158 protein-coding genes, 8 pseudogenes and 1 riboswitch are annotated in these 194860 nt (G+C 72.9%); of the genes and pseudogenes, 103 read left to right on the top strand and 63 right to left on the bottom strand.

Going from position 1 to position 194860, the window contains the following annotated elements; translation table 11 throughout:
• Positions 1 to 412 (bottom strand): MFS transporter (locus Pma05_RS10325; RefSeq protein WP_239312115.1); only part of this gene is annotated, 412 nt, incomplete at its 3' end.
• Positions 413 to 967: 555 nt separating this feature from the next.
• Here Pma05_RS10325 and tuf point away from each other — a divergent pair.
• Positions 968 to 2155 carry an elongation factor Tu gene (tuf, locus tag Pma05_RS10320; protein WP_203857103.1) on the top strand — a complete coding sequence of 396 codons (1188 nt, stop codon included), beginning with the start codon at positions 968 to 970 and terminating at the stop codon, positions 2153 to 2155.
• A 51-nt stretch (positions 2156 to 2206) separates the two neighbouring features.
• On the opposite strand, the gene Pma05_RS10315 is transcribed toward tuf, so the two are convergent.
• Positions 2207 to 3211, bottom strand: a complete 1005-nt coding sequence (locus Pma05_RS10315) for a winged helix-turn-helix domain-containing protein (RefSeq protein WP_203857102.1) — start codon at positions 3209 to 3211, stop codon at positions 2207 to 2209.
• A 75-nt stretch (positions 3212 to 3286) separates the two neighbouring features.
• Here Pma05_RS10315 and Pma05_RS10310 point away from each other — a divergent pair, with 75 nt between their 5' ends.
• The 4 genes from Pma05_RS10310 to Pma05_RS10295 all read left to right on the top strand — a co-directional run bounded on the left by Pma05_RS10310 (position 3287) and on the right by Pma05_RS10295 (position 7748).
• Positions 3287 to 4477, top strand: coding sequence for an MFS transporter (locus Pma05_RS10310; protein ID WP_203857101.1), 1191 nt, complete (start codon positions 3287 to 3289; stop codon positions 4475 to 4477).
• A 120-nt stretch (positions 4478 to 4597) separates the two neighbouring features.
• Positions 4598 to 5092 (top strand): Rv0361 family membrane protein, encoded by a 495-nt coding sequence (locus Pma05_RS10305; RefSeq protein ID WP_203857100.1) that lies wholly within the window; start codon positions 4598 to 4600, stop codon positions 5090 to 5092.
• A 171-nt stretch (positions 5093 to 5263) separates the two neighbouring features.
• On the top strand, positions 5264 to 6670 hold the full coding sequence (locus Pma05_RS10300) for a class II 3-deoxy-7-phosphoheptulonate synthase (protein ID WP_203857099.1): 1407 nt from the start codon (positions 5264 to 5266) through the stop codon (positions 6668 to 6670).
• 7 nt (positions 6671 to 6677) lie between these two features.
• Positions 6678 to 7748 carry a threonine aldolase family protein gene (locus Pma05_RS10295; RefSeq protein ID WP_275414665.1) on the top strand — a complete coding sequence of 357 codons (1071 nt, stop codon included), beginning with the start codon at positions 6678 to 6680 and terminating at the stop codon, positions 7746 to 7748.
• Between the two features lie 106 nt (positions 7749 to 7854).
• Here Pma05_RS10295 and Pma05_RS10290 read toward each other — a convergent pair whose 3' ends face one another.
• The 3 genes from Pma05_RS10290 to pknB are packed head-to-tail and all read right to left on the bottom strand — an operon-like array spanning position 7855 to position 11542.
• Positions 7855 to 8571: a M15 family metallopeptidase gene (locus Pma05_RS10290; protein ID WP_203857098.1), complete on the bottom strand. Its 717-nt coding sequence runs from the start codon at positions 8569 to 8571 to the stop codon at positions 7855 to 7857.
• A 33-nt stretch (positions 8572 to 8604) separates the two neighbouring features.
• Positions 8605 to 9564 (bottom strand): deoxyribonuclease IV, encoded by a 960-nt coding sequence (locus Pma05_RS10285; protein ID WP_203857097.1) that lies wholly within the window; start codon positions 9562 to 9564, stop codon positions 8605 to 8607.
• Positions 9545 to 11542 (bottom strand): Stk1 family PASTA domain-containing Ser/Thr kinase, encoded by a 1998-nt coding sequence (gene pknB, locus Pma05_RS10280; protein ID WP_203857096.1) that lies wholly within the window; start codon positions 11540 to 11542, stop codon positions 9545 to 9547. The genes Pma05_RS10285 and pknB overlap by 20 nt, the downstream gene beginning before the upstream one ends.
• Positions 11543 to 11871: 329 nt before the next feature.
• Between pknB and Pma05_RS10275 the strand changes: the two genes are divergently transcribed.
• Positions 11872 to 12237, top strand: a complete 366-nt coding sequence (locus Pma05_RS10275; RefSeq protein ID WP_203857095.1) for an Rv2175c family DNA-binding protein — start codon at positions 11872 to 11874, stop codon at positions 12235 to 12237.
• Positions 12238 to 12251: 14 nt separating this feature from the next.
• Positions 12252 to 12962 carry a lycopene cyclase domain-containing protein gene (locus Pma05_RS42465; RefSeq protein ID WP_239312113.1) on the top strand — a complete coding sequence of 237 codons (711 nt, stop codon included), beginning with the start codon at positions 12252 to 12254 and terminating at the stop codon, positions 12960 to 12962.
• A 58-nt stretch (positions 12963 to 13020) separates the two neighbouring features.
• On the opposite strand, the gene mptB is transcribed toward Pma05_RS42465, so the two are convergent.
• The 3 genes from mptB to Pma05_RS10250 all read right to left on the bottom strand — a co-directional run bounded on the left by mptB (position 13021) and on the right by Pma05_RS10250 (position 17660).
• Positions 13021 to 14685 (bottom strand): polyprenol phosphomannose-dependent alpha 1,6 mannosyltransferase MptB, encoded by a 1665-nt coding sequence (mptB, locus tag Pma05_RS10260; RefSeq protein ID WP_203857093.1) that lies wholly within the window; start codon positions 14683 to 14685, stop codon positions 13021 to 13023.
• A 158-nt stretch (positions 14686 to 14843) separates the two neighbouring features.
• Positions 14844 to 15926: a polyprenyl synthetase family protein gene (locus tag Pma05_RS10255; protein WP_203857092.1), complete on the bottom strand. Its 1083-nt coding sequence runs from the start codon at positions 15924 to 15926 to the stop codon at positions 14844 to 14846.
• 243 nt (positions 15927 to 16169) lie between these two features.
• The gene (locus Pma05_RS10250) at positions 16170 to 17660 is read right to left on the bottom strand and encodes a helix-turn-helix domain-containing protein (protein ID WP_203857091.1); all 1491 of its coding nucleotides are present in this window, start codon (positions 17658 to 17660) and stop codon (positions 16170 to 16172) included.
• Between the two features lie 357 nt (positions 17661 to 18017).
• On the opposite strand from Pma05_RS10250, the gene Pma05_RS10245 reads away from it, so the two are divergent.
• The 3 genes and pseudogenes from Pma05_RS10245 to Pma05_RS10235 form a co-directional block, all read left to right on the top strand.
• A complete protein-coding gene (locus Pma05_RS10245; protein ID WP_203857090.1) occupies positions 18018 to 18284 on the top strand; it encodes a hypothetical protein in 267 nt (88 codons plus the stop codon).
• An 82-nt stretch (positions 18285 to 18366) separates the two neighbouring features.
• Positions 18367 to 19284 carry a methylenetetrahydrofolate reductase [NAD(P)H] gene (gene metF / locus Pma05_RS10240; protein ID WP_203857089.1) on the top strand — a complete coding sequence of 306 codons (918 nt, stop codon included), beginning with the start codon at positions 18367 to 18369 and terminating at the stop codon, positions 19282 to 19284.
• Between the two features lie 124 nt (positions 19285 to 19408).
• A pseudogene (locus Pma05_RS10235) lies at positions 19409 to 20089 on the top strand (CDP-alcohol phosphatidyltransferase family protein); the annotation flags it as partial.
• A 233-nt stretch (positions 20090 to 20322) separates the two neighbouring features.
• Here the strand turns inward: Pma05_RS10235 and Pma05_RS10230 are convergent.
• Together Pma05_RS10230 and Pma05_RS10225 are read right to left on the bottom strand one after the other, a co-directional pair.
• Positions 20323 to 21699, bottom strand: coding sequence for a serine hydrolase (locus tag Pma05_RS10230; protein ID WP_203857088.1), 1377 nt, complete (start codon positions 21697 to 21699; stop codon positions 20323 to 20325).
• Entirely contained in the window at positions 21696 to 21944 is a 249-nt protein-coding gene (locus tag Pma05_RS10225) for a hypothetical protein (protein WP_203857087.1), read from the bottom strand. The genes Pma05_RS10230 and Pma05_RS10225 overlap by 4 nt, the downstream gene beginning before the upstream one ends.
• Before the next feature lie 191 nt (positions 21945 to 22135).
• Between Pma05_RS10225 and Pma05_RS10220 the strand changes: the two genes are divergently transcribed.
• On the top strand, positions 22136 to 23110 hold the full coding sequence (locus Pma05_RS10220; RefSeq protein WP_203857086.1) for a MarR family transcriptional regulator: 975 nt from the start codon (positions 22136 to 22138) through the stop codon (positions 23108 to 23110).
• A 160-nt stretch (positions 23111 to 23270) separates the two neighbouring features.
• Here the strand turns inward: Pma05_RS10220 and Pma05_RS10215 are convergent, their stop codons facing one another.
• The 6 genes from Pma05_RS10215 to Pma05_RS10190 form a co-directional block, all read right to left on the bottom strand.
• Entirely contained in the window at positions 23271 to 24767 is a 1497-nt protein-coding gene (locus Pma05_RS10215; protein ID WP_203857085.1) for a phytoene desaturase family protein, read from the bottom strand.
• A gap of 122 nt (positions 24768 to 24889) precedes the next feature.
• Positions 24890 to 26014 (bottom strand): glycosyltransferase family 2 protein, encoded by a 1125-nt coding sequence (locus tag Pma05_RS10210; RefSeq protein WP_203857124.1) that lies wholly within the window; start codon positions 26012 to 26014, stop codon positions 24890 to 24892.
• 114 nt (positions 26015 to 26128) lie between these two features.
• Complete coding sequence (locus Pma05_RS10205) at positions 26129 to 27103, bottom strand: carotenoid biosynthesis protein (RefSeq protein ID WP_203857084.1); 975 nt, start codon at positions 27101 to 27103, stop codon at positions 26129 to 26131.
• Positions 27100 to 27651 carry a GNAT family N-acetyltransferase gene (locus Pma05_RS10200; RefSeq protein WP_203857083.1) on the bottom strand — a complete coding sequence of 184 codons (552 nt, stop codon included), beginning with the start codon at positions 27649 to 27651 and terminating at the stop codon, positions 27100 to 27102. The genes Pma05_RS10205 and Pma05_RS10200 overlap by 4 nt, the downstream gene beginning before the upstream one ends.
• Positions 27648 to 28529 (bottom strand): monooxygenase, encoded by an 882-nt coding sequence (locus tag Pma05_RS10195; RefSeq protein WP_372441446.1) that lies wholly within the window; start codon positions 28527 to 28529, stop codon positions 27648 to 27650. The genes Pma05_RS10200 and Pma05_RS10195 overlap by 4 nt, the downstream gene beginning before the upstream one ends.
• Complete coding sequence (locus tag Pma05_RS10190; RefSeq protein WP_203857082.1) at positions 28526 to 29014, bottom strand: YbaK/EbsC family protein; 489 nt, start codon at positions 29012 to 29014, stop codon at positions 28526 to 28528. Before Pma05_RS10190 ends, Pma05_RS10195 begins: the two co-directional genes overlap by 4 nt.
• Before the next feature lie 221 nt (positions 29015 to 29235).
• Here Pma05_RS10190 and Pma05_RS10185 point away from each other — a divergent pair, with 221 nt between their 5' ends.
• Complete coding sequence (locus tag Pma05_RS10185; RefSeq protein WP_203857081.1) at positions 29236 to 30087, top strand: maleylpyruvate isomerase family mycothiol-dependent enzyme; 852 nt, start codon at positions 29236 to 29238, stop codon at positions 30085 to 30087.
• 115 nt (positions 30088 to 30202) lie between these two features.
• Here Pma05_RS10185 and Pma05_RS10180 read toward each other — a convergent pair whose 3' ends face one another.
• The 4 genes from Pma05_RS10180 to Pma05_RS10165 form a co-directional block, all read right to left on the bottom strand.
• A complete protein-coding gene (locus tag Pma05_RS10180; RefSeq protein WP_203857080.1) occupies positions 30203 to 31189 on the bottom strand; it encodes an ABC-2 membrane transporter-related protein in 987 nt (328 codons plus the stop codon).
• Positions 31186 to 32076: an ABC transporter ATP-binding protein gene (locus tag Pma05_RS10175; protein WP_203857079.1), complete on the bottom strand. Its 891-nt coding sequence runs from the start codon at positions 32074 to 32076 to the stop codon at positions 31186 to 31188. Before Pma05_RS10175 ends, Pma05_RS10180 begins: the two co-directional genes overlap by 4 nt.
• Positions 32077 to 32097: 21 nt before the next feature.
• Positions 32098 to 32505, bottom strand: coding sequence for a GntR family transcriptional regulator (locus Pma05_RS10170; RefSeq protein ID WP_203857078.1), 408 nt, complete (start codon positions 32503 to 32505; stop codon positions 32098 to 32100).
• Positions 32506 to 32731: 226 nt separating this feature from the next.
• Complete coding sequence (locus tag Pma05_RS10165) at positions 32732 to 33706, bottom strand: EamA family transporter (RefSeq protein ID WP_203857077.1); 975 nt, start codon at positions 33704 to 33706, stop codon at positions 32732 to 32734.
• A 329-nt stretch (positions 33707 to 34035) separates the two neighbouring features.
• On the opposite strand from Pma05_RS10165, the gene Pma05_RS10160 reads away from it, so the two are divergent.
• From Pma05_RS10160 to Pma05_RS10145, 4 genes are all read left to right on the top strand, one after another.
• On the top strand, positions 34036 to 35682 hold the full coding sequence (locus Pma05_RS10160; protein WP_203857076.1) for an RICIN domain-containing protein: 1647 nt from the start codon (positions 34036 to 34038) through the stop codon (positions 35680 to 35682).
• Positions 35683 to 36157: 475 nt separating this feature from the next.
• A complete protein-coding gene (locus tag Pma05_RS10155; RefSeq protein WP_203857075.1) occupies positions 36158 to 36607 on the top strand; it encodes an SAV_6107 family HEPN domain-containing protein in 450 nt (149 codons plus the stop codon).
• Positions 36608 to 36755: 148 nt separating this feature from the next.
• A complete protein-coding gene (imuA', locus tag Pma05_RS10150; protein ID WP_239312110.1) occupies positions 36756 to 37535 on the top strand; it encodes a DnaE2-dependent mutagenesis accessory factor ImuA' in 780 nt (259 codons plus the stop codon).
• A gap of 155 nt (positions 37536 to 37690) precedes the next feature.
• Complete coding sequence (locus Pma05_RS10145; RefSeq protein ID WP_239312108.1) at positions 37691 to 39259, top strand: acetolactate synthase large subunit; 1569 nt, start codon at positions 37691 to 37693, stop codon at positions 39257 to 39259.
• A gap of 252 nt (positions 39260 to 39511) precedes the next feature.
• Here Pma05_RS10145 and Pma05_RS10140 read toward each other — a convergent pair whose 3' ends face one another.
• Entirely contained in the window at positions 39512 to 40243 is a 732-nt protein-coding gene (locus Pma05_RS10140) for a C39 family peptidase (protein WP_239312106.1), read from the bottom strand.
• Between the two features lie 66 nt (positions 40244 to 40309).
• Positions 40310 to 40452, bottom strand: a riboswitch (cyclic di-AMP (ydaO/yuaA leader).
• 335 nt (positions 40453 to 40787) lie between these two features.
• Between Pma05_RS10140 and Pma05_RS42460 the strand changes: the two genes are divergently transcribed.
• A complete protein-coding gene (locus Pma05_RS42460) occupies positions 40788 to 41003 on the top strand; it encodes a hypothetical protein (RefSeq protein WP_239312104.1) in 216 nt (71 codons plus the stop codon).
• A 131-nt stretch (positions 41004 to 41134) separates the two neighbouring features.
• Here the strand turns inward: Pma05_RS42460 and Pma05_RS10130 are convergent, their stop codons facing one another.
• Entirely contained in the window at positions 41135 to 41776 is a 642-nt protein-coding gene (locus Pma05_RS10130) for a DUF305 domain-containing protein (RefSeq protein ID WP_203857073.1), read from the bottom strand.
• 98 nt (positions 41777 to 41874) lie between these two features.
• Positions 41875 to 42342 carry a DUF6153 family protein gene (locus Pma05_RS10125; protein ID WP_203857072.1) on the bottom strand — a complete coding sequence of 156 codons (468 nt, stop codon included), beginning with the start codon at positions 42340 to 42342 and terminating at the stop codon, positions 41875 to 41877.
• A 156-nt stretch (positions 42343 to 42498) separates the two neighbouring features.
• Between Pma05_RS10125 and Pma05_RS10120 the strand changes: the two genes are divergently transcribed.
• From Pma05_RS10120 to Pma05_RS10060, 14 genes and pseudogenes are all read left to right on the top strand, one after another.
• On the top strand, positions 42499 to 44637 hold the full coding sequence (locus Pma05_RS10120; RefSeq protein WP_203857071.1) for a heavy metal translocating P-type ATPase: 2139 nt from the start codon (positions 42499 to 42501) through the stop codon (positions 44635 to 44637).
• A 126-nt stretch (positions 44638 to 44763) separates the two neighbouring features.
• Positions 44764 to 46362, top strand: a complete 1599-nt coding sequence (locus Pma05_RS10115; protein ID WP_203857070.1) for a DNA polymerase Y family protein — start codon at positions 44764 to 44766, stop codon at positions 46360 to 46362.
• Between the two features lie 72 nt (positions 46363 to 46434).
• Positions 46435 to 49833 (top strand): error-prone DNA polymerase, encoded by a 3399-nt coding sequence (locus Pma05_RS10110; RefSeq protein ID WP_203857069.1) that lies wholly within the window; start codon positions 46435 to 46437, stop codon positions 49831 to 49833.
• 21 nt (positions 49834 to 49854) lie between these two features.
• On the top strand, positions 49855 to 50604 hold the full coding sequence (locus Pma05_RS10105) for a methyltransferase domain-containing protein (protein ID WP_203857068.1): 750 nt from the start codon (positions 49855 to 49857) through the stop codon (positions 50602 to 50604).
• Positions 50601 to 50999, top strand: a pseudogene (locus Pma05_RS43955) (alkaline phosphatase family protein); the annotation flags it as partial. The gene Pma05_RS10105 and the pseudogene Pma05_RS43955, both read left to right, overlap by 4 nt.
• Before the next feature lie 192 nt (positions 51000 to 51191).
• Positions 51192 to 51983, top strand: coding sequence for an alkaline phosphatase family protein (locus Pma05_RS43950; protein ID WP_372441449.1), 792 nt, complete (start codon positions 51192 to 51194; stop codon positions 51981 to 51983).
• Between the two features lie 262 nt (positions 51984 to 52245).
• Positions 52246 to 53124, top strand: coding sequence for an AfsR/SARP family transcriptional regulator (locus Pma05_RS10095; RefSeq protein ID WP_307836846.1), 879 nt, complete (start codon positions 52246 to 52248; stop codon positions 53122 to 53124).
• A gap of 130 nt (positions 53125 to 53254) precedes the next feature.
• Entirely contained in the window at positions 53255 to 53797 is a 543-nt protein-coding gene (locus Pma05_RS10090) for an RNA polymerase sigma factor (RefSeq protein ID WP_203857065.1), read from the top strand.
• On the top strand, positions 53794 to 54498 hold the full coding sequence (locus Pma05_RS10085) for a hypothetical protein (protein ID WP_203857064.1): 705 nt from the start codon (positions 53794 to 53796) through the stop codon (positions 54496 to 54498). Before Pma05_RS10090 ends, Pma05_RS10085 begins: the two co-directional genes overlap by 4 nt.
• Positions 54499 to 54669: 171 nt before the next feature.
• The gene (locus tag Pma05_RS10080; RefSeq protein WP_203857063.1) at positions 54670 to 54987 is read left to right on the top strand and encodes a hypothetical protein; all 318 of its coding nucleotides are present in this window, start codon (positions 54670 to 54672) and stop codon (positions 54985 to 54987) included.
• Between the two features lie 96 nt (positions 54988 to 55083).
• Positions 55084 to 55734: a hypothetical protein gene (locus tag Pma05_RS10075; RefSeq protein WP_203857062.1), complete on the top strand. Its 651-nt coding sequence runs from the start codon at positions 55084 to 55086 to the stop codon at positions 55732 to 55734.
• Positions 55735 to 55738: 4 nt separating this feature from the next.
• Positions 55739 to 56800, top strand: coding sequence for a peptidoglycan-binding domain-containing protein (locus Pma05_RS10070; RefSeq protein WP_203857061.1), 1062 nt, complete (start codon positions 55739 to 55741; stop codon positions 56798 to 56800).
• On the top strand, positions 56791 to 57516 hold the full coding sequence (locus tag Pma05_RS10065; RefSeq protein ID WP_203857060.1) for an ATP-binding cassette domain-containing protein: 726 nt from the start codon (positions 56791 to 56793) through the stop codon (positions 57514 to 57516). Before Pma05_RS10070 ends, Pma05_RS10065 begins: the two co-directional genes overlap by 10 nt.
• The gene (locus Pma05_RS10060; protein ID WP_203857059.1) at positions 57513 to 58580 is read left to right on the top strand and encodes a hypothetical protein; all 1068 of its coding nucleotides are present in this window, start codon (positions 57513 to 57515) and stop codon (positions 58578 to 58580) included. Before Pma05_RS10065 ends, Pma05_RS10060 begins: the two co-directional genes overlap by 4 nt.
• A 134-nt stretch (positions 58581 to 58714) precedes the next feature.
• Here Pma05_RS10060 and Pma05_RS10055 read toward each other — a convergent pair whose 3' ends face one another.
• A complete protein-coding gene (locus Pma05_RS10055) occupies positions 58715 to 59719 on the bottom strand; it encodes an aldo/keto reductase (RefSeq protein WP_203857058.1) in 1005 nt (334 codons plus the stop codon).
• A 123-nt stretch (positions 59720 to 59842) separates the two neighbouring features.
• On the opposite strand from Pma05_RS10055, the gene Pma05_RS10050 reads away from it, so the two are divergent.
• Together Pma05_RS10050 and Pma05_RS10045 are read left to right on the top strand one after the other, a co-directional pair.
• Positions 59843 to 61102, top strand: a complete 1260-nt coding sequence (locus tag Pma05_RS10050; protein ID WP_203857057.1) for a DNA polymerase IV — start codon at positions 59843 to 59845, stop codon at positions 61100 to 61102.
• Positions 61103 to 61217: 115 nt separating this feature from the next.
• On the top strand, positions 61218 to 61604 hold the full coding sequence (locus Pma05_RS10045) for an SCO2097 family morphological protein (RefSeq protein ID WP_101367165.1): 387 nt from the start codon (positions 61218 to 61220) through the stop codon (positions 61602 to 61604).
• A 491-nt stretch (positions 61605 to 62095) separates the two neighbouring features.
• Here the strand turns inward: Pma05_RS10045 and Pma05_RS10040 are convergent, their stop codons facing one another.
• The 3 genes from Pma05_RS10040 to Pma05_RS10030 form a co-directional block, all read right to left on the bottom strand.
• Positions 62096 to 64573 (bottom strand): transglutaminase TgpA family protein, encoded by a 2478-nt coding sequence (locus Pma05_RS10040; protein ID WP_203857056.1) that lies wholly within the window; start codon positions 64571 to 64573, stop codon positions 62096 to 62098.
• Between the two features lie 113 nt (positions 64574 to 64686).
• Positions 64687 to 65985 carry a DUF58 domain-containing protein gene (locus tag Pma05_RS10035; protein WP_203857120.1) on the bottom strand — a complete coding sequence of 433 codons (1299 nt, stop codon included), beginning with the start codon at positions 65983 to 65985 and terminating at the stop codon, positions 64687 to 64689.
• 2 nt (positions 65986 to 65987) lie between these two features.
• Complete coding sequence (locus Pma05_RS10030; protein WP_203857055.1) at positions 65988 to 67046, bottom strand: AAA family ATPase; 1059 nt, start codon at positions 67044 to 67046, stop codon at positions 65988 to 65990.
• A gap of 412 nt (positions 67047 to 67458) precedes the next feature.
• Here Pma05_RS10030 and leuS point away from each other — a divergent pair, with 412 nt between their 5' ends.
• The 3 genes from leuS to Pma05_RS10015 all read left to right on the top strand — a co-directional run bounded on the left by leuS (position 67459) and on the right by Pma05_RS10015 (position 73000).
• Positions 67459 to 70302 (top strand): leucine--tRNA ligase, encoded by a 2844-nt coding sequence (gene leuS / locus Pma05_RS10025; protein ID WP_203857054.1) that lies wholly within the window; start codon positions 67459 to 67461, stop codon positions 70300 to 70302.
• A gap of 323 nt (positions 70303 to 70625) precedes the next feature.
• Positions 70626 to 72107, top strand: coding sequence for a pentapeptide repeat-containing protein (locus Pma05_RS10020; protein WP_203857053.1), 1482 nt, complete (start codon positions 70626 to 70628; stop codon positions 72105 to 72107).
• Positions 72108 to 72409: 302 nt separating this feature from the next.
• A complete protein-coding gene (locus tag Pma05_RS10015; RefSeq protein ID WP_203857052.1) occupies positions 72410 to 73000 on the top strand; it encodes a hypothetical protein in 591 nt (196 codons plus the stop codon).
• A 174-nt stretch (positions 73001 to 73174) separates the two neighbouring features.
• Here the strand turns inward: Pma05_RS10015 and Pma05_RS10010 are convergent, their stop codons facing one another.
• The 7 genes from Pma05_RS10010 to Pma05_RS09980 all read right to left on the bottom strand — a co-directional run bounded on the left by Pma05_RS10010 (position 73175) and on the right by Pma05_RS09980 (position 80580).
• A complete protein-coding gene (locus Pma05_RS10010; RefSeq protein WP_203857051.1) occupies positions 73175 to 75418 on the bottom strand; it encodes a xanthine dehydrogenase family protein molybdopterin-binding subunit in 2244 nt (747 codons plus the stop codon).
• Between the two features lie 13 nt (positions 75419 to 75431).
• Positions 75432 to 76448, bottom strand: coding sequence for an FAD binding domain-containing protein (locus tag Pma05_RS10005; RefSeq protein ID WP_203857050.1), 1017 nt, complete (start codon positions 76446 to 76448; stop codon positions 75432 to 75434).
• The gene (locus Pma05_RS10000; protein ID WP_203857119.1) at positions 76435 to 76962 is read right to left on the bottom strand and encodes a (2Fe-2S)-binding protein; all 528 of its coding nucleotides are present in this window, start codon (positions 76960 to 76962) and stop codon (positions 76435 to 76437) included. The genes Pma05_RS10005 and Pma05_RS10000 overlap by 14 nt, the downstream gene beginning before the upstream one ends.
• A gap of 468 nt (positions 76963 to 77430) precedes the next feature.
• On the bottom strand, positions 77431 to 78231 hold the full coding sequence (locus Pma05_RS09995) for a TVP38/TMEM64 family protein (protein ID WP_372441448.1): 801 nt from the start codon (positions 78229 to 78231) through the stop codon (positions 77431 to 77433).
• Positions 78174 to 78908 carry a type 1 glutamine amidotransferase gene (locus Pma05_RS09990; protein ID WP_203857118.1) on the bottom strand — a complete coding sequence of 245 codons (735 nt, stop codon included), beginning with the start codon at positions 78906 to 78908 and terminating at the stop codon, positions 78174 to 78176. The genes Pma05_RS09995 and Pma05_RS09990 overlap by 58 nt, the downstream gene beginning before the upstream one ends.
• A gap of 13 nt (positions 78909 to 78921) precedes the next feature.
• Entirely contained in the window at positions 78922 to 80169 is a 1248-nt protein-coding gene (locus Pma05_RS09985) for a Mur ligase family protein (protein ID WP_203857117.1), read from the bottom strand.
• A gap of 240 nt (positions 80170 to 80409) precedes the next feature.
• Positions 80410 to 80580, bottom strand: coding sequence for a type II toxin-antitoxin system Phd/YefM family antitoxin (locus tag Pma05_RS09980; RefSeq protein ID WP_203857048.1), 171 nt, complete (start codon positions 80578 to 80580; stop codon positions 80410 to 80412).
• A gap of 34 nt (positions 80581 to 80614) precedes the next feature.
• Between Pma05_RS09980 and Pma05_RS09975 the strand changes: the two genes are divergently transcribed.
• The 28 genes and pseudogenes from Pma05_RS09975 (at position 80615) to Pma05_RS09840 (ending at position 117724) form a co-directional block, all read left to right on the top strand.
• Positions 80615 to 81847, top strand: a complete 1233-nt coding sequence (locus tag Pma05_RS09975; RefSeq protein WP_203857047.1) for an RNA-guided endonuclease InsQ/TnpB family protein — start codon at positions 80615 to 80617, stop codon at positions 81845 to 81847.
• 29 nt (positions 81848 to 81876) lie between these two features.
• Positions 81877 to 84861, top strand: a complete 2985-nt coding sequence (locus Pma05_RS09970) for a DEAD/DEAH box helicase (RefSeq protein WP_203857046.1) — start codon at positions 81877 to 81879, stop codon at positions 84859 to 84861.
• Between the two features lie 409 nt (positions 84862 to 85270).
• Complete coding sequence (gene mraZ, locus Pma05_RS09965) at positions 85271 to 85702, top strand: division/cell wall cluster transcriptional repressor MraZ (RefSeq protein WP_107261385.1); 432 nt, start codon at positions 85271 to 85273, stop codon at positions 85700 to 85702.
• Positions 85703 to 85903: 201 nt separating this feature from the next.
• Positions 85904 to 87043 (top strand): 16S rRNA (cytosine(1402)-N(4))-methyltransferase RsmH, encoded by a 1140-nt coding sequence (gene rsmH, locus Pma05_RS09960; protein ID WP_203857045.1) that lies wholly within the window; start codon positions 85904 to 85906, stop codon positions 87041 to 87043.
• A complete protein-coding gene (ftsL, locus tag Pma05_RS09955) occupies positions 87040 to 87714 on the top strand; it encodes a cell division protein FtsL (RefSeq protein WP_203857044.1) in 675 nt (224 codons plus the stop codon). Before rsmH ends, ftsL begins: the two co-directional genes overlap by 4 nt.
• Positions 87715 to 87718: 4 nt before the next feature.
• A complete protein-coding gene (locus Pma05_RS09950) occupies positions 87719 to 89953 on the top strand; it encodes a peptidoglycan D,D-transpeptidase FtsI family protein (protein WP_203857043.1) in 2235 nt (744 codons plus the stop codon).
• A 52-nt stretch (positions 89954 to 90005) separates the two neighbouring features.
• Positions 90006 to 91577, top strand: coding sequence for a UDP-N-acetylmuramoyl-L-alanyl-D-glutamate--2,6-diaminopimelate ligase (locus tag Pma05_RS09945; RefSeq protein ID WP_203857042.1), 1572 nt, complete (start codon positions 90006 to 90008; stop codon positions 91575 to 91577).
• Positions 91574 to 92980, top strand: a complete 1407-nt coding sequence (locus Pma05_RS09940; RefSeq protein WP_203857041.1) for a UDP-N-acetylmuramoyl-tripeptide--D-alanyl-D-alanine ligase — start codon at positions 91574 to 91576, stop codon at positions 92978 to 92980. The genes Pma05_RS09945 and Pma05_RS09940 overlap by 4 nt, the downstream gene beginning before the upstream one ends.
• 49 nt (positions 92981 to 93029) lie before the next feature.
• Positions 93030 to 94133: a phospho-N-acetylmuramoyl-pentapeptide-transferase gene (mraY, locus tag Pma05_RS09935; protein ID WP_203857040.1), complete on the top strand. Its 1104-nt coding sequence runs from the start codon at positions 93030 to 93032 to the stop codon at positions 94131 to 94133.
• Positions 94134 to 94646: 513 nt separating this feature from the next.
• Positions 94647 to 96065 (top strand): FtsW/RodA/SpoVE family cell cycle protein, encoded by a 1419-nt coding sequence (locus Pma05_RS09930; RefSeq protein ID WP_203857116.1) that lies wholly within the window; start codon positions 94647 to 94649, stop codon positions 96063 to 96065.
• Positions 96065 to 97171, top strand: coding sequence for an undecaprenyldiphospho-muramoylpentapeptide beta-N-acetylglucosaminyltransferase (gene murG, locus Pma05_RS09925; RefSeq protein WP_203857039.1), 1107 nt, complete (start codon positions 96065 to 96067; stop codon positions 97169 to 97171). The genes Pma05_RS09930 and murG overlap by 1 nt, the downstream gene beginning before the upstream one ends.
• A 217-nt stretch (positions 97172 to 97388) precedes the next feature.
• Positions 97389 to 98888 (top strand): UDP-N-acetylmuramate--L-alanine ligase, encoded by a 1500-nt coding sequence (murC, locus tag Pma05_RS09920; protein WP_203857038.1) that lies wholly within the window; start codon positions 97389 to 97391, stop codon positions 98886 to 98888.
• Positions 98885 to 99832 carry a cell division protein FtsQ/DivIB gene (locus Pma05_RS09915; protein WP_203857037.1) on the top strand — a complete coding sequence of 316 codons (948 nt, stop codon included), beginning with the start codon at positions 98885 to 98887 and terminating at the stop codon, positions 99830 to 99832. The genes murC and Pma05_RS09915 overlap by 4 nt, the downstream gene beginning before the upstream one ends.
• Positions 99833 to 100129: 297 nt before the next feature.
• Positions 100130 to 101227, top strand: a complete 1098-nt coding sequence (ftsZ, locus tag Pma05_RS09910) for a cell division protein FtsZ (protein WP_203857036.1) — start codon at positions 100130 to 100132, stop codon at positions 101225 to 101227.
• Positions 101228 to 101235: 8 nt separating this feature from the next.
• Complete coding sequence (locus Pma05_RS09905) at positions 101236 to 101985, top strand: YggS family pyridoxal phosphate-dependent enzyme (protein ID WP_203857035.1); 750 nt, start codon at positions 101236 to 101238, stop codon at positions 101983 to 101985.
• A 194-nt stretch (positions 101986 to 102179) separates the two neighbouring features.
• Positions 102180 to 102887, top strand: a complete 708-nt coding sequence (locus Pma05_RS09900) for a cell division protein SepF (RefSeq protein WP_203857034.1) — start codon at positions 102180 to 102182, stop codon at positions 102885 to 102887.
• Positions 102888 to 102916: 29 nt separating this feature from the next.
• Positions 102917 to 103213 (top strand): YggT family protein, encoded by a 297-nt coding sequence (locus Pma05_RS09895; protein WP_203857115.1) that lies wholly within the window; start codon positions 102917 to 102919, stop codon positions 103211 to 103213.
• Positions 103214 to 103265: 52 nt separating this feature from the next.
• The gene (locus tag Pma05_RS09890; protein WP_203857033.1) at positions 103266 to 104078 is read left to right on the top strand and encodes a DivIVA domain-containing protein; all 813 of its coding nucleotides are present in this window, start codon (positions 103266 to 103268) and stop codon (positions 104076 to 104078) included.
• 71 nt (positions 104079 to 104149) lie between these two features.
• On the top strand, positions 104150 to 104875 hold the full coding sequence (locus tag Pma05_RS09885) for a hypothetical protein (protein WP_203857032.1): 726 nt from the start codon (positions 104150 to 104152) through the stop codon (positions 104873 to 104875).
• A 60-nt stretch (positions 104876 to 104935) separates the two neighbouring features.
• Entirely contained in the window at positions 104936 to 105241 is a 306-nt protein-coding gene (locus Pma05_RS09880) for a DUF167 domain-containing protein (RefSeq protein ID WP_203857114.1), read from the top strand.
• Positions 105242 to 105359: 118 nt separating this feature from the next.
• Complete coding sequence (locus Pma05_RS09875; protein ID WP_203857031.1) at positions 105360 to 106862, top strand: potassium/proton antiporter; 1503 nt, start codon at positions 105360 to 105362, stop codon at positions 106860 to 106862.
• A gap of 431 nt (positions 106863 to 107293) precedes the next feature.
• The gene (locus tag Pma05_RS09870) at positions 107294 to 107713 is read left to right on the top strand and encodes a TraR/DksA family transcriptional regulator (protein ID WP_130460673.1); all 420 of its coding nucleotides are present in this window, start codon (positions 107294 to 107296) and stop codon (positions 107711 to 107713) included.
• Positions 107714 to 107758: 45 nt separating this feature from the next.
• Positions 107759 to 108343, top strand: a pseudogene (gene lspA / locus Pma05_RS42455) (signal peptidase II); the annotation flags it as partial.
• Positions 108344 to 108717: 374 nt separating this feature from the next.
• A complete protein-coding gene (locus Pma05_RS09860) occupies positions 108718 to 109596 on the top strand; it encodes an RluA family pseudouridine synthase (protein WP_203857112.1) in 879 nt (292 codons plus the stop codon).
• Between the two features lie 38 nt (positions 109597 to 109634).
• Positions 109635 to 110765 carry a hypothetical protein gene (locus tag Pma05_RS09855; protein ID WP_203857030.1) on the top strand — a complete coding sequence of 377 codons (1131 nt, stop codon included), beginning with the start codon at positions 109635 to 109637 and terminating at the stop codon, positions 110763 to 110765.
• 135 nt (positions 110766 to 110900) lie between these two features.
• Positions 110901 to 112619: a MinD/ParA family ATP-binding protein gene (locus tag Pma05_RS09850; RefSeq protein WP_203857029.1), complete on the top strand. Its 1719-nt coding sequence runs from the start codon at positions 110901 to 110903 to the stop codon at positions 112617 to 112619.
• Between the two features lie 355 nt (positions 112620 to 112974).
• Positions 112975 to 116514, top strand: coding sequence for a DNA polymerase III subunit alpha (gene dnaE, locus Pma05_RS09845; RefSeq protein ID WP_203857028.1), 3540 nt, complete (start codon positions 112975 to 112977; stop codon positions 116512 to 116514).
• A 115-nt stretch (positions 116515 to 116629) separates the two neighbouring features.
• Complete coding sequence (locus tag Pma05_RS09840; protein WP_239312098.1) at positions 116630 to 117724, top strand: DUF2567 domain-containing protein; 1095 nt, start codon at positions 116630 to 116632, stop codon at positions 117722 to 117724.
• Here Pma05_RS09840 and Pma05_RS09835 read toward each other — a convergent pair.
• The 3 genes and pseudogenes from Pma05_RS09835 to Pma05_RS43940 form a co-directional block, all read right to left on the bottom strand.
• Positions 117639 to 118394 carry an LON peptidase substrate-binding domain-containing protein gene (locus Pma05_RS09835; protein WP_203857027.1) on the bottom strand — a complete coding sequence of 252 codons (756 nt, stop codon included), beginning with the start codon at positions 118392 to 118394 and terminating at the stop codon, positions 117639 to 117641. The two genes, Pma05_RS09840 and Pma05_RS09835, sit on opposite strands and share 86 nt — an antisense overlap.
• Before the next feature lie 9 nt (positions 118395 to 118403).
• Entirely contained in the window at positions 118404 to 118895 is a 492-nt protein-coding gene (locus Pma05_RS43945) for a zinc ribbon domain-containing protein (protein ID WP_203857026.1), read from the bottom strand.
• 107 nt (positions 118896 to 119002) lie between these two features.
• Positions 119003 to 119251 (bottom strand): annotated as a pseudogene (locus Pma05_RS43940) (hypothetical protein); the annotation flags it as partial.
• A 1000-nt stretch (positions 119252 to 120251) separates the two neighbouring features.
• On the opposite strand from Pma05_RS43940, the pseudogene hisD reads away from it, so the two are divergent.
• From hisD to hisF, 9 genes and pseudogenes are all read left to right on the top strand, one after another.
• A pseudogene (gene hisD / locus Pma05_RS09820) lies at positions 120252 to 121556 on the top strand (histidinol dehydrogenase); the annotation flags it as partial.
• Positions 121557 to 121633: 77 nt separating this feature from the next.
• Positions 121634 to 122695, top strand: a pseudogene (locus tag Pma05_RS09815) (histidinol-phosphate transaminase); the annotation flags it as partial.
• A gap of 206 nt (positions 122696 to 122901) precedes the next feature.
• Positions 122902 to 123513: an imidazoleglycerol-phosphate dehydratase HisB gene (hisB, locus tag Pma05_RS09810; protein WP_203857024.1), complete on the top strand. Its 612-nt coding sequence runs from the start codon at positions 122902 to 122904 to the stop codon at positions 123511 to 123513.
• Complete coding sequence (locus tag Pma05_RS09805; RefSeq protein ID WP_203857023.1) at positions 123513 to 123686, top strand: CG2302 family histidine operon protein; 174 nt, start codon at positions 123513 to 123515, stop codon at positions 123684 to 123686. Before hisB ends, Pma05_RS09805 begins: the two co-directional genes overlap by 1 nt.
• Before the next feature lie 17 nt (positions 123687 to 123703).
• Positions 123704 to 124324, top strand: a complete 621-nt coding sequence (gene hisH, locus Pma05_RS09800) for an imidazole glycerol phosphate synthase subunit HisH (RefSeq protein ID WP_203857110.1) — start codon at positions 123704 to 123706, stop codon at positions 124322 to 124324.
• A gap of 199 nt (positions 124325 to 124523) precedes the next feature.
• Positions 124524 to 124850 carry a hypothetical protein gene (locus tag Pma05_RS09795; protein ID WP_203857022.1) on the top strand — a complete coding sequence of 109 codons (327 nt, stop codon included), beginning with the start codon at positions 124524 to 124526 and terminating at the stop codon, positions 124848 to 124850.
• Between the two features lie 175 nt (positions 124851 to 125025).
• Positions 125026 to 125751: a bifunctional 1-(5-phosphoribosyl)-5-((5-phosphoribosylamino)methylideneamino)imidazole-4-carboxamide isomerase/phosphoribosylanthranilate isomerase PriA gene (gene priA / locus Pma05_RS09790; protein ID WP_203857021.1), complete on the top strand. Its 726-nt coding sequence runs from the start codon at positions 125026 to 125028 to the stop codon at positions 125749 to 125751.
• Between the two features lie 22 nt (positions 125752 to 125773).
• On the top strand, positions 125774 to 125917 hold the full coding sequence (locus Pma05_RS09785) for an OsmC family protein (RefSeq protein ID WP_203857020.1): 144 nt from the start codon (positions 125774 to 125776) through the stop codon (positions 125915 to 125917).
• Positions 125918 to 125926: 9 nt separating this feature from the next.
• Entirely contained in the window at positions 125927 to 126697 is a 771-nt protein-coding gene (gene hisF, locus Pma05_RS09780; RefSeq protein WP_203857019.1) for an imidazole glycerol phosphate synthase subunit HisF, read from the top strand.
• Positions 126698 to 126715: 18 nt separating this feature from the next.
• On the opposite strand, the gene Pma05_RS09775 is transcribed toward hisF, so the two are convergent.
• Complete coding sequence (locus Pma05_RS09775) at positions 126716 to 127171, bottom strand: hypothetical protein (RefSeq protein ID WP_203857018.1); 456 nt, start codon at positions 127169 to 127171, stop codon at positions 126716 to 126718.
• 350 nt (positions 127172 to 127521) lie between these two features.
• On the bottom strand, positions 127522 to 128187 hold the full coding sequence (gene yczE / locus Pma05_RS09770; RefSeq protein ID WP_203857017.1) for a membrane protein YczE: 666 nt from the start codon (positions 128185 to 128187) through the stop codon (positions 127522 to 127524).
• A gap of 59 nt (positions 128188 to 128246) precedes the next feature.
• Between yczE and yczR the strand changes: the two genes are divergently transcribed.
• Positions 128247 to 129704, top strand: coding sequence for a MocR-like transcription factor YczR (gene yczR, locus Pma05_RS09765; RefSeq protein WP_203857016.1), 1458 nt, complete (start codon positions 128247 to 128249; stop codon positions 129702 to 129704).
• A gap of 125 nt (positions 129705 to 129829) precedes the next feature.
• Positions 129830 to 130228 carry an NUDIX hydrolase gene (locus Pma05_RS09760; RefSeq protein ID WP_203857015.1) on the top strand — a complete coding sequence of 133 codons (399 nt, stop codon included), beginning with the start codon at positions 129830 to 129832 and terminating at the stop codon, positions 130226 to 130228.
• 298 nt (positions 130229 to 130526) lie between these two features.
• Here Pma05_RS09760 and Pma05_RS09755 read toward each other — a convergent pair whose 3' ends face one another.
• Positions 130527 to 132353, bottom strand: a complete 1827-nt coding sequence (locus Pma05_RS09755) for an AMP-dependent synthetase/ligase (protein ID WP_203857014.1) — start codon at positions 132351 to 132353, stop codon at positions 130527 to 130529.
• A gap of 329 nt (positions 132354 to 132682) precedes the next feature.
• Here Pma05_RS09755 and Pma05_RS42445 point away from each other — a divergent pair, with 329 nt between their 5' ends.
• Entirely contained in the window at positions 132683 to 133036 is a 354-nt protein-coding gene (locus Pma05_RS42445; RefSeq protein WP_239312092.1) for a hypothetical protein, read from the top strand.
• Positions 133037 to 133063: 27 nt separating this feature from the next.
• On the opposite strand, the gene Pma05_RS09745 is transcribed toward Pma05_RS42445, so the two are convergent.
• Positions 133064 to 134398, bottom strand: coding sequence for a DUF6891 domain-containing protein (locus Pma05_RS09745; protein WP_203857013.1), 1335 nt, complete (start codon positions 134396 to 134398; stop codon positions 133064 to 133066).
• 126 nt (positions 134399 to 134524) lie between these two features.
• Here Pma05_RS09745 and Pma05_RS09740 point away from each other — a divergent pair, with 126 nt between their 5' ends.
• Together Pma05_RS09740 and Pma05_RS09735 are read left to right on the top strand one after the other, a co-directional pair.
• Positions 134525 to 134923, top strand: coding sequence for a DUF8742 domain-containing protein (locus tag Pma05_RS09740; protein ID WP_203857012.1), 399 nt, complete (start codon positions 134525 to 134527; stop codon positions 134921 to 134923).
• 165 nt (positions 134924 to 135088) lie between these two features.
• Positions 135089 to 135787 carry an HAD family hydrolase gene (locus tag Pma05_RS09735; protein ID WP_203857011.1) on the top strand — a complete coding sequence of 233 codons (699 nt, stop codon included), beginning with the start codon at positions 135089 to 135091 and terminating at the stop codon, positions 135785 to 135787.
• Between the two features lie 16 nt (positions 135788 to 135803).
• Here the strand turns inward: Pma05_RS09735 and Pma05_RS09730 are convergent, their stop codons facing one another.
• Positions 135804 to 136976 (bottom strand): NsdA family TPR-like regulatory protein, encoded by a 1173-nt coding sequence (locus tag Pma05_RS09730; protein WP_203857010.1) that lies wholly within the window; start codon positions 136974 to 136976, stop codon positions 135804 to 135806.
• A gap of 547 nt (positions 136977 to 137523) precedes the next feature.
• Between Pma05_RS09730 and Pma05_RS09725 the strand changes: the two genes are divergently transcribed.
• From Pma05_RS09725 to Pma05_RS09715, 3 genes are read left to right on the top strand one after another with little or no spacing between them, the layout of a single operon-like run.
• On the top strand, positions 137524 to 137838 hold the full coding sequence (locus Pma05_RS09725) for a hypothetical protein (protein WP_239312089.1): 315 nt from the start codon (positions 137524 to 137526) through the stop codon (positions 137836 to 137838).
• Positions 137835 to 138149, top strand: coding sequence for a DivIVA domain-containing protein (locus Pma05_RS09720; protein ID WP_203857009.1), 315 nt, complete (start codon positions 137835 to 137837; stop codon positions 138147 to 138149). The genes Pma05_RS09725 and Pma05_RS09720 overlap by 4 nt, the downstream gene beginning before the upstream one ends.
• Positions 138150 to 138172: 23 nt before the next feature.
• Positions 138173 to 138424 (top strand): hypothetical protein, encoded by a 252-nt coding sequence (locus tag Pma05_RS09715; protein ID WP_203857108.1) that lies wholly within the window; start codon positions 138173 to 138175, stop codon positions 138422 to 138424.
• A gap of 1 nt (position 138425) precedes the next feature.
• On the opposite strand, the gene Pma05_RS09710 is transcribed toward Pma05_RS09715, so the two are convergent.
• From Pma05_RS09710 to Pma05_RS09690, 5 genes are all read right to left on the bottom strand, one after another.
• Positions 138426 to 138587, bottom strand: a complete 162-nt coding sequence (locus Pma05_RS09710) for a hypothetical protein (protein ID WP_203857008.1) — start codon at positions 138585 to 138587, stop codon at positions 138426 to 138428.
• An 11-nt stretch (positions 138588 to 138598) separates the two neighbouring features.
• Positions 138599 to 138991 carry a hypothetical protein gene (locus Pma05_RS09705; RefSeq protein WP_203857007.1) on the bottom strand — a complete coding sequence of 131 codons (393 nt, stop codon included), beginning with the start codon at positions 138989 to 138991 and terminating at the stop codon, positions 138599 to 138601.
• 233 nt (positions 138992 to 139224) lie between these two features.
• Positions 139225 to 139731: a PepSY domain-containing protein gene (locus Pma05_RS09700; protein ID WP_203857006.1), complete on the bottom strand. Its 507-nt coding sequence runs from the start codon at positions 139729 to 139731 to the stop codon at positions 139225 to 139227.
• Between the two features lie 221 nt (positions 139732 to 139952).
• On the bottom strand, positions 139953 to 141302 hold the full coding sequence (locus Pma05_RS09695) for a sensor histidine kinase (RefSeq protein WP_203857005.1): 1350 nt from the start codon (positions 141300 to 141302) through the stop codon (positions 139953 to 139955).
• Positions 141299 to 141991, bottom strand: coding sequence for a response regulator transcription factor (locus tag Pma05_RS09690; protein WP_203857004.1), 693 nt, complete (start codon positions 141989 to 141991; stop codon positions 141299 to 141301). The genes Pma05_RS09695 and Pma05_RS09690 overlap by 4 nt, the downstream gene beginning before the upstream one ends.
• A gap of 157 nt (positions 141992 to 142148) precedes the next feature.
• Between Pma05_RS09690 and Pma05_RS09685 the strand changes: the two genes are divergently transcribed.
• Positions 142149 to 142670, top strand: coding sequence for a septum formation initiator (locus Pma05_RS09685; RefSeq protein WP_203857003.1), 522 nt, complete (start codon positions 142149 to 142151; stop codon positions 142668 to 142670).
• A 55-nt stretch (positions 142671 to 142725) separates the two neighbouring features.
• On the opposite strand, the gene Pma05_RS09680 is transcribed toward Pma05_RS09685, so the two are convergent.
• The gene (locus tag Pma05_RS09680; protein WP_203857002.1) at positions 142726 to 143679 is read right to left on the bottom strand and encodes a terpene synthase family protein; all 954 of its coding nucleotides are present in this window, start codon (positions 143677 to 143679) and stop codon (positions 142726 to 142728) included.
• A 25-nt stretch (positions 143680 to 143704) separates the two neighbouring features.
• Complete coding sequence (locus Pma05_RS09675; RefSeq protein ID WP_203857001.1) at positions 143705 to 144334, bottom strand: TIGR03085 family metal-binding protein; 630 nt, start codon at positions 144332 to 144334, stop codon at positions 143705 to 143707.
• Positions 144335 to 144565: 231 nt separating this feature from the next.
• Here Pma05_RS09675 and Pma05_RS09670 point away from each other — a divergent pair, with 231 nt between their 5' ends.
• The 3 genes from Pma05_RS09670 (at position 144566) to Pma05_RS09660 (ending at position 149291) form a co-directional block, all read left to right on the top strand.
• A complete protein-coding gene (locus Pma05_RS09670; RefSeq protein WP_372441447.1) occupies positions 144566 to 146590 on the top strand; it encodes an ABC transporter ATP-binding protein in 2025 nt (674 codons plus the stop codon).
• On the top strand, positions 146587 to 148377 hold the full coding sequence (locus Pma05_RS09665) for an ABC transporter ATP-binding protein (RefSeq protein WP_203856999.1): 1791 nt from the start codon (positions 146587 to 146589) through the stop codon (positions 148375 to 148377). The genes Pma05_RS09670 and Pma05_RS09665 overlap by 4 nt, the downstream gene beginning before the upstream one ends.
• A 101-nt stretch (positions 148378 to 148478) precedes the next feature.
• Positions 148479 to 149291: a DUF2470 domain-containing protein gene (locus Pma05_RS09660; protein ID WP_203856998.1), complete on the top strand. Its 813-nt coding sequence runs from the start codon at positions 148479 to 148481 to the stop codon at positions 149289 to 149291.
• Between the two features lie 23 nt (positions 149292 to 149314).
• Here Pma05_RS09660 and Pma05_RS09655 read toward each other — a convergent pair whose 3' ends face one another.
• From Pma05_RS09655 to Pma05_RS09645, 3 genes are all read right to left on the bottom strand, one after another.
• On the bottom strand, positions 149315 to 149953 hold the full coding sequence (locus Pma05_RS09655; protein WP_203856997.1) for a TetR/AcrR family transcriptional regulator: 639 nt from the start codon (positions 149951 to 149953) through the stop codon (positions 149315 to 149317).
• 75 nt (positions 149954 to 150028) lie between these two features.
• Positions 150029 to 150784 carry an ABC transporter permease gene (locus Pma05_RS09650; RefSeq protein ID WP_203856996.1) on the bottom strand — a complete coding sequence of 252 codons (756 nt, stop codon included), beginning with the start codon at positions 150782 to 150784 and terminating at the stop codon, positions 150029 to 150031.
• The gene (locus Pma05_RS09645; protein WP_203856995.1) at positions 150781 to 151542 is read right to left on the bottom strand and encodes an ABC transporter ATP-binding protein; all 762 of its coding nucleotides are present in this window, start codon (positions 151540 to 151542) and stop codon (positions 150781 to 150783) included. The genes Pma05_RS09650 and Pma05_RS09645 overlap by 4 nt, the downstream gene beginning before the upstream one ends.
• A gap of 323 nt (positions 151543 to 151865) precedes the next feature.
• Between Pma05_RS09645 and Pma05_RS43745 the strand changes: the two are divergent.
• The 4 genes and pseudogenes from Pma05_RS43745 to Pma05_RS09630 all read left to right on the top strand — a co-directional run.
• A pseudogene (locus tag Pma05_RS43745) lies at positions 151866 to 152540 on the top strand (nucleotidyltransferase domain-containing protein); the annotation flags it as partial.
• Positions 152541 to 152789: 249 nt separating this feature from the next.
• A complete protein-coding gene (gene hisI / locus Pma05_RS43740) occupies positions 152790 to 153236 on the top strand; it encodes a phosphoribosyl-AMP cyclohydrolase (RefSeq protein ID WP_307836847.1) in 447 nt (148 codons plus the stop codon).
• 22 nt (positions 153237 to 153258) lie between these two features.
• Positions 153259 to 154881, top strand: coding sequence for an anthranilate synthase component I (locus tag Pma05_RS09635; protein ID WP_203856993.1), 1623 nt, complete (start codon positions 153259 to 153261; stop codon positions 154879 to 154881).
• Positions 154878 to 155489: a Trp biosynthesis-associated membrane protein gene (locus tag Pma05_RS09630; protein ID WP_239312086.1), complete on the top strand. Its 612-nt coding sequence runs from the start codon at positions 154878 to 154880 to the stop codon at positions 155487 to 155489. Before Pma05_RS09635 ends, Pma05_RS09630 begins: the two co-directional genes overlap by 4 nt.
• A 247-nt stretch (positions 155490 to 155736) precedes the next feature.
• Here the strand turns inward: Pma05_RS09630 and Pma05_RS09625 are convergent.
• Positions 155737 to 155973: pseudogene (locus Pma05_RS09625) on the bottom strand (hypothetical protein); the annotation flags it as partial.
• A gap of 450 nt (positions 155974 to 156423) precedes the next feature.
• On the opposite strand from Pma05_RS09625, the gene trpC reads away from it, so the two are divergent.
• The 6 genes from trpC (at position 156424) to Pma05_RS09595 (ending at position 165825) form a co-directional block, all read left to right on the top strand.
• Positions 156424 to 157227 (top strand): indole-3-glycerol phosphate synthase TrpC, encoded by an 804-nt coding sequence (trpC, locus tag Pma05_RS09620; RefSeq protein WP_203857106.1) that lies wholly within the window; start codon positions 156424 to 156426, stop codon positions 157225 to 157227.
• A 76-nt stretch (positions 157228 to 157303) separates the two neighbouring features.
• Entirely contained in the window at positions 157304 to 158533 is a 1230-nt protein-coding gene (gene trpB, locus Pma05_RS09615) for a tryptophan synthase subunit beta (RefSeq protein ID WP_203856992.1), read from the top strand.
• Positions 158534 to 158538: 5 nt separating this feature from the next.
• Positions 158539 to 159357, top strand: a complete 819-nt coding sequence (gene trpA / locus Pma05_RS09610; protein ID WP_203857105.1) for a tryptophan synthase subunit alpha — start codon at positions 158539 to 158541, stop codon at positions 159355 to 159357.
• A gap of 279 nt (positions 159358 to 159636) precedes the next feature.
• On the top strand, positions 159637 to 160851 hold the full coding sequence (gene lgt / locus Pma05_RS09605) for a prolipoprotein diacylglyceryl transferase (RefSeq protein ID WP_203856991.1): 1215 nt from the start codon (positions 159637 to 159639) through the stop codon (positions 160849 to 160851).
• 17 nt (positions 160852 to 160868) lie between these two features.
• Positions 160869 to 162068 (top strand): FAD-dependent oxidoreductase, encoded by a 1200-nt coding sequence (locus Pma05_RS09600; protein WP_203856990.1) that lies wholly within the window; start codon positions 160869 to 160871, stop codon positions 162066 to 162068.
• A gap of 268 nt (positions 162069 to 162336) precedes the next feature.
• A complete protein-coding gene (locus Pma05_RS09595; RefSeq protein ID WP_203856989.1) occupies positions 162337 to 165825 on the top strand; it encodes a BTAD domain-containing putative transcriptional regulator in 3489 nt (1162 codons plus the stop codon).
• On the opposite strand, the gene Pma05_RS09590 is transcribed toward Pma05_RS09595, so the two are convergent.
• The 3 genes from Pma05_RS09590 to Pma05_RS09580 all read right to left on the bottom strand — a co-directional run bounded on the left by Pma05_RS09590 (position 165795) and on the right by Pma05_RS09580 (position 169784).
• Positions 165795 to 166538 carry a fasciclin domain-containing protein gene (locus Pma05_RS09590; RefSeq protein ID WP_203856988.1) on the bottom strand — a complete coding sequence of 248 codons (744 nt, stop codon included), beginning with the start codon at positions 166536 to 166538 and terminating at the stop codon, positions 165795 to 165797. The genes Pma05_RS09595 and Pma05_RS09590 overlap by 31 nt on opposite strands.
• Before the next feature lie 111 nt (positions 166539 to 166649).
• Entirely contained in the window at positions 166650 to 168788 is a 2139-nt protein-coding gene (locus tag Pma05_RS09585) for a M14 family zinc carboxypeptidase (protein WP_203856987.1), read from the bottom strand.
• A 153-nt stretch (positions 168789 to 168941) separates the two neighbouring features.
• On the bottom strand, positions 168942 to 169784 hold the full coding sequence (locus Pma05_RS09580; RefSeq protein ID WP_239312083.1) for a GNAT family N-acetyltransferase: 843 nt from the start codon (positions 169782 to 169784) through the stop codon (positions 168942 to 168944).
• Between the two features lie 328 nt (positions 169785 to 170112).
• Between Pma05_RS09580 and gltB the strand changes: the two genes are divergently transcribed.
• On the top strand, positions 170113 to 174756 hold the full coding sequence (gene gltB / locus Pma05_RS09575) for a glutamate synthase large subunit (RefSeq protein WP_239312117.1): 4644 nt from the start codon (positions 170113 to 170115) through the stop codon (positions 174754 to 174756).
• Positions 174749 to 176263, top strand: coding sequence for a glutamate synthase subunit beta (locus tag Pma05_RS09570; RefSeq protein ID WP_203856984.1), 1515 nt, complete (start codon positions 174749 to 174751; stop codon positions 176261 to 176263). Before gltB ends, Pma05_RS09570 begins: the two co-directional genes overlap by 8 nt.
• Here Pma05_RS09570 and Pma05_RS09565 read toward each other — a convergent pair.
• Positions 176188 to 176733 (bottom strand): SAM-dependent methyltransferase, encoded by a 546-nt coding sequence (locus Pma05_RS09565; protein ID WP_239312080.1) that lies wholly within the window; start codon positions 176731 to 176733, stop codon positions 176188 to 176190. The genes Pma05_RS09570 and Pma05_RS09565 overlap by 76 nt on opposite strands.
• Before the next feature lie 10 nt (positions 176734 to 176743).
• Complete coding sequence (locus Pma05_RS09560) at positions 176744 to 177346, bottom strand: helix-turn-helix domain-containing protein (protein WP_203856983.1); 603 nt, start codon at positions 177344 to 177346, stop codon at positions 176744 to 176746.
• Positions 177347 to 177395: 49 nt separating this feature from the next.
• Here Pma05_RS09560 and Pma05_RS09555 point away from each other — a divergent pair, with 49 nt between their 5' ends.
• A complete protein-coding gene (locus Pma05_RS09555; RefSeq protein WP_203856982.1) occupies positions 177396 to 177944 on the top strand; it encodes a GNAT family N-acetyltransferase in 549 nt (182 codons plus the stop codon).
• 79 nt (positions 177945 to 178023) lie between these two features.
• Here the strand turns inward: Pma05_RS09555 and Pma05_RS09550 are convergent, their stop codons facing one another.
• Entirely contained in the window at positions 178024 to 178494 is a 471-nt protein-coding gene (locus Pma05_RS09550) for a MarR family winged helix-turn-helix transcriptional regulator (RefSeq protein WP_203856981.1), read from the bottom strand.
• Positions 178495 to 178590: 96 nt separating this feature from the next.
• Between Pma05_RS09550 and Pma05_RS09545 the strand changes: the two genes are divergently transcribed.
• The 3 genes from Pma05_RS09545 (at position 178591) to Pma05_RS09535 (ending at position 182711) form a co-directional block, all read left to right on the top strand.
• The gene (locus Pma05_RS09545; RefSeq protein ID WP_203856980.1) at positions 178591 to 178962 is read left to right on the top strand and encodes a hypothetical protein; all 372 of its coding nucleotides are present in this window, start codon (positions 178591 to 178593) and stop codon (positions 178960 to 178962) included.
• A 211-nt stretch (positions 178963 to 179173) separates the two neighbouring features.
• A complete protein-coding gene (locus Pma05_RS09540) occupies positions 179174 to 181717 on the top strand; it encodes an FtsK/SpoIIIE domain-containing protein (protein WP_203856979.1) in 2544 nt (847 codons plus the stop codon).
• Between the two features lies 1 nt (position 181718).
• Complete coding sequence (locus Pma05_RS09535) at positions 181719 to 182711, top strand: hypothetical protein (RefSeq protein WP_203856978.1); 993 nt, start codon at positions 181719 to 181721, stop codon at positions 182709 to 182711.
• Between the two features lie 741 nt (positions 182712 to 183452).
• On the opposite strand, the gene Pma05_RS09530 is transcribed toward Pma05_RS09535, so the two are convergent.
• A complete protein-coding gene (locus Pma05_RS09530) occupies positions 183453 to 186479 on the bottom strand; it encodes a tetratricopeptide repeat protein (RefSeq protein ID WP_203856977.1) in 3027 nt (1008 codons plus the stop codon).
• Between the two features lie 157 nt (positions 186480 to 186636).
• Positions 186637 to 188361 carry a S8 family peptidase gene (locus Pma05_RS09525; protein WP_203856976.1) on the bottom strand — a complete coding sequence of 575 codons (1725 nt, stop codon included), beginning with the start codon at positions 188359 to 188361 and terminating at the stop codon, positions 186637 to 186639.
• 403 nt (positions 188362 to 188764) lie between these two features.
• Here Pma05_RS09525 and Pma05_RS09520 point away from each other — a divergent pair, with 403 nt between their 5' ends.
• Positions 188765 to 191377 (top strand): ATP-binding protein, encoded by a 2613-nt coding sequence (locus Pma05_RS09520; RefSeq protein WP_203856975.1) that lies wholly within the window; start codon positions 188765 to 188767, stop codon positions 191375 to 191377.
• Positions 191378 to 191439: 62 nt separating this feature from the next.
• Positions 191440 to 192147 (top strand): SDR family oxidoreductase, encoded by a 708-nt coding sequence (locus Pma05_RS09515; protein WP_203856974.1) that lies wholly within the window; start codon positions 191440 to 191442, stop codon positions 192145 to 192147.
• Positions 192148 to 192194: 47 nt separating this feature from the next.
• Here the strand turns inward: Pma05_RS09515 and Pma05_RS09510 are convergent, their stop codons facing one another.
• Positions 192195 to 192869, bottom strand: a complete 675-nt coding sequence (locus Pma05_RS09510; protein WP_203857104.1) for an SRPBCC domain-containing protein — start codon at positions 192867 to 192869, stop codon at positions 192195 to 192197.
• A 192-nt stretch (positions 192870 to 193061) separates the two neighbouring features.
• On the bottom strand, positions 193062 to 194744 hold the full coding sequence (locus tag Pma05_RS09505; RefSeq protein ID WP_203856973.1) for a hypothetical protein: 1683 nt from the start codon (positions 194742 to 194744) through the stop codon (positions 193062 to 193064).
• Between the last annotated feature and the right edge of the window lie 116 nt (positions 194745 to 194860).

The raw sequence follows: 194860 nt of genomic DNA, 5'->3' as shown, positions 1-194860 counted from the left end.
GGGCCGCCGGCACCACGTCGACGATCGCGGCGACGAAGGCCGGGCCGGGCATCGAGTGGGCGATCCCGACGAGCGCGGCGAGTAGCGCGATCGCCGGCAGGCTGGTCACGACCGCCATGCTCGCCATCAGCGCCGACGCCGCCAGGTGCGACCAGACCAGGGTGCGGCGCCGTCCCCAGCGGTCGGCGAGTACTCCACCGAGCAGGACTCCGGCCACCCCACCGAGCCCGTACGCCCCGACCACCAGACCGGTGAGCGCGTCGCTCGCCCCACGTGCGTCGGTGAGGTAGAGCGGCAGGAAGAGCATGGCGAACGCGCCGACCCGGTTGATCAGCAGCCCCGACCAGAGGTACCAGAAGACCGCCGGCAGTCCGCCGGCCGTGTCGCGCAGCCACGCCCCTACCGCCCGCACCCGTCCTCCGGTAAGGATCGCTCAACAGCCCCCGGCCCACTCCCGACCGCAGAGAAGCAACCAGCCACCCCACTCGGGGTATCCCTGATCACCGCCGGACAACGGTAGAAGATCGCGCAGAATCAGGGAACTTGTTTTATCGGCCCGAGGTCGGAGACCACTAGTTCCCTGAAGGAGCGGGACGACCTTGTCCCCGACGTCGGGTGACTTGCCGCGCGGGAATATCGGTCGCGGGCGGGGGCGTTGGGGGCTAACGTGATCGCCATGTTCGGCACGGTCGGGTTCGGGCGGCCCGCAGGGTTCCTCCTGCTGGGCCCCGCCGCCGTGTGCGTGGCGTCGACCCAGTCGCACCAGCCTGGCCGGCTGGATAGCGGCGCGCGAGGCTGACCCTCCTCCCGCACCAGCAGAACCCACGGAGGAGGGTGGCCCGGTTTCCCGGTGCCGCCCTTTCATGGCGTACCGGATGCGCGGTTCTGGCGCGGTTCCCCCTCTCGCGGTCTGGCATCCGCCCGCGCTCGTCGCCCGCCAACCCGTCTCTCCATTGAGGACATCGTCATGGCCAAGAGCCAGTTCGTACGCACCAAGCCGCACCTCAACATCGGCACGATGGGACACGTCGACCACGGCAAGACCACGCTGACCGCCGCGATCACCAAGGTGCTCGCCGACCGGGACCCGGCGGTCAACCGGTTCGTCGCCTTCGACGGCATCGACCGGGCGCCGGAGGAGGTCGCCCGGGGCATCACCATCACCATCGCGCACGTCGAGTACGAGACCGCCACCCGGCACTACGCGCACGTCGACATGCCGGGTCACGCCGACTACGTGAAGAACATGATCACGGGTGCGGCGCAGGTGGACGGGGCGATCCTGGTCGTCTCGGCGCTCGACGGCGCGATGCCGCAGACCCGGGAGCACGTCCTGCTGGCGCAGCGGGTCGGGGTGCCGTACCTGGTGGTGGCGTTGAACAAGGCGGACGCGGTGACCGACCCCGAACTGCTCGACCTGGTCGAGCTGGAGGTGCGGGAACTGGTCGGCGAGTACGGCTTCCCCGGTGACGAGGTGCCGGTGGTGCGGGTCTCCGCGCTGCGGGCGCTGGAGGGCGACCCGGAGTGGGTCGGGTCCATAGCGGACCTGCTCGACGCGGTCGACCGGTACGTCCCGGTGCCGCCGCGCGAACTCGACCGGCCGTTCCTGATGCCGATCGAGAACGTGCTCACCATCTCCGGCCGGGGGACCGTGGTGACCGGAGCCGTCGAGCGGGGCTCGCTGCGTGCCGGTGACCCGGTCGAGGTGGTCGGGCTCGCCCCGACCCTGTCGACCGTGGCGATCGGGCTGGAGACCTTCGGCCGCTCGCTGGAGTCGGCGCAGGCCGGGGACAACGCGGCCGTACTGCTGCGCGGGGTCAAGCGCGACCAGGTGCAGCGGGGGCAGGTGGTGGCCCTGCCGGGCAGTGTCACGCCGCACCGCCGGTTCACCGCCCAGCTCTACGCGCTGACCGCCGGCGAGGGCGGCCGGCGTACGCCCTTCCACGCCAACTACCGGCCGCAGTTCTACTTCCGGACCACGGACGTGTCCGGCGCGGTGGACCTGGGCGAACTGCCCCAGGTCGCCCCCGGTGACACCGTGGCGATCACGGTCGAGCTGAGTAAGCCGATCGCGATGGACGTCGGGCTCGGCTTCGCCGTCCGGGAGGGCGGCCGTACGGTCGCCGCCGGAACGGTGACCGCGCTGCTCGACTAGGGCCGCCGACCGGGCAAGCTCGCGGCGGAACGAGTCGACGGTCCGGGCGACTCAGCCGGCGGTCCGCTCGTCGGACCGCCGGCTGATCCGGACCAGCCGGTCACCGTCGGCGGTGCGGAAGTAGAGCACGTACCGTCCCGAGCGGCGTCGGTGCACGAGCTGGGCGTCGAGCAGTACCCGCAGGTGCCCGCCGACCGAGCCCAGCCCGTGCCCGGTCGCGGCGACCAGTCCGGTGGTGCTGGTCGGCGACTCCAGCCGGGCCAGGATCTCCGCCCGGACCGGGCCGAGCAGCCGACTCAGCGCCGCCGGCGGGGCGCTACGGGCCGGATCGGCCAGGATTCCCCGGCACGGGTAGACCACCGTGTGCCGGTCCGGACGGTCGGAGCCGACCCAGCCCCGGGTGGACGTACTCGGCACGAAGAGCAGTCCGGTGTCGCCGAGGTCCTGCGGCGGAAGGTCGTACGTGTTGATCTGGAGCCGGCCGTGCCCCAGCCAGCGCATCCCCGGCCGCATCCCGTCCAGGGTGGCCGCCCAGCCGCCCGAGCCGAGCAGATGGGTCCGGGACACGATGTCGGCCTCGAAGAGCCGCTGCCGGCGCGGCCAGTCCGGGCGCAGGGTGCGGGTCCAGACCCAGCCCAGCAGCTCGGCGACCCGGGCCGGCAGGTCGGCGCCGCGCAGCTCGGCCGGGAGCGGCCCGGCCAGCCCGGCCAGCAGGTCGGCCCGGACCGCCCCGGCCGGCGTCTCGCGGATCCGGCGCAGCTCACCGGCGAACGTCGCCGCCGCGTCCCCGGCCGACGTGCCGAGGAAGTCGGTCGGGGTGGCGAGGAAGTCGGGCAGCCAGCGCGGCGGGAAGGCGGCCCGGACGAACGCCGCGCTGAATGGATCACCGGCCAGCCGGGACCGGTACGCGGGGACGTGCGCGTCGAGCCAGGCCCGCTGACCGGGCAGCGTGGGGTGCCCGTCCAGCGCCTTGAGCGCCGCGACGGTCTCGACCAGCGGGGACACGGCGAACCGGCTCCGGGCCAGTACATCCGCGTCGAGCAGCCACAGCCCCACGACCGACCCCCCTCCGGTTTCGTCTCCAGGTGAAAAGGTAACGGCCGGCGGGGCGGCGTACCCAGACTGCTGGCCGTGCGTACCTATCGGGAGTTGTTCCGGGTCCCCGAGTTCCGTCCCCTCTTCCTCGCGATCTCCGCCCAGGTGGCGGCGAGTACCGTCAACGGGCTCGCCCTCGGCACCCTGGTCTATTCCGCCACCCGATCACCGCTGCTCGCCGCGCTCAGCCTCTTCGGCCCCTCCTTCGCCCAGGTGCTCGGCGCCACCACCCTGCTCTCGGTCGCCGACCGGGTACCGCCGCGCGCCGCGTTGGCCTGCGTCGCGGTGTTCCTCGGTGCCAGCACCCTCGTGCTGGTCCTGCCCGGCATGCCGATCTGGGCCATGTTCGTGGTGATCGGGTTCATGGGGCTGGCCGGCTCGATGGGCGGCGGGGTCCGCTGGGGGCTGCTCGGCGAGATCCTGCCCGACGGCGGCTACCTGCTCGGCCGGTCGGTGCTGAACATGTCGGTCGGGGCGATGCAGATCAGCGGCTTCGCGCTCGGCGGCGCCCTGCTCACCGTCGCCACCCCGCGCCAGGTGCTGCTGATCGGTGTCGGCCTCTATCTCTGCGCCGCGTTGGTCCTCCGGTTCGGCCTCACCCGCCGCCCGCCGAGGGCGGTCGGCCGACCGTCGGTCCGCCGGACCTGGCAGGTCAACGCCCAGCTCTGGGCGACACCCACCCGCCGGTACGTCTACCTCGCGCTCTGGCTGCCGAACGGGCTCGTCGTCGGCTGCGAGGCGCTGTTCATCCCGTACGCCCCGGAATCCGCGGGGGTGCTCTTCGTCGCCGGCGCCCTCGGGATGCTCGCCGGGGACACGGTCGTCGGCCGGTTCGTCCCGGCCCGGTGGCGGCAGCGGCTCGTCACACCGCTGCAACTGTCGCTCGGGGTGCCGTACCTGCTCTTCGCGCTGCCGATCCCGCTGCCGGTGGCCGCGCTGGCCGTCGCCGTCGCCTCGGCCGGATTCGGCGGCGGGGTACTGCTCCAGCAGCGCCTCGTCGACCTCACCCCGGAGCAGATCCGCGGCCAGGCGCTCGGACTGCACTCCTCGGGGATGTTGACCATGCAGGCGGTGGCGGCGACGCTGGCCGGCACCGTCGCCCAGTACCTGCCGGTCGGTGCCGCCATGACCGTGATGGCCGTACTCTCCCTGCTGGTCACGCTCCTGCTCCGCCCCGGGCTGCGTACCCCGACCGACACCCGTACCCCGGAACCGGCGACCGCGTGACCCGGCGCCTGCGCTCCCGAGGCGCCCGCGCTCCCGCACCGCCTGCGCTCCCGAGGCGTCGGGGCGGACCTCTCGGCGGCGGCTCGACTAGGGTGGGAACCCCTGCGTGGAAGGAGCGCGATGGTCGGCGTACGGCGTCGGGTGGTCGGTGTGGTCGCGGTGCTGGCGATGGTGCCACTCGGCCTGGCCGGCTGCGGCCCGTTCGACGAACTCGTCGGGCAGGGCGCCGAGCCCACCCCCACCCCCGACGAGGGCCCGGAGCGGGCCCGGGAGCGGGTGCAGGCGTACCTCGACGCGATGAAGGCGAAGAGCGCCGCGGATGGCCGCGAACAGCTCTGCGAACCGCTGCGGGAGTCCTTCGACCAGGCGGCCACCGGCCCGAACGGCGACTTCGCCAAGCACTTCTCGGTCTCGGCGGCGAATATCACCGACGTCCGGGCCAACGGTGCCGACCAGGACGTCAGCACGTCGATCACGGTGAAGGTCAGCGGCAAGGCCACCCCGACCAAGGTCCTCTTCACGGTCGCCCGGGCCGACGGGCAGTGGTGCATCGCCAAGGAGGCGATCGGCGGCCACACCCCGGCGCCGTCCGGCTCCCCGACCGAGCCGACCTGATCGCCCCGGGCGTCCGTCCTCGGCATCGCCGTAGCGTCGTCGACATCGCGTCTCGGGGGCTCCGGTCAGGTCGGTGCGGATTCCTGGCGGGTGCTGGCCGCGTGCTCCCACGAAGCGGACGGGCGCCCCTCGCTCCCGGCGCGGTGCGGGTCTCGCCGTACGCTTTCTGGCATGCGCCATGAGTGGCACCAGTTGACCTACCCGGCCGTGGGCAACACCGCGTTGCAGACCAGCCGGCCGACCGAGGACTCCGCCGAGGACGAGGCGCTCGGCCTGGACCGGTGGCGGGAACTGCCCCGGGCCCAGACGCCGCCGTGGCCGGACCAGGCGGTGGTGGACGGGGTCTGCGGGATCCTCCAGAACGTGCCGTCGATCGTCGCCCCCTACGAGGTCGACCAGCTCCGGCAGCGGTTGGCGCTGGTCTGCGAGGGCCGGGCGTTCCTGCTCCAGGGCGGCGACTGCGCCGAGACCTTCACCGACAACACCGAGAGCCACCTGCTGGCCAACGCCCGGACGCTGCTCCAGATGGCGGTGGTGTTGACCTACGGGGCGTCGCTGCCGGTGGTGAAGGTGGCCCGGGTCGCCGGGCAATACACCAAGCCGCGCTCGCTGCCGACCGACGCGCTGGGACTTCCGGCCTACCGGGGCGACATGATCAACTCGCTGGAGGCGGTGCCGGAGGCGCGGGTCGCCGACCCACAGCGCATGATCCGGGCGTACGCGAACTCGGCCGCCGCGATGAACATGCTCCGGGCGTACCTCGCCGGAGGGCTGGCCGACCTGCACGCCGTGCACGACTGGAACAAGGGCTTCGTCAAGAACTCCCCGGCCGGCGAGCGCTACGAGGCCATCGCCCGGGAGATCGACCGGGCGCTCGCCTTCATCCGGGCCTGCGGGATGACCGAGGACGAGGCGCTGCGCACCGTCACCCTCTACTGCTCGCACGAGGCGCTGGCCCTGGAGTACGACCGGGCGCTGACCCGGGTCTCCGACGGCCGGGCGTACGGCCTCTCCGGGCACTTCCTCTGGGTCGGCGAGCGCACCCGGCAGCTCGACGGGGCGCACCTCGACTTCATCTCCCGGATCGCCAACCCGATCGGCGTCAAGCTCGGCCCGACCACCAGCCCCGATCAGGCGATCGAGCTGTGCGAGAAGCTCAACCCGGACAACGTCCCCGGCCGGCTCACCCTGATCAGCCGGATGGGCAACAACCTGGTCCGCGAGGTGCTGCCGCCGATCGTGGCCAAGGTCACCGCGGCCGGCGCCAAGGTCGTCTGGCAGTGCGACCCGATGCACGGCAACACCCACGAGTCGTCCAACGGCTACAAGACCCGGCACTTCGACCGGATCGTCGACGAGGTACTCGGCTACTTCGAGGTGCACCGGTCGCTGGAGACCCACCCGGGCGGCCTGCACGTCGAGCTGACCGGCGAGGACGTCACCGAGTGTCTCGGCGGCGCCCAGGCGATCGAGGACATCCACCTGCCGGACCGCTACGAGACCGCCTGCGATCCCCGACTCAACACCCAGCAGTCGCTGGAACTCGCCTTCCTCGTGGCGGAGATGCTCCGTGGCTGACGACCCGATCTCCCAACTCGTTCCCTTCGCCGCCCAGGGCGCCCCGGCGACCCCGGGTCCGGTCGACCTCCGGTCGGACACGGTCACCCGGCCCACCCCCGGGATGCGTGCCGCGATGGCCTCGGCCGAGGTCGGCGACGACGTGTACGCCGAGGACCCGACCGTCAACGCCCTCGAAGCCGAGGTCGCCGCGCTCTTCGGGCACGAGGCGGCGCTCTTCGCCCCGACCGGCTCGATGGCCAACCAGATCGCCATCCAGGTGCTGGTGCCGCCGGGCGAGGAACTGCTCTGCGACGCCGACGCGCACGTGGTGACGTACGAGATCGGCGCGGCGGCGGCGATCGGCGGCGTCTCCACCCGGACCTGGTCGCCGGTCGGCGCCGACCTCGACCCCGAGGTGGTGGCGGCGATGATCCGGCCGGACGGCTACCACGCGGTGCCGACCCGGGCGATCGCCGTCGAGCAGACCCACAACCGGGGCGGTGGCGGGGTGATCCCGCTGACCGCCCTCGCCGAGCTGCGCCGGGTCGCCGACGACGCCGGGATCGGGCTGCACTGCGACGGCGCCCGGATCTGGCACGCGCACGTCGCCGACGGGGTGCCGCTGGCGAGCTACGGAGAACTCTTCGACACCCTGTCCGTCTGCCTCTCCAAGGGGCTCGGCGCGCCGGCCGGTTCGCTGGTGGTCGGCAGCGCGGAACGGATCGCCCGGGCCCGGGTGATCCGCAAGCGGATGGGTGGCGGGATGCGCCAGGCGGGGATCCTCGCCGCCGCCGGCCGGTACGCGCTGCGCCAGCACGTCGAGCGGCTCGCCGAGGACCACGTCCGGGCGGCCCGGCTCGCCGAGGCGCTCGCCCCGTTCGGAGTACTGGCCGGTCCGGTACGCACCAACATCGTTCCGCTGGACCTGACCAAGTGCGGGTTCGACGCTCCCGAGCTGGGTGCGGCGGCCCGGGACCGGGGCGTACTCGTCTCGGTGCTCGGCCCGCGCATCGCCCGGCTGGTGACCCATCACGACCTCGACGATGCCGGAGTGGACCGGGCGGTAGAGGTGCTCACCGAGATCTTCCGCCACTGACCGGACCGGCGGGCCCGCTGCCGAACGCCCGACGGATCGACGAGCCCGGCAGCGGGTCGACGGGTTGACGGGTCGGGCGCGGGTTGACGGGTCGGTGCCGCGCTGGTCAGCCGCCGGTGCGGGTGAAGTGCTGGTAGTCGGGGGAGCGCCAGTCGCCGCCCCACTGCCAGCCGGCCACCGCGAACGCCTCGACCAGTACGCCACCCGGGACCGCCGTCCCGGGTCGGTGGCCGGAGCGGTCCCGGTACGCGGCCCCGGCAGGTGGCAGTACCCGACCGTCGACCAGGTACGGGTTCTCCACCGGGTTGACGTCGATCGCCTTCCCGTACGCGTGCACGGACCACTTCGCCGCGCCGCCGGAGACCGCCCTGCGGCAGTTGAAGCCGGAGGTGTTGTCGTCGGCCATCGACCGGTCGTCGTCCCCGGCGTACGTGTCGACCGGCTGTAGCCGGCGGATCGGGAAGCGTTCCCGGTAGAGGGTGGCGAAGATCTCGACCACCTCGGCGGTGACCGACCGGTGCACGACGATCGTGCCGATCTGGGGGCGGCCGTCGAAGTCCCAGTAGTCGAGCCGGATCCGCCGGAGCTGGTCCGGGCCGACCGGGCAGCCGGGGCGCCAGCTCTCGCCCAGCTCGGCGGCGGTGACCGTGGACACGTCGTGCCGGAACTCGGGGGCCGTGCTCGTCGGCCCGAAGGGGATCGTCGACCCGCCCGCGCCGCCGCCCGGGTCGCTCGGCGGGCCGGTCGGTGGGCCGCCGCAGCCGGCCACCGCGAGCGCGGTCAGCAGCCCGACCAGCAGCACACCCCGCACACCCCGTCCCACCGCCGCCACGCTACGCCCCGCCGAGAGACAGCCCTACGGGCGGAGGCGTTTGAGGAGGTTGATGTCGTCGGCGTGGCCCTGGTTCTCGCTCGGCGTCTCCACGACCACCGGGATGCCGGTGGTCGCCGGGTGGGTCATCAGCTCGGCGAAGGCGGCCTCGCCGATGCTGCCCTTGCCGATCGTCTCGTGCCGGTCCCGGGTCGAGCCGCACAGGTCCCGCGAGTCGTTGGCGTGCACCAGCCAGAGCCGCTCCGCCCCGATCGCGCCGACGAGCGTGTCCAGCGTCTCGCGCATGCCGCCCTCCCGGGCCAGGTCGTGGCCGGCCGCCCAGGCGTGGCAGGTGTCGAAGCAGGCGCCGAGCCACGGGTGCCAGTCGACTGCGGCGAGGTACGGCTCCAGGTGCTCGACCCGGGAGGCCAGCGAACGGCCGCCACCGGCGCTCGGCTCCACCAGCAGCTTCGGCCCGCCACTCGCCGCCGCCGAGTCGAGCAGCGGCAGCAGCGCCTCGCGTACCTGTCGCATCGCCGCCTCGGCGTGCCCGGCGTCGACCGCGCTGCCGGCGTGGAAGACCACCCCGGTGGCACCGATCGCGGCGCCCCGGTCCAGCGCGTGCGCCAGGGTCGCCACCGACTTCTGCACGGTCGCCGGGGTGGGCGAGCCGAGGTTCACCAGCAGCGACGCGTGGATGTACGCCACCAGCCCGCGTTCGGCGCAGCCGGCCCGGAACGCCGCGTCCTGCCCGGGGTCGCCCGGTGGCAGTGCCCAGCCCCGCGAGTTGCCGACGTAGACCTGCACCACCTCCGAGCCGATCGCGTCGGCGTACGGCAGGGCGGCCCTGGCCAGTCCGCCCGAGGTGGGGGTGTGCGAGCCGACGGGTCGGCTCGACGCGGGCCGCCGGCCCGAGCCGGTGCCGGGTCGGTCGCCCGGCGAGCCGGCGCTGCCGGTAACCGGGGTGGTGGTGCCGGCGGCGTGCTCAGAAGCAGGTGATGACAACCTGGGTCCCTGGCGGCACCGGAGTGTTCTCGTTCGGGTTCTGGATCCGGACCGTCCCGTTCGGGTTGAACTGCACCCCGACGGCCAGGCCCTGGCTCTCCAGGAGCTGCTTCGCCTGCTGACAGGGCAGGTCGATCACCCGGGGCACGTTGACCGCCGGCGGGCCGTTGCTGACGTCGACCTTGACCTGCGCGTTCTTCTCCACCCCGGCGCCGTCCTGCGGGCTCTGCGCGATCACCTGGTCCTTGGGCTTGTCGGAGTCCTTGTACGTCTCACTGAGTTCGAGGCCGAGGTCCCGGACGATGTCGCGTACCTCGTTGATGTTCTTGCCGACCAGGACCGGGACGCTGATCGGCGCCTTGCCCTTGCTCACGATGACCGTGATCTTGTCGCCGGGCTTGACCTCGGCGCCGACCTTCGGGTTGGTGGCGATCACCACGCCCTCCGGCAGGTTGTCGTCGTACCGGTCGGTGCCGCGGACCAGGACCAGGTTGGCGTTCTCCAGGTCGAGCTGGGCCAGGTCGAGGGTCTTGCCGACCACGTCCGGGACCGGGAAGCGCTCCGGACCGAGGGACAGGGTGAGGGTGATGGTGCCGCCCCGCTGGATCCGGCTGGTCGACTCGGGGTCCTGGGCCAGCACCTGGTCCTTGGCGACGTCCTCGCTGTAGCGGGGATCCGCGAATTTGATCACGAAGCCCGCCCTTTCGGCCTGCACCTTGGCCTCCGTGCCGGCCAGCCCGGCCAGGCTCGGCGTCTCGGTGTAGCGGCCGAACGCGAACCACCAGCCGGCCATCCCGGCGACCAGGGCGAGCGCGACCACGGTCACCACGACCGAGGCCCGGCCGGCGAAGAGTCGCCCGCCGACCTCGCGGACCCGGTCGAGGAGGTCGGAACCCGGGCTGGCCGCCGCCCGGCGGCGGTGCGGGGTGGTGCGTTCCCGTGGCTGGTCGGGCAGCCGGGCCCAGGACGGACGGTTGGTGGGGCTGACCGACGAGACCACCATGGTGGGCTGCTGCACCACCATGGTCGGCTGGTCGACGGCGGGGATCTGCCGCAGTATCGCCGTGTTGGCATTGGCGACGGCGCCGAGGTCGTCCCGGACCACCTGGACCTCGGCCTGGAACGCGCCCGCGTCCGTCGGCCGGGCGCCCGGGTCGCGCCGGGTCGCCCGGCGGACCAGCTCGTCGAGGACCGGCGGCAGGCCGGGGACCAGCCCGGAGGGCGGCGGTACGTCCCGGTCCACGTGCTGCCAGGCGACCTCCACGGCCCGGTCACCGTCGTACGGGACCCGGCCGGTGAGCATCTCGAAGAGCACGATGCCGGCGGCGTAGACGTCGGTACGCGGATCGGCGCGGCCCTCGGTGACCAGCTCGGGTGCCACGTAGGCGACCGTGGCCATGAGCTGGTTGCCGCCCTCGGTGTCGGAACTCGCCTCGACCGCCCGGGCCAGCCCGAAGTCGGCGACCTTCACCACACCGTCGACGAGGTTGCCCGCACCGCCGCTCGGCGCCTCGGCGACCAGCACGTTCTCGGGTTTCACGTCCCGGTGCACCAGTCCGGCCCGGTGCGCGGCGCCGATCGCGGCGAGCATCTGCTCCAGGATCGCGAGCGCCTCGCTCGGGTTGAGTCGCTTGCGCTCGGCCAGGATGTCGCGCAGGGTCCGGCCCCGGACGTACTCCATGACCAGGTACGGCAGGCCGCCGTGGGTGCCCTGGTCGTAGACGGCCACCACGTTCGGGTGGGTCAACCGGGCGATGGTCTTGGCCTCGTCGGTGAACCGCTCCAGGAACCCGGCGAGCTGCACCTGCGCCGCCTGGGCCTGGTTCGGGTGAATGATCTTGATTGCGACCGTACGGTCTAGCCGCTCGTCGATGGCGGTGTAGACGGTCGCCATCCCACCACGGGCCACGCGACCGCGGATGCGGTAGCGTCCGTCGATCAGCGTGTTAAGCAGCGTGTCGGCGACCTGTATGTCCATCGGCAGGCAGTCTATGTCTCCAGGGGGCAGCGGCAGAACAGGATGCCACAGCCGACGCCGAAGCGAAAAGTTCGTGTCGCCCGTTCCACGCGCGGCGGAGATCGCTTCGACATGATTTGCCGGCCTCGTCCTGCTCAGCCCGCCGGTATCGGCGGCTCACCCCACCCTAACCGTGCCGCCCAGCCCACCCCAGCCGCGCGGCTCACCCTCCCGAGTCGTGCCGCTCCGTCGCCCGCCCGAGGGTCGTCCGGCGGGCTGGTCGGGAGCTGTCCGGCGGGCTGGCGGGGAGCCGTTCGTCCGGCCCGGTGGCGACGTGGCAAGGTGAGCGGGTGACCGAATCCTCACCCGCCGACCCCCAGCCGACCGAGCCGACCGGCTGGCTGAGCCTCCCGGACGTCGCCGAACGCCTCGAGGTGACGATCAGCAAGGTGCACCAGATGATCCGGGACCGGGAACTGCTGGCGGTCCGCCGGGACGGAACCCGGGTGGTTCCGGCCGAGCTGGTCGCGAACCGGACGGCACGCAAGCACCTGCCGGGCATCCTCACCCTGCTGCACGACGCCGGGTACGACGACGAGGCGGCGCTGCGCTGGCTCTACCTGCCCGACGACACCCTGCCGGGCACCCCGGCGGCGGCACTCGGCGACGACCGGGCCCGCGAGGTCAAGCGCCGGGCCCAGGCCACCGGCTTCTGACCGGATCCCGCCGAATGGAGCGATTCGCCTACCTGGCGGTGCTGGCCGGGTGCCTCGGCGCCGCGCTCTGGCTGGAGCCGGTACTGCGGGTCAACGTGCTGCGGCGGTGGCGACGGTTGCTGCTCACCCTGCTACCCGTGGTGGTGCTCTTCGCGCTCTGGGACCTGACCGCGATAGCCGCCGGACACTGGACCTTCGACCCGACGCAGACCAGCGGCGTAACTGCTGCCCGGCGGGCTGCCGCTGGACGAGCTGCTCTTCTTCGTCGTCGTACCCTGCTGTGCCGTCCTCGGCTTCGAGGCGGTGCGCGCGGTGCTGCGCTGGCCGGCCGGCGACGAGTCGTCGTGAGCTATACGGTGGCCGCCCTGCTGGGGGTGGCCGGCACCGTACTCGTCGACCTCTTCGTGCTGCGTACCCGGCTGCTGCTCCGGCCGGTGTTCTGGGCCACGTACCCGATCATCGTGTTCTTCCAGTTGATCTCCAACGGCATCCTGACCGGCCGGGGCATCGTCCGGTACGCCCCGGACGCGATCCTCGGCTGGCGGCTGGCGTACGCGCCGGTGGAGGACCTGCTGTTCGGCTTCGCCCTGGTACTGCTGACCCTGGCCGTCTGGGTCCGGCTGGGCCGGGCCGGCGTGCAGCGGACCCCGGCCGCCGGCGAGGGTGCCCCGCTGCTCCGGCTGCTCGACCGGCGACGATCGGACCGGCGACGACCGGACCGTTGACGACTGGACCGTTGACGGCCGGACCGGCGACGACTGGACCGTTGACGGTGTCGGGCCGTCAGCTTCGGCGCCGGGAGCGCCACCTCCGGTATGCCACGGCGGCCAGTACCAGCAGCAGGGCCACGTCGAGGAGGGCGCCGGGCAGCTTGGTGAGCACGGCCAGCCCGAGCCCGCTGGGCAGGACCAGGAAGCTGAGCACGATCACCGCGACGGCGACCCGGTGGACCCAGCGCCGCGCGGAGAGTCCCGCCGCGAGCACGGTGACGGCGGTCAGCCCGTACCAGGGGTAGAAGATCGGGGAGAGCAGGGCCAGGGCGGTGAAGGCCACGCCGGTGATGGTCACCAGTCGACGGCGGGCGCGGGTCCGGTCGGGTGCCGAGCCGGCCCGCCCGGCCCGGACCAGCAGCGCCGCGAGCGTCCCGGTCAGCGCGACGAGGCCGAGGAGTCGGGCCGCCGCCACCGCGCCGTCGACCGCCTCCGGGCGTCCGGCGAGCCGCAGCAGGTATCCGGCCGCCATGCCCAGCCCGCTGGGTACCGAGGTCCACTGCACCAGCCGGCCCGTGCCGGAGAGGGCGGAGATCCAGCCGAGGTCGAGGCCGGTGGCCAGGGTCACCCCGGCGAAGGCCAGGCCCGCACCGGCCAACCCGCCGGCGCCCGACACCGCGACCAGCCGCCGATCGAGGAGTACGCCCGGCAGCCGTGCCCGCCAAACGGCCGGCCGCCTTCCGGCCCTGTCGGCACCGGTCGGGCCAGCGGAGTCCGGGGCGCGACCAGGCTGGACGCGGGACAGCGACACACTGGTGAGCCGGATGGTCGTGAGCCGGATGGTGGTGAGCAGGAGGGCGAACGGCAGCGCCACGATCGCGGTGACCTTGATCGCGACCGCCAGCCCGAGCAGTGCGCCGGTGACCAGCCCGGCCCGACCGGCGCCGAAGGCCGACGAACCACCGGCTGCCAGGGACAACGCGGCCACGACCAGCCCCAGCACCAGGGCGTCGTTGTGCGCCCCGCCGAGCGCGTGCACCAGGACGAGCGGGGAGACCAGGCCGAGCCAGGCGGCCCGGACCGGGTCGACCCCGCCGGCCCGGGCCAGCCGGGGCAGGCAGCCGGCGACGAGTACGACCCCGGCCAGCGCCTCGGCGCGGAGCAGCGCGATCGTGACCAGCAGTTGGCCGTCGGTGGACGTGGTGACCAACCGGGCCACCGCGACCGCCGCGCCGGCCAGGGCCACCGCCAGCGGCCCGTACGGGGTCGTCGTGTCCCGCCACAGCACGGGTACGGCCGCCGACCAGACACATCCGCCCGGCTGGACGCCGACGGAGTACGGGTCGACACCGTCGAGCCAGAGCGCACCCTGGCAGGCGTAGGCGTACGCGTCCCGGCTGCCCACCGGGGGCGCGACCAGCAGCGGAGTCGCCCAGAGCAGTCCGGTACGCAGCAGCCAGCCCAGCGGCACGCTCGCCGGCCGGCGCCGCACCCGTACGCCGAGCCGCCACCAGGTGACCGTCAGCGCCACCAGCCCGGCGACCCAACCGGCCAGACCGAGCCAGTAACTCCAGGGCACGGCCTGTGGACCGCCCGGCAGCACCGCCGCGTCGGCGTCGCCGGCCGGCAGGGCACCCGCCCGGTAAGCGCTGACCGCCAGCGTGATGCTGGCGGCGAGACCGGCCATCCGGAGCCGGGTGGGCCGATCCCGGGAGGGCGGGTCTCCGACGGGTCGCACGAGACCAGCATCGGAGCCGGCGCTGCGGCGAACGGTCCCTTCCGCTCGGAAGCGTGAGAAAAAGCCGATTCTCGTACCCTCCCGGCTCAGCCCCTTGCAACTCGGCCATTCCAGCCCGGCCCCTTGCAACTCGGCCCTCCCGGCTGGGCCTCCGGGGTTCAGTCCTTGCGGCGGGTGGCCACGACGGCGAGGTCCACCAGCACCTCGCGGGCCTCGGTCTCCAGTTCGGCGCCGACCAGCGCGGCCAGTGCGGTGTCGGTGAGCGTGGCTATCCGCCGCTCGGTCCGGTCCAGCGCCCCGCTGCTGGTGATGATCTCGCGCAGGACCTCGATGCCGGCCCGGTCGAGCCCGGGGTCGCCGAGTCGGTGGTTCAACAGTTCCCGTCCGGCCGGACTGGTCGCCTCCAGGGCCGCCGCCACCAGGTAGGTACGTTTGCCTTCCCGCAGGTCGTCCCCGGCCGGTTTACCGGTCTGACCGGGATCGCCGAAGACCCCGAGTACGTCGTCCCGGAGTTGGAACGCCTCGCCCAGCGGCAGCCCGTACCCCGAATAGGCGGCCCGAAGCTCGGCGGGCGCGTCGGCGAGCGCGGCGCCGAAGAGCAGCGGTCGCTCGACCGTGTATTTGGCGGACTTGTACCGGGCGATCTTGCTCGCCCGGTCGACCGAGGTGTCCCGGGTCGCCTGGGCGAGCACGTCCAGGTACTGCCCGATGGTGACTTCGGCACGCATCTCGTCGAAGACCGGCCGGGCCCGGCTGACCACGATCGGGTCGATGCCGCTGCCGTGCAGCAGTTCGTCGGACCAGACCAGGCACAGGTCGCCGAGCAGGATGGCGCTGGACTCGCCGAACCCCTCCGGTTCACCGCCCCAGCCGGCTGCCCGGTGCTGGGCGGCGAACCGGCGATGGATCGACGGTTCGCCGCGCCGCGTGTCGGACCGGTCCATCAGGTCGTCGTGGATCAGGGCGCTCGCCTGCACGAACTCCAGCGCGGCCAGGCCGCTGACGATCTCGTCGGAGTCGAGCCCGCCCGCCCCCCGGTAGCCCCAGTAGCCGAACGCCGGCCGCAGCCGCTTGCCGCCACCGAGCACGAACGCCTCCAGCGCCTCGGCGACCGTGCCGAGCCCGTCGTCGACGCCGATCATCCAGTCGCGCTGTTTGAGGAGGAACCGGGCCAACGACTTGTCGACCCGCTGGCGTAGGCCAGCACGGTCGACCGGTGGGACGGGGGCGGATGCGGTCACGCCATGACGCTAGTGGATCGACTATCCGAGTGCGCGGCGCGGCCACGCCACCGGCTTCGGGGCGCGGCCGGCGTCGGCCCGCTCGACCGGCTGTCTGCCCTGCTCACCTACATGATCGACCCACTCGCCAGCCCACCCGCTCCACGCGCCGCGCAGAGAGATCGATCGATTGACACCCGGCGGCGGAGGTCGCCGACGATCACCCGGCGTGCCCGCCGCGCCGGCCGCCAAGACCGCTCATGGTCATCCGACACTGCCGGCGAGAGCTGTCGGTGGCGCCGCCGGCAGGTAGCGACGGGCGGCTGCCGTCAGCGCCGCGTGCCGTCGACCGGCCGGCTCCGTCCGGTACGCCGCGAGCCGCCGGCCGACGCCAGCCAGCTCCGCCGCGGCCCGCGCCGACCCCGACCGTACGGTGTCGAGCAGCGCGGCGTCCGCCACCTCGGCGGCCCGCTCCCACTCGCCCAGGTCGAGACAGGCGCGGGCCAGCCAACTGCCGTAGACCGCCGCCGTCCTCGGCTGCCCGGGCCGGGTCAGCGCGGCGCGGAGCAGTGGTTCGGCGCGCAGCGGGCGGCACAGCGCGGCGAGGCAGCGGCCGGTCATCGCGGCGAGTTCGCCCTCGTCCAGCCAGTAGAGCCAGGCCGGTTCCCGGGACGGCTCGCGTCGCCCGGCCGCCCGGTCGGCGGCGCGCAGCGCGGCGTACGCGGGCCGGCGCCGCCCGCACCGCGCCGCCGCGAAGGCGATCCGGTGCAGCAGCAGGGCCCGCAGCCCGGCCGGGGCGGTGCGCCGGGCGCCGAGATATCCGGTACGGGCGAGCAGCAGGCCGCCCCGGGCGTCACCGAAGCTGCTGAGCAGGTGACTCGCCGAGCCGAGTACGTGCGCGCCGAGGCTCCGGTCACCGGCCCCGGCGGCAGCGGTCAGCGCCAGCCGGTACGCCCGCAGTGCGGCGCCGACCTCGCCCGCGTCGGCGTGCAGCCAGCCGGTGAGCTGCGCCGCCTCGGCGACCAGCGGCAGTGCGTGCCGCCCGGGTCGGCCGGTCGCCCATCGTGCCGTCGCCAGGGCGAGCCGGCCGGCCGGTGACGACAGCAGGTCCCGCCCACCGACCAGGTCGTCGAGCCGCCGCAGCCCGGCGACTCCGGCCGCGTCGAGCGGCAGTTCGAGTGCCTGCTCGGGCGCCTGTTGGGGCGCCTGTTCGGACGCGGCCTCGCCCGCCGTTCCCGACCGACCCGCTCCCATCCGCGCTGGCCGGCCCGAGACCGCTCGGGTCGGTTCGACCGGGATCGTGGCCGCTGGCCCGACCGGGATCGTGACCAGCGGCCCGACCGGGATCGTGACCGTCGGTCCAACCGGCCCGTCCGGATCGGTGAGCCAGGCGTGTGCCGAGGCCAGCAACTCCTGCCGGGCCCGCGCCACGCCGGGATCTCCGCCGTCCCCGTGGTCGCTGGCAGCGGACCGGCTCGCGGCGGCGGCGACCGCCAGGTCTTCGACAGGCACGTCGAGTACGGCCGCCAGCCAGCTCAGCCAGAACTCGCCGGGCACCCGCTGCTGCCGCTCCCATCGGGAGACCTCGTGCCGGCTCACCGTCGGTACGCCGGAGGCGGCGCAGAGCTGCTCGGCCACCCGGAGCTGGCTCCAGCCTCTGGCCAGGCGCAGTTCGGTCAGTAACGCGCCGAGTGAACCCGGTGCGGCGGCGCAGCGGGGCGCGGAGTCGTGCGGTTGGTGCTCGGGTCGGGGCATGGCGGTCCTTCGGCGCGTGACGATCTGACAAACCTGCTGCTGACCCCCGCGCATGCCCCCGGAGACCGGCGACGCCGCCCTCCCTGCGCGGCCCTATTCCTACCGGCCGGGTACGACGTTCTACCCGGATCAGGGGTACCCGGGAAGGTGCGGTATCCGAGGGGCCGGTACGCGTACTGGCCACGGGGGCCAGCGGGCTGGCCCCTCCCCGCTGGCTCCTCCCGGTCGGCCCGATCCGCCGTTCGATCGAGGGCGACGGCCACCGTCGACCGGTACGCCTCCCCGAGGTACGCCTCCCCGGGCACCGGCCGGCATCGGTGAGCGTCGAGTCCGATCGAGGAGTCGAGGAGTGCCGCCGTGCCCAGCGAGTTGCCGTTCGACCCGGAGAACCCGCCCGACGAGCCGCCGCCGGAGGTGGTGCAGCCGATGGCCTGGCGGCTGGCCGTACGCCTGCACCGGCAGCACAGTCCGTTGCCCGCCGACCCGGTGACCCCGGTCTCCGGCCCGGCCGGGCCGAACGTCTGCCGTACCTGTGCCGACCCCTGGCCCTGCCACGGCCGGCAGATCGCCGTCCGCGGACTGCTCGCCGCCTGCCGGGGTCCCGACCCTCGTGGTGACCGCTAGATGGGACCGAAAAGTGGACTCCAAGCCCCGAACAGGACCCAAAGGTGCGAGACCGGGTCGGCTCGACCGGTAGAGTCGCGGCGTGGCGCTCGGTCTTCCCTCTGTCCTCCCCGACTCGCGGCCGTCGATCGGGGACCTTGTCCGTGGTTCCCAGCAGACCTTCTCGTTCGAGTTCTTCCCGCCCAAGACCGAGAACGGCGAGCGGCTGCTCTGGCAGGCGATCCGCGAGCTGGAGTCGCTGCGCCCGTCGTTCGTCTCCGTCACCTACGGTGCCGGCGGGTCGAGCCGGGACACCACCGTCTCGGTGACAGAGCGGGTGGCCACCGAGACGACGCTGCTGCCGATGGCGCACCTGACCGCGGTCAACCACTCGGTCGCCGAGCTGCGCAACGTGATCGGCCGGTTGGCCGGCGCCGGGGTGCGCAACGTGCTCGCCGTCCGGGGAGACCCGCCGGGCAACCCGATGGGGGAGTGGGTGCGGCACCCCGAGGGCGTGCTCTACGCCGAGGAACTGGTCCGGATGGTCCGCGAGGCGGGCGACTTCAGCGTCGGGGTGGCGGCATTCCCCTACAAGCACCCCCGGTCGCCGGACATCGCCACCGACACGCGGTACTTCATCCAGAAGTGCCGGGCCGGCGCCGACTTCGCGATCACCCAGATGTTCTTCGACGCCGACGACTACCTCCGGCTGCGGGACCGGGTGGCGGCGGCCGGCTGCGACACGCCGATCCTGCCCGGCGTCATGCCGGTCACCCAGTTCAGCACGATCGAGCGTTCCCAGCAGCTCTCCGGGGCGCCGTTCCCGCCCGCGCTGGCCGCCCAGTTCGACCGGGTCGCCGACGATCCGGAGGCGGTCCGCCGGCTCGGCGTCCAGCAGGCCAGCGAGATGTGTCGCCGACTGCTCGACGAGGGTGTGCCGGGGATCCACTTCATCACCCTCAACCGGTCGACCGCGACCCGCGAGGTCTGGCAGAGCCTCCAGGCCGGCGTCGGAGTCTGATCGGATGCGGCCCGAGCCGGTTCCGGGCCGATGCGGCGACGTCCCACGCCGTGCCTGCCCCACCGTCGGCCCGGTTCCGGACCCTCGGGCGCGACCTGGGCCGCCGTCCGGCGGTTGATCCAGCGTGGGCAAGCGGTTGACGTGGGACGAGTACGCCAACAAATGGGCGCGGCTGCACGGCGGCTTCGACCCCCGGATGGCCACCACGTCGGTGCGCCGCTGGCTGCGGATGTCGTACGCCCTCGGCTGTTTCCTCGCCCGGCTGCACGTGCCGCCGACCGCGGTGACCGTGCTCGGGGTGCTGCTCTGTATCGGCGTACCGGTGGCGGTCAGCCAGTCCCGGCCGGGGCCGGTCGGGCCGTTCCTTGCGGCGGGATTCGTACTGCTCTCCGCCGTGGCGGACAGCATCGACGGCGCGGTCGCCGTGGTCACCGGCCGGACGACCCGGCTCGGCTACGTCTACGACTCGTTGGCCGACCGGGTCGGCGAGGTCTTGTGGCTGATCGCCTTCTGGCTGGTGGGAGCCCCGGGTGTGCTGGTGGTGGCGGCCGGGGCGCTCTCCTGGTTGCACGAGTACACCCGGGCCCGTTCGGTCTCGGCGGGGATGAAGGAGATCGGCACCGTCACCGTGGGGGAGCGGCCGAGCCGGGTCAGCGTCGCCGTGGTGGGGCTGCTGATCGCCGGGGTGGCTCATCTGATCATGCCGGAGCTGGCGGCCGGCACGATCACCGTGGCCACCGCGATCTGGGTGCTGCTCGGCTTCTTCGGCATGGTCCAGTTGCTCTCGGCGGTGCGCCGGTCGCTGGACACCGGCAACGAGCCGGCCGGCAGGGGTGCGAGCGGTAGTGCGCCGGCCGGGAGGCCGTCGGCCGACGGCGGCCGACCGGTCGGCCCGGAGTCCTCCGGCCGGCAGTCGATCGCGGAGGAGCCGACCAGCAACGATCCCCCCGGCAAGGAGTTGGCCCGCCGCGAGCCGACCGCAGTGGAACTGAGCCGCCGCGAACCGCCCGAGTGAGGGCGGCGGCCTTGGCTACCCGGTCACCCTGATCGTGGGTGTATCCGGCAGTTGGTGTGGAGGTATCGGGCGGTGCCGTTGGTGAAGTCGTAGATGGCGACGGTCTGGGTGTCCTCCAACGGATCCGTCGGTGGCAGCAGGAAATGTGTCTCGCTCACCGGGAGTAGCGCGTATCTGATGCGGTCTGGCTTCTGGAGGAAATCTGCCTGCATCGGGTCGAGGACCAGGGTCAGATACAGCTTTCCGTCGTCGGCGGACACCTCGTACCGGGTGCCGGGGCGCTCGTAGACGCCTTCGTACCTCGACAGGTCGAGGTTCAGCGTCGGGTCCGGTGCGGGCAGGTCCGGGATGGTGACCGTGCCGAGGTCGGTCAGGATCTCGTTGAACACCTTGCGGTAGAAGCTTTCCCGCGGTCCGCCGTTGGTCAGCATCGCGATGGCGGTGTTCGAGTCGGGCAGGATCCGGAGCCGGGCGTTCTGGCCGATCGTGCTGCCGTCGGTGGCGTAGACGGTTTCGCCGTGCCACTCACACACGATGAGACCGAGTGCCCAGGCCGGCCCGAACAGGTACGGATCGGGTACGGGCACCCGCGAGCGCATCATCTCCCGCACGCTCTCGGCCGAGACGATGAGCTTCCCGTTCGGTGCTGTGCCTTCGTGGAGCAGGACGTGCGCCATCGTGAGCACTTCCCGGATCGTCGAGGTGATGTTGCCGCCGGGGCCGAAGGCGCGCGGCAGGTGGTCCACCGGTGTGACGATCGGGCCCTCGTCCAGAGAGCGGATCAGGTGCCCGGTCGCGGCCCGGGTTTCGTCCACCTGCTCGCGCCAACTGCTCGTGCTGGTCAGACCCATGGGATCGAAGAGACGATCTCGCATGACGTCGTCCCAGCGTTTGCCGTCGAGCACCTCCAGGATCCGCGCGAGAATCGCGTACCCCAGTGCCGCGCTGTAACCGTGGGTGTGACCTGTCGGGAAGACCTGTGGCGCATCGGCGATGTTGTCGGCCATGCGCTCGTAGACGTCGTCGTCCTCGCCGGGATCGCCGTAGGCTTCCTCGATACCGTTGGTGTGGTGCAGCAGGTGACGCGGGGTGACCTTGGCGCTTGTCTCGGGATCTGCGACCGTGAAACCGGGTAGGTAGGTCCGCACCGGCTCGTCCAGGTCGATTTTCCCCTCGTCGACGAGCTGCATGAACGCCAGCGCGGTCCATGTCTTGGTCATGGAGCCGCACTGGTAGACGGTGTCGATCGTCGCGGGTTCGCGCGTTTCCACGTTCTTGACACCGACCGCGAGTTCGGTGAGCTCGCCGGCGTGGAGCACGCCGATCGCGGCGCTCGGGATGCCATGCTCGGCCAGGAGCACGGCGACCCGGGCCTGAATCCGTGGCACGTCGATCGTCATCGCGGGAGACCGATCGCGTTCGCGGCATCCGCTTCGAAGTACTCCGTCGTGGCGTAGGCGCCCGCGTGTGTTTCGAAGAAGTCCCGCACGCCGTCGATGGAGTCGTGGGTGACGATGTTGATCGCCTTGGCCCCGTCCTTGCTCGCGACCGCCACCTTCCATTTGGCGCCCTTGGGGAGCATGGCGTGTGCCTTCTTCAGGCCACTCCAGAACCTGTCGTTGTCCGAGACGGTCGATACGGCCATGACGTGCACGATCGTTGTCCTCCCTTTCGGTATGCGGAAAAGCTACGTTGCATTTAAATTTCCGTCAACCGAGGGAGTCCAGAAAAGCTAAGCCAGAGACCAATCGTTGCAACAGAATTGTGAATGAAAGCAACTGCGTCAGCCGAGCCGTTGCATTGTATTGTGGATGAACGCAAGGGGAGGAGGGGCCGGTGCCAGGGGGCAGGCTGACTCACGAGGACCGCGGGCGGATCGCGGCATGGCTGGCCGACGGGCTCGGGTACGCCGAGATCGGCCGCCGACTGGGCCGACCGACGTCCACCATCAGCCGCGAGGTCGCCCGAAACGGCGCGCCCGGCGCCTACCTGGCCGAGCACGCCCAGCAGGCCGCTGGCCACCGTGCTCGCCGGCGCAAGCCCCGACCGTCCGAGGCGACGACCGACGGAGAGTCGACCGAGGTGATGCGTGGTTTTGTGGACCAGTTCGCGACCCTGCTGGCCGCGACCGGACTGCCCAGGATGACTGCCCGGATATTCGTCTGCCTGCTCACCGCCGACGCCAGCGGCCTGACGGCAGCCGAGCTGGTGCGCCGGTTGCAGGTCAGTCCGGCGTCGGTATCCAAGTCCGTCGGCCACCTGGAAACCATGGAACTGGTGGTGCGCCGACCGGACGGCGGTGGGCGCCGCGAGCGGTACGCCATCGAGGACGAGGTCTGGCTCCGGGCGTGGCAGGCCGACAGCGGCGCACATGGCGAGATCGCGGTGGCCGCGCAGCGGGGCGTCAAGATCTTCGGTACCGACACGACCGCCGGAGCCCGGCTGCGCAGGATGGGCCAGTTCTTCGCCCGGCTCAGCGAACAGATGAGCGGCAGTACCCTCGCCGAGCCCGTCGGGTACGACGCGCTGACCGTGCTCGCCGCACTCGTCCATGCCAGTCGACCGCTCACCTTGGCCACGCTGGCCACCGCGCTCGGCTGGCCCCGGGACCGCCTTACCGCCGCTCTGGCCGCGATCAAGCTTCACCCCGCCATCGCCGATCCGCTCATCCTGCGGGCCATCGAGCCCGAGACCTACACCATCACCGCCAGACCCGACCGCCTCAGCCCGGCACAACGCCGAGCCATCGGAGACGCGAGCCAGGCGAATCGCACGAACACGTCCTCGATATCGGTGACGCGCCCGGCATGAGCACACCGGACCAGGTCAGCCATCACCGTTCGCTGGGTGCGGGCCGTCGCGAGTTCGATGACCCCCGGAAAGTCGTGCACAGGTGCAACACCCTCGCGTTCGGGGTCATCATCCCGGCAGACCGAACTGGGTGACGGGTGCGAACCGCCCGGGGTGACGGTCAGGCCGGGCCGATCTCGCCCGCGACGATCTGCGCGGAGAGCGCCACCATTGGCAGGCCGCCACCCGGATGGGTGGAGCCACCGACCAGGAACAGGCCCCGGGCCGGGCCCCGGTTGGCGGGTCGCAGCAGCCCGCCGACGCTGCCGTGGATCGCCCCGCCCGGGGCGCCGGCCGTACCGGCCAGGTCGTTCGGGGTACGCAGCTCGCGGAAGACCAGCCGGTCGCGTACGTCCACACCACGGGTGGCGAGCACGTCGAGAACCCGGTCGGCGTAGGCGTCCGCCAGCCCCGGCCGGCGCCAGTCGACCCCGCCCAGCGTCCGCCCCTGCCGGGGCGCGTTGACCAGTACGAACCATGCCTCGTGCCCGGTCGGCCGGACCAGCGGATCGTCGGGCACGCTGACGAACACCGCCGGGTCGGCCACCGGACGGGCCGGTACGCCCCGGCCGGGATCGCCGAAGACCGCGTCGAACTCTGCGTCGTAGTCGTCGGGGAAGAAGACGTTGTGGTGGGCCAGCCCGGAGTCGCCGCGTACCCCGAGCAGCAGGACGAAGCCGGCCAGGCTGCGCTCGGTCAGCCCGGCGAGCCGGTCCGGGGTCGGCAGCAGGTCCCGGTAGAGGGTCAGCGCGTCGGTGTTCGCCACCACCACGTCCGCCGGTACCGGGGCGACGGCACCGGCCAGCCGTATCCCGTGTACCCGGCCACCGGCCGCCTCGATGCCGGTGACGGTGCTGCCGGTGGCCACCACCACACCCAGGTCGAGGCAGCGGGAGAGCAGCGCGTCGGCGAGGGTGCCGAGCCCGCCGCGCGGATACCACCCGCCGAAGGTCAGCTCGGCGTACGGGATGGCGGCGAGCGCGGCCGGCGCCCGGCGTGGATCGGCGCCCGCATAGCTGGCGTACCGGTCCAGCAGCATCCGGAGCCGGGGTTCGCGCAGGTGGCGCCGACCCAGGTCGCGGAGCGTCCGGCCGGGGGCGATCGCGGCCAGGTCCCCGAGTCGCCAGGAGAGCTTCGCCAGGTCCCGAGGTGAGTCGACGGGTCGGCGTAGCACGTCCCGCCAGGCGGCCGTCCAGACCCGCTCGGCGCGGCGCCACAGCCGTCGCCAGTCGTCGGCGGCCTCCGTGCCGAACCGCTCGGCGATCCGGGCCGCGAAGACCTCGGGATCGGCACACGAGTCGAGCACCGTGGTCGAGGAGGTGGTCGACGGTGCGAAGACGTGCCGGACGATCGGGTCCAGCGGCACCAGGTCGACGTACTCGTCCAGTTTGGCGCCGGTCGCCTCGAACAGGTCGGCGAAGACCTGCGGCAGGGTGAGCAGGCTCGGACCGGTGTCGAACCGGAACGTCCCGACCGGCGTCTCCCGGACGTACCGGCCGAGTTTGCCACCGACCACATCGGACCGCTCGTAGACGGCGACCTCGTGGCCGAGCGCCGCTAATCGGGCCGCGGCGGCCAAACCGCCCACGCCCGCACCGATCACGACCACCCGACTCACGTCCACGCCCCCTTGTTGTGGTCGACCCGGCACGGTCGACCGCCGTCGCCGTACCGGTGGCCGGAGCGGCGCGCGGGTGCGTACCCGTCGCCGGCTCGGCGCCCGACCGTCCCCTCCACGGATCAGCGCACCGGTCGGCCCCGCCAGGTGAGCCGCCCCCGCCTTCGCAGATGGTACGACCGGATGGTGAGCCAACCGAGGACCGCGACCGACAACGGATGTGTCAATGCGTCCGGCCAGCCCCGGCCGCCGGTCGCCCCGGCGCTGACCAGGCGTCCGAGCACCCCGAGCAGATAGCCGAGCAGCGCCACCCCGGCAACCGTCGGCGCGCCGGCCAGTGCCGCGCCGACGGCGAGCAGCGGCGGCAGGGCGTACAGCAGGAGCAGCAGGAGCACGACGGCGGTGGCGCCGGCCGGCGGGCCGAACGCGGCCCAGAGCGACTTGGTGTAGCCGTCCCGCAGCTCCGGCCAGGAGGCGTACATCCGGCATTCGGCCAGCCGGGAGCCGTCGGCGAGCGCGATCCGCCCGCCGGACCGCTTCACCGCCCGGGCCAGTTCGACGTCCTCCAGGATCCGGTCCCGGACCGCCGCGTGCCCGCCGACCCGCCGGTAGCCGGCCCGGTCCAGCACCAGGAACTGGCCGCCGGCGGCGGCCAGGCTCGGCCGGGGCGAGCGTTCCAGCGCCGCCAGCGGCAGGAAGGTCAGCCAGAGCCACTGCAACAGCGGCTGGACCAGTCGCTCGGCGGGGGAGCCGGCGACGATCCGGGGGTACGGGGAGAGCAGCACCGCCGAGGCCGACCGGAGCGTCCGCACGGCCGCGGCGACCGCGTACGGGCCGAGCGTCACGTCGGCGTCCACGAAGACCAGTACCCGCGCCTGCGGCCCGGCCCGGTCGGCGAGCTGCTGGCAGGCGTACGGCTTGCCGAGCCAGCCGGGTGGCAGCGGCGCACCGCCGAGCAGCCGTACCCGGGGATCTCCGGCCGCGACCGCCCGGACCAGCTCGGCGGTGCCGTCGGTCGAACCGTCGTCGAGCACCACGATCTCCAACTCGGGTACGCCCCGCTGGGCGAGCAGCGCCCGCAGGCACGGCCCGACCCGGGTCGCCTCGTCGCGGAGCGGAAGCAGCACCGCGACCGGCTCGTCGGTGCTGGCGGCGCCGGGCGGGGGCCGCCGCAGCCAGCGGGTGGCGTTGAGCCAGGCGTGCCCGGTCAGCAGTCCGACCACGGCGGTCAGTGCCCAGCTCAGCAGCGTGCCGTTCACGTCAGCGCTTCGACGGCGGCGGCCAGCGCCCGGCTCAGCGGCGTGCCGGTCACCTCGGCGGTCCGACGTCGGCGGTCGGTGTCCGGCCGGGCGGGATGCTGGTCATGCCGGTGTGGCGGCACGGGTGCGGGGCCGCGGTCGGTGCCGGGCCAGCCGCAGCGCGAGCGGGCCGGCGACGACCGCCATCGCCAGCCCGCCCCAACCGGCCGACGCGGGCAGGCCGAGGAAGACCGCGTGCGCGAGGACGCTGCCGGCGTAGGTCCAGAGGTAGAGGGCGTAGATCGGGGCGTCCCGGTCGGCGGCGAGGGCGGCGGCCCGGCCGGCGACCGGCCCGAGCAGGGTCATCAGGAGTACGGCGAAGACCAGCCAGCCGAGGTAGTTGCTGACCGGCACGTCCGGCACCCCCGGCAGGGCCGGATCAGGGTCCCGCCAGCTCCAGTAGCCCTCGGCGACCATCTGCGGGTCGAGGAACAGGTCCCAGCCGGCCAGCCCCAGCGCGGCCAGGGCGACCCGTGCCGGCCCGGGTCGGGTCAGCCGGACGGCGGCGAGCCAGGCCGGCCAGGCCATCCAGGTCCAGGCCAGCGGGATCACCAGCGGTACCCCGGCCAGTTTCGGGCCCAGCTCGCCGGAGTAGGCGTACCCGCCGAACGGCAGGCCGGTGGCGACGCCGAGCGCCTCGACCGCCAGCCCGCCGCCGGTGGTGACCAGTACCAGCCCGACGGCCACCCGCAGACCCCGGGTGAGCAGGGCGTGGCTCACCGACAGCAGCCAGCCGAGGCAGACCGTGGCGACGGTCAGCCGGGCCCGCTCGGTGCCCCCGGTCAGCGGATAGCCGATCTGCGCCAGCACCAGTACGCCGAACAGCAGCCAGCTCAGCCGCCCGGCGACGGCCGTACCTCCAGTGGCCGTACCTCCAGTGGCCGTACCTGCGCTGGCCGTCCCTGCGGCGGCCGTCCCTGCGGCGGCCGTCTGTCCGGCGGTCGTCGTCCTTGCGGTCGTCGTCTCTCCGGCGGTCGCCCCTGCGGCGCTGACCTCTTCGGCGATGACCCCCGCTGCGCTGACCCCTGCGGCGGTCATCGCTCCGGTGGGGGCAGTGGCAGGTCCCGGCCGAGTACCGCGAAGGCCCGCTCGTCGCCGGGGAAGCGGAAGTCCCGCAGCACGTCCACGAAGCCGAACCGCCGGTAGAGCCGCCAGGCCCGGGAGGTCCGCTCGTCCGCCTCTGGGGTGGAGAGCAGCGTGCTGCTGCCCTCGGCCATGCCGAGCAGGGCGCGGAGTTGGCGGGCGCCGAGCTGATGCCCCTGGGCGGCGGGGCGGACGTGCAGCTCGACCACCTCGAAGCAGTCCGCGAACCAGGTCTTGCGGGCGTCGCCGGAGAGCGCGTTGTAGACCTGGTCGTGCCACCACTGCCCGGGCGCGGAGAGATATCCGTAGCCGAAGCCGACCAGGTGACCGTTGGAGCTGAGGGTGGCGACCGCGCGGAACCCCGGCCGGCGTACGTGGGTCGCGATGTAGCCGCGGCGGGCCTCCAGCAACTCGGCCCGGTATCCCATCGCCTCGCCGTAGACCGACACCACGTCGTTGAGCCGCCGGGCGAGGTCGTCCGGTTTCCACGGCACCAGCCTCATGGTCGTCCGCTCCTCACTACCTGGCCGGTGTCGGGTTCCGGGGCACCGCCGGACCCGACCCAGCCGAGCACCGCCGGGTCACCGGCGAGATTCCGTACCTCGAACCGCGCGAACAGCTCCTCGGCGTACCAGCGTTGACTGGGTGTGCGGGTGATGGCCACGCGGTGCTCGGGGGAACGGTACGCGAACTGACGCAGGTACGTCGCGTTCCGCCACACGCTGACCGTGCCCTGCCAGCCGAGCGGCGCCTCGCCGATGCCGAACCGGGCCAGCAGGCCGGGGGCGTGCCGCAGCGCGGCGGCGACGGGCGGGACGGCCCGCCAGAAGGTGCCGGCGCGCAGCGGCCGGAGTCGGGCCCGGGTCAGCGCCAACACCGGCCGGTCCGCCGCCGCGCCCGCCAGTGCGCCCGCCGATGCGCCATCCGGCCCGGACCGGGGCACGCCGTCGAACGGCTCGACTCCGGACCGGGGCACGCCGTCGAACGGCTCGACTCCGGACCATCGGCCCCGGCTGGCCAGGGGGCGCAGGTCGAGCCGGGCGCCGGTCAGGGCGACACGTCGCCAGGCGCGCCCCACCGGGGTCTCGTCGAATCCAGCGGCCCGCTCCGGATCGGCCCAGACGACCAGCGCGGCCCAGCGGGTCAGGTCGGCGTCGGTGGGCCCGAACCCGGTGCCCGTCCCGGTGCCGAGCAGCTTGCCGAAGCGTACGCCGGGAACCGCCCGTAGCCGGCGCCGGTCGACGGCCATCCGGGTCAACGCCCGGGGCAGGGCGCGCGGCGGCACCCGCCAGACGTGCAGGGTGACCAGCCGTACCGGGGTCGGGGCGCCGGGCGGCCCGACCCCGCCGCGCCCGGTCGTGTCGCGGTCGGGCCCGCTCACGCCACCTCGGCGGGGCTGCCGGCGGTGATCCGCAGCAGTTCGGCGAAGGTGGTCGGGAAGACGGCCCGGGGCACGCCGCCGGCCGCCCAGATCTCCGGGTGGTCGGCGAGCGCGGTGTCGACCAGGGTACGGACCGGCTTCGGGTGCCCCAGCGGGGCGACTCCGCCGATCGGCTGGCCGGTGTGCTCCCGGACGAACTCCGGGGTGGCCCGGCGCAGCGCGGGCAACCCGAGGTCGGCGGCGACCCGGGCGGTGTCCACCCGGTGCGCCCCCGAGGTGAGCACCAGCAGGGGTTCGCCGCCCGCGTCGAAGATCAGCGAGTTGGCGATCTGGCCCACCTCGACTCCGAGGGCCGCCGCCGCCGCGGCGGCGGTGTGCACCGCGTCGGGCAGGATCCGGACCCGGCTGGACGCGCCCGAGCCGTCGCGTCCGCCCGCGTTGTCCAGCGCGTCCTGCACCGCCTGCACGTTCGGATGTGGCTGCATGAGCTCCATCTTGCCTGACCGGGGCGGGGCCGGCGGACGACCGAGGTACGCCCGTTGCCGGCCATCGACGGCAACCCGGCGCGGTGGCCGTCGGAGCGGGCCGACCGCATCGACGACCATCCCGTTGGCCGCCACGAGTGGAACACGATCGCGCATCTCGAGGAGTATGGGGGACACCCCGAGGCCCGTCCCCGCACGGCGACGAACACCGAGAGGAACCGATGACCGACACCACCTGGCTGGGACCCGCGATCGACGTCCGGCCCGTACTCGCCGAGCAGCAGGCAGCGTTCCTCGACCTGCTGCGCGAACTGGACCCCGTCGAGTGGACCCTGCCGACGGTCTGCCCGGGATGGAACGTCAAAGATGTCGCCGCGCACGTGCTCGGCGACTTCGTCGGCCGCCTGTCCATCCACCGCGACGGCTTCCATGTGCTGCATCCAGGAGACGGCGAGCCGTTCCCCCACTTCCTCGACCGCATCAACGACGAATGGGTCACCGCCGCCCGCCGCCTCAGCCCACCGATGCTCATCGAACTGCTCTCGACCTTCGGCGACGAGATCGTGCGGTTCTGGCAGACCATCGACCTGGACACCCTCGGCGGGTCAGTACGCTGGGCCGGCCCCGAAGCGGCTCCCTACTGGCTGGACGTCGCCCGGGAATACACCGAGTACTGGACCCACCAGCAGCAGATCTGTGACGCCCTCAGCCGGCCCGGACTCACCGACGAGCACTATCTCGGCCCTGTCGTCGACACGTTCCTGCGCGCACTGCCCCACACGCTGCGGGAGACGAACGCCGCGGATGACAGCAGTCTTCAGGTGGTCGTGACCGGGCCGGGCGGCGGGACCTGGACCTGCGTGCGGGGATCGGACCGGTGGAGGCTGCAACGCCGACCGCATTCGCGGCCCACCGCGACGCTCGCACTGGACGCCGACACCACCTGGCGACTCTGCACCCGCGGCATCACCCCCGAGCAGGCGGCCGAGCACGCCCGCATCGACGGCGACGAGCGCCTTGCCACGGCAGCCCTCCAGATCGTATCGATCATCTGGTCCCCACCGGCCCCATAGGGGCTGACCGTGAGCATGACGGGACCGCTCCAACCCACAGCGCCCGGAGCGTCCCGGCGGGTACGCCGTTGACCGCCGGCCGGACGCTCCGACGGTCAACGGCGGACGGGAGCGGTCAGGCGATCCGGCGGATCCGCCGGACGGCGAGGTAGACCAGGAGTACGGCGAGCGCGACGAAGATCCCCGTCTCGATGCCCTGGAACAGCCAGAACCGGTCGGCCGGCTGATAGAGCTGCCAGTTGTACGCCCCGGGCTCGACACCCAGCCCCGTGCCGCAGCCGGCGGCGCCCGGCCCGGTGGCGTTCGGTGGGCACTCGATCGACCCGCCGCGCACCACCAGCTCGCCGGAGGCGTTCCGTACCCCGCTGGCGAGCACCCAGTCGCTGGCCGTCTCGCGTGGCGCGACGGCGGTGCCCTGGATGGGGAAGGTGAGCGTCTCGGCGGGCAGGTAGCGCGGTCTGGCCAGGGTGGCCAGTACGACGCGCAGCCCGAGGAAGCCGACCAGGGTGCCGGCCATCGCCGGAAGTACCCGGGGCCAGACGGTGCCGACGAGGATGCCCAGCGCGACCGCGAACAGCGTGTAGCCGACCGGCACCGCTCCCTGCATGTCGAAGAAGAGCGGATCGAACCGGTTCCGCTGGCCGGCCGAGTTCAGCGGCCCGAGCCACCAGCCGATGCCGAGCCCGTAGCCGACCGCGATGACCAGCGTGGCGGCGCCGACCAGGCCGAACTTGGCCAGTGCCCACTGCCGCCGGCTGACGCCCTGGGTCCAGACCAGCCGGTGGGTGCCGTGCTCGACCTCGCGGGCGACCAGCGGGGCACCCCAGAAGAGGCCGACCAGCAGGGGCAGCACCAGGAACAGGATGCCGACCAGCAGGAAGCCCTGGTATTCGTCGTTGAACTGCTGGAACGCCGTGAGGCAGGTCTCGTTGTTGGCCGGGCCGGCCTTGCCGAGGGTACGGACACAGTCCGGCAGGCCGAGGTCGGCGAAGGCGCCCCGCATGGTCAGGCCGGTCGGCACCACCAGTGCGGCGAGGGCGGCGAGCGCGGCCAGCGCGAACAGGGCCTGCTTGCGGTGCTGCCGCCAGACGAGCCAGATCATGCCGGTACTCCCCACGCCTCGTTGCTGGTCGGCCGGTCCCCGTCGGCGAGGTAGCCGAGGATGACGTCCTCCAGGGTCACCTCGTGGGCCGCCCAGGAGGTATCGCCGATCGGCCCGTCGGTGCGGACCAGCAGCGTGGACTGCCGATCGGTGTGGCTGGCCCGGACCACCGACGCGACACCGGGGATCGGGTCGTCGCCGTGCCGGGGACCGACCAGTTGCCGGTGCTCGGCAACCAGGTCCTCGACCGGGCCGACGAGCCTGACCCGGGCGCCGTGCAGCACGATCAGGTAGTCGCAGACCCGTTCGAGGTCGGCCAGCAGGTGCGAGGAGAGCAGCACGGTGGTGCCGGACTCGGCGACGCTGCCCATCAGGGCCTGGAGGAACTCGCGTCGGGCGAGCGGGTCGAGGCTGGCGACCGGCTCGTCGAGCAGCAGCAGCCGGGGCCGTTTCGCCAGGGCCAGCGCGAGCGCGACCTGGGCGCGCTGGCCACCGGAGAGTTTGCCGACCGGCTTGTCCGGTGGGATGCCGAGCTGGGCCAGCCGGGTCCGGGCGAGCGTGCCGTCCCAGCGACGGTTCAGTTTGCCGCCCATCGTGACCAGTTCACCGGCCGTGAAGTCCCGGTACAGCGGGGTGTCCTGGGCGACGAACCCGATCTCGGCCAGCGCCGCCGTGTTGTCGTACGGCGTCTCGCCGAAGACGCGTACCGTTCCGGCGTCGGGCCGGAGCAGCCCGACCGCCATGTGCAGCAGGGTGCTCTTGCCCGCACCGTTCGGGCCGACCAGCGCGGCGATCCGTCCGGCCGGCAGGTGCAGCGAGCAGTCTCGCAGCGCCCAGGTGTTGCCGTATCGCTTGCCGAGCTGGTCGGTCTCCAGCGCTGTCTCCATCTGCGGTGTCCTCTCGTCGCGTCAGGCGGGTAGGTGTGCTGCCGGATCGACCGGGAGGGTGGCCCGGATGGTCGTCTCCACCAGCGCGGTCACGTCCTCGGTGGTCAGACCGGCGGCCTGGGCCCGGTGCAGCCAGGCCACCAGGTCGGCCCGGAGTTCGGCCTGGTTGGGCAGGGACGCCCCGGCGAGCGTGCGGGTGACGAAGGTGCCGACCCCGGGACGGCCCTCCGCCAGCCCTTCGATCACCAGCTCGCGGTACGCCTTCAACACCGTGTTCGGGTTGATCGCCAGCGCCTGCGCGACGTCACGGACCTTCGGCAACTGGTCGCCGGGGCTCAGCAGGCCCACCCGAAGGGCCTGCTTGACCTGCTGCACCAGTTGCACGTAGGTGTTCACCTTCGACCGGCCGTCCAGTACGAACTCGATCACCCGGAACGATCCCTTCTTATTGTCCTACGACAGTAGGACTATAGGACAGACAGCATCCTGTCCGGACGGAGAGCTGTCAAGCCCCGCTCCGGAACCGCCGGGACAGCTCAGTGGCCAGGGCCGGATCCGCGTCAGTGGCCGAGCGCCCACCGCGAAGGCCCCGCCGGTTCCCGAGCGGGTGGCTACCGACCGGTCCCGCCGGGAGGTCGGCGGGGTGCCACGACCGTCAGCGGGGCGCCGCGAGCACGTCGGGCGCGGGGAGGGGCGGGGTGTCGGCTCCCGGTGGCTCGGTGATCCGGGCCGTCTCGGCGAGGGCGACGCCCGCCAGTACCAGCAGGCCGCCGCTGAGCTGGGCGGCGTTGAGCGCCTCGCCGGCACCGAGCGCGATCCAGGCGACGGTGGCGGCGATCACCGGTTCGACCATGCCGAGGATGCCGACGCTGGTCGCCGGCAGGTGCCGCAACGCGCCGGCCACCAGCAGGAAGGGCAGGATCGAGCCGAGCAGGACGACGTACCCGCAGAGCAGCGCGACCGGCACGCCACCGCTGGTGTCGCCCAGCGGCGCCCAGCCGCCGGTGCCGTCGGTGACCGCCCGGGTGAGCAGCCCGGCCACGGCCGAGGCGCCGAACGCCCAGGTGGTCAGGGAGAGCGTGTCGTGCTCCCGTACGCCCCGGGCGCCGAGCAGGTAGTAGCCGGCCAGCAGTACGGCGGCACCGAGGCCGGCGAGTACCCCTAGCCCGTCCAGTTTGAGTTCTCCCCAGACCTCGGCCACGCAGGCCAGGCCGGCGAGGCTGAAGGCCAGCCCGACCCAGAGCCGTGGGCGTACCCGCTGGTGTTGCCCGAACCGGGCCCAGAGCGCGACCAGCACCGGAGCGGTGTACTCGAACAGCAGCGCGATGCCGACCGGCATCCGGGAGATGGCGACGAAGTAGAGCATCGGGGTCAGGAAGAACCCGGCCAGGCCGTAGACGACCAGCAGTGGCAGTTGACCGGGGGTGATCCGGAGTCGGCGGGCGCCGGGCCGGAGCAGCAGGCTCAGCGCGAGCAGCCCGGCGAACGCGCCGGCGGCCCGGATCAGGGTGAGCTGCGCCGCCTCGATGCCGGCCCGGAGCACGAGCTTGGAGACGGTGCCGTTGACGGCGAACAGCACGCCCGCCGAGAGCACCATCACTACGCCGAGGGCGGGTCTGCGAGTCGTCACCGGGAGAGGGTAGCCGGCTACCGGTCAGGAGCCGAATAGCTTTTGGTCATTACCACGCCGGTCACCCTCCGGTCGAGCCGCGGCAGAGGCCGACCCGGGGCCTTATTCATCGATGGCGTTGACTTGATTGAAACGATTCGATACGTTGCCGACATTGGGAAAGCCCTTTCCGATCCGGCCTGTCCTGCCGGCGCGTCGCCTCGGCGTACCGGCTCCGGTGGTTGTCCTGGCGAGCACTCGTTCGCGCGGAGCGAATCATGTCCGCCCGGCACCGGAGCGTCGCCCGGCACCGGGCCTTCCCGGCACCGTTCCCCAGCTCAGGAGGACCAATGACGCTCACCACCACCAACCGGAGACCACCCGACCGCCGGTCACGACGACGCGGCTGGCGAGCCGGCCTGGTACTGGCGCTTACGACCGCGCTGGTCGGCGCCGGTACCGCGGTCGGGCTGCCGCCCGCGGCGGCGGCCACCATCGACACCGGCGCCTACTACATGCTCGTCTCCCGGCACAGCGGCAAGGCGCTCGACCTCTACAACTTCGCCACCAACGACGGCGCGCCGATCGTGCAGTGGGCCCGCAACGACGGCAACCAGCAGCAGTGGCAGTTCGTCGACGCGGGCAGTGGCTACTACAAGATCAGGTCGCGGCACAGCGGCAAGTTCCTGGAGATGCCGAACGCCTCCGACGGTACCCAGTTGATCCAGAATCCCGACAACGGCAGCACCCGCCAGCACTTCGGGGTCGCCGACTCCGACGGCGGGCACGTACGCCTGATCAGCCGGCACAGCGGCAAGGCGCTGGACGTCTGGGAGTGGTCCACCGCCGACGGCGGGATCATCGCCCAGTTCGAGGACCTGGGCGGCTACAACCAGCAGTGGCAGATGATCCGGGCCGGATCCGGCGGTGGCGACAGCGCCGACTGTGGCAGCGGCTCGTACAACGCCGAGGCGGTGCTCAGCGGCAGCACCTGGACCGCCCGCAACGGCGGCAGCACGGTCTACACCGGCAGCGACATGCGGTCCGCGATGCAGGCCGCGGTGAACAGCCTGTCGGCGGGGCGTACCTCGAAGCAGCGGGTGGTGGTCCGGGGCTCGGGCTCGGTGAGCGCCAACTCCCGGCTGTCGCTGCCGAGCTACACGATCCTGGACGTCTGCGGCACGATCAACGTGACCGGCTCCGGCTCCGGAGACCAGGCCCCGGTGTACGCCCGGGGCGCCACCGACGTCGAGGTGCAGCACCTCAACCTGACCGGTTCGCCGCTCTACGGCATCTTCATGCGCAACGTGAACAACCTGACGCTGGGCCAGATCGACATGCGGCTCTCCAGCGGCCTCGGGGTGCGGATCGACAACCACGGCGGCGACCGGGCGATCAAGGTCCGCAACATCCGGATCGACAACGTGTACGTGCAGGGCACCAGCAGTCAGGGCGTCGAGACGTACGGGGTGGACGGGCTGACCGTCGGCGCCGTCACCGCGCGCAGCGTCGGCGAGTCCGGACTGCTGCTCAACGACACCATCAACGCCACCATCGGTACGGTCGACGCGGACAACGCCGGCGCCGGCACCGGGTACGCGGCGTTCCGGATGGCCAACCGCAACGGCCGGGTGGGCAGCAGCTACCCGACGAACATCCGGGTCGGCAACGTCATCGCCCGGGGCGGTGGGCGCGGCATCTTCTGCGTCTCGGAGAGCGGCGGCGCGGTGATCGACCGGGTGACCATCTCGAACACCGGCAACAACTCGATCCTGATCGAGAACTGCTACAACGTCACCATCGCCGGGCAGTCCGGGACGGTGACCGGGGGTGGCGAGGTGCGGATCGCGGCGCGTACCGAGTTTCCGATCTCGTCGGGCATCACCCTCCAGAACCTGACGGTGACCAACACCAACATCCGGCAGAGCCCCTGCGGCGGCGCCAACAACGTGATCCGGAACGTCACCCGGAACAACTCCACGCTGACCTGGTGCTGACCCGTACTCGACAACCGCGTCGACGGATCGCGTTCGCTTGCGTTTTTGTCGGTGCCGGGGTGTACTCTCTCCAGTAGTTAGAACGAGTGTTCGATTGGGCGGGGCTCGATGTGAGTCGGCCCGCCGGCCGGATGCTCGGGCTGATGCCGGGGGTGGCGTTCGCGGCGTAACCCCCGAGTGCGGTTTCGCGGACCGCACGGGATCCGGATCCGCGAGTCCGGACCCACCAGGCAGGATCGTCGTCCGCCGCCCACGACCCCCGGGCGGCGGACGACGAACCCGCCGGTTCGGCCGGCCGGGTGTGGTGTGGGGAAGCGTCCACATCCGGCCGGCCACAGACCGGTGCGTCTTCCTCCGCAGCCGGCCAGTTCGACGTGGTGCGTCGCCCTCGGCCGCCGCGCTGGCCCTGACCAGTGTGGTGTTCCGGCCGACAACGGCGACGCGGTGAATGGGTTGACGCGGAGGAGACAGTCCCATGCCGACCAGCCAGGCTCAGGCGCCGACGGTGCCGTCGCACGTGCTGCCGCACCGCACCCCGGCCCAACTACTGACGATCGCCCGGATGGGGCTGGCGGAGGCCGCCGAGACCCGCCCCGACGGCCTGCGGTACGCCGCCGCACACCTGGCCGCGCTGCGGGCCGCCGCGGCGATGCTCGCCGCCCGGGCCCGTCCCGCACCCACCCGCCGAAACCGGGTCACCAGTGTCTGGGCGCTGCTGGTGGTCGTCGCCCCGGAGTTGGGGGAGTGGGCCACCTACTTCGCCACCGGCGCCACCAAGCGGGCCGCCGCCGAGGCGGGCATCCCCCGGGTGGTGAGCGCCCGGGAGGCCGACGACCTGCTCCGCGCGGCCGAACAGTTCGTCGCGGTGATCGAGGTGGCGCTCGGGGTGGCGCACCAGCCCGTCCTCGACGGGATCGCCGCCTGACCGCTGTCGCACGGATCGACAGGGCAGACGACGTAACAGCAGCTCAGGGCGCCCGGCTCCCGGAGGTCGGAGGGCCGGTCCGGCCGAGGTCGCGCACGATGGACAGGTCGCAGGCGGCAAGGGAAACACGCGGGGAGCAGGGGTCGAGATGGCGGGGCGGATGGTCGTCGGTTCCACCGCCCTGGCGGAGCTGGTACGCCCGGCGAGCGGCTCCGACCCGACCGGCGCACACCAACTGCTGCCGGTACTCCCAGAGCTGGCCGGGCTGCTGCCCAACCGGGGACTGCGGCGGGGCAGCACCGTCGCGGTCGGTCTCGGGCATCCGGCCCGGAGCGGCAGCACCTCGCTGATGCTGGCGCTGCTCGCCGAGGCGTCCCGGGCCGGCTCGTGGTGTGCCGTGGTCGGAGTGCCGACCCTCGGTGCGGCAGCCGCCGCCGACCTCGGCATCGAGCTGGGCAGGCTCGCCCTCGTCCCCCACCCCGGCCCGGAGTGGGCGACCGTGGTCGCCGCGCTGATCGACGGGGTCGACGTCGTGGTCGCGGCGGTGCCCGGCACGGTCTCCGCCTCGGTGGTCGGCCGACTGGCCGCCCGGGCCCGGCAGCGCGGCAGCGTGCTCGTCCCGTACGGCCGCTGGGCCGGTGCCGACGTGACGCTCCAGGTGATCCGGGGTGCCTGGGAGGGGCTGGGGCAGGGCCGGGGCAGGTTGCGCCGCCGGGAGGTGACGATCTCCGCCCGGGGCCGTGGCGCGGCGGCCCGCCCCAAGGAGATCCGGGTCTGGCTGCCCGGCGACGGGTCGAGCCGGACGGGCAGGGTGTCGTCCGCCGGAGTGGTCCCGCCGTCGGGCGGCCCGGCTGTCGCGGCACCACCGGGCGTGGGGCGGACCGGATCGCGCCGGGCCGCACTCACCGTCGTCGGGACGAGCGACTAACGACGGTCCGGGCCGGTGGTGGGTCACGAGGTGAGCCGTGGATCCTCCGGATGTCCGGAAACGACCCTATGCGGGCGGTTAGCCTGCTGCTAGGAGTCTTCCGCCACCGCCGGGCTGCCGCCAGGGCGGCGGCGGGGTCGGAGGGGGTGGCGGTGGTGAACGGGGCGGAGTCGCTGCTGCGTACCCTCGCCGATGCCGGGGTCGAGGTCTGTTTCAGCAACCCGGGTACGACCGAACTGCACCTGGTCGGTGCACTGGACAAGGTGCCCCGGATGCGTGCCGTACTCGGTCTGTTCGAGGGCGTGGCCACCGGTGCGGCGGACGGGTACGCGCGGATCGCGGGCAAGCCCGCCGCGACGCTGCTGCATCTCGGGCCGGGCCTCGGCCACGGCCTGTCGAACCTGCACAACGCCCGTCGGGCCAACACGCCGATCGTGAACATCGTCGGCGACCACCCGACCTACCACAAGCCGTACGACCCGCCCCTGGAGTCGGACATCGAGACCGTGGCCCGTTCGCTGCGGGGACCGGTCCGCCGACCGGCGAACGTCGCCGCGGTACGCCAGGACGCGGTGTCGGCGCTCGCGGAAGCGCTCGAACCACCGGGCCAGATCGCCACCCTGATCATGCCGGCGGACGTGTCCTGGTCCGACGGTGTCGCCGCCGACGGCGACGGGAACCGACCGGCGACGCCGATCCGACCCGTACCGCCGGTCGCCCCGAGGCTGATCGAGCAGGTCGCCGGGGTGCTGTGCAGCGGAGAACCGTCGGCGCTGGTCATCGGCGGTCCGCTGGGCCGGGAGGCCGGACTGTGCGCGGCGAGCCGGATCGCCGCCGGGACCGGTACCCGGGTCCTGTTGGAGACCTATTCCAGTCGGCTGGAACACGGGGCGGGACTGCCGTCGTTCCCCCGGCTCGGCTTCTATCCCGACCAGGTCCTGCGGCAACTCGACGGGGTACGACACGTGATCGTCGCCGGCACCTCCGTACCGGTGGCCTTCTTCGCCTACCCCGACAAGCCGAGCCGCCTCGTACCGGACGGCGCGCAGACGCACGTCCTCGCCGAGGTCGGCCAGGACGCGGTCGCCGCACTGACCGCGCTGGCCGACCTGGTCGCTCCCGACCGTGAACCGGTGGTGACCGCGGCGGGCCGTCCGGCGATGCCGTCCGGGCCGCTCACCGTCGACACCTGGCCGGCGGTGATCGGGGCACTGCTGCCCGAACGCGCGATCGTGGTGGACGAGACGATCAGCTCCGGCATCGGATTGTCGGCGGCGACCGCCGGCGCACCCCGGCACGACGTCCTGGCGATGTGCGGCGGTGCGATGGGCGAGGGCCTGCCGCTGGCCGTCGGCGCCGCCGTCGCCGCCCCGGATCGGCCGGTGATCGCGCTCGAAGCCGACGGCTGCGCCATCTACACCCTGTCCGCGCTGTGGACCCAGGCCCGGGAGAACCTGGACATCACCAACGTGATCCTGAACAACCGCTCCTACGCGATCCTGCGAGAGGAGTGGCAGCACCTCGGAGCGGGGGCGTCGGACCCGCACACCAACCGGCTGCTGGACCTCACCGGCCCCGACATCGACTTCGTCGGGCTCGCCCGCGCGTTCGGCGTGCCCGGGAGCCGGGCCAGCACCGCCGAGGAACTGGCCGAGCAGTTCGCCCGAGCCGTCGCCGAGCCCGGCCCGCACCTGATCGAGGCGGTCATCCCGCCCGTGGCCTGACCTGGGCGACCATCCCGCCGATGGCCCGATCGGGCCGACCATCCCGCCCGTGGCCCGACCATGCCGCCCGCTACCGAGGACACGGCAGCCACCTGCGGGTTCGGCTGACCCCCGACTGCGACGAGCACAGCCTGCGGGGTGGCTGATCACGCGGGATTGCCGGTGGGCGGGTCCAGTTGACCCGGCCCACCGGCACCACTACCTGGCCTGTGCTGTTGTCCGTGCTGATGGCGAAGCCGGGGATTGGTGCTGTCAGGCGGAGTAGCCGCGTGTCCCGATCCAGTTCGCCATGTTGATCGTGCTCATCCAGTAGCTGGCGGGGCCGAACATCCCGGAGGAGTCCGACACCTTCACCATGCGGCCGTCATCGCTGTAGCCGACGAGCGCGATGTAGTGGCCGCCCGGGAAGTCGTGCCACGTCCCGTCGGCGTCGGTCTCGCCGCCGACGATGTTCGCCACGACGGAGTAGCCGCTGCTGATGGCCCGCACCACGTCGGCCTGGAGCCGGTCCATCTGTGCGGGTGTGGCGTCCTCGCCAGGGATCACGCTGGTGCGGTACCGGTCGCTGCCGACCACATCGTTCAGGACGCGGGTCGTGTCCTCGGCGGAGTCGGTTCCGTTGACCGTGGTCCGCAGACCTCGGGCGAGTTCGTCCTGGCTCACATCGATCCCGCGGGCGCTCAGGGCGTTGCGTACGGCGGCGGGCCCGCAGTAGTAGAAGTTGGGCTGGTATTCGAACGAGACGTCGAGCGTTTTCTCCGCGGGAGCTTTCGGCTCGGCCGGCTGCGGCTTCTCACTGGTCGCCTGCGGGCCGGAACTGGGGCTGGCGGACGTGTCGGTGTCTGGGTTGGGGGCGGCAGCGGGCGGAATGAGTGAAGCGGCCGTGGTGCTGCCGGTGTCCGCTGGAGTGGACGGCTGGTTGAGCAGCGCCCCAGCCGTCGCGGCCGATGCGGCCGTCACGACGGCGGCGGACAGTAGAGCCACCTTCTGCACCCGGCGACGTGCGCCAGGTCGGAACAGATTGCGGAATGGTTCTTCGGGCACCGTGTTGTCTCCTTCCCGTGCCGCCTACCGGGTTAGCTGACGGGTTCGGGCGGGGAAGATCTGCCCTACCTGGCTGCTAGGCCGTCGGATTCACCCCGAGGTGCGATGGGTCCCCGGCTCGCCTGTTGGCGATTAGGCGGGCCCGACTCGACATCATTGATGAATGACTGACAACCGAACCGGGCGGCGACGACGCTACGAGGAGCGCCTTTCGGCTGCCAAACAATTGCACCGATGATGTGAGTCATCGCACTTCCGTTATTCGGTTCGGGTGCCTCGATTCGGCGACGGCGGACACTTGTCAGAAGACGTGATCCCGGTGATACCGATGGCGAAGGCCGGAACGGGGCGTGGCGTAGTCGAGGAATCTCCGTCCCCCCTACGGGGTAGCCGTATATAGGAGGCTTGTGATGTGTGCCAGCTGTGAGACGGAGCCAGGCCAGGGACCAGCTACCAGGTCGGCTCCGCGCTCGGTCTGGCCGCGATGACCGCGGTGGCCGCCTCGTACGGCGCCGAGCAACTCGGTGACCTGCCCGCGCTGACCGACGGGTTCTCGGCCGCGTTCCTCGGCGCGGCCGCGATCGCCGGCGCGGGGGCGCTGCTCGCCGCGCTCACGCTCCGCACCGGCCGGCCCACGGCGACGAGTGGGCGCCGTGGTGGCGTGCCCGGGGATGCCGTCCCGGACAAGGTTGTCCTCTAACCGGCGGACGAGGGGTGTCCCGGCACGAACTGGTGCCGGGACACCCCTCGTCGAGTAGGCAGCGGCGGCAGGGTGCGGCCGACGTGTGGTGGTCCGGCGCGCCGCGAACCGACGCGCCGGACCGTGCTGCTCTACCGGTTGTTGAGCAGGTTCTGCATCTGGCTGATCTCCGCTGTCTGGTCTGCGTTGATCTTCTCCGCGAGGCGTTTCGCCGCCGGGTTCTGGCCCTGGGCCGTCTCGGTGGTGGCCATCTGCACCGCGCCCTGGTGGTGGCGGATCATCATCTCCAGGAACATCCGGTCGAACTCGTTGCCGGTGGCCCGTTCCATGGCGGCCATGTCCTGGTCGGTCATCATTCCTGGCGTGGCGCCGCCGGGAGCGCTGCCGTGCGTGGTGTGCCCGCCCGTGGACGGAGGCGCCGTCGGCATGCCCCACTCCCGCAGCCAGGCGGTCATCTGGTCGATCTCTGGCTGCTGAGCTGCCTTGATCTTGCTGGCCAGGGACTTGACCTGCGGATCGCTGGCCCGGCTTTCCGCTAGTTCGGCCATCTGCACGGCCTGCTGGTGGTGCGGGATCATGCCCTGGGCGAAGGCGATGTCCGCCTGGTTGTGCCCGGCCGTGGAGGCCGGTGCGCTGGTCGGGTTGGCGGCCGGCTGTTCGGTGGTGTGGCCGCTGCCGTGTCCGCTGCCGCCGCAGGCGGCGGTGATGGCGACGGCGCCGATCGCGGCGGCCGTCAGTACGACAGATCGAACGATGGGTCGGTTGACGCGCATGGGTTGTCGACTCCCTGATAGCCGTTCATAGTCATGACGGGATGCCCGACGTCCCACGTGGTGACCAGGTGGGATCGGTTACCGGGCCGGGAGTCGGCCTAGATGCGCCAGATGGAGAGTCCGGCCAGCGACGGAGGACCGCAGCCGCTGCCTTCGGCGGCCTCGTTCGCCGCTGTCTGTGGAGACGACACGGCTACCAGCGCCGGCAGCGGGCCAGGGACCGGGAGGAAGGCCGGCACCGACGCGGCCGGCCCGTGACTCGGCGCGGTGACCTGGCATACCTGCCCCGGGTGCCCGTGCGGCAGCCCAGGGCAGTGGGGATCGTCGGGCGGACAGTGTGTGTCCGACCCGGCAAGCACAGCGCTCGGAGGGTCCAGACCCGCCAGATTCTGGTGCCCGGAACCCTCCGTCTCCTCGACGGCGACAGGCGACGAGTGATGACCGTCCGCGATCGGGGTACCGACGAGTTGATGCATGAAGATCAGCCCGACGAGCCCGGCCAGTACCGCCACCACGCGGATCACCGCGAGTGATCGGCGGAGCTGGACGCGAATGGCGGCGGTCATCAACGTCATGTTAGCCACCGGAGGATCCTGCGGCGGCCACTTGGTCCGCCCACCCGGGTGCACGCGGCGTCAGGAAGGTGTGGGTCGCGTCACGGAGATCAAACTTTGCCAACATACCCCCGGGGGGTATGGTTTGAGGCAAGGAGGTGCTCGAAAATGCGACACCACACGCACGCAGCACAAGCGGACCTCGAATCCGCAGGACGGCACGCCGGAGACAGCGGCACGCGAACACCGGGCGGGCACGACCGACACGATGATCACGGTCCGCCCGGTCATGGGGGTCACCAGGGACATGACAAGCACGCCGGCCACGACCCGGAGACGTTCCGGCGCAAGTTCTGGCTGAGCCTGGCCCTGACGGTCCCGATCGTGGTGACCAGCCACATGGTGATGGATTGGTTCGGCTACAGCCTGGACTTCCCTGGCATGTCCTGGGTCGGCCCGGTGCTCGGCTCGGTGGTCTTCTGGTACGGCGGCTGGCCGTTCCTGGCCGGCGGCGTACAGGAGCTGCGTGACCGTGCCCCCGGGATGATGCTGCTGATCTCGATGGCGATCACCGTCGCCTACCTCGCCTCGCTGGCCACCAGCCTCGGCGCGTTCGACCTCGACTTCTGGTGGGAACTCGCCGCCCTGGTCACCATCATGCTGCTCGGGCACTGGCAGGAGATGAAGGCCATCGGTCAGGCCCGGGGCGCGCTCGCCGCCCTGGCCGCGCTGCTGCCCGACGACGCCGAACGCCTCACCGACGACGGCCAGGTGCAGCCGGTCCCGGTCACGGACCTGACCGTCGGCGACGTGGTGCTGGTCCGCTCCGGTGCCCGGGTACCGGCCGACGGACGGATCGTCGACGGCGAGGCCGAACTCGACGAATCCATGATCACCGGCGAGTCCCGGCCGGTCCACCGCGCGCCCGGCGACCGGGTCGTCGCCGGCACGGTCGCGACCGACTCGGCGATCCGGGTCCGGATCGAGGCAGTCGGCGAGGACACCGCGCTGGCCGGTATCCAGCGCCTCGTCGCCCAGGCCCAGGCCGCTGGCGGCCGAGCCCAGGTGCTCGCCGACCGGTTCGCCGCGCTGCTGTTCTACGTCGCCATGGCCGCCGCCGTACTCACCTTCGCGGCCTGGTGGGCGCTCGGCGACCTCGACGAGTCCGTCGTACGCACCGTGACCGTGCTCGTGATCGCCTGCCCGCACGCCCTCGGGCTGGCCATCCCACTGGTGATCTCCCTGTCGACCGCGGTGGCGGCCAAGGCCGGCATCCTGGTCAAGGACCGACTCGCACTGGAACGGATGCGTACCGTGCAGGCGGTGCTGTTCGACAAGACCGGCACCCTGACCAAGGGCGCCCACACCGTCACCGGCGTCACCGCCGCCCCCGGCCACACCACCGACGAGGTGCTACGACTGGCCGCAGCCGTGGAGGCCGACAGCGAACACCCTCTCGCCAGGGCAATCGTGACCGCCGCCGCCCCCGTCGGACCGGCGTCCGCATCGGACTTCCGCTCGCTGACCGGCCGGGGCGTACAGGCCAGCATCGACGGCACCCGGTACGCCGTCGGCGGCCCGACCCTGCTGCGCGAACTCGACGCGCAGGTGCCCGCCGAGGTCACCGCCACCAGCGGGGAATGGTCCCAGCGAGGAGCGGCGGTGCTGCACCTGCTCCGGCTCACCGACGGACGCCCCGACGTGATCGGCGCGCTGGCGCTGGAGGACGAGATCCGCCCCGAGGCCCGGCAGGCGATCAGCCAACTACGCGACCAGGGAGTGGACAAGATTGTCATGATCACCGGGGACGCCCGGCCGGTCGCCGAGGCGGTCGCCGCCGACCTCGGCTTCCGGCCAGGGGTGGACGAGGTGTACGCCGAGGTCCTGCCCGCCGACAAGGACAAGGCGGTCACCGACCTCCAAGCCCGGGGCCTGACAGTGGCGATGGTCGGCGACGGGGTCAACGACGCCCCGGCGCTGGCCCGCGCCGATGTCGGCATCGCGATCGGCGCCGGCACCGACGTGGCAATCGAATCCGCCGGCGTCGTACTCGCCTCCTCCGACCCCCGAGGAGTCACCAGCGTCATCCGACTCTCCAAGGCGTCGTACCGGAAGATGCTGCAGAACCTGGCCTGGGCCGCCGGCTACAACATCGTCGCGATCCCCCTCGCCGCCGGGATACTGGCCTGGGCAGGACTGACCCTGAGCCCAGCCATCGGAGCGGTACTGATGTCCGCCTCCACCATCGTCGTCGCCCTCAACGCCCAACTACTACGGCGAGTACGCCTCACCCCGCAACGGCAGTAACAGATCCGTGCCCTGCTGACAAAGGGCTCGGCCACGAGGCGGCCGAGCCCTTTGTCGGGGTGGGCCACCGTGAGTCGAACACACGTTCTAAGATCGCATATCTGCTGGTCGAGGGAGGTGTGTGCGGTGGCGCCGGTGCGGACGATGCTGCTCTGGTGCCCCGACTGGCCGGTGATCGCGGCGGAGATCGTCGACGGGGTCTCGGCGGCCACCCCGGTCGCGGTGCTGTACGCCAACCGGGTGGTCGCCGCCTCCGCCTCCGCCCGCGCCGAGGGCGTACGCCGGGGGCTGCGTAAGCGGGAGGCGCAGAGCCGTTGCCCCCGGCTGACCGTACTGGACCACGACCCCGGCCGGGACGTACGCGCCTTCGAGCCGGTGGTCGCCGCCGTCGAGGAGGTGGTGGCCGGGGTCGAGGTGATCCGACCGGGGGCGTGTGCGGTCGCCGCGCGCGGCCCGAGCCGATACTTCGGCGGCGAGGAGCGGGCCGCCGAGCGGATAGTCGAGCACGTCGCGCAGACCTGCGAGGTGGAGAGCCAGATCGGGATCGCCGACGGGGTCTTCGCCGCCGGGCTGGCGGCCCGGTCCGGTCGGGTCGTCCCGCCCGGTGACACCGCCGGGTTCCTCGCCGGGCTGCCCGTCGAGGCGCTGGGTCGGCCGGGGCTGACCGATCTGCTGCGCCGGCTCGGGCTGCGTACCCTGGGCGACTTCGCGGCGCTGCCCGCCGGGGACGTACTGGCCCGGTTCGGGTTCGACGGGACGCTGGCCCACCGGCTGGCCGCCGGCCAGGACCACCGGCCGCTCGCGGTCCGGCGCCCGCCGCCCGACCTGGCGGTGACCGAGACGTACGACGATCCGCTCGACCGGGTCGACGCGGCGGCGTTCGCCGCGCGGACGCTCGCCGAGCGGCTGCACGAGACGCTCGGCGGGCACGGGCTGGCCTGCACCCGGCTCGGCATCGAGGCGGTCACCGCGCACGGCCAGGAGTTGCGCCGGGTTTGGCGGCATGACGGGCTGCTGACCGCGGCGGCGATCGCCGACCGGGTGCGCTGGCAGCTCGACGGCTGGCTGACCGGGACCAGCCGGCGTCCCGGCTCCGGACGGGTCGGCCCGCCCCGGCCGACCGCCGGGATCATCCGGCTGCGCCTGGTCCCCGAGGGGGTGCTGGCGCACGTCGGTCTGCAACCGGGACTGTGGGGTGAGACCGGGGCGGAACGGGAGCGGGCGCACCGGGCGCTGAACCGGGTACAGGGCATCCTCGGCCCTGAATCGGTGCTGACCGCGGTGCTCGGCGGTGGGCGGTCCCCGGCCGACCAGACCCGGCTGGTGCCCTGGGGCGACGAACGGGCGCCCGGTCGGCCGGCGGCTCCGCCGTGGCCCGGCCGGCTGCCGTCTCCCGCGCCGGCGGTCGTGCTGCCCGAGCCGCTGCCGGCGGCGGTCTACGACGCCGCCGGGGAACTCGTCCGGGTGACCGCCCGGCTGGCGGTCAGCGCCCCGCCGGCCCGGCTGGAGGTGGCTGTCCCGGCGGTGGACGGGGCCGGATCCGTGGCGCCCGGAGCGCCGGTGGAGATCGTCGGTTGGGCCGGTCCGTGGCCGGTCGACGAGCGCTGGTGGGCCCCGGCGGAGGCCCGGCGGCGGGCCCGGTTCCAGGTGGGACTGACCGACGGTACGGCGCTGCTGCTCTCCCTGGCCGGCGGCCGGTGGTGGGTGGAGGCCGTCTATGACTAGGCGGTCTGTGACTAGGCGGTCTGTGACCGGGTGGTCTGTGACCGGGTGGTCTGTGACCGGGTGGGCGGTGCGGTGAGCTTTCACAATCCGGACATGCCCTGGTCGGAGCTGGAACGCGCGCTCTCCGGTCGACCGGCCAGGCCGGGCGGTCCGAGCGATCCGGGTGGTCCGGGTGGTCCGGGCGAGCCCCGGTTGCGCGTGGTGGACCCGCTCGCGGTCGATGCCGACGGCGGAGACTCCCCGGCCTGGACCCGCAAGCGCCCCGGCTACACCGCACCCGAGCTGCCCGCCCCGGCCGAGGGCGCGGTGCCGTACGCGGAACTGCACGCGCACACCAACTTCAGCTTCCTCGACGGGGCCAGCCATCCGGAGGAGCTGGCCGAGGAGGCGGCCCGGCTGGGCCTGACCGCGCTGGCGGTGACCGACCACGACGGGTTCTACGGGGTGGTGCGGTTCGCCGAGGCGGCCCGGGCACTGCGGCTGCCCACCATCTTCGGCGCCGAGCTGTCGCTGGGGCTGCCCGGCCCGCAGAACGGCGAACCGGACCCGCTCGGCCGGCACCTGCTGGTGCTCGCGCACGGCCCCGAGGGGTACGCCCGGCTGGCCAGCACCATCGCCCGGGCGCAGCTGCGCGGCGGCGAGAAGGGCCGCCCGGTCTACGGCGAGCTGGAAGAGGTCGCCGAGGCGTTGCAGGATCACGTACTGGTGCTGACCGGGTGCCGGAAGGGGGCGGTGCCGGCGGCGCTGCTCACCGAGGGGGTCGAGGCGGCGGCCCGGGAGCTGGACCGGTTGACCGCGCTGTTCGGGCCGGAGACGGTGGCGGTGGAGCTGACCGACCACGGCGACCCGTACGACTCCGACCGCAACGACGCGCTCGCCGAGCTGGCCGGTACGGCCGGGCTGCCCACCGTGGCCACCAACAACGTGCACTACGCCGCCCCGTCCCGCCGCCGACTGGCCACCGCGCTGGCGGCGGTACGCGCCCGGCGCAGTCTGGACGAGATCGACGGCTGGCTGCCGGCGGCCGGTACCGCCCACCTGCGCAGCGGGGCCGAGATGGCGGCCCGGTTCGCGGCCTATCCCGGCGCGGTGGCCCGGGCCGCCGAGTTCGGCGCCGAGCTGGCCTTCGACCTCAACCTGGTCGCGCCACGGTTGCCGGACTACCATCCGATGCCGCCCGAACACACCGAGATGAGCTGGCTGCGCGAGCTGACCATGAAGGGCGCGTTGCAGCGCTACGGCCCGCGCGACGCGCACCCGGAGGCGTACCGGCAGCTCGACCACGAGCTGGGGATGATCGAGGCGCTCGGCTTCGCCGGCTATTTCCTGGTGGTCTACGACATCGTGAAGTTCTGCCGGGACAACGACATCTACTGCCAGGGCCGGGGTTCGGCGGCCAACTCGGCGGTCTGCTACGCGCTCTGGATCACCAATGTGGACGCCGTCCGGCACCGGCTCCTCTTCGAGCGCTTCCTCGCACCGGAGCGGGACGGCCCGCCCGACATCGACGTCGACATCGAGTCCGACCGCCGGGAGGAGGTGATCCAGCACGTGTACGAGAAATACGGTCGGGAGCACACCGCGCAGGTCGCCAACGTCATCTCGTACCGGCCGCGGTCGGCGGTGCGGGACATCGCCAAGGCGTTCGGCTTCTCGCCCGGCCAGCAGGACGCCTGGAGCAAGCAGATCGACCGGTGGGGCAGCGTGGCGGCGGTCGACGTGGAGGACATCCCCGAGCACGTCGTCGCGTACGCCAACGAGTTGCAGACCTTTCCGCGACATCTGGGCATCCACTCCGGTGGGATGGTGATCTGCGACCGGCCGGTGATCGAGGTGTGCCCGGTCGAGTGGGGGCGGATGCCCGGCCGCACCGTGCTCCAGTGGGACAAGGACGACTGCGCCAGCGTCGGGCTGGTCAAGTTCGACCTGCTCGGCCTCGGCATGCTCTCGGCGCTGCACTACGCGTACGACATGATCGAATCGACCCTCGACCTGAGTGCGATGTCCCTGGACGACCCCGAGGTCTACGACATGCTCTGCCGGGCCGACTCGGTCGGGGTGTTCCAGGTGGAGAGCCGGGCCCAGATGGCCACGCTGCCCCGGCTCAAGCCCCGGGAGTTCTACGACCTGGTGGTCGAGGTGGCGCTGATCCGGCCCGGCCCGATCCAGGGCGGCTCGGTGCACCCGTACATCCGGCGCAAGAACAAACTGGAGAAGGTCACCTTCCCGCATCCGCTGATGCGCAACGCGCTGGAGAAGACCCTCGGGGTGCCGCTCTTCCAGGAGCAGTTGATGCAGCTCGCGATCGACCTGGCCGGCTTCGACGCCGGTGGCGCCGACGAGCTGCGCCGGGCGATGGGGTCGAAACGCTCGGCCGAGCGGATGGCGCAGATCCGGGACCGGCTCTACGCCGGGATGGCCGAGCGGGGCATCACCGGCGAGGTCGCCGACGACGTCTATCTCAAACTCTCCGCCTTCGCCAGCTTCGGCTTCCCGGAGAGCCACGCGATGAGCTTCGCCTACCTGGTCTACGCCAGCTCCTGGCTCAAGCGCTACCATCCGGCGCCGTTCCTGGCCGCGCTGCTGAACGCCCAGCCGATGGGCTTCTACTCGCCGCAGACCCTGGTCGACGACGCCCGCCGGCACGGCGTCGAGGTACGCCGCCCCGACATCAACGCCAGCAATGCCAAGGCCACCCTGGAATCCACCCTCCAGACCCGGTGGGGGAGCGAGCCTGGCGAGCCGCCGCACCAGTGGGGGCTGGGCGGTCCGGCGGTCCGGCTCGGGCTGGCCAGCGTGCGTACCCTCGGCGACGACCTGGCGGAGAAGATCGAGCGGGAGCGGACCGCACACGGGGCGTACCGGGACATGGCCGACCTGGCCCGCCGGGCCGGACTCTCCGCCGCGCACCTGGAGGCGCTGGCCACTGCGGACGCCTTCGCCTGCTTCGGGCTGACCCGGCGGGCCGCGCTCTGGGCGGCCGGCGCCGCCGCGCAGGACAAGCCGGACCGGCTGCCCGGCACCATCGCCGGGGCGGAGGCGCCGACCCTGCCCGGGATGGACGCGGTGGACCGGCTGGTCGCCGACGTCTGGGCCACCGGGCTCTCCCCGGAGAGCCATCCGGCCCAGTTCGTCCGGCCCCAGCTCGACGCGGTCGGCGCGGTGCCGATCGCCCGGCTGGCCCGGCTCGACCCGGGGCAGCGGGTCCGGGTCGGCGGCATCGTCACGCACCGGCAGCGCCCGGCCACCGCTGGTGGGGTCACCTTCATCAACCTGGAGGACGAGACCGGCATGCTCAACGTCACCTGCTCACCGGGGCTGTGGCAGCGCTACCGGAAGGTGGCCCGGACCAGCACCGCCCTGGTCGTGCGGGGAAAGCTGGAGAAGCACGACGGGGTGACCAACCTGGTCGCCGACCGGCTCGACGCGATCACCCCACCGGTCACGCCCGCCTCCCGCGACTTCCGTTAGCCGGCCCATTAGGCTCGTCGGGTGGAGCGAACTCAGAGCCGTCCGGCCGGCCCGGCGAGCGGCCCGCGTACCGCCGTGGTCTGGACCGTGCTGCGCCGTGAGCTTGCCCGGCAGCAGGGCAGGACGCTCACCGTGCTCGATGTCGGCGGCGGGACCGGCGGCTTCGCGGTGCCACTGGCCGAGGCGGGCCACCGGGTGACGGTGGTCGACGCCAGCCCGGACGCGCTCGCCGCGCTGACCCGGCGGGCCGCCGAGGCCGGGGTCGCCGATCGGGTACGCGCGGTGCAGGGCGACGGTGACGCCCTCGCCGGACTGGTCGAGCCGGCCAGCGCCGACCTGGTGCTCTGTCACGCCGTACTGGAGGTGGTCGACGATCCGGCCGGGGTGGTCGGGGCGATCGGCACTGCGCTGCGCCCGGGCGGCGCGGCCAGCGTACTGGTGGCGAACCGGGCGGCTGCCGTGCTCAGCCGGGTCACGAACGGCCACCTCGACGTCGCGGCGGCGCTGCTGCGTGACCCGGACGGGCACGCCGGGCCCCGGGACACCCTGCGGCGGCGTTACGACGCCGACGGCGCCGCCGCGCTGCTGGAGGCCGCCGGGCTGGCGGTCGAGCAGACCCACGGGGTACGCGTCTTCGCCGACCTGGTCCCGGCGGTGGCCGCCGAGGCGGATTCGCCGGCCCTGCTCGACCTGGAGTTGGCCGCCTCGGCCCTGCCGCCGTACCGGGACATCGCCGCCCAGTTGCACCTGTTCGCCCGCCGCCCGGCATGACGAACCCCGTCGACCCCGTCGACCCACTCGGCCTGGTCCGTCCGCACTACTTCGGCGGCAGCCTCGCCGACGTGCTGCCCAGCGCCCTGTCCGTGCTGGGCGTCGACCGGGCCGACCCGTTGGGGCTGGCCGACCAACTGGCCGGGGTACGCCGGATCGCGGTGCTGCTGGTCGACGGGCTCGGCTGGTACCAGTTGCCGACCGCCGCCCCGCACGCGCCGACGCTGACCGACCTGGCCGCCCGGTTCGGACGCCCGCTCACCTGCGGTTTTCCGTCCACCACCCCGACCAGCCTGGTCAGCCTCGGCACCGGGGCCGCGCCCGGCGCGCACGGCGTACTCGGCTTCCGGGTCAACGTGCCCGGCACCGACCGGGTACTCACGCACATCGACTGGCCCAGGTCGCGGGTCGACGGCCCGAACTTCCCCGGCGGCGGCCCGGGCTCACCGGTCGGCGGCGACCGCTCCAGCGGCTCCTGGCCACCCACCGGCGCCGTCGAACTGCCCGGCGGTGACCCGTTCCCCGGTGCCGGAGGGCCGGCGAACCCGGCGGGGCCGGAACTTCCCGGGTCCCCGCTCGGAGATCCGGTGCCCACGCCCGCCGCCGGATCGGGCGACGACCCCGATCCGCGCCGCTGGCAGCCGTTGCCGACCCAGTTGCAGCGGGCCGAGGCGGCCGGGGTCGCGGTGACCGTGGTGACCCGGCCGGCGCTGGCGCACACCGGGCTGAGCGTGGCCGCCTACCGGAGCGGGGCGCACCGGGGCGCGGACGACGCCGACGCGCTGGCCACCGAGATGCTCGGCGCGCTCACCGCCGGGGACGGTCCGACCCTGGTCTACGGCTACCACCCCGAGGTGGACCGGCACGGCCACCGCAGCGGCATCGACTCCGCCGACTGGCGCTCCGCCGTCGCCGAGGTCGACGCGCTGGTCGCCCGGCTGGTCGACGGGCTGCCGCCGGACGCCGCGCTGCTGGTCACCGCCGACCACGGCCAGCTCGACATCCCGGCCGAGGGACGCTACGACCTCGACACCGATCCCCGGCTGCGCGCCGGGCTACGGGTGGTGGCCGGCGAGGCCCGGGTCCGCTACCTGCACACCCTGCCCGGGGCGACCGCCGACGTGGTGGCCGCCTGGACGGCGGTGCTCGGCGAGCAGGCGTGGGTCGCCACCCGGGAGGAGGCGGTCGCGGCCGGCTGGTTCGGCCCGGTACCCGAGGCACACCTGCCCCGCATCGGCGACGTGGTGGTCGCCTGCCTCGCCCCGACCGTCGTACTCGCCTCGAAGACGCACAACCCGATCGAGACGACGTTGGTCGCCTACCACGGCTCGTGTACGGCCACCGAGATGACGATCCCGCTGCTGGTCGTACGCCCCTAGCCGCACTGCCCGGGAGGCACTTTCCGGTTTGGGTCGGGCGGCCGGGTGACGTTATCCGAGGAATGTTATTGGCATATCCGGTAATGGTCGGCTGATACCATTTCGGGCGGGTCGATTCACCTTTCCGGGCCGCCTTGCCCAGTCGACCGTTCTTTACATCTACATTCGACGGATCCATCCTCTGTGGAGCGACGGCTGGCCAGCCGGTCGCACGGGTCCATGATCTGGCAGAGGTGCGTGCGCCAATGTCGGATGATGACGAATGGGGGCACACACCAACCCATTGTTTACAAAGACTGTGCAGGAGCGGGGGCTAGAAATGCACGGGTTAACAGGGTGTGCGGGAACGGTCCATCTACTCGGTCCGGTCGACGTCGAGACGCCCGGCGGGTGGCACGGCGGCCTGCCGGCCCAGCTTCGCAAGGTGCTGGCCGTTCTGGCGGTGAACCGGGAGGTCTCGCTCTCCGCCGACCAGATCGTGAAGCGGGTCTGGGACGGCGATCCGCCGGAGAGCGCGATCCAGATGGTACGCAACCAGGTCCGGGCACTTCGCCGGCTCTTCGAGGCGTTCGACGGGGACGTGGTGGAGCGTAGCCACGGCGGGTACCGGCTCTCGGCGGGCGGGGTGGAGGTCGACGCGGAGCGGTTCCGGTCGCTGGTGCAGGAGGGCCGGCTGCGGCACGCCGCCGGGGACGCGGCCGGGGCGGTACGGCTACTCACCCGTGGGCTCGACCTGTGGCACGGCCCGGAGGCGATGGTCGACGTACGGGACGTACCCGATCTCCAGGTGGAGGCCGTCGGCCTGGATGAACTCCGGTTCCAGGCCGAGGAGATGGTGGCGGAGGGATATCTCGTGCTGGGGCAGCCGGAGGAGGCGTTGCCGATCCTCCGGGCGCTGACCACCCTGCACCAGTACCGGGAGTGGCCCTGGTTGCAACTGATGGCCGCACAGGCGCTGATCGGCCGGCGCGTCGAGGCGTCCGACGAGACGTACCGGGCGGCCCAGCACCACCTGGTGGGCATGACCGGGCTGGACGCGCCCCTGCTGGCCGAGCTGCACCGGGCGCTGCTGCTCGGCGTCGACGGCGCGGAACTGGTCGCCATGATCCGGCGGGGCCACGGCGACCATCCGGACCACTGAAGCTTTCTCAAGAAGGTTCAGTCGCGCCAGCTTTCTCAAGAAAGGTTCAGTCGCGCCGCGGCGGAAATGCTCGGCCCACCCGCGACATGTAGGAAGTGTCACCCCGGACAGGGAGAGGGGGCACGCACCCGTGGACGACGAGCGGACGGCTCGTTTCGAGGCGATCTACGCGGCCACGTTCAGCCGCATCCTCGGCTTCGCCCTGCGCCGGTGTGACGGCCCGGAGGACGCGGCCGACGTGGTGGCGGAGACCTTCGCCATCGCCTGGCGCCGGATGGACGCGGTGCCACCCGGGGACCAGGCCCGGCTCTGGCTGTACGGCGTGGCCCGCAACGTGTTGGCCAACCACCGGCGGCAGGTCGCGCGCCGGCACGACCTGTCGGCGGCGCTCGCCGCCGAGGTCGCCCACCTCTACCAGCCGAGCGCCGAGGAGAGCGCCGAACTCGGCACGGTCGGCGAGGTGCTCCGCGGCCTGCCGGACGACGACCGGGAGATCCTCTCGCTGGTCGCCTGGGAGGGCCTGGAACACGGCGAGATCGCGAAGGTACTGGGATGTTCACGCAACGCGGTACGGATCCGGCTGCACCGGGCGCGCCGGAGGCTCGCCCGGGAACTCGCCACGGCGGGTGTGCAGACGGGCTGGTTGGCGATGTCGGGGAGGGGGACCCGGTGAACGATTCGACGCGGCCGGAGCGTCAGGTGGCCGGGCTCGCCCGGGTACGCGACGAGGAGCTGGCCGGCCTGGAGTCCGGCGCCGCCGCACGGGCGCTGCTGGCCTCGATCGTGGCGGAACCGGACCGCCCGGCCCGGCCGGCACCGATACCCGCGCACCGCTGGCCCGCGCGGCCGGCCCGCCGGCTGGTGCTGGCCGCCGCCGCCCTGGTCGTGATGACCGTCGCGGTGGTGGCCGGCCCGAGCCTGCTGCCCGACCGGATGGGAAACGCGACCTCCTACGCCAACTCGGCGATCGAGATCAGGCAGGAGGGCGACTGGTTCGTCGCCCGGATCAAGGACCCGCTTGCCGACCGGTCCCGTTACGTCGAGGCGTTCCGGGCGGTCGGCAAGGACGTCGAGATCGAACTGGTCCCGGTCTCCCCGAGGCTGGTCGGGGTACGGATCCAGGCGGGCGGCAACGGCAGCGGCCAGGTACGCGCCTCCAGCGAACTGGTCAGCTCCGGCCCGACCCCGGTCGACTGCGCGGTGACCCCGGCGAACTGCACGCTGGTGATCCGGATCTCCACCGACACCACCGGGACCGTCCGATACCGGGTGGGCCGGGCGGCCCTGCCGGGCGAGCCGACCCAGGACCCGGTCGTCTCGTCGGGCGTACCGGCCCTGCCCGGTGGCGGTGGCGACGGTGGCACCGGCAACTGACCCGGCCGGCAGCCGCGAGTTACGCGCCGCTTACGTGCGCAGTTACGGCGGTCGTCGATGCTCCTCGCGGAGGCGAGGTGGCCCAAGCCGAAGTTGGGCCACCTCACCTCCCACTGTAGAGGCGGCGCGAGTCCGGGAGACCGGCCCGGCGCCACACGAGAGGAGCACGGGATGTCGAGTTCCAACAGGGGTCTCCGGACGGGGCTCCGTACCAAGCTGGCCGGTGGGCTGGGCGCGGCGGGCCTGCTGGTCGCCGCCAGCCTGGCGATGGCCAGTCCGGCGCAGGCCGCCTGCGCCTACGACTACACCAGCCACGGCTTCAACTCCTCCTACGCGGAGGCGGAGACCGCGGACTGCTCCTACTGGAGCAACTCGTACGCCCAGCACGGCGGCTCGGCCATCTACTCCGGCTGGTACAGCGTCTCGTCGTGGGCCCGGGCGGACGTCGGGGTGTCGTTCAGCCACAACGCGGACAACTTCTTCAGCTAGGCCGTCGGGGAACAGACCGTAGGACCGCAGGCCATGGCCGCGCGAGCGGTGCGGCCATGGCCTGCCGGTACGTCGGACGTCAGATTGGAGCAGGAGATGAGATCAGCCAGAATCTGGCCGGCGCTGCTGGCCGTCGCGGCGCTGATCGCCCTCCCGGGGTGTGCGACCGAGTCGACGACCGACGCCCTGCCACAGCGTGGCACGGGCGAGCAGATGAAGCCCCTGGTGGAGCAGTTCAAGGACGCCCGCGCCCAGGCCAGGTCGGACTTCGAGCGGGAGGCCCTGGACCGGGCCATCAAGACGGGCAAGATCGATCCGGCGGACTACGAGGAGGCGTTCAACCGGTACCGGCGGTGCGCCCAGGACGCCGGGCTCGACGAGACGTACACCAAGCTGCCGAACGGGATCTACCGGGTCACCCCGGCATCGGCGATCGAGGACGTCGAGGCGCACGGCAAGGTGATGGTGAAGTGCGCCCAGGACGCCGGGCTGGTCAGCCTGGAAGCCCTCTACCGGACCCAGGTCGACAACCCGGACCTGCTGGCCGACCCGAAGCTCGTGGTGGTGCGCTGCCTGGTCAAGGTCGGCCTGGTGCCGCCCGACTACACCGTGGAGAAGCTCAGCACCTTCCTGAAGAGCGACGTCGAGGACATGACCGACTTCGATCCGATGCATCCCGAGGCGCAGAAGTGCCTGACCGCCGGCGGGATCGCCCTGGTCGTCGACCGGACCCCGAGCGGCGGCTGAGCCGGTGAAGAGTCGGACCCTGGGTACGGCGCTGCTCGCCGGGCTGACGCTGCTCGGTACCGGTGGCGCGACGGGATTCCTGCTCCGTCCCGCGTCCGCCCCGCAGTCGCTGCGTACGGCGACCGAGGTGACCTCGGCGCCGGTCGGCCGGGAGGAACTCGTCGACGAGCGCACTGTGAAGGTCTCCCTGACGAAGTCACCGGCGCCGCCGCTGGTCGTCGGGTTCGCCGGCCGGGTCACCAGCACCTCCTGCCGGCCGGGTACGCCGCTGCGGTCGGGTCGGGCCGTCGCCCGGATCGACAACACCCCGCTCATCGCGCTGGCCACCTCGGTGCCGCTCTACCGGGACCTGGACCGGGGTGACCGGGGCGGCGACGTCCGGGCGCTCCAGCGTGAACTGGCCCGCCTCGGGCACCGGGTGAACACCGACGGACGGTACGACCGGGGCACGGCCGAGGCGGTACGGAAGCTCCAGAAGGCTGCCGGAGTAAGCCGGCCGGACGGCCGGATCACCGCCACCGAGATCCTGTGGCTGCCCGCCGCTTCGGTGTCGCCGGACTCGTGCGAACTGGTCCAGGGCGGGTACGTCTCGTCCGGCCAGACGTACGCCAAGGTGGCGCCCCGGCTGACCGCCGTCGTCGTCGAGTCGATGCCGTCCGGCGCCGTCGCCGGGAAGCGGGTGATCGAGCTGATGGGCGTCATCGGACCGCTGGACACCGACGGCACCGCCACGGACCCGAAGTTCCTGGCGAAGGTTGCCGGCACCCAGGAGTACCGGCTGGCCCAGCGCGCCGACGAGGAGCCCGAACTGACCGCGGTGCTCGCGCTGGCCGACGCCCTGCCGACCCTGAAGGTGCCGCCGGGGGCGCTGTTCGGCGTCGACGGCGACACCGGGTGCGTCCAGTCCGGCGACCGGGCCCACGCCGTGACGATCGTCGGCTCGAAGCTCGGCGCCACCCTGGTGGCCCCGGCCGGCGACCGGCCGACGGGTGACCTGCCGGCCGACGGCGACCTGCCGGCGCAGGTCAACCTCGGCTCGTCGATCACCCTCGACTCGTGCGGGTGAGGCCGGTGGCGCAGGACCGGGAACACGATCGCAAGCTCGTCACCGGCAGCCGGCTCGGGCACCGCTTCCCGGGCACCGCCCACCTGTTCAGCGGGCTCGACTTCGAGCTGCGGCCGGGGCGGATCGTCGGGCTCTGCGGGCCGTCCGGCTCGGGGAAGTCGACGCTGCTGTCGATCCTGGCCGGCTGGGTCACCCCGACCGAGGGCCGGGTGGAGATGACCGGGATCGCGCGTACCGGCTGGGTCTTCCAGAACCCGTACGGCGTTCCCGGCCGTACCGCCCTCGACCACGTCTGCCTCCCGCTGCTGGCCCGGGGCGAGACCCGGGCCCGTGCACAGCGGCGCGCCCTGGCGGTGCTGGCGAGCTTCAACCTGGCCCGGGCGGCCAACCAGCCGTTCCGCGAGCTGTCCGGCGGCGAGGCGCAGCGGCTGATGCTGGCCCGGGCGGTCTGTTCCGAGCCGGACCTGCTGCTGGTCGACGAGCCGACCGCCCAGCTCGACATCGTGACGGCGGCGACCGTCAACGAGACCCTCGGCGCCGTCGCGCAGGACGGCACCATCGTGGTGATCGCCACCCACGATCCGCAGACCCGGGCCGCCTGCACCCAGGTGATCGACCTGGCCACGGCAGCCCTGCACGACCGGCCCGACGCCCTGCACGACCGGCCCGACGTCCGGGCCGACGGCGACGGCGTACCCGCCCGGCCGGGCCGATGAGGGCGCGGTCGATCGCCTCCGAGGCGTACCGGAACCTCGCCTCGGGGACCACCCGGGCGCTGCTGCTGGCGATCGCCCTGGCCACCGTCGGCGCCGGCCTGGCGATCGCCGACGCCCGGTCCGTGGTCACCATGGAACGCCGGGCCGCCGAGTTCGTCTCCTCCGGAGCCTCGGTACGGGTGATGGTGGCCCGGAAGACGACCGACGCGGCGGCCTGTGAACGGCTCGGCGGCATCCCGGGGGTCCGGTCCGCGGGTGCGCTCCGGGAGACCGAGCCGGTGGTACTGCGGGCCATGGCCGGCAACCCCATCCAGGCGTACGCGGTGACGCCCGGGCTGATCGAGGTGCTGGGTGGCGTCCCGGCCGCTTCCGCCGGGGCGTGGCTGCCGGCGCAGCTCGCCGAGACCCTCGGGGTACGCCCCGGCGCGGAACTGGCCACGGGTGGCGGGACGCTGACCGTGGCCGGCGTCTACCACTACCCGGACGACGGCCGGGACAGCCGGCTGCACCACGCGGCACTGCTGCCGCAGCCGGCGGCCGGCACCTTCGACGAGTGCTGGGCCGACATCTGGCCCTTCTCCGAGGCCCGGGACAGCCTGCTGCACACCGCGTTCACCGTGGACGCCGGCTCGTCCGACCCGGTCACCATCGGCCAGCTCAACACCAGGCTCGGCACCCGGTTCGACGGGCTCGGGGAGTTCGCCGGCCGCCCCACCCGGTACGCACCGCACGGCTGCGCGCTGGCCGGGCTGGTGCTGGGCTTCCTCGCCGTACGGATGCGGCGGCTGGAGATCGCCGGGGCGCTGCACCTCGGCCAGTCCCGCCGGTCGCTGCTGGCCACGCACCTGATCGAGACCGCCGCGTGGTCGTCGGCCGCGCTGCTGCTCGCCGCCGCCGCCCTGGTGTTCGGGGTGGTGCTCGGCGATACCGCCGACCCGGGCAGCGTCTACCTGATCGACATCCGGGGCCCGGTCGCCGCGACGCTGGCGGCGCACGCCGGTGCGGTGCTGGCGCTCGCGACGATCCGCGAGCGGCACCTCTTCGGCTACTTCAAGAACCGGTGAGTTCGGTTGCTTCAAGGGGGCTGGTGGGTCCGGCTCGCTTCGCGAACCGGTGAGTTCGGCTGCTTCGAGGGCCGCTGGGACGTCGGCGGCGGTGCCGGCCCGGTCGTCGTACCGCCGCTCGGGCGTCGCCCGGGTCAGGCTCCGGCGGCCGTGAGCCGGGCCAGGTGCTCGTCGCTGAGGGTGAGGTCGAGCGCCGGCAGCGCGGCGGCGTACTGCTCGGGAGTGCGCGGGCCGAACAGCGTCACGAAGCGCGGATCCCGCTGGTGCAGCAGCCAGGCCAGTACGAGCTGGTTGCCGGTCACCCCGAGTTCGGCGGCCAGCTCGGCGACGGCGGCGAACCGGGCGTCGGCGTCCGGCCCCCGGTACGACTCCATCACGTGGTGGTCGCGGCGCTTCGCCAGGTCGTCGTAGCTGCCCTTCAGGATCGGCGAGTATGCCACCAGGGTCAGGTCGTCGTTGGACCGCAGATGGTCGAGCTGTTCGTCGTCCACGATGGAGAGGGTGTCGGCACCGGGCCGGGGGCGCAGGTAGGAGTGCTGCTGTTGCAGGGCGACCGGAGCCGGCCAGCCGTACCGGTCGGCGAGCTGCCGGATCCGCTCCAGCCGCCAGGTCCGGACGTTGGACCAGCCGACGTACCGGATCTTGCCGGCCTCGACCAGCCCGGCCAGCGCCGCCAGGGTCTCCTCCAGCGGGGTGTTCCGGTCGTCGACGTGCACGTAGTAGAGGTCGACGTGGTCGGTGCCGAGCCGGCGCAGGCTGTCGTCGAGCGCGCGGCGCAGGGTGTCGCCGCCGGCCCCCTCGTACTGCCGGCTCGCCGCCTGCGGGTCGTGCGGGTTGTTCCGTACCGCGTCCACGTCACGGATCCAGGCGCTGCCCTTGGTGGCCAGGAACACCTGGTCGCGCCGCCGGCCCCGGGCCAACCAGCGGCCGAGCAGGCGCTCGCTCTCGCCTCCGACGAACGGCGGGCCGGGCCACCAGGCGTAGCAGTTCGCGGTGTCCAGGAAGGTGCCGCCGCCGTCGAGGTAGCGGTCGAGGATCGCGTACGAGGACTCGTCGTCGGCGAGCGTGCCCATCAGCATGCAGCCGAGCGCGAACTGGCTGACCTGCTCGCCGGTCTGACCGAGTGGCACCGTCTTCATCGAATTCCTTCCCCGTGTCCGGTGCCGCTGCGCCGGACCGCCAATGGTAAAGAGCCGTACCCGTTCGGCGCCAACCGGAATTGTCGGCGCGGTTGCGTCGTACCCCCGGGTTAACCTGCCGATATGGGTCGCAGCCAGTCCGTGCCACGGGGCAGTGATCCGCGCTTCGGCGCGGACGCCGACGACTCCGGCTCGCCGATCCTGCATGTCGACATGGACGCGTTCTTCGTCGCGGTCGAGGTCCGTCGTCGGCCCGACCTGCGGGGCCGGCCCGTCGTGGTCGGCGGGGTCGGCCCGCGCGGCGTGGTCAGCTCGGCCAGCTACGAGGCCCGGGAATACGGCGTACGCAGCGCGATGCCGACGATGCGGGCCAGGGCGCTCTGCCCGTCGGCGGTCTTCCTGCCGCCCGACTTCTCGCAGTACACGGCCGCCTCCCGGGCGGTGATGGAGATCTTCCGCGACGTGACCCCACTGGTCGAGCCGCTCTCGCTGGACGAGGCGTTCCTCGATGTCGCCGGGGCGCGCAAGCTGCTCGGCCGGCCGGCCGAGATCGCCCGGCTGATCCGGGCCCGGGTCGCCGAGCAGGAGCGGCTGACCTGTTCGGTCGGGGTGGCGCCGACCAAGTTCGTGGCCAAGCTCGGCTCCACCCGGGCCAAGCCGGACGGGCTGATCGTGGTGCCGGCCGGCCAGGTGCTGGACTTCCTGCATCCACTGCCGGTCGAGGCGCTCTGGGGAGTGGGGGAGCGGGCGGCGGAGACGCTGCGCCGGCTCGGGCTGCGGACGGTCCGGGACATCGCCGAGGCGCCGGTCGGGATGCTCCGGGGCAGCCTGGGCGACGCGGCAGCGGCCCACCTGCACGAGCTGGCCTGGGGGCGGGACCCGCGCCGGGTCAGTCCGGAGCACGCGGAGAAGTCGATCGGAGCCGAGGTCACCTTCGACACCGACCTGGCCGAGCCGGAGACGATCCGGCGGGCCCTGCTCGCGCTCTCCGAGAAGGTCGGCGTCCGGCTGCGCCGGGCCGGGCAGGTGGGTCGGACGGTCTCGATCAAGGTCCGCTTCGCCGACTTCCGGACGGTCAACCGGTCCCGGACGCTCGGTGGTCCGACCGACGTCACCCGGGAGGTGTTCGACACCGCCTGGGCGTTGTTCGACGCTCTCGACCCCGGTGACCGGATCCGGCTGATCGGCGTCCGGGTCGAGGGGCTCAGCGACGGCGACCAGACACCCCGACAGCTCGCGCTCGGCGCGCCCGAGCACGGCTGGCGGGAGGCGGAGGCGGCGGCGGACGCCGCGGCTGCCCGATTCGGGCGTTCCATGGTGCGCCCAGCGAGTCTGTTGGGGCACGGCGACCTGCGGCGGACGGAAAATCAGGCCCGGCCATAGGTCGTCCCGCTTTCCGACCCGCGACCCCCCTCGTAGACTGGCGGGTAAGCAGCCGGTTGGCTGCCACGGTCTGTCGGTCCGAGCGGACCGGCCAACGTGACCGGGGAGGAGTGCCGTGCCGCTCTCGGAGCACGAGCAGCGGCTGTTCGAGCAGATCGAGCAGTCGCTTGCCGAGGACCCTAAGTTCGCCTCGGCTGTGCGCGCCAGCGATCCGCGTTTCCACGCGCGGCGTCGCCTGCTCGTCGCGGTCAGCGTGATCATCGCTGGCCTTGCATTGGTCGTCTACGGCACGGTGAGCAAAACTCCGCTGCTCGGAGTGGCGGGCTTCGTGGTGATGCTCGGTGCGGCGGCGTTCGCGATGTTGTCGCAGCGTAAGGCGCAGTCACCGGACCTGCACGTGGTCGGCGGCACCACCAGCCGCCGCGTCCGCAGCGGGCGACGCTTGTCGTTGATCGACCGACTTGAGGAGAGGTGGCGTCAGCGGCCGGAAGGCCACCGCTGACCGACCTGCCGTCCGTGGGGGTACGCCCCGCTGACGGGGTACCGCCGGGATCGTTCCGGCGACCAGTGGCAATTCTCCATGCCTCCACACCTGCCGCCGGTGGTACGCCTCCGTCGGCCGTTCGCGTCTCCGGCGCAGTCGCTGGCGAGCGTTGGCGGACTCCGCGGCTACCGGTGCTCCGGTACGGCGCGGCCGCTGGCGAGCGTTGGCGGACTCCTGCGGCTACCGGTGCTCCGGCGTGGCGCGCCGGCTTTCCGGCGGGAATCGGCCTGGCCCGGATCCAGGCGCCGTGATCCGCCTCACGATCTTGCCGGCATCCCCGGTGGACGGCCGGAGCCGTCCCCGAGGAGCCGCGCCCGGTCAAGGTGGCGAAGGACGCCACATGTCGATCGGCGTCCGGTAGCCCGAAGGGGGCCCACCCCGCAGACTCGCGGAGTAGCCCCCTTCGGTGGGCCGGTCGGTCGACCGGATACGGCTCGGGGCGGCTCGGATCAGCGGGACGCGCGTCCGGCGAGCACCCGTCGGGGGCTCCACCGCAGCAGGCGTTCCCGGAGCCGGCCGGTCAGCCCGACGAACCCGGCCGACAGGTCCATGATCGCCAATCGCCAGCGGAACAGCACCGACGGCGGCAGGGTGGCCGCCACCAGCCGGGTACGCCGGTCGGCTCCGGCGCTCAGCGCCCGGCGTACCGAGCGGAGGGCGTCGCCGAGCGGGCCGTCCCGCAGTGGCTCCCGGGCGTACCTGGCGCGCTCCTCGGCGTGTCCGAGCAGCCGCATCGCCTCGTCGGCGCTGCCGGCGGTCAGCCCCTCCCGGACCAGCCGGTCGGCCGTGGCCCGGGGCGTCTCCGTCGGATCCACCCGGACTCGGAAGTCGACCAGGGTGTCGACCAGCTCGTCCCAGGCGGCGTGCGCGTCGGCCCGGGCCCGGGCCAACTCGGTGTCGCTGAGCACCACCCGGGCCACCCCGGGCGCCGCGTCCTGCTCCGCCGACACCGACGCCCACGTGCTGGCCGCGGCGGCGGCCCGGGTCTGGCGGCGCCGCCGGAGCAGCATCCGCCGGAGTGCGGGCACGGTGAGCAGCAGCACCAGGAGTAACGCCCCGGCCAGCACCCAGAGCGGCCAGTTGGGCCCACTGTCCGGGGTGATCCCGGCGGTGCCGTCGAACGCCTCGTCGAGCGGCCGGTCCGACCCGTTCGCCGCGTCCGGGCCGGCCGACGGGTCGGTGGTCGGGCCGATCGGGGTGTCCGGAGTGGTCGTGCTCTGCTCGGGCGCGTCCGGGTCCGGCGCCCACTCCGAACGCCACGAGCCGGTGATGCTGGCCGCCGGCGTCGGGTCGAACGGGACCCAGCCGATCCCGGTGAAGTAGACCTCGGTCCAGGCGTGCAGGTTGTTGTTGGTCAGGGTGTAGGTGTTGCCCGACCGGTTGGCGCTGGTGAAGCCGAAGGCGACCCGGGCCGGGATGCCCGCCTCGCGGACCAGCCAGGTCATCGCGGCGGCGTACTGCTGACAGAAGCCGACCTTGTTGGTGAGGAAGTTGACGATGTCCTGGCCACTGGTGCCGCCCTCGGTGTTCAGGGCATAGCTGAACCCGTTCTTCCGGGAGAAGTGCTCGTAGAGCGCCCGGACCCGCTCGTAGTCGTTCCGCTTGCCCTCGGTGAGCCGGCCGACGAGTGCCTCGACCTCCCGTACCGGCTCCACCGTGGTGTAGAGCTTCCGGAACGCGTGTTCCGGCGCCAGCGTCGGTGCCGCCGCGAGCGCGGCCGGGGTGTATTCCGAGCGGACGAAGTCGAAGGAGTACTTCCGGTTCCGCGACGACGCCCGTTCCGAGTAGACGACCTGCATGGTCGGGTCGTAGCGCCAGTTCGCGTCGATCTGGCGAGTGCTCACCGGAGCGGTGTAGACCGGCAGGAACGGCATGGCGAAGTCGAGGATCTCGACCTCCGCGTTGTATTGCTCGCGGGTGATGCCCGGGGTCTCCCGGGTCACCTCACGCGGGTCCGGCAGGCCCTGGGTCACCGGCGTCCCCTCCGGGGAGCGTGGCCCGAACCCGGTTCGGGAGAAGTCGTCGGCGACCGCGAAGCGCAGGTAGAACGGGTCGGGGTCGTTGGTGCTCACCCGTACCATGTCGCGCTGTTCGGAGCGGTTGAGTTCACCGCTGAGCTGGGCGAAGAGGTTCACCCGGCCCGGCGAGCCCCCCGGCCCGGCCCGGCCGCTGCCGTCCCCGCCACCACCGCCGTTGAACTGGCTGAGCAGCCCCGAGGTCATCCCCGGTACGGCCAGCGGCAGCAGTACGGCCACCGCGACACCGATCACCGCCAACCGGCGACCGGCGGCGGCCAGCGGCGACGGCTCCCACACGTCCACGTCCCGCCCGTCACCGGTGAACCGGCGTCCGAAGTGGCGGACCCGGTCCACGTTGTCGGCGGCGAGCAGCCAGAGGAAGCCGACCGCCCCGATCACGAACGGCACCGCCGAGACGCTGTCGACGTGCACCGCCACCGGCACCGAGTAGATCGCCAGCATCGGCAGCCCGGCCAGGGCGGGACGGCGCAACCCGACGGTGAGCAGGTCCACCACGATCGCCACCCCGCCGACGCCGAGCGCCGTCAGGAAGAGCAGCGAGTCGAGGTCCTGCACCGGTACGCCGTACGAGCGCATGTCCTCGCCGGAGCTGGACAGCAGCGAGCCGAAGTGGGTCAGCGTGCCCGGCGTGGGCAGCAGGGAGAGCATCTCCTGCCCGCTCGGGAAGATCCAGGTCAGCCCGAACAGCAGTGCCGCCGCCATGCCGAGCCCCTGGGCCCAGACCGGTGCCCGCCACCAGCGGGCCAGGGTGGCCGTACCGGCGATCAGCGCGACGATGACCGCGCACTGCACCAGCCAGGTCCACCGCTCGTAGATGGTGGACATCGGCGCGGCGGCGAGCAGGGTGGCCGCGGCTGCCACGAACCCCAGGTGTCGGCGTCCCCTCACAACTTCTTCCTGTCCCTAGCGGTGCTGCCGTTCCGCGTCATCGATTCACCCTCACTCCGTCGCCGGTTCCGCCGGGCACGGCGGGTCACCGGCACTCTGCCGCCGACGGCGCGTCACCGGACTCCGCCGGCGACCGTCTCGGCCAGTACGGCCCGCCAGGCGAAGCCCTGCGAGCCCCGGGCCGCCTGCGGCCAGAGCGCCGGCAGCTTGCTGCCGTGTTCGACCCCGACCACCCGCCAGCCGCTCTGCATCAGGGCCAGCGCGGCCGCGCCGTGCGCGTGGTTCGCCTCCTCGCGCGCCTGTGGGGTCAGGTTCAGCCAGGTCGAACTGTCCACCAGGAACGCGATGCAGGTCGCGCCGTTGCCGCGCAGCCCGGCCAGCAGGTCCGCCTCGGCGGTGGTCAGGGTGCCGAGCAGTGCGATGACCAGCCCGCCGTCGGAACGCTGCCGGACCCGCTCGACCAGCGTCCCCACGTCGCCGCGCTGGCTGAGCCGCACGTCGGCGAGGTAGTCCAGCAGCAGACCCTCGCCACCGGCGTCGTTCGCGCTGGCGTCGATCCCCGAGTCGCTGACCAGCCGGAGCTTGTACCCGGCCTGCCGCAGGTGCACCGCGATGCTGGCCACGGCCGACACCGCCCACTCGAAGCTGGCGGTCGGCCCCTCGCCCCGGTGCGCGAACGCCCGGGTGTCCAGCACCACCGTCGCCCGGCTCTCCCAGGGCTGCTCCTCCCGGCGCACCATCAGTTCACCGGTGCGCGCGGTGGACTTCCAGTGCACCCGGCGCAGGTCGTCGCCGCGCCGGTATTCCCGGGTCGCCGCGTCGTCCTCGCCGTGCACCGCGACCGAGCGGGCCCGGCTGTCGCCGGTGCCCGCGTATTCGCCGGCGAGCCGGACCGAGGGGAGCGGGGCGACCTGCGGGATGACGGTGAGCGGGTCGACGCTGGGGAAGGCCCGGGTCAGCTCGCAGAGCCCGAACGGGTCGGTCAGCCGGATCACCAGCGGACCGACCTCGTAGCGACCGCGTACGTCGGCCCGGACGGTGTACGCCACCGAACTCGCCTGGTGCGCGCCGAGACGCTCCAGCACCACCCGGGGACGGCTGCCGAGCGCGTACGGCAGCCGGTCCTCCAGCAGCAGCGTCCCGGTCGGCAGCCGGGACATGTTCTGCAACCGGAGTACCACCCGGGAGCTGGCCCCGACCGGCACCCGGTGCGGCTCCAGCGAGCGGCTGCACGCCAGCTTGTAGCGGCTCCGCCCGACGTAGAGCGCGGCGAGCAGCGGCAGTACGCCGAGCAGGACGGCGACCCGGAGCAGGTCCTTCTCGCCGAGGATCAGCGCGGAGATCGCCGCTGCCACGGCGGCGGCCAGGAAGGACCGCCCCCGGGTGGTGAGGCCGCGCAGCGCCTCGCGCACCGTCACCGCCTCCGCGGCTCGTACTGGGAGCGCCCGGTGCCGTCCTCGGACGACGGCCGGGTGTCGTACGGCGAGCGCTGCCGCTCGTGCGGCAGGGCCAGCCGGTGCACCAGGTCGGAGACGATCGCGTCGGTGGTACGCCGGGCGAGCTGCGCGTCCGCCGTGGAGATCACCCGGTGCGCGAGCACCGGTACGGCGAGTGCCTGGAGGTCGTCGGGGAGGACGTAGTCGCGGCCCTCCAGCGCGGCGACCGCCCGGGCGGTGCGCAGCAGTTGCAGGGTGGCCCGAGGTGAGGCACCGAGCCGCAGGTCGGGAGCCTCCCGGGTGGCGGTGACCAGGTCGACGGCGTACTGCTTGACGGCGTCGGCGACGTGCACGTCGCGTACCGTCGCGATCAGTTTCCGGACGGTGGCGGCGTCGGAGACCGGCCGCAGCTCGTGGATCGGGTCCCGGCCGCCGTGCACGTCCAGCATGGCCAGCTCGGCCCCGGGGTCGGGGTAGCCCATCGCGATCCGGGCGGTGAACCGGTCGCGCTGCGCCTCCGGCAGCGGATAGGTCCCCTCCATCTCGATCGGGTTCTGGGTGGCGATCACCATGAACGGGGTCTGTAGCTCGTAGGTGACGCCGTCGACGGTGACCTGCCGCTCCTCCATGCACTCCAGCAGCGCGGACTGGGTCTTCGGCGAGGCCCGGTTGATCTCGTCGCCGACCACCAGGTTGGCGAAGACCGCGCCCGGCTTGAACTCGAAGTCGTGCGTCTCCTGGTTGTAGACGCTGACCCCGGTGACGTCGCTGGGCAGCAGGTCGGGGGTGAACTGGATGCGTCGGACCGAGCAGTCGATCGACCGGGCGAGCGCCTTGGCCAGCTTGGTCTTGCCGACGCCGGGTACGTCTTCGATCAGGAGATGGCCCTCGGCCAGCAGGACGGCGAGTGCGAGCCGGACCGTGGCGGTCTTGCCCTCGATGACCTCTTCGATGTTGGCCACGATCGCGTCGCTGGCGGCACGGAACTGGTCGCTCGGCAGTGTGCCACCCAGTTCGTCCCAGGTCTGTTGAGTCACGGGCCTCCTCCTCGTCGGTCACGGCCGCCGCCTTATAAGAGTCCTTGGGCCGGCCGTATGGTTCGCGGGAGAATACGTCTGTCCGGAGTAACCGGATCACCCGCATCACTCAGGCTAACCGTATTCGGCGGGAGAGCCGAGCACACCCGAAGAGCCCGGGGTCGGATCCTCCGGCCGGTATCGGGTGCGACACCCCGACCGGGGGCGCGGTACGATGGCCGCATGTCCAGGGTCCACCTGCTCCTTAGCGAGCCGTGCTGACGCGACAGACAGCGACAGCGCGGCCACCCCTCCTGCGTGAGGGGCTTTTTTATGCCCGGAGAACGGACCCGGCCCACAAACCTGAATTTCGGTGCTCAGCCAGCTCGGTCGACCAGGGCGGAGCGACGAGGAGACGTAGCGAGGAGACGACATGACGACCGAGGCAGCCGAGCCGGCGGCGGACATCCCGCCGTTCCGGTACACGGCCGAGCTGGCCGGCGAGATCGAGATCCGCTGGCAGGACCGGTGGGCCGAGCGGGGCACCTTCCGGGCGCCCAACCCGGTCGGGCCGCTGGCCGATCCCGGCCATCCCCGGGCGGACGCGGAGAAGCTGTTCGTGCTGGACATGTTCCCGTACCCGTCCGGGGCGGGGCTGCACGTCGGGCATCCGCTGGGCTACATCGGCACCGACTGCTACGCCCGCTACCAGCGGATGGTCGGGCGGAACGTGCTGCACACGATGGGCTTCGACGCGTTCGGGCTGCCCGCCGAGCAGTACGCGGTGCAGACCGGCACCCACCCCCGGACCACCACCGAGGCGAACATCGGCTACTACCGGTCGCAACTGCGCCGGCTGGGGCTGGGGCACGACGACCGGCGTTCGGTGGCGACCATCGACACCGACTACTACCGATGGACCCAGTGGATCTTTCTACAGATCTACAACTCCTGGTACGACAGCGTCGCCGCCAGGGCCCGGCCGATCGCCGAACTGGTCGCCGAGTTCGAGGCGGGCACCCGGGCCACCCCGGACGGGCGTGGCTGGGCCGAGCTGTCCCCGACCGAGCGGCGCCGGATCGTCGACGACCACCGGCTGGCGTACGTCTCCCAGGCGCCGGTCAACTGGTGCCCGGGGCTGGGCACCGTGCTGGCCAACGAGGAGGTGACCCCGGACGGGCGCTCCGACCGGGGCAACTTCCCCGTGTTCAAGCGCAACCTGAAGCAGTGGATGATGCGGATCACCGCGTACGGTGACCGGCTGATCGAGGACCTGGACGCGCTGGACTGGCCCGAGCCGATCAAGCTGCAACAGCGGAACTGGATCGGCCGGTCGACCGGCGCGCACATCGAGTTCCCGACCGCCGCCGCGCCGATCCGGGTCTTCACCACCCGGCCGGACACCGTCTTCGGGGCCACCTACATGGTGCTGGCTCCGGAGCACCCGCTGGTCGAGTCGCTGGCCGCCGACGCCTGGCCGGGCGGCACCAGGGACGCCTGGACCGGCGGGCAGGCCACCCCCCGGGCCGCCGTGGACGCCTACCGGAAGGCGGCCGGGGTCAAGACCGACATCGAGCGGCAGGCCGAGAACCGGGAGAAGACCGGCGTCTTCATCGGGGCGTACGCCAGCAACCCGGTCAACGGCGCGCAGATCCCGATCTTCATCGCCGACTACGTACTGGCCGGCTACGGCACCGGCGCGATCATGGCGGTGCCGGGGCAGGACGAGCGGGACTGGGAGTTCGCCGAGGTCTTCGAGCTGCCGATCGTGCGTACCGTGCAGCCGCCGAAGAACTTCGACGGCAAGGCGTACCCCGGGGAGGGCCCGGCGATCAACAGCGCCGCGCCGGACGGCGGCCTGGACCTGGACGGGCTGTTCATCGCCGACGCCAAGGCGAAGATCATCGAGTGGCTGGAGGCGAACGGGCACGGTTCCGGCGCGGTCACCTACCGGCTGCGGGACTGGCTGTTCAGCCGGCAGCGCTACTGGGGCGAGCCGTTCCCGATCGTCTACGACGAGCAGGGCAACCCGGTCGCGCTACCCGAGTCGATGCTGCCGGTCGAGCTGCCCGAGGTGGACGACTTCGCGCCGCGCACCTTCGACCCGGAGGACGCCGACTCCGACCCGGAGACCCCGCTGTCCCGGCGCAAGGACTGGGTCGAGGTCGAGCTGGACCTGGGCGACGGGCCGAAGCGCTACACCCGGGAGACCAACGTGATGCCGCAGTGGGCCGGCTCCTGCTGGTACGAGCTGCGCTACCTGGACCCGACCAACCCGGACCGCTTCGTGGACCCGGCCAACGAGCGGTACTGGATGGGCCCGCAGTCGCCCGGCGACCCCGGCGGCGTCGACCTGTACGTCGGCGGCCAGGAGCACGCCGTGCTGCACCTGCTGTACGCCCGCTTCTGGCACAAGGTGCTGTACGACCTGGGCCACGTCTCGTCCTTCGAGCCGTACCGCCGGCTGTACAACCAGGGCATGATCCAGGCGTACGCCTTCCAGAACGACCGGGGCGGCTACGTCGAGGCCGCCGAGGTGGAGGAGGTCGACGGGAAGTACTACTTCGGCGAGCAGCAGGTCACCCGGGTCTACGGCAAGATGGGCAAGTCGCTGCGGAACGTGGTGACCCCGGACGAGATGTGCGAGGCGTACGGCGCCGACACGTTCCGGGTCTACGAGATGTCGATGGGCCCGCTGGACGTCTCCCGGCCCTGGGAGACCCGGGCGGTGATCGGGGCGTACCGGTTCCTGCAACGGGTCTGGCGCACGATGGTCGACGAGCAGACCGGCGAGCTGCGGGTCACCGACGCGCCGGCCGACGAGCAGACCCGGCGGCTGCTGCACCGGATCGTCGACGGGGTCCGGGGCGACCTGGACGGCATCCGGATGAACACCGCGATCGCCAAACTGATCGAGCTGACGAACGGCCTGACCAGGCTGGACGCGACGCCCCGCGAGGTGGCGGAGCCGCTGCTGCTGATGCTGTCGCCGTTCGCCCCGCACGTCGCCGAGGAGCTGTGGCAGCGGCTGGGGCACGCCGAGTCGCTGGCGTACGAGCCGTTCCCGGTGGCCGACCCGAGCCTGCTGGTCGCCGAGACGGTGACGTACCCCGTGCAGGTCAACGGCAAGGTCCGGGGCCGGGTCGAGGTGCCGGCGGAGGCGGCCGAGGAGGCGATCCGGACGGCCGCGCTGGCGGCGGTCGCCGACCAACTGGCCGGCCGGGAGCCGCGCAAGGTGATCGTGGTGACTGGCCGGATGGTCAGCGTCGTCGCCTGACCTTGCCCGACCTTCCGCCGGCAACCCGCCGCCGTCCGCCGTCTCGTCGGGAACAGGTTGTCCGGCCGGCGACCCGCCGCCCGACAACGCCGCGAGTCCCCGGCGACCTGGACGCCAGATGCGTTACCCAGCACCGGTAGCGCACCTGGCGTCCAGGTGACCGATCCGACCTGCCGGCCGCCGGCGATGTCGGCAACGTGCGGTCCGGCGCAGCGGCCCGCCGATGGCGGTCGGAGTTGCCGGCTGCGGCTAGCGTCCGTTCCGGCACCGGCGGGTCGGTGGTGCCGGTGATCGGAGCAGTCGGGGAAGGGGAGCGGGCGGGCATGGCGGATCGGGACCTGGACGAGCACCGGGCGGACCTCGTCGCGCTGGCGGAGGGCCAGCCGGCCGACCGGCTCCCGGCGGTACGCCGGCTGCTGGCCCGCGCCGACGCCCGGCCCGAACTCCGACAGCCGGTGGCGGACGCGATCTCCGAATATCTGCGGGCCACCGGCCCAGCGGATGGTTCGATGCTGCGGGCGGCGTCCGGCGACGACGGGGAGACCGAGCCGAGGCGGGCCGTCCTCGACCTGCTCGCCGGACGACTGCGCCCCGGTGACTCGGGACCGTGGCCGGGGATCAGCCTCGACCTCTCCGGGACGACCCTGGTCGACGTCGACCTGCGCGGCTGCGAGCTGGCCGAGGGACGGTTCGCGGACACCCGGTTCGTCGGTACGGCGTCGTTCGAGGGGGCCAGGTTCGACGGCGAGGCGCTCTTTCCGCGTACGGTCTTCGAGGGCGACGCCCGGTTCGACGGCGTCCGCTTCGGCGCCGAGGCGGTCTTCGGTCGGGCCCGGTTCCGGGGTACGGCCGGGTTCGCCGGGGCGGAGTTCGGCGGGATCGCCTGGTTCGGGCGGGGTGAGGAGACCCTCTGGGAGGACGATCCGGCCTGGGAGGTGTTCGAGGAGTTCTCCCCGCTGCCCTGGGACGAGCCGAACGAGACCGATCCGCGGTGGCCGGTCGCCGTGCTGGTCGAGGACTACCAGGACTGGGAGGAGGGCGGCGACGGGGCGCGCTTTGCCGGGCCGGTCTCGTTCCGGGGTGCCCGCTTCACCGGCCCGGCCTGGTTCTACAAGGCTCGGTTCGGTGCGGCGGCGGACTTCCGGGAGGTCGAGTTCGCCGCCCGGGTGCACCTGGACCAGCCCGCCGTGGAGCTGACCGGCGCACACTGGTCCGACGAGGACGGCGAGGACGGATACGGCGAGACGTACTGGCCGCTGGGCTGGGCGGTGCGGCCCGACACCGGCCGGCTGGTGCCGGACGACGACATCCGCCCGTACGCCCGGCAGCTCGCCGACCCGGACCCCGACACTCGGCGCACCGGCCTACGCCTGCTGGCCGAACTCGGCGACACCCGTCCGGAGCTGCGGGAACGCGTCACCGACGCGCTCTGTGCCTATCTGCGTACCCCGCTGCCATTCCCGGTCGACGGCGACCTGAACCCCGCCCAGGCCGAGGAGCTGCGGCTGCGCCGGGAGGTCCAACAGGTGCTCGCCGAGCGGCTTCGCCCGGCCGCCGAGCCGTACTGGCCGGAGACCAACCTCTGGCTCTGCGGCGCCACCCTGGTCGACCTCGACCTGCACGGCGGTGCGGGCGGGTACGCCGAGTTCGTCGGGGCCCAGTTCCACGGCGCCACCAGCTTCGCCGGCTGCCGCTTCGCACGGGCCACCTTCGATCTCGGCGGAGGCAGCGGAGTCGCCACCTTCCACGGTCCGGTCGACCTCGCCGGGTCCCGCCTCGGCACCCGACCGCCCCTCGTCGGGTAGCTCCGGGCCGCAGCGGGGCGGCAGCGCGACCTCGCCCGTACGCGCCGCTGCCCTGGCCGCGGTCGCCGAGCAGTTGGGCGGCCGGGAGCCCCGGAAGGTGATCGTGATCCCGGGCCGGATGGTCAGCATCGTCGTCTGAGCCCGCCGGTCGGTTCCCTCGACGCAGCGCCCGCGACCTGCCGAACTGGCCCTCCGGCGACGGCCGGACCCGCGTCGGGTTCGACCTGCCCGTAGCCTGACCGCGTTATATTTCCCGCATTGACGAGGATGGAGGCGGTGTGCGGGCAGCGAGGACGCTCGGAGTGGCAGCCCTGCTATTCGTGCTGTTGGCGGGTTGTGCGGAGGAGTCACCACGAGACGCGGGTGCGACCGGGGCGGTGGACGACACTCTGCGCGTGTCGGACTGCGTGGCTCCCGGAGGCCCTGATGCCACCAGCGAGAGCTGGCGCGAGGTCGCGTGCGACGACGCGGCCGCGGTCGCGTCGGTGATCAGCGTGGACGTCGGCGGTCTGGGCATGGCCGGCGCGTTGGCCGAACCAGACTGTCCGGCCGGAACGGACCATGTCGTGCGGGTCATCCGGACTCAGCAGGGGAGTGCCGCCGGCTTCACCTTCGCGTGTGCCCGTAACCTCAAGCCGCCACATCCCGGCGATCCGGGTGAGGGCGGCGGGCCCGGCATCGTTGTCGGTGACTGCGTCTCGGAGCCACGGTTGGGCCCGGTCGAGGAGACCCGCTGCGACGGCACCGGCGAACGCAAGCCGACGCACCGGATAACCCAGATGATGGTCGGGGCGTGTCCGCCAGGGAGTGACGCGACCTTCACGATCGGCGGCCAGCGGTCAGGTGCTCCGGACCCGTCCAGCCAACGGGTGGCCTGTGCGGAGGCGCTCTGACGGCGGTTGGATCCGTTGTCTGTCGCAGGTCCTCGGCGTGTCGACGCCATCGTGGTGCTCGACGAGGCCCGCTTGATCACCTTGACTGAGGGTGTGTCGGGTGAGCGTGACGGCCCGCCAAGGGCCGACTCGAAGGACGAGAAGGCCGCCTCGAAGGATGAGAATCGATTCTCTTCACAACAGGTCTTCGACGGTGATCGGCAGGTGCCGGATCCGCCGCCCGGTGGCGTGGTGCACGGCGTTGGCGATCGCGGCCGAGGTGCCGACGATGCCGATCTCGCCGACCCCCTTCACCCCGAGCGGGTTCACCACCGAGTCCGGCACCTCGATGGTGTCGATCGTGATGTCCGGGACGTCGGCGTTCACCGGCACCAGATAGTCGGCGAGGCTGGCGTTTGCCCAGCGCCCGGTGTGCGGGTCCATCCGGGTCGCCTCCAGCAGCGCCTGGCCCAACCCCCAGAGCATCCCGCCCATCAACTGGCTGTGCGCGGTTCTCCGGTTGAGTACCCGGCCCGGGGCGAAGACGCCGACCAGCCGACGTACCCGGACCAGGCCGAGGTCGGCGTCGACGGCCACCTCGGCGAACTGGGCCCCGAAGGTGAACATCCCGTGCCCGCCACCGTCCGGCGGCGTCGGCTGCCAGACGCCGAGCGCCTCGACGTCCGGCATGTGGTTGCGTCGCAGCAGCTCGACGTAGGTCTCACCGGTCTGCGGTGAGTCGCGCAGGCACATCCGGCCGTCCCGGACCACTATCCCGGCCGGGTCGGCGTTGTGCAGCGGGGACCGGGCGTCCGCCACCGCCTGCCCGACGAGCTGGTCGCGCAGCCCGGTGCTGGCCAGGTGTACGGCGGAACTCGTCGCGCCGGAGCCGGCCGAACCGACCGCGGCGGCGATGTTGGGCAGGTCGGTGGTGCCGCCGACGAACCGTACCCGGTCGAACGGCAGGCCGAGCCCGTCCGCCGCGACCTGGGTCATCGCGGTGAGCGCCCCGGTACCGAACTCGGAGATGCCGGCCTCGACGACCGCGCTGCCGTCGGCGTACATCCGGGCCCGGGCCCGTTGCGGGTTCATCGGCGCGGCGACCGGGTAGGCGGCGCTGGCCATGCCGGTGCCGACCAGCCAGTCACCGTCCCGGCGCGCTCCGGGGCGCGGGTCGCGGCCGGACCAGCCGAAGAGTTCGGCGCCGCGCTGGTAGCACTCCCGGAGTCCCTTGCTCGACCACGGGTTGCCAGTGCTCGGGTCGACGTCGGTGTGGTTGCGCAGCCGCAGCTCCAGCGGGTCGACCCCGATCTCGTACGCCAGCTCGTCCATCGCGGACTCCAGCGCGAACATCCCGGTGGCGGCGCCCGGTCCCCGGGTGAAGGTCGGGGTGATGGTGTTGCCCCGGGCCAGCCGGTAGCCGCCTGCGTAGGTGGCGGCGGCGTACATCACGGCGGGCGCCTCCAACGAGGTCTCGGCCCAGTCGTCGTAGTGCGAGGTCAGCGACGTCTTGTCGTGGCGCAGCGCGCCCAGCCGGCCGTCCCGGTCGGCGCCGAGGCCGATCCGCTGCTCCTGCTCCTCGCGGTGCCCGCAGGAGTGGAACATCTGCTCGCGGCTCAGCACCAGCCGGACCGGCCGGCCGACCCGCCGGGCGGCGAGCGCGGCCAGGGTCGGATGCGCCCAGATCAGCGCCTTGGCGCCGAAGCTGCCGCCGACGTAGTGGCTGACCACCCGGACCATGGTCGGCGGCAGCCCGAGCAGTTCGGCGACCGAGAGCTGGGTCGCGGTCGGCCCCTGGGTCGCGTCGTGGAGGGTCAGCCGGTCCAGGTCGTCCCAGACCGCCGTGGTGGTGGAGGGCTCGATCGGGTTCTGGTGGTTGGCCGCGAACCGGTACGTCACGTCGAGCCGTACCGCCGCGTCCCGGAGTCCGGCCTCCGGGTCACCCCGGGTCGGGTTCCGTCCCGGCAGCAGCCCGCCGAAGATCTTCGCCGGCTCGTACGTCTGGTCGCGCCCCTGGTCGAGCAGGGTCACCGAGGGCGTCTCGGCGTAGTTCACCTGGACCAGGGTGGCCGCGTGCTCGGCCCGCTCGACGGTGTCGGCGACCACCATCGCGACCGGCTGGCCGGCGTAGTGCACCACGTCGTCCTGCATCGGGAAGAAGCTCTGCCCGTGCGCGGTCAGCCCGAACAGCGACGGGAACAGCTTCGGCCGGGCGGCGACCCGGGGCAGGTCGAGGTGGGTCAGCACCGTGAGCACCCCGTCCGCGACACTCGCCTGCCGGCAGTCGATCCCGATGATCCGGCCGCTCGGTACCCGGGCACCGACCAGTACCGCGTGGGCGAGGTTGGGCAGGTTCAGCTCGCCGGAGTACCGGGCCGCGCCGGTGACCTTGGCCCGGCCGTCCACCCGGTCGAGGGCCGCCCCGAGCACCGGGCTCATCCGCGTACTCCGTTCACGGCGGGTTCCCGTCGTCGCTGACCATCCGGGCGTCGCCGGTGACCGTGCGCAGCGCACGGACGATCGTGCGCCGGCCCAGCTCGATCTTGTACGCGTTCATCCCGTGCGACACCGCGTCGGCCAGTTCCGCGTCGGCCGCCGCCCGGAACGACTCGACCGTGGCCGGGGCGCCGACCAGCACCGACTCGGCCCGACGGGCCCGCCACGGCTTCGTCGCGACCCCGCCCAGCGCCAGCCGTACGTCGGTGACCACTCCGGCGTCCAGCGACACGGCGACCGCCGCCGAGGCGAGCGCGAACTCGTACGACTCCCGGTCCCGCACCTTCAGATAGTTCGACGTACTCGCCATCGGCAGCGGCGGGATCTCCACGGCCACCACGAGTTCGCCGTGCGCGACCGGGTGCTCGCGGTCCGGGGTCTCCCCGGGCATCGGATAGAAGTCGTCGGCGGGGATCTGGCGGTGTCCGGCCGGCCCCTGGGTGAGCACCACCGCGTCCAGCGCGACCAGTGCGACGGCCAGGTCGGAGGGGTGGGTGGCGATGCAGTACTCGCTGGTGCCGAGGACCGCGTGGCCGCGGTTGACACCGGTCATCGCGGCGCAGCCGGTGCCCGGCTCGCGCTTGTTGCAGGGCGCCGCCACGTCCCGGAAGTAGCCGCAGCGGGTCCGCTGCATCAGGTTGCCGCCGATCGACGCCATGTTGCGCAGTTGCGGGGAGGCGCCGAGCAGCAGGGCCTCGGAGACCATCGGGAACCGGCGCCGGACCGGCAGGGCCTGGGCGACGTCGCTCATCCGGGCGACGGCACCGATCCGTACCCCGCCGCCGGGCAGCTCCTCGACCTGGCGCAGCGGCAGGTCGTTGATGTCCACCAGCCGTTTCGACCGGGCGACGTGGATGCGTTGCAGGTCGACCTCGGTGGTGCCGCCGGCCAGGAACGTGCTGTCCGGGTCGGCCGCGACCGTCCCGATCGCGGTGGCCACGTCGGCCACCCGGGAGTAGCTAACCGGCCGCATCGGGCCCACTCGTGCCGGCCTCGTCCCGGACCTGCCGGATGGCGGCCCGGATGTTCGGGTACGCCGCGCATCGGCAGATGTTGCCGCTCATCCACTCCCGGATCTGCGCGTCGTCCGCGGCGTGCCCCTCGGCGAGGAACGCCACCGCCGACATGATCTGGCCCGGGGTGCAGTATCCGCACTGGAAGGCGTCCTGGCTGATGAACGCCTGTTGCATCGGGTGCAGGTGCACCCCGTCGGAGAGCCCCTCGATCGTGGTGACCTCGCGGGTCTCGCAGGTGATCGCCAGGGTGAGGCAGGCCAGTACCCGCCGCCTGTCCACCCAGACCGTGCAGGCACCGCAGGCGCCCTGGTTGCAGCCCTTCTTGGTGCCGGTGAGGTCGAGTCGGTCGCGGAGCGCGTCCAGCAGGCTGACCCGGGGCTCGACCAGGATGTTCCGGATGGTGCCGTTGACGGAGAGCCGGACGACGACCGCGTTCGGGCCGCGTACGACGGCGGTGTCGGCGACCTCCACCGCACCGGCTGTCTCGGCGTACGACTTCACCCGTCACCTCGCTGACCATCGCTTCGCGGGGCACCGCCCGGCGGGAACACCCACCGCCGGGACCGGGGGTCGCCCGGCCCCGGGGTGAGGCTCGACCAGCCGTCCTCCGGGGGCTGCCGCTCGGGAGGGCGGTGGTGCCCATCAGCCTATCGACGAACAGTCCTTATAGGGCAAATACCGCGAAATGCACGATGTCGAAGCCGTCGTGCAGCCGGGCGGGCGGCGGCGAGTACCAATGCGCCCGACGGGGACAGTGAACCTTTTCAACCTCCCCTTGCGGTCCGTCAGACCGCAGGGTCGGACGCGGTGTGTGAGCGCCGCGCGGTTCAGGTTGAGAAAGGTTCAGCGCGCGGGCAGGTTCGGCTGGCAGCTTACCGACTGCGTCGACACCATGATCGACCGCCCGCCGCCCGCCGCCCGCCGCCCGCCGCCCGCCGGCTACTCCGGGTTCGGCGCCGGTCGGTCGGCCCGGGAGGGCTGGAGGCCGTCCGCGACGCGTCCGGGCCGGCGGCTCTCCCTGGCGGCGCGTTCCGCCCGCCACCAGCGCACCGCCAGCACGACGCTGGCGACCAGACCCAGCGCGCCGGGGCTGACCGCCAGCCAGTTCACCTCGTCCGGCGAGACCGCCGCGGCGCCCACCGCCGCATACCCGAACGCGGACGGGGTGGCCGCCAGCAGGCTGCCGAGCAGGAACGGCGCCAGCCGCGCTCCGGTGGTGCCGTAGCCGTAGCTGATCAGCCCGAACCCGCCGATCGGGATCAGCCGTACGCTGACCACCCCGAGCACGCTCTGCCGGGCGAACCAGCCGTCGAGCCGGGCCAGCCGGCCGCGTACCCGTTCCGCGACGAACTCCCGACCGAGCAGCCGGCCGACCGCGAAGCCGGCCAGCGCGGCGAGCAGGGCGGCGCCCAGCGTGTAGCCGGCGCCGAGCAGCGGCCCGAAGATCGCTCCCCAGACCACCGTGAGCGCCGTCCGGGGCACCAGCGCGACCAGCAGCAGCGCCCCGCCACCGATCGCCGCGACCGGCGCGAGCGCACCGAGCCGGTCGGCCAGCCGGGGCAGCTCGGCCACCTCGGGCCGGGGCACCAGAAGCAGCGCCAACCCGAAGAGGCCGAGCACCAGGAGCAGTACGGTGAACCGCGCGACCGACCGCTGCCGGAGCAGCCGCCGGACGCGACCGATCACTGCCGGGCGGCGGCCAGGGCCGCGCTGCGTTCGGCCCGCAGCCGGTCCGACCAGGTGTCGTCCAGCGGCGGTAGCTGCTGCACCCCGATCGCCCAGCGCAGCAGCAGGTCGGCCAGGGCCGGGTTGCGGGCCAGCGCCGGACCGTGCGAGTACGTGCCGAGCAGCTTGCCCCGCCACGCCCCCTCGGTGTTGCCGTCGTTGCCGATCCCGGTGCTGACCCGGGCCAGCGCGGACACCCCGGGGCCCAGGTGGGTACGCCCGCCGTGGTTCTCGAAGCCGCTCAGCGGCGGCAGCCCGAGCCGGGGGTCGATGGCACCGGCGAGTTCGCCGACCGCCCGGGACGGCCCCCGGTCGGAGTGCAGGTCGAGCAGGTCCAGGCCGGCGCACTTGGTGCCCTTGGCGAAGAACGAGCCGCCCAGCAACTGGTAGCCGGCGCAGACCGCGAAGACCACCGAACCCTGCTCGGCGGCCCGGCGCAGCCCGCCGTCGGCGATCAGCCGCTGCGCGCCCAGCGCCTGCGGACCGTCCTCGCCGCCGCCCAGCAGATAGATGTCGGCCGAGATCGGCAGCCGCTGGTCGGAGCGGACCTCGATGCACTCCACCGGCATGCCGCGCAGCCTGGCCCGGCGTTCCAGGATCAGCATGTTGCCCCGGTCGCCATAGGTGGAGAGCAGGTCCGGATAGATCCAGACGATCCGCAGCGTGCTCTCTCCGCCGGCCGGGCCGGCCATGCGGTAGGCGGGATCAGTTGACACGGTCCAACTCCGCTCGGATGTCCTGGAACGCCGTGTAGTTGGCGATCACCTCGAGCCGGCCCGGCGGGACGCTCGTGATCGCTTCGGTGAAGGTCCGGACGTGCTGGAACGGTACGCCGTTGACGTCCAGCCGGACCGCGAGGTCGTACGCCCGGTCGCCGGTGATCAGCACCTGCCGGCCGCGCAGCGGCGCGAAGTCGACGTCGAAGAGCCAGGAGGTGTCCAGCCCGTCGGGGTCCCGAGCGTTGATCGAGAGCAGGGTCGGCGCCTCCTCGGCCATGTCGAACGCCTCCAGCCAGCTCGCCGGGTTCTTCGCCAGCAGCAGCCGGACCGTGCGACCGTCCTTGGCCACCTGGGCGTACCGGCCGGCGACCGAGGCGACCCCGCCGAGCCGGGACACCGCGTCGGTCGGGCGTACCCCGAACTCGGCCGCCACCGCCAGCGCGGTCGCCGCGTTGCCGAGGTTGACCCGGCCCGGCAGTTGCAGGACCACCTTGTGCCAGTCACCGGCCGGGTCGACCACCCCGTCGTCCTCGACCACCCACTGCGGCTCCGGCCGGCGCAGCCAGCAGCCGGTGCACCACCACTGGTCCGCCATCCGCTCGATCGGGGAGCCGCACTCGGGGCAGACCCAGGAGTCGTCGTGCCAGCGCTGGCCGGCGCTGAACCAGATGACCGGTGCCGGGGCCACCTGCGGGCTGCGGGTCGCCGGTGGGGTCGCCGCCCAGACCACCATCGGGTCGTCGGCGTTGGCGATCACCCGGATCGACGGGTGCCGGACCAGCGCGGCCCGCCAGAGCTGGGCCATCATCGCCACTTCCTTGGCCCGGTCGAGCTGGTCCCGGGAGAGGTTGAGCAGGGCCACCACCCGTGGCTCGGTCGCCTCCAGCACCTGGGCCAGGTAGTGCTCGTCGACCTCCAGCACGGCATAGGGCGTGCTGCCGGCCTTGGCCAGCGCCGAGGTGTGCCCGGTGGGCATGTTCGCCCCGAACGAGTTCGTCGCCACCCGGCCGAGTACGCCGACCGCCGCCGCGGTCAGCCGGGTGGTGGTCGTCTTGCCGTTGGTGCCCGACACCAGCGCGATGGCCCGGCCGGACGCCAGGTGGGCGAGAAGATCAGGATCGATCTTGAGACCGATCCACCCGCCGATCACCGAGCCGTCACCCCGGCCCGCCGCCCGGGACAGAGCCGCGGCGGTGCGCGACACCGAACTGGCCACCTTCGCCCGGAGAGGCATCTTCCCGTCCGTCACGCGAGCGAGGTTACCGGACGGCGCCGGGCGGGTGACCGTCGCACGAAAGTACCCGGCGCCGCCGGGCCGCTTCCCGGCCCCGCCGCCCGGTATCGGCGGCGGAATCCGACCCCGGTAGGCACCTCACCGGGGTAACCGGTTGCTACCGGAATGCGGGCCAGTGCTTCGCCTTCAGGCGGGGGTGAAGGCACGCGCTCGGAGGGCCGCCAAGGCCCGAGCAGTGCCCTAACCTCGCGCCTGCTCGTGCTGCTCGGCCACGGGCACTGGCACGACAGCGGCGATCCGGCGGCCGTTACGGGTCACGTAGAAGGTCTTGCCCTGCACGGCGGTGTCGTTCAGAACCTGGGCCAGGTTCTTGCGCAGGTCGGCCACACTGATCTCGGTCAAGTCGGTCATGGCGATTATCGTACATTGCTGTACTCTGTTGTACGTGCAGCTTCGTTACAACCACCGCGTCTATCCGACGCCCGGCCAGCAGATCGAGCTGGCTCGGGCGTTCGGGTGCGCGCGAGTGGTGTTCAACGACGGGCTGCGCGCCCGGCAGGAGGCCCGTGAGCAGGGCTTGCCGTACGTCTCGGACGTCGAGCTGTCCAAGCGGGTCATCACGCAGGCCAAGCTGACGCCAGAACGGGCGTGGCTGGGCGAGGTGTCGGCGGTGGTGTTGCAGCAGGCGCTGGCGGACCTGAGCACCGCGTACCGCAACTTCTTCGCCTCGGTCTCGGGCAAGCGCAAGGGCCGCGAGGTCGCGCCGCCGAGGTTCCGGTCACGCAAGGACAACCGGCAGGCGATCCGGTTCACCAAGAACGCCCGGTTCAAGGTCCTCGACAACGGCAAGCTCAGGCTGCCGAAGATCGGGGACGTCGCCGTGCGCTGGTCGCGTTCGCTGCCGTCGGACCCGTCGTCTGTGGCGATCATCAAGGACGCGGCCGGCCGGTACTTCGCCTCGTTCGTCGTGCGGACCATGGATGAGCCGTTGCCGCCCGCAGAGTCCGAGGTGGGTATCGACCTGGGCCTGACCCACTTCGCGGTGCTGTCGGATGGCACGAAGGTTGCGGCCCCGAAGTTCCTGCGTCGCGCGGCCCGCAATCTCAAGCGGTTGCAGCAGGCACTCTCGCGTAAGCAGAAGGGCTCGGCCAACCGCGGGAAGGCCGTCGTCAAGGTCGCACGGGCGCACGCCCGGGTGGCCGACACCCGGCGGGACTGGCAGCACAAGCTCTCGACACGGATCATCCGCGAAAACCAAGCGGTGTACGTCGAGGACCTGTGCGTGACCGGTCTCGGCCGGACGAGGCTCGCGAAGTCCGTGCACGACGCGGGGTGGGCCAGTTTCACCGGCATGTTGGAGTACAAAGCCGCCCGGTACGGGCGCACGTTCGTCCGTGTGGACCGGTATTTACCGTCCACCCGTATGTGCTCGCAGTGCGGCCGTATCCACCAGAAGATGGTCCTCAACGTCCGAGCGTGGGACTGCCCCTGCGGAGCAGCCCACGACCGGGACGTGAACGCCGCCGTTAACGTGTTGGCCGCCGGACGGGCGGACAACTCAAACGACCGTGGAGCGCGGGTCAGACCACCAGCGATGGTGGCACCGCGCGGCGAAGCGGTAACCCACCCGGACGCCGCGTGTTCCACGCGCAGCGTGGAGGGAATCCCCGTCCTTTAGGGCGGGGAGGATGTCAAGCTGGGCGGCCGATGAACCCCTCCGTCGCGTCCGTGCTGCGGGCCCTCGCCGACCTCGCACCGGCCGCCCCCGAGCGGGTGCTCGACGTGACCCGTCCCGGCCAGCCGCTGATCTGGCTGGCCGATCCGGGATCCTGCCGCCGGTCCCGGGAGGTGGAGCGGCTGGCCGCGGCCGACCTGCTGCACCGGGACGAGCGGACGCTGCGCCGGGGCTGGGGTCTGGTCGCCGGGGTGGTCGAGACCGACGGCGGTACCCGGAAGGTGCGGTTCCCGCTGCTCAGCGAGCCGGTCCGGTTGGAGCGCACGCTGCGCGGATACCGGGTGGTCCCGGCCGGCGACTTCGAGATCACTCCGCTGGTCGAGGACCGCGACCTGGCCGCCCGGTTGGAGGCGGCGCCGGGCGTGGGCGGATCCGGGTGGCTCGCCAGTACCGGCGCCGAGGCGTGGTTGCGCGCCGTCGCCCGGGCGGCCGGCCAGCCGGTACGCGAGGTCGACCGGACCCGGCGTACCGGTCGGGCGAGCTTTCCGGCCCGGCCGCCGGTGCTCTACGTCTCGGCGGTGCTGTTCGGCGTACGGGACGTCGCCGGGCTGGCCCTCGGTGACCGGCTGCGCGCCTGGGCCGGCCGGCCCGACGTCGAGTCCTCCGCCCTCGCCGTGGTGTACGGCACCGCCGCCCCGGACACCCCCACCGCCCCGGACACCTCCACCGCCCCGGTCGACCCCGCCGGACCGGTCGACTCACCACTGCCGCTCAACGAGGCCCAGACCGAGGTGGTACGCCGGGTCCGGCACCAGCCGGTGACCGTGGTCTCCGGTCCACCCGGCAACGGGAAGAGTCATGCCGTGGTCGCCGCCGCCCTCGACGTGGTGGACCGGGGCGGGAGCGTACTGGTCGTCACCCAGTCCGGGCACGCCGCCGACGTACTCGGCGAACTGCTGGAGCGCTATCCGGGCCCGCGACCGGTGCTCTTCGGCGACGCCGAACGCCGGGCCGCGCTCGCGGCCTCCCTCGACGTGACCGGCTACGCGGAGGTGACGGCGGCGACCCTGGACGCGGACCGGGCCGCCGTGGCCGAGGCAGCCGCCGAGGTCGACCGGGTGACCGGCCAGCTCACCGAGCTGCTCGACCTCGAACTGCTGGCCGGCTCGGTCGAGCGCTGGGCGTCCACGGTCGGCGGGCTGCGGCTCGACGTACCCGGTGCCTTCGCGCCCGGTGCCGACCTGGTGGCGGCGGCCCGGGCGGCCGGCCGGGCTCGGGCCTCGGCGGGCGCGTGGTGGCGGCGCTGCCTGCCGGGGCCACCGGGTCGACGGCTGCGCCGCCGGCTCGGCGCGGCCCGGACGGTGTCGCTGGACCGGCTCGACGACGCGATCACGGCGGCCCGGGCGGAGGTCGCGGCGGCCCGGCTGGCGACCGTCGGCGGCGCCGACCCGGGTCCGTTGTGGCTGGAGCTGGCGGAGGCTCGGCAGCGGCTGGCGGCGGCGGTGGGCACCGCGATGCGTAATCGCAGCCGTGGCCCGGAGCGGCGGGACCCGGCCGGCCGGCGCAGCGCCGCCGCGCTGGCCGGCGCGCTGCGGGCGGGCCGCAACCGGCGCCGGGAACTCCTCGCCGAACTGAGCGGGGAGTCCCTGGTCCGGGCGCTTCCACTCTGGATCGGTACGGTCACCGACGTCGAGGAACTGCTGCCGCCGATCGCCGGGCTCTTCGACCTGGTGATCCTGGACGAGGCGTCGCACACCGACCAGATCCGGGCGGCGCCGGCCCTGGCCCGGGCCCGCCGGGCGCTGGTGGTGGGTGATCCACGGCAACTCCGGTTCGTCTCGTTCGTCGCCGACGTGGACGTGGCGGCGACCCTTTCCCGACACGGCCTCGACAACCGGGTCGACGTACGCCGGGTCAGCGCCTTCGACCTGGCTGCCGGGGCCGCCCCGGTCACCTGGCTGGACGAGCACTACCGCTGCGCCCCGCACCTGATCGAGTTCTCCGCGCACCGCTTCTACGGCGACCGGATCGCGGTGGCCACCCGCCATCCGGGCAACGAGACGGCGGACGTGATCGACGTGCTGACGGTGCCGGCGACGGGGACCGAGGCGGGGGTGAACCGGGCCGAGGTGGCGGCGGCGGTGGCCGAGGTCCGTCGGCTGGCCGAGGCGGGTCTGGTCGGCATCGGCGTGATCACTCCGTTCCGGGCTCAGGCCGACGCGCTGGAGTCGGCGCTGGTGGCCGCGTTTCCGGTGACCGAGATCGAGCGGCTCGGGCTGCGGGTCGGCACCGTCCACTCGTTCCAGGGCAGCGAGGCGGAGACCGTACTGGTGTCGCTGGCGGTGACCGATCCGGTCCCGGCCGGGCGGATGCGTTTCCTGACCGACCCGAACCTGTTCAACGTGATGGTCACCCGGGCACGGCGCCGGATGGTCGTGCTGACCTCGCAGTCCGCGCCGAACGGCCTGCTCGGCGACTACCTGCGGTACGCGGCGTCGCCGCCGGAGCCGCGCGGCGAGCCGGTCGCCGTTCCGGCCGTACCCGCCGGTGGTCCGGCGGGTGGCACCGCGTCGGAGACCGTGCCGGCCCGGCCGCCTGGTGCCGGGCCGACCGCAGCCGGAAGCCCGCCGCCAGCCTCGTTGGGCAGCCCGGCGCCAGCCGCGGCCGGAAGCCTGCCGCCACGCTCGGCTGGCAGCCCGGCGCCGGCCGCGGCCGGGAGTTTGGCGCCGGTCGGCTGGGCGGGGGAGTTGGCCGCGGAGCTGGCCCGGCTCGGGCTGCCGGTCCGGCGGCACTATCCGGTCGGGCGCTGGACGGTGGACCTCTGTGTCGGTGCCGGTGAGTCGGCGGTCGGGCTGAACTGTGCCGCCCACCCGGCCGGCCCGGCGGCACACATCGCCCGGCATCGGGCGCTGGTCCAGGCCGGCTGGGTGGTGGTCGACGCGTTCGCCAGCCGGTGGGGCGGCGATCCGGTCCGCGCCGCCCTGGACGTCGCGGCCCGCCGGCCCGAGCTGACCTGAGCTGACCTGGGCGTTGTCGGTCGCCGTCCGGCGCTGCCGTCCCGGTCGCTCCGCACCCGGTGGGAGGCGTCCCGAATTTTTCCTCCACTTTGCTCCCCACCCCGCTCCACAGGGGCCTTCGGGGCGGCCGGATGGATCGGAAAATAGGGTGTATGTCCGGGCGCCGGGCGTCCGGCGTACGGCTGTCGGATAGTGGACCTTCGCGGTGGGGGGTCCATTTCCCTCCACCGACGGCCACCCCTTCTGACGTGCGGTTTCATCCGGCGGACAGCCGGTCTTTCCGGGCGATTCTGGTTGCGGGTGGAGGGAAGTGGAGTAGAGTGGGGCGCGATGGGGGGCCGGGAGGGCCCGCCGGCCCGGGGGGCAGCGGCGCCGCGAACGTCGCTGGTAGGGCGAGGGGGTTGGGCCGGTGTTTCTCGGCACGCACACCCCGCGCCTGGACGACAAGGGCCGGCTGATCCTTCCGGCCAAGTTCCGGGACGAGCTGGCGGGAGGTGTCGTGATCACGAAAGGGCAGGAGCGCTGCCTCTACGTCTTCCCGATGCCCGAGTTCCAGCGGATCGCCGGGCAGTTGCGCGAACAGCCGATGACGCACAAGGCGGCCCGGGCCTACAGCCGGGTCTTCTTCGCCAGCGCGCACGACGAGATCCCGGACAAGCAGGGCCGGGTCACCATCCCGATCCACCTGCGGGAATACGCCGCACTGGATCGGGAGCTGGTGGTGATCGGGGCGAGCACCCGGGTGGAGATCTGGGACAAGCGGTCCTGGGAGACCTACCTCGCGGAGAGCGAAGAGGACTTCGCCGACATCGAGGAGGGGGTGCTGCCGGGCGGACTGTAGGGCGGCGCGTGCCGACGCCCGACGTACTGCGAGATCTCCACCCGCTCGAAGTTCCTGGCGCCTCTTCCCCGGTGCCAGGCGCGATCCTCCGACGGTCCGAAGGTCGGCCCGGAGGAGCAGAGCGGATGGGGATCTGGCGGTACGACGAGCGTGACAGATACCGGGCACGTCCGGACGAGACAGGGGTCACTGGGGGTCGACATGGGGGAGCTACGCGGTACGCACGTGCCGGTGCTGCTTGAGCGGTGTCTCGAGCTGCTCGCCCCCGCCCTGGACCGGGCCGACGACCGGACGACCGTCCACGTGGACGCCACCCTCGGGCTGGCCGGGCACGCCGAGGCGGTACTCGCCACGCATCCGCGTACCGTCCTGATCGGACTCGACCGGGACACCGAGGCACTGGCACACGCGCGGGCCCGACTGGAGCGCTTCGCCGACCGGGTCCACCTGGTGCACGCGGTCTACGACGAGCTGCCCGAGGTGCTGGCGCGGCTCGGCCACGACCGGGTGGACGGCGTGCTGTTCGACCTGGGTGTCTCCTCGCTCCAACTCGACGCGCCCGACCGCGGGTTCGCCTACGCGCAGGACGCGCCGCTGGACATGCGGATGGACCAGTCCGCCGGTACGACCGCCGAGGAGGTCGTCAACAGCTACTCGCACGGCGAGCTGGCCCGGGTGCTCAGGGTCTACGGCGAGGAGCGGTTCGCCGGCCGGATCGCCTCGGCGATCCTGCGGGAGCGGGAACGCCACCGGCTCACCTCGTCGGCCCGGCTGGCCGAACTGGTCCGGGAGTCCATCCCGGCACCTGCCCGGCGTACCGGGGGGCATCCGGCCAAGAGGACGTTCCAGGCTTTACGGATCGAGGTAAACCGGGAGCTGGCCGCGCTGGAAACGGCGCTGCCGGCCGCCCTGGACGCGCTGTCCGTGGGCGGTCGCGCCGTGGTGATGTCCTACCACTCGCTGGAGGACCGGATCACCAAGCAGGTGTTCGCCGGCCGGGCCCGCAGCACCGGGCCGGTCGACCTTCCGGTCGAACTGCCCGGCACCGGGCCGATGCTGCGGCTGCTCAGCCGGGGAGCTGAGCTGGCGGGCGAGGCGGAGGTCCAGGCCAACCCGCGGGCCGCATCGGTGCGGCTGCGGGCGGCCGAGCGGATCGAGCGGGACGGTGGTACGAGCACGGCGACGACGAGGCGGGCCGTCCGCGAACGGCCCGGCCGAGTCGCCGGGGTAACGGGTCCGGCCGGTGCGGGGGCACCGGGCGGCTCCGACGAAGTGCGACGGGACATGTCGCGGCCGGCAGGGGACGGCGGCGGCACGACATCACAGGGGGAGGGAAGATGAACGTCAACAAGCGCGAGCGCCGGGAACAGTCCGACGCGACGCGCGATGCGACGCAGCGTACACCGCGGTCGGGGGGCCGGACCACGGTGCAGCGGGCGCAGCGGGCGGGCGGCGGCCGGTCGAACCCGGCGTCGGAGGCCCGGGCGCGGGGGGCGCGACGGTATCCGACCCAGGGCAGTGCCGCACTGAGTGAGCGGGACTGGGAACAGCCGGCGGAATCCGCCCGGGGACTACGGGTCTGGGACAGCTCGGACGAGCGGCCGGACCAGGCACCGGAGTCGGCGACGCCGGCCCGGCGCTCCCGGCTCCGGGTGGCGCCGCCGCTGCCGGTGGCCCGACCCCGGGTCTCCTTCGTGGCGCTGATCCTGGTGCTGGTGGTCGGCGGGATGCTCGGCATCCTGGTGGTCAACAGCAAGGTCAACGAGAACGCGTTCCGGCTGGAGCGGTTGCAGCAGCAGCAGTCCACGCTGGACATCCAACAGCAGGAGCTGGAGCAGAAGATCGCCGACGCCGAGGTGCCGGGCAACCTGGCCGCCCGGGCCCGCCAGTTGGGCCTGGTCGACTCGGGGTCACCGGCCTTCATCCGGCTGCCGGACGGCCGGGTGATCGGCGTACCGCAGCCGGCCGGCGGCGAGCCGGCGATCACCAGCCAGCAGGGCGCCGGGGGATGACCCGGTGACACCGCGGTCCGACGAGCCGCGCCGGGACGCTTCGGTGTCCCGGCGCGGCTCGTCGCGTGCCGGCCGGGACACCGAACCCGACGCCGACTCCGGCGGCCGGTCCGGTTCCGGGCTGGGCGGCATCTCCGACGCCCGGGCGTACACGCCGCGTGGCCGGACCGTGCGGGACAGTCCGGAACTCCGGCGTACGACCGGGGGTGCCGGCGGCTCCGCTGACCCGGGCGGCCGGTCTCGGCGTACCCCCAGGACCGGACGGTCGGCGGACCCGTTCCGGCCGGCGTTGCAGGTGCTCGACGGTGGCCGGGCCGGCGCGGCCCGGAGCGCCCGGCGGACCGTGCCGCCCGGCGCCGGACGCACCATCACCCCGCGCCCGGTCCGGGGCGGCGGCGACGTCGCCAAGCCGGTCCGGCGGCGCCCGGCCGACCCGGCCGGCGGCCCGACCCGGAGCGCCGGCTCGCCCGCCCGGCGCCCGACCCGACGGCCCCGCCGGCCGCCCCGGCTGGCCGACGCGCACCGGCGGCTGCGGCTCGGCACGCTGCTCGTGCTCGCCATGTTCACCACAATCGGCATCCGGCTGGTCGCGCTCCAGGTCGTCGACGCCCCGGAATACGCCGGCGGCGGCGTCGGCGACCGGCTGCGTACGGTCGTCCTGCCGGCACCCCGGGGAGCCATCTACGACCGCTCCGGGGCGGCGCTGGCGCAGAGCGTCGAGGCCCGGTACGTCTTCGCCGACCCGGAACTCGTGGACGATCCGGCCCGGACCGCCACGGCGCTCTCGCCGCTGCTCGGCATCCCCGTCTCCAGGCTGACGGAGGACATGGGCAAGCAGAAGCGGCCGGACGGGCGCCCGTCGAACTTCGAATACCTGGCCCAGGGCGTCGAGATCAACACTGCCGAGAAGATCATGGATCTCAACCTGCCCGGCATCGGCACCGGGCGGGACGAGCGGCGCGAGGTCCCCGGCGGCGACCTGGCCGCCAACCTGCTCGGCTTCACCAGCCAGGACCGGGTCGGCCTGGAGGGGATCGAGGCCCGCTACGACGAGCTGCTGCGCGGGGTGAACGGCGAGCGGGAGTACGAGGTCGGCAAGGGGGAGCTGGCCGCCGAGATCCCCGGTGGCTACAACAAGGTCACCGAGGCCCGGCCGGGCAGCTCGCTGCAACTCACCATCGACCGGGACCTGCAATACATGGTGCAGCGGATCCTCGCCAAGCGGATGCAGGAGGTCAACGGCACCATCGGGGCGGCCGTGGTGCTCGACGTACGCACCGGCGAGGTGCTGGCCCAGGCGAGCTATCCGACCTACGACGCGGCCGACTGGAAGAAATACGACCCCAGCGACCGCAACGACGCCGCCACCAGCTTCGTGGTCGACCCCGGATCCGTGCACAAGGCGATCGTCTTCGGCGCCGGGCTGGAGGAGGGGGTGATCACCCCGGACACCGCCTGGCCCACCCCGTCCAGCATCCGCAAGGGTGACCAGCCGTTCCGGGACACCCACCCGGTGCGGGGCCGGACGCTGAGCGTGGCCGGCATGCTCGGGTACTCCTCCAACGTCGGGACCATCCGGGTCGCCGACAAGCTCGGTGCGGAGAAGCTCTACGAATACCAGCTCCGGTTCGGGCTGGGCCGCCCGACCGGGGAGGGGGTGCTCGGCGAGGCGTCCGGCCGGGTACTCAAGCCGTCGGAATACAGCGGCTCGACGTACGGGTCGGTGCCGATCGGGCACAGCGTCGACGTCACGCCGTTGCAGATGGCCGCCGCGTACGCCGCGATCGCCAACAACGGCACCTGGATCCAGCCGCACCTCGTACGCGAGATCATCGGCCCGGACGGCAAGCGGAAGCCGGTACCCGCCCCGGAGAGCCGGCAGGTGCTGCGGCCGGAGACCGCCGCCGCGCTGCGTACCCTGCTGGAGGCGCCGCTGACCATCGAGGGCGGCACCGCCACCCAGGCGGCGATCAAGGGCTACCGGGTGGCCGGCAAGACCGGCACCGGATCGCGGGTGGTCGACGGCCAGTACGCCCCCGGCGAGGTCGCCTCGTTCATCGGGATGGACCAGGCCGACGACCCGCGGTACGTCATCGCGGTCTTCGCGCACACCCCCTCCGGCGGCGGCGGCGACGTCTCCGCACCGGCCTTCAAGGAGATGATGGAGTACGTACTCCGTCACTATCGGGTGCCCGCCACCGGCACCGCGCCGCCGAAGTTCGTCGTCTATCCGCGATGACCTGCCGAAACGGGACATCATCGGTGGGTGCGGGCAAACCACCGGGGCGGCTGTGCGGGGTGGCCCCCTCGACGGGGTAGGGTCTGACGCCGTGCCCGGCAATCCCCGTCCCCGCGCCGTGACGCCGGTCCGGCTCGCCGATCTCGCCGCGCGAGTCGCCGCCGAGTCGCCCCCGGACGCCGCCGACCTGGCGGTCACCGGGGTGACCCATGCCAGCGCCGAGGTGCACCCCGGTGACCTCTACGCGGCGCTTCCGGGCGCCCGTCGGCACGGCGCCGAGTTCGTGGCCGCGGCGGCGGCGGCCGGCGCGGTGGCCGTACTCACCGATCCGGCCGGCGCCCCGGCGGCGGCCGAGGCCGGGCTGCCCGCCCTGGTGGTGCCAGAGCCGCGCGCGGTGCTCGGCGAGCTGGCCGGCGCGGTCTACGGCGACCCCACCGCCGGGCTGACCGTCATCGGCATCACCGGCACCGCCGGCAAGACCAGCACCGCCTACCTGGTCGAGTCGGGGCTGCGGGCCGCCGGGCACGTCACCGGGCTGATCGGCACCGTGGAGACCCGGCTCGGCGACCTGGTGGTGGAAAGCGTCCGCACCACCCCGGAGGCCACCGACCTGCACGCCATGCTCGCGGCGGCCCGGGAGCGCGGGGTCACCGCCGTGGTGATGGAGGTGTCCAGTCACGCGCTGGCGATGGGACGGGTCGGCGGGGTCCGCTTCACCGTCGGCGGCTACACCAACTTCGGCCAGGACCACCTGGACTTCCACGCCGACGCGGCGGACTACTTCGCGGCCAAGGCGCGGCTCTTCGACGGCCGCTGCGACGTCGAGGTGCTCAACTTCGACGACCCGGCGCTGGCGCCGCTGCGCAAGCCGGGCACCGTCACCTACTCGGCCGCCGGTGACCCGGGCGCCACCTGGCGGGCCGGCGCGGTCCGCGAGTCCGGCTACACCCAGACCTTCACCGCGTACGGCCCGGACGGGCTGGTCGTGCAGGCCGGTGTGGCGCTGCCCGGCCGGCACAACGTGGCCAACGCGCTGCTGGCGATCGCCATGCTGGTCGGCACCGGGGTCGAGCCGGCGGTGGCGGCCCGGGGCGTGGCCGCCTGCCCGGGGGTACCGGGCCGGCTGGAGCTGGTCGACGCGCCCGGACCGGTCCGGGGCGTGGTCGACTACGCGCACAAGCCGGACGCGGTGGTCGCGGTGCTGCGGGCGCTGCGCGACCTGGCCGGCGCCGGCAACCGGCTGATCTGCGTGATCGGCTCGGGTGGCGACCGGGACCACGGCAAGCGGCCGGTGATGGGCGCGGCGGCGGCGAACGGTGCCGACCTGGTGGTGATCACCGACGACAATCCGCGCACCGAGGACCCGGCGGTGATCCGGGCCGAGGTGCGGCGCGGCGCCGAACTGGCCGGCACGCCGACCCGGCTGCTGGAGGTGGCCGGCCGGCGGGCGGCGATCGACGAGGCGGTCCGGCTCGCCGAGCCCGGTGACGTGGTGGCGCTGCTCGGCAAGGGGCACGAGCGCGGCCAGGAGATCGCCGGCCGGACGTACCCGTTCGACGACCGGGTCGAGCTGGCCGCCGCGCTCGCCGCCCGGTTCGGCAACCTGGTGGAGGGCCGCCGATGATCCCGTTGACCCTGTCCGAGCTCGCCACCGCGGTCGACGGTCGGCTGGTCGGCGCCGATCCGACGCTCCGGGTCACCGGCCCGGTCGAGTTCGACTCCCGCAAGATTCGCCCCGGCGGGCTCTTCGTGGCCTTCCCCGGCGAGAAGGTGGACGGGCACGACTTCGCGGCGGCGGCGGTCGCCTCCGGCGGTGCGGTCGCGGTGCTCGGCTCCCGCCCGGTCGACGGGGTGCCGATGGTGCTGGTCCCCGACGCCCGGGCCGCGCTCGGCCGGCTGGCCCGAGCGGTGCTGGACCGGCTCCCCGAACTGACCGTGATCGGGCTGACCGGATCGTCCGGCAAGACCACCACCAAGGACCTGGTCGCCCAGCTCACCGCCCGACTCGGCCGTACCGTGGCGCCGCCAGGCTCGTTCAACAACGAGCTGGGGCACCCGTACACGGCGTTGCAGGCCGACGCGGAGACCCGGTACCTGGTGCTGGAGAAGGGTGCCCGGGGAGTGGGGCACGTCCGCTATCTGTGCGAGGTCGCGCCGCCCCGGATCGCGGTCGTGATCAACGTGGGCGTCTCGCACATCGGCGAGTTCGGCTCGCAGGAGGCGATCGCCGAGGCAAAGGGCGAACTGGTCGAGGGGCTGCCGGCGGACGGGCTCGCGGTGCTCAACGCCGACGACGAGCGGGTACGCGCGATGGCGACCCGCACCGCCGCCCGGGTGGTACTGGTGGGCGAGGCCGCCGACGCCGAGGTGCGGGCCGAGGAGGTCGGCCTGGACGATCGCGGGCGGGCGTCGTACACCCTGGTCACCCCGGAGGGCCGGGCGACGGTCCGGCTCGGGATCAGCGGCCGGCACCAGGTCGGCAACTCGCTCGCGGCGGCGGCGGTGGCCCGGGAACTCGGCATGCCGCTGGCCGAGTTGGCCGAGGCGCTCGGCCAGCTCGGCCTGCCCTCGACCCGCCGGATGGACGTCTTCGACCGCACCGACGGGGTGACGGTGATCGACGACTCCTACAACGCCAACCCCGCCTCGACCTCCGCCGCGCTACGGGCGTTGGCCGGGATGGGCGAGCGGCGACGCACCTTCGCGGTGCTCGGCTACATGGCCGAGCTGGGCGATTTCGAACGGGACGGGCACGAGCAGATCGGTCGGCTCACGGCCGAACTGGGCGTCGACCGGCTGATCGTGGTCGGCGAGCTGGCCGCGCCGATCCACGACGGCGCGGTGGCGATGGCAAATTGGGGAGGAGAGTCGGTGCTGGTTACCGATCAGGCGGCGGCGGTCGACGCGCTGCGCCGCGAACTGCGGCCGGGCGACGTCGTCCTGGTGAAGGGCTCGCGCTACCGCACCTGGGAGGTGGCCGACGCGCTGCGCGCCGAGGCCGTCCAGCCCGGGAACGGGTCCCGATGAGCGGGGCGGTCCTGGCTGTCGTGCCGGTCGCGGCGGACGGCGTGCCGGCGTGAGGGCGGTCATCGTCGCCATCTTCGTGGCGTTCCTGATCTCGCTCTTCGTCACACCGGTCGCGATCAAGGTGTTCACCCGGTTGAAGGCCGGGCAGCCGATCCGGGCCGAGGGCCCGATCATGCACCAGGGCAAGAAGGGCACCCCGACGATGGGCGGCGTGGTCTTCATCGTCGCCACGGTGATCGCGTACGTCGCCGGGCACCTCGCCCTGACCACCCTGCCCGACCAGCAGATCGCCCAGGTCACCCCCACCATCACCGCCCTGGTGCTGCTCGGCCTGATGGTCTTCTCCGGTGCGGTCGGCTTCATCGACGACTTCCTCAAGGTTCGCAAGCGGAACAGCGCCGGGTTGAACAAGCGGGGCAAGCTGCTCGGCCAGATACTGGTCGGTGCGGTCTTCGGGGTGGTCGCGCTCTATTTCCCGAGTACCGCGGGCGTGACGGTCGGCAGCACGGCGCTCTCCTTCATCCGGGACATCGACGCCCTGGAGGTGGGGAAGATCGCCTCGGTCGTCATCTTCATCTTCGTGGTGATGGCGACGACCAACGGGGTGAACCTGACCGACGGGCTGGACGGGCTGGCCACCGGCGCCTCGGTGATGGTGCTCGCCGCGTACGCCCTGATCGCGTTCTGGCAGTACCGGCACTGGTGCGCGGACACCGACTACGCCAAGGGCGGGGCGTACTGCTACACGGTGCGGGATCCCCTGGAGATAGCCCTGATCGCCGGGGCGGCGGCCGGGGCGTGCGTCGGCTTCCTCTGGTGGAACACCTCGCCGGCGCGGATCTTCATGGGTGACACCGGTGCGCTCGGGCTGGGCGGGCTGATCGCCGGAATGGCGATGGCCACCCGGACGCTCCTGCTGCTGCTGATCCTCGGTGGGCTCTTCGTGATCATCACGATGTCGGTGGTCATCCAGATCATCTCGTTCCGGACCACCGGTAAACGGGTCTTCCGGATGTCGCCGCTCCAGCACCACTTCGAGTTGGCCGGGTGGAGCGAGGTCAACATCGTCGTCCGGTTCTGGATCATTGCTGGGATCGGGGTGGCGATCGCCCTCGGCCTCTTCTACAGCGAGTTCCTCGCCTCGGTCACCTGACCTTCGCCTCGGTCACCTGACCTCCTGGGCACCGACCCGTCCGAGTGAGTGGAACCGGACGGGTCGGAGTCGATCCACGGCCCGGGACACGCCGTACCGGTCCGACACGCCGGTCGGCCACCTGCGCCGAGGTGGCCGGACCAGCGTCGATGATGGGCGGATGGGGGAGGACGAGGGGTCGGCGCGGTGACCGGGGAGCAGCCACGACGGCCGGCGGGCTCCGCCGGCCCGCGCGGGGGTCGGCCGACGGACGGCAGCGGCCGGCCGGCCGAGAAGATCGGGCGCGACCCGGCGGGCGGCGGGCGCCCGGGCAGCGCCACCGACGGGTCGGCCGGCGACACCGAGCGCCCGGAACCGACCGGCGGCGCGCGCTCCCGCACCGGCACCGGGCGACCGGAGAGCGGCGGTGACGCCCCGACCGGGGTACGCCCGACCGCCCCGGGCGCCGCCCGGGGCGCCCCCACCGGGGTACGCCCACCGGACGCCCCGGCCGGGGTCGACCTGGCCGGTGGGCTGGCCGCGCTGCGCGGGCTGCTGGCCCGCCCGCTCGCCTCCTACTACCTGCTCATCTCCAGCTCCGGACTGCTGCTGCTGATCGGGCTGACGATGGTCTTCTCGGCGACCAGCGTCCGGGCCTCCGCCGCCGACGGCAACGCCTTCGCGATGGTCGCCAAGCAGGCGCTCTTCGCGCTGATCGGGCTGGTGGCGTTCTGGATCTGCCAACGCCTGCCGGCCCGTACCTTCCGGGCGGTCGGGCTGCCGACCCTCGGTGTCGCCGTACTGCTGCTGGTGGTGCTGGACGTCCTGCACCTGTGGGACAAGCTCAACGGCGACGGGGACGCCGTCCTCGGCCCGCTGGAGGCCCGGCTGCTCTGGCTGTACATCGGCCCGATCCAGGTGCAGCCCTCCGAGTTGGCGAAGTTCGGTCTGGTGCTATGGGGCGCGGACATGATCGCCCGCAAGGGCGCCGCGCTCGGCTGGTGGCGGGAGTTGGCCACCCCGCTCTTCCCGGTGGTCGGCCTGCTCTTCCTGCTGGTCGGCTACAACGACCTGGGCACCATGCTCTGCCTGCTCGCCGTGGTGGTCGGGCTGCTCTGGGCGGCCGGCATCCGCAAGCGGGTTTTCGCCACCCTGACGGTCTTCGGCCTGGTCGGGGTCGGGCTGCTGGTCGCCGCCGCCTCGATCGGTGCCGGATCCGGCGACGAGGACGCCCAGAACTACCGACTGGCCCGGCTCACCATGTTCTTCAACCCGCCACCGGCGGACGAGTGCGGGCTGACCGACTGCTACCAATACCTGCAAGCCCGGTACGCGATCGACAACGGCGGCTGGTTCGGCGTCGGGCTGGGCAAGAGCAGCCTGAAGTGGAACTGGCTCCCCGAGGCGCACAACGACTTCATCTTCGCCATCCTCGCCGAGGACCTGGGCGTGGTGGGCTGCGCCGTGGTGCTGACCCTGTTCGCGGTGCTGGCGTACACCGGGTTGCGGATCGCCCGCCGGGTCGCCGACCCGTTCCGCCGGCTTGCCGCCACCGCCGCGACCGCCTGGCTGGTCAGCCAGGCGCTGATCAACATCGGTGGGGTGGTCGGGCTGCTGCCGATCACCGGCCTGCCGCTCCCGTTCATCTCCGACGGCGGCAGCGCCCTGGTGGTGACCCTCGCCGCGATCGGCATGCTCGCCTCGTTCGCCCGTGCCGAACCGGACGCCGCGCGGGCCCTGCACGCCCGTCCGGCGCCCCGATGGGTACGGCTACTCTGGGCCCCGTTGCCGCCGCTTCCCTCGGCGCGCCGCCGTGGGAAGCTACCCGCGCCGGCCCCCCGGGAGCCCGAATCCGGGCCCGGTTCCGGGAAGCGGCGGGAGCCCGAGGCCGGGCCAGCAGGTGGCCGGGCGAGGCGAGGGCGCGCCGGTACGGCGAGCGAGAGGAGACGCTGATGGGTCCGCTGCGGTCGGTGGTGCTAGCGGGAGGAGGCACGGGTGGGCACATCTACCCGTTGCTGGCCTTCGCCGACTGCCTGCGCCGGCACGACCCGGGAGTACGGATCACCTGCGTCGGCACCCCGAAAGGCTTGGAAAACGACCTGATCCCGCCGCACGGCTACGATCTGCGGCAGATCCCGGCCTATCAGCTCCCCCGGTCCGTCAACATGAACCTGATGCGTACGCCGGACCGGATGTGGAAAGCCGCCCGGGCCGCCGGAAAGGTGATCGACGAGGTACGCGCCAACGTCGTCATCGGGTTCGGCGGCTACGTCTCGGTGCCCGCCTACCTGGCGGCGTGGCGCCGGGAGCTGCCGATCGTGATCCACGAGGTGAACGTGCCGCCGGGGGTGGCCAACCGGCTCGGCATGAAGTTCACCAAGCACGTGGCGGTCGGCTTCCCGCACCAGCCGGCCCAGGCCGAGTCGCTGCGCAACGCCCGGGTGGTCGGGGTGCCGCTGCGGCGCGGCATCACCGGCATCGACCGGGTGGCACACCGGGCGGCGGCGCGCCAGCAGTTCGGCCTGCACCCGGACCTGCCGACCCTCTTCGTGGCCGGCGGTTCGCAGGGCGCCCGCTCGATCAACCTGGCGGTGGCCGGTGCGGCCAAGTCGCTCGCCGCCGCCGGGGTGCAGGTACTGCACGTGATCGGCGCCCGCAACGAGCCGGTCAACGTCCCGCACGACCTGCCGGTGCCGTACGTGACGCTGCCGTACCTCTCCCAGATGGAGTTGGGCTACGCCGCCGCCGACCTGATGCTGGGCCGGGGCGGGGCGATGACCTGCGCCGAGGTGGCGGCGATCGGGCTGCCCACGGTCTACGTGCCGTACCCGCACAGCAACCAGGAGCAGAAGCGCAACGCCCTGCCGGTGGTCGAGGCCGGCGGCGGGCTGCTGGTCGACGATTCCGAGATGACGGCGGCCTGGGTCGAGCACACCGTGATCCCGCTGATCCGCGACCCGCGCCGGCTGGCCGCGATGGGTGCCGCCGCCGCCGGGTACGGTCGGCGCGACGGCGACGAGGCGCTGCTCGACTTCGTCTACGAGGCAGTGGCCGGATGAGCGCGAGGAGTGAGCCGGGTTTGCGAGCCCCGCAGTCGCGAACGACGGCCAGCCCGGTGAGCGCGAGGAGTGAGCCGGGTTTGCGAGCCCCGCAGTCGCGAACGACGGCCAGCCCGATGAGTGTGTCGGGCGTGCCGAGCGGGGCGGTCGCCGGATCGGGGGCGGCCGAGGTGCGCAACCCGGTGACCGGACGCATTCCGAGTGGAAGGCTGGTGTCATGAACACCGCGCAGTTCAGCCCGGTCGGCACGCTCTCCGCCGAGGACCTGGGTCGCATCCACCTGATCGGGGTCGGCGGGGTCGGCATGAGCGGCCTGGCCCGGCTGCTCCTCACCCGGGGCCTCCAGGTCTCCGGCAGTGAGCTGCGGGAGTGGCCGGCGCTGGCCGGGCTGCGGGCGCTGGGCGGCACCATCCACATGAGCCACGCGCCGACCAACCTGGACGGCGTCGACACCGTGGTCTACTCCACCGCGATTCCGCAGGACCACCTGGAGCTGGTCGCCGCCCGGGAACGCGGGCTGCGGGTGCTGCACCGGTCGGAGGCGCTGGCCGCCGCGATGACCGGCCGGCGCACCATCGCGGTCGCCGGTACGCACGGCAAGACCACCACCACCTCGATGGTGACGCTGATCCTCCAGCACGCCGGCCAGGACCCGTCGTTCGTGATCGGCGGCGAGATCTCCGAGGTGGGCTCGAACGCCCACCACGGCAGCGGGGAATACTTCGTCGCCGAGGCCGACGAGAGCGACAGGTCCTTCCTGCTCTACCGGCCGTACGTCTCGATCATCACGAACATCGACGAGGACCACCTCAACACCTACGGCGACTACGCCGGCCTGGAGGAGGCGTTCGCCGACTTCGCCCGGCTGACCGACCCGGAGGGGTTCGTGGTGACCTGTGCGGACGACCCGGGCACCGCGCGGATGGCCGAGACGCTGCGCGCCGAGGGGCGGACCGTGTACACGTACGGCACCGCCGCCGACGCCGACCTGCGGCTGACCGACGTGGCGTCGTCGGCTGGCGGCGTACGCTATCTCGCCACCCTGCACGGCGAGGCGCTGGGCGAGATCCGGCTGCCGGTGCCCGGCGCGCACATCGGGCTGAACAGCGCCTCGGCGGTGCTCACCGCGGGCAAGCTCGGCCTGCCGATGGATTCCGTCACGTCGACGCTGGCAGCCTTCCCCGGGGTACGCCGCCGGTTCGAGCGCAAGGGGGTGGTGGCCGGCGTCCAGGTCTACGACGAGTACGCCTACCACCCGACCTCGATGACCGCCGCGCTGAAGACCCTGCGCGAGGTGGCCGGCGACGGTCGGCTGATCGTCGTCTTCCAGCCGTACCGGGTCTACCGGACCCGGGACCTCCAGGCCGAGCTGGCCACCGCGCTCGGCCTCGCCGACGAGGTGGTGATGCTGGAGGTCTTCGGCCCGGGCGAGGTGCGGGCGCCCGGCGAGGGCGGGGCGGCGCTGACCGACGCGATCGACCTGCCGGCCGAGCAGAAGATCTTCCTGCCCGTCTGGGAGGACGTACCGGCCGAGGTCGCCCGCCGGGCCCGCCGGGGTGATGTGGTGGTGACGATGGGCGCGCCGCCGATCTCGCTGATGGGCGACGAACTGCTCGACGTGCTGGTCGGCGGCTCGGCCACCGGGCAGCAGGTGGCCGCCGGGCCGGAGACCGGGGCGACCCCGCGCGGCGCCGGGGCAGCCAGCGACGCCGGATGAGCCCGGGCACCTCCCGGGGCCGGTCCGGAGGTCCGGCGCCGGGAGGTCGCTCCGGCGGTCCTCCGCCGGGTGGCCGGGGAGCCGGTGGGCGTGGCGCGGGCCGCTCCGCCCGGGGCGGTCCGGGCTCCGGCGGCGCCCGTTCCGGCGCGGGCCGTCCGGGGACCGGCCGATCGGGTACGGGTCGCGGCGCCGACCGGAGCTGGCGGCTGGTCCGGGCCGGCACCGACGCGGTGCCGCCCTCGGTACGTCGGTTCACCCGCCGGGCCCGGCAACGCCGGGTACGCGCCGCGCTGCCCTGGACCGTGCTCGCCGGAGTGCTCGCGCTCAGCCTGGCCGGTGCCGGAGTCGTGTACGGCACCCCGCTCCTCGGCTTCCGCACTCTCCGGGTCGTCGGCGCCACCCTGGTCACCGACGACCAGGTACGCCAGGCGGCCCGGCTGACCGAGGGCGTCCCGCTGGCCCGGGTCGACGTCGACGCGGTACGGGCCCGGGTCGCCGAGCTGCCGCCGGTGGCCCGGGTGACGGTGTCCCGGCAGTGGCCGAACACCCTCCGGGTCGAGCTGGTGGAACGTACCCCGGTCGCGGTGGTGCCGCAGAACCGGCGCTTCCTCGTACTCGACGCCTCCGGGGTGGTCTTCCAGACCCGTTCGGACCGGCCGACCGGGCTGCCGTTGGCCCGGCTGGGCACGCCCGGCCCCGACGACGCCGCCACCCGAGGTGCGCTGACGGTGCTCGCCAACCTGACCCCGGAACTGCGGGACCGTCTCACCGAGTTGGTGGTGGAGGGTCCGGCCCGGATCACCGTCAAGCTGCGCGGCGGCCGTACGGTGCTCTGGGGCGACGCCTCGCGCAGCGACACCAAAGCCCAGGTGGCGACGTCGTTGCTGGCGCGCGAGGGGGACACCATCGACGTACGGACGCCGGACGTGGTGACCATCCGCTGACCGGGTGGTCGGACGGCGTCTCCCGCCCGCCGGTCGGTCGCGTCGACACGCCGGCCGGCCGGCTCGCCGGTGACGTTTGTCGGCGGGCGTGCCGACACGCCGCGCAGGTCCTTGGGTTCGGCCGCGCGTCCGCATACGTTGCCCCGAGAGGATCAAATGGTTGACATAACTGTAAGCCTCTAGTAGAGGGTGAGGGTTACCCTTCGCCTCCTCGTACCGAATGGTCGTCGGCAATGCTCCGGCGGATCGCCGGGCGGGGTGGGCGGCCCCCCGCCGAGATCGAAGGAAAGGACCCCGATGACACCTCCGCACAACTACCTGGCGGTCATCAAGGTCGTCGGCATCGGCGGCGGCGGCGTCAACGCCGTGAACCGGATGATCGAGGTCGGGCTCAAGGGCGTCGAGTTCATCGCGATCAACACCGATGCCCAGGCCCTGCTGATGAGCGACGCCGACGTCAAGCTCGACGTGGGTCGGGAGCTGACCCGGGGGCTGGGCGCCGGCGCCAACCCGGACGTCGGCAAGAACGCCGCCGAGGACCACCGCGACGAGATCGAGGAGGTACTCAAGGGCGCCGACATGGTCTTCGTGACCTGCGGCGAGGGCGGCGGTACGGGTACCGGCGGGGCGCCGGTGGTGGCGAACATCGCCCGCAAGCTGGGCGCGCTCACCATCGGTGTCGTGACCCGGCCGTTCTCGTTCGAGGGCAAGCGCCGGCAGGTGCAGGCCGAGGCCGGCATCGACGAGCTGCGCAACCAGTGCGACACCCTGATCGTCATCCCGAACGACCGGCTGCTCGCCCTCGGTGACCGCGGCATCAGCATGATGGACGCCTTCCGGCAGGCCGACCAGGTACTGCTCTCCGGTGTGCAGGGGATCACCGACCTGATCACCACGCCGGGCCTGATCAACCTGGACTTCGCCGACGTCAAGAGCGTGATGAGCGGCGCGGGCAGCGCACTGATGGGCATCGGCAGCGCCCGGGGCGACAACCGGGCGGTGGAGGCGGCCGAGGCGGCCATCTCCAGCCCGCTGCTGGAGCAGAGCATGGACGGTGCCCGGGGCGTGCTGCTCTCCATCGCCGGCGGCTCCGACCTCGGCCTCTTCGAGATCAACGACGCGGCGCAGCTGGTCACCGACGCCGCCCACCCGGACGCGAACATCATCTTCGGTGCCGTCATCGACGACGCGCTCGGCGACGAGGTCCGGGTGACCGTGATCGCGGCGGGCTTCGACGGCGGTGCCCCGGCCTACAAGCCGGTGGAGCAGGCCCGTAAGGTCAGCCCGCCGGCCGTCGCGCCGGTCTCGCCGCCGCCTCCGCCGCCGGTACAGACCCCGCGTCGGGTGCTCTTCGACGACGTGGACGTGCCGGACTTCCTCAAGAACGGTTCCTGAGCCACCAGATGACCGAACCACCCCTCCCGGCGCCGGACGACCAGCGCCGGGCAGAACTCGCGGCCAACCTGGCCCGGGTACGCTCCCGGATCGACGCCGCCTGCGCCTCGGCGGGCCGGGATCCGGCCGACGTCACCATGGTCGCGGTGACCAAGACCTATCCGGCCTCCGACGTGGCGCTGCTGGCCGGGCTGGACGTACGCGACGTGGCGGAGAACCGCGACCAGGAGGCCGCGCCGAAGGCGGCCGAGGTGGCGGCGACCGGTACCCGGGTGCGCTGGCACTTCGTCGGGCAGCTCCAGCGCAACAAGGCCCGCTCGGTCGTCCGGTACGCCGACCTGGTGCACTCGGTGGACAGCGTGCGGCTGGCCGGCGCCCTCGCCGACGCGGCGCGGCGGCACCGGGAGCATCCGCTGGAGGTGCTGGTCCAGGTCAACCTGGACGGCGCCGCCGAGCGGGGCGGTGCGCTGGTCGGCGGTGACGACCCGGACCGGGGGGTCGACGCGGTCGCGGCGGCGGTGGCCGGATCGGAGGCGCTGCGCCTGGCCGGGGTGATGGCGGTCGCCCCGCTCGGGACGGACCCGGAGCCCGCCTTCGCCAGGTTGGCCGAGGTCGCCGCCAGGCTGCGGGCCGAATATCCGGCGGCGGTCGCGGTGTCGGCCGGGATGAGTGGTGACCTGGAGGCGGCGATCGCCTACGGCGCGACACATGTGCGGATCGGCAGCGCGTTGCTCGGAATGCGTAGCACGCTGCGGTAGCCTGACAACTGGACACCAAACTACATCAGTGTTGTTTGAGGCGACATCCCCACTGGCGGGGGTCGGGGTGAGACCGGTTTCACGGTCGTGCCAGGGGTTGCCGTCTCGGGCCGGTGGGCACTGCCAGTGTTCACGCGCGTGACAGGGGCACGGCACGGGGGGTGTGTGTCGCACGGCGGACGGAGGGGCGCGGGATGGGTGCACTGCGCAAGGCGGGGGTCTGGCTCGGGCTCGTCGAGGAGGACGACGAGCGGGCCTACGACGACGGTGGCTACGACAAGGGTGGCTACCGCGAGTCGCGTTACCGGCAGCGCCGGTACGCCGACGAGTTCGCCGACGAGGACGAGGAGCAGGACGAGGCTCCGCCACCGCCCCGGCCGCGGGCCGGTGAGCGGACCCGGCTCGCCGAGCGCAACGTCGGTCGGTCCGTCGAGCACGACCGCACCGATGGTGACCGTCCGGAGCGGACTGATCGCGCGGAGCGATCCAGCGTACGGTCGATCAGCCGGCCGAGCGGTGCCGAGCCGTCCACCGCGCTGACGTACCAGACCCGGGACAATCTCGCGCTCGCGCCGCAGGCCCAGGTGCGCGAGCGGCCGTTGCCGGTCGAGCAGCCGGAGCAGCGTTACCAGATCACGACGCTGCACGTCACGACCTACCGCGAGGGCCGCACCATCGGCGAGCACTTCCGGGACGGCGTCCCGGTGATCATCAACCTCACCGAGATGGACGAGGCCGATGCCCGCCGATTGGTCGATTTCGCGGCCGGTCTGGCGTTCGGGCTGCGCGGTACGATCGAGCGCGTGACCAACCGGGTGTTCCTACTCTCACCGGCTAACGTCCAGGTCACCGCGGAGGACAAGGCCAAGATCGCTGAGGGTGGGTTTTTCAGCCTGAGTTAGCCCGACCGAGGGATCCGCCTGCCGTGTTTCTGTCCATCCTGTTTCAGGTCCTCTACCTGATTCTCTACGTCTTCCTCCTGGTGCTTTTGGCCCGGTTTGTCCTAAGTGCCGTTCTACAGTACGGTCGCCGCTGGCAGCCGAGCCGGGGAGCGTCGGCGGGAATGGAGTCGGTGTGGAGCGTCACTGATCCGCCTCTCAAGGCGTTGAGGCGTGTGATCCCTCCATTGCGAATTGGTACCGTGAGCATCGACCTGGCCTCCCTTGTGCTCCTGGTTATCCTGTTCGTGCTGATGGAGTTCGTGTTAAGGCCGTTGATCGTCAGTTGAACAACCTGGTGACCGGCGTGCCACGCGGCCGCAACTGACCCGAGGAGTTTCGATGCCGCTGACCCCGGCCGACGTGCACAACGTCGCCTTCAAGAAGCCGCCTATCGGCAAGCGGGGGTACGACGAGGAGGAAGTCGACGCGTTTCTGGACGAGGTCGAGCGCGAGCTCGCCCGTCTGATCGAGGAGAACAACGAGCTGCGCGCCCAGGTGGAGCGCGGCGGTCGTGGCGGCGCACCAGCCGGCCCGGGCGCCGACCCCCGACTGGCCGCCGAGCTCAACGACGTCAAGGCACAGCTCGACCGGGTGCAGCGCGACAAGGCTCAGGCCGAGCAGGCCGCCCGGGCCATGCAGGCCGAGCTGGAGCAGGTCCGGGCCCAGGGCGGTCCGGCGGTCGGCGGTGGCGCCGACGGGGAGCAGCAGGCTCTCCGGGTGCTGATGATGGCGCAACGCACGGCGGACGACCACGTCTCCGACGCGCGCCGCGAGGCCGACAAGCTGCTCTCCGACGCCCGCACCAAGGCCGAGGAGGTCACCCGCGAGGCGCGGGCGAAGGCCGACGCGCTGGAGCGGGACGCCCGCCAGCGGCACCAGGAGGCCATGGGCGGCCTGGACGCCAAGCGCACCGCACTCCAGAAGCACATCGAGGAGCTCAAGCAGTTCGAGCGCGAATACCGCACCCGGCTCAAGGCATACCTGGAGAGCCAGTTGCGCGACCTCGACGGGCGTGGCCAGGGCCTGGAGGTGGAGATGACCCGGACCGACGGCAATCGGTCCGGCGGCAGCACCCCCGGCCTCGCCACCGCGGGCCTGGCGAACTCGTACGGCGGGAGCGGGCGCTCCGGCGCACTCGAGACCGGGCGCTGATCCCCTCGGGGACCAGCGCGGTACGACAGGACGCCGTACGACAACCGGAACCGATGCGTCGGGGGTGAGCCGTGATAGTCGGCAGTCTGGTGCTCATCCTCGCCGCCGTCGCGCTGCTGGTGCTCGGCCTGGCGAGCGGGTCGAGCGGGCTGCTGATCAGCTCGATCGCGGTCAGCCTGCTGGCCGCCGTCGCGCTGGTGGTGGGGGCCCGGCAGGCGGCCGGGGTGCGGGGCGCGGCCAGCGGCTTCGCTCCGGAGGGTCCCGACGACGACGGGCTGACCGCCCGGGGCGGCGGCGAGGCGGGCGACCCCCGCCGTCGCCGGCCACCGACCAACACCCGGATGGCACCGACCGACCCCCGTCTCGGTGGGAACGGTGCGGCCGATCCGTTCGCCGAGAGCGGGTCGGTGCTGACCGAGCCCGTCGAGGTCACGGTCCCCGCCCAGGCCACCCGGTCCGGCGCAGACAACGACGACACCGGCTGGCGGCAACCGGCCGGCGCGTCGGAGGCGCCCGCGGCCGGTCCGGTCGGGCAGGGCGAGCCGGACGACGACGTCCCGGCGGACGAGCCGGCACCCCAGCCGGTCTCCGAGGCCGACGCCGCGCTGGTCGCCGCCCTGCTGGACGACGTGTACGTGGTCGACGGCCGGCCGCGCTACCACCTCGCCGACTGTGCACACCTGTCCGGTCGGGAGAGCGAACCAATTCCGGTGAGCGAGGCGGTGGAGCTCGGCTTCACCCCGTGTGGGCGCTGCGAGCCGGACACTGCCCTGCTCACCGATGCGCGCCAGGACTGACGGCGGGGCGCCGGCGGCCTCCGGCGTACCGGGAGCGCGGGCGGTTCCGGTGTGCGCGCCGTGACCGGGCGTACCGCGCTGACCGTCGCGGTCCGGGTCAAGCCCGGCGCGTCCCGGGCCCGGGTCGGCGGCCGGTTCGACGGCCCGTACGGGCCCGCGCTGGTGATCGCGGTGCATCCGCCAGCGGCCGACGGGCGGGCCACCGAGGCGGCCCGGCGGGCGCTCGCCGAGGCGCTCCGGCTGCGGCCGGCGGCGGTCAGCCTGCGTACCGGTGCGGCGAGCCGCGACAAGTTGTTCCTGGTGGACGGGGCCGATTCCGAGGTCGACGCGCGGCTGCGCCAACTGCGCGACGGACCCGTGCGGTGAAGCCTTTCCGGCCTCCCGTCGCGGTCCCTCGTGACCGCCGTCGGACGTCGAGGCGCATCCGCCGCGCGGTTCAGGGCGGAACCGGTTCGGTGATCGCCCGGCCCCGTGCGCGGCGGCCGTGACCGATCGGCTCGACGTCGCCCTGCTGATCGGCGCGGCGGTACTCCTCGTCGCCGTCGGCGCGGTCCGGCTCTCGACCCGGCTCGGCGTACCGAGCCTGCTGGTCTATCTCGCCATCGGGGTGGCGATCGGCGAGTCCGGCCTCGGCATCCGGTTCGACGACGTCGAACTGACCCGGGCGCTCGGCTTCTGCGCGCTGATAGTGATCATCGCCGAGGGTGGCCTGACCGCCCGGTGGAGCACCCTGCGACCGGTACTCGGCATCTCCGTCACGCTGGCCACCGTCGGGGTGGTGGTCAGCATCGGGGTGGTCGGGGCGGTGGTGCACGCCCTGCTCGGCCTGGACTGGCGGCTCGCCCTGCTCTACGGTGCGGTGCTCTCCTCCACCGACGCGGCGGCGGTCTTCGCCACGCTGCGCTGGCTGCGGCTGCCGCGCCGGCTGGTGACCACCCTGGAGGCCGAGTCGGGGATGAACGACGCCCCGGTGGTACTGCTGGTGGTGCTGCTCTCCACCTCGTCGCTTGCCGGCCACGACTGGTGGTACGACGTGCTGCTCGTCTGCTACGAGCTGGCCGTCGGTGCCGTACTCGGCTTCGGGGTGGGGATGCTCGGGCGCTGGACGCTGCGCCGGGCCGCCCTGCCCTCCTCGGGGCTCTATCCGATCGCCGCGGTCGGCCTCACCGTGCTGGCGTACGGGGTGGCGACCGTGTCGCACGCCTCCGGCTTCATCGCGGTCTACGTCGCCGGGGTGGTACTCGGCAACTCGCGGTTGCCGCACCGGCAGGCGATCCTCGGTTTCGCCGACGGGTTGGCCTGGCTGGCCCAGATCGGCCTCTTCGTGCTGCTCGGCCTGCTCAGCTCGCCGGGCCGGCTGGAGGACGCGCTGCTGCCCGCCGTGGTCGCCGGACTGGCGCTGACCTTCCTGGCCCGGCCGCTGTCGGTACTGGTCAGCGGGCTCGGGTTCCGGGTACGCCCGCGCGAGCAGGCGTTCCTCTCCTGGGCCGGGCTGCGTGGCGCGGTGCCGATCGTGCTGGCCACGATCCCGCTCTCCGAGGGGCTGCCCGGCGCCGCCCAGCTCTTCGACACCGTCTTCGTGCTGGTGGTGATCTTCACGTTGGTGCAGGCCGGCACGCTGGCTCCGGTGGCCCGCCGGCTGGGCATCGCCGCCCCGGCCGAGCTGACCGAGCTGCGGGTGGAGACCGCTCCGCTGGAACGGATGCAGGCGGACCTGTTGCAGTTGGAGATCCCGCCGGGGTCGCGGCTGGTCGGCGTACACCTGGACGAGCTGCGGTTGCCGGTGGGTGCCTCGGTCACCCTGGTCTCCCGGGACGGTGTCGGGTTCGTGCCCGCGCCGGACACCCGGCTGAAGGTCGGGGACAGCCTGTTGATCGTGGCCACCGCCCGGGTCCGCGACGAGGTCGAGCGGCGGCTACGGGCGGTGAACCGGCGCGGCCGGCTGGCCCGCTGGTTTGGGGAGTACGGCGACGACCGCAACAAATAATGCTATTGTTCCTTTTGCCCGGTTTGCGGATTATTACGGGTTGAAATCGGTAACATCGGTGCGGCATGTTGTCGGACGTCTGTACGTTCCGTATTCTTGCCAACCTCCGGAGTGCGCGGCGTCCTGCCGCGCGCCCGTTTTGCAATTGGGGGACGTCGTGGTCGGACGGGCGAGGGTCGGAGGTAAGACAACCGGAAAGTCTGGTTGGTCCGCGCCCGGCGCCGCCCGACAGCCCCGCACCGCCGCGCGGCATCGGCGTCCGGCGCCCCCGGGACCCGGCGGCGGCGGATCCCGTCGCCGGCCGTACCCCACCGGTCGCGCCCGCCGGAGCGACCGCACCGCGCAGGACCCGCCGGACCGTCACGGGAGCGTCGGAGGTTCCTGTCCAGGCACGGCCGATCGCCGCGGAGTCCGCGGCCGAGGGAGCGACGATGGCTAAGCCAGCAGAGACCAGGACCGCCGGCCGCAAGTCGGCACCGAAGGCGTCGCGCAGCGCTGCGGAGACCGAGAAGATCCGCGCCGCGCTGGCGGCCCGCCGGGACGAACTCCGTGCCGAGTACGATCAGACGCTGAGCGAGATCACCGAGCTACAGCGCGACCGGTTGACCGACTCGGCCGGGGACGACCAGGCCGACACCGGCACCAAGACGTTCGAGCGGGAGCAGGAGATCTCCCTCGCCAACAGCATCCTGGAACGCATCACCCAGGTGGAGCGGGCCCTGGAGCGGCTTGACGAGGGCAGCTACGGCTGGTGCGAGCGGTGCGGCAACCCGATCCCGGTGGAGCGGCTCGCCGCGTTCCCGTCCGCCACGCTGTGCGTCTCGTGCAAGCAGTTGGAGGAGCGCCGGTGACCCCCACCGGGTGGTGAACCTCAGGAAAGGGAACCCCTGCTGAACATCGACGACGAGCGGACGACCATCGACGACGAGCCGACCGCCGAGGCCCGGGCGACCGGGTCCGGGTCGGATCGACCCGCCCCGGGGCGGACCCGGCGGGTGGCGGTCACGGTACTGCTGGCCACCGCCGTACTGGCCTGGCTCGCCGATCTCGGCACGAAGCACCTCGCCCTGGCGACCCTGACCGACCAGGACCCGGTACGCCTGCTCGGCGGTGCGGTCTATCTGACCCTGACCCGCAACAGCGGAGCCGCGTTCAGTCTCGCCTCCGACCACACCTGGGTATTCCCGCTGGTCACCGCAGGGGTGATCGGCTGGATCGGCTGGATGGCGGTCCGGCTGCGCTCGCTGCCCTGGGCGATCTCGCTCGGTCTCGTACTCGGCGGGGCGATCGGCAACCTGACCGACCGGATCTTCCGGGCCCCCGGCGTCTTCGTCGGGCACGTGGTCGACATGGTCAGCCTCTTCGACCCGTACGGGCAGGTCTGGCCGATCTTCAACGTGGCCGACAGTGCCCTGGTCAGCGGTGTCGTCCTGGCGGTACTGCTGGAACTGACCGGGCGGCAGCGGGACGGTACCCGGCTGCGCTCCCGCCCGAAGAGCACCGACCCGGCTTCGGGTACCCCGTCGAGCGGGTCCGGGCGGGACGGCGCCGGAGCCGACCGGGCCGCCGAGCCCGCGCCGGCCTCCGGGGCGGCGACCGAGTCGGCCGGGGCTTCCGGGGCGTCGGCTGAGTTGGCCGGGGGCTCCGGGGTGTCGGCTGGGTCGCCCCCGGCTTCCGGGGGGTCGACCGAGTCGGCTGCGGCGACCGGGGCGGCGGCCGAGACCGCCGCGGCCGGGAGCCGGACCGAGGCCGAGACCGAGCGACGGGACCTGTCGTGACCTCCATCTCCGACGCGGGTCCGGTGCGGCCCACCGGCGACCGGCGCTCCCTGCCGGTACCCGACGGACTCGACGGCATGCGGCTGGACCAGGCGGTCTCCCGGCTCTTCGGCCTCTCCCGGACGGTGGCGGCGGCGCTGGTCGAGGCCGGTGACGCCCTCGTCGACGGCGCCGCCCGGCCCAAGTCCGACCGGGTCTCGGCCGGCTCCTGGCTGGAGGTGGTGCTGCCCGCGCCGCCCACCGCGCCGACCGTCATCCCGGAGACGGTGCCCGGACTGCGGGTGGTCTACTCCGACGACGACATCGTGGTGGTCGACAAGCCTGTCGGGGTGGCGGCGCACCCGAGCCCGGGGTGGACCGGCCCGACGGTGATCGGCGGGCTGGCCGCGCTCGGGCACACCATCGCGACCAGCGGCGCCGCCGAGCGGCAGGGCGTCGTGCACCGGCTCGACGTCGGTACCACCGGCGTGATGGTGGTGGCCAAGAGCGAGCAGGCGTACAGCCTGCTGAAGCGGGCGTTCAAGGCGCGCGAGGTGGAGAAGCGCTACCACGCGGTGGTGCAGGGTCACCTCGACCCGCTGCGCGGCACGGTCGACGCGCCGATCGACCGGCACCCGACCCACGACTACCGCTGGGCGGTGGTGTCCGGCGGCAAGCCGAGCATCACCCACTACGACACCCTGGAGGCGTTTCCGGCGGCGAGCCTGCTCGACGTACGGCTGGAGACCGGGCGTACGCACCAGATCCGGGTGCACCTCTCCACCCTGCGGCACCCGTGTGTCGGTGATCTGACATACGGTGCCGATCCAACCCTGGCGGCCAGGCTCCAGCTCACCCGTCAGTGGCTGCACGCCCGCGAGTTGGCCTTCGCGCACCCCCGGACGGCCGAGCAGGTCCGGTTCGTCAGCGACTACCCTGACGACCTGGAAGTTGCACTCCGCATCCTGCGCGACTGACCGACCGGCAGGGATCACCCGACGAGGGAGTTTCGTCCGTGCGCCTCGGCGACCTGTTGCGACAGTTGGACAGCCGACTGTTGCCGCCCCTGGCCCGGGGCATGGCCCGACTCGGGCACGGCCGGCTCCGGCTCCGGCTGCTGACCACGGTCGCGCTGCTCTGCTCGGTGGCCGTACTCGTCACCGCCGTGTGGGCGGCCGATCGGCGACCGGCCGGCGACCAGACCGTCGGCGAGGTCACCCGGGTCGGGGTGGTGCAGGGGCAGTCCATCCCCGGCTACGTGGAGGCGAGCCGGGGCGAGCTGCGGGCGCTGGTCGCGGCCGGTGCGGCCGAGCCGGCGCAGCCGACGTACGCCCTGGTGACCATGTCGGCCTACCTGGCGCCGGACCGGCTGACCCCGGTGCTGACCGGGATCGGTGTCTCGGAGGTCTTCGCCCGGCTGTGGCGTCCCGGCACCCAGACCGAGATCGTCCGGATCCCGGCCCAGCGGGTCCCGGACGACGTGCTCGCCGGGATGTCGGAGATCGCGGCGCGCAAGGACCAGGAGGTCCAGGACTACCAGGAGCGGGCCGCCGGGGTCACCGGCGACGGCGCCCGGGAGCGGGAACTGCGGCAGTTCTACTCCAGCGGCGCCCGGGTCGCCGACGAGGAGGCGACGGCCTACCGGGCCCGGTGCTCGTGCGTCTATGCCGCCGTGGTGCGGGGTGAACCGGCCGCGCTGGAGCGGGTCGCCGCCCGATCCGAGGTGCGGGCGGTGGACCCGGCCCCGGAGGTACAGCGGCTGGACCGTACGGTCTTCACGCCGCCACTGCCCGAGCAGCACGACGTGGTGCGTCCGCCGGCCGACGCGAGCCTGCCACCGGCCGAGGGCGACGGGACCGGCGGGCCGGACACCGGACGTGAGCCGGGTACGGACCCGGCCGCCCCGCCGAACTCGACCGACCCGGTGGCCGAGCCACCCGTCGACCCGCCGGTCGGGGTGACCGCCGGCCCGGCCGATCCCGGGGCGACCGAACCGCCGCCCCCCGTGGACTCGCCGCCCGACGAGCTTCCGCCGGCGCCGGACCCGTCGGCCGATTCGCCGTCGGCCGAGATACCGTCGGACCGGCCGCCGGTCGAGGCACCCCCGGCCGACCTGCCCGCCACCGGGGCGAGTGGCGGAGCGTGACGGTGGGCGGCACGGTGGACGTCTGGTCGTCGGCGGGCACGCCGACGGTGGTGGATGCGCTCCCTAGGTGGCCCGAATAGGGTTTGCTTCGTAGCCTGTCAGGGCGGGGACCGATGGTGCTGGGAGGGGCGAGCCGTGGACGGCACCGAGACCGGCTGGGGCCGGCCGGCGGAATCAGCGCCGCGCTGGCGGGCGCTGCTCGACCGGGCCCTGCACGGCGGCCGGGGCGACGAGCAGCAGGACCTCGACGAACGACCCGGTACAGAGCCGGCTGCCGAGGGCGGTCACGCCGCCGGCCGGTTCGCCGGCAACGGTTATCCCGGCAGGCCGGAGCCGGACTCCCGGACCCCCGGTTATCCGGCTGCCCCCGGTTATCCGGCCGCGCCCGGATACGGCGGCGGAGCCGCGCCGGCCCCGCCGGGTCCGTCGGGCGAGTCCCGCTACGCCGCCCTCGAGAACGGCTACCGGCCCGATCCCGGCTTCGGCTCCGGACGCCCGGCCGAGTCCGGCTACCGGCCCGGTCCCGGGCATCCTGCCGAGCCGGGCTTCCGGTCCGGCCCGGACTACCGGACGGGTGCCGACCGGCGGGAGCCGGATTATCCGCCCGGCGGCTACCGGCCGGATCCCGGCTACCGGCCCGAGCCGGTGGAGCCCTACCGCCCCGAGCCGGCCGGGCCGGACTTCCCGGGCGAGTCCCGCTACGCGGCGCTCGGCAGCGGATACCAGCCGCCACCGCCGGTGGTGCCGGCACCGCGTCCAGCCCTGCCCGGCCCGCCGATCCCGGCCCGCCACCCCGACCCGGGTGCCGCCCCGGCCCTGCCGCACCGGCCGGTGCCGCCGCCCGCCACCGGCCGGTCGGTTCCGGCGCCCCGTACCTCGCTGGCGCTGCCGGTCACGCCGGGGTCGCCGGCCGCCCCGCCGATGGCCCCGGCACCGGGTCATCCGCCGGCCCCCGGCTATCCGGCGGCGGACGTCGGGTACGCCCCGGTGTCCCGCCGGGCCAGCCTGGACCCCTATCCGGGCCGGCAGCAGCGGTCGGTCGACCCCGAGGTGGAACGCGCCCGGAACGTGCTCCGCCGCGAACTCGGCTCACCCCGGGTGGTCGCCTTCGCCAACCCGAAGGGCGGCGTGCACAAGACCACGGCGACGGTGCTCGCCGCCGCGACGGTGGGCAGCGTACGTGGCCGTGGGGTGCTCGCCTGGGACGACAACGAACTGCGCGGCACCCTCGGCCTCCGGGCCGGCAGCGCCCGGCACGCCCGGACCATCCGGCACCTGGTCGCCGACCTGATCGAGATCGAGGTGCTGCCCAGTACCCAGTTGATCGAACGGCTCGACGACTACCTCCGGCACGCCTCCGACGGCTCGTACGACGTGCTGGCCGGCGAGGAGAGCCCCCGGTTCGCCCAGCGCCTCGACCAGCACACCGTCCGGCGGGTGCTGGAGCTGCTCCGCCGTACCCACGACGTGATCTGCGTGGACACCGGCAACAACGTGGAGAGTTCCAACTGGCAGACGGTGCTGCGCGCCGCCGACCAACTGGTGGTCACCACGGTGCCCCGGGAGGACGCCGCGTTCACCGCCGACTGGATGCTCGACCTGCTGCACGACATCGGCATGGGCGAGCTGGCCGACAACGCGGTCACGCTGCTCTCCTGCCCGACGCCGGGCCGGTCGCCGCTGCTCGATGACCTGAAGCGGCACTTCGCCACCCGGACCAGGGCGGTGGCGGTGGTGCCGTACGACCCGGCGCTGGAGACCGGCTCGTCGATCGAGCACACCCACCTGGCGCAGGAGACCCGGGACGCCTGGCTCCAGGCGGCGTCGATGATGCTGGAGCCGTTCGCCCGCTGATCCGGCGCCGTACCGTCCGTTCCGCCGAGCTGTCCGGGTCGGGCCGGTGGCGGGTGCTCCGGGCCGGGTTCGGTCCGGGACGCACCGGTCGGGCGACACGCCCGAAGGCGGAATGTGTGGCACCTCGCCCGGACGGGTGTCAAGCCTGGAGACCGACGGGCCCGGGGACTAGGCTCGGTGGCCGGCGGTCGCGCGTCGGGGTACGCGCCCTGCCGTCGGGGCACGGATCGTGCCGTCCGGCCTGCGCTCGCCAGGCGCTGCGTGGTGCCGTTTGGGGGATGCGCCGCTGGGTGACCGGCAGCCGCCGTTTCGTCGGCGGGCCGGCCGGCGGTCGCGTGAGGGAAGGGGGCCCTGGGTGTCTGACTCGTTCGTGCACCTGCATGTGCACACCGAGTATTCGATGCTCGACGGGGCGGCCCGACTCAAGGAGTTGTTCGCCGAGACCGACCGGCTGGGCATGCCGGCGCTGGCGATGACCGACCACGGCAACCTCTTCGGCGCGTACGACTTCCACAAGCAGGCCACGGCCGCCGGGGTGAAGCCGATCATCGGTGTCGAGTCCTACGTGACGCCGAACACGCTGCGGCAGGAGCGGACCCGGGTGCGGTGGGCGGACGGCGGGGAGAACGACGTCTCCGGTGGTGGTGCGTACACGCACATGACGATGATCGCCGCGGACGCGGATGGTCTGCGGAACCTGTTTCGGCTGAACTCGCGTTCGAGCCTGGAGGGTTACTACTTCAAGCCGCGGGCGGACCGGGAACTGTTGCACGAGTACGGCAAGGGGATCATCGCGACGACCGGTTGCCCGTCGGGTGAGGTGCAGACCTGGCTGCGGATCGGGAACTTCGAGAAGGCGTGCGAGTCGGCGGCGGAGTTCCGGGACATCTTCGGGGCGGAGAACTACTACCTGGAGGTGATGGATCACGGGCTCGACATCGAGACCCGGATCCGGCAGGACCTGATCCGGCTGGGTAAGAAGCTCAACCTGAAGCCGGTGGCCACCAACGACCTGCACTACACGTACGAGAAGGACGCGGACGCGCACGAGGTGCTGCTCTGTGTGCAGTCCGGTTCGACGCTGGCCGACCCGAAGCGGTTCAAGTTCGACGCCCGGGACTTCTATCTGAAGTCGCCGGCCGAGATGCGGGCGCTCTGGGACGCCGAGGTGCCGGGGGCCTGCGACAGCACCCTGGAGATCGCCGAGAAGATCGGCGACTACTCGGCGCTGTTCGCCTCCCGCAACCTGATGCCGCAGTTCCCGGTGCCGGCGGGGGAGACCGAGGAGACGTACCTGCGCAAGGAGGTGATGCGTGGGCTGGAGCGGCGGTTCCCGGGCGGGGTGCCGGAGGACCGGCGTAGGCAGGCGGAATACGAGCTCGACGTCATCATCAAGATGGGCTTCCCGGGCTACTTCCTGGTCACCGCCGACCTCATCGCGTACGCCAAGCGGGAGGGGATCCGGGTCGGGCCGGGGCGGGGCTCGGCGGCGGGTGCGCTGATCGCGTACGCGCTCGGCATCACCGAGCTGGACCCGATGGCGCACGGCCTGCTCTTCGAACGGTTCCTCAATCCCGACCGCGTCTCGATGCCCGACATCGACATGGACTTCGACGAGCGTAGGCGCGGTGACATGATCCGCTACGCCACCGAGAAGTACGGCGAGGCGCGGGTCGCGCAGATCATCACGTACGGCACGATCAAGGCGAAGGCGGCGATCAAGGACGCGGCCCGGGTCCTCGGCTATCCGTTCGCGATGGGTGACCGGATCACCAAGGCGATGCCCCCGGCGGTGATGGGCAAGGACATCCCGCTCGGCGGCATCTTCGACCCGGGTCACCCGCGCTACCAGGAGGCGGCCGAGTTCCGGCAGCTCTACGACGGCGACGGCGAGGTACGCAAGGTCGTCGACACCGCCAAGGGCCTCGAAGGGCTCAAGCGGCAGTGGGGGGTGCACGCGGCGGGCGTGATCCTGTCCCGCGATCCGCTGCTCGACGTGCTGCCGATCCACAAGCGTGAGCAGGACGGCTCGATCATCACCCAGTGGGACATGGGTGCCTGCGAGACCATCGGCCTGCTCAAGATGGACTTCCTGGGCCTGCGCAACCTGACCATCATGGACGACGCCCTGGACGCCATCCGGGACAACCGGGGCGAGGAACTGGTCCTGGAGGACCTGCCGCTGGACGACAAGGCGACGTACGCCCTGCTCGGCCGGGGCGACACCCTCGGGGTGTTCCAGTTCGACGGCGGCCCGATGCGGGCACTGCTCCGCTCGATGGCGCCGGACAACTTCGAGGACATCTCGGCGGTCGGCGCGCTCTACCGACCCGGTCCGATGGGCGCCAACGCGCACAACGAGTACGCCGACCGCAAGAACAACCGCAAGCCGGTGGTGCCGATCCACCCCGAACTCGCCGAGTCGTTGCAGGACATCCTCGGCGACACCTACGGGTTGATCGTCTACCAGGAGCAGGTCATGGCGATCGCCCAGAAGGTCGCCGGGTACACCCTCGGCGCCGCGGACCTGCTCCGCCGGGCGATGGGCAAGAAGAAGAAGGAGATCCTCGACAAGGAGTTCAAGCCGTTCGCCGCCGGCATGAAGGACAACGGCTACACCGACGCGGCGATCAAGACGCTCTGGGACATCCTGGTCCCGTTCTCCGACTACGCGTTCAACAAGGCGCACAGCGCGGCATACGGGGTGGTCTCCTACTGGACCGCCTACCTGAAGGCGAACTATCCGGCGGAGTACATGAGCGCGCTGCTCACCTCCGTCGGCGACGACAAGGACAAGTCGGCGGTCTACCTGGCCGAGTGCCGGCGGATGGGCATCAAGGTGCTGCCGCCGGACGTCAACGAGTCCAACGCCCGGTTCGCGGCCGTCGGCACCGACATCCGGTTCGGGCTGGCCGCCGTCCGTAACGTCGGCGCGAACGTGGTCGAGTCGATCCGGCGGTCCCGCAGGGAGAAGGGCAACTTCACCGACTTCTACGACTACCTGCGCAAGGTCGACGCGGTGGCCTGCAACAAGAAGACCATCGAATCGCTGATCAAGGCGGGCGCGTACGACTCGCTCGGGCACGCCCGCAAGGGGCTGCTCGCCGTACACACCGACGCGATCGACTCGTTCATCGCGCTCAAGCGCAACGAGGCGGTCGGCCAGTACGACCTGTTCGGCGACGCGTTCGGCGGTGGCGATGACGGCGGCGCCGGTGGCGGCATGGTGGTGACCCCGCCGATCCCGTCCGGCGAGTGGGACAAGACCGACCTGCTCACCTTCGAGCGCGAGATGCTCGGCCTCTACGTCTCCGACCATCCGCTCTTCGGCGTCGAGCACGTACTCGCCGCCGCCGCCGACATGTCCATCGCGGCGCTCGCCGAGGAGGGCGGGGTCGCCGACGGGCAGGTGGTCAACCTGGCCGGCATCCTCTCCGGGGTGCAGCGCCGGATCACCAAACAGGGCCGGGCGTGGGCCTCGGCCACCCTGGAGGACCTCGGCGGCGCCGTCGAGGTGCTCTTCTTCCCGAACACCTACGAGCTGGTCGGGCAGTACATCGCCGAGGACGCGATCGTGGTGGTCAAGGGCCGGGTCGACCGCCGCGACGACCAGCCCCGGCTGATGGCGATGGACCTTTCGATGCCCGACATCACTGCGGCGGACGAGGTCAAGCCGGTGGTACTGGCCCTGCCGCCGTCCCGCTGCACGCCGCCGCTGGTCGAGCGGCTCCGCGAGGTGCTGACCAGCCATCCCGGCTCGGCCGAGGTGCACGTCAAACTCGTCAACGGTTCCCGGGCCACCCTGCTGCGGCTCAGCCCGCTCCGGGTCGCCCCCACCACCGCGCTGATGGCCGACCTCAAGGCACTACTCGGGCCGAGCGCCGTCGCGGGCTGAGTGGCGCCGGGCCGACGGCCCTAGACCGGGGCCGGAGGGGACCGCCGGCCACTCCGGCGCGGGCTACCCCCGGGTCGGGCCTCCGAAGGGTGGCTGGGCCTGAGAGGATCAACGTGTGAGTCCGGCAACCTCCCCTTCCGACGGCCCGCTCGGCGACGGCGAACACGGAGGTGCCGGCGTACCGCCGCCGCCTCCGCCGGCAGCCCCGACCCCGCCGTACGGCACACCCGCCGGGCCGGCCCCGGGCACGCCGACCGGTTCGGGCACGCCGACCGGTTCGGGCACGCCGACCGGTTCGGGCACGCCGACCGGCTCGGGTGCGTTGACTGGCTCGGGCGTGCCGGTCGGCTCGGGTGCGTCGGTCGGAGCTGGTCCGGGTACTCCGGGTCCGCCGGCCGGGGTGGGGCCGGTCGTGGACCCGCTCGGCTGGCCCGGGCCGGACCCGGCCACCGCGAACGGCACCTGGCCGGCTCCGGTCGGTCCGCCCGGTGTCGCCCAGCCGGTCGACGGCAACCCGGCCCGCCGACTGTTCCGGGGCGGGGCGGCGAGCGTCGGCGCACTGCTGGTGTTGATCCTGCTGGGCATCCCGTTCGGCCTGCTCTGGTCGGTCGTGTCACCGGGGGTACCGGTGGTGCAGACCGAGGACGGCGCACTGCTGGCCGCGCCGCAGCCGGAGGAGTTCATCGCCGCCGACGGCTGGTTCAGCGTGCTCGGGTTCGGCCTCGGCGTGCTGGCCGCGATCGTGATGTGGCTGGTGTTGCGCCGCCACCGGGGCCCGGTCGGCATGCTGGTGGTGGTGTTCGGCATGCTCGGCGCCGCCGTACTGGCCTGGCAGCTCGGCCGGCAGATCGGCCTTTCCGGCTACGAGCGGCTGCTGGCCAGCGCCCCGCCCGGGGCGACGTTCAGCAAGCCGCCGGACCTGCACGGCGGGCAGTACGACCTGCTGCTCGGGTTCATCCCCGCGATCCAGGACCTGCTGGTGCCGGCGTTCGGCGCCGCGGTGATGTATACCCTGCTGGCCGGCTGGTCCCGGTATCCGGGGCTGCGGCCCGAGGCAGAGCCCGTGTTCCGGCCCGAGGCAGAGCCCGTGTTCCGGCCCGAGGTGGAGCCGGCACCCCGGCCGCTCAGTTGGGACTTGCCGGTACCGCCAGCTCCGTCAGCGGCACCGGCACCGCCCGTACCTGACGCAACAGAGCCGCCTCGCGATTGAGCAGCCGGAGTTCCGCGCTCAGCCGGCCGGCGGTGTCCGGTGTCGCCAGCAGGCGCTGCCGGTCGGTGAGGGTGAGCGCGGCGGTCGCGGCCACCAGGTGCGACAGCACGGTGGGGTCGTCCGGCAACTGCTCGGAGATCTCCTCCGGATCGTCCCGGACCAGCGTGAGATAGCGCCGGAAGACCGACAGCACCCGGGGGGCGAGCAGGTCGGCGAGCTGCTCCTGCCCGGCCGGCTCGGGCAGCCACTCCACCTCGGCGGTCAGGTACGGGGTGGCGCCCTCCTCGACCCCGGCGATCCGGAACCGTCGGCGGCCGACGGTGACCACGTCCAGCCGGCCGTCCGGCAGCTCGGTCACCTGCCGGAGTTCGGCGGTGCAGCCGACCTCGTGCAGGGTGACCGGCGAACCGTTCGGGTGCCGGTCGGTCAGCCCTGGCCGGCCCGACCGCGGCTCCGGCCCGATGCCGGACTCCGGCTCCGGGCCGGCGGAGACCGATGCCGACCCGCCGCGGCGGATGGCGACCACGCCGAACTCCCGGGGCGTGCCGTCCGGCAGGCCGCGCAGGTGCCGCATCAGTTCGAGATAGCGCGCCTCGAAAATGTGCAACGGCAGGACCAGGCCGGGAAAGAGCACCGTCCCGAGCGGAAACACCGGCAGCCGCGCGTCCACGGTCCGAGACTAGTGCGGTGTCCACCAAAGTTCACCGGGTCTCCCGGTGGTCTTGTGGATCCTCGCCTGTTGGGCGAGCGACTCCCCACCGTGTGGTTGGTGGGGCGGGCCACCGTTGGCCAACCGATCCGCACGCCGCCCGGGGTGTTGTGGTGGGCGGCGGGGGTCACGTCGGGACTGGCCGGCACCGGGTAGGTGTCGGCCGGCTCGACGGTGCGTGACCACCCCACCCGACACCACCGGCACAGCGGTGGCGGCAGCGGGTGGGGTGGTGGGTCCGCCGCCCGGGGTGCGGGTGGCGATGATGGCCGCCGCGACCAGGTCACGATGGCCCCTGTATTCGCAGTGCGGGCAGCTGAGATTCCTACCCCGAGGCTTCGATATCCGCCGGGTGCAGGCGGGGCAGGTCGACGACGTCCCCCGCTCGTCGACCAGATCGACCCTGATCCCGGCCAGGGGGCCTTGTCGTGGAGGATACGGATGAGGTGACCGATCTGCCACTGCCGCAACCGCAGGTTATGCCGCCGCCCCGCCTTGAGATCGAGGACACCACGCGGGTCACCAACCCGCAGTACACCGACTTGGTGGGTGACGGCCCAGCCGATCACGGTCTTCGCGGCTTCGTGTTGGGCCTGTCGGATCCGCCGCCGATGCCGACCCTCCACCAGCTGGGCCCGACGTCGGTACTGGCGCCACCGCCGCGACCCCCGCCGCCCCTTTGCGGGTGCCCGGCTGGCGGCCGCCCGACGGCGCTTCTTCGTGTCAGCGAGGTGTTGGCGGTGTTCGGCCCGGATGGCCCGCCCTGACACCAACAGGGCCTGCCCGTCGGGGCCGGCGACCGCGTACGGGTGGATCACACCGAGGTCCAGGCCGGCCACCCGCTGCGGGTCCGGACCGCACCCCGGCTCGGGTTCCACGACCGGGATCTCGGCGGTCACGTCTAGGTACAGGCGGCCGGCCTCGGACAGCAGGGTGACCGACCGGACTTGCTCGGCTGGGTACGGCAGGCGTCGGGCCAGCCGCAGCCACAACGGGGCCGTGCCACGAGCGGTCGGGACCCGCACCCGATGGTCTTCGATTGTGAAGGTGCCGTGGTACCAGCGCACGGGCAGCAGGAACCGGCGACGACGCGGAAAGCGGGCCGATATGTCGCCGCTGTTGCGGCGTTTCGCCGCCCCGAACCAGGCGTCGGAGAACCGGCGTAATACCGAGCGGGCACCCCTCGAGTCCAACTCCCCGAATGTGCCCGGTCCGGCAGCGGCCAACTCCCGGCACAACTCCTGACAACCCACCAACGGCACGTCCCGACGAGCCCGACGCCACGCGTTGACCTCCAACACACACGCCCACACATCTCCCGCCGACCGGAGCAGGCCGAAGCACCGCCGCCGCTGACCAACCGTCAACCGCAGCCCCACCCGCGCAGTCCGATACACCGCTGCAGGAGCGGCCGGATCCCGACGACGAGGCACCAGCACAGTGAAACCCGCGGGTACGACGGAAACCCGGCGAACGTTACTGGACACCGCACTCATGTGTGGCGGCCCTGCCAAATAGTCCACGACATTGAGTTGTCTGTCCGGGTTTGCCTTGTGACGGGCCGGGTTCCGGGCGTGAGAGGTCGGCCCGCCCGGCCGGTCTGCCCACTCCGACCGGTTCCGTTGTTGGTCGTGCCACGGGCCGCCCTTACGCAGGCCAGACCGGCGCCCGGCGGTGGTGTACCCGCCGTCGCCCAGAATGGTGCGGCCGCCTCGTCGGGCGGTGCTGGCCCGCCCACCCGGCCGGGTGGTCCGGCTCACCGTCCCGCCGGCTGGGCGGACGCGGCCCGGTCGGTGGGCGCCGAATAGACTGCCAAGGGTGTTGAACCGGATCGACCTGCGCGGTGGTTGGCGCGACCCGCGCGCCCTGCTGCCCCGTGCCCAGCTTGACGTCTCCGTGGCGGTGGAGAAGATCCGCCCGATCGTGGAGGCGGTCCGCGAGCATGGTTTCCCGGCGATCCAGGACGCCACACATCGGCTCGACGGCCTGCGGCTGGACCGGTTCCGGGTGCCGGTCGAGGCGATCACCGAGGCCGAGTCGACGCTGGAGCCGGAGGTCCGGGCCGCGCTGGTCGAGGCGATAGACCGGGCCCGCCGGGTGCACGCCGACCAGCGGCGGGTCGACGTGACCACCGAGGTCGTCCCGGGCGGTACCGTCACCGAGCGCTGGGTCCCGGTCGACCGGGTCGGGCTGTACGTCCCCGGCGGCCTCGCCATGTACCCCTCGACCGTGGTGATGAACGTGGTGCCGGCCCAGGCGGCCGGGGTCCGCTCGCTGGTGGTGGCGAGCCCGCCGCAGCAGGAGAACGGCGGCCTGCCCGACGCCCGGGTGCTGGCCGCCTGCGCGCTGCTCGGCGTCGACGAGGTATACGCGGTCGGCGGCGCCCAGGCGATCGCCATGCTGGCGTACGGGGCGGCCACGGATGCGGGTGGGGAGACCCGGTGCGAGCCGGTCGACATGATCACCGGTCCGGGCAACATCTGGGTCACCGCCGCCAAGCGGCTGCTGCGCGGCGTGGTCGGGATCGACGCCGAGGCCGGCCCGACCGAGATCGCCGTACTCGCCGACGAGACCGCCGACCCGGTGCACGTGGCGGCCGACCTGATCAGCCAGGCCGAGCACGATCCGCTGGCCGCGAGCGTGCTGGTCACCCCGTCGGTCGAGTTGGTCGAGGCGGTCGACCGGGAACTGCGCCGGCAGGTGCCGGAGACCAAGCACGCCGACCGGATCGGCACCGCGCTCGGCGGGCCGCAGAGCGGTGCGGTACTCGTCGACGACCTGGCGGCGGGGCTGCGGGTGGTCGACCTCTACGCCGCCGAGCACCTGGAGATCCAGACCCGGGACGCCCGCGCCTGGGCGATGCGGGTACGCAACGCCGGGGCGATCTTCGTCGGCCCGTACGCGCCGGTGTCGCTCGGCGACTACTGCGCCGGCTCCAACCACGTGCTGCCGACCGGCGGTTGCGCCCGGCACTCCTCGGGGCTGTCGGTGCAGTCCTTCCTGCGCGGCATCCACATCGTCGAATACGACGAGGCGGCGCTCCGGGACACCGCCCGGCACGTGGTGACCTTGGCCGCCGTGGAGGACCTCCCCGCACACGGCCAGGCGGTCCGGGTCCGGTTCCAGGAGCAGACCGGTGGGGCCTTCCCGGAGAGCCTCGGCGGGACGTTCCCGGAGAGCACCGACGGGGCGGCGACGACGTGACCTCCCTCGACGATCTGCCGATCCGCGACGACCTGCGCGGGCGCCGCCCGTACGGGGCGCCGCAGCTCGACGTGCCGGTGCGGCTGAACACCAACGAGAACTCGTACCCGGTGCCGGAGCCGGTGGTGGAGGCGATCGGCAAGGCGGTCGCGGCCGAGCTGCGGGACCTGAACCGCTATCCGGACCGGGACGCGGTGGCGCTCCGGGCCGACCTGGCCGACTATCTCGGGCACGGGCTGGGCACCGGCAACGTGTGGGCGGCGAACGGCTCCAACGAGGTCCAGCAGCAACTGTTGCAGGTCTTCGGCGGGCCGGGGCGGACGGCGCTCGGCTTCACCCCGGCGTACTCGATGCATCCACTGCTCGCCACCGGCACCGGCACGGCGTGGCGGGACGGCAACCGGGGCCCCGACTTCGGGCTGACCGCCGCCGACGCCGTCGCGCAGGTCCGCGAACACCGGCCGGACCTGGTCTTCCTCTGCTCGCCGAACAACCCGACCGGTACCGCGCTGGACCCGGAGGTGCTGGACGCGGTGCTGGCCGAGGCGCCCGGGATGGTGGTGGTGGACGAGGCGTACGCGGAATTCGCCCGCCCCGGCACCCCGACCGCGCTGGCCCTGCTGCCCGGCCACCCCCGGCTGGTGGTGACCCGGACCATGAGCAAGGCGTTCGGCTTCGCCGGCGGGCGACTCGGCTACCTCGCCGCCGACCCGGCGGTGGTGGACGCGGTGCAGCTCGTCCGGCTGCCCTACCACCTTTCGGCGCTCACCCAGGCCGCCGCCCGGGCGGCGCTGGCGCACCGGGACCTGCTGCTCGGCACCGTCGAGGCGATCAAGGAGCAGCGGGACCGGATCGTCGCCGGGCTGCGGTTGCGCGGCCGGAGGGTCGCCGACAGCGACGCCAATTTCGTGCTCTTCGAGGTCGGTGACGACGAGCGGGTGGCCTGGCGGGCTCTGCTCGACCACGGCGTGCTGGTCCGCGACGTCGGGCTGCCCGGCTGGCTCCGGGTCACCGCCGGCACGCCGCAGGAGACCGACGCCTTCCTCACCGCCATAGAAGCCGCCATAGAATCGGTGCCGACCGGCTCCGACTCCGGCCTGACCGGCTCCGACTCCGGCCTGACCGGCTCCGGCCCGACCGGTCCGCGACCGGCGGCCACCGGCCCGGCGCCGACCGACTCCGGGACGGTGTGATGCGTTACCGAACAGCAGGTCGGCCGACCCGGACACCCAGTCGGCCGCCCCGGACAGCGAAAGGTCCTACCGTGAGCAGAACCGCCCGGGTCGAGCGGACCACGGCCGAGACCAAGGTGCTCGTCGAACTGGATCTCGACGGCTCCGGACAGGCCGACATCACCACCGGGGTCGGCTTCTACGACCACATGCTCCACCAGATCGCCCGGCACGGCGGTTTCGACCTGACCGTGCACACGGTCGGCGACCTGGAGATCGACGCCCACCACACCGTCGAGGACACTTCGCTGGCCCTCGGCACCGCCTTCGACCAGGCACTCGGCAACAAGATCGGCATCCGGCGGTACGGCTCGGCCACCATCCCGATGGACGAGGTGCTGGTGCGGGCCGCCGTCGACGTCTCCGGCCGGCCGTACGTGGTGCACGACGAGCCGGCGCTGGCGCCGTACATCGGGCCGGTCTATCCGACCAGCATGACCCGGCACATCTGGGAGTCCTTCGGGCAGTCCGCCCGGCTGACCCTGCACGTCTCGGTGCTCCGGGCCGCCCGGCCCGGCGGGCACCCGGACGCGCACCACGTGGTGGAGGGACAGTTCAAGGCGGTCGCCCGGGCGCTGCGCGAGGCGGTGGCGATCGACCCACGGTCGGCCGGCGCGGTGCCGAGCACCAAGGGGCTGCTCTGATGGGAGCCGTCCTGCCGGTGGCGCTCTTCGCGCTGGGTGGCGTGCTGATCGGTGGCGCCTGGTCGCTGCACCGCCAGGGGGCGCCGCGCCGGACACTGGTGATCGTCGGCCTGCTGGCCGTGCTGGCCACCGCCGGGGGCCTGCTGTGGCTCGTACCCGGACAGAGCGGATGACCGCCGACCGGCCGGCGCTGCCCCGGGTGGTGGTGCTGGACTACGGCTCCGGCAACCTGCGCTCCGCGCAGCGGGCGGTGGCCCGGGCCGGCGCCGAGGTGACGGTCACCGACGACCTCGACGCGGCGGCCGACGCCGACGGCCTGGTGGTGCCCGGCGTCGGCGCCTTCGCCGCCTGCATGGCCGGGATCGAGGCGCTGCGGGCCGGGCCGGTGATCGCCGAGCGGGTCGCGGCGGGCCGCCCGGTGCTGGGCATCTGCGTCGGCATGCAGGTCCTCTTCGAGTACGGCGAGGAGCACGGCGTCGTCACCAAGGGGCTGGGCCTGCTGCCCGGCGGGGTGACCGGGCTGGCCGCCCAGCGGGTGCCGCACATGGGCTGGAACATGGTCACACCACCGCCCGGATCCCGGCTCTTCGCCGGCCTGCCGGTCGACGCCCGGTTCTACTTCGTGCACTCCTACGCCCCGACCGACGCCGCCGCGCTGACCGACGCCGGTGCGCTGCCGACCACCGCCGAGCACGGCGGACGGTTCGTGGCGGCGGTGGAGCGCGGCCCACTGTCGGCTGCCCAGTTCCATCCGGAGAAGTCCGCCGAGGCCGGCCGGATCCTGCTGCACAACTGGCTGGCCACACTGTGACCGCGCCCGTCCCCGCGTCCCGGACCGGGACCGTTCCGGTGTCCCTGACCGCGCCCGTCCCCGCGTCCCTGACCGCGCCCGTTCCGGTGTCCCTGACCGGGACCTTTGCGGTGTCCCGGACCGTCCCCGTCCCCGTCCCCGTCCCCGCGCCCGGGGCCGGGGCCGTCCCGGCCTGCGGTGTCGGGGCAGGTGCCGCCCGGTGAGCAAAGAACGGGCCCGTCGCCGCGCGGTCCGGCTGGCCGAGGTGGAACGGGAACGGGCCGCCCGGGCCCGACGGGTGGCCCGCCGCCAGCGTCGGCGTACCCTGCTGCGCCGGCTCAGCCCGAAGCTGCCGGACCGGCGTACCGGGCGGTTGTTCGCGCGGCGCAGCCGGGGCGAGCGGGCCGGCGTGGTCGTACTCTCGGTGGCGGCGGTGATCGGCATCTGGCTGCTCGTCGACGACCTGGCCCTGCGGCTCGGCCTGATCGCACTGCTGTTGCTGGTGCTGCCGGCGGTCGTGGTGATCGCGCTGGGCCGCCGGACCTGAGCCCATCGCAGATGCACCCAAACCCTGTTCCGGCTGCCCGGCCCGCCGGGCTCCCGCCCCGCCCCGCCCCGGCCCGCTCGCTCCAGCCCGGCCCGTTTCCCACCGATCACCGGACCCGGCCGGCGGGCCGGTCGACCGGTCGGCCAGCACCGTTTCGTGAACCGAGGAGAGCACGTTGAGCCTGACCCTGCTTCCCGCCGTCGACGTCGCGGACGGCCAGGCCGTCCGCCTGGTCCAGGGCGCCGCCGGCAGTGAGACCAGCTACGGCGAGCCGCTGGAGGCGGCCCTGGCCTGGCAGCGCGACGGCGCCGACTGGATCCACCTGGTCGACCTCGACGCCGCGTTCGGCCGGGGCTCGAACGCCGCACTCCTGGCCGAGGTGGTCGGCCGGCTCGACGTCAGGGTGGAACTCTCCGGCGGGATCCGGGACGACGAGTCGCTGCGCGCCGCGCTGGGCACCGGCGCGGCCCGGGTCAACATCGGCACCGCCGCGCTGGAGGACCCGCAGTGGTGCGACCGGGTCGTCGGCGAGTACGGCGACCGGGTGGCGATCGGGCTGGACGTGCGTGGCCGTACCCTCTCGGCCCGGGGCTGGACCCGGGACGGTGGCGACCTGTTCGAGGTGCTGGAGCGGCTCGACAAGGCGGGCGCGGCACGTTACGTGGTGACCGACATCACCAAGGACGGCACGATGCGCGGCCCCAACCTCGACCTGCTGCGCGAGGTCTGCGCCCGTACCGAGGCGCCGGTGATCGCCTCCGGTGGCGTCTCGACCCTGGACGACCTGCGGGCCCTCGCCACGCTGGAACCGATCGGGGTGGAGGGCGTGATCGCCGGTAAGGCGCTCTACGCCGGGGCGTTCACCGTCGCCGAGGCCCTCGCCGTACTCCGCGCGGCCTGAGACGCCGGGCGCCCACCCCGAGATGGTACGACGCGCGCTGACCGCCTGCCGTCGGGAGTCTGCCTCGACCCGGGCGGCCAAGGCGCACGAACTGTGCCCGTACTCGAACGCGGTGCGCGGCAACGTCGACGTCACCCTGAGGGCGGCCGGCACCGCCAACGGCTAGGCTCGGCCCATGACGGTGGCGGTACGGGTGATCCCCTGTCTCGACGTGGACGCGGGGCGGGTCGTCAAGGGGGTCAACTTCGTCGACCTGCGGGACGCGGGTGACCCGGTCGAGCTGGCCGCGGCGTACGACGAGGCCGGTGCCGACGAGCTGACCTTCCTCGACGTCACCGCCTCCTCCGACGACCGGGGCACCATGCTCGACGTGGTACGCCGGACCGCCGAGACGGTCTTCATCCCGCTCACCGTCGGCGGCGGCGTACGCCGGGTCGCCGACGTCGACGTACTGCTTCGGGCCGGGGCGGACAAGGTGGGGGTGAACACCGCCGCGATCGCCCGGCCGGAGTTGATCGCCGAGATCGCCGAGCGGTTCGGGCGGCAGGTGCTGGTCCTCTCGCTCGACGTGCGGCGTACCCCCGATGGCACCGGCACCGAGAGCGGGTTCGAGGTGACCACCCACGGCGGTCGGCGGGGCACCGGGATCGACGCGGTCGGCTGGGCCGCCCGGGCCGCCGAGCTGGGCGCCGGGGAGATCCTGCTCAACTCGATGGATGCCGACGGTACCAAGGCCGGATTCGACCTGGAGCTGATCGGCGCGGTGCGGCAGGTGGTGGACGTACCGGTGGTGGCCAGTGGCGGGGCCGGCGCGGTCGCCCACTTTCCCCCGGCGGTGGCGGCCGGCGCGGACGCGGTCCTCGCGGCCAGCGTCTTCCACTTCGGCGAGCTGAGCGTCGGCGAGGTCAAGGACGCGCTGCGCGGCGCCGGACACCCGGTCCGCTGACCCCGCCGCGACCTGGGACTATCCGCCGTTCTCCGGTGAGCGGCGCGGCATCGGCAGGGTGAACCGGGCGGCGTACTCCTGCACCGCCGCCGCGTGCTCGTCCTCGGCGAGTTCCCAGTCGTGGCTGCCGGGGGAGTGGCGGCGGGTCAGCACCCCGTGCACCGTCTCGACAGTGGTGGCGAGACCGCCGTGCGGCCGGGTACGCCACAGGTGCTCACCGGCGGAGGTGACCCGGAACCAGCCGTCCGAGACGGTGATCAGACCGGCGCCCACCAGGCGGCGCACCGCCGCCTCGATCTCGTGCCGGGCCGGCAGAGCCCGGTTGAGATGGTCAGCGGTGGAGAGCACGTCGGCGAGCCGGACGCCCTCCGGCCGACGGGTGCTGCTCGACCGCCGGTGCCGGCCGGCGCCGCCGGCGATGATCAGCGATACGAAGATCCATGCGTCGGACCAACGCCATCCGTCGTCCCCCATGGGAGAAATGATGCCGTGCCGCGCCATCCGACGGAACCGTTGTGCACCGGTTCATTCCGCCGAACCGGGACGACCCACGTTCCACGAGGGATGATCCGATCCAGATCGACGATCTTTTTCGGCCGGCGGCCGGCGCGTCCGCCGACACCTGTCTCCGTCGGGCCACCGATCGCCTGTGCCGCCGCTCAGTCCGAGGCCACCGATCACTCCTGTGCCACCGGTCAGTCGTGTGGCCGCTGGTCAGTCCTGTGCCACCGGTCAGTCGTGTGGCCGCTGGTCAGTCCTGAGCCACCGGTCAGTCGTGTGGCCGCTGGTCGGTCGTGTGGCCGCTGGTCGGCCGGTGCCGCCGGTCAGCCGGTACCGGCCTCGGCGACCGGTCGGGGCAGGTCGTCCGGGTCGGCCCGGGGCACCGGTGGCACGGTGAACATCGGGATGAAGGCGTGCACCAGCGGGCCGATGGCGAGGGCGTACGCGACCGTGCCGATCCCGACCTGGCCGCCGAGGGCGAACCCGATCGCCAGTACGGTCAGTTCGATGACCGTGCGGACCAGCCGGAGCGACCGGTGCGGCCGGCGGGCGACGTACCCGGTCATCAGGCCGTCGCGCGGGCCGGGGCCGAGCCGGGCGCCGATGTAGAGGCCGGTCGCCATTCCGTTGAGCAGGATGCCGGCGACCAGGAAGCCGATCCGGGTGGGCAGTGCCTCGACGGTGGGCAGCAGGGCCAGTGCGAGGTCGACGGCGAGCCCGATCACCACGACGTTGCTCACCGTGCCGAGGCCGGGACGCTGGCGCAGCGGGATCCACAGCAGCAGTACGAGGGCGCCGACGGCGATGACCACGGTGCCGATCGACGCTCCGGTGAGTTCGGACAGCCCCTGGTGGAAGACGTCCCAGGGGTCGAGCCCGAGGGACGCCTCGACCATCAGCGCCATGCTGACGCCGTAGAGCGTCAGGCCGACGTAGAGCTGTCCGAGACGCCGGGCGAGCCGGTCGGCACGGTTGCCAATTTTTGCCATGCATGCCACTCTGAGGGCCAATCCAGGAGCCATGAAGGGCCAATCGAGGTGAAGTGGCTATGACCAGCCTCGTTCGAGGGTCACAACTGGGGCGAATGCTCGGGCAGTGGCACGCACTTCCGGGGCGCCGGCGCAGCCCCGACTATGTCGCCCTGGCCGGTGCGGTGCGCGGGCTGCTCGCGGACGGCCGGCTGCCGCTGGGCGTACGGCTGCCGGCCGAGCGGGAGCTGGCCGAGGCGCTCCGGGTCAGCCGGACCACCGTGTCCGCCGCCTACCGGGAACTGCGGGAGAGCGGGCACCTGAACAGCCGCCGGGGCGCCGGCAGTTGGACCACCCTGCCGGGCGGGCACCGGGTGGCCAGTTCGGGACTCTGGACCCCGCAGGACGACCTGGACATGATCGACCTCGGCTGTGCCGCGCTGGCCGCCCCGGCCGAACTCGCCTCGGCCGCCCGGGCCGCCGCCGAGGACCTGCCGCGCTATCTCGGTGGCGCCGGCTACCACCCGACCGGGATCGTCGAGCTGCGCACGGCGGTGGCCCGGTCGTACACCGAGCGTGGCCTGGCCACCAGCCCCGAGCAGATCATGGTGACCAACGGGGTGCAGCACGCCCTGGACCTGGTGCTCCGGCTCGCGCTGCCGACCGGCGGCAGCGTACTCGTGGAGTCGCCGACCTATCCCAACGCGCTCGCCGCGCTCGCCGCGCGCCGCGCCCGGATCGCCACCCACGGCCTGGCCACCGAGGGTACGGGCTGGGACGCCGACCTGCTGCTGGGCAGCCTGCGGCAGACCCGTCCCCGGCTCGCCTACCTGATCCCCGAGTTCCAGAATCCCACCGGCCACCTGATGTCGGCCGAGTTGCGCGAGCGGGTGGTGGCGACCGCGCACGCCAGCGGCACCGACCTGGTGGTCGACGAGTCCTTCGTGGACCTCGCGCTGGACGGCACCGAGGTGCCCCCGCCGACCGCCGTCTTCGACCGGCACTCCCGGGTCGTCACCATCGGCGGGATGAGCAAGCCATACTGGGGCGGCCTGCGGATCGGCTGGATCCGTGCCTCGGCACCCCAGGTGCAGCGGCTGGCGGCGGCCCGGGTCGGGGTGGACATGGCCGGTCCGGTGCTGGACCAGCTCGTCGCGGTGCGGCTGCTCGCCGACGCCGAGACGATCGTGGCGGCCCGCCAGGCACAACTGGCCGCCCAGCGCGACGCCCTGCTGGCCGCGCTCCACGCGGAGCTGCCCAACTGGCGGGTGCGTACCCCGGCGGGCGGGGTGACGCTCTGGGCCGAGCTGGACGGGCCGGTTGCCAGCGCGCTCGCCCGGGCGGCCGAGGAGGTCGGGGTACGGCTCGCGCCCGGCCCCCGGTTCGGCCTCGACGGCACCCTGGAACGCTTCCTCCGGCTGCCGTTCACGCTGCCCGTCGCCGAGCTGACCGAGGCGGTACGCCGGATCGCGGCCGTCCGATACGACATCGACCGGGCGGAACGCCCACTCTGGCGGGAGCCCGTGGTGATCGCCTGACCGACGGCACACCCCTTCCGGGCGTCCGAGTAGCCCCTCGCCGGCACGTCCGAGCGGCTCCTGCCGGCGGGCCCGAACGACCCCTGCCGGCGCGTCCGAGCGGCTCGCCTGCGATCATCGGCCGGGTGACCATGATCGACAAGATCGCCTGGATCCGGCTGGAAGAGGGCCGGATCCTCAGCTCCCGCTCGCACGGCAAGGACGTCTACTATCTGCCCGGCGGCAAGCGGGAGCCCGGCGAGACGGACCTCGAAACCCTGGTACGGGAGATCGAGGAGGAACTCAGCGTCACCGTCCTCCCCGGCACGGCCGAGCCGGTCGGCGTCTTCGAGGCACCGGCGCACGGGCATCCGGCCGGTACGGTCGTCCGGATGACCTGCTACGCGGCGGACTACCGGGGCATGCTGCGGCCGGCCAACGAGATCGCCGAGATCGTCTGGCTGGGCTTCGCCGACCGGCACCGCGTCTCCCCGGTCGACCAGGTCATCTTCGACCACTTCCACGGCATCGGCGAGCTGCGCTGATCCCACCGACCCCGCAGACTCCGGAACCCGGCCGGTGCCGCGCGACCCGGCCGGTGCCGTGCTAGGAGGTGGCAGGTGCCGTGCCACGGCCCGGCCGGGTGTCGTGCCACGCCGCGCGAGGGTGGCACCCGCCGGATGACCAGCCGCAGCGGGCAGCGGCGCGCTCGTCCGCCCGCGCGGTGCCGGGCAGCACCCTGCGGACAGCACCGGACCGCCGCGCGATTCGCGGGTCGCACGGCGGTCCGGTGGGGTGCCGGATCCGGTCCCCGGGGGGAGTGGGACCGGATCCCGGACGGGCTCAGATCTGGGCGAGGGTGCCCTCGTACATCTGGTCGATCTCCGTCTTGAAGCTGCTCTCCACGGCACCGCGCTTGATCTTCATCGACGGCGTCATCTCGCCGTCCTCGACGGTCAGGTCGCGGGTCAGCACCGTGACCTTCTTGATCGTCTCCCAGCGGTTGAGCTTCTCGTTCAGCTCGGCGACGTAGCCGTCGACCAGGGCGCGCGCCTCGACCGAGCCGACGATTTCGGCGTACGGGCGGCCGGCGAGTGGACCGCTGGCGGCCCAGGTGGTGATCGCGTCGGCGTCCAGGGTGACCAGCATGGTGCAGTAGTTGCGGGCCTGCCCGATCACCACCACCTGCGAGGTGTACGGGCAGAGCGCCTTGAACATGCCCTCGATGTGCGACGGCGAGATGTACTTGCCACCCGACGTCTTGACCAGGTCCTTCTTCCGGTCGGTGATTTTCAGGAAACCGTCGCCGTCGAGTTCGCCGATGTCACCGGTCCGGAAGAAGCCGTCCGGGGTGAACGCCTCGGCGGTCTCCTCGGGCAGGTTGTGGTAGCCGCGCATCACCGGCATGCCCCGGAGCAGGATCTCGCCGTCGGAGTCGATCCGGCACTCCAGGTCGCCCATGGCCTTGCCGACACTGCCGATCTTGAGCGCACCGGGCCGGTTGACGAAGTTGCCGGCACTGGTCTCGGTCAGCCCGTACCCCTCGGAGATCGGCAGGCCGGCCGCGGCGAAGAAGTGCGCGATCTCCTGGCTGAGCGGCGCGGCGCCGGAGACGAGTACCCGGATCCGGCCGCCCAGCCGGGCCTGGAGCTTGCTGAAGACCAGCTTCTCGGCGAGCCCGTAGCGCAGCCGCAGCCCGGCCGAGACCGGCCTGCCGGACTGCTCCAGCGTCACCTTGTGCTTGCCGGTCCGTACCGCCCAGGCGAAGATCTTCGCCTTCGCCCCGCCCGCCGTCTGTGCGGTGGTGACCGCCCGGTTGTAGACCTTCTCGTAGATCCGGGGCGCGCCGCACATCAGCGTCGGCCTGACCACCCCGAGCAGCTCGACCAGCCGGTCGAGCCGGCCGTCCACATAGGTCGGCATGCCAACGTGGATCACGCCGCAGATCAGCGTCTTGCCGAACGAGTGCGACAGCGGCAGCCAGAGGTACTGCAGGTCCTCGGCCTTGATCAGCCCCAGGTTCGCCTGGGCCACGCCCTCCCAGCACCATCCGGCGTGCAGCAGCTCGACGCCCTTGGGGCGGCCGGTGGTACCGGAGGTGTAGATCAACGTGGCCAGGTGGTCCTGGTCGATCTCGGCCACCACCCGGTCGATCAGGTCCGGGTCGCTCTCCAGGGCCAGCGCGCCCTGCACCTCGAGGTCGGCGAGGGTGAGCTGCGGCGGGGTGGCGCCCGGGACGGCGGGCCCGTCGATCAGTACGACGTGGGTCAGCGCCGGCAACTCCACTCCGGCGATCTTGGCTGCCTGGTCGGCGTTCTCCGCGATCAGCACCTTGGAGCCGGAGTCCGCGATGATGAAGGCGGTGTCCTCCGGTTCGGTGGTCGGATAGACCGTGGTGGTCGCGCCACCGGCACACATGATGCCGAGGTCGGCGAGGACCCAGTCGAGCCGGGTGTTGGCCAGGATCGCCACCCGGTCCTCGGAACCGACGCCGAGGCCGCGCAGCCCGGCCGCGATCGCCTTCGCGCGCTGGCCGACCTGCGCCCAGCTCAACCAGACCGGTCCGGAGTCGTCCGGGGCGGGGTGGGCGAATGCGTCCCGGTCGGGGGTGGCCGAGACACGCTTCAGGAACATGTCGGGGATGGACCGGTAGGGGACGTCGAGTGCCATGGCGGGGGGAGCCTCCGGGATATCGTCGCGTGACGGTGATCACGTTAAATCGCGGTTACCGTACGGTATTGGTTCCCTGGCGCCAGGGCTAGTCCCGATCGGTCCGGGTGCCCGTACCGATCGGACCGGTTCGACCGGCCGCCACCTCGCCGTTTCCGGCGGTCCGTCCGGGTCGGGTCCGAGTGGCAAACCGGAAATTTCCGGGTACGTCTCTAAGCTATCGAGGCGTCGGCCCAGGTCGGCCGAGCAGGTAGCGCCGCCGGACCAGGGCGCGGAGGTTCATCAACCACCGGTGAGGATCATCAACCATGGGTCATGCAGGACCGGTCATGGGAAGTCTCGGTCGCGGCGACGCGGTGCCGGGCCATGTCATCCACCTTCCGGTTGCCGTACACACCCTGCACGGCGCCACGGAACTGGCCGCGCGACTGGCCGAGTCGCTGGCCTTCATGCCGGAACTCGACGCCGGCGAGGTCACCGTCTCCGCCGAGGACGCGCAACACGAACGGCACCGGGTGTTCTGCGACCGGTTGCTGTTCGGCAGCGGCCGGTGCGGCGAGCGCGAGGGGCACCGGGGCGGCTGCGTCGCCGGCCCACCGAGCGGGATCGGGTCGACGACCGGGCACCGGACGCTGATCGACGCGACCTCCGGCTGGGCCGGCGCGGTGCCGCCGACCGGATGACCCGGCGAACGCGGCACCGCCGGGCGCTCAGGCCCAGGGCACGGTGGCCACATCGCCCAACTCGGCCACCGCGACCCGGTCCTCCACCGCGAGTACGCCGACCATTCGCTCGGCCTCCGGAATCGTCACGTGCCGACCCACCGAGGCGGCCGCCTCCGGGTCCGGCGTCTCCAGCCAGAGCCGGCGCTCCGCCCACCGCACCTGCACGATGCCGCCGGAGCGGCCGAGGAAGGAGGCCCAGGCACCGGTACGGACCGGCATCCGGCGTAACACGTCGACACTCTCCCAGAGCGTGAGCGGCACGCCCTGGTATTCGCGCCCCGCCGAGTGCTCCCAGGTCGCATCCAGCAGTCCGACCCGGTCGGCCGGGCCCGCCGCCGCGTCCGAAGTGGAGCCGGGCGGCTCGCCCCGGAGCCGCCGGACCAGCGCCATTCCGGCATACCGGTCGACCCGGGACTCGGCTCGATCGGAGTACTGGTCCCGGTCGGGGGATTGGGCGCGGTCGGGGGACTCGGCCCGATCGAGGGATTGGGGCCGATCGGGGGACTCGGGGCGGTCGGGGTCGGGGAAGGAGCCGACCAGGGTGTCCCAGTCCCGGCATACGGTGACGGTCGCGCCGTCCAGCGTGATGCCGAGCCGGGTGCCGGTGGGCAGCCAGGGCAGATAGAGGCTGGTCAGCCTGGTGGCCGAGATCGGTCCCGAGGTCGGTGCGTACACCCCGCGCCAGGTGTCGGGCACCTCGATCTCGACGGTGATGTCGTCGTCGACCGGGGGCGGGAAGGCAGCCAGCCGACCGGTACGACGGCGCTGCCAGGTCAGCGGGACCCTGATCCGGGTGCCGGTCTCCCCGGCCCAGTCCACCGGCAGGTCGTGCTCGCGCAGTACCGCCGCCACCTCCGCACCGATCTCCGCCGACGGCGGCTGCCCGAAGAGCCCGTACGCGATCCACACGGCCTCGCCGGCGGCGCCGCGCTCCGCGTCCTGCTGGTGGTAGAAGGCGTACCCGCGCGGCGTCTCGCCGTCGGCCACCTCGGCGCCGATCTCGGCGAGGCCGCAGTTCTGGCAGCAGGTGAAGTTCTCCCGGGCGACGATCCCGGCCGCGTCCAGTGCCCGGAAGGCGAGGGTGAGCCGATCGCTGTCGGTCGGCTCCGGCCAGTCCGGCTGCGCGGCGGCGTGCGCGGCGAACTCGGTGCGGGCCATCTCTCCGGCCAGCGCCTCGACCCGCACCGGATCGTATTCGTCCAGGTATTCGACGGCACCGGCCACGATCGCGTCGTACGGCAGCTCGCCGAGCGCTGTGTGCCGCCGGACGTACTCCTCGACCAGGTGCCGGAACTCGTCGGCGTCGTCTCCAGGTTCCACGGCGGCGAACGTTAGCAGCAGTGCTCCACAATGCACTGCTGATCGTGGCGGTCAGCCTCCATAGGGGACTCGCGGCCGTAAGGTTCAGGGAGCCAGGGATGTGAGGATGAAGGCGGTGGAGGCGACGTGCGGCTGGAGGAACTCGCCCGGGGTGTACGGGTGCGTGGCGTCGTCGTGGACAAGGTGGTCGAGGTCATCGCGGTGACTCCGATGGGTCCGGACTCGATCCTCGTCGTCTACCAGGCGCCGGGCGAGCGGCCCGATCACCGGATCCTGCTTCGCTCCGACGAGTCGGGCCTGACCGAGGAGGCGGCCCGAATCGCGGCGTTCGATGCGGACCCGGTCGAGTTCAAGCTCGCGGCCGAGGCGTTGCGGATACAGTGCGCCGCTCAGTCCGACGAGATGATCGCGGTCAACACCAGCGACCTGGAGCCGCTGCCGCACCAGATCGAAGCGGTCTACGGGCACATGCTCGACAAGGTGCCGCTGCGGTTCGTGCTCGCCGACGACCCGGGTGCGGGATGACGATCATAGCCGGTTTCTACATGAAGGAGCTGCGACGGAAGTGGGCGCAAACGGCAATGCCTTCAATAGCCTCGTGACATCGTGGCCAGACCTGCTTGCGATGAAGAGCATGGCAGCTGGTAGGGGAAGCCATCGACCGAGCTTTGATTTCGATAATCACGACTGATGGCAAACAATCCGACCTTGATCCTGTGGGATGTCGATCATACTCTTGTTGATATTTCCGGCGTTAGTAGGGAGATATACGAATCTGCGTTTGCTGCTGTTTTTGGTCGTCGCCTTGAAAAACTGGCTGACATGACCGGGCGAACGGAACAAGCAATTTTGGCCGACACCCTTGCTCTGCATGATATCGCTGCCTCATCGTCTGTGGTTTCCGATCTCTACTCGGCATTGGGCGAAGCGGCGGAAAGACTCCAAAGCCGAATGTTGGCGGTGGGAAGACCTCTGCCAGGGGCCCGCGCCGCCGTGTCGGCACTCGCGGATGCCGATTTGGTGCAGACGCTAGTGACGGGTAACCTGGCGACTATTGCCCGGGTCAAGTTGAAGGTTTTCGGGCTGGATGAGCATATCGACTTTGAGGTCGGCGGATATGGTTCGGACGGTGATATTCGCTCTCAACTGGTGCTTTGTGCGCTAGCCAGAGCGACGAAGAAATACGGCATCCCCTTCCTGGCCAACGGTGCCATTGTCATCGGCGACACGCCCTTGGATATCTTGGCTGCTCGCGAGGTAGGGGCCAGGGCGATCGGCGTCGCGACCGGCAAAAGCTCCATTAGTGAATTAAATGAGGCTGGTGCCGATGCCGTACTTGAGGATCTTACAGATATCGAGAAACTTCGGGCTTCGGTTTACAATAGATGAAGACTCGATCGTGAGTTTAACGTCGTCGGGCATGCTCGACGAGAGAGTTGCGAAATGCGCGCACATCGCTGCTTTTATCGAACGGCTCAAACGCTGAATTAAGCTCTGAAAGTCTGTCTCTTATCCTCGAAGAACTTGTCTTTGCGATCAACTCCAGGGCCTTGGTCGCAGTATCGCACGCACGTTCAATTTCCCTCGAAAGGATATGTGCCTTGGCGAGACGTATGAGGTAGTGCACCCGATCGCGGTATCGATGTGGTGCTCGCTGCCGAAGGAGGCTCAGTGCCTGATTGAGCGAGCTCGCGGCCTCCTGCGGCATGCCGAGATCCAGGTAACATGCGCCAACCTGTCCCATAACTTCTATCTCATCGACGTACTTGATCCACAACGGCTCCTCGTCACTTCCGAAGCGGTCGAAGGCGTTACGAGCCTGGTCAAGCGCTGACAGACACGCACTCTGCTCCGACCAGTTGGCATGGGCCCGGGCGAGTCGGGTCATCAACATGCTCTCTACCAGCGGTGTCACCCTGCCCTTGGCGAGTGACAGCGCGGTCTGGGCAAGGGCAAATGCTGGTTTATGGCTTCCCTGGTATGTCTGTTGCAGACTCAGATAAGCGAGTGCGCTGGATCCGAGAGCAACATTATCGGCCGCGTTGGCCAGGTAGACGGATGCTGTCAGATGATCACGGGCGGCGGCCGAACGATCTGCGTCCAACGCTAGCCAACCAGCCATCTGGTTCAGTTCTCCGATTGCGGCAAGGGTCGCCTTGTCTTGATGCGCGTCTTGCCTTAGTTGGGCAAGGTACCGGGAGAATGGCAGGTAAAGTGTGTCGCCGCCGACCTCGTCATCGAGTTGGAGGAAGAGTCGTATCAGAAGAGCGGTGGACTGCGAAAGCGGTAGGTCGGTGTTCGTCGCGAACGCAATAGCGGCTACCCGAACATCTTGTTCGCCAGGAGTCGTGTCGCTTCTAGACTTCAGGCTGCCGAAGAGGCTAGTGACACTTGACAGATGACGGTCCGATTCCTTCGTTTGTTCGGCGTCATTGCCGTTGGTCAGTGCACCTTGCTCAGGCATTCTAAACCATAGCATCGCAGCCGGAATACGGAGGATGCGCGCCCACTCAATGAGCTTATCGAGGTCCTTTACGGGTGGTCCGGTTTCGATACGACTGAGTTGTGCCTGGGTCACTCGGCCCCAACCCGCAACGAGAGATTGCGGGAGTTGTCGCGCATGATAAGGATGTCGGCGGTACGCGGCTATAACCCGTCCCATATGCCAGCTCTCAAGGGCATCCCGAATCTCGTCTACAACCCAAAATTCACGAGGTACCTCGGGCGCACCAACAAGCAGACTTCGCGCCTTGGTCTGGCACGGGGCGCAGGCTGTGCCTCGATTATCGCTGGCAAGTCGAGTTCCGCATGAGCGGCAGTAGCGTGCCTCGGTCCGGTTCATGTTGCGCCTGACTGTTGTGGCCTGGGGCTCCATCGCATTCGCAGTGTAGCGATGTTTCGTCCTTGCGTGTGGTTCGTTACATGGTCAACTGCGTTGCGTGTATGCGCCGCACGCATATCGCTCACTGTGGCGAGTGGATAGGCAGAGCAGCGGTGTTCGCCCAACGTACATGTATGGCCCGGGGCGGGTGCTGGGCCGCCGGTCGTCGCCTTCCCCCTTACGTGACGAACGACCCCGCCCGCCTCGGCGCCACTCCAGAGAAGCCGATCAAGGGAGAGATGTGGTGGATGGTTTGCCGGCCGCCGCGCAGTCACCGGAGTCGGAAGAGCCGGAGTCGGAGGAGTGGGAGATCCCGCTTCCGGTCTGGATCGGTGAGGAGCACGTCCGGTTTGCCGTCCGTGCGCTCGTCCTGCATCTGCCGGGCGACGAGCCGACGGGGCCGCGTTGTCTCTGGGACGAACACCCGCACCCGTGCCGGCTTGCCAGGTGGGGCCGCCGAGTGCTGGCCGCCCGTGGGCTCTCCGACGAGGCCATCGATGTCGTGGTGCAGCGGGCCGACCCCTACATCGACCTGAGTATCGTCATGGACGAGGCATGAGCGAGCCCAGCGGGATGGCACGGCGTACGCCGGCCGGGACCCAGCCCAGCGGCACGCTCTACGGCGGAGGCGTGCACTTCCCGCCGATCCCCGGCCAGATCCGGGCGGCGAGTTTCCCGCTTACGCCGTTCGGTCGGCGTGGCTACCGACCGTCTGAGGTACGGCGGTTCCTCGCCGCGCTGGCGGACAGCCTGGCGGCGCTCGAGGACGAGTTGGCCGTAGTCCGGACCGAGAACGAGCGGCTGAAGGTGCATCTTCGGCAGTGGCAGAGCCGGAACTCGTCGGGCCGCCATCGCGCGGAGCGGCGATGAACGGCGACGACCGGGTGGATGACGTGTCCGGTCGCCACGTCATCCATCTGCCGGTTGTCGTACCCGACATCGAGGCCGCCGCCGACTTGGCGGCCTGCCTGGCCGACTCGCTGGCCTTCCTCGGCCTGTGCGACGCAGGCGAGATCACCGTCTCGGCCGAGGACGCCCAGGACGTACGTCATCGGGTCTTCTGCGATCGACTGCTACCGGCCGGCGGCCGATGCGGCGCGCGGGACAGCCACCCCGGTGCCTGTCACCGAAACACCGATCCGTGAGTCACTGCCAGTTGGTGCTGCGCTGCCGGTCTGGCATGTCCAGCGCGACCAGCGGAGGAGCGGCGGGCGTCGACTGGGCCGCGATCCGATCGAGCACCCTGTCGAGTTCTTCGACCGTCGAGACGGACAGCAGCTCCTGGTCCTGGTCGTTGACGATCGCCATGTCGTAGCCGATCAGCCAGCAGCCCACACGACGGTGGACGGGCGTTGGCCGGTCTGGATGTAGGCGGCGACGGCCGCGTGGGCCAGGTCGATCGATACCCGGGCCAGCGTTCCGGGGATGGTGACCGGCGGATGATCGGAGGATTCGAGGACCACGATGGGGGCGCCCGGCTCCAGTTCCACGCCGTGGCTGTTGTCGGGGAGCCAGCGCAGTGCCGCGCGGCCCGCGTCGTAGTCCATGTCCACCCGCATGATGTCCTCGCCGCCGGCCGGGCCGATCCAGTACGCGTTCGCTCGCCTGCCGTGCGGGGCGATCCGGTGGGCCCGTTTGTCGAAGAAGGCGGAAACGGCCTCGGCGTCGGGCAGGGCCTCTTCGTCCATGTCGTAGCTGACCCGGTATGTCACTGCTTTATCCTCTCACCCGTACCTCGGTAGGTCTTCGTCCACCAGGTCGCGCCGCCGTCCGGCGTCGCCCAGACGGTCAGCCGGGAGCCGGCTGGCAATAAATCCCGGATAGCGTTCGCAGGTCGCGGGCCAAGGCAGCCACCTTGTCCGGCGGTCCGGCAAGCCGATCGAACGAACGACCCCGGGGCCGGGCGCTTCCGCCGGCTCCCCGGGATCGGCTCAGCGGATTGACCTCAGTCGTCGTCGCGGTCGTCGTCGTACTTGCCGCCGTGGTCGTCGTCCCGGTCACGGTCGGTCTTGATGATCTGGCCGGTCGCCGTGTCCACGTACGACTCGATCTCCCAACCGTCCTTGACGATCTCCACCTTCCACACCGTCCGGCCGTGTTCCCACTCCCGCTCGACCTCGTCCACGCGACCGCCACCAGCGCTGGCCAGCGCGATCTCCACGGCCCGTGCCGAGTCGACCGATCCGGCCGGCGCGGCGCCGGTCGGGGCGGGCGAACCGGTCGGGATGCCCGACGGTGCGTCGCTCGGCACCACCGTCGGACCGTCGGTCGGGTCGTCACCGGGCGTACCCGTCAGGTCGGCGCCGGGCGTCAGCTCACCGGCCGCCGTGGTGGCGACGGCGCCGAACCCCTGCCGCTCGCCCTCCGCCGCGCTGGCCCCGATCGCGGTGCCGATCACGGCGGCGGCCGCCAGCGCGCCGCCGACGCTCAATACCAGAGTCTTACGCCGCATCGCAGTCTCCTCCATCGTCGCGGAACACCCTGTTCCGGGTTCTCGACACCGAGGTTCGCCCGGATCGGGATAGCGGCGCGCTGTGCGAACCCTAAGCCTCGGTAAAGAGCGCGACCGGCGCCTGTGGCAGCCCCCGGGGCAACAGAAGGCACAGGTGGACGGGCGGGGAGGGCGGAGCCGGGTCGGGCAGGAAGGCGCAGGCGCGCCCGAGCCGGTGGAGTTCAGTTCGGGGTCACCCCAGACGGCGACTCGCGGGTGGCGAGCGGCGGTCCGAGGGTGACCGCGACCCGTGCCCCGCCACCATCCGCATTGGACAGTTGGAACCGGCCGCCGCTCTCCCGGGCCGCCCGGCGGGCGATGTCCAGGCCCAGCCCGGTCGAGCCGGCGGCGCTCGCCCCGCGTACCGGTCCGGCCGGGTCGAGTGGGGTCGAGGCGGGGCCGACCAGGGCCGGTGGCAGCCCGGGGCCGCTGTCGGTGACCGTCAGCAGCGCACCGCCGCCGGGGCGCGGCGCCAGCGCGACGGTGCAGCCGGTGCCGTCCGGGGTGTGCGCGAAGACGTTGCCGAGCAGCGCGTCCAGCACCGCCGCCAGTTCGTCGGCGGGCAGCCGTACCGGAAGCGGGCGGTCGACCAGGTCGAGGCCGAGCGCCCGCCCGGTGTCCTCGGCCAGTACGGTCCAGAACGCGACCCGCTCCCGGACCACCGCCGTGGCGTCACAGGCCGGTTCGGTACCGGTGTCGGTGCCCCGCCGCCGGGCCTGCCGGATCAGCCCGGTCACCGCCCGTTCCACCGCGTCGACCCGGTCGGTGATCCGGGCCGCCTCCCGGGGATCGGCCAGCGACTCGGACTCCAGCCGCAGCGAGGTCAACGGGGTACGCAGCCGGTGCGACAGGTCGGCGAGCTGCTCGCGTTCGTCCCGCAGCAACTCCTGGATCCGGTTGGCGAGGTGGTTGAGCGCGCCTGCCACCGCGCGCAGCTCCGCCGGGCCGGACGGGGTGGCCCGGGCGGTCAGCTCGGCGCCGGCCAGCCGGTGCGAGACCGCCGACAGCTCGGTGATCGGGACGGTCAGCGACCGGGCCAGCCGGTCGGCGACGGCGAGGCCGAGCAGCAGCAGCGCCACCCCGAGCGCGGCCAGCACCAGCCAGGAGCGGTAGACGCCGTGGGTCAGCTCGTCGGCGGAGACGAAGGTGCGGATCACCGCCGTACCGTCCGGGCGGCCCTGCACGGCGACCAGGATCTCCCGGCCGTCCTCGCGGGCGACGGTGAGGCTCTCGCCCCGGGCGGCCAACTCCACCCCGTCGGTGCGCGGCGCGTCGTCGCCGAGGACCGCGCCGTCCGGCAGGAAGACCGTGACCGGCCGGTCGGCCGCGGCTCCGACCTGCTCGGCGGCGAGCCGCAGTCCCTCCCGGCCGGCGGTGCCGACCAGCGGAACCAGCGCCTGTACGTCGGCGGTGGCGGCCACCGCCGCCCGGTCCGCCGCGACCCCGCGCAGCAGCACCGCGAGCGGGACCAGGAAGGCCAGCAGCACCAGACCGGTGGTGGTCGCGACGAGCAGGATGAGTCGGCGTCTCACGACTGGGTCCCGGGTACGTCGAGCCGGACCCCCACCCCGCGCACGGTGTGCAGGTAGCGGGGCTGTTGCGCGGTCTCGCCGAGCTTGCGGCGCAGCCACGACAGGTGTACGTCCACCGTCTTGTCCGCGCCGCCGTAGGGGAGCTGCCACACCTCGGTCAGCAGTTCCCGCTTACTCACCACCCGACCGGCCCGAGCGGCCAGGTGGTGCAGCAGATCGAACTCCCGGGGAGTCAGTTCGAGCGGCACCCCGGCCAGGGTCGCCTGCCGGGCCGCCGGATCGACCCGCAGCTCCCCGACGGTCAGCACGGCCGGGCCGTCCGCCGATCCGGCACCGCGCCGCAGCACCGCCCGGATCCGCGCGTCGAGTTGGGCGGCGGTGAACGGCTTCACCACGTAGTCGTCGGCACCGGCGTCCAGCCCCCGGATGATCTCGGCCTCCTCGTCCCGGGCGGTGGCGATGATCACCGGAGTGCTGTTCACCGCCCGGAGCATCCGCAACAGCTCCAGCCCGTCCAGGTCGGGCAGCCCGAGGTCGAGGACGACGAGGTCGGGCCGGTCGTCGAGGACCCGTTGCAGCCCGGTCATCGCGGACTGCACGGCGGCCACCGCGTGCCCCCGGTCGCGCAGCGCGTGCAGCAGCGGGGTACGGATGGCCGGGTCGTCCTCGATCAGCAGTAGGCGCGCCACACCCGGCACGGTAACCCGGAAACGCCCACCGGTACCCGCTGGCGGCAGCCCCGCTGACCACGACCGTCCCCGCGCGGGGCCGGCGGACCGGGTCCGTTAACTGTTCCTTAGGGTCCACCGGCGCCGGCCTTAACCCGGCGGCGGGCATCATCGGAGCATGCGTCGACGTACCCTGCTCGCCGTGGCCGGTTGGCTGCTCGCCGCGCTGGTCGCCACCGGCACCGGGCTGGCGGCCGTACAGGTGATCGGGGCCGGGCTGACCGGGCCGGCGGGTGAGCTGCGCAGCCCGGACGAGGTGGCCCGGGCGCTGGCCGCCGCCACCCCGCCGCCGGCCACCTCGGGCGCCGTCCCGCCGGGCGGTCCGACGCCGACCGGCGGCACCGCCAGCGCGGCGCCGACCCCCTCCGCCGTCCCGCCGGGCTCGCCGGCCGGCACCGACGACTCGCGCCGGCTGGTCTCCACCCCCGGGGGTACGGTGCTGGCCGAGTGCGCCGGCCGGCAGGTGTGGCTGACCGCCTGGACCCCGGCCCAGGGCTACCGGGTCGGCGAGGTCGAGCGCGGCCCGGACGACGACGCCGAGGTGACCTTCCACGGCTCGGGCGGGCGGATCGAGGTCGAGGTCGAGTGCGTGGCCGGCAAGCCGGTACCGAGCTGGAAGTCACACGGCGACGACGACTGAGCCCGGCCGGCCGCACGGCGGCCCGGGCCGGTCGACCCCCGTGGCGCGGAGCGGGTCAGTGGTAGCGGCCCGCCCCGAGCGACCAGTCGTAGCTGCCCCGGATCCAGGCCCGGCGGGCGTTGACGAACCGGAGGGTGTCGGGGTCGCCGCCGGCCAGCAGCTCGGACTCCAGCCTCAGGTACGCCCGCAGCCCGGCGTTGAACCGGTGGGCCGCGTCGAGGAGGCCGGCCCGCTCCTCCCGTCCCGCCTCCCGGGCCAGTACGACGATCAGGTTGTGCCCGTCCCGGCCCTGCCGGCGCTCCTTGGCGTACGAGAAGACGTCGTTGCACCAGCAGACCAGGTCGGTGGCGAGGTCGTCGAGGTGGGACGCGTCGAGGTCGGCCTGACAGATCGCCTCGGCCAGTCCGCCGTACGCCAGGTCGGTCAGGGTGAAGCTGGGGCGTACCCCACCGGTGTGCCGGCGCATCTGGAGGTACTCGGCGACCGCCGGTACCCGATCCCGTTCCCGGTTCGCCGCCTCCCAGAGCAGCGCCAGCAGGTAGTCCCGCATCTGGGCGGCGAACCGGAGCAGCAGCCGGGGCGGGCCGTGCGCGCGTACCCGTCGGCAGAGGTCGTGCAGGGCGGCGGCGGTCGGGCCGGCGGCGGCGGCCGAGCCCGGCGGGGCCGGCCCGCCGCGCAGGTCGAGGACGTCGAGCAGTTGTCCGACGACCGGGGCGAGCCGGGCCGGGTCGTCGCCCAGGCCGTCGTCGTCGCAGCGGTCGTCGAAGGTGAACAGCCAGGTGAAGAGGTCGGCGAGGAGTCGGAGCTGCTCGGGTCGGGCGTCCGGACAGGTCCGGCCGGCCAGTTCGGCCGCGTTCGCCCGGTCCAGCCGGCGGGCCGTGGCGGGGCTGCCGACCAGGCCGAGTTCGGTGGCCCACCGGGTGGACTCCGGCCCGACCTGCCCGACGTGTGCGCTGACCCGTTCCGGAAAGGGCGGCCGGGTCAGGGACGCCAGGGCGAAGGCGCGCATCGGCACGTCCGGCCCGCCGCCGAGGTCAGAGTCCGAGTTTCGTGGTCCGCAACCGCTCGGTGAGCGCGGGTGGACCGACCAGTTGCACCCGGGCGGCGCGCTGGCGGCCGAACAGGAACATGATCAGCTCGCCGGGTGCTCCGACCATCCGGACCTGCTCGCCGCCGGCTCCGGCGGTGGTCTCGCCGTGCTCCGGCGCCTGGACCAGCAGGGCGGCCGGAAACCGGCGCAGCGACATCCGGGCCATCGCCGGAACGCGCTTCCAGAGCGCGGCCTGCTGCCCGGCCGGAAGTTCCCGGGGCTGCCAGTCGGGCCGGGCCCGCCGGACGTCCTCGTGGTGCACGAAGAACTCGACCAGGTTCGCCAGCTCGTCGACCGGCGGCAGCGTCATCGGGTTCCACCGGGGCGGGTGCCGGACCAGGTCGACCAGGGCCGGGTACGGCTGGCCGGCCACCGCCGCCTGGACCCGGGCCCCGTGCCGCCGCAGCGGCGGGAGCACGAGTCCGGCCGCCGCGTCCGGGCGGCGTTCCCGGACCACCAGGTGGGCGGCGAGATCCCGGGCGGCCCACTCCGGGATGATCGTGGGCGCGTCCGGCCCGATCGCCAGGAGGAGATCGGCCAACGACTGTCGCTCCGTGTCCGCGTAGCGGGGCATGTCTTGATCGTAAATCCTGATCCGGCCGACCGGCGCGTCACGGCCCGGCCGACCTTCGTTCCGCACCCGGTTCTGCGTGGTGGGACAGGCTGTGACAGCAGACACAATCAGGGCCTAGTCGGTATCACCCACGCCAATCGGTTCGTCATCCCTTCCCCTGATCAGTAAGGATGAGCTGGACGCAGGTGGCTTACGGCGGGGGACAGCGTGGCGGGCAAGACAAGCCGGGACATTCTCATCCGGGGGATCAGGGTCCTCGGCTACGCGATCCGGGACGAGCCACGGATCTTCGCGGTCGCGGTCGGTGGCAGCATCCTCTACAGCCTGTTGATCATCGCCAGCGCGTACGTGGTCGGCGCCGTCGTCGGCAACGTGGTGGTGCCGTCGCTGGAGAGCGGCCGGGCCGACCTGGCCGCGGTACTGCTCGGCGCCGCCGCGCTGCTCGCGGTCAGCCTCGGCCGGGTACTCGGGATGTTCGGCCGCCGGATCGGCGCCGGATTCATGCAGTACCGGTTGCAGGCCAGCTACCGGCGCCGGATCACCCGCCGCTACCTGGAACTGCCACTGTCCTGGCACCACCGGCACGCCACCGGCACCCTGCTCTCCAACGCGAACTCCGATGTCGAGGCGGCCTGGTTCCCGATCGCGCCGCTGCCGTTCGCGGTCGGCACCCTGGTGATGCTGGTCGCGGCGATGGGCTCGCTCTTCGTCACCGACTGGGTGCTCGCGATGGTCGGCGTGGCCATCTTCCCCGCGTTGTTCGCCCTGAACGTCGTCTACTCCCGACGCATGGCGCCCCGGCAGGCCCGGGCCCAGCAGATGCGCGCCGAGGTCAGTGCGATCGCGCACGAGAGTTTCGACGGTGCGCTGGTGGTCAAGACCATGGGCCAGGAGGCCCGGGAGACGGCCCGGTTCGCGGCCCGGGCCGGCGAGCTGCGGGACGCGCTGATCTCGGTCGGCCGGCTCCGTGGCGTCTTCGACCCGATGCTGGAGACGCTGCCCAGCCTCGGCACCCTGGCCGTGCTGCTGGTCGGCGCGGCCCGGTTGAACCAGGGCGCGGTCACCATCACCGAACTGGTCAGCGTGGCGTTCCTCTTCACCGTGCTGGCGTTCCCGGTCCGGGCGATCGGCTGGGTCCTCGCCGAACTGCCGCGCAGTGTCGCCGGCTGGGACCGGTTGCAGTCCGTGCTCACCGCCACCGGCGAGATGCCGTACGGCGACACCACGCTGGACCGCCGGGACGGCCGCCCGGCCACTCTCGTGCTCGACCGGGTCACCTTCGGGTACGCCCCCGCCGAACCGCCGCCGGCCACCGCCCCCGCCGAGCCGGGCCTGGCCACCGAGGAGCCGGAGACGGCGGCGCGGCCGATCGGGGTACCACCGCCGACCGAACCGGCCACCGCGCCGACCGAACCGGCCACCGCGCCGACCGAACCGGCTCCGGCCGAGCCGCCGGCACCCGGGTCGGTGCCGGTACTGCACGACGTCTCGTTCACCGTTCCGGCCGGCCGTACGGTGGCACTGGTCGGGCCCACCGGATCCGGCAAGTCCACGATCGTCTCCCTCGCGGTACGGCTGGTCGACCCGGACGCCGGCACGGTGACCCTGGACGAGGTCGACGTGCGCGCGCTGACCGCCGCCTCGCTCGCCGGTACCACCGCGCTGGTCGCCCAGGTGCCGTTCGTCTTCGACGACACCATCCGGGAGAACATCACCCTCGGCCGGGACGGCATCACCGACGACGACGTCTGGGCGGCGCTGCGGCTGGCCGAGGCGGACGGCTTCGTGGCGGCGCTGCCGGACGCGTTGGACACCATGGTCGGGGAGCGGGGCGCGGCGCTCTCCGGCGGCCAGCGGCAGCGACTCACCCTGGCCCGGGCGCTGGCCGGCCGGCCCCGGCTGCTGGTGCTGGACGACGCCACCAGCGCCGTCGACCCGAGGGTCGAGGCGGCGATCCTGGCCGCGCTCCGGGGTGAGCGAGCGGAGTCGACCGACCCGGCCGGTCCGCCGGAATCTCGGGCCTCGATCCTGGTGGTGGCGTACCGGCGGGCGACGATCGCGCTCGCCGACGAGGTGGTCTACGTCGAGCACGGCCGGGTGGTCGGCCGGGGTACCCACGCCACGCTGCTGCGCACCACGCCGGGGTACGCGGCGCTGGTCACCGCGTACGAGCGGGCCGAGGCGGAGCGGGAGCGGGAGCGGGAACGGGCGTACGAGGATCCGGCGACCCGGCGAGGCGAAGAGGTGGACGCGTGAGCACGACCACGGCCGGGGCGGTACCCGAGCGGGCCGAGAGCGCCTGGGGAACCTTCCGGCGAGGGCTGGCGCTCTCCCCGGAACTGCGTACCGGACTGGCCGGCACCCTCGGGCTGGCCCTGGTCTCGATGGTCGGCCGGGCCGCCGTACCGGTGGCGATCCAGCAGGGCATCGACCGGGGGCTGCGCGCACCGGGCGGCCCGGACCTCGGGGTGGTCGGCGTGGTGGTGGCGGCCACCGCCGCCGTGCTGGTGCTGACCACGATCTGCGGGTACCTGATGATGCGCCGGCTCTTCACGGTCAGCGAGACGGCGCTGGCCGGGGTACGGGTACGGGCCTTCCGGCACGTGCACGACCTGTCGATGCTGCACCAGCAGGCGGAGCGGCGCGGCTCGCTGGTCTCCCGGGTCACCAGCGACGTGGACCAGATCACCCAGTTCCTCCAGTGGGGCGGGGTGATCCTCCTGATCAACCTCGGCCAGGTGGTGGTGACCACCGTGGTGATGGCGGTCTACTCCTGGCAGTTGACCCTGGTGGTGTTCGGCGCGTTCATCCCCGCCCTGGCGGTGATCCGGATCTTCCAGAAGCGGCTCGCCGCCGCGTACGGGGTGGTCCGGCAGCGGCTCGGCGCGATGCTGGCCGCGGTCTCGGAGAGCGTGGTGGGCGCCCCGGTGATCCGGGCGTACGGGGTCGCCGGCCGGACCGCCGAGCGGCTGGACCGGACCATCGACGCGCAGCGCCGGGCCCAGCAGCGGGCGATCCGGACCAGCGTGATCAGCTTCTCGACCGGCGAGATCGCCGCCGGGCTGGCCCTGGCCGGGGTGGTGGTGCTCGGCGTCAGGCTGGGTGTCGACGGAACGCTCGGCATCGGCGAACTCACCGCCTTCCTCTTCCTGGTCACCCTCTTCATCCAGCCGGTCCAGATCGCCACCGAGGTGCTGAACGAGGCGCAGAACGCGGTGGCGGGCTGGCGGCGGGTGCTGGACGTACTCGACGTGGCGCCGGACGTGGCGGACCCGGGCGAGCAGGGCGTCGACCTGCCGGCCGGGCCGATCGACATCCGCTTCGCCGATGTCGGCTACGGCTATCCCGGCGGCCCGCCGGTGCTGGTCGACGTCACGGTGGACATCCCGGCCAAGACCCGGGTCGCGGTGGTGGGCGAGACCGGCAGCGGCAAGACCACCTTCGCGAAGCTGCTGACCCGGCTGATGGACCCGTCCGCCGGGGCGGTGCTGCTCTCCGGGGTACCACTGGACCGGGTCCGGTTCGGCTCGCTGCGCTCCCGGGTGGTGATGGTGCCGCAGGACGGTTTCCTCTTCGACTCGACCGTGGCGGAGAACGTCCGGTTCGGCCGGCCGGAGCTGACCGACGACGAACTGGCGCTGGCCTTCACCGAGCTCGGTCTCGGCGACTGGGTGGAGGGGCTGCCGTTCGGGCTGGCGACGCCGGTGGGTGAGCGCGGGGAGGCGCTCAGCGTGGGCGAGCGGCAGTTGGTCGCGCTGGCCCGGGCGTACGTGGCCGACCCGGACCTGCTGGTGCTGGACGAGGCGACCAGTGCGGTCGACCCGGCCACCGAGGTACGCCTGCAACGCACCCTGGACGCGGTGACCCGGGGCCGGACCACGGTGGCCATCGCGCACCGGCTCTCCACCGCGCAGGCCGCCGACGAGGTGATCGTGGTGGACCGGGGCCGGATCGTGCAGCGCGGTCCGCATGAGGAACTGGTCAGCGATCCGCAGTCGGTCTACGGCCTGCTCTACGCCTCCTGGCTGGAACAGACCCGGTGAGGGCGCGGGTGGCGGTGACGGCGACGAGATAGACGTCGACCGCGCGATAAGTTAGCCTGCCCTTACTAAGGTCAGGCTAACTTCTGCTGGAGGTCGACGTCATGCAGCCCAGCTCCGCGGAGGTGGCCCGTACCCTGGCCGCCGGTCGGCTCCCCGGCACCGCCCAGGTCGCGTACCGGCCCGGGCCGCACCAGGTCCGGCACGCCACCGACCCGTCCGGCCGGGTACTGCTGCTCGTCTCGATCGTCAGCGATCTGGCCGCGGCACTCCGACCGACCCGGGCCAGCCGGGGCACGGCGCTGGTGCTCGACGTCCGCGACCTGCCGCCGGCCGCCGGGGCGCCGCCGCTCGGCCGGGTCTGGATCTCCGGCTGGCCGGAGCCGCTGACCGGGGTCGAGGCACGGCAGGCGGCCGTCGACTTCGCCGAGGTGGTGCCGACCGGAGACCTGCTGGACGTCGGCCGGGGCTGCACGCTCTATCGATTCGAGCCGGCGGAGATCCGGCTGGAGCGTGCCGGGACGGTACGGCAGATCGAGCTGGCCGAGTACGCCGCCGCCGAGCCGGACCCGCTGCACGAGCGGGAGCGGGACCTGCTCGCCGACCTCACGGACCACCACGGCCCGGAGATCACCGCCTTCCTCCGGCGCCAGCTCGGCGACCTCGTACCGCCGGACGGTGCGGACGAGCCGCCGCCCCGGGTGGTCCGGCTGGACCGGTACGGCATGGTGGTGTCGCTCGGCGGACGCGGTACCCGCTGCCGGGCCCGGCTCGCCTTCCCCCGCCCGCTCGCCGGCCAGGCGGAACTGGCCGAACTGCTGCACCCGGTGCTCTGCCGGCGGCGGCACCAGCCGCAGCGCCCGGACCAGGAGTGGCCGGTGGCCAGCTCGCCCGACCAGGTCTGGTCGGACCGGTAGCTTACGGTTCGCGCGGTGGGCCGCTACGGCTCGCGCGGCGGGCCGGGATCGGGCGGCCGGCCGGTGAGCCGGGTGAGGTCCCCGGTCAGATAGCGCTGCACGTTCGGCCCGACCGCCGCGACCACCACGTCCGGCGGCGCCGAGGCGAGCGGCTCCAGCCGGAGGATGTATCTGACCATGACCAGGCCGGCCATCTGGGTGGCGACCAGCGACGAGCGCAGCGGCGCCTCGGCCGGGTCGATCTCGAGCAGCCCGGTCGCCCGGCGGAGCACCTGGGTCTCCAGGAACTCCCGGAGCAGCCGGGCGGTCCACTCGTTGTTCATCGCCGACCGGAACAGCGCCACCGCGGCCGTACCGGCGGGGGAGTCCCAGACCCGGAGGAACGTCCGGACCAGCCGTTCGCCGACCCCGTCGAGTCCGCCGGCGGCGATCTGCGGCAGCAGCTCCTGCGGGTCGAACGGGATGTCGATGGTGGCCAGGAAGAGCTGGTCCTTGGTGCCGAAGTAGTGGTGGACCAGGGCCGGGTCGACGCCGGCGCTGGTCGCGATGGCCCGGATCGAGGTGTGGTCGAAGCCGCGCTCGGCGAACGCCTCCCGGGCGGCTTTCAGGATCCCCTCCCGGGTGTCGGGGTTGCCCGGTCGCCGTCCGCTCCGTCGTGCCATCGCCGTCCTCGTGCTCGTTTCCTCCGCTGCCGGTCGGCGCCGCCCGCGCGGGGCGCCGACCGGCGACGCGGACCGTCAGCCGGTACGCCGCCGCAGCGTGGCCGCGGCGAGCACCAGGGCCACGACCACCGCCCCGGAGACCACCGCCACGTCCCGCCACATCGTGCCGGTCGGCTCGGCGTGCGCGCCGACCTGCTGAAGCGCCTCGACCGCGTACGACAGAGGCAGCGCGTTGCTGATCGCCTGTAGCCAGCCGGCCATCTGGTCCCGGGCGACGAACAGACCGCACAGCAGGATCTGCGGGATCACCACGACCGGCATGAACTGTACGGCCTGGAACTCGGTCTGGGCGAAGGCGCTACAGAAGAGTCCCAACGCCACCCCGAGTACGGCGTTGACCACCGCGATCAGCACCACCAGCCCGGCGTTGCCGGCGGTCGAGAGGTCGAACAGCCAGTACGCCGCACCGGCCGCGACGCCGGCCTGGACCGCGGCGGCCAGCCCGAACGCGAGGCCGTAGCCGAAGAGCAGATCCAGCTTGCCCAGCGGGGTGGTGAGCAGCCGTTCCAGCGTGCCGGAGGTGCGCTCGCGGAGCATCGCGATGCTGGTGACCAGGAACATGATCACGAACGGGAAGACGCCCAGCATGACCAGCGCGATCCGGTCGAAGACGCCCGGCTGTCCCGGCGGCGCGGGCTGGTCGCCGAACATGTAGTAGAGGAGCGTGAGCAGCACCACCGGCACCACCAGCAGCATCGCCACCGTACGCCGGTCGTGCCGCAGTTGGCGCAGGATGCGGCCGGTCGTGACGGCCAGGATCCGCAGGCTCATCGGGCCGCCCTCCCGTCACCGGTACGGGCCAACCCGTCCTCGTCGGCCAGTTCGTTCGTCCGGATCAGCCGCAGGAACGCCTCCTCCAGGTCGTCGGTGCCGGCCGCCGTGCGTACCGCCGAGACGGTGTCGTCGGCGATCAGCCGGCCCTCCCGGATCAGCAGCAGCCGGTCGCACCGGGCCGCCTCGTCCATCACGTGGCTGGAGACCAGCAGCGTGGTGCCCTCGGCGGCCATCGCGTGGAACCTCTCCCACAGTTCGGCGCGGAGTACCGGGTCCTGGCCGACGGTCGGCTCGTCCAGGATCACCACCTCGGGGCGGCCGACCAGGGCACAGGCCAGCGACGCCCGGCTGCGCTGGCCGCCGGAGAGGGTGCCGACGAGCTGGTCGGCCGCGTCGGCCAGGCCGACGTCGGCGATCGCCCGGTCGGCGTCGGCCCGGCCGAGGCCGTAGAGCCGGCCGAAGTAGCGGGTGTTCTCCCGGACGGTCAGGTCCGGGTAGACGCTCGGCGCCTGGGTCAGGTAGCCGAGGCGCCGCCGCAGGCTGCGGGCGCCGGCCGGTTCGCCGAGCACGGTGACGCTGCCGCCGGCCACGATCTGCACGCCGACGATGGCCCGCAGCAGCGTGGTCTTGCCGCTGCCGCTCGGGCCGAGCAGGCCGGTGACGCTGCCGCGCGGGACGGTGCAGCCGATCCCGTGCAGGACCTGCCGCTTCCCCCGGGTCACGACGAGGTCGCGGACCTCGATCGCGGTCTCCATGGAGCCTCCTTCCAAAAACTCATCAGATGATGAAATCAACGCTAGTTGAAATCTTGGCCGCCGACAATCGCCGGTCGGCGACCCGACCGGGTACGTCCGTCCTGATCGGTCCTGGCGTATCGGCCGGACGATCCGCCGGTCGTGCGGAGGCGCGCGCCGCACCATCGCCGGCCCGCTGCGATCGTCTCGATCGAGGAGCGGCCGGCTTTCGGGCGGCCGATCCGGAACGGCCAATGCGATTTATCGGTGTGTAAGGGATGAAACGCCCAGGCGGCGCGTGATCGGGCGTTGCGTCATGATCGGACCTGCGGCACGATGGCGCCGTGGATCACGGTCCGTCACGGCAACTCGGGTTCCTCGACGACTGGACGGACCGGCTGCGCCGGCTGCCCGGCCCGCCCGTCGTCGGGGTGCTGCTGCGCGGCAGCTACGCCCGGGGTGCCGCCACCCCGTACAGCGACGTGGACATCGATGTCCTGGTCAGCGGGGGACCGTATGCGGCGTACCCGGCTTTTCTGGTGGAGGCGGGCGAGCGGCTGACCCACCTGTCGGTCGCCGTACGGGACGTCGAATCCTGGCTCGAACGGCTCGACCGGCCCGCCGAATGGTCCTTCGGACTGCCGGTCATCGCTCCCGTACGGTTACTCTGGGCACACGGCGCCTGGCGCTCGTCCGTCGACCTGACCGAGATCCGCCAACGCCCTGCCGAGCCCGATCTGGAGGAACTGGTCGCCGCGCTCGGCAAGGTCGGCGGAGCCTGCGCGAGCGGTGCCGAGTACGACGCCCGGCTCGCCGCCGCCGACCTGGCCCGGCGCTGCCCCTCGGTACTCCGGCTCGCCAACCCGGCGGTCACGGTGGCCAGCCGCCCCGACGCGCTGGCCGCCGCACTCGACCTGCCGGTCGCGCCGGACGGCTACCGCGACGACATGCTCACCTGCCTCGGGCTGCGCCCCGACACCCTGGCCCGGCTGCACGCCGCCGCGTACCGCCTGGTGGCCGGCACGGTGGCGCTGGCCCGCCCGTACGCCGAGGAACTGGCCGAGGTGGTCGGCGCGGATCTCGGCGCCGCCCTGCGCGACGGCCGGCTGGACCGCTACGTCGCCCAACTCGCCCGGCCGAACTGGATCGCGGCGACCACCTCCCCGGGGCTGGACGGCCCGCAGGGCGGCGTGGCGCTGGCCACTCCGGGGGGCGGGAGCGGGTACGGGTGGACGGTTCCGGTGCCGCGTGCGAAACAATCGGGAACTATGCCCGTACCCGATCTCTCCCCGGTGACCGCGCCCGGGCCGGCGCCGAGCGGCCCCGCGCGGCCCTCGGCCCTCGATCCGGCGATCGCCGCGCGCCTGCGCCGCACCCCCGACGGACTCGTCGCCGCCGTGGTCCGGGCGCACGACACCGGCGACGTGCTGATGGTCGCCTGGATGGACGACGAGGCGCTGCACCGCACCCTCACCACCGGCCGGGCAACCTACTGGTCGCGCAGCCGGCGGGAATACTGGGTCAAGGGCGAGACCTCCGGCCACCACCAGTACGTCCGCACGGTGGCGCTGGACTGCGACGGCGACGCCCTACTGGTCAGCGTCGACCAGGTCGGCGCGGCCTGCCACACCGGAAGCTGGAGCTGCTTCTCCGACGAGCTGCCGGTGAGCGGGGCGACCTCGGCCGGGCCGACCTCGGCCGGGCCGACGACATGACCGAGGCTGGGGCGGTGATCCGATGACCACCGGAGCGGTGAGCCCGGACGAGGCGACCTTCCGGGAGCTGGCCCGGACCCGGCGGGTGGTGCCGGTGGTCCGGCGGCTGCTCGCCGACGGGGAGACCCCGGTGGGGGTCTACCGCAAGCTGGCCGGCGGGCCGGGGACGTTCCTGCTGGAGTCGGCGGAGCAGGGTGCCGGGGCGGCCGGGATCGCCTGGTCGCGCTACTCCTTCGTCGGGGTACGCAGCGCCGCCACCCTGGTCGAGCGGGACGGCCGGGCACACTGGCTCGGTACGCCCCCCGCCGGTCTGCCCACCGGCGGTGACCCGATGGCGGCGCTGCGGGCCACCGTCGAGGCGCTGACCGGCCCGGCCGCCGTCGGCCCGGTCGACCCCGAGCGCGGTTCCCTGCCCCCGCTGCTCGGCGGCATGGTCGGCTACCTCGGCTACGACGTCGTACGCCGGTTCGAGCGGCTGCCCTCGCTGACCGAGGACGACCTGCGCCTGCCCGAGCTGGGCATGATGCTCGCCACCGACCTGGTGGTGCTGGACCACTTCGACGGCTCCGCGATCCTGGTGGCGAACGCCCTCCTACCGGCGCCCCCGAACGGCACCGCCGACGGCGCGGCGGTCGGTGCCGACACGGCGCTCGGTGCCGACGACCCGGAGCGGGCGGCCCAGGTGACGGCGGCGTACCACCAGGCGGTCGGCCGGCTGGACGCGATGACCAGCGCACTGTCCCGACCGATCCCGCCGATGATCGCCACGGTCGACCGGCCGTACCCGGGCGAGGTGTTCAGCCGGACCGCCGACGGCGAGTACCCGAAGGCGGTCGAGGCGGCCAAGGAGGCGATCCGGGCCGGCGAGTGCTTCCAGATCGTGCTGGCCCAGCGCTTCGAGCGGGAGACCGAGGCCGACCCGCTGGACGTCTACCGGGTGCTGCGGGCGACCAACCCGAGTCCGTACATGTATCTGCTCCGGTTCGACGACTTCGACATCGTCGGGTCGTCCCCGGAGGCGCACCTGAAGGTCAGCACCAGCGCCGACGGCGAACGGCGGGCGATGCTGCACCCGATCGCCGGTACCCGGCCCCGGGGCAGCAGCCCGGCCGACGACGGGCGGCTCGCCGCCGAGCTGATCGCCGACCCGAAGGAGCGGGCCGAGCACGTGATGCTGGTCGACCTGGGCCGCAACGACCTGGGTCGGGTCTGCCGGCCGGGCACGGTCGAGGTGCCGGAGTTCGCCACCATCGAGCGGTACAGCCACGTGATGCACATCGTCTCGACGGTGGTGGGGACGCTGCGGGAGGACCAGACCGCGTTCGACGCGCTGGCCGCCACCTTCCCGGCCGGCACCCTCTCCGGCGCACCGAAGGTACGCGCGATGGAGATCATCGAGGAGTTGGAGCCGACCCGTCGCGGCCTGTACGGCGGCACGGTCGGCTACTTCGGCTTCGGTGGCGACCTGGACATGGCGATCGCGATCCGGACCGCGCTGATCCGGCACGGACGGGCGTACGTGCAGGCCGGTGCCGGGATCGTCGCCGACTCCGACCCGGCCGCCGAGGACCGGGAGACCCGGAGCAAGGCGGCTGCCGTACTGGCCGCGATCGCGGCGGCCGAGACGCTGCGGCCGGCCCGGTGAACACCGACGGGCCGCCGGTGTCCGGGCCGTCGTCCGGTGACGGGGCACGGGTGGCGGGGCGGCGGGAGTTGGCGTACACCGTGCTGCTCTGCCTGCTCGGCGCCGGCCTGGCGGTCTTCGCGGCGACCCGGACCTGGTCCGTCGAACTGACCGCCCGCCCCGCGCCGCTGCCACCCGGCCGGGTGACCCGGACCGGCGGCGACCTGCTGCCGTGGCTGCCGGCGCTGGCCCTGGTCGGGCTGGCCGGCGCCGGAGCGGTACTCGGCACCCGGGGCATCGGGCGGCGACTGGTCGGCGGGCTGCTGGCGCTGCTCGGGGTCGGGGTGGCGGTCGGTGCCGGCTACGCCGGGTTCGGCACCGGCGGCGAGGTGAGTGCCGGCTGGCCGCTGCTCTGCGTGCTGGGCGGCCTGCTGGCCGGGGTTGCCGGCGGGTTTACCGCCGTGCGGAGCGGAGGATGGCCGGAGATGGGTGCCCGCTACGAGCGGGCCCGGCCGGGCGGGGCGGGCCGGGAGAATCCGGTGATCGCCCCCGACGGCCGGGTGGATGCCCGGCGGACGACGGCCGCCTGGGACGCGCTGGACCGGGGCGAGGACCCGACGGTCAACTGACCCGCTGCCGGGCAGCCGGCGATCCGCGGCGCGCGGCGGCGCGGCCGACGGTCGAGCCGGGTGCCGTCGTGGCGGCGGTGGCGGTGCGGGTGGCGGTCGAGCCTGGTGCTGCCGTGGTGCCGGTGGCGGTGCGGGTGATGGTCGAGCCTGGTGCTGTCGCGGTGCCGGTGCCGGTGCCGGTGCCGGTGGCGGTAGCGGTAGCGGTGAGCTGGCCGGCGGGCAGGCGTGCCGGGTTGGCGATGGTCGCGGGTTCGGCCGGTGGCACGGCGGCGAGCGCCGCCACCAGGGCACGGATCTCGTCGCGGCGCAGCGCCCGGTCCCGGTCCGCGCAGATCGCCTCCCAGGCGTTGCCCCGGGCGGTCCGCATCCGGGCGTCGCCGATCATCACCCGCTCCACGCTCTGCACCATGCCGACGGCGACGGAGAGTACGGCCCGGGGGATGCTGGTCAGGTCGATGGTCGAGTCAGGCTTCGCAGCGCTCATGGTCTTCCCCGCACGGAAATCGATCCGACTGGTCGGCGGCGGCCCCGCGACCAGTGTGCCCGACGTTGATGGTGCCCACCTGGTGTTTCCGGTCGGTCACCCCCGGATCAACGGTTCGGCCCGGGCCCGGTCCACCATCCGGGACAACCTCCGCCGTCGGCCGAGGCTTCCTTGACTTCCGTCACAGCAGTCACCCGAGCGCGCCGGAGCGGTGCGGTGGCGGGCTGTCGGGCGCCGGGGCGTTTGTCGATGGCGCAGCGTGATATTCCGCTCACAGGGCCGGCCATTATGCCCCAGCCCATCTCGTGAAGCACGCCATACCCCCGAGGGCGTCCGTCCGGTGGCGACGCCTAGCATCGGCCCATGACACCCGGAGAGGGGAGTCCGTTGGTGACTGCTGAGCATCCGCACACGGCGGGAGACGATGCCGGATCGGCCACGTCCGCCAACGTGCTCGACGAGATCCTCGCCGGAGTCCGCGAGGACGTCGCACGGCGGCAGGAAGAGGTGCCGCTGGAGCAGATCAGGCAACTCGCGGCGGCGGCCACGCCACCCCGGGACGCGTACGCGGCACTGCGCCGTCCGGGCGTCGGGGTGATCGCCGAGGTGAAGCGCTCCTCGCCGTCCAAGGGGCAGCTCGCCGAGATCGCCGACCCGGCCGACCTGGCCGGTGACTACGCCGCCGGTGGGGCGCGCTGCATCAGCGTACTCACCGAGGGGCGGTGGTTCGGCGGGTCGCTGGAGGACCTGGCGGCGGTCCGGACCGCGGTGGACATCCCCGTGCTCCGCAAGGACTTCGTCGTCTCCAGTTATCAGGTGCACGAGGCCCGGGCGCACGGCGCCGACCTGGTGCTGCTGATCGTCGCCGCGCTGGAGCAGAACGTGCTGGTCGGTCTCCTCGAACGGATCGAGTCCCTCGGCATGACCGCGCTGGTCGAGGTGCACGACGAGGAGGAGGCGGACCGCGCCCTGGAGGCCGGTGCCCGGGTGATCGGGGTGAACGCCCGCAACCTGCGCACCCTGGAGGTCGACCGGTCGGTCTTCGAGCGGATCGCCCCCGGCCTGCCGAACAACGTCGTCAAGATCGCTGAGTCGGGGGTACGCGGCCCGCACGACCTGATCAGGTACGCCTCGGCCGGCGCCGACGCCGTACTGGTCGGCGAGGGGCTGGTCACCCAGAAGAGCCCCCGGGAGGCGGTGGCCGAACTGGTCAACGCTGGCAACCACCCGGCGACCCCCCGGCCGGTCCGATGAGTGAGCGTTGCGAGCGAATCAGCCAGCTCGGTGCGGATGTGCCTCGTGGCGGCACGGAGCGAAGCGGAGTGCTGGCATGAGCGCCCCCGCGCTGCCCGCGCTGCCCGACCTCGCCGGGCACTTCGGCCCGTACGGCGGACGGTTCGTCCCCGAGGCGCTGGTCGCCGCGCTCGACGAACTCGACACGGCGTACCGGGAGGCGCTGGCCGACGAGTCGTTCACCGCCGAGTTCACCCGGATGCTGCGCGAGTATGCCAACATCCCGTCGCTGCTCTATTCGGCGCAGCGGCTCTCGGCCCGGGTCGGGGCGCGGGTGCTACTCAAGCGCGAGGACCTCAACCACACCGGCGCGCACAAGGTCCGCAACGTACTCGGCCAGGCGCTGCTCACCAAGCGGATGGGCAAGCCCCGGGTGATCGCCGAGACCGGTGCCGGCCAGCACGGGGTGGCCAGTGCGACCGCGGCCGCGTACCTGGACCTGGAGTGCGTGGTCTACATGGGTGAGCTGGACACCCAGCGGCAGGCCCTCAACGTCGCCCGGATGCGGATGCTCGGCGCCACCGTCGTCCCGGTGACCGCCGGCTCGCGCACCCTCAAGGACGCGATGAACGAGGCGATGCGGGACTGGGTGGCCAACGTCGACCGGACGCACTACCTGATCGGCACCACCGCCGGCCCGCACCCGTTCCCGGCGATGGTCCGGGAGTTCGTCCGGGGCATCGGGGTGGAGGCCCGGCAGCAGTGCCTGGAGCTGACCGGCGCGCTGCCGGACGCCGTGACCGCCTGCGTCGGCGGCGGCTCCAACGCGCTCGGCATCTTCCACGCCTTCGTACCGGACGCCGACGTCCGGCTCTACGGCTTCGAGGCCGGCGGCGACGGCGTCGAGACCGGCCGGCACGCGGCGAGCATCACCGGTGGCTCCTCCGGGGTACTGCACGGCACCCGCACCTACGTACTCCAGGACGAGGACGGGCAGACGATCGAGTCGCACTCGATCTCGGCCGGGCTGGACTATCCCGGGGTCGGCCCGGAGCACGCCTGGCTCAACGACGCCGGACGGGCCCGGTACGCCCCGGTCACCGACGCGGAGGCGATGGACGCGTTCCAGTTGCTCTGCCGGACCGAGGGGATCATCCCGGCGATCGAGAGCGCGCACGCGCTCGCCGGCACGCTGAAGATCATCCCCGAGTTGACCGCCGAACTCGGTCGCGAGCCGACGATCGTGGTCAACCTCTCGGGCCGGGGCGACAAGGACGTGCACACCGCCGGGGAATACTTCGGCATCCTCGACGGGGAGCAGAGGTGAGCGAGATGGCCACCGCCGCCGACCGGAGCATCGGGGTCGCGTTCGAGAAGGCCCGGGCCGAGGGGCGGGCGCTGCTGGTCGGCTGCATGCCGGCCGGCTTCCCGACCGTGGACGGCAGCATCGCCGCGATGCGGGCCATGGTCGACGCCGGGGTCGACGTGATCGAGGTCGAGATCCCATACTCCGACCCGGTGATGGACGGGCCGGTCATCCAGCGGGCCAGCGACATCGCCCTGGCCGGCGGGGTACGCACCCGGGACGCGCTGCGGATCATCGAGGCGGTCGCCGCGACCGGGGCTCCGGTGGTCACGATGACCTACTGGAACCCGATCGAGCGGTACGGTGTCGACGCCTTCGCCCGGGACCTCGCCGCCGCCGGTGGCACCGGACTGATCACACCGGACCTGATCCCGGAGGAGGCCGGCGAGTGGCTGGCCGCCTCTGACGCGTACGGGCTGGACCGGACGTTCCTGGTCGCGCCCTCGTCGACCGACCGGCGGCTGGCGATGACCGTCGAGCACTGCCGGGGCTTCGTCTACGCCACCGCCCTGATGGGGGTGACCGGTGCCCGGGAGAAGACCTCGGATGCCGCACCGACCCTGGTCGGCCGGGTCCGGGCGGTCAGCGCGCTGCCGGTCGGGGTGGGGCTCGGCGTCGGCACCGGCGCCCAGGCCGCCGAGGTCGGCCGGTACGCCGACGGCGTCATCGTGGGCAGCGCGCTGGTCCGCTGCGTGCTGGACGCCCCTGACGAGGCAGCCGGGCTGGCCGCGCTGGGCACGCTGAGCGCCGAACTCGCCGAGGGCGTCCGAGCCGTCCGACGCTGACCGGCAGCCCCAGCACGCCGACTGGATCATCGACCTCGGTCCCGGCGCCGGCCACGACGGCGGGCACTCCGAGCCGGTTCGACTGCGGCCCTGCGCTGCTCTCCGGACGGTCGGGATCCGGCGTGGCGCTGTTCGATTCGACCGGGCACGCCTGCGGTGGAAAACGGACGACAGCCCTGTTCGCGGCGTGTATCCGGACGAACCAGGCAGGAATCGCCCGGGGTTGACAACCGGACCGGGGTGCCGCCGGCAGGGGTTGCGACGGTAGCCTGTGCACCCGTGACCCTCGCCTCGCTCTCTCCTCAGGCGGCCCTGCCGAGTCCCGCCACCGCCGTGTGGCAGCTCGGGCCGGTGCCGATCCGGGCGTACGCACTCTGCATCGTGCTCGGAATCGTGGTCGCCTGCGTGGTGACCGAGCTGCGACTGCGCCGCCGTGGCGTCGCCCCCTGGGCGGTGCTGGACATCGCCGTCTGGGCGGTGCCGTTCGGCATCGTCGGCGCCCGGATCTACCACGTGATCACCTCACCCGGGTCCTATTTCGGCGAGGACGGTGACCCGGTCAAGGCCCTCTACATCTGGGAGGGCGGGCTCGGCGTCTGGGGCGCCGTCGCGGGCGGCGCGGTCGGTGCCTGGCTCGCAGTGCGGCAGCTCGGCCTGCCGCTGACCGTGGTCGCCGACGCTCTCGCCCCGGGCCTGCCGCTGGCCCAGGCCGTCGGCCGAATCGGCAACTGGTTCAACAACGAGCTGTTCGGCGGGCCGACCACGCTGCCGTGGGGCCTGGAGATCCACCGGATGGACCCGGCCAATCCCGGGCACGCGCTCCGGGACGACAGCGGCAACCCGATCCTCGAACCCGGGCTCTTCCACCCGGCCTTCCTCTACGAGGCGCTCTGGAACGTCGGCGTCGCCGGCCTGGTCCTCCTCCTCGATCGGCGATTCAAACTCGGCCGGGGCCGGGCGTTCGCGCTCTACGTGATGGGTTACACCGCCGGACGGTTCTGGATCGAGATGATGCGTACCGACCCGGCGACCGAGATCCTCGGCGCCCGGCTGAACGTCTGGACCGCCGTCGTCGTCTTCCTCGGCGCGCTGATCTACTTCGTCCGGGTCCGGGGTCCGCAGGAGTTCCTGGTGCCGGTCGGTGGCGCGCCCGCCCCGCTGGCCGCGAGCGATGCCGCCACCGGCGACGTGTCCCAGGTCGACGTCTCCCGGGAACCGGCCGCGATCGGCGTGCCCACCGCGTACCGGGTGGTGACCGAGGAGGAGTTCCGGCGGTTCCAGGAAACCGGCGAGGTCCCGCCGGTCGAGGAGCCGGCCTCGGCCGAGCACGACGACTCCGACGACGATGATGACGACGAGGCCCGGCCGGCGACTCCGGCAGGGGAGTCCGAGGTTGCCGGGGAACCGGCCGCTGCCGGGGAACCGGCCGACGCCCGGGACGGCGAGCCGGCTGACGCCGGGGCAGCGCCGGGAACCGCAGACCGGGATCGTTGAGCGGGGGAGCCGGCCCGATGCGTACGGCCGTTGTGGTGGGCGCCGGAATCGGCGGGCTGGCGACCGCCGGTGCACTGGCCCGCTCCGGTTGGCAGGTGACCCTGCTGGAGCAGGACGACCGGGTACGCGCCGAGCGCACCGCGCTGGTGCTCTGGCCCAACGGGGTACGCGCGCTGCGTGCCCTCGGCCTCGGCGAGGGGTTGGCCGCGATCGCGACCCCGCTACCCGACGTCGGCGTCCGGCGCCCCGACGGGCACTGGCTGGTGCAGCCCCGCCCCGGGCTCGGTGAACGCGCACCGGTCGTCGTACACCGGGAGGACCTGCACGACGCGCTGGTCGCCGGCCTCGGCGACCGGGTGGAGATCCGGACCGGCGTCGAGGTGCGGACCGTCCGGGTCGGCGACGGCGACCGGCCCGCGGTCGGTGACGGGCGCGGCAGCTACGAGGCCGACCTGGTCGTCGCCGCCGACGGCATCGACAGCGCGGTACGCCGCCGGCTGGCGCCGGAGGCCACCGTGGTCAGCTCCGGCTGCGCGGCGTGGCGGGCGGTCATCCCGTGGTACCGGGCGCCGCAGCTTCCGGCCGACCGCCCGGTGGACGGCGAGACGCTCGGCGCCGGTTACCGGTTCGTCGCGGCCTCGCTGGGCGACCGGGGCGACTCCGGCGGCTCCACCAGGGGCGGGATCTACTGGGTGGCGACGGCGGCCGGCGCGTCCCGCCCGGAGCCGCCGGCCACCCAGCTCGGCCTGCTTCGGCGCTGGTTCGCGGACTGGCCGGCGCCGATCGCCGACCTGCTCGCCGCCACCGAGCCGGAGGACCTGGTCCAGCAGGAGGTACGCGAGTTGCGCCCGCTGCCCCGCGCGTACGGCTTCCCGGCTGGCACCGGGGGCGTGGTGCTGCTCGGCGATTCGGCGCACGCCATGCCGCACCACCTGGGTCAGGGTGCCTGCCTCGCCCTCGAGGACGCCGCGACGCTGCGCTCGGTGGTCCGGGAGGCGATTCCCGGTGCGCCGCTGCGCGAGGCGGTCGAGTCGTACAACCGGATGCGCCGCCCCCGGACCGTCACCGTGGTCCGGCAGACCCGGCGGATGTCGGCGGTGTTGCAGTCGCGGGGGCGGCTGGCGCTGCGGGCCCGGGACGCCGCCCTCGGCACGATCACGCCCCGGCTGCTGGGCAGCGCGGCGAGCGTGGCGGCCCAGTGGCGGCCACCGGAGTGATCGACCGGGGGTCGGCCGGCGGCTGACCGTCGGCGGATCTTCGGTCGCCAACGCCGAGAGCGCGTCCTGCTCCCGCTGGTTGGGCGGGGCGGAGGCCCGATCGGGTCGACCGGCCGATATCCGAATCGAAGCGGGCCGCTGCCCGAGCGGGTCGGGCCGGACCGTCCGGTTCGTCGGCTAACCGACCGATCGGGAGGATGCCCGGCACGCCGCCGCGTCGCGCACACTACCCGGGAGCGAAGGTGAGGGCTCCCAGTTGCGGCACAGCGTGCCTGATCAACAGGCCAGTACGGAGCGGAGGCACCCCGCTCCCGGCGAGGTACGCCTGCTCGGGCCGGTCCGCCTGCTCGGCCCTCGGGGGCCGGTCGCGCTGCCGGACGGCGCCGGTCCACTCCTCGGACTGCTGGCGCTGCGGCCCAACGAGCCTGTCCCGGACGCGGAGTTGCTGGCCGCACTGACCGGTCGGGACGCGCTGTCCCGGACCGGTGCCCGTCCCCTGGACCAGGCGGCGACGCTGCTGGCGGCGGCGCTGGCCGGCTCTGGATCGCCCGGCACACTGGAGATCCACCCCACCGGATACCTGCTCCGGATGCCGAGCGGCCGGATCGACGCGAGCCGGTTCAGCCGGTTGCTCGACCGGGCTCGGCGTCGAATGGCGGGTGGTGAGTTGCGCGCCGCCGCCCGGCTGTTCCGGGCCGCCCTGGCCGTCTGGCCCGAGCCGCCGGTACCGACCGAGGACAGCCGGGACGACACGCCGTTGGTCCCGCCCGACGGCGGCCGGGCCGGCGCCGGTGATCCCTACCGGCTCTGCCCGTCCGGCTGGGCCGCCGCCGAGCTGGGGCGGCTGCGGCAGGCCCGGCTCGACGCCTTCGAGGAGCGCTGGGAGTGCGCGCTGCGGCTCGCCGTGGCGGCACACACCGCCGCCGGTGGCCCGGTCGCCGACCGGGCGGTGGTGGCCGCCGGGGCGACGGCCGCCCGGGTGGCCCGGGCGGCGGTCGCCGAGCTGACCTCGGCGGTGGCGGCCCATCCGCTGCGGGCGCGGCTGTGGGAACTGCTGCTCGTCGCCGCGTACCTGGACCAGGGGCGGCGGGCCGCCGCCGAGGTGTACCAGCGGGCTCGGGAGGTCTTCCAGGACCAGGCGGGCGTCGAGCCGGCCGGCCGGGTGTGCGTACTGGCGGCGGCGGTGCGCGCCGGTGAGCTGCCCGAGGACTGGGCGACGGCCCCCCGTCCAGCGCCCAGCATGGAGGTCGCCGCCGGCCCGTCGACGTCCCGGGCGCGTCCGGGCGCCCGGCTGCCGGTCCCGCTCACCGCCCTGCTCGGCCGGGACGAACTGCTCGGCCTCGTCGCCGAGCGGCTGGACGTGCACCGCCTGGTCACGCTCACCGGACCGGGTGGGGCCGGCAAGACCCGGCTGGCGGTCGCCGCGGCCGGGGCGGTCACCGACCGCCCGGTCTGGTTCGTCGACCTGACCGCGGTACAGAGCCCGGTACGGGTGCCGCAGGCGGTGGCCGCCGCGCTCGGCGTACCGGACGTGGGGCGGGACCTGGTCGAGGGGCTCGCCGCCGACCTGGGCCCGGTCCGGGCACTGCTGGTACTGGACAACTGCGAACACCTGGTCACCGGCTGCGCGGAACTGGTGGACCGGCTGCTGTCCCGCTGCCCCGGGTTGCGGGTGCTGGCGACCAGCCGGGCCGCGCTGGGGCTGCCCGCCGAGTCCCGGATCCGGGTACCGACGCTCGGCGTACCCGAGGTCAGCACCGGGCACAGCCTGGCGGCGCTGACCGCACACCCGGCGACCCGGCTCTTCCTCGAACGGGCCCGGGAGTTCGCCGGTCGGCCGGTACCGGAGAGCAGCGCCGACGCGGTGGTTCGGCTCTGCGTCGACCTGGACGGGCTGCCGCTGGCGATCGAACTGGCCGCGGCACGTACCCCGATGCTGACCGTCAACGAGATCATCGCGCGGCTGCGGACCGACGTACGGCTGCTGCGCAGCCCCGACCCGAGGCCACCGGACCGGCACCGGAGCGTCGCCGCTGCGGTGGAGTCCAGTCTGGTCCTGCTGGACGCCGACGCCTGCCGGCTGTTCGACCGGCTCTCGATCTGTGCGGGCGGGTTCGACGCCGAGGCGGCCCGCTCGATCGGTGGCCCGTCCGCACCGGCCGCCCTGGCCGCGCTGGTCGAGGCGTCCCTGGTGGAACCCCTCCCGACCGGGCCACCGGAGCCGACCGACTCGCCCGAGCCGGCCGACCCGACAGGGCCGACCGCGTTGACCACGCCGCCCGACCCGACGGGTCCGGTCGACGGGCTCGGGTCGCCCGAGTCGTTCGGCCCGGCAGAGCCGACCGGGCCGGCCGAGTCCGCTGCGCGGATCGGGCTGCCCGAGCCGGGTGGCCCGACCGACTCGCCCGAGCCGGTCGAGTCCGCTGCGCGGATCGGGCTGCCCGAGTCGGGTGGCCGGACCGGGACATCCGGGCCGGGCGAGGACGGCCGGACCCGCTACCGGATGCTGGAGCCGATCCGGCGGCACGCGCTGGCCCGGCTGGTCGGCTCCGGTGCCGAGGTGGCCGCCCGGCAGGCGCTGGCAAGGTACTGCCTGCACCTGGCCCAGCGGGCCGACGCCCGGCTGCGGGGCGCGGACCGGGACTGGTGGCTGGCCCGGCTGCGCGCCGACGAGCCGAATCTGCGCTCCGCGATGACCTGGCTGGCCGAGGCCGGCGCCGGCGGGCCCGCGCACGGTGACCTGCGGCTGGCCGCCGCCCTCGCCATGTACTGCCGACTGGAGGGGAAGTACCGGGAGGGGCACGGCTGGCTGTCGACGGCGCTGGCCCGGCACCCGGACGCCCCGGCCGGGCTGCGGTCCCGGGCCGGGATCGGCGCGGCGATGCTGGCGATGCTGACCTGCGACTATCCGGCCGCGATCCGGCACGCGGAGTTGGCCCGGGCCGCCTGCCGGACCACCCGGAACCGCCGCGCCGAAGCGCAGGTGGAGCAGATCCTCGGCTCGGTGGCCCGGGAGCAGGCCCGGTACGCCGAGTCCGCCGGTCACCTGGCCACCGCCGGGGCCATCTTCGCCGACTGCGCCGACGAGTGGGGCGAGGCGCAGACCGCCGAACAGCGCGGCTTCACCGCCTGGCTCGCCGGTGACCTGGACCGGGCCGACTCGCGGCTGTGGGCGAGCCTGCGCCGGCACGAGCGGCTCGGTGACGCGCTGGCGGCGGCGAGCGCGCTGATGAACCTCGGCGCGGTCGCGCTCTACCGGGGCGACATCGACCGGGCGTCGTCGCTGCTGGACGTGGCCCTGACGCGGTACTCCGCGATCGGCTTCCCGGAGGGGGTCGGCTGGGCGCACAACCTGCGCGGCCTGGTCGAGCTGCGCGCTGGGCGTACCCGGCGGGCCGCCCGGCACCTGCGGATCAGCCTGGCCGCGCACCGCCAGGTCGGCGACCGGTGGCGTACCGCCAGTGTGCTGGAAGCGCTCGCCGAGGTGGCCCGGCAGGAGGGTGACCCGGTACGCGGGGCCCGGCTGCTCGGCGCGGCCGACCGGATCCGGGAGGAGATCGGGGCGCCGGTACCGGCCTGCGAGCGGGCGGACACCGAGGCGACGGCGCGGGCCCTACGGGCCCAGTTGGACGCTCCGGTACGCCACCTCCCCGGCACCGGCGCGGGCGGCTTCGCCCTGGCCCACCGGTACGGCCGGGAGGCACCGCTGGACGCCGTGCTGGAGGTTCAGTGCCCGGAGTCGGCGTTCGGGTCGTAGGTGGTCGGCAGCTTGCCGAGTACGCCGTTGACGATGTGGATCCGGCCACCCGCGACCCGGTAGTCGGCACAGACGCTCTGCACCTGCTCGCCGATCCGCGCCATCGGCCCGGCCTCGCTGACCGGTACCGTGCTGCCGTCGAGGGTACGCAGCGTGCCGTCGGCGACCAGGTCCGCCAGTGGGTGGGCGCCGGCCACCAGGTGGGCCCGGACGAGATCCCGCAACTCGTCCTTGCGGTGAATCATCAGGTCGTCGAGGTTCTCCTCGGAGAACTTCTTCGCGAACGCGTCGTCGGTCGGGGCCAGGATGGTCACCCCGCCCGGGGCGCGCAGCTCGGCGGAGAGGTCGGCGGCGCGTACCACCGCCTCGAACCGGGTCAGCACGGGGATCCACTGCAACGCCACGTCGCCGGGCTGGTCGGCCAGCGATGCCGGGTTGCCCGGATCGGTGCCCGAGGGCAGCGCCTCGCAGAGCGGCCCGGTCACCCCGGAGCCGGCCGCCGCGTCGGAACCGTCGGGACCGTCGTCCGTGCAGCCGGCGACGGTACCGGCCAGCAGCGCGGTCGCGGCCAGCACCAGCGCGGCCCGGAACCGGGTCCGGCCGATCCGGGTACGGCCGGCCGGGCGAACGGGTCGACCACGGAGGCGGTGACGAAGCCGGCGCCGTCCGGCGGGATCGTCGGCCGGGTACGGCGGGACGGACGGCTCGGACACGACAACCTCCACGACGGGTCGGACCGGTGTGCCGTACCGGTGGGCCGGGCGTCGGCGGCCCGACCCACCGGTACGGCGGATGGTGCGCGGTTCAGTTCTGCGCCGCGCCGGTCAGAGCGAGGCGCACTGGCCCGACCTCGGGCCGTTCACCGAGTTGGCGACCTCGATGTTGACCGGTGCCGGGCTGTTGACCGCACAGCTCAGCGGACCGCTCACCGAGTTGCCGGCGATCAGGGCCGGGTCGTTGCCGGTGTTGTTCACCGCCACCGAGACCGGGCCGGAGATCGTGTTGTCGACCAGCGAGACCGCGCCGGTGGTGCCGGAGATCGACACCGGGCCCCGGACGGTGCTGTCCGCCAGGAAGACGCCGGTGGCGCCGGCCGCGCTGACCGGGCCGCTGATCGTCGTACCGGTGGCGACGAGGATGGCGCCGGGCCGGACGGTGACCGGTCCGTTCACCGTGGCGTCCGACAGGCAGGCGAAGCCGGAGATGGTCAGCGGCCCGTTGTGCCGGCCGGTACGGGTCGGGTAGACCCGGGTGCCGTCGACCCACTCCTCCGCACCCTGGGCGTCCAGCAGCAGCGGGATCAGGCCCCGCTCCGGCTGGGCCAGCGGCACGTAGTACCCGTCGGTGCCCTTGACGACCTTCCAGCCGTGCGCGGCGATCCGCTGCGCCACGGTGGCGCCCACGCCGTTCGGGCCGTCGGTACGCGCCCCGTTGTACTGCTCCTCGGTGAGCTTGTACGCACACGGCGCGTCGTCGAGGATCATCTCCGGCTCCGGCAGGTCGTCCCGAGGTCCGGCCTCACCGGGGTGCGGCGCCGGGTGCAGCGGGATCGGCCGGGAGCCCCGGAACACGAGCCGGCCGGTGTTGCTGGCCTGGAACTCGATCGCCTCGCCCCGGGCCTTCTTGATCGCCGGCAGGTTGGCCCGGTGGTAGTCGAGGAACTGGCTGAACGTCCAGAGCGCCGAGTAGGTCTTGCGGCGCCGGTTGTTCGCCGAGTTGCCCTCGTCCGGCCGGGTCTGCCCGCCGGAGCTGCGCAGCTCCAGCAGCGAGTTGACGGTGTTCTTCAGCCCGAGGGTGTTGCGCAGGATGGTCTCCTCGCTCAGCCCCACGCCGCTGCCGCCCTGGCAGCCGTACGGGCAGGCCCACCAGCCGTCCTTGGCGCCCTCGACGTACATGTGACCCTCGATCATGTCCAGCGACTCGTCGAAGATCTGCTTGGCCACGTTCTGGTGCCGTGGCGGCAGCATCGGCAGGTCACCGGCGGTCGAGTTGCCGTACTCGTGCCCGTCGTAGCCGGCCACCGGCCGGTAGTCGCGGAGCATCCCGACGTACGCCGCGGTCTCCGGCTGGCGGATCAGCGAGTAGTCGCGGTTGAGGTCCTGCCCGGTCGAGTTGCCCCGGGTGTTGGCGGCCCGGCCGTCGCCGTTGATGGTCAGCACCATCAGCACGGTGGTGTTCTTGAGCAGGTCGATGGTCCGGGCGTCCGTGCCGAACGCCAGCTTGCGGGCCAGCACCAGGCAGGCTTCCCGGTCACCGGGCTCGTTGCCGTGCACGTTGCAGTTGACCGCCAGCGGCGAGGTCGCGGCGACCGCGGCCGGGGTGGCCGGCGGTGCGGGGTAGCCGATCACCAGCATGTTGATCGGCCGGTTCAGCACCGTACGCCCGATCTCCACCACCCGGACCCGGTCGCTGAGCCGGTCGATCTCGGCGGTGTAGGCGTACTCGTTGACGTCGCTGGTGTACTGCGCCGCCTTGGTGGTCTCCCACTGGGTACGCAGGTTCTCGCCGGGTACGGCCGGGTCGCCCCAGGGCTGCTGGGTGGTGCCGGTGACCGGTGCCGAGTACGGCTGCTCGGCGGTGCCGATCCGGGCCCGTACCCGCCACTGGAACCGCAGGCCGGGGTCGAAGCCGGCGTCGGCGAAGGTCGGCGACTCGTTGTTGATCTGGCGGTTCGGCCGCCAGACCCCGACCACCACCGCCGGGCCGGTGGCCACGTCGGAGGCGTCGACCGGGGTGCGCTCGATCTGGTAGTCGGTGGCACCGGGTACCGGCGTCCAGGCGACCGTGGCGTAGCCGTCGGCCTGGCTGACGATGAGTCCGGTGACCTGGTTCGGCTCCGCGGCCGTGGTGCCGGGCACCGCCGAGGTCGGCTGGCCGAGCGCCACCGAGGGGGCGGTGACGGTGCCGAGGGTGGCCGCGAGCAACGAAGCGAGTACGACTACCGTCGGTTTCCTTATTCGCATGTGAACTCCGAGGGGGAGGAGTCGGGGGGACTGCACTGCGGGGTCATCATGATCCCCGACGTGCGGCGATGCAATGATCTTGAGGATGTCTTGAGCATCCTCGGCCGACCCCCCGGCCGCCGCGTCCCCCGTTCGGAGCCGGGCTCCGGCCGGTCAGCCCACCGGGGCGGGCTCGGCGATGCAGGCGGTGCCGATCCGGCGGAAGCCGACCCGCAGGTAGACCCGGGCGATCTCCTCGCTGCCGGCGGAGAGGAAGACCAGGTTCGTACCGTCGTCGAGCAGCCGGCGGGCGAGCGCGGCGGTGACCGCGGCGCCCAGGCCCCGGCGGCGGGCCGTGGGCAGGGTGGCGATGCCGGCGATCTCGGCGACCTCCGCCACCCGCAGCGCCATCCCGCTGGCCACCGGACCCTGGCCGGGCATCTCGACCACGGCGGAGATCCGGCGGCCGGCGGCGGTCCGGGTGCGCTCCTCGTCCAGCGAGTCCACCGGCAACTCGACCAGGGCGGTGTCCCGGGCGGCCGGGCCGGCCGTGCCGACCTCGGTACCGGGTGCGGCGAAGCCGACCGCCGCGACCGCGCGCCGGGCCGCCACGTCGGCGGCGAACGTCGGCGCCTGCGGGTCCAGGATCCGGACCGACGTCGTCGGGAAGTCGCCGGGCGGCGGCAGGGCGGCCGGGTCGAGCACCATCAGCGGCGCCTCCAGCACCGCCAACCCCGCCGACCGGGCCACCGCGAGCAGGTCGGGGTGGTTCTCGTGTACCCACTCGAACGCCTCGGGCAGCCCGAGGTCGCGCTGGCGCTGGCGGACCGCCGTCACGTCGGCGGCCGACGGTTGCTCCGTGGCATCCAGCCTGGGTCGGGCGTAGAATGGCCAGCCCGCCCCGTCGCGGACGAAGAGCACCAGCCCGCCGAAATCCTCCGTGTGTGCCCCGTCTCGCGGCACCGCATCGTAAAAGCGTTCCAACCGGTCAAACGGCTCGTCTCGTACAGATGCCACCGGGGGAGCGTACACGTACGGGATCCGGGCCATGTGATCAATTCCGCTGCCTGTGATCGGTTCGTACTGGTGGACCCCGCCGGCCCCTAACGTAGACTCGAGAAACCCATCAGGGCCGACGTCGTCCCGACCTAATGATTGAACGTGAGTGACGACAGGAGCCCCGGTGGCCTTTCCGTACCCTCAGGAACCGCACCTCTCCTCGTCGGCGGGTGCCGACTCCGCGTCGACCGGCCCCGGCCGGGTCCCGGAGCAACCCGGCCGGACGGCCCGGACGCCGGAGCCGCAGGGGCTCTACGACCCGGCCGCGGAGCGGGACGCCTGCGGGGTGGCCTTCGTCGCCGACCTGCACGGCCGCCGCTCCCACGACGTGGTCGCCAAGGGTCTCGCCGCGCTCTGCCGACTGGACCACCGGGGTGCCCGGGGCGCCGAGCAGAACACCGGGGACGGCGCCGGGATCATGCTCCAGGTGCCGGACGAGTTCCTCCGGGCGGTCGTCGACTTCCCGCTCCCGCCGGCCGGGCAGTACGCCACCGGCCTGGTCTTCCTGCCCACCGACCCGGCCGACGAGGCGCGGGCCAGGACGGTGCTGGAGAAGTACGCCCTGGTCGAGGGGGCCGAGATCCTCGGCTGGCGGGACGTACCGGTCCGCTCGGACGACCTCGGCGAGACCGCGCTGGCGGCCCGGCCGGTGATCCGGCAGGTCTTCCTCGCCGCGCGCCGGCTGACCGACTCCCCGGCCGGCCGGGCCGGCGCCCCGCTGACCGGCCTCGACCTGGACCGGGTCGCGTTCTGCGTCCGCAAGCAGGCCGAGCGGGAGACCGCCGAGCGGGGGGTACCCGCCTACTTCCCGTCGCTGTCCGCCCGGACCGTGGTCTACAAGGGGATGCTCACCCCGGACCAGCTCCCGGAGTTCTTCCCGGACCTGACCGACTCCCGGGTGGCCAGCGCGATCGCCCTGGTGCACTCCCGGTTCTCCACCAACACGTTCCCGTCCTGGCCGCTGGCCCACCCCTACCGGTTCATCGCGCACAACGGCGAGATCAACACCATCCGGGGCAACAAGAACTGGATGCAGGCCCGGGAGGCGCTGCTGCGCAGCCCGAGCATCCCGGGGAACATCAAGCGGCTCTTCCCGATCTGCACCCCGGCCGCCTCCGACTCGGCCAACTTCGACGAGGTACTCGAACTGCTGCACCTGGCCGGGCGGAGCCTGCCGCACGCGGTGCTGATGATGATCCCGGAAGCCTGGGAGAACGACCCGGACATGGCGCAGACGAAGCGGGCGTTCTACCGCTTCCACGCCAGCCTGATGGAGCCCTGGGACGGCCCCGCCTCGGTCGCCTTCACCGACGGTTCGGTGGTCGGCGCGGTACTCGACCGCAACGGCCTGCGGCCGGGCCGGTGGTGGCTCACCTCCGACGGCCTGGTGGTACTCGGCAGCGAGGCCGGGGTACTCGACCTCGACCCGGCGACCGTGGTCGCCAAGGGGCGGCTCCAGCCGGGCCGGATGTTCCTGGTCGACACGGCAGCCGGCCGGATCGTGCTGGACGACGAGATCAAGTCCGAGCTGGCCGCCGAGCACCCGTACGACGACTGGCTGCACGCCGGCCTGATCGACCTGGCCGACCTCCCCCCGCGCCAGCACATCGTCTACGCCCACCACTCGGTACGCCGCCGGCAGCAGACCTTCGGCTACACCGAGGAGGAGCTGAAGATCCTGCTCGGCCCGATGGCCCGGGCCGGTGCCGAGCCGGTCGGCTCGATGGGTACCGACACCCCGATCTCGCCGCTGTCGACCCGGCCCCGGCTGCTCTACGACTACTTCCACCAGCTCTTCGCCCAGGTCACCAACCCGCCGCTGGACGCCATCCGGGAGGAGCTGGTGACCAGCCTCCAGGCGACCATCGGGCCGGAGGGAAACCTGCTCGACCCGAACCCGGCGAGCTGCCGGCAGGTCGTGCTTCCGTATCCGGTGATCGACAACGACGAGCTGGCCAAGATCCTCTCCATCGACGAGGACGGCGACCTGCCCGGCTTCAAGGCGGTCCGGGTCTCCGGGCTCTACCGGGTCCGGGACGGCGCGGCGGGGCTGAAGGCCCGGCTGACCGAGATCTGCCGGCACGTCTCGGAGGCGATCGAGGACGGCGTACGCATCCTGGTCCTCTCCGACCGGGACTCCACCGCCGACCTGGCGCCGATCCCGTCGCTGCTGCTCACCGCCGCCGTGCACCAGCACCTGGTGCGGGAGCAGACCCGTACCCAGGTGGCGCTGATCGTGGAGTCCGGCGACTGCCGCGAGGTGCACCACACCGCCCTGCTGATCGGGTACGGCGCGGTGGCGGTCAACCCCTACCTCGCGTTCGAGTCGGTCGAGGACCTGATCAGCACGGGCGCGTTGGTCGGCGTCGAGCCGGCGTCGGCGGTGCGGAACTACGTCAAGGCGCTCGGCAAGGGCGTACTCAAGATCATGTCGAAGATGGGCATCTCGACGGTCTCGTCGTACTGCGGTGCGCAGGTCTTCGAGGCGGTCGGCCTGGACAACCGGCTGGTGCAGCGCTACTTCGCCGGTACGCCGGGCAAGATCGGCGGGGTCGGGCTGGCCGAGATCCACGCCGAGGTCGCCGCCCGGCACGCCCGGGCGTACGCCGAGAACGCCGGTCAGCTCACCCACCGGCCGCTGGAGGTCGGCGGCGAATACCAGTGGCGCCGCGAGGGTGAACTGCACCTCTTCAACCCCGAGACGGTCTTCCTGCTCCAGCACGCCACCCGGAGCCGGCAGTACGACGTCTTCCGGGAGTACACCGCGAAGGTCGACGGGCTGGCCGAGCGGGCCGGCTCGCTGCGTGGGCTGTTCCGGCTCCGCACCGGGCTGCGCGAGCCGGTGCCACTGGACGAGGTGGAGCCGGCCAGCGAGATCGTCAAGCGGTTCGCCACCGGCGCCATGTCGTACGGGTCGATCTCGGCCGAGGCGCACGAGACCCTCGCGGTCGCGATGAACTCCCTCGGCGGCAAGTCCAACACCGGCGAGGGCGGCGAGGACGTCGAACGGCTCTACGACCCGGCCCGGCGCTCCGCCGTCAAGCAGGTCGCCAGCGGCCGGTTCGGGGTGACCAGTGAATACCTGGTCAACGCCGACGACATCCAGATCAAGATGGCCCAGGGCGCCAAGCCGGGCGAGGGCGGGCAGCTCCCCGGCAACAAGGTCTGGCCGTGGATCGCCCGTACCCGGCACGCCACCCCGGGCGTCGGGCTGATCTCCCCGCCGCCGCACCACGACATCTACTCGATCGAGGACCTGGCCCAGCTCGTACACGACCTGAAGAGCGTGAACCCGGCCGCCCGGGTACACGTCAAGCTGGTCAGCGAGGTCGGGGTCGGCACGGTCGCGGCCGGGGTGGCCAAGCTGAAGGCCGACGTCATCCTGATCTCCGGGCACGACGGCGGCACCGGCGCGTCCCCGCTCAACTCGCTCAAGCACGCCGGCACCCCGTGGGAGCTGGGCCTGGCCGAGGCGCAGCAGACGCTGCTGCTCAACAAGCTCCGCGACCGGGTCACGGTGCAGGTCGACGGCCAGCTCAAGACCGGCCGGGACATCGTCGTCGCGGCGCTGCTCGGCGCCGAGGAGTACGGCTTCGCCACCGCTCCGCTGATCGTCGCCGGCTGCGTGATGATGCGGGTCTGCCACCTGGACACCTGCCCGGTCGGCATCGCCACCCAGAATCCGGTGCTCCGCGAGCGCTACACCGGCCGCCCCGAGTTCGTGCAGAACTTCTTCCTCTTCCTCGCCGAGGAGGTCCGGGGCTACCTCGCCGAGCTGGGCTTCCGGTCGCTGGAGGAGGCGATCGGCGCGACCGAGCTGCTCGACTTCGCCCCGGCGCTCGACCACTGGAAGGCGCACGGGCTCGACCTGCGGCCGGTACTGCACGTACCGGAGCTGCCGGCCGGGGCGGCCCGGCGCGGCGTACGGGCCCAGGACCACGGGCTGGACCGGTCGCTGGACAACGAACTCCTCGCGCTGGCCGAGCCGGCCCTCGGCAACGGCACGCCGATCCGGGCGGCGGTGGTGGTACGCAACGAGCACCGTAGCGTCGGGGCGATGCTGGGTGGCGCGGTGACCCGGCGGTTCGGCGGGGCCGGGCTGCCCGCCGACACCATCGAGTTCGACCTCACCGGCACCGCCGGCCAGTCGTTCGGCGCCTTCCTGCCCAGCGGCGTGACGCTGCGGCTGGCCGGCGACGCCAACGACTACGTCGGCAAGGGACTCTCCGGCGGGCGGATCGTGGTCCGCCCCGACCCGGCGGCACCCTTCGCCGGCAGCCTCGACGCGCCACCCGGCCCGAACGGCCGGGCCGAGGACCAGATCATCGCCGGCAACACCATCCTGTACGGCGCCACCGGCGGCGAGCTGTTCCTCCGTGGCCGGGTCGGCGAGCGCTTCGCGGTACGCAACTCCGGTGCGGTGGCGGTGGTCGAGGGGGTGGGTGACCACGGCTGCGAGTACATGACCGGCGGCATCGTCGTCGTGCTCGGCCAGACCGGACGGAACTTCGCGGCCGGCATGTCCGGCGGTACGGCCTTCGTCTGGCAACTGGACCGGCGCCGGGTCAACCCCGAGCTGGTCGACCTGGCCCCGCTCACCGACGACGAGCGGGTCACCCTCTACGACCTGGTACAGCGGCACTTCGCCGAGACCGACTCCTCGGTGGCGGAGGGGCTGCTCAAGCGCTGGCCGGAGGCGGTACGGGAGTTCACCGCAGTGGTACCCAGGGACTACAAGCGGGTCATGGAGATCATGCGGGTCGCCCAGGCCGAGGGCCGGGACGTGGACGAGGCGGTGATGGGCGCACTCGCGGCACCGGGCGTACCTGCCCAGCCCGCCGCCAGCACGCCGCCGGCCGCACCGACCCCGCCCGCGTCCCGACCGGTCGCCCCCGGTTCGCGCCCGTCCCAGGAGGTGGCTCGTGCCTGACCCGAGTGGATTCCTCAAGCACGACCGGACGCTGCCGGCCCGCCGCCCGGTGCCGGTACGGATCTCCGACTGGCGCGAGGTCTACCCCTCCGCCGACGAGGGCCTGATCCGCGACCAGGCCACCCGCTGCATGGACTGCGGCATCCCGTTCTGCCACGACGGCTGCCCGCTGGGCAACCGCATCCCGGACTGGAACGACCTGGTCCGGACCGGCAACTGGGCGACCGCGATCGAGTCGCTGCACGCCACCAACAACTTCCCGGAGTTCACCGGGCGGCTCTGCCCGGCGCCCTGCGAGGCGGCCTGCGTACTCGGGATCAACGGTGGGGCGCCGGTCACCATCAAGCAGGTCGAGGTGGAGATCGTCAACCGGGCCTTCGACCTGGACCTGGTGACCCCGCAGGAGGCGCCGGCACCGTCCGGCCGCTCGGTCGCGGTGGTCGGCTCCGGCCCGGCCGGACTCGCCGCCGCACAGCAGCTCGTCCGGGCCGGGCACGCGGTGACGGTGTACGAGCGGGACGACGCGATCGGCGGCCTGCTCCGGTACGGCATCCCCGACTTCAAGCTGGAGAAGGAGCACATCGACCGGCGGCTGGCCCAGCTCACCGCCGAGGGCGTCCAGTTCTGCACGAGCGTGAACGTCGGGGTCGACGTCACCGCTGAGCAACTCCGGGCCGAGCACGACGCCGTGCTGCTGGCCTGTGGCGCGCTCGCCGGCCGGGACACCCCGGCGACGCCGGGGCGCTCGCTGCGCGGCGTGCACCAGGCGATGGAGCACCTGGTCGCGGCGAACAGGGCGGTCGCTTCGGCGGCCGGCGGCCAGCCCAGCGTGAACGGGCGGGAGTCGTCGACGCCGATGGACGCCGCCGGCAAGCACGTGGTGATCATCGGTGGTGGCGACACCGCCGCCGACTGCCTGGGGGTGGCGCACCGGCAGGGCGCGGCCGGCGTACACCAGCTCGACCTTTATCCGCGACCGCCGCAGGAACGCGACGAGGACCGCGACCCGTGGCCGACCTGGCCGTGGATCCTCCGCGAGTACCCGGCGCACGAGGAGGGCGGCGAACGGGTCTTCGCGGTCGCGGTCCAGGAGTTCGTCGACGACGGCACCGGCCAGGTACGCGCGGTCCGGATCGCCGAGGTGACCGTCGAGAAGCGGGGCGGCCAGCGGATCGTGACCGCGCTGCCCGGCTCCGAGCGGGAACTGCCGGCCGACCTGGTACTGCTGGCGATCGGCTTCGACGGTACCGAGGAGCAGCCGCTGCTCGACCAACTCGGCGTGGTACGCAACCGACGCGGCGCGATCGACGCCGACCCCGACTGGCAGGCCGGTACGCCGGGCGTCTTCGTCGCCGGTGACATGCACCGGGGCGCCTCGCTGATCGTCTGGGCGATCGCCGAGGGCCGGGCCGCCGCAGCGGCGATCCACCGCTACCTGGGCGGAACCAGCCAGCTCCCGGCTCCGGTGGCGCCGTCCGCGCAGCCGCTGGCGGTCCCGGCCCGCTGATCCGCTGGCGGTGCGCCGACGAAGGTGAACATCCGGCCGCCCCGGTCGAGTGGCCGGGGCGTACCCGTGAACCGGTGCGCGCCCACCCCGAAGCCGGCTTCCGGCGCGGAGAGCCAGCCCAGCTCGAACCCCTCCGCCGCGAACCATTCGCAGATCCGGGGTACCAGATCGGGCTCGCGGCGGTGCCGGGTCCACACCACCGTGCCGCCGGTCGCGCAGAGCTGGGCACAGTAGCCGACGGTGCGGCGTACGTCCTCGTCGGTGACGTTGCCGAAGACGCCGCAGACCACCACGAGGTCGGCCGGCACCAGATCGGCGTACCGGTCGACGGGCGCGGCGTCGTCGACCACCACCTCGACGCCGTCCAGGCCGGCCGCGCGGGCTGCCTCGGCGGCCACCCGGGCGTTGCGGGGATCCAACTCGACCAGTCGCGCGGTCACGTCCGCCCGGCGGGGATGCGCGACCAGCACGTCGAGCAGGTCACGACCCGCGACCTGGATCGGTTCCCGGCGTCCGGTGTGCCGCGTGACGCGGGCGCATGATGAGGGCCGCCACGTGGTACGTGCACGGCGTGGGTCCGGGGTTGGCGTAGCTGTGGGTCACGTCGGCGGCGAAGTAGACCGAGTCCCCGGCGGAGAGTTCGACGGTCTCGTCGCCGACCGTCAGGCGCAGTTCCCCTGAGTCGACCGCCACGAACTCATGCGAGCCGGGGGCGTATCCGGGATAGCTGCCGGCGTCACAGCCGGGCGGCAGGGTGGAGCGGATCCACTCGAAGTTCACCCCCGGAACGACCGGGGTGAGGATGACTCGCCGCCATCCGCCCGGTTCGTTCGCGACGTCCTGGTCGGCGGCGCGTCGCACGATGAGGCGTTCGTCGCGGGTCGCGGCGACCAGCGTGCTCAGTGGTACGCCGAGGCCGTCGGCGATGCGGGCCAGCACCACGATGGTCGGTGCCTTCAGGCCGCGTTCGACCGAGGACAGCATGCTCACGCTCACCGAGGCGGCTTCGGCCAGCGACTGGAGCGTCAACTGACGATCGGATCGCAGTTGTTGGATGCGGCGGCCGAACTCGACGAGGTCCATGTTTGCTATAGTAGCGTTCATCTTTTCTATAGAGAAAACGGGGTCCGGGATGACGACCGATGCGGTGACCATCTGCCCGGCGACGGCCGCCGACGCCCCGGCGATCGCCGGCATCTTCGCGTACTACGTACTCAACAGCGTCGCGACGTTCGAGGAGACGCCGCCAACGGCGGCCGACTGGAGGCGCAGGCTCGACGCCCTGACCGCACGCGGACTGCCGTTCTTGACCGCGAAGACCGGCGACGAGGTGCACGGATTCGCCTATGCGGCACCGTGGCGACCGAAGCCGGCGTACCGGCAGACGGTGGAGGACACCATCTACCTGGCGCCGGAGGAGACCGGCCGGGGCGTCGGTCGGGCGCTGCTGGCGGCCCTGCTGCGGCACTGCCGGGAACGGGACGTCCGCCAGGTCGTCGCGGTCATCGCCGACACCGGGGACCCCGCGTCGGCCGCTCTGCACCGTTCAGCGGGCTTTGGCCACGCCGGCCGGCTCGTCTCGGTGGGCTACAAGCACGGCCGGTGGATCGACACCGTACTGATGCAACTCGACCTCTCCGCCCGAGGGCTCCCGGCCGCAGGTGAGCCCCGACGGGGGTGAACATCCGGGTGGCCCCGGTCGAGCCGTCGGGGTGGCCTGGTGAACGGGTGCGTGCCGTCCCCGAAGCCCGGCGTTCGGGTCAACCGGCGTCGGGCGGATCCAGCACCTGGCGCAGCGCGTTGTCGAGCGCGGTCCGGGTGCTCGGCGCGAGGTGTCCGAAGAGCCGCCTACCCACCTCCACCGCGATGCGCCGGGCCTGCGTGACCCGCTGCCGACCCTCGTCGGTCAGGTGGATGGCGTGGGCGCGCCGGTCGCCCGGTACGGCCTTCCGCTCCGCCAGCCGCTGTCGTTCGAGATCGTCGACGATCCGGCCCAGCGACGACTTGTCCAGGTCGAGCAGATCGCCGAGCTGACGCTGGGTCAGCGGCCCCGCGCCGTCGAGTACGGCCAGCGTGGCGAAGTGCCGTTCCTCGAAACCGAGCGGGCGCAGGGCGTCGTTGAGGAGCTTCTGCGCCTGCCGGTGCACGGTGCTGATCTGCATGGCCGTGATGACATCGGCCGGCAGGAAGTCGAGCCGGGACGCGTCGGCCTGGGATCGCACGGAACTCATGCCTGGATCCTAGGGTGGGAACCAGATACTCTCACATGAGAAGTTCTCGACCGATCCTTTCTCGGTGGATCGGCTGACCCTTCCCTTGGAGGAATCTTGACCCGGAATGTGGCGACCGTGCGCCCGGCGACGAACCCTCGGCCGCGCATCGTGATCGTGCTGACCTGGACGCTGGTGCTGGAGCACCTGTACGCGCTGGTCACCCCGCCATACCAGCTCGGCGTCGAACACGCCTTCCACCTCAGCTTCGGCATCGCGTACGCCTGGTTGGCGCTCCGGCTGCCCGCGGGGCGGCCCTGGCAGCGGAACCTGTTGACGATCCTGCTCGCCGTGCAGTTCGTCGGTAGGTTCTTCGTCTTCGCCGCGATCCCCGAGACCTGGATCAGGGTCAGCCTGATCCCCGGCGCACTGGTCACCCTGGTACTGGTGACGCTGCTCTGGTCGCCCGCTGACCGTCCATCCCGGTGATCCCGCATCCAGAAGCGACCGTTCCCCCCGTCGTAGAAGCGTGGGCCACCTGCCGTACTGGAAAGTTGGCGAAGTGGACGGCAACGCCGGCTGCCGAAGGTCAAGGGCGCGCAGCGGGAAGGGACGCGGCTCGGGTGCCGGCCTGGTTCGTTCCCGTGCCGGCTTCGGTTAGTGTTCCGGTGACTACGCGTACCCGACGGTTGGGGGCAGGGTGGGACTCGCAGCCACATTCGGGCGGGCGGTGGCCGCCCACCGGCAGGCCCGGGCGCACCTGGACGCGGCCCGGCACGGGTTGGCCCAGCTCCAGCCGCCGCCCGACTCCGGCGAGACCGCCGACATCGTGGCCCGGCTGCGCCGGGTCGGCGAGGCGGTCAGCGCCGAACCCGAGCCGGCCCGGTTCTTCGCCGGCCCGCTGCCGGTGCGGCTCGGCGTGGCGAGCACGGTGGACGGAGGCTTTCCGGCGGTCGTACCGCTGAGCGGCGGCACCCACCTCGCGATCGACGCCGACGCCCGGGACGGGCGGGTCGCGGCGCTGCTGCGTACCCTGGTGGTCCGGCTGCTCGCCGCCGCACCAGCCGGCTCGGTCCGGGTGTCCGCCCTGGACAACGCCGCGCTCGGCGCCACCTTCCTGCCGCTGCGGGTGCTGGTCGAGGCGGGTGCGATACCGCCGCCGGCCACCACCGAGGCCGAGATCGCCGCCGCGCTCGACGCGGCCGAACGGCACGCCCGGGCCGCCCAGCAGGCCACCACCGGTACGCCGGAACTGCTGCTCCTGGTCGCCGCCTCGCTGCCGGAGGGCCGGGCGCTGGGCCGGCTCGCCGCGCTCACCCACGCCGGTCCGACCGCCGGGGTCTGCGTGATCGCCGCCGGATATCCGCCCCGGGGCGCCGGGCATGCCCCACCGCCGCTCGGCGGCACCACGCACGTCCGCCTCGACCCGCAGGGGTACGCCTGGATCGGCGACCCGCCCGGCCACCCGTTCAGCTCGGACGGCACCGGCCTGGCCGCCCCGGTACGCCTGGACGGCGAACCGCCGGCCGGCGCGGTCGCCGCACTGGCCGACCGGCTCGGCGAGGTCTACCGGCGAGAGTCGAGTTTCGGGTTCACCGACCTGCTGCCGTCCCGCCCCTGGGCGGAGTCGTCCGGCAACGGGCTGCGCGCGGTGGTCGGCCGCTCGGGTCGGGAGCCGGTGATCTGCGCCTTCGACGACCAGACCCCACACTGGCTGGTCGGCGGCCGGACCGGTGCCGGCAAGACCGTCTTCCTGCTCGACGTCCTCTACGGACTCGCCGCCCGCTACTCCCCGGACGAGCTGGCGCTCTATCTGCTCGACTTCAAGGAGGGCGTCAGCTTCACCGAGTTCGTGCCGACCGGCCGTGATCCGTCGTGGATTCCGCACGCTCGGGCGGTCGGCATCGAGTCCGACCGGGAATATGGGGTGGCCGTGCTCCGCGAGCTGCGCCGGGAGCTGAACCGGCGGGCCTCGGCACTGAAGCGGCACGGCGTGACGAAGCTGGCCGACCTGCCCCGGGACGGCAAGCCGGTACCTCGGATCGTGGCGGTGATCGACGAGTTCCACGTCCTCTTCGCCGGCAACGACGCGGTGGCCAGGGAGGCGGTCTCGCTGCTGGAGGAGCTGGCCCGCAAGGGTCGCTCGTACGGCATCCACCTGGTGCTGGCCAGCCAGAGCATGACCGGGATCGAGGCGCTCTACGGAAAGACCGACTCGATCTTCGGGCAGTTCCCGCTCCGGGTGGCCCTGCCTGGCGGCGGGGGAGTGCTGGACGCGCTCAACGAGGCCGCCGGGCCACTGCCGGTCGGCTCGGCGATCGTCAACCCGTCCGCCGGGCTGGCCGCCGCCAACACCGTGGTGCAGTTCCCGGACGCGCACGCCAGCGCCGCCGACGTCGCCCAGTTGCGGCACGAGCTGTGGCAGGCCCGCAAGCCGGGCTCGCGGCCACCGGCGGTCTTCAAGGGGTACGAGTCGGCGCACGTCGAGGACGATCCGACGTACCGGGGACTCGTCCCGGGTGGACGGCGGCCGTTGGCGCTGGTGGGTCGTACCGTCGACGTGGACCTCACCTCGGCGTTGTTCCCGCTGGACGCCACCCCCGGGCGGCACCTGGCGGTGGTCGGCACCTCCCCGGTCGGGGCGAGCGTGCTGCACGCCGCGACCGTCAGCCTGGCCCGGCAGCACACCCCGGGCAGCGCCCGCTTCCTGGTCGCCCCGCTGGTCGCGGTCGCCGACGAGATCGCCGAGGAGACCATCGCCGAGCTGACCGCCGCCGGGCACCCGGTGGACCGGCTCGACGCCGCCGGGCTCCGCGACGAGCTGCGCAAACTCGCCGCCCAGCCGGCCGACGGGCCGCCGGCCCGGACCTTCCTGATCGGGTACGGCATGGACGGTGCCAGCGGCATCCTCGGCGCCCGGGACGAGAACTTCAAGTCCGGGCTGGACGACCTCCAGGCGATGCTCCGGCAGGGCCCGGCGTACGGGGTGCACCTGCTCGGCTGGTGGCGTGGGCTGCGCCGGCTCTCCGACGACATCGGCGGGTCGAGCAACCGGGACGACGTTGCCTGCCTGGTCGCGCTGAACGTGCCCGGGTCGGAGCTGAGCATGTATCTCGGGCTGCACGACCTGGCCTACACCCCGAGGGCGAACCGGGCCCTCCTGGTGGACCGGCACGACCAGCGGGTACGCCTGATCGTGCCGTTCGTCCGGGCCGGCTACGAGCACGACGAGGAAGGAAACTGAGGTGGCGAGCTTCGCCGAGTACGCGGCCCTGGCCCGGCACCTGCACGAGTTGCGCCGCAGCGGTGAACGGACCGCCGCCCAGCTCGCCGAGGCCCGGGGCAGTACGGGTGCCGCCGTCGACCGGCTCGACCAGCGGCTCGCGGTGCAGCAGCAGCGGTTGACGGCGCTCGGCCAGATGATCGGCAAGTCGGTGCCGCTGGCCCCGCAGCCGGGACCGCCACTGCCCGGCCCGCCACCGCCGGGAGTCGGCTACCCGCCGCCCGGGTCCGGCGGTCATCCCACCGTGCCGGCCCAGTACGCCGGACCGGACCAGCTCGATCCGCCCGAGCCGCCGCCCCCGCCGGCGCACACCTATCGGCCGACCGGGTTCGGCAACCCCGCCCCGGGTGAGCCGAGCCCGTCGGACGCGGGGCCCGGTGCGGCGTACCCGGAACTGTCGGCCGGTCCGGCCCGGCGCGCGCTGCCGGCGACCCCGGCGGCCGGCCCGGTGCCCGGCCCTCGGCTGCCCTCCGACGCGGCGCCGTCCGGTGTCGGCCCGGTCTCCGGCGCGGGCCCGGGGGCGCCACCGGCCCAGCCGGTCGATCCGCTGCGCGAGCTGGACCTGGCCCGGCAGTCGGCGGACGGCGCCGACGTCATGATCGTGCAGACGGAGACGATGGCCCAGCAGGCGCCGCTCTTTCCGTCGATGTCACCGCTGGCCCGGGCGGCGACGGTCTACCTGATCTGCGCCGGGCTGCTCATCGTCGTCATCTGGATCGTGCTCACCGTCGCCGAGGTGCGGGGCATGAAGGGCCTCGACGCCAGCACGGTCCCGGTCTTTTCGTGGAGCTGCGCCGGATTGCCGACGATGGCCTTCTTCCTCGGCTATCTCGCGCTCGGCATCTGGGGCAAACCCCGGATGATCGTCGGCCGACCCGCCCGGTACGCCCGGCTCGGCTTCGGCATCTGCTTCCTCGCCGCCCCGTTCGCCTTCCTCACGTACTACCTGGTGTAGGGCTGTTCCGGCGTTCGCATCCTCGTCGGCTTCGGACAGGAAGCGGTCCAGCTCGGCACGGGACAGGCCCTCGTCGTCGAGTAGGCCGATGAGCAGCAGGGTCTGCGCGGTGTGGGTCCTGGCGCGCATCGGCTCGGGGTCGGTTCGCCGGCCAGGGTGGCCCAGAGCAGCGACTCGGCCAGCCTCGGATCGAGGTCGTAGCCGGTGTGGTCGTAGCGCTCCCGGACGCTCGCCACGAACCGGATCAGCGGGCGGTGGCGTACATGATGGCGGTGCCGGTGGACCTGCCGCTGGTCGGGGTCCGCGGTGAACCTCTACGCCCGGACGTGATCCTGCGGATCACCGCCGACCGTGTGTGGCAACGGCGGTCGTGCGGGCATGGCGGCACGGGTGAACGGCACTGGGACTTCGGCCGTGCACGCGGTGACGGTGCAGGGACAACCGGCCGCGCCGGGCTTCGTCCATGACGCGTACCGCCCCGGCGCGCCGCGCGCAGGTCCGGGCCGAGGCCCGTCCGACCTCCGGACATCCGAATCCTCCCCAGTAGAACGACACCGGTCAGCCGTGCTCACGCCTGTCTCACCGCTCCTACGGTGGCGAACGACGCTCACCGAGCCCTCGCATCCCGCCAGCCGTACCCGGTCGCGGCCCGGCGCTGCTCAGCAAGGGTGGTGAGCGAATCGCGGGCGGCCAGGTACGGGTTGGCTACGGGTTCGCGTGGTGCTGCTGCCCGGGGTGCTGCTACCCGGAGTGCTGTGTCAGCCGGAGGCGCAGTCCCTCGGCGCGCGGGTGGCCGAGTTCGTCGAACCCCTCCAGCGCCTGCTGCCAGCACTCCCGGGCCCGGATCGACTCGCCGCAGAGCAGCAGGCAGTCACCGAGCACCTCCAGGGTTTCCGCCTCGAATCCGCGACAGTGCTTCTCGTGGTAGAGGTCGCGTGCCTCGTACAGGTGGGCGAGGGCCTGCCGGTGCTGCCCGGCGCGCATCAGCCCCTCACCGAGGTTGAACAGCGCCGAGGCGACACCGACCGGATCGGCCAGCCGCCGCCGGAGGTCGAGCGCCTCCTCCAGGCAGCGGATCGCCTCCTCGTGCTGCCCAGCCCCGGCGTACGCCCGACCGAGGTTTCCCAGCGTCATGCCCTGGTCGTACTCGGAGGCGGTCTCCCGGCGGATCTCCAGGGCCGCAGTCAGGTGCTCGATGGCGTCGTGGAACTTGCCCTGCCGGCCGTACGTGACCCCGAGGTTGTTGAGCGCCCGGCCTTCGCCATGTCGGTCGTCGACGGCACGACGGATCTCCAGCGAGCGGGTGAGGCATTCGATAGCCTTCTCGGTCTGGTCGAGCTGCCCGTAGGCGATACCGAGGCCACTGAGGATCAGCGCCTCGGCGACCCGGTCGCCGGCCCGGCGTGCCGCGTCGAGTGCGATCTCACTGGTACCGAACCAGTCGTGCCAGTTGCTGCGGCGCTCGAAGTACAGCCGGAGGACCGCGGGCAGGCGCCAGGCGAGGTCATCTCTGCCACGGCTGACCGCACTGGCGACGGCGGCGACCAGTGTGGTCTGTTCCGCGGCGAGCCACTGGAACGCCTGCTCGTCCGCGTCGAACACGGGCAGATGGGATGGTCGGGCTCCCTCGTCCAGGACGACCTCGACGTTCAGCGGAAGCAGCCTGCGGACGGCCGCGTGGGCGGCGTACAGGTACCAGGTGAGGATCCGGTCGACGGCGGCACCGGTGCCGCCGTCGCCGTCATCCGTCCTGGCCCGCGTGCTGGCGTAGTCGCGGAGCAGGTCGTGCAGTCGGTAGCGGTCGGCGGTAACCGGAGTGACGAGGTGCTCGTCCACCAGTCGCTCCAGGGTCCGTCGGGCCACCGGCGGCGCCACGCCCGCCAGCGCCGCCGCCGACTCGGCGGTGAAGTCGTCGCCGGGGTGCAGTCCGAGCAACCGGAACAGCCGCTGGTCGGCCGGATCGAGGGCCCGGTAGGAGAGGTCGAATACCGCGCGGATCTGCCTGCTCCCGACCGCCAGTTCGCCGAGCCGGCTGCCCTCCGCGTCGAGCCGGGCGGCAAGGTCGCTGAATGTCCAGGCCGGTCGGGACCGCAGCCGGTGGGCGGCCAGGACCACCGCTAGCGGCAGCCGCCCGCACAGGTCGGCGACCCGGCGGGCGGCGGCCGGATCGGCGGCGACCCGCCGTTCCCCGGCGACCCGGCCGAGCAGCGCGTGCGCGTCCTGCGCGGTGAACACGTCGAGGTTCAGGGTGTGGGTGCCGTCGAGGGCGAGCATCCGACGGCTGGTGACCAGGACGAGGCTGGTCGGACTGGCCGGTAGCAGCGGCAACACCTGGTCGTCGCTGGCGGCGTTGTCCAACAGGACCAGGGCCTGCCGGCCGTGCAACCGGTCCCGGTACAGCGCCGCCCGCGCGTCCAGCCCGTCGGGGATCTGGGCGCCGGGCACACCCAGCAGGTGGAGGAAGGAGGCGAGCACGGTGGCCGGATCGGCCGGCGGCTCGTCGGCGTGACCGTGCAGGTCCACGTAGAGCTGTACGTCGACGTACCGGCCGGATCGCACCAGTTGGTGGGCGAGGTGGACGGCGAGCCGGGTCTTGCCCACCCCGGCCATTCCCTCGATCGCGGATATCACCAGCGTGGTGCCCGCCTCCCCGGGCTGCGGCAGGGCCGACCACAGGGTACGCAGCTCGGCCTCGCGACCGGTGAAGTCGGCCATGTCCGGCGGCAGCTGCCGATGCGCGCTCACCGGGGCCGGGCCGGTCCCGGCGGGTCGGGTCACCTCCTGGCGCAGCACCCGCCGGTGCGCGCCGACCAACTCGGGTCCCGGGTCCGCGCCCAGCTCGTCGGCGAGCCGTCGCCGCAGCGCCTCGTACACCCCCAGCGCCGCGGCCTGCTGGCCGCTGCCGGCCAGCGCGAGCATCAACCGCGCGTGGGCGGCCTCGTGCAGCGGATCGGCGTCGGTGGCCTGGCGCAGCACAGGCAGCACTTGATCATGATGGCCGAGCGCGGTGGCGGTGTCGGCGTACTCCACGACGACCGCCTGCCGTTCCCGGTCCAGCGCTGCCACCTCGGGCAGGACCCGTAGGCCGGCCAGGTCGGCCAGCGGCGCACCACGCCACAGACCGGTCGCCTGTCGGTACCACTCGTACGCGGCCGACAGGTCACCGTCCCGGTGGGCGCCGCGGGCCCGCTCGACGAGGCGACGGAAATCGAGCAGATCGAGCTGCTCGTCGGTGACGGAGAGCTGGTAGCCGCCCCGGCTGGCCAGCAGCAGGTGGTCCGGGTGAGTGGGCGACGCGCTCGACCGCAACCTCTGGCGTAGCCGGTACACGTGGTTCTGCGCCAGGCCGGCGGCGCCGTCCGGCGGTCGCCCGGCCCACATCACCTCGACGAGCGTGTCCAGGTGCACCGGCTCGTTCGGGGTCAGCGCCAGCACGGCCAGCAGGGTGCGCTGCTTGACCGAACCCGGATCCACGCCGACCCCGTTGACGAGGACGGCGAGCGGACCCAACACCCGCAACCGCAGGCCGTACGCCGGCGGCTGGGCACGTTGGCCCAGGTGGACAAGCTCGGCGGTCTCCACATCGGACATGGCGAGGCCGGCGGCGAGCCGGCGCAGGGTGGTCGGACGCGGCGCGGCGACACGTCCCTGCTCCAGATCGCGCAGCCCACCGACGCTCAGCCCGGCCCGGTCGGCCAGCTCCTGTTGGGTCAGCCCGGCGCGCTCGCGGAACCCGCGAAGGGCACCGGGAAGCCCCGCCTTACCCACCGGCCGTCACCGCCCCAGACCGCGTCCTGCTGGCTGCGGCCGCTCCCGTGGAAACCCGTAGCTAACCGTACATTGGTCGGCGGTCGGACCGGTACGGCGCACGGCGTCGATCCACCGTGCGCCGCATTGGCGATCATTCTGTCCGGTCCGGCAGTGGTCAGCTCCAGGGGTTGCCGGGCTGGTCGTTGATGTGCGCCCAGAACCGGGTGTTCGCCGGCAGGGTGCCGTGCGCCCAGAAGTTCCACCCGCTGCGTGCGGTCAGGGGCGGGAACGGTAATCCGGGGAAGCCCGGCCGGAGGCTGTAGTACCCGTCGTGGAACTCGGCCATCCGCCAGCCGCCGCCGAAGCTCGCCGCGCAGATCCGGTCCGCCTCGGCCAGGCTGGTCAGCCGCCGGCCGGGCACCGGCGCGGTGAGCTGCACCGAGCCGCCGGCCCAGCCGTTGTACCGGTCCGGAATGACGCCGGCCGGGACCGGGGCGCCGGTCTGGGTCAGGCACAGGATCGGCAGGCTGGTGGTGACCGGGGTGTCGCCCTGGTAGGGGTTGGTCTGGTCGTCGGAGCCGACCAGCAACACGTTGTCGGCGCGCTGCTCCTTGACCCGCCAGGTCATCGCCGCGTGCGTGGCCGGACTGGCGGCGTAGAGCAGGCGGTTCGGCGAGCCCCGGACGTCGGAGATCACGTCCGCGGTCGCGGTCTCGGTGAGCCACGCCGCGACCTCGGCCGGTGGTGCGGTCGGGTTGGCGTCCAGATAGATCGCTGCCGCGCCGGCCACGTGCGGGCTGGCCATCGAGGTGCCGCTGGCCACCAGGGCGGCACTGTCCGAGGCGATCCCGGCGGAGAGGATGTCGGAGCCGGGGGCGAACAGGGCCACGCAGCCGCCGAAGTTGGAGAACCAGCTACGCGCGTCCCCGGAGTCGCTGGCGGCCACGGTGATCACGTTCGGCAGGTACGCCGGGGACTGGCCGCACGCGTCGACGGCGTCGTTGCCGGCGGCGACGACGTACGTCACGCCGGAGTTGACCGAGTTGGTCACCGCGGTGTCCAGCGCCGGCTGTGGCGGCCCGCCCAGGCTCATGTTCGCCACCGACGGACCGGTACGGTTGGCGGTGACCCAGTCGACCCCGGCGATCACCGCCGCCGTGCTGGTGTACGGCGAGCAGCCGAAGACCCGTACCGGCACCAGCCGCACCGCCTTGGCCACCCCGTACGCGGCCGAGCCGACCGTACCGGCGACGTGCGTACCGTGCCCGTGGCAGTCGTTGGTGCCGTTGCCGTCGGCGATCGCGGTGAAGCCGCCGGCCACCCGCCCGCCGAACTCGACGTGGCTGGCCCGGATGCCGCTGTCGATGACGTACACGGTGACGCCGCCGGCGCCCCGGACGTACTCGTAGGCGTTGTTCAGCGGCCGGTTGCGCTGGTCGATCCGGTCCAGTCCCCAGGTGACGGGTGACTGCACGACGTCGTGGCTGATCTGCTGGTCGGGCGCGATGTAGGCCACGTCCGGGTCGTTGCGCAGCGCGCCGAGCTGGCTCGGGGTCAGCTTGGCCGAGAAGCCGTTGAGCGCGCTGTGGTAGCGGTGTTGCACGGCCCCGCCGAGCGCTGTCGCCCGGGCCACGGCCGCGCCGCCGCGTGCGGCGGCACCCGCCCCCGGTTCGCCGTTGAGCACGACGATGTAGCTACCGGCCAGCGCCGGCCCGGTCGCGGTGAGCAGCGGCGCGGGCCCGCCGCGCCGGGTCGGTTCGGCGCCGGCCGCCACCCCGGGGGCGGCGAGGCTCCCGGCCAGCAGCGCGACGAGGCCGACGGCGGCGGTGATCCCGCGCCGTCGGGTCAGCGGTCGCCGGCTCCACACCGGACCCCGCAAGGGGACGTGTTCGTCGGACATGGACAGGTCTCCTTTCCCGCACAACACCCTCCGGGCCGCCTCGGGCCGGACTTCTGGAGTGGGACCTGTGTCGAGCCGACCGACCTCGTCGTCGCGTCGCCGCCACACCTCCGCGAGATCCGGCCGGCCCGGTGGAGGCGCTGGACCGGCCCCGAAGCAGCACCGGATGTACGTGGCGATGGTCGCGGATCGGCGGGCGGCGATCTCCGGATTCCGAACAGGAGCAGAAATCGGCAGACATCTGTTGATCATCTGAGTCGGCGGTCTAGGCTTCGTCCGTCGGATCGCCACCGGCTCCACGACCTGCCGCCCGGGGCCCAGGTTTCGGCGCGGTGCCCCGGGCGACCTCCGGGCGGCGAGGGGGCGAAACGGCGGCACCCGAGACCGGAGGGGTCCCAGCAGGATGGTGGCGTACCGCTCGGACGGGAAGGTCTTCGACCAGTCGCCGCTCGACGTCTCCGGGGTACGGACCCTGCCCGACCTGGCGGCGGTGCTGCGGGCGCTTCGGCGTCGCCACGCGCGGCAGCGCCGGGACGGCGAGCTGACCTACCGTGAGCTGGCCGCCCGGACCGGCTGGTCGACGGCGGCGGTGGCGGAATACCTGACCGGCCGGACCCTGCCGCCCACCGACCGGTTCGACATCCTGGTCGGCCTGCTCGGCGCGACACCGGTCGAGCAGGGGATGCTGGCCACCGCCCGGGACCGGGTCGCCGAAGAGCAGCGTCGGACCCCGCGCCGGAGCGTGCGGGCGGGCCACCGCCCGGTGCCCCGGCAGTTGCCGGCCGACGTCTTCGCCTTCATGGGCCGGGGCGAGCAGCTCGCCCGCCTCGACGCGATCCTCGCCGGCCCGGCCCCGACCGGGGTGGTGATCTCCGCCGTCTCCGGTACCGCCGGAGTCGGCAAGACCGCGCTCGCCGTGCACTGGGCACACCGGGTCGCCGACCGCTTCCCGGACGGTCAGCTCTACGTGAACCTGCGCGGCTACGACCCGGAGCAGCCGATGCCGCCCACCGACGCGCTGGCCCGGCTACTGACCTCGTTGCGGGTGACCGGCGCGGAGATCCCGATCGACGTCGAGGAGCGGGCCGCCCGCTACCGTACCCAGCTCGCCGGTCGGCGGATGCTGATCGTGCTGGACAACGCGGCGACGGTGGAGCAGGTCCGTCCACTGCTCCCCGGCACGGCGTCCTGCGCGGTGGTGGTGACCAGCCGGGACCGGCTGGCCGGCCTGGTGGCCCGGGACGGCGCCCGCCGGGTCGACCTCGACCTGCTGCCGCTGCCCGACGCGGTCGCGCTGCTGACCCACCTGGTCGGGGCGCGGGCCGAGGCCGAACCGGAGGCGGTCGCCACCCTGGCACAGCTCTGCGCCCGACTGCCGCTGGCGTTGCGGGTCGCCGCCGAGCGGGCCGCCGCGCATCCGGCCGCCACCCTGGCCGACCTCACCGCCGAGCTGGCCGACCGGCAGCGCCGGCTGGAGCTGATGGACGCCGACGGGGATCCCCGAGCCGCCGTCACCGCCGTCTTCTCCTGGTCGGTGCAACACCTGCCGCCGCCGGTCGCCCGCACCTTCCGGATGCTGGGCCTGCACCCCGGCACGGACTTCGACGAGTACGCCGCCGCCGCGCTCGCCGCCAGCGACCCGGCAGCCGCCCGTACCGACCTGGAGGTGCTGGCCCGGGCACACCTGGTGCACCCCGTCGGGACCGACCGGTACGGCATGCACGACCTGCTGCGCGGCTACGCCACCCGGCTCGCCGGCACCCACGAGTCGGACGCCGGGCGCCGAGCCGCGCTGGGCCGGCTCCTCGACACCTACCTCGGTACGGTCCGGACCGCGACGGACCTGCTCGACCTGACCGACACCCGTCGCCCGCTCCGGGTCGGCGCGCTGGCCGGCACCGCCCGCCCGCTCTCCGGCCCCGAGGCCGCCCGGTCCTGGCTCGACACCGAGCTGCCCAACCTGACCGCCGTGGTGACGCACACCGGAGCCCGAGACTGGCCCGCGCACACCATCGACCTGTCGACGCTGCTCTACCGCTATCTCGACGGCGGCCACTACACCGACGCGCTGGCGATACACACCCAGGCATACCGTGCCGCCGAGGCGACCGGTGACCCGTCCGGACAGGCCCACGCGCTGCTCGGCATCGGCGTCACCCACCTGCACCTGTGCCGGTACGAGCGGGCGGTCGAGCATCTCCGGCAGGCGCTGGACGCGGCACGGCGGGCGGATGACCGCAGCCAGCGGGCGCGGGTGTTCACCGTGCTCGGCAACCTCGAACGGCTCCGGGGGCGGCCCGAGCCGGCGGCCGGGTACCTCCGGCGGGCGATGGATCTCGCGGAGGCGACCGGCGACGACTCCCAGCAGGCACTCGCGCTGAGCAACCTGGGTACCGTCGACGCGCAGCAGGGTCGCTACGAGTCCGCGGCCGGCCACTTCGAGCGGGCCGCCGAACTCTCCCGCCGGGCCGGCAACCGGCTGGGTGAGGCGACCGCGCTGACCAACCTCGGCCTCGCCGAGCAGCGGCTGAGCCGGCACCGGTCGGCCGCCGACCACCTCGGGCGGGCGCTGGCCGTGTTCCGGCAGCTCGGGCACCGGCAGGGTCAGGCCAACGCGCTGGACAACCTCGGCAGCGTCCACCTCAGCCTCGGCGAGCCGCACCGGGCCGTCGAATACCTCACCGAGGCGCTCGGCATCTGCCGCGAGATCGACGACCGGGAGGTGCAGGCGTGGGTGCTCAACGGTCTCGGCGACGCCGCCCGCGCCACCGGCCGCCCCGGCGACGCCCTCGGCCACCACACCGAGGCGCTCGCCATCGCCCGGGACGTCAGCGCCGGGGAGCCGCAGGCGCGGGCACACACCGGTCTCGGGCACGCGTACCGGGACCTCGGGGACCGGGTTCGGGCCCGGCAGCACTTCGGCCACGCCCTCGCCGGCTACACCGAGCTGGAGTCGTTGGAGGCCGACACCATCCGTGGCCTGCTCGCCGCGCTCGACGGCACCGAGGACGGTTGACCGGATCGGCGGCGGTGGCCGGGAGTTGACCTCGACCGCGCTTGAGGTGGTGCACTCGGCGGATGCTCTTCGACGGACTGCGGGTCGTGGTCACCGGTGCGGGCCGGGACACCGGCCGTACCCTGGCACTGGCGTTCGCCGAGCGCGGCGCGCATGTCGCCGTCACGGCCCGGGACCCGGCGGCGGCCGGCCGGACCGCGGACCTGATCTCCCGGGGCGGCGCCGGCACCGCCGAGGCGTTCGGCTGCGACCTGACAAAACCCGATTCGGTACGCGGCTTCGCGGCGGCGCTGGCCGACCGGACCGACCGGATCGACGTGCTGGTGAACAACGGTGCCGCCTATCTGCCCGGTGCCGGGCTCGACGACGCCTCCGACCACGAGATCGTCGACACCGTCGCCGGAGCCGTGACCGGCACGGTACTGCTCACCCGGCACCTGCTGCCGCTGCTCCGCGCCTCGGACCGGCCCGACATCGTGAACCTGGTCTCCGCCTGCGGCGAGGTCGGCCACCACCGGTCCGACGCGCACCCGGCCTTCTACGCCGCCAAGCACGCCCAGGCCGGGTTCGCCGGCATCCTGTCGCAGCGGCTGCGCGCCGAGGGGATCCGGGTGATCTCGCTCTATCCGCCGGACTTCGTGCAGGACGGCCCACGGGTCGCGGGCGCACCCCTCACCGCCCGATCAGTCGTGGAGTGCGTGCTGTTCGCGGTCGGGCAGCCCCGGGACTGCTTCATCCGGGAGTTCCACTTCGAGCAGGTACGGCCGTAGTGCCTCGTCCTGGCAGAGCACGAACATCGCGCCGAGGGCGTGCAGGCTCAGGGCGCGTTCGGACCGGCGGGCGGGTCCGGGGCGTAGAACTGGCTGGTGTTGGCCACCATCACCGCCACCTCGTCCGGGTGCTCGCCGCCGGCCACCGTCGCCGCTCCCCAGGCGTTGCTGCTCAACGTCATGAACTCCCGGGCCTCCCGGGACCGGCCCCAGGCGTCCGGGTCGGTGATCGCGCCGCCGCCCAGATAGAGGCCGAGGCCGAGCAGGGCCAGGTCCCAGCCGACGCCGACCGCCCCGGGGCCGTACTCGGTCCACCGCTCCGGGTCGATGACAGCGACGTGCTCCAGTTCGAGTACGGCCCGCTCGGCTGCGGCCTGCTCGGCGGCGTCGGCGGGGGAGAGGCGTACCTCGACCTCGCTGAAGCCGCCCTCGACCGGTTCGCCGAAGACCCAGGTCAGCCTGAGCAGGCGGGGCGGCTCACAGCGGATGATCTCGCCGCCCGCGTTCCCCTCCACCTGGTAGCGCCCGCCGAGCGTGAACTCCCCGCTGACCGGCAGGAACCAGCGGGGCAGCCGTTCGGGGTTGGTGACGGCGTCCCAGAGGTCGTCCACGGAGGTGTCGTAGGTCCGGCGCAACAGGACGGTCCGGGCCTCGCCGACCGGCGTCCCGGCCCGGCCGACCCTCCGGTGGATCGCATTGATCTCGTCGACGATGTCCACCATCACTCCCTCACGCTGGCCTTCCGGTCGGACCGGGTGGCAGCGTATCAGGAGCAACTTATATAAGTTCGGCCATGTGAGATCTCGGCGTGGCTGCTCTTCGACGGCTGGTCCCAACCGTGGTCTCGGGGTTCATCGGAGACAAACGCCGCGATGCCACATGCTCGGCACCGGCACCGAGGACACCCGGCCGGCTTACCTCGACTCTCCGCCGACCAGACCGCACCGGCGTGCGAGGTCCAGCGCCTCGGGCAGCTCGCCGTGCCGGGCCAGCAGCATCGCGGCGCGGCCGGCCACTCGACGGGTACTCTCCGCGTCGGGTGCCGCATCGAGCATGGCGGCGAGTAGACCGGAGTCGCCGACCCGCTCGGCGAAGCGCGCGACGGCGACGACCTGGCGACGGCAGTCGGCGGGCACCGCCGCCAGCGCGTCCGGCACGACGGTCCGAGCCTCGGCGTCGAGAGCCGGTAGCAGCGCCTCGGCGAACCACCAGTAACCGTCCGACAACACGCCGGTCACCAGCCGGGTGAACAGCTCGCGATCCCGGGCGAACAGGCCGGTGCGGCTGGCCAGCCGGGTCAGTACCAGGCTCAGCCGCGAGTCGGGTCGGCCGGCGGTGGCCTGCGCGTACACCGGGTCGAGCGCGGTGGCGTCTCCCGTTTCGACAAGCGCGGCGCCGAGCCCGGCGTCGGCCAGCAGCGCCCACGGTACGGTCCGCAGGCGGGCCCGCAGCCGGGGCACGTGCACGTCGACGATCTCGGTACGCAGCGGCTCGTCAGCCAGGGCATAGCCGAGCGGTACGACGTCCGCGACCACGGCGGCAAGCTCCTGCGGGATGACCCCTGGGCCGGCCAGCGTGTCCAGTACGGCGCGGAGCCGTTCCGGGGTTGCCGCCTCGCGCCGGCCGTCGAGCCAGCGCAACACGTCGAGGGCGAGCGGGCCCGGCCCGTATCCCGACACGCGGCAGTCCCGCATCCGGCTCAGCACGGCAAGCGCGTCGTCGACCCGCTCCAGTGCCAGGAACAGCCGGGCGAATCGGTGCTGGTAGATCATCTGTACGTCGCGTTCGCGCCCTCCCTTCGGGCACTTCCGGAACGCGGCCACCAGCGCCTTTGCCCGCGCCGGGGTGAGTCCGGGCGTCGCCAGCGTCAGCAGCGCGCGCTGTTGCTGACCCGGGTCGAGCCGGGTCGCCAGGGTGAACGCGTCGTCGAACCGGTCCGCCGCGACGAACGCGGCGACGAGCCGGTCGGCGTCGACCTCCTTGACGGTCCCGCAGCGCCGGTCAGCCTCGGCGAGGCCGAGGGGCCCCAACAGGGCGGCTGCCGCAGCGAGGCAGGACTGGTCGTCCCGGTCCAGCAGCGCCGACCAGCGGTCGAGATGTTCGGGCTCACCGACGTACGCCTCGGCCAGCGCCGCGAACACCGCCGAGATGCGCGCGGCCCGGAAGTGGGCCCACCTGCGGTCCTCGTCCGGCCGGACCACCAGTACGGCCCGAAGCAGCGCCGCCTCCGCGTCGGAGTCGCCGGCCACCAGGCGGGCGAGCGTCCCGGCGACCGCGTACTCCGGGCCGTTGCGTCCACTCTGGAACGGACGGTACGGATGCTCGCCGCCGAGTGCGGCGGTGGCAACCCGCACAGCCTGCTCGCCGGTAAGGATTCGAGGCGCAGCTTCGGCGAACTCCCTCGGTAGCCAGCCGTCCAGGCATGCCGTCAGTTCCTCGACGGCACCGGCGTGGTCACCGCCGTCGAACCGGGCCACCGCCCACCCGATCCGGTCAGCCGGGTCCACCTTCCACTCCGGCGGCACCGCGCCGGAGCGTGCGAGGGCGGATCGGGCGCGGTCGGCTAGCTCGGTAGAGGTGCTCACGTTGACTGGCACCCGGCGACCTTACCCAAAACGGGGCACCGGCACGGTTCATCGCTGCCGTGACCCCGGGACGATAGGGGAGGGCCCTCGGCGGCTGAGGGCCCTCCCGCGTTCGCGTACCCGATCGG

Origin of the sequence: Plantactinospora mayteni, from assembly GCF_016862935.1 — a bacterium.
GTDB classification, from domain to species: domain Bacteria; phylum Actinomycetota; class Actinomycetes; order Mycobacteriales; family Micromonosporaceae; genus Plantactinospora; species Plantactinospora mayteni.
Note: the sequence above shows the minus strand (reverse complement) of the source record. Positions and strands in the feature narration are given on the sequence as shown.

Bases quoted from the DNA above. Each gene is read 5' to 3' on its own strand.
- Pma05_RS10200 (WP_203857083.1), bottom strand. From the start codon at position 27,651: ATGAGGCTGGTGCCGTGGAAACCGGACGACCTCGCCCGGCGGCTCAAC.
- Pma05_RS10160 (WP_203857076.1), top strand. From the start codon at position 34,036: ATGACGCTCACCACCACCAACCGGAGACCACCCGACCGCCGGTCACGA.
- Pma05_RS09900 (WP_203857034.1), top strand. From the start codon at position 102,180: ATGGGTGCACTGCGCAAGGCGGGGGTCTGGCTCGGGCTCGTCGAGGAG.
- Pma05_RS10080 (WP_203857063.1), top strand. From the start codon at position 54,670: ATGTCGAGTTCCAACAGGGGTCTCCGGACGGGGCTCCGTACCAAGCTG.
- Pma05_RS09635 (WP_203856993.1), top strand. From the start codon at position 153,259: ATGACCACCGGAGCGGTGAGCCCGGACGAGGCGACCTTCCGGGAGCTG.
- Pma05_RS10230 (WP_203857088.1), bottom strand. From the start codon at position 21,699: ATGACGATCGACGTGCCACGGATTCAGGCCCGGGTCGCCGTGCTCCTG.
- yczE (WP_203857017.1), bottom strand. From the start codon at position 128,187: ATGGCAAAAATTGGCAACCGTGCCGACCGGCTCGCCCGGCGTCTCGGA.
- Pma05_RS42460 (WP_239312104.1), top strand. From the start codon at position 40,788: ATGACCGCGGTGGCCGCCTCGTACGGCGCCGAGCAACTCGGTGACCTG.
- Pma05_RS09860 (WP_203857112.1), top strand. From the start codon at position 108,718: ATGCGGCTGGACCAGGCGGTCTCCCGGCTCTTCGGCCTCTCCCGGACG.
- Pma05_RS10120 (WP_203857071.1), top strand. From the start codon at position 42,499: ATGCGACACCACACGCACGCAGCACAAGCGGACCTCGAATCCGCAGGA.
- Pma05_RS10300 (WP_203857099.1), top strand. From the start codon at position 5,264: ATGCGCCATGAGTGGCACCAGTTGACCTACCCGGCCGTGGGCAACACC.
- Pma05_RS09645 (WP_203856995.1), bottom strand. From the start codon at position 151,542: ATGGAGACCGCGATCGAGGTCCGCGACCTCGTCGTGACCCGGGGGAAG.
- Pma05_RS09650 (WP_203856996.1), bottom strand. From the start codon at position 150,784: ATGAGCCTGCGGATCCTGGCCGTCACGACCGGCCGCATCCTGCGCCAA.
- Pma05_RS09805 (WP_203857023.1), top strand. From the start codon at position 123,513: ATGGGAGCCGTCCTGCCGGTGGCGCTCTTCGCGCTGGGTGGCGTGCTG.
- Pma05_RS09720 (WP_203857009.1), top strand. From the start codon at position 137,835: ATGAGCGAGCCCAGCGGGATGGCACGGCGTACGCCGGCCGGGACCCAG.
- Pma05_RS10125 (WP_203857072.1), bottom strand. From the start codon at position 42,342: ATGACCGCCGCCATTCGCGTCCAGCTCCGCCGATCACTCGCGGTGATC.
- Pma05_RS09525 (WP_203856976.1), bottom strand. From the start codon at position 188,361: ATGTCCGACGAACACGTCCCCTTGCGGGGTCCGGTGTGGAGCCGGCGA.
- Pma05_RS09600 (WP_203856990.1), top strand. From the start codon at position 160,869: ATGCGTACGGCCGTTGTGGTGGGCGCCGGAATCGGCGGGCTGGCGACC.
- Pma05_RS09890 (WP_203857033.1), top strand. From the start codon at position 103,266: ATGCCGCTGACCCCGGCCGACGTGCACAACGTCGCCTTCAAGAAGCCG.
- Pma05_RS09785 (WP_203857020.1), top strand. From the start codon at position 125,774: ATGGTACGACGCGCGCTGACCGCCTGCCGTCGGGAGTCTGCCTCGACC.
- Pma05_RS09655 (WP_203856997.1), bottom strand. From the start codon at position 149,953: ATGGCACGACGGAGCGGACGGCGACCGGGCAACCCCGACACCCGGGAG.
- Pma05_RS09990 (WP_203857118.1), bottom strand. From the start codon at position 78,908: ATGGCCGGCCCGGCCGGCGGAGAGAGCACGCTGCGGATCGTCTGGATC.
- Pma05_RS10020 (WP_203857053.1), top strand. From the start codon at position 70,626: ATGGCGGATCGGGACCTGGACGAGCACCGGGCGGACCTCGTCGCGCTG.
- Pma05_RS09560 (WP_203856983.1), bottom strand. From the start codon at position 177,346: ATGGACCTCGTCGAGTTCGGCCGCCGCATCCAACAACTGCGATCCGAT.
- Pma05_RS09915 (WP_203857037.1), top strand. From the start codon at position 98,885: ATGAGCCCGGGCACCTCCCGGGGCCGGTCCGGAGGTCCGGCGCCGGGA.
- Pma05_RS09980 (WP_203857048.1), bottom strand. From the start codon at position 80,580: ATGACCGACTTGACCGAGATCAGTGTGGCCGACCTGCGCAAGAACCTG.
- Pma05_RS10075 (WP_203857062.1), top strand. From the start codon at position 55,084: ATGAGATCAGCCAGAATCTGGCCGGCGCTGCTGGCCGTCGCGGCGCTG.
- Pma05_RS09520 (WP_203856975.1), top strand. From the start codon at position 188,765: ATGGTGGCGTACCGCTCGGACGGGAAGGTCTTCGACCAGTCGCCGCTC.
- Pma05_RS09680 (WP_203857002.1), bottom strand. From the start codon at position 143,679: ATGCGCGCCTTCGCCCTGGCGTCCCTGACCCGGCCGCCCTTTCCGGAA.
- Pma05_RS10225 (WP_203857087.1), bottom strand. From the start codon at position 21,944: ATGGCCGTATCGACCGTCTCGGACAACGACAGGTTCTGGAGTGGCCTG.
- Pma05_RS09660 (WP_203856998.1), top strand. From the start codon at position 148,479: ATGCAGCCCAGCTCCGCGGAGGTGGCCCGTACCCTGGCCGCCGGTCGG.
- Pma05_RS10250 (WP_203857091.1), bottom strand. From the start codon at position 17,660: ATGCCCCGACCCGAGCACCAACCGCACGACTCCGCGCCCCGCTGCGCC.
- Pma05_RS09985 (WP_203857117.1), bottom strand. From the start codon at position 80,169: ATGCCTCTCCGGGCGAAGGTGGCCAGTTCGGTGTCGCGCACCGCCGCG.
- hisI (WP_307836847.1), top strand. From the start codon at position 152,790: ATGCCCGTACCCGATCTCTCCCCGGTGACCGCGCCCGGGCCGGCGCCG.
- Pma05_RS09775 (WP_203857018.1), bottom strand. From the start codon at position 127,171: ATGGGGGACGACGGATGGCGTTGGTCCGACGCATGGATCTTCGTATCG.
- Pma05_RS09970 (WP_203857046.1), top strand. From the start codon at position 81,877: ATGAACCCCTCCGTCGCGTCCGTGCTGCGGGCCCTCGCCGACCTCGCA.
- Pma05_RS09685 (WP_203857003.1), top strand. From the start codon at position 142,149: ATGCGTCGACGTACCCTGCTCGCCGTGGCCGGTTGGCTGCTCGCCGCG.
- tuf (WP_203857103.1), top strand. From the start codon at position 968: ATGGCCAAGAGCCAGTTCGTACGCACCAAGCCGCACCTCAACATCGGC.
- Pma05_RS10050 (WP_203857057.1), top strand. From the start codon at position 59,843: ATGGGTCGCAGCCAGTCCGTGCCACGGGGCAGTGATCCGCGCTTCGGC.
- ftsZ (WP_203857036.1), top strand. From the start codon at position 100,130: ATGACACCTCCGCACAACTACCTGGCGGTCATCAAGGTCGTCGGCATC.
- Pma05_RS09735 (WP_203857011.1), top strand. From the start codon at position 135,089: ATGGCAAACAATCCGACCTTGATCCTGTGGGATGTCGATCATACTCTT.
- ftsL (WP_203857044.1), top strand. From the start codon at position 87,040: ATGAACGTCAACAAGCGCGAGCGCCGGGAACAGTCCGACGCGACGCGC.
- leuS (WP_203857054.1), top strand. From the start codon at position 67,459: ATGACGACCGAGGCAGCCGAGCCGGCGGCGGACATCCCGCCGTTCCGG.
- Pma05_RS09515 (WP_203856974.1), top strand. From the start codon at position 191,440: ATGCTCTTCGACGGACTGCGGGTCGTGGTCACCGGTGCGGGCCGGGAC.
- Pma05_RS10180 (WP_203857080.1), bottom strand. From the start codon at position 31,189: ATGATCTGGCTCGTCTGGCGGCAGCACCGCAAGCAGGCCCTGTTCGCG.
- Pma05_RS09710 (WP_203857008.1), bottom strand. From the start codon at position 138,587: ATGGCGATCGTCAACGACCAGGACCAGGAGCTGCTGTCCGTCTCGACG.
- hisF (WP_203857019.1), top strand. From the start codon at position 125,927: ATGACGGTGGCGGTACGGGTGATCCCCTGTCTCGACGTGGACGCGGGG.
- yczR (WP_203857016.1), top strand. From the start codon at position 128,247: ATGACCAGCCTCGTTCGAGGGTCACAACTGGGGCGAATGCTCGGGCAG.
- trpA (WP_203857105.1), top strand. From the start codon at position 158,539: ATGGCCACCGCCGCCGACCGGAGCATCGGGGTCGCGTTCGAGAAGGCC.
- Pma05_RS09700 (WP_203857006.1), bottom strand. From the start codon at position 139,731: ATGCGGCGTAAGACTCTGGTATTGAGCGTCGGCGGCGCGCTGGCGGCC.
- Pma05_RS10005 (WP_203857050.1), bottom strand. From the start codon at position 76,448: ATGCGGCCGGTTAGCTACTCCCGGGTGGCCGACGTGGCCACCGCGATC.
- Pma05_RS10010 (WP_203857051.1), bottom strand. From the start codon at position 75,418: ATGAGCCCGGTGCTCGGGGCGGCCCTCGACCGGGTGGACGGCCGGGCC.
- imuA' (WP_239312110.1), top strand. From the start codon at position 36,756: ATGGCGGGGCGGATGGTCGTCGGTTCCACCGCCCTGGCGGAGCTGGTA.
- Pma05_RS09585 (WP_203856987.1), bottom strand. From the start codon at position 168,788: ATGCGAATAAGGAAACCGACGGTAGTCGTACTCGCTTCGTTGCTCGCG.
- murC (WP_203857038.1), top strand. From the start codon at position 97,389: ATGAACACCGCGCAGTTCAGCCCGGTCGGCACGCTCTCCGCCGAGGAC.
- Pma05_RS09555 (WP_203856982.1), top strand. From the start codon at position 177,396: ATGACGACCGATGCGGTGACCATCTGCCCGGCGACGGCCGCCGACGCC.
- Pma05_RS09550 (WP_203856981.1), bottom strand. From the start codon at position 178,494: ATGAGTTCCGTGCGATCCCAGGCCGACGCGTCCCGGCTCGACTTCCTG.
- Pma05_RS10175 (WP_203857079.1), bottom strand. From the start codon at position 32,076: ATGGAGACAGCGCTGGAGACCGACCAGCTCGGCAAGCGATACGGCAAC.
- murG (WP_203857039.1), top strand. From the start codon at position 96,065: ATGGGTCCGCTGCGGTCGGTGGTGCTAGCGGGAGGAGGCACGGGTGGG.
- Pma05_RS09870 (WP_130460673.1), top strand. From the start codon at position 107,294: ATGGCTAAGCCAGCAGAGACCAGGACCGCCGGCCGCAAGTCGGCACCG.
- Pma05_RS10305 (WP_203857100.1), top strand. From the start codon at position 4,598: ATGGTCGGCGTACGGCGTCGGGTGGTCGGTGTGGTCGCGGTGCTGGCG.
- rsmH (WP_203857045.1), top strand. From the start codon at position 85,904: ATGGGGGAGCTACGCGGTACGCACGTGCCGGTGCTGCTTGAGCGGTGT.
- Pma05_RS10060 (WP_203857059.1), top strand. From the start codon at position 57,513: ATGAGGGCGCGGTCGATCGCCTCCGAGGCGTACCGGAACCTCGCCTCG.
- Pma05_RS09755 (WP_203857014.1), bottom strand. From the start codon at position 132,353: ATGGCACTCGACGTCCCCTACCGGTCCATCCCCGACATGTTCCTGAAG.
- Pma05_RS42465 (WP_239312113.1), top strand. From the start codon at position 12,252: ATGGAGCGATTCGCCTACCTGGCGGTGCTGGCCGGGTGCCTCGGCGCC.
- pknB (WP_203857096.1), bottom strand. From the start codon at position 11,542: ATGGACATACAGGTCGCCGACACGCTGCTTAACACGCTGATCGACGGA.
- Pma05_RS09905 (WP_203857035.1), top strand. From the start codon at position 101,236: ATGACCGAACCACCCCTCCCGGCGCCGGACGACCAGCGCCGGGCAGAA.
- Pma05_RS10205 (WP_203857084.1), bottom strand. From the start codon at position 27,103: ATGACCGCCGCAGGGGTCAGCGCAGCGGGGGTCATCGCCGAAGAGGTC.
- trpB (WP_203856992.1), top strand. From the start codon at position 157,304: ATGAGCGCCCCCGCGCTGCCCGCGCTGCCCGACCTCGCCGGGCACTTC.
- Pma05_RS10095 (WP_307836846.1), top strand. From the start codon at position 52,246: ATGGGGGCACACACCAACCCATTGTTTACAAAGACTGTGCAGGAGCGG.
- Pma05_RS09675 (WP_203857001.1), bottom strand. From the start codon at position 144,334: ATGCCCCGCTACGCGGACACGGAGCGACAGTCGTTGGCCGATCTCCTC.
- Pma05_RS42445 (WP_239312092.1), top strand. From the start codon at position 132,683: ATGGGAAGTCTCGGTCGCGGCGACGCGGTGCCGGGCCATGTCATCCAC.
- Pma05_RS09510 (WP_203857104.1), bottom strand. From the start codon at position 192,869: ATGGTGGACATCGTCGACGAGATCAATGCGATCCACCGGAGGGTCGGC.
- Pma05_RS10155 (WP_203857075.1), top strand. From the start codon at position 36,158: ATGCCGACCAGCCAGGCTCAGGCGCCGACGGTGCCGTCGCACGTGCTG.
- Pma05_RS10130 (WP_203857073.1), bottom strand. From the start codon at position 41,776: ATGCGCGTCAACCGACCCATCGTTCGATCTGTCGTACTGACGGCCGCC.
- Pma05_RS10190 (WP_203857082.1), bottom strand. From the start codon at position 29,014: ATGCAGCCACATCCGAACGTGCAGGCGGTGCAGGACGCGCTGGACAAC.
- Pma05_RS09940 (WP_203857041.1), top strand. From the start codon at position 91,574: ATGATCCCGTTGACCCTGTCCGAGCTCGCCACCGCGGTCGACGGTCGG.
- Pma05_RS10185 (WP_203857081.1), top strand. From the start codon at position 29,236: ATGACCGACACCACCTGGCTGGGACCCGCGATCGACGTCCGGCCCGTA.
- Pma05_RS10055 (WP_203857058.1), bottom strand. From the start codon at position 59,719: ATGAAGACGGTGCCACTCGGTCAGACCGGCGAGCAGGTCAGCCAGTTC.